The sequence below is a fragment of the Clostridium sp. CM74B_53 genome, assembly GCF_036318045.1.
Taxonomy (GTDB): Bacteria; Bacillota; Clostridia; order Lachnospirales; family Lachnospiraceae; genus Pilosibacter.
Genome location: NZ_JAWQDE010000003.1, coordinates 57,672 through 285,748, shown reverse-complemented (window position 1 = coordinate 285,748; position 228,077 = coordinate 57,672). Strand labels below are relative to the sequence as shown.

General features: G+C 48.2%; 209 protein-coding genes, 2 tRNA genes, 2 pseudogenes and 1 other annotated feature (1 of these 214 only partly in view). Of the genes and pseudogenes, 176 read left to right on the top strand and 37 right to left on the bottom strand.

Translation table 11 applies throughout. From position 1 onward, the window contains the following. From V2546_RS04260 to V2546_RS04245, 4 genes are all read left to right on the top strand, one after another. Nucleotides 1-965, top strand: a 965-nt coding sequence (locus V2546_RS04260; RefSeq protein WP_329751620.1) for an IS30 family transposase, incomplete at its 5' end; no start/stop codon positions are given. 489 nt (nt 966-1,454) lie between these two features. Beyond that, on the top strand, nt 1,455-1,736 hold the full coding sequence (locus V2546_RS04255) for a DUF2325 domain-containing protein (protein ID WP_118298822.1): 282 nt from the start codon (nt 1,455-1,457) through the stop codon (nt 1,734-1,736). Nucleotides 1,737-1,758: 22 nt separating this feature from the next. Beyond that, the gene (locus tag V2546_RS04250) at nt 1,759-2,346 is read left to right on the top strand and encodes a DUF3793 family protein (RefSeq protein WP_182426708.1); all 588 of its coding nucleotides are present in this window, start codon (nt 1,759-1,761) and stop codon (nt 2,344-2,346) included. 80 nt (nt 2,347-2,426) lie between these two features. Beyond that, nucleotides 2,427-2,861: a flavodoxin gene (locus V2546_RS04245; RefSeq protein WP_118298820.1), complete on the top strand. Its 435-nt coding sequence runs from the start codon at nt 2,427-2,429 to the stop codon at nt 2,859-2,861. A gap of 257 nt (nt 2,862-3,118) precedes the next feature. Here the strand turns inward: V2546_RS04245 and V2546_RS04240 are convergent, their stop codons facing one another. Continuing rightward, on the bottom strand, nt 3,119-4,429 hold the full coding sequence (locus tag V2546_RS04240) for a hypothetical protein (RefSeq protein WP_329751619.1): 1,311 nt from the start codon (nt 4,427-4,429) through the stop codon (nt 3,119-3,121). A 426-nt stretch (nt 4,430-4,855) separates the two neighbouring features. On the opposite strand from V2546_RS04240, the gene gdhA reads away from it, so the two are divergent. From gdhA to V2546_RS04220, 4 genes are all read left to right on the top strand, one after another. Then, entirely contained in the window at nt 4,856-6,208 is a 1,353-nt protein-coding gene (gdhA, locus tag V2546_RS04235; protein ID WP_118529346.1) for an NADP-specific glutamate dehydrogenase, read from the top strand. A 443-nt stretch (nt 6,209-6,651) separates the two neighbouring features. Continuing rightward, nucleotides 6,652-7,596 (top strand): D-2-hydroxyacid dehydrogenase, encoded by a 945-nt coding sequence (locus tag V2546_RS04230; RefSeq protein WP_118529347.1) that lies wholly within the window; start codon nt 6,652-6,654, stop codon nt 7,594-7,596. Between the two features lie 82 nt (nt 7,597-7,678). Beyond that, on the top strand, nt 7,679-8,860 hold the full coding sequence (locus V2546_RS04225) for a M20 metallopeptidase family protein (protein ID WP_117512827.1): 1,182 nt from the start codon (nt 7,679-7,681) through the stop codon (nt 8,858-8,860). 145 nt (nt 8,861-9,005) lie between these two features. Beyond that, a complete protein-coding gene (locus V2546_RS04220; protein WP_329751618.1) occupies nt 9,006-9,749 on the top strand; it encodes a zinc ribbon domain-containing protein in 744 nt (247 codons plus the stop codon). A 115-nt stretch (nt 9,750-9,864) separates the two neighbouring features. On the opposite strand, the gene V2546_RS04215 is transcribed toward V2546_RS04220, so the two are convergent. Next, the gene (locus V2546_RS04215; protein WP_142410929.1) at nt 9,865-11,298 is read right to left on the bottom strand and encodes an amino acid permease; all 1,434 of its coding nucleotides are present in this window, start codon (nt 11,296-11,298) and stop codon (nt 9,865-9,867) included. 633 nt (nt 11,299-11,931) lie between these two features. Here V2546_RS04215 and V2546_RS04210 point away from each other — a divergent pair. Further along, entirely contained in the window at nt 11,932-13,239 is a 1,308-nt protein-coding gene (locus tag V2546_RS04210) for a putative ABC transporter permease (protein ID WP_118529350.1), read from the top strand. Between the two features lie 140 nt (nt 13,240-13,379). On the opposite strand, the gene V2546_RS04205 is transcribed toward V2546_RS04210, so the two are convergent. Beyond that, nucleotides 13,380-13,760 (bottom strand): desulfoferrodoxin family protein, encoded by a 381-nt coding sequence (locus tag V2546_RS04205; protein WP_118298811.1) that lies wholly within the window; start codon nt 13,758-13,760, stop codon nt 13,380-13,382. A gap of 415 nt (nt 13,761-14,175) precedes the next feature. Then, entirely contained in the window at nt 14,176-15,780 is a 1,605-nt protein-coding gene (gene pckA, locus V2546_RS04200; RefSeq protein ID WP_118298810.1) for a phosphoenolpyruvate carboxykinase (ATP), read from the bottom strand. Between the two features lie 422 nt (nt 15,781-16,202). Between pckA and V2546_RS04195 the strand changes: the two genes are divergently transcribed. From V2546_RS04195 to V2546_RS04095, 21 genes are all read left to right on the top strand, one after another. Next, nucleotides 16,203-16,751: a MarR family winged helix-turn-helix transcriptional regulator gene (locus V2546_RS04195; protein ID WP_215703119.1), complete on the top strand. Its 549-nt coding sequence runs from the start codon at nt 16,203-16,205 to the stop codon at nt 16,749-16,751. Further along, complete coding sequence (locus V2546_RS04190; protein WP_329751616.1) at nt 16,720-18,651, top strand: ABC transporter ATP-binding protein; 1,932 nt, start codon at nt 16,720-16,722, stop codon at nt 18,649-18,651. The genes V2546_RS04195 and V2546_RS04190 overlap by 32 nt, the downstream gene beginning before the upstream one ends. Continuing rightward, nucleotides 18,648-20,405, top strand: coding sequence for an ABC transporter ATP-binding protein (locus V2546_RS04185; RefSeq protein ID WP_329751615.1), 1,758 nt, complete (start codon nt 18,648-18,650; stop codon nt 20,403-20,405). The genes V2546_RS04190 and V2546_RS04185 overlap by 4 nt, the downstream gene beginning before the upstream one ends. A 177-nt stretch (nt 20,406-20,582) precedes the next feature. Then, a complete protein-coding gene (locus V2546_RS04180; protein ID WP_329751614.1) occupies nt 20,583-20,801 on the top strand; it encodes a hypothetical protein in 219 nt (72 codons plus the stop codon). Between the two features lie 82 nt (nt 20,802-20,883). Further along, nucleotides 20,884-21,162: a binding site (T-box leader), on the top strand. Between the two features lie 230 nt (nt 21,163-21,392). Then, nucleotides 21,393-22,826 (top strand): proline--tRNA ligase, encoded by a 1,434-nt coding sequence (gene proS, locus V2546_RS04175; RefSeq protein WP_118321528.1) that lies wholly within the window; start codon nt 21,393-21,395, stop codon nt 22,824-22,826. Beyond that, nucleotides 22,826-23,392, top strand: coding sequence for a biotin transporter BioY (locus tag V2546_RS04170; RefSeq protein WP_118298805.1), 567 nt, complete (start codon nt 22,826-22,828; stop codon nt 23,390-23,392). Before proS ends, V2546_RS04170 begins: the two co-directional genes overlap by 1 nt. A gap of 116 nt (nt 23,393-23,508) precedes the next feature. Then, nucleotides 23,509-24,771 (top strand): CCA tRNA nucleotidyltransferase, encoded by a 1,263-nt coding sequence (locus tag V2546_RS04165; protein ID WP_329751613.1) that lies wholly within the window; start codon nt 23,509-23,511, stop codon nt 24,769-24,771. Nucleotides 24,772-24,927: 156 nt separating this feature from the next. Then, complete coding sequence (locus V2546_RS04160; protein WP_329751612.1) at nt 24,928-25,914, top strand: spore coat protein CotS; 987 nt, start codon at nt 24,928-24,930, stop codon at nt 25,912-25,914. Between the two features lie 260 nt (nt 25,915-26,174). Further along, a complete protein-coding gene (gene nrdR, locus V2546_RS04155; RefSeq protein ID WP_118298799.1) occupies nt 26,175-26,630 on the top strand; it encodes a transcriptional regulator NrdR in 456 nt (151 codons plus the stop codon). A 58-nt stretch (nt 26,631-26,688) separates the two neighbouring features. Then, entirely contained in the window at nt 26,689-27,222 is a 534-nt protein-coding gene (locus V2546_RS04150) for a YqeG family HAD IIIA-type phosphatase (RefSeq protein WP_329751611.1), read from the top strand. 102 nt (nt 27,223-27,324) lie between these two features. Next, nucleotides 27,325-27,882, top strand: coding sequence for an elongation factor P (gene efp, locus V2546_RS04145; RefSeq protein WP_118298797.1), 558 nt, complete (start codon nt 27,325-27,327; stop codon nt 27,880-27,882). A gap of 397 nt (nt 27,883-28,279) precedes the next feature. Next, a complete protein-coding gene (gene mgtE, locus V2546_RS04140; RefSeq protein WP_405580503.1) occupies nt 28,280-29,617 on the top strand; it encodes a magnesium transporter in 1,338 nt (445 codons plus the stop codon). A gap of 73 nt (nt 29,618-29,690) precedes the next feature. After that, nucleotides 29,691-31,148 carry a glutamate--tRNA ligase gene (gene gltX, locus V2546_RS04135; RefSeq protein WP_118513876.1) on the top strand — a complete coding sequence of 486 codons (1,458 nt, stop codon included), beginning with the start codon at nt 29,691-29,693 and terminating at the stop codon, nt 31,146-31,148. Continuing rightward, nucleotides 31,148-33,103 (top strand): ATP-dependent helicase, encoded by a 1,956-nt coding sequence (locus V2546_RS04130; protein ID WP_329751610.1) that lies wholly within the window; start codon nt 31,148-31,150, stop codon nt 33,101-33,103. The genes gltX and V2546_RS04130 overlap by 1 nt, the downstream gene beginning before the upstream one ends. 110 nt (nt 33,104-33,213) lie before the next feature. Further along, complete coding sequence (locus V2546_RS04125) at nt 33,214-33,744, top strand: cob(I)yrinic acid a,c-diamide adenosyltransferase (RefSeq protein WP_118529362.1); 531 nt, start codon at nt 33,214-33,216, stop codon at nt 33,742-33,744. A gap of 288 nt (nt 33,745-34,032) precedes the next feature. After that, nucleotides 34,033-34,365 carry a DUF1292 domain-containing protein gene (locus V2546_RS04120; protein ID WP_118298792.1) on the top strand — a complete coding sequence of 111 codons (333 nt, stop codon included), beginning with the start codon at nt 34,033-34,035 and terminating at the stop codon, nt 34,363-34,365. 299 nt (nt 34,366-34,664) lie between these two features. Further along, nucleotides 34,665-36,656 (top strand): excinuclease ABC subunit UvrB, encoded by a 1,992-nt coding sequence (gene uvrB / locus V2546_RS04115; RefSeq protein WP_329751608.1) that lies wholly within the window; start codon nt 34,665-34,667, stop codon nt 36,654-36,656. Between the two features lie 272 nt (nt 36,657-36,928). After that, on the top strand, nt 36,929-37,159 hold the full coding sequence (locus V2546_RS04110) for a FeoA family protein (protein ID WP_118298846.1): 231 nt from the start codon (nt 36,929-36,931) through the stop codon (nt 37,157-37,159). After that, a complete protein-coding gene (gene feoB / locus V2546_RS04105; RefSeq protein WP_329751607.1) occupies nt 37,156-39,150 on the top strand; it encodes a ferrous iron transport protein B in 1,995 nt (664 codons plus the stop codon). Before V2546_RS04110 ends, feoB begins: the two co-directional genes overlap by 4 nt. 196 nt (nt 39,151-39,346) lie before the next feature. After that, nucleotides 39,347-40,123 carry a threonine/serine exporter family protein gene (locus V2546_RS04100; protein ID WP_118529365.1) on the top strand — a complete coding sequence of 259 codons (777 nt, stop codon included), beginning with the start codon at nt 39,347-39,349 and terminating at the stop codon, nt 40,121-40,123. Continuing rightward, nucleotides 40,120-40,566, top strand: a complete 447-nt coding sequence (locus V2546_RS04095; RefSeq protein ID WP_118298788.1) for a threonine/serine exporter family protein — start codon at nt 40,120-40,122, stop codon at nt 40,564-40,566. The genes V2546_RS04100 and V2546_RS04095 overlap by 4 nt, the downstream gene beginning before the upstream one ends. Nucleotides 40,567-40,614: 48 nt before the next feature. Here V2546_RS04095 and V2546_RS04090 read toward each other — a convergent pair whose 3' ends face one another. Then, nucleotides 40,615-41,541, bottom strand: coding sequence for a DUF5688 family protein (locus V2546_RS04090; RefSeq protein ID WP_329751606.1), 927 nt, complete (start codon nt 41,539-41,541; stop codon nt 40,615-40,617). Between the two features lie 579 nt (nt 41,542-42,120). Between V2546_RS04090 and V2546_RS04085 the strand changes: the two genes are divergently transcribed. Then, nucleotides 42,121-42,459, top strand: coding sequence for a cupin domain-containing protein (locus tag V2546_RS04085; protein ID WP_118529594.1), 339 nt, complete (start codon nt 42,121-42,123; stop codon nt 42,457-42,459). Nucleotides 42,460-42,620: 161 nt separating this feature from the next. Here V2546_RS04085 and queA read toward each other — a convergent pair whose 3' ends face one another. Further along, nucleotides 42,621-43,646, bottom strand: coding sequence for a tRNA preQ1(34) S-adenosylmethionine ribosyltransferase-isomerase QueA (gene queA, locus V2546_RS04080; RefSeq protein WP_215703126.1), 1,026 nt, complete (start codon nt 43,644-43,646; stop codon nt 42,621-42,623). A gap of 230 nt (nt 43,647-43,876) precedes the next feature. Between queA and V2546_RS04075 the strand changes: the two genes are divergently transcribed. From V2546_RS04075 to metA, 5 genes are all read left to right on the top strand, one after another. Continuing rightward, entirely contained in the window at nt 43,877-44,458 is a 582-nt protein-coding gene (locus V2546_RS04075) for a cysteine peptidase family C39 domain-containing protein (protein WP_117503506.1), read from the top strand. Nucleotides 44,459-44,679: 221 nt separating this feature from the next. Further along, nucleotides 44,680-44,751, top strand: a tRNA-Arg gene (locus V2546_RS04070). A 187-nt stretch (nt 44,752-44,938) separates the two neighbouring features. Next, entirely contained in the window at nt 44,939-45,952 is a 1,014-nt protein-coding gene (locus tag V2546_RS04065) for a pseudouridine synthase (protein WP_486463557.1), read from the top strand. Next, nucleotides 45,928-47,898, top strand: coding sequence for an NAD-dependent DNA ligase LigA (gene ligA / locus V2546_RS04060; RefSeq protein ID WP_215703127.1), 1,971 nt, complete (start codon nt 45,928-45,930; stop codon nt 47,896-47,898). Before V2546_RS04065 ends, ligA begins: the two co-directional genes overlap by 25 nt. Further along, nucleotides 47,888-48,808, top strand: coding sequence for a homoserine O-acetyltransferase MetA (gene metA, locus V2546_RS04055; RefSeq protein WP_329751605.1), 921 nt, complete (start codon nt 47,888-47,890; stop codon nt 48,806-48,808). The genes ligA and metA overlap by 11 nt, the downstream gene beginning before the upstream one ends. A 185-nt stretch (nt 48,809-48,993) precedes the next feature. On the opposite strand, the gene V2546_RS04050 is transcribed toward metA, so the two are convergent. After that, complete coding sequence (locus tag V2546_RS04050) at nt 48,994-50,007, bottom strand: asparaginase (protein WP_118529377.1); 1,014 nt, start codon at nt 50,005-50,007, stop codon at nt 48,994-48,996. A gap of 94 nt (nt 50,008-50,101) precedes the next feature. On the opposite strand from V2546_RS04050, the gene V2546_RS04045 reads away from it, so the two are divergent. The 12 genes from V2546_RS04045 (at nt 50,102) to V2546_RS03990 (ending at nt 64,602) form a co-directional block, all read left to right on the top strand. Next, nucleotides 50,102-50,281 carry a DUF4250 domain-containing protein gene (locus V2546_RS04045; protein ID WP_118604958.1) on the top strand — a complete coding sequence of 60 codons (180 nt, stop codon included), beginning with the start codon at nt 50,102-50,104 and terminating at the stop codon, nt 50,279-50,281. Nucleotides 50,282-50,491: 210 nt separating this feature from the next. After that, on the top strand, nt 50,492-50,923 hold the full coding sequence (locus V2546_RS04040; protein ID WP_329751604.1) for a putative ABC transporter permease: 432 nt from the start codon (nt 50,492-50,494) through the stop codon (nt 50,921-50,923). Nucleotides 50,924-51,266: 343 nt separating this feature from the next. Continuing rightward, nucleotides 51,267-52,007, top strand: a complete 741-nt coding sequence (locus tag V2546_RS04035; protein ID WP_329751603.1) for a lysophospholipid acyltransferase family protein — start codon at nt 51,267-51,269, stop codon at nt 52,005-52,007. A 118-nt stretch (nt 52,008-52,125) separates the two neighbouring features. Then, a complete protein-coding gene (gene pheA, locus V2546_RS04030) occupies nt 52,126-53,262 on the top strand; it encodes a prephenate dehydratase (RefSeq protein WP_118298552.1) in 1,137 nt (378 codons plus the stop codon). 53 nt (nt 53,263-53,315) lie between these two features. Then, entirely contained in the window at nt 53,316-54,881 is a 1,566-nt protein-coding gene (locus tag V2546_RS04025) for a Ppx/GppA phosphatase family protein (protein WP_118529595.1), read from the top strand. 129 nt (nt 54,882-55,010) lie between these two features. Continuing rightward, nucleotides 55,011-57,209, top strand: coding sequence for an RNA degradosome polyphosphate kinase (locus tag V2546_RS04020; protein WP_118321548.1), 2,199 nt, complete (start codon nt 55,011-55,013; stop codon nt 57,207-57,209). Between the two features lie 330 nt (nt 57,210-57,539). Then, the gene (gene htpG / locus V2546_RS04015; RefSeq protein ID WP_118529381.1) at nt 57,540-59,546 is read left to right on the top strand and encodes a molecular chaperone HtpG; all 2,007 of its coding nucleotides are present in this window, start codon (nt 57,540-57,542) and stop codon (nt 59,544-59,546) included. Beyond that, nucleotides 59,536-60,504 carry a CPBP family intramembrane glutamic endopeptidase gene (locus V2546_RS04010; protein WP_118529382.1) on the top strand — a complete coding sequence of 323 codons (969 nt, stop codon included), beginning with the start codon at nt 59,536-59,538 and terminating at the stop codon, nt 60,502-60,504. The genes htpG and V2546_RS04010 overlap by 11 nt, the downstream gene beginning before the upstream one ends. 334 nt (nt 60,505-60,838) lie before the next feature. Then, nucleotides 60,839-61,354: a dCTP deaminase/dUTPase family protein gene (locus V2546_RS04005; RefSeq protein ID WP_118298547.1), complete on the top strand. Its 516-nt coding sequence runs from the start codon at nt 60,839-60,841 to the stop codon at nt 61,352-61,354. Between the two features lie 143 nt (nt 61,355-61,497). Next, the gene (locus V2546_RS04000) at nt 61,498-62,319 is read left to right on the top strand and encodes a tetratricopeptide repeat protein (protein WP_329751601.1); all 822 of its coding nucleotides are present in this window, start codon (nt 61,498-61,500) and stop codon (nt 62,317-62,319) included. A gap of 8 nt (nt 62,320-62,327) precedes the next feature. Beyond that, nucleotides 62,328-63,581: a GTPase HflX gene (gene hflX / locus V2546_RS03995; protein ID WP_329751600.1), complete on the top strand. Its 1,254-nt coding sequence runs from the start codon at nt 62,328-62,330 to the stop codon at nt 63,579-63,581. Between the two features lie 151 nt (nt 63,582-63,732). Beyond that, nucleotides 63,733-64,602 carry a YitT family protein gene (locus V2546_RS03990; protein WP_215703134.1) on the top strand — a complete coding sequence of 290 codons (870 nt, stop codon included), beginning with the start codon at nt 63,733-63,735 and terminating at the stop codon, nt 64,600-64,602. A gap of 167 nt (nt 64,603-64,769) precedes the next feature. On the opposite strand, the gene V2546_RS03985 is transcribed toward V2546_RS03990, so the two are convergent. Together V2546_RS03985 and V2546_RS03980 are read right to left on the bottom strand one after the other, a co-directional pair. Then, a complete protein-coding gene (locus V2546_RS03985) occupies nt 64,770-65,720 on the bottom strand; it encodes a substrate-binding periplasmic protein (RefSeq protein WP_118529386.1) in 951 nt (316 codons plus the stop codon). 137 nt (nt 65,721-65,857) lie between these two features. Then, on the bottom strand, nt 65,858-66,334 hold the full coding sequence (locus V2546_RS03980; RefSeq protein WP_329751599.1) for a hypothetical protein: 477 nt from the start codon (nt 66,332-66,334) through the stop codon (nt 65,858-65,860). 212 nt (nt 66,335-66,546) lie between these two features. Between V2546_RS03980 and addB the strand changes: the two genes are divergently transcribed. Both addB and addA read left to right on the top strand, forming a co-directional pair. Further along, nucleotides 66,547-70,020 (top strand): helicase-exonuclease AddAB subunit AddB, encoded by a 3,474-nt coding sequence (addB, locus tag V2546_RS03975; protein ID WP_329751598.1) that lies wholly within the window; start codon nt 66,547-66,549, stop codon nt 70,018-70,020. Next, nucleotides 70,020-73,766: a helicase-exonuclease AddAB subunit AddA gene (gene addA / locus V2546_RS03970; protein ID WP_329751597.1), complete on the top strand. Its 3,747-nt coding sequence runs from the start codon at nt 70,020-70,022 to the stop codon at nt 73,764-73,766. Before addB ends, addA begins: the two co-directional genes overlap by 1 nt. 260 nt (nt 73,767-74,026) lie before the next feature. Here the strand turns inward: addA and V2546_RS03965 are convergent, their stop codons facing one another. After that, nucleotides 74,027-74,647, bottom strand: a complete 621-nt coding sequence (locus tag V2546_RS03965; RefSeq protein ID WP_118298539.1) for a hypothetical protein — start codon at nt 74,645-74,647, stop codon at nt 74,027-74,029. A gap of 279 nt (nt 74,648-74,926) precedes the next feature. Between V2546_RS03965 and V2546_RS03960 the strand changes: the two genes are divergently transcribed. The 4 genes from V2546_RS03960 (at nt 74,927) to V2546_RS03945 (ending at nt 79,567) form a co-directional block, all read left to right on the top strand. Next, nucleotides 74,927-75,460 (top strand): dihydrofolate reductase, encoded by a 534-nt coding sequence (locus V2546_RS03960; protein ID WP_118529390.1) that lies wholly within the window; start codon nt 74,927-74,929, stop codon nt 75,458-75,460. A gap of 230 nt (nt 75,461-75,690) precedes the next feature. Further along, on the top strand, nt 75,691-76,578 hold the full coding sequence (locus V2546_RS03955; protein ID WP_118529391.1) for a sulfide/dihydroorotate dehydrogenase-like FAD/NAD-binding protein: 888 nt from the start codon (nt 75,691-75,693) through the stop codon (nt 76,576-76,578). A 22-nt stretch (nt 76,579-76,600) separates the two neighbouring features. Continuing rightward, nucleotides 76,601-77,995, top strand: a complete 1,395-nt coding sequence (gltA, locus tag V2546_RS03950; RefSeq protein ID WP_142411048.1) for an NADPH-dependent glutamate synthase — start codon at nt 76,601-76,603, stop codon at nt 77,993-77,995. Nucleotides 77,996-78,184: 189 nt separating this feature from the next. After that, nucleotides 78,185-79,567, top strand: coding sequence for an MATE family efflux transporter (locus V2546_RS03945; protein WP_118529393.1), 1,383 nt, complete (start codon nt 78,185-78,187; stop codon nt 79,565-79,567). A gap of 267 nt (nt 79,568-79,834) precedes the next feature. On the opposite strand, the gene V2546_RS03940 is transcribed toward V2546_RS03945, so the two are convergent. Both V2546_RS03940 and V2546_RS03935 read right to left on the bottom strand, forming a co-directional pair. Beyond that, nucleotides 79,835-80,854: a GGGtGRT protein gene (locus tag V2546_RS03940; protein WP_118298533.1), complete on the bottom strand. Its 1,020-nt coding sequence runs from the start codon at nt 80,852-80,854 to the stop codon at nt 79,835-79,837. Between the two features lie 19 nt (nt 80,855-80,873). Beyond that, on the bottom strand, nt 80,874-81,566 hold the full coding sequence (locus V2546_RS03935; protein WP_118298532.1) for an iron-sulfur cluster assembly scaffold protein: 693 nt from the start codon (nt 81,564-81,566) through the stop codon (nt 80,874-80,876). Between the two features lie 407 nt (nt 81,567-81,973). On the opposite strand from V2546_RS03935, the gene V2546_RS03930 reads away from it, so the two are divergent. Beyond that, entirely contained in the window at nt 81,974-82,216 is a 243-nt protein-coding gene (locus tag V2546_RS03930; RefSeq protein WP_329751596.1) for an acyl carrier protein, read from the top strand. 81 nt (nt 82,217-82,297) lie between these two features. Then, nucleotides 82,298-82,951, top strand: coding sequence for an endonuclease III (locus tag V2546_RS03925; RefSeq protein WP_329751595.1), 654 nt, complete (start codon nt 82,298-82,300; stop codon nt 82,949-82,951). A 157-nt stretch (nt 82,952-83,108) separates the two neighbouring features. Here the strand turns inward: V2546_RS03925 and V2546_RS03920 are convergent, their stop codons facing one another. Then, nucleotides 83,109-83,954, bottom strand: coding sequence for a D-amino acid aminotransferase (locus V2546_RS03920; protein WP_118529482.1), 846 nt, complete (start codon nt 83,952-83,954; stop codon nt 83,109-83,111). Between the two features lie 255 nt (nt 83,955-84,209). Here V2546_RS03920 and V2546_RS03915 point away from each other — a divergent pair, with 255 nt between their 5' ends. After that, entirely contained in the window at nt 84,210-84,941 is a 732-nt protein-coding gene (locus V2546_RS03915; RefSeq protein ID WP_118298527.1) for a GTP pyrophosphokinase, read from the top strand. Between the two features lie 94 nt (nt 84,942-85,035). On the opposite strand, the gene V2546_RS03910 is transcribed toward V2546_RS03915, so the two are convergent. Beyond that, nucleotides 85,036-85,896 carry a GNAT family N-acetyltransferase gene (locus tag V2546_RS03910; RefSeq protein ID WP_215703143.1) on the bottom strand — a complete coding sequence of 287 codons (861 nt, stop codon included), beginning with the start codon at nt 85,894-85,896 and terminating at the stop codon, nt 85,036-85,038. A 362-nt stretch (nt 85,897-86,258) separates the two neighbouring features. Here V2546_RS03910 and V2546_RS03905 point away from each other — a divergent pair, with 362 nt between their 5' ends. The 16 genes from V2546_RS03905 (at nt 86,259) to purD (ending at nt 101,294) form a co-directional block, all read left to right on the top strand. Then, nucleotides 86,259-86,618, top strand: a complete 360-nt coding sequence (locus tag V2546_RS03905) for a CidA/LrgA family protein (protein ID WP_118529483.1) — start codon at nt 86,259-86,261, stop codon at nt 86,616-86,618. A gap of 2 nt (nt 86,619-86,620) precedes the next feature. After that, nucleotides 86,621-87,295 carry an LrgB family protein gene (locus V2546_RS03900; protein WP_118298524.1) on the top strand — a complete coding sequence of 225 codons (675 nt, stop codon included), beginning with the start codon at nt 86,621-86,623 and terminating at the stop codon, nt 87,293-87,295. A gap of 28 nt (nt 87,296-87,323) precedes the next feature. Continuing rightward, complete coding sequence (gene pepF / locus V2546_RS03895) at nt 87,324-89,120, top strand: oligoendopeptidase F (protein ID WP_329751593.1); 1,797 nt, start codon at nt 87,324-87,326, stop codon at nt 89,118-89,120. Nucleotides 89,121-89,295: 175 nt separating this feature from the next. Continuing rightward, complete coding sequence (locus tag V2546_RS03890) at nt 89,296-90,063, top strand: nitroreductase family protein (RefSeq protein ID WP_118321566.1); 768 nt, start codon at nt 89,296-89,298, stop codon at nt 90,061-90,063. A 318-nt stretch (nt 90,064-90,381) separates the two neighbouring features. Continuing rightward, complete coding sequence (gene pyrF / locus V2546_RS03885) at nt 90,382-91,299, top strand: orotidine-5'-phosphate decarboxylase (RefSeq protein ID WP_118298521.1); 918 nt, start codon at nt 90,382-90,384, stop codon at nt 91,297-91,299. 135 nt (nt 91,300-91,434) lie between these two features. Next, a complete protein-coding gene (locus tag V2546_RS03880) occupies nt 91,435-92,268 on the top strand; it encodes a dihydroorotate dehydrogenase electron transfer subunit (protein WP_118529486.1) in 834 nt (277 codons plus the stop codon). Further along, nucleotides 92,265-93,167: a dihydroorotate dehydrogenase gene (locus tag V2546_RS03875; protein WP_118298519.1), complete on the top strand. Its 903-nt coding sequence runs from the start codon at nt 92,265-92,267 to the stop codon at nt 93,165-93,167. Before V2546_RS03880 ends, V2546_RS03875 begins: the two co-directional genes overlap by 4 nt. Nucleotides 93,168-93,279: 112 nt before the next feature. Then, entirely contained in the window at nt 93,280-93,954 is a 675-nt protein-coding gene (pyrE, locus tag V2546_RS03870; RefSeq protein WP_118298518.1) for an orotate phosphoribosyltransferase, read from the top strand. 15 nt (nt 93,955-93,969) lie between these two features. Beyond that, nucleotides 93,970-94,119: a hypothetical protein gene (locus V2546_RS03865; RefSeq protein WP_182426546.1), complete on the top strand. Its 150-nt coding sequence runs from the start codon at nt 93,970-93,972 to the stop codon at nt 94,117-94,119. A 166-nt stretch (nt 94,120-94,285) separates the two neighbouring features. Then, a complete protein-coding gene (locus tag V2546_RS03860; RefSeq protein ID WP_118298517.1) occupies nt 94,286-94,753 on the top strand; it encodes a VanZ family protein in 468 nt (155 codons plus the stop codon). Next, nucleotides 94,734-95,051 (top strand): calcium:proton exchanger, encoded by a 318-nt coding sequence (locus V2546_RS03855; RefSeq protein WP_118529487.1) that lies wholly within the window; start codon nt 94,734-94,736, stop codon nt 95,049-95,051. The genes V2546_RS03860 and V2546_RS03855 overlap by 20 nt, the downstream gene beginning before the upstream one ends. Nucleotides 95,052-95,070: 19 nt before the next feature. Continuing rightward, the gene (locus tag V2546_RS03850) at nt 95,071-97,140 is read left to right on the top strand and encodes an aminopeptidase (protein WP_329751591.1); all 2,070 of its coding nucleotides are present in this window, start codon (nt 95,071-95,073) and stop codon (nt 97,138-97,140) included. A gap of 430 nt (nt 97,141-97,570) precedes the next feature. Beyond that, complete coding sequence (gene purE / locus V2546_RS03845) at nt 97,571-98,089, top strand: 5-(carboxyamino)imidazole ribonucleotide mutase (RefSeq protein WP_329751590.1); 519 nt, start codon at nt 97,571-97,573, stop codon at nt 98,087-98,089. Nucleotides 98,090-98,310: 221 nt separating this feature from the next. Next, nucleotides 98,311-99,342 (top strand): phosphoribosylformylglycinamidine cyclo-ligase, encoded by a 1,032-nt coding sequence (purM, locus tag V2546_RS03840; RefSeq protein WP_329751589.1) that lies wholly within the window; start codon nt 98,311-98,313, stop codon nt 99,340-99,342. Next, nucleotides 99,336-99,929 carry a phosphoribosylglycinamide formyltransferase gene (purN, locus tag V2546_RS03835; RefSeq protein ID WP_329751588.1) on the top strand — a complete coding sequence of 198 codons (594 nt, stop codon included), beginning with the start codon at nt 99,336-99,338 and terminating at the stop codon, nt 99,927-99,929. The genes purM and purN overlap by 7 nt, the downstream gene beginning before the upstream one ends. Before the next feature lie 87 nt (nt 99,930-100,016). Beyond that, nucleotides 100,017-101,294: a phosphoribosylamine--glycine ligase gene (gene purD / locus V2546_RS03830; protein ID WP_118529490.1), complete on the top strand. Its 1,278-nt coding sequence runs from the start codon at nt 100,017-100,019 to the stop codon at nt 101,292-101,294. A gap of 133 nt (nt 101,295-101,427) precedes the next feature. Here purD and V2546_RS03825 read toward each other — a convergent pair whose 3' ends face one another. Then, nucleotides 101,428-102,198 carry a hypothetical protein gene (locus tag V2546_RS03825; protein WP_142411063.1) on the bottom strand — a complete coding sequence of 257 codons (771 nt, stop codon included), beginning with the start codon at nt 102,196-102,198 and terminating at the stop codon, nt 101,428-101,430. 423 nt (nt 102,199-102,621) lie between these two features. Here V2546_RS03825 and V2546_RS03820 point away from each other — a divergent pair, with 423 nt between their 5' ends. From V2546_RS03820 to V2546_RS03800, 5 genes are all read left to right on the top strand, one after another. Continuing rightward, entirely contained in the window at nt 102,622-104,019 is a 1,398-nt protein-coding gene (locus V2546_RS03820) for an ATP-binding protein (RefSeq protein WP_329751587.1), read from the top strand. Between the two features lie 534 nt (nt 104,020-104,553). After that, nucleotides 104,554-105,933 (top strand): Na+/H+ antiporter NhaC family protein, encoded by a 1,380-nt coding sequence (locus tag V2546_RS03815; RefSeq protein WP_329751586.1) that lies wholly within the window; start codon nt 104,554-104,556, stop codon nt 105,931-105,933. Nucleotides 105,934-106,031: 98 nt separating this feature from the next. Further along, a complete protein-coding gene (locus tag V2546_RS03810) occupies nt 106,032-106,391 on the top strand; it encodes a TIGR04076 family protein (RefSeq protein WP_118321574.1) in 360 nt (119 codons plus the stop codon). A gap of 19 nt (nt 106,392-106,410) precedes the next feature. Beyond that, on the top strand, nt 106,411-107,460 hold the full coding sequence (locus tag V2546_RS03805; protein WP_118298506.1) for an aldo/keto reductase: 1,050 nt from the start codon (nt 106,411-106,413) through the stop codon (nt 107,458-107,460). Nucleotides 107,461-107,775: 315 nt separating this feature from the next. Then, nucleotides 107,776-108,561: a tRNA threonylcarbamoyladenosine dehydratase gene (locus V2546_RS03800; RefSeq protein ID WP_118298505.1), complete on the top strand. Its 786-nt coding sequence runs from the start codon at nt 107,776-107,778 to the stop codon at nt 108,559-108,561. Nucleotides 108,562-108,709: 148 nt separating this feature from the next. Here V2546_RS03800 and V2546_RS03795 read toward each other — a convergent pair whose 3' ends face one another. The 3 genes from V2546_RS03795 to V2546_RS03785 are packed head-to-tail and all read right to left on the bottom strand — an operon-like array spanning nt 108,710 to nt 111,933. After that, the gene (locus tag V2546_RS03795; protein WP_118529495.1) at nt 108,710-109,708 is read right to left on the bottom strand and encodes an isocitrate/isopropylmalate dehydrogenase family protein; all 999 of its coding nucleotides are present in this window, start codon (nt 109,706-109,708) and stop codon (nt 108,710-108,712) included. Between the two features lie 36 nt (nt 109,709-109,744). Beyond that, the gene (locus V2546_RS03790; protein WP_118529496.1) at nt 109,745-111,058 is read right to left on the bottom strand and encodes an SLC13 family permease; all 1,314 of its coding nucleotides are present in this window, start codon (nt 111,056-111,058) and stop codon (nt 109,745-109,747) included. Continuing rightward, the gene (locus V2546_RS03785) at nt 111,052-111,933 is read right to left on the bottom strand and encodes a DUF6282 family protein (RefSeq protein WP_118529497.1); all 882 of its coding nucleotides are present in this window, start codon (nt 111,931-111,933) and stop codon (nt 111,052-111,054) included. The genes V2546_RS03790 and V2546_RS03785 overlap by 7 nt, the downstream gene beginning before the upstream one ends. Nucleotides 111,934-112,076: 143 nt before the next feature. Here V2546_RS03785 and V2546_RS03780 point away from each other — a divergent pair, with 143 nt between their 5' ends. Beyond that, nucleotides 112,077-112,997, top strand: coding sequence for a LysR family transcriptional regulator (locus V2546_RS03780; protein ID WP_215703153.1), 921 nt, complete (start codon nt 112,077-112,079; stop codon nt 112,995-112,997). A 175-nt stretch (nt 112,998-113,172) separates the two neighbouring features. Then, a complete protein-coding gene (locus V2546_RS03775; protein WP_215703154.1) occupies nt 113,173-114,564 on the top strand; it encodes an alanine/glycine:cation symporter family protein in 1,392 nt (463 codons plus the stop codon). 147 nt (nt 114,565-114,711) lie between these two features. On the opposite strand, the gene V2546_RS03770 is transcribed toward V2546_RS03775, so the two are convergent. Beyond that, the gene (locus V2546_RS03770) at nt 114,712-114,972 is read right to left on the bottom strand and encodes an ATP-binding protein (protein WP_346011258.1); all 261 of its coding nucleotides are present in this window, start codon (nt 114,970-114,972) and stop codon (nt 114,712-114,714) included. Between V2546_RS03770 and V2546_RS03765 the strand changes: the two genes are divergently transcribed. After that, nucleotides 114,937-115,470 carry a GTP pyrophosphokinase gene (locus V2546_RS03765; RefSeq protein ID WP_215703155.1) on the top strand — a complete coding sequence of 178 codons (534 nt, stop codon included), beginning with the start codon at nt 114,937-114,939 and terminating at the stop codon, nt 115,468-115,470. The two genes, V2546_RS03770 and V2546_RS03765, sit on opposite strands and share 36 nt — an antisense overlap. Nucleotides 115,471-115,477: 7 nt before the next feature. On the opposite strand, the gene V2546_RS03760 is transcribed toward V2546_RS03765, so the two are convergent. Next, nucleotides 115,478-115,906 (bottom strand): hypothetical protein, encoded by a 429-nt coding sequence (locus tag V2546_RS03760; RefSeq protein ID WP_118529502.1) that lies wholly within the window; start codon nt 115,904-115,906, stop codon nt 115,478-115,480. Between the two features lie 190 nt (nt 115,907-116,096). Here V2546_RS03760 and V2546_RS03755 point away from each other — a divergent pair, with 190 nt between their 5' ends. Further along, complete coding sequence (locus V2546_RS03755) at nt 116,097-116,360, top strand: helix-turn-helix domain-containing protein (RefSeq protein ID WP_118529503.1); 264 nt, start codon at nt 116,097-116,099, stop codon at nt 116,358-116,360. Here V2546_RS03755 and V2546_RS03750 read toward each other — a convergent pair. Continuing rightward, entirely contained in the window at nt 116,314-116,724 is a 411-nt protein-coding gene (locus tag V2546_RS03750; protein WP_329751584.1) for a helix-turn-helix transcriptional regulator, read from the bottom strand. The two genes, V2546_RS03755 and V2546_RS03750, sit on opposite strands and share 47 nt — an antisense overlap. 489 nt (nt 116,725-117,213) lie before the next feature. Beyond that, nucleotides 117,214-118,578 carry an MATE family efflux transporter gene (locus V2546_RS03745; protein ID WP_215703156.1) on the bottom strand — a complete coding sequence of 455 codons (1,365 nt, stop codon included), beginning with the start codon at nt 118,576-118,578 and terminating at the stop codon, nt 117,214-117,216. 569 nt (nt 118,579-119,147) lie between these two features. On the opposite strand from V2546_RS03745, the gene nudC reads away from it, so the two are divergent. Next, a complete protein-coding gene (gene nudC, locus V2546_RS03740; protein WP_215703157.1) occupies nt 119,148-120,032 on the top strand; it encodes an NAD(+) diphosphatase in 885 nt (294 codons plus the stop codon). A 166-nt stretch (nt 120,033-120,198) separates the two neighbouring features. Here the strand turns inward: nudC and V2546_RS03735 are convergent, their stop codons facing one another. Both V2546_RS03735 and V2546_RS03730 read right to left on the bottom strand, forming a co-directional pair. Then, nucleotides 120,199-121,095, bottom strand: coding sequence for a LysR family transcriptional regulator (locus V2546_RS03735; protein WP_118298492.1), 897 nt, complete (start codon nt 121,093-121,095; stop codon nt 120,199-120,201). A 460-nt stretch (nt 121,096-121,555) separates the two neighbouring features. After that, entirely contained in the window at nt 121,556-122,446 is an 891-nt protein-coding gene (locus V2546_RS03730) for a DUF4392 domain-containing protein (protein ID WP_329751582.1), read from the bottom strand. Nucleotides 122,447-122,949: 503 nt separating this feature from the next. On the opposite strand from V2546_RS03730, the gene V2546_RS03725 reads away from it, so the two are divergent. Continuing rightward, the gene (locus V2546_RS03725) at nt 122,950-123,291 is read left to right on the top strand and encodes a DUF3870 domain-containing protein (RefSeq protein ID WP_329751581.1); all 342 of its coding nucleotides are present in this window, start codon (nt 122,950-122,952) and stop codon (nt 123,289-123,291) included. 388 nt (nt 123,292-123,679) lie between these two features. Next, nucleotides 123,680-124,579, top strand: coding sequence for a YitT family protein (locus V2546_RS03720; protein WP_405580336.1), 900 nt, complete (start codon nt 123,680-123,682; stop codon nt 124,577-124,579). Nucleotides 124,580-124,982: 403 nt separating this feature from the next. Here V2546_RS03720 and V2546_RS03715 read toward each other — a convergent pair whose 3' ends face one another. Both V2546_RS03715 and V2546_RS03710 read right to left on the bottom strand, forming a co-directional pair. Continuing rightward, on the bottom strand, nt 124,983-125,843 hold the full coding sequence (locus V2546_RS03715) for an ABC transporter permease (RefSeq protein WP_118529509.1): 861 nt from the start codon (nt 125,841-125,843) through the stop codon (nt 124,983-124,985). Then, complete coding sequence (locus tag V2546_RS03710) at nt 125,830-126,711, bottom strand: ABC transporter ATP-binding protein (RefSeq protein ID WP_118299130.1); 882 nt, start codon at nt 126,709-126,711, stop codon at nt 125,830-125,832. The genes V2546_RS03715 and V2546_RS03710 overlap by 14 nt, the downstream gene beginning before the upstream one ends. A 431-nt stretch (nt 126,712-127,142) precedes the next feature. On the opposite strand from V2546_RS03710, the gene V2546_RS03705 reads away from it, so the two are divergent. The 6 genes and pseudogenes from V2546_RS03705 to V2546_RS03680 form a co-directional block, all read left to right on the top strand. Then, nucleotides 127,143-128,465, top strand: a complete 1,323-nt coding sequence (locus tag V2546_RS03705) for an efflux RND transporter periplasmic adaptor subunit (RefSeq protein WP_329751580.1) — start codon at nt 127,143-127,145, stop codon at nt 128,463-128,465. 3 nt (nt 128,466-128,468) lie between these two features. After that, complete coding sequence (locus V2546_RS03700) at nt 128,469-129,293, top strand: ABC transporter ATP-binding protein (RefSeq protein WP_118299128.1); 825 nt, start codon at nt 128,469-128,471, stop codon at nt 129,291-129,293. Then, nucleotides 129,287-130,498 (top strand): ABC transporter permease, encoded by a 1,212-nt coding sequence (locus tag V2546_RS03695; RefSeq protein WP_215703162.1) that lies wholly within the window; start codon nt 129,287-129,289, stop codon nt 130,496-130,498. The genes V2546_RS03700 and V2546_RS03695 overlap by 7 nt, the downstream gene beginning before the upstream one ends. 6 nt (nt 130,499-130,504) lie before the next feature. Next, nucleotides 130,505-130,816 carry a GtrA family protein gene (locus V2546_RS03690; RefSeq protein WP_329751627.1) on the top strand — a complete coding sequence of 104 codons (312 nt, stop codon included), beginning with the start codon at nt 130,505-130,507 and terminating at the stop codon, nt 130,814-130,816. After that, nucleotides 130,800-131,369 carry a phosphatase PAP2 family protein gene (locus V2546_RS03685; protein ID WP_142411083.1) on the top strand — a complete coding sequence of 190 codons (570 nt, stop codon included), beginning with the start codon at nt 130,800-130,802 and terminating at the stop codon, nt 131,367-131,369. The genes V2546_RS03690 and V2546_RS03685 overlap by 17 nt, the downstream gene beginning before the upstream one ends. Nucleotides 131,370-131,408: 39 nt before the next feature. Continuing rightward, nucleotides 131,409-131,621, top strand: a pseudogene (locus V2546_RS03680) (winged helix-turn-helix domain-containing protein); the annotation flags it as partial. A gap of 69 nt (nt 131,622-131,690) precedes the next feature. On the opposite strand, the gene V2546_RS03675 reads toward V2546_RS03680, so the two are convergent. Beyond that, nucleotides 131,691-132,167, bottom strand: coding sequence for a hypothetical protein (locus V2546_RS03675; RefSeq protein WP_118321592.1), 477 nt, complete (start codon nt 132,165-132,167; stop codon nt 131,691-131,693). Between the two features lie 480 nt (nt 132,168-132,647). Between V2546_RS03675 and V2546_RS03670 the strand changes: the two genes are divergently transcribed. The 6 genes from V2546_RS03670 (at nt 132,648) to V2546_RS03645 (ending at nt 138,644) form a co-directional block, all read left to right on the top strand. After that, complete coding sequence (locus V2546_RS03670; RefSeq protein WP_118529514.1) at nt 132,648-133,307, top strand: HAD family hydrolase; 660 nt, start codon at nt 132,648-132,650, stop codon at nt 133,305-133,307. Between the two features lie 19 nt (nt 133,308-133,326). Continuing rightward, on the top strand, nt 133,327-134,439 hold the full coding sequence (locus V2546_RS03665; protein WP_486463556.1) for a metal ABC transporter substrate-binding protein: 1,113 nt from the start codon (nt 133,327-133,329) through the stop codon (nt 134,437-134,439). Next, on the top strand, nt 134,436-135,146 hold the full coding sequence (locus V2546_RS03660) for a metal ABC transporter ATP-binding protein (protein WP_118529515.1): 711 nt from the start codon (nt 134,436-134,438) through the stop codon (nt 135,144-135,146). The genes V2546_RS03665 and V2546_RS03660 overlap by 4 nt, the downstream gene beginning before the upstream one ends. Next, complete coding sequence (locus V2546_RS03655) at nt 135,147-135,968, top strand: metal ABC transporter permease (RefSeq protein ID WP_118529516.1); 822 nt, start codon at nt 135,147-135,149, stop codon at nt 135,966-135,968. Nucleotides 135,969-136,276: 308 nt separating this feature from the next. Further along, nucleotides 136,277-137,524, top strand: coding sequence for a CobW family GTP-binding protein (locus tag V2546_RS03650; RefSeq protein ID WP_329751578.1), 1,248 nt, complete (start codon nt 136,277-136,279; stop codon nt 137,522-137,524). A gap of 172 nt (nt 137,525-137,696) precedes the next feature. Next, nucleotides 137,697-138,644: a TIGR03943 family putative permease subunit gene (locus V2546_RS03645; RefSeq protein WP_346011260.1), complete on the top strand. Its 948-nt coding sequence runs from the start codon at nt 137,697-137,699 to the stop codon at nt 138,642-138,644. 92 nt (nt 138,645-138,736) lie between these two features. Here V2546_RS03645 and V2546_RS03640 read toward each other — a convergent pair whose 3' ends face one another. Further along, nucleotides 138,737-140,242 (bottom strand): polysaccharide deacetylase family protein, encoded by a 1,506-nt coding sequence (locus tag V2546_RS03640; RefSeq protein WP_486463555.1) that lies wholly within the window; start codon nt 140,240-140,242, stop codon nt 138,737-138,739. A gap of 410 nt (nt 140,243-140,652) precedes the next feature. Between V2546_RS03640 and V2546_RS03635 the strand changes: the two genes are divergently transcribed. The 4 genes from V2546_RS03635 (at nt 140,653) to V2546_RS03620 (ending at nt 144,383) form a co-directional block, all read left to right on the top strand. Continuing rightward, the gene (locus V2546_RS03635; RefSeq protein WP_329751577.1) at nt 140,653-141,921 is read left to right on the top strand and encodes a D-alanyl-D-alanine carboxypeptidase family protein; all 1,269 of its coding nucleotides are present in this window, start codon (nt 140,653-140,655) and stop codon (nt 141,919-141,921) included. 228 nt (nt 141,922-142,149) lie between these two features. Further along, the gene (locus V2546_RS03630; protein ID WP_118299119.1) at nt 142,150-142,890 is read left to right on the top strand and encodes an ANTAR domain-containing response regulator; all 741 of its coding nucleotides are present in this window, start codon (nt 142,150-142,152) and stop codon (nt 142,888-142,890) included. Nucleotide 142,891: 1 nt separating this feature from the next. Next, a complete protein-coding gene (locus V2546_RS03625) occupies nt 142,892-144,049 on the top strand; it encodes a sensor histidine kinase (RefSeq protein ID WP_329751576.1) in 1,158 nt (385 codons plus the stop codon). Continuing rightward, a complete protein-coding gene (locus tag V2546_RS03620; protein ID WP_486463554.1) occupies nt 143,934-144,383 on the top strand; it encodes an AAA-type ATPase lid domain-containing protein in 450 nt (149 codons plus the stop codon). Before V2546_RS03625 ends, V2546_RS03620 begins: the two co-directional genes overlap by 116 nt. Before the next feature lie 135 nt (nt 144,384-144,518). Here the strand turns inward: V2546_RS03620 and V2546_RS03615 are convergent, their stop codons facing one another. Next, a complete protein-coding gene (locus V2546_RS03615) occupies nt 144,519-145,517 on the bottom strand; it encodes an ABC transporter substrate-binding protein (protein WP_215703175.1) in 999 nt (332 codons plus the stop codon). Nucleotides 145,518-145,862: 345 nt separating this feature from the next. Between V2546_RS03615 and V2546_RS03610 the strand changes: the two genes are divergently transcribed. Continuing rightward, the gene (locus V2546_RS03610; protein ID WP_118297721.1) at nt 145,863-147,173 is read left to right on the top strand and encodes an O-acetylhomoserine aminocarboxypropyltransferase/cysteine synthase family protein; all 1,311 of its coding nucleotides are present in this window, start codon (nt 145,863-145,865) and stop codon (nt 147,171-147,173) included. A 411-nt stretch (nt 147,174-147,584) separates the two neighbouring features. On the opposite strand, the gene V2546_RS03605 is transcribed toward V2546_RS03610, so the two are convergent. Then, nucleotides 147,585-148,064, bottom strand: a complete 480-nt coding sequence (locus V2546_RS03605) for an RrF2 family transcriptional regulator (protein ID WP_118297722.1) — start codon at nt 148,062-148,064, stop codon at nt 147,585-147,587. Between the two features lie 404 nt (nt 148,065-148,468). On the opposite strand from V2546_RS03605, the gene V2546_RS03600 reads away from it, so the two are divergent. Further along, nucleotides 148,469-148,993, top strand: a complete 525-nt coding sequence (locus V2546_RS03600) for an adenine phosphoribosyltransferase (RefSeq protein ID WP_118297723.1) — start codon at nt 148,469-148,471, stop codon at nt 148,991-148,993. A 261-nt stretch (nt 148,994-149,254) separates the two neighbouring features. Then, on the top strand, nt 149,255-149,485 hold the full coding sequence (locus V2546_RS03595) for a hypothetical protein (protein WP_182426484.1): 231 nt from the start codon (nt 149,255-149,257) through the stop codon (nt 149,483-149,485). An 18-nt stretch (nt 149,486-149,503) separates the two neighbouring features. On the opposite strand, the gene V2546_RS03590 is transcribed toward V2546_RS03595, so the two are convergent. Beyond that, on the bottom strand, nt 149,504-151,087 hold the full coding sequence (locus V2546_RS03590) for an oligosaccharide flippase family protein (RefSeq protein WP_329751574.1): 1,584 nt from the start codon (nt 151,085-151,087) through the stop codon (nt 149,504-149,506). Nucleotides 151,088-151,396: 309 nt separating this feature from the next. Here V2546_RS03590 and nifS point away from each other — a divergent pair, with 309 nt between their 5' ends. The 6 genes from nifS (at nt 151,397) to V2546_RS03560 (ending at nt 156,931) form a co-directional block, all read left to right on the top strand. Then, nucleotides 151,397-152,581 (top strand): cysteine desulfurase NifS, encoded by a 1,185-nt coding sequence (nifS, locus tag V2546_RS03585; protein ID WP_118322114.1) that lies wholly within the window; start codon nt 151,397-151,399, stop codon nt 152,579-152,581. Nucleotides 152,582-152,592: 11 nt separating this feature from the next. Continuing rightward, complete coding sequence (gene nifU / locus V2546_RS03580; protein ID WP_021904779.1) at nt 152,593-153,033, top strand: Fe-S cluster assembly scaffold protein NifU; 441 nt, start codon at nt 152,593-152,595, stop codon at nt 153,031-153,033. After that, nucleotides 153,033-154,109 carry a tRNA 2-thiouridine(34) synthase MnmA gene (mnmA, locus tag V2546_RS03575; RefSeq protein ID WP_118605064.1) on the top strand — a complete coding sequence of 359 codons (1,077 nt, stop codon included), beginning with the start codon at nt 153,033-153,035 and terminating at the stop codon, nt 154,107-154,109. Before nifU ends, mnmA begins: the two co-directional genes overlap by 1 nt. Continuing rightward, entirely contained in the window at nt 154,106-155,143 is a 1,038-nt protein-coding gene (locus V2546_RS03570) for an N-acetylmuramoyl-L-alanine amidase family protein (protein WP_252197460.1), read from the top strand. Before mnmA ends, V2546_RS03570 begins: the two co-directional genes overlap by 4 nt. Nucleotides 155,144-155,226: 83 nt before the next feature. After that, nucleotides 155,227-155,316 (top strand) — tRNA-Ser (locus V2546_RS03565). Between the two features lie 592 nt (nt 155,317-155,908). Then, a complete protein-coding gene (locus tag V2546_RS03560) occupies nt 155,909-156,931 on the top strand; it encodes a GH25 family lysozyme (protein WP_329751573.1) in 1,023 nt (340 codons plus the stop codon). Nucleotides 156,932-157,153: 222 nt separating this feature from the next. Here V2546_RS03560 and V2546_RS03555 read toward each other — a convergent pair whose 3' ends face one another. Beyond that, nucleotides 157,154-157,750, bottom strand: coding sequence for a prolyl-tRNA synthetase associated domain-containing protein (locus V2546_RS03555; RefSeq protein WP_329751572.1), 597 nt, complete (start codon nt 157,748-157,750; stop codon nt 157,154-157,156). 154 nt (nt 157,751-157,904) lie between these two features. On the opposite strand from V2546_RS03555, the gene rlmD reads away from it, so the two are divergent. The 7 genes from rlmD to V2546_RS03520 all read left to right on the top strand — a co-directional run bounded on the left by rlmD (nt 157,905) and on the right by V2546_RS03520 (nt 167,819). Then, nucleotides 157,905-159,203, top strand: coding sequence for a 23S rRNA (uracil(1939)-C(5))-methyltransferase RlmD (rlmD, locus tag V2546_RS03550; protein WP_329751571.1), 1,299 nt, complete (start codon nt 157,905-157,907; stop codon nt 159,201-159,203). A gap of 119 nt (nt 159,204-159,322) precedes the next feature. Next, nucleotides 159,323-159,832 carry a hypothetical protein gene (locus V2546_RS03545; RefSeq protein WP_049889967.1) on the top strand — a complete coding sequence of 170 codons (510 nt, stop codon included), beginning with the start codon at nt 159,323-159,325 and terminating at the stop codon, nt 159,830-159,832. 562 nt (nt 159,833-160,394) lie between these two features. Next, a complete protein-coding gene (locus V2546_RS03540) occupies nt 160,395-162,518 on the top strand; it encodes a penicillin-binding transpeptidase domain-containing protein (RefSeq protein WP_155176876.1) in 2,124 nt (707 codons plus the stop codon). Then, nucleotides 162,466-163,707 carry a DUF6070 family protein gene (locus V2546_RS03535; protein ID WP_009320924.1) on the top strand — a complete coding sequence of 414 codons (1,242 nt, stop codon included), beginning with the start codon at nt 162,466-162,468 and terminating at the stop codon, nt 163,705-163,707. The genes V2546_RS03540 and V2546_RS03535 overlap by 53 nt, the downstream gene beginning before the upstream one ends. Continuing rightward, nucleotides 163,707-164,981 carry a DUF6070 family protein gene (locus tag V2546_RS03530; RefSeq protein WP_117514077.1) on the top strand — a complete coding sequence of 425 codons (1,275 nt, stop codon included), beginning with the start codon at nt 163,707-163,709 and terminating at the stop codon, nt 164,979-164,981. The genes V2546_RS03535 and V2546_RS03530 overlap by 1 nt, the downstream gene beginning before the upstream one ends. A 4-nt stretch (nt 164,982-164,985) precedes the next feature. Next, nucleotides 164,986-166,251, top strand: coding sequence for a DUF6070 family protein (locus V2546_RS03525; protein WP_117762062.1), 1,266 nt, complete (start codon nt 164,986-164,988; stop codon nt 166,249-166,251). A gap of 56 nt (nt 166,252-166,307) precedes the next feature. Next, nucleotides 166,308-167,819 (top strand): WD40/YVTN/BNR-like repeat-containing protein, encoded by a 1,512-nt coding sequence (locus V2546_RS03520; RefSeq protein WP_117514080.1) that lies wholly within the window; start codon nt 166,308-166,310, stop codon nt 167,817-167,819. 43 nt (nt 167,820-167,862) lie between these two features. Here the strand turns inward: V2546_RS03520 and V2546_RS03515 are convergent, their stop codons facing one another. From V2546_RS03515 to V2546_RS03505, 3 genes are all read right to left on the bottom strand, one after another. Then, nucleotides 167,863-169,659 (bottom strand): BlaR1 family beta-lactam sensor/signal transducer, encoded by a 1,797-nt coding sequence (locus tag V2546_RS03515; protein WP_158420907.1) that lies wholly within the window; start codon nt 169,657-169,659, stop codon nt 167,863-167,865. Nucleotide 169,660: 1 nt separating this feature from the next. Continuing rightward, the gene (locus V2546_RS03510; protein WP_155176880.1) at nt 169,661-170,047 is read right to left on the bottom strand and encodes a BlaI/MecI/CopY family transcriptional regulator; all 387 of its coding nucleotides are present in this window, start codon (nt 170,045-170,047) and stop codon (nt 169,661-169,663) included. A gap of 191 nt (nt 170,048-170,238) precedes the next feature. Next, nucleotides 170,239-170,586: a helix-turn-helix transcriptional regulator gene (locus tag V2546_RS03505; RefSeq protein ID WP_004059104.1), complete on the bottom strand. Its 348-nt coding sequence runs from the start codon at nt 170,584-170,586 to the stop codon at nt 170,239-170,241. Nucleotides 170,587-170,847: 261 nt separating this feature from the next. Between V2546_RS03505 and V2546_RS03500 the strand changes: the two genes are divergently transcribed. From V2546_RS03500 to V2546_RS03440, 13 genes are all read left to right on the top strand, one after another. After that, entirely contained in the window at nt 170,848-171,729 is an 882-nt protein-coding gene (locus V2546_RS03500; RefSeq protein WP_244092970.1) for a DUF3825 domain-containing protein, read from the top strand. 212 nt (nt 171,730-171,941) lie between these two features. Beyond that, nucleotides 171,942-172,280, top strand: a complete 339-nt coding sequence (locus tag V2546_RS03495) for an HTH domain-containing protein (RefSeq protein WP_330382883.1) — start codon at nt 171,942-171,944, stop codon at nt 172,278-172,280. 39 nt (nt 172,281-172,319) lie between these two features. After that, the gene (locus V2546_RS03490; protein WP_262582695.1) at nt 172,320-172,649 is read left to right on the top strand and encodes a DUF7768 domain-containing protein; all 330 of its coding nucleotides are present in this window, start codon (nt 172,320-172,322) and stop codon (nt 172,647-172,649) included. Further along, nucleotides 172,646-172,978 (top strand): hypothetical protein, encoded by a 333-nt coding sequence (locus tag V2546_RS03485; protein WP_021869633.1) that lies wholly within the window; start codon nt 172,646-172,648, stop codon nt 172,976-172,978. The genes V2546_RS03490 and V2546_RS03485 overlap by 4 nt, the downstream gene beginning before the upstream one ends. Continuing rightward, entirely contained in the window at nt 172,978-174,108 is a 1,131-nt protein-coding gene (locus tag V2546_RS03480; RefSeq protein ID WP_021869632.1) for a DUF2800 domain-containing protein, read from the top strand. Before V2546_RS03485 ends, V2546_RS03480 begins: the two co-directional genes overlap by 1 nt. Continuing rightward, on the top strand, nt 174,109-174,651 hold the full coding sequence (locus V2546_RS03475; protein WP_021869631.1) for a DUF2815 family protein: 543 nt from the start codon (nt 174,109-174,111) through the stop codon (nt 174,649-174,651). 45 nt (nt 174,652-174,696) lie between these two features. Continuing rightward, nucleotides 174,697-174,960, top strand: coding sequence for an NUMOD4 domain-containing protein (locus V2546_RS03470; protein ID WP_155176882.1), 264 nt, complete (start codon nt 174,697-174,699; stop codon nt 174,958-174,960). Beyond that, the gene (locus tag V2546_RS03465; RefSeq protein ID WP_155176884.1) at nt 174,948-176,900 is read left to right on the top strand and encodes a DNA polymerase; all 1,953 of its coding nucleotides are present in this window, start codon (nt 174,948-174,950) and stop codon (nt 176,898-176,900) included. The genes V2546_RS03470 and V2546_RS03465 overlap by 13 nt, the downstream gene beginning before the upstream one ends. Before the next feature lie 13 nt (nt 176,901-176,913). Beyond that, on the top strand, nt 176,914-179,307 hold the full coding sequence (locus tag V2546_RS03460; protein WP_021869628.1) for a virulence-associated E family protein: 2,394 nt from the start codon (nt 176,914-176,916) through the stop codon (nt 179,305-179,307). A gap of 222 nt (nt 179,308-179,529) precedes the next feature. Next, the gene (locus V2546_RS03455) at nt 179,530-179,811 is read left to right on the top strand and encodes a VRR-NUC domain-containing protein (protein ID WP_486463558.1); all 282 of its coding nucleotides are present in this window, start codon (nt 179,530-179,532) and stop codon (nt 179,809-179,811) included. Continuing rightward, nucleotides 179,792-181,153, top strand: coding sequence for an SNF2-related protein (locus V2546_RS03450; RefSeq protein WP_021869626.1), 1,362 nt, complete (start codon nt 179,792-179,794; stop codon nt 181,151-181,153). Before V2546_RS03455 ends, V2546_RS03450 begins: the two co-directional genes overlap by 20 nt. Nucleotides 181,154-181,184: 31 nt before the next feature. Then, entirely contained in the window at nt 181,185-181,616 is a 432-nt protein-coding gene (locus V2546_RS03445; protein ID WP_329751568.1) for a hypothetical protein, read from the top strand. 4 nt (nt 181,617-181,620) lie between these two features. Next, nucleotides 181,621-181,983: a type II toxin-antitoxin system PemK/MazF family toxin gene (locus tag V2546_RS03440; RefSeq protein ID WP_021869624.1), complete on the top strand. Its 363-nt coding sequence runs from the start codon at nt 181,621-181,623 to the stop codon at nt 181,981-181,983. 52 nt (nt 181,984-182,035) lie between these two features. Here V2546_RS03440 and V2546_RS03435 read toward each other — a convergent pair whose 3' ends face one another. After that, nucleotides 182,036-182,335, bottom strand: a complete 300-nt coding sequence (locus tag V2546_RS03435; protein WP_021869623.1) for a hypothetical protein — start codon at nt 182,333-182,335, stop codon at nt 182,036-182,038. A gap of 308 nt (nt 182,336-182,643) precedes the next feature. Between V2546_RS03435 and V2546_RS03430 the strand changes: the two genes are divergently transcribed. The 41 genes and pseudogenes from V2546_RS03430 (at nt 182,644) to V2546_RS03230 (ending at nt 221,680) form a co-directional block, all read left to right on the top strand. Further along, entirely contained in the window at nt 182,644-182,997 is a 354-nt protein-coding gene (locus tag V2546_RS03430; RefSeq protein WP_329751567.1) for an HNH endonuclease, read from the top strand. A 280-nt stretch (nt 182,998-183,277) separates the two neighbouring features. After that, a complete protein-coding gene (locus V2546_RS03425) occupies nt 183,278-183,739 on the top strand; it encodes a helix-turn-helix domain-containing protein (protein WP_021869621.1) in 462 nt (153 codons plus the stop codon). Further along, the gene (locus V2546_RS03420; RefSeq protein WP_173727931.1) at nt 183,705-184,970 is read left to right on the top strand and encodes a site-specific DNA-methyltransferase; all 1,266 of its coding nucleotides are present in this window, start codon (nt 183,705-183,707) and stop codon (nt 184,968-184,970) included. The genes V2546_RS03425 and V2546_RS03420 overlap by 35 nt, the downstream gene beginning before the upstream one ends. After that, a complete protein-coding gene (locus V2546_RS03415) occupies nt 184,948-186,342 on the top strand; it encodes a DNA cytosine methyltransferase (protein WP_021869619.1) in 1,395 nt (464 codons plus the stop codon). The genes V2546_RS03420 and V2546_RS03415 overlap by 23 nt, the downstream gene beginning before the upstream one ends. A gap of 72 nt (nt 186,343-186,414) precedes the next feature. After that, nucleotides 186,415-187,173: a phage terminase small subunit P27 family gene (locus V2546_RS03410; protein ID WP_155176886.1), complete on the top strand. Its 759-nt coding sequence runs from the start codon at nt 186,415-186,417 to the stop codon at nt 187,171-187,173. Between the two features lie 162 nt (nt 187,174-187,335). Then, nucleotides 187,336-188,277 (top strand): amidoligase family protein, encoded by a 942-nt coding sequence (locus V2546_RS03405; RefSeq protein WP_009320868.1) that lies wholly within the window; start codon nt 187,336-187,338, stop codon nt 188,275-188,277. An 83-nt stretch (nt 188,278-188,360) separates the two neighbouring features. Continuing rightward, on the top strand, nt 188,361-188,864 hold the full coding sequence (locus tag V2546_RS03400; RefSeq protein WP_021869617.1) for a gamma-glutamylcyclotransferase family protein: 504 nt from the start codon (nt 188,361-188,363) through the stop codon (nt 188,862-188,864). Beyond that, on the top strand, nt 188,857-189,084 hold the full coding sequence (locus tag V2546_RS03395) for a DUF4314 domain-containing protein (RefSeq protein WP_009320863.1): 228 nt from the start codon (nt 188,857-188,859) through the stop codon (nt 189,082-189,084). The genes V2546_RS03400 and V2546_RS03395 overlap by 8 nt, the downstream gene beginning before the upstream one ends. A gap of 9 nt (nt 189,085-189,093) precedes the next feature. Further along, complete coding sequence (locus V2546_RS03390; protein ID WP_021869616.1) at nt 189,094-189,273, top strand: hypothetical protein; 180 nt, start codon at nt 189,094-189,096, stop codon at nt 189,271-189,273. After that, entirely contained in the window at nt 189,273-189,449 is a 177-nt protein-coding gene (locus V2546_RS03385; protein WP_329751566.1) for a DUF5049 domain-containing protein, read from the top strand. The genes V2546_RS03390 and V2546_RS03385 overlap by 1 nt, the downstream gene beginning before the upstream one ends. 73 nt (nt 189,450-189,522) lie before the next feature. Next, a complete protein-coding gene (locus V2546_RS03380) occupies nt 189,523-190,002 on the top strand; it encodes a phage terminase small subunit P27 family (RefSeq protein ID WP_021869614.1) in 480 nt (159 codons plus the stop codon). Then, the gene (locus tag V2546_RS03375; RefSeq protein ID WP_329751565.1) at nt 190,002-191,549 is read left to right on the top strand and encodes a terminase TerL endonuclease subunit; all 1,548 of its coding nucleotides are present in this window, start codon (nt 190,002-190,004) and stop codon (nt 191,547-191,549) included. Before V2546_RS03380 ends, V2546_RS03375 begins: the two co-directional genes overlap by 1 nt. Before the next feature lie 81 nt (nt 191,550-191,630). Continuing rightward, nucleotides 191,631-192,941 carry a phage portal protein gene (locus tag V2546_RS03370; protein ID WP_021869612.1) on the top strand — a complete coding sequence of 437 codons (1,311 nt, stop codon included), beginning with the start codon at nt 191,631-191,633 and terminating at the stop codon, nt 192,939-192,941. Next, nucleotides 192,938-193,654 (top strand): head maturation protease, ClpP-related, encoded by a 717-nt coding sequence (locus V2546_RS03365; RefSeq protein WP_155176890.1) that lies wholly within the window; start codon nt 192,938-192,940, stop codon nt 193,652-193,654. The genes V2546_RS03370 and V2546_RS03365 overlap by 4 nt, the downstream gene beginning before the upstream one ends. 14 nt (nt 193,655-193,668) lie before the next feature. Next, complete coding sequence (locus V2546_RS03360; protein WP_021869610.1) at nt 193,669-194,865, top strand: phage major capsid protein; 1,197 nt, start codon at nt 193,669-193,671, stop codon at nt 194,863-194,865. Nucleotides 194,866-194,882: 17 nt separating this feature from the next. Beyond that, a complete protein-coding gene (locus V2546_RS03355) occupies nt 194,883-195,158 on the top strand; it encodes a head-tail connector protein (RefSeq protein WP_021869609.1) in 276 nt (91 codons plus the stop codon). Continuing rightward, nucleotides 195,158-195,484, top strand: a complete 327-nt coding sequence (locus V2546_RS03350) for a phage head closure protein (protein WP_021869608.1) — start codon at nt 195,158-195,160, stop codon at nt 195,482-195,484. The genes V2546_RS03355 and V2546_RS03350 overlap by 1 nt, the downstream gene beginning before the upstream one ends. After that, nucleotides 195,472-195,903, top strand: coding sequence for a hK97 gp10 family phage protein (locus tag V2546_RS03345; RefSeq protein ID WP_021869607.1), 432 nt, complete (start codon nt 195,472-195,474; stop codon nt 195,901-195,903). The genes V2546_RS03350 and V2546_RS03345 overlap by 13 nt, the downstream gene beginning before the upstream one ends. Next, on the top strand, nt 195,900-196,253 hold the full coding sequence (locus V2546_RS03340; protein WP_021869606.1) for a hypothetical protein: 354 nt from the start codon (nt 195,900-195,902) through the stop codon (nt 196,251-196,253). Before V2546_RS03345 ends, V2546_RS03340 begins: the two co-directional genes overlap by 4 nt. Nucleotides 196,254-196,269: 16 nt before the next feature. Next, nucleotides 196,270-196,884 carry a major tail protein gene (locus V2546_RS03335; RefSeq protein WP_021869605.1) on the top strand — a complete coding sequence of 205 codons (615 nt, stop codon included), beginning with the start codon at nt 196,270-196,272 and terminating at the stop codon, nt 196,882-196,884. A 35-nt stretch (nt 196,885-196,919) separates the two neighbouring features. Continuing rightward, entirely contained in the window at nt 196,920-197,333 is a 414-nt protein-coding gene (locus V2546_RS03330; protein WP_021869604.1) for a hypothetical protein, read from the top strand. A 188-nt stretch (nt 197,334-197,521) separates the two neighbouring features. Continuing rightward, nucleotides 197,522-200,149: a phage tail tape measure protein gene (locus V2546_RS03325; RefSeq protein ID WP_329751562.1), complete on the top strand. Its 2,628-nt coding sequence runs from the start codon at nt 197,522-197,524 to the stop codon at nt 200,147-200,149. 14 nt (nt 200,150-200,163) lie between these two features. After that, nucleotides 200,164-200,937 (top strand): distal tail protein Dit, encoded by a 774-nt coding sequence (locus V2546_RS03320; RefSeq protein WP_155176894.1) that lies wholly within the window; start codon nt 200,164-200,166, stop codon nt 200,935-200,937. Beyond that, entirely contained in the window at nt 200,937-203,480 is a 2,544-nt protein-coding gene (locus V2546_RS03315; protein WP_158420909.1) for a phage tail spike protein, read from the top strand. The genes V2546_RS03320 and V2546_RS03315 overlap by 1 nt, the downstream gene beginning before the upstream one ends. Nucleotides 203,481-203,492: 12 nt before the next feature. Then, nucleotides 203,493-203,693, top strand: coding sequence for a hypothetical protein (locus V2546_RS03310; RefSeq protein ID WP_135990351.1), 201 nt, complete (start codon nt 203,493-203,495; stop codon nt 203,691-203,693). A 2-nt stretch (nt 203,694-203,695) separates the two neighbouring features. Then, the gene (locus V2546_RS03305) at nt 203,696-204,277 is read left to right on the top strand and encodes a hypothetical protein (protein ID WP_155176896.1); all 582 of its coding nucleotides are present in this window, start codon (nt 203,696-203,698) and stop codon (nt 204,275-204,277) included. Then, a complete protein-coding gene (locus V2546_RS03300; protein WP_416390010.1) occupies nt 204,250-206,742 on the top strand; it encodes a glycosyl hydrolase family 18 protein in 2,493 nt (830 codons plus the stop codon). The genes V2546_RS03305 and V2546_RS03300 overlap by 28 nt, the downstream gene beginning before the upstream one ends. A 71-nt stretch (nt 206,743-206,813) precedes the next feature. Continuing rightward, nucleotides 206,814-207,233: a phage holin family protein gene (locus V2546_RS03295; RefSeq protein WP_155176898.1), complete on the top strand. Its 420-nt coding sequence runs from the start codon at nt 206,814-206,816 to the stop codon at nt 207,231-207,233. A 1-nt stretch (nt 207,234) separates the two neighbouring features. After that, a complete protein-coding gene (locus V2546_RS03290) occupies nt 207,235-208,722 on the top strand; it encodes an N-acetylmuramoyl-L-alanine amidase (RefSeq protein ID WP_244092971.1) in 1,488 nt (495 codons plus the stop codon). A gap of 167 nt (nt 208,723-208,889) precedes the next feature. Beyond that, a complete protein-coding gene (locus V2546_RS03285) occupies nt 208,890-209,306 on the top strand; it encodes a recombinase family protein (protein ID WP_155176900.1) in 417 nt (138 codons plus the stop codon). Continuing rightward, nucleotides 209,297-210,577 (top strand): recombinase family protein, encoded by a 1,281-nt coding sequence (locus tag V2546_RS03280; protein ID WP_158420910.1) that lies wholly within the window; start codon nt 209,297-209,299, stop codon nt 210,575-210,577. The genes V2546_RS03285 and V2546_RS03280 overlap by 10 nt, the downstream gene beginning before the upstream one ends. Beyond that, nucleotides 210,522-211,856, top strand: coding sequence for a recombinase family protein (locus tag V2546_RS03275; RefSeq protein ID WP_087308392.1), 1,335 nt, complete (start codon nt 210,522-210,524; stop codon nt 211,854-211,856). The genes V2546_RS03280 and V2546_RS03275 overlap by 56 nt, the downstream gene beginning before the upstream one ends. A 201-nt stretch (nt 211,857-212,057) precedes the next feature. Next, complete coding sequence (gene qatA / locus V2546_RS03270; protein ID WP_087308393.1) at nt 212,058-213,935, top strand: Qat anti-phage system ATPase QatA; 1,878 nt, start codon at nt 212,058-212,060, stop codon at nt 213,933-213,935. Between the two features lie 12 nt (nt 213,936-213,947). Further along, nucleotides 213,948-214,766: a Qat anti-phage system associated protein QatB gene (gene qatB / locus V2546_RS03265; RefSeq protein WP_140393162.1), complete on the top strand. Its 819-nt coding sequence runs from the start codon at nt 213,948-213,950 to the stop codon at nt 214,764-214,766. Continuing rightward, entirely contained in the window at nt 214,763-216,124 is a 1,362-nt protein-coding gene (qatC, locus tag V2546_RS03260) for a Qat anti-phage system QueC-like protein QatC (RefSeq protein WP_087308395.1), read from the top strand. The genes qatB and qatC overlap by 4 nt, the downstream gene beginning before the upstream one ends. Then, complete coding sequence (gene qatD / locus V2546_RS03255) at nt 216,114-216,845, top strand: Qat anti-phage system TatD family nuclease QatD (protein ID WP_329751561.1); 732 nt, start codon at nt 216,114-216,116, stop codon at nt 216,843-216,845. Before qatC ends, qatD begins: the two co-directional genes overlap by 11 nt. A 329-nt stretch (nt 216,846-217,174) precedes the next feature. Continuing rightward, on the top strand, nt 217,175-217,909 hold the full coding sequence (locus tag V2546_RS03250; protein WP_329751560.1) for a hypothetical protein: 735 nt from the start codon (nt 217,175-217,177) through the stop codon (nt 217,907-217,909). 99 nt (nt 217,910-218,008) lie between these two features. Further along, nucleotides 218,009-218,323 (top strand): annotated as a pseudogene (locus V2546_RS03245) (23S rRNA (uracil(1939)-C(5))-methyltransferase RlmD); the annotation flags it as partial. Between the two features lie 24 nt (nt 218,324-218,347). Then, nucleotides 218,348-218,596, top strand: coding sequence for a DUF6061 family protein (locus tag V2546_RS03240; protein ID WP_007488104.1), 249 nt, complete (start codon nt 218,348-218,350; stop codon nt 218,594-218,596). A 133-nt stretch (nt 218,597-218,729) separates the two neighbouring features. After that, on the top strand, nt 218,730-219,101 hold the full coding sequence (locus tag V2546_RS03235; RefSeq protein ID WP_007488105.1) for a BlaI/MecI/CopY family transcriptional regulator: 372 nt from the start codon (nt 218,730-218,732) through the stop codon (nt 219,099-219,101). Then, nucleotides 219,098-221,680: a M56 family metallopeptidase gene (locus V2546_RS03230; protein WP_329751559.1), complete on the top strand. Its 2,583-nt coding sequence runs from the start codon at nt 219,098-219,100 to the stop codon at nt 221,678-221,680. Before V2546_RS03235 ends, V2546_RS03230 begins: the two co-directional genes overlap by 4 nt. A 71-nt stretch (nt 221,681-221,751) precedes the next feature. Here V2546_RS03230 and V2546_RS03225 read toward each other — a convergent pair whose 3' ends face one another. Next, nucleotides 221,752-222,801, bottom strand: coding sequence for a sigma-70 family RNA polymerase sigma factor (locus V2546_RS03225; protein WP_486463553.1), 1,050 nt, complete (start codon nt 222,799-222,801; stop codon nt 221,752-221,754). A gap of 72 nt (nt 222,802-222,873) precedes the next feature. On the opposite strand from V2546_RS03225, the gene V2546_RS03220 reads away from it, so the two are divergent. The 5 genes from V2546_RS03220 to V2546_RS03200 all read left to right on the top strand — a co-directional run. After that, nucleotides 222,874-223,383, top strand: a complete 510-nt coding sequence (locus V2546_RS03220) for a hypothetical protein (RefSeq protein WP_486463552.1) — start codon at nt 222,874-222,876, stop codon at nt 223,381-223,383. A 337-nt stretch (nt 223,384-223,720) separates the two neighbouring features. Then, a complete protein-coding gene (locus V2546_RS03215) occupies nt 223,721-224,884 on the top strand; it encodes a LysR family transcriptional regulator substrate-binding protein (RefSeq protein WP_329751557.1) in 1,164 nt (387 codons plus the stop codon). Between the two features lie 319 nt (nt 224,885-225,203). Next, a complete protein-coding gene (locus tag V2546_RS03210; protein ID WP_329751556.1) occupies nt 225,204-226,511 on the top strand; it encodes a citrate:proton symporter in 1,308 nt (435 codons plus the stop codon). 72 nt (nt 226,512-226,583) lie between these two features. Beyond that, on the top strand, nt 226,584-227,492 hold the full coding sequence (locus tag V2546_RS03205; RefSeq protein WP_329751555.1) for a serine hydrolase: 909 nt from the start codon (nt 226,584-226,586) through the stop codon (nt 227,490-227,492). Between the two features lie 46 nt (nt 227,493-227,538). Further along, nucleotides 227,539-228,077 carry the 5' portion of a LysR family transcriptional regulator gene (locus V2546_RS03200; RefSeq protein ID WP_185911849.1) on the top strand. It continues 379 nt past the right edge of the window, so the window shows 539 of its 918 coding nt (coding positions 1-539); the start codon lies at nt 227,539-227,541; the stop codon falls past the right edge of the window.

Below are 228,077 nucleotides of genomic sequence, written 5' to 3'. Positions count from 1 at the left end.
ACGTCTGCAATGGATGCAGTAAAAAGATCAATCATTGTACGATTGCCCACAAATATACCTACAATGCCAGGTTCGCTGATCGGAAATACCGGGAGTGTCTCAAGGATTCCAGGTCCGGAATCGCTATGACCAGACAGGAACTCCACAAAAAGGATAAGATCATCACTCCTCTGATCGATCAGGGCCAGTCTCCTTACCAGATCGTTGCAAACCATCCGGAATTGAATCTTTCCGTCCGCAGCGTTTACAACTACCTTGATATGGGACTTCTGACTGCCAGAAACGTTGATCTGAAACGTAAAGTGAAGTTTAAACCCAGAAAAGTCCATAAATCACAGATATCTGACCGCCGTGTCTTTAATGGCAGAACTTACGCTGATTTTCAACAGTTGCACCTGGAATCTTTTGTAGAGATGGACACCGTCCACTCCGCTGTTGGTTCCTCTAAAACACTGCTTACCTTCTTTTTTACAAGGGAAAAGCTGTTTCTTGCGTTCCTCATGAACCGGAATACGGAAGGATCTGTACGACTCGTTTTGGACCGTTTAGAAAAGCGTTTTGGTACCTTCGATTTCCTGACTCTGTTTGAATATATCCTCACCGACAGAGGCGCTGAATTCGGTGATCCTGATTCTCTCGAAACCGGTGTTACCGGTATCCAGAGAACCAACATTTATTACTGTGATCCCATGAGAAGCGGACAGAAAGGCGGCATTGAACAGGCACACACCATGCTCCGCATGATACTGCCGAAACGAACTACCTTTGAATTCCTGACTCAATGGGATGTGAATCTAATCACCAGCCACATCAACTCAACACCGCGGGAGAGTTTGAATGGGCGTACACCGTATGATGTCGCCCTGGAGGCTTTTGGGGAAGACGTCTTAAAAGCATTTCAGCTTAGGCGTATTGACCCTGACAAAGTCATCTTAACACCTAAGCTGATCCGCTATAACCACTAACCCATGAAGAAATCTGCTGTCAGACTGGAAGTAAACTTTTCACATTTTTCAAATGTGGCTGGTGGAATTTAGTCGTGCACACCGACCTCCAGCAGCTTGTTTGCCATACAGAAAAACAGAAAATTTCGCCATAGATTACTTGTATTATAGCATAGATTCCGCTTTTCTTCTTAAAAATCACTAGATTATAAGCAACTTTTAAAAGAGCGGTGGAATTTACTTTTTCACTGGAATTTACTTTTTCAAGTCAGCTGTTTTTGAAAATCTATAAAGATTTTTGAACCGAAAAGTCCGGATCGGCAGCATGAGTGATCGGGCTGTTCGCTGCCATTTCGCGTGGCGGGATAAATGCGATAGAACCATACGATTAGCTAAAACTAACTAATGAGAAAAACTCTCAATAGCAGATATTGACATTAAAGTTAGTTTATGCTAACCTTATATCATCAGTTAGACGGAACTAACCTTTAGGCAAAGGAGGAATATTACATGAGCGTTGTTATTATCGGCGGACATGACCGCATGGTCAGACAGTATAAAGAAATTTGTGAAAATCATAAATATAAAGCGAAAGTTTTTACCCAGATGAAGACAGGACTCGATAAGCTGATCGGAAGACCGGATCTTCTGATCCTGTTTACAAATACGGTATCCCACAAGATGGTACGCTGCGTACTGGACGAGGTGGATGAGGACCGTACCGATATCGTCCGCTGTCATACGAGCAGCGGAACAGCACTGGCTGAAATCCTCGAAAAGCATAGCGCGTGATGTTCAGAAAGGCGGTATACGCATGAGCGAAGAGATCTTCGGGGCAGTACAGAAGCTCCCGGTGAACGGAACGAAGAAGCAGGTTGTTTTGCAGTGCGCGCCGCTTCTCACAGGGATCAAATTATCAAATCTCCTGAATGTGCGCTCAGATCAGAAAGAGGAAGTGCTCCGGATCTTTGAAGGATCACCGGTCTGCTGCAGAGTGCTCTACGAATTTCAGGGAAGATTATCCATCCTTTTATATCGTCCGGGAATGCTTGCGGCATACCTGGAGCGCGAAGATGTAAAAAAACTGATGACATCTTTCGGGTATGAAAACCCGGATCTGGAAGAAACTTTGAACAGGATCGCGGATGCTTATCAGGATCATATGAACGGAAAGCGCGGATTTCCGCATGAGATCGGACTTGTCCTCGGCTATCCGCCGGTGGATGTGGAAGGATTTATCGAAAAAGAAGGCAGAGATTTTCTGTACTCCGGATACTGGAAAGTATATGGAAATCTGGAAGATACATTAAAAACATTTGAAGCTTACGATCAGGCGAGAGATTATGTGATCGGCATGACCGGAAACGGGAATGAAATCAGGGATATCCTGGCGGCATCTTAAATACCGCCGGTTCCAATTATAAAAGCGGCGGACGGCGAGGTCCGGGTTACCGCAAAACAAATTTCAGGAGGAAATCAAAAATGGATAAGGTTATTGTTGCATACTGGTCCCAGACAGGAAATACAGCTGCTATGGCTGCAGCAGTCGGCGAAGGAATCACAGAGGCAGGAAAAGAGGCTGTTGTCACAGATATCTCTTCCGTTTCCATGGATGACTTAAAGGAAGCTTCCGCTTTCGCACTCGGATGCCCGGCAATGGGAGCTGAGGTTCTTGAGGAAGGCGAGATGGAGCCGTTCGTAACAGAAGTTGAGGCTTTCGCTGCTGGTAAGAAGATCGGTCTGTTTGGTTCCTACGGCTGGGGAGACGGCCAGTGGATGAGAGACTGGGAAGACAGAATGAAAGCTGCAGGCGCAACTGTTGTCGGTGGTGAGGGCGTGATCTGCCAGGAAACACCGGATGACGATGCACTTGCAAACTGCAAGGCACTTGGAAAAGAGCTCGCTGCATTAGCATAAGAGAGCAACTGCAAAGAAGTGTGCCGGGAAATATTTTAATAGGAAGATAAAAAGACACAGCCGGGAGAGGATGCAGTCCCGGCTGTGTCTTTTTTGTTTAACAGGAAATTCCGATGGAACTTCCTGTTAAACAAAAAGGCACTGCGTGCCTAAGATGCGCACTCGCGCGAAGATGATGGTTGTCGCAAGCGACCGCGCTCGGCGCGAGAATGTGTCTCGGCACATTCTTTTTTATTTCCAAGCATTTGGCATGAAGATCAGAAAAACGTCCGTATAAAATTGCCCTTGCAGAACCGGTACTGCCTTGTCGGACGGCCTTTTCCCTCCTGCTTCTGCGACTCGATCTCTTCTATTAAATTGGAGTCGAGAAGCTGCTGAAGGATCCGGTTGCAGCTGCGGCTTGTGATATTGAGCCACTGGGAGAGGGAGGCGGCTGTCATGACCGTGTCTTTATCCATCTGGAAGAGACCGACGATCTTTAAGAGATTACTCTCATTGATCCCATTCTTCTGGGAGTAATCAAGCGCTTTCGTGTTGGAATAACTGTAGTTTAAGGATCTGGTGAGGGAGAGCGGTCCTGTGAGAGCGTTGTCCTCGCCGGAGATGACGAAACCATCGTTCTTTCCGTATTTGACTGCTTCCTGCAGTGCGAGATCTGCCTGGTAATGGCTTTCACCCAATGATTTTCCGAATCCGGCACCGAGACGGAATTCGAGGTCGCCCTTCTGGTCCAGGAAAGCGATGAGATCCTGGATCCTGCTGAAACTGCTCTTATAGAGATCACTGTCGAGAGCAAGCTCGAACCGGTTAGAGATGGCGTGAATGGCGAAATCGTAATTGTATTCCTTTCGGAAATCCAGGAGATATTTGTGCAGTGTGATTTCCAGATATTCCCGGTCCTGGGAAGAAATATTATCCGGATAGACAAGCTTTATGAGGATCACAAGCTTGTTGAGCTGGCTTTTCTGCTTTAAGCGGATGGAGTTTACCGCGTGGCGGATCGAGTCGCGGACCATCTCCTCGGTCGGAAGAAAGTGGATGTACGGGATCTGGAGTTTATTGAGGACCTCCAGCTGATTAGTTGTTCTCGTAAACATCATGTCGATCTTCTTATCTTTCCACAGCTCTACGGCGCGCTCCTTTAATGTCTCATAATTATAGACGGGATTTTCAAAGCAGTAGGGCATGTGCTCCGGATCCAGGTATTTTTTCAGATTCATGAAATCATTGACCGGAGTCAGAAAATCGATATAAAGCCTGTTCAGCGGAACATCCGGGTAATGGATCACGAAATTTAAAAGAATGGACAGGAGCGTCTTCTCTGTATAGGAAATAAAGGTACAGGGGACTTTCAGATCGTCCACATGCATCAGAATATAGGAATATCCGAGCTCACCGGAGAAGAAGAGGACATCCGAGATGTCTTTACACTGGTCATATATGTCCTTAATTTCCTCCAGACTCTCGTAGACATACTTGTGAAATACGCATCCGAAATCGTTGTGTTCGATCGCTTTATCGATGACAGCCATTGATTTTAAAGGACTTATGATGCTGATACTGATCATGGCCGAACCTCCTTTTATATATGAAAAAATGATATAAAGACATGTTATTAACGACAGCTATGTCGATAAATCGGCTTTTGTAAGAATCGTACCACAGATTGTTGACAAAGTCAAAAGGGTATGTTAGAATAAAGACAAATAAAGGACGTAAGCAAAATGAGTCTTAAATAAATCAAGGGATTCGAAAGATCCGTATTGAGGGAAATACAGAAGCTTTCGGATCGCGTGATGCAGCGAGAAATCCTGTATACATAGTGAAAACAACGTATTATATATGGTATTTAAACTGTATATACAAAAGATACAAAAGTTTTCTCGGAAATCCAATTAAGGACTTGGTTGAGACTCACGAGCAAAGGAAAGTCTTTTATTAGTGCAAAATGGCACAGGGGTTTAAGAACCAACATTTAAGGAGGTATTTGCGAGATGAGCAAGTATGTTGAGAGGGTAATTGAGGACGTAAAAACTAAATACGCTAACGAGCCGGAATTCTGCCAGACTGTAGAAGAAGTATTATCTTCCTTAGGTCCGGTTGTAGATGCACATCCGGAGTATGAGAAGGTTGCCCTTCTTGAGAGAATGGTAATCCCGGAGAGAGTTATCGAGTTCCGTGTTCCGTGGGAGGATGACAACGGAAACATTCATGTAAATACAGGTTACCGTGTACAGTTCAACGGAGCAATTGGACCGTACAAGGGAGGTTTAAGATTCGCACCGAGTGTAAACCTTTCCATCATGAAATTCTTAGGTTTCGAGCAGACATTCAAAGACAGCTTAACAACACTTCCGATCGGCGGCGCTAAGGGTGGTTCCGACTTTGATCCGAACGGCAAGAGCGATAGAGAAGTTATGAGATTCTGCCAGGCATTCATGACAGAGTTATATCGTCACATTGGTCCGGATGTCGATGTTCCGGCTGGTGACCTTGGTGTTGGCGGACGTGAGATCGGTTATCTGTTCGGTCAGTACAGAAAACTCAGAGGAGCTTACGAGAACGGCGTATTAACAGGTAAGGCTCGTTCCTTCGGTGGTTCCTTAATTCGTCCGGAAGCTACAGGTTTCGGTGCTGTTTACTACCTTGAGTCTGTTATGAAACATGAGCATGACACATTAGAGGGTAAGACAGTTGCAGTTGCTGGTTTCGGTAACGTAGCTTGGGGCGTTGTACAGAAATTAACTGAGTTAGGTGCTAAGCCTGTTACACTTTCTGGCCCGGATGGATACATCTACGATCCGGACGGAATTACAACAAAAGAGAAATTCGACTTCATGCTTGAGATGAGAGCTTCTGGACGTAACAAAGTTCAGGACTACGCTGATAAGTTCGGCTGCAAGTTCGTAGCTGGAGACAAGCCGTGGGGCGAGAAAGTTGATATCATCATGCCGTGTGCTACACAGAACGATGTAGACCTTACACAGGCTAAGAGAATCGTTGCTAACAACATCAAGTACTACATCGAAGTTGCTAACATGCCGACAACAAACGAAGCTCTTAGATTCTTAATGGATCAGAAGAACATGGTTGTTGCTCCGTCTAAGGCTGTTAACGCTGGTGGTGTTCTTGTATCCGCTCTCGAGATGAGCCAGAACAGCGAGAGAATCTCCTGGACAGCTAAGGAAGTTGATGATAAGCTTCATCAGATCATGACAGAGATCCATGATGGTTCTGCTGAGTGCGCTGAGAAGTACGGCCTTGGTTACAACCTGGTTGCAGGTGCTAACATGGTTGGTTTCCAGAAGGTTGCAGATGCTATGATGGCTCAGGGTATCGCTTGGTAGTTTGAAGCGAACCTCGGATATCGAAGCCCGCGGTTTCTAAAAACTGCATAAGGGCACTAGGTACTGAATATAGGGGATGCTGTCGGGGAGTGTGCCCGACGGCATCCCTTTTCTGATTTATTGGAAAATGGATCAGAATTACTGCTGATGAGAGAATTTACTGTTTGTTTTTGCAGAAAAATGAAATATATGGGAATGTTTGGTGCAGATTCCGGATATTTGTCTGTGAGAGAAAAACAGTAAAGCAGAAGCGGGGAAAAAGAACATTTTATTCACAAAATGCTCAATGGGAATAAAATATTCTTTATTAAGAAAATAAATCAAATTCGCGAAAATACTTTACAAAATAATGTACTTCAAGTAAAATAGATGAGTACGGGGTATGATCCTCCATGTGGTTGATGGAGGAAAGGAACATTGTCCTGAAAGGAGAGTTTTTTATTATGAATTGTCTTATTATCGACAAAGTATGGGGTGGAATCGCTGAGGAACTCAGCAAAGTTATGAATGTTAAGACAGCTGCTAATCTTCCGTGCAGCAAAGAGGAGCTTATTGCAGAGATCGGTGATGTTGATGTCCTGATCATGCGTGTAGACCCGAAGATCGACAAAGAGATCATCGATGCTGCAAAGAACTTAAAGGTTATCGGTGTTTGCTCTGTTGGTTTAAACCACATCGATATGGATTACGCAAAATCCAAAGGAATCCAGGTATTCAACGCACCGGGCTTAAATGCAAACGCAGTTGCTGAGCTGACATTCTCCAAGATGTTAGATATCTCCCGTGGAACATTCGTAGCAAACTACGATGTAAAAGTAAAACACGAGTGGGATAAATATAAATTCGAAGGCCGCGAGCTGAGAGGCAAGACTCTTGGTATCATGGGCTTTGGCCGTATCGGTCAGCGTGTAGGTGAGCTTGGCCGTGCATTCAAGATGAACATCGTTGCTTACGATCCGTTCCTTCCGGACGACGTATTTAAGCAGCAGTGCGCAACAAAGGCTTCTATCGACGAGCTGATCAAGGTTGCTGATTTCATCTCTATCCATGTACCGCTGACACCGGAGACAAAGAATCTCTTCAATAAGAAATCCATCGCTGAGATGAAAGACGGCGCTGTTGTTCTTAACATGAGCCGTGGCGGTATCGTAAACGAGGCTGATATGTATGAAGCTCTGAAAGAGGGCAGAATCGGCGGCTACGCAGCAGACGTTATGGAGAACGAACTTGCAGGCAGCGGCTTAACAGGTAACGATACATTCGCAAGCCCGCTGTTCGAGTGCGATAACTTCATCGTATCCCCGCACATCGGTGCTCAGTCTGTAGATGCTTCTAAGGACATCGGTGTTCATATCGTTGCTAAAGTTAAAGAGGCTCTTGGTTTATAATTCAGAGAACTCAGAAGAACCCGGAGACGGACTGTCGCCGGGTTCTTTTCATTAAGACTTCAAAAATAAGGAGGACATAAAAATGGGCACAATTACGGAGTCAGCAAAGGCTTTCATGCCGAAATTATCTGAAATCAGAAGAGATTTTCACATGCACCCGGAGGTTTCCCAGCATGAGGAAAGAACCGGAAAGAAGGTTGCAGAGTATCTGAAGGAGATGGGATGCGACGAAGTATATGAAAATGTCGGCGGATACGGTGTAGTCGGAGTTATCAAGGGAAAGAAACCGGGTAAAGTCGTTGCTCTCCGTGCGGATATGGACGCATTACAGATCCAGGAGATGAATGAGGTTCCTTATAAGTCCCAGAATGACGGTGTTATGCATGCCTGCGGACATGACAACCACATGACGGGTCTTCTTGGTGCTGCAATGCTTCTCTGTGAGAGAAGAGAAGAGATCGCCGGAACGGTGAAACTGATCTTCCAGCCTGCGGAGGAGATGTCTCCGGTTGGCGGATCCAGAGGAATGCTCCATTCCGGATATATGGATGATGTGGAAGCTGTATTCGGTCTTCATGTATGGCCGGATCTTCCGCACGGCAAGATCGGGGTGAAGGCAGGCCCGTTAATGGCTGCAACAGACCACTTTACGATCAATATCCATGGTAAGACTGCCCATGGCGCAAAACCGAATCAGGGTATTGACGCTGTTGTTCTCGGTTCCCAGTTCGTTATGGCCGCACAGACCATCGTCAGCAGAAAAGTTGATCCGCTTGACAATGCTGTTGTGACATTCGGTATTTTTAACGCAGGAACAAGATACAACATTATCGCAGGTGACTGTACACTGGATGGAACCGTTCGTACATTAAATGAGGACACCCGCGCGATGATCGAGGATTCTATGAGAAAAACTCTCGATGGTCTCTGCTTACAGTCCGGTGCAACTGCTGATATCAACTATGGCCACGGCTATCCGGCACTTGTAAATCATGAGGAGGACGCTGAGCTGATCCGCAATACAGCAATCAAGCTCTTCGGCAAAGATGATGTTGTGGATGTAAAACTCCCGGCTATGCCGGCGGAGGACTTCTCCTTCTATCTGAAAGAGAAGAAAGGCGCGTTTGTATGGCTCGGTACCGCTAAACAGGATCAGGATCCGGTATGGCCGTTACATAACAGCCGTTTTGATGTGGACGAGGATATCCTCTGGAGAGGTTCTTCTCTGTTAGCGCAGACTGCGATTGATTATTTAAATAAATAATAAGTGATTTCAGGGCGGCGGTTGGAGTGAAACTCTGGCAGGCTGCCCTGTTTTGTCTATGTGGTCAGCAGTTGAAAATACATGGTGAAACCACGATAACGAAAGGGGTCTGTTTGGAGGATTCCTTACAGTAGGAGGAAACGATATGACAGCAGGAAACGCGATCCTCATCGTTGCGATCGTGACTGGGCTGGGTCTGATCGGAGCTCTCTTTTTTGTGATGTTTAAGATCCGGCAGATTTCGCGGGAATTTTTCGGAACCTCGAATCTGATCGAAGGGCTGAAACGTCAGGAAGCGCTGGAGGACGATACACCGAAGTCGGTGTCCGGAATGACGAGGGTGGAACTTCCGCGGATTGAGAAGGATTTCCCGGAATTCCACTGGCCGGAGTGGAAACAGAGGTGTGAGAATCAGTTAAAGGGCTTTCTGGAGGCACTGGAACACCGGGATCTCTCTTACCTCGGAAAGGTGTCTGTGTCCTTAAAGGATCAGGTGCGGCTGAAGATCGAGGAGATGGAGGAGAAGGAGATCCGGGAAGAATTTGATGCGATCCATGTCCATCAGACGGAGATCTCCAGATATGACAAAAACCCGGGAAAGTGCAGGATCAGGATCCAGTCCTCTGTGGAGTATCTGCATACATTAAGGACGCCGGATAGAAAGAAAAATGTGGAGCGGGAAAAAGAGCAGCACCGCTTTAATATGGAACTCGTCTATATCCAGGATATCACGAAGATCAGGGACGGAGAGACTGCGATCGGCGTCAGCTGTCCGCATTGCGGGGCTCCGATCGCGGGACTTGGAGACCGTGTCTGCCCGTACTGTGGAGGCGCTGTTGAGCCGGTGAATGTGAGAGTGTGGGAGCTGCACCGGATCGAAGAGGTGTGAAAAAAGAGACAGTCGCCAAGGTATCGCGCAAGCGTGGATTTTGGCTCGTTGTTTGTGTAAATAAAAAACGTGTGAAGAATGATTACTCATTTTCACACGTTTTTTTAGATGAAACTTATTTTGCTTTCGCAGTCTCGCGCTTTTTGATCTCCGGTAAGATCAGACCAAGTGCTGTGAGCACTACCGGTGTGATTACATTTAATGCTGTGGAAGCGATATCGCCTTCAACATACATTCCGAGGAGACAGCAAGCTGCGGTTACGAAGAAGCACCAGCCGCCTGCAACAAGGGCAACTGTCTGGTTCTTTGTAAATTTGTACTCCGGGTTGAACTTGTTGAGGGATTTTCTGAGAGCAATGTATGCTGCGAATACCCACAAGTAACGAAGCGGCATGGTTACAGAGTTCAGTTTGTTTAACTGAGTCAGAACGGATGCAGCACCCGGTACGAAGGACTGGATCAGGATGATGCTGCCGGATAAGCAGATAACCATCTTGATACCGTTGATGTATGCGCCATGCTCATTCTTCTTTAAGAGGCCGGACGGAACGAACTGTCTTGCGTCCTCGTTGTCAAGAAGTATACGAAGCGGAGCGTCGATACTTAATACAAGTGTGGAGAACTGACCGATAGCGTTGCATGCTGCGTAGATAACGAGCAGGAGGTTGCCAACATGGTAGTACTCACCGAGCTTCTGGAAGGACCAGTAAGCGCCGTTGGAAACGTAGGACTTGAAGCTGTCTGTGCTCTCGTTGATGACGGCCGGATCAAACATCATGCCCATCGCGATACTTCCGAGGATCGCGCAGACCATAACCATAACGGCTAACATGATCATACCCTTCGGGAATCCCTTGGACGGATCTTTTACCTTATTTACATAAGGGGAGATCTTCTCGCATCCGCCGACTGCGAATACAAGGATGGAGAGGGATGTGAAGTAGTTCACGTTGAACTGCGGGATCAGACCTTTTACTGTGTAATCAGCAGATACGAAACCGCCGTTCGGGTTGATGACCGGTGCTGCGAACATCATTAAGATGAACAAGATGGACATTACGAACATACTGGAACCAGCGATCGTCGCTAATTTCTTTAACGGGTTTAAGCCGCGGCTTGCAACCCAGCAGAAGAACAGGAAGACAGCGAGTGTTGCCATCTGTACAGCGATCGTCGGGAATGTGTCGTAAGTGGAGCCGTTCTGGAATACCATCCAGCTTAATGCCTTTAATCCGCCGCTTCCTTTACTTGCGATGTAAGTTACATGGCAAGCCCAGTAAGTCCAGCCAGCGTAATAAGCGCATTTCGGGCCGATCGTTTCGTGGATCCAGGAGCTCACGCCGCCGCCGGACTGTTTGAACGCGGAGCCGAGCTCACCTACCATCAGGGCATAAGGCACGAAATAGAGAGCGAACATCAGAATCCAGCTGAAGATTACCTGTACTCCGTTGAAGTAAACGAAGCCATTCAGCACGTTTCCGAATCCCCAAACCGTGGAGAATGCCATGAAGGCCAGGGTGTACCAGTCGATTTTCTTGGTGTTTTCCATAAGAGACCTTCCTTTGATATAAAATTGTATTTGTCCGTTTGACACGAACTTGTTTAGTATAACATAAATTTTTGAAAAGATGAACCATTTATTATAAGGAAATAAATGAGATTCGGTTAATAAAATTCTGCGAAAACTGGATACAACGTGAAAAAATGCAGAGTTCAGATGAGATTATAAAGGAAAAAACAGGATTCCGGAAAAATAAAAGGGAGATTACAAAAGGGGAGCGAAAAAGTAAGAGAGAACAAGATCTGAATGTCTTTACTATACGGACAAATGTGAAATACTGGCGGAAAAATCGGAAATGGATGCGGAATACCATCAGAAATTTCCCGACGGATCCATCCCGGAGGAGAAAATATTACAAAAATATCCTTTATTTTGGTAGGTAAATAGGAAAGAAACAGAATAAAAGAAAACTGTAACTGCGGATGCAGGGATTATTTTGTGGAAATTGGATTTCCGGTTTTCTGATTATGTGGTAAAATAGTAAATATCTATTCAGACGAAGCCGGAGAGGCGGATTGGATGGGAGAAAGAAGAGGAAGGCTATGAGGGAATGAAAAAGTCTGCGGGATATTATTGATGCGGTGGGAGCCGTGAAATTACAGAGAGGACAGGTGATGAAGGATGGGATATTCCGGATATGAATGGCTGTGGCTGTTTTTTGCCTACAGCTTTTCCGGCTGGGTTCTTGAGACCGTGACAGCGGCGGTGAGGCAGAAACGCTTTGTAAACAGAGGCCTTGTAAACGGACCGCTCTGTGTGATCTATGGAATTACCGGATCTGCACTGATGCTGGTATGCAGAGACCTCAGGGGGATCTGGCTGTTTCTTGGAAGTATGATCTTTTCCACGCTGGCGGAATGGATCGCCGGTCATGTGATCGAAAAAATGTACCATGAGCGCTGGTGGGACTATTCTCATGTGAAATGGAATCTAGATGGCTATATCTGCTTTCCGGTCTCCGTGATCTGGGGCGTTCTGGGATTTGTCACCATGCGATGGGGAGCGCCGCTTCTGATTGACGTATTCCGGATGATCCCGATGACTCCGGCCCATCTTGTGATCTGGATCCTCAGCGGGATCCTGATCCTGGATGTCGCGGCAACTCTGTGCATCCTGTCCGGAAGAAGCCGGAGGATCCGCCAGTGGCAGGGCGTTGACTCCTGGCTGACCGGTGTGAGTTCCAGACTTGAGCGCAGGATCTACGGCTGGGTGGACCGAAGGATCCAGAATGCGTACCCGGAAGCGGCTTACCGCAGGGAGCTTCAGGCCGAGGCCGAGCAGAGAAAGACCGTCTTTGCCTACGGACTCTGTTTCTATAAGATCGCACTTTTGCTTGTTGTCGGCGCATTTTTGGGAGATATCGTGGAGACGATCTTCTGCCGGCTGACGGCAGGAATCTGGATGAGCCGGAGCAGTTTTGTCTGGGGCCCGTTCAGTATCGTCTGGGGAGTGGCTCTCGCGGCGGCGACGATGCTTTTGTACCGCTACCGGAAATATTCGGACCGCTTTCTGTTCTTTATGGGCACATTTTTAGGAGGCGCGTATGAATATACCTGCAGCGTCATGACGGAGATCATGTTCGGAAAAGTATTCTGGGACTACAGTAAGATCCCGTTTAACCTTGGCGGGCGCATCAACCTTCTGTACTGTTTTTTCTGGGGGATCGCGGCGGTTGTCTGGATCAAAGGTGTTTACCCGGTGATGTCCGCCTGGATCGAGAAGATCCCGATCCGCTTTGGAAAGATCGCGACATGGCTGCTCCTTGTCTTTTTCTGTGTGGATATGGCGGTTTCCGGACTGGCGTTGATCCGGAGCAGTGAACGGGAAAAGGGAATCCCGGCGACATCGTCCTGGCAGCAGGAGATGGATGAGCATTATGGGGATGACGTGTTGAAAAAGATCTATCCGAATGCGCTGAAGGTGGATTAAGGGAGAAAAAGTTAAGATGGATAAAGAAAAGCAGCAGCAGATCAAATATCAGCTGCTGCTTTTTAAAACGCGCATTTTTGAGGACTGCCGGGGCAGCTTCCGTTGTTTTTATGAGAGAGTAGCTTCGGGCAGTGCGGGAGTTATGCTTCCGCTTTCCAGAGTCCATGAAGATTGCAGTACTCATAAACTGCGATCAGCTTTTCACCGTCAGCGAGGAAGAACTCTGCTTCTGGTTTATCTTCCGGAGTAAGAGAACGGCAGTGGGTTCCGAAATTTGTCTCGATCAGGATCCACTGGATATAGTGTTTTTCCATCATCGGATGTTCCACAGAGCCGACTTTTACGGAAACTTTATTTCCGTTTACTTCGAAGGCCGGGACATGTTTTTCGTGTGCACCGTCCGAAGTGCCGGGGATCAGTTCCGTCATTTTCTCTCCGCAACAGACAACCGGGACGCCGGAATCGTTCATTTTTGTGATGATATTCTTGCAGTGATTGCAGATATAGAATTTTACGCTCATAGAGGACCTCCTTGTGAATAATCTAAAATAATAATAGTAACTGTTATTGATATAATACCATAAGAAATACCATATTGCAAGGATTATTAAAAAAATAGAATAAGATTTTTAGCTTTCAGTCTGTATTTGTTGGGAGTCAGAAGAATAAATTTACAGGCTTATGATTTATGGAAAGCCACAGCAGCAAAACACAGGAAAATCTGGCTACAGGATCACACCGTGGATTTTCCGGGCTATGTGAGAGTACAGAGTGGAAAACTGGAGAAAGGATCAATAAAAAGAAGTGCTGGGAACGGGAAAAAGAGCTTGGGACAGGAGAGAGAGTTTTGTCCGGCTGAGATTAAAAAAAGGACGCTGCAGATTTTGCAGCGTCCTTTGAAATTGCGAAATGGAAGCAGTTCCAATAAATTTAAGATCAGATCTGCGGGCCAGCGGCAACAAGTGCTTTGCCGGCTTCGTTGCTCTCGTATTTTGCGAAGTTCTTGATGAATCTTCCGGAGAGGTCTTTTGCTTTCTCTTCCCAGTCAGCAACGTTTGCGTATGTATCGCGTGGGTCGAGGATCTTGGAGTCAACGCCCGGAAGCTCGGTCGGAACTTCGAAGTTGAAGTACGGGATCTTTTTTGTCGGAGCGTTTAAAATATCGCCGTTTAAGATCGCATCGATGATTCCACGGGTATCTTTGATGGAGATACGTTTTCCGGTTCCGTTCCAGCCTGTATTTACGAGGTATGCCTTAGCGCCGCTCTTTTCCATCTTCTTAACGAGCTCTTCCGCATATTTTGTCGGATGGAGTTCGAGGAATGCCTGACCAAAGCAAGCGGAGAAGGTCGGTGTCGGCTCTGTAATTCCGCGCTCGGTTCCGGCAAGTTTTGCTGTGAAACCGGACAGGAAGTAGTATTTTGTCTGCTCCGGAGTCAGGATGGATACCGGCGGAAGTACTCCGAATGCATCTGCGGAGAGGAAGATCACGTTCTTTGCTGCCGGACCTGCGGAGATCGGGCGGACGATATTTTTAATATGGTCGATCGGATAGGAGACACGGGTGTTCTCAGTTACGCTCTTGTCAGTGAAATCGATCACGCCGTCCTTGTCGAGAGTTACGTTCTCGAGAAGGGCGTTGCGCTTGATCGCATTGTAGATATCCGGCTCGGAATCTTTATCGAGGTTGATAACCTTCGCGTAGCAGCCGCCCTCGAAGTTGAATACTCCGTTGTCGTCCCAGCCGTGCTCGTCATCACCGATCAGGAGACGTTTCGGATCTGTGGAAAGAGTTGTCTTACCGGTTCCGGAGAGACCGAAGAAGATCGCGGTGTTCTTGCCTTCCATATCGGTGTTTGCAGAGCAGTGCATGGAAGCGATGCCCTTTAACGGAAGGTAGTAGTTCATCATGGAGAACATACCTTTCTTCATTTCTCCGCCGTACCAGGTATTGATGATAACCTGCTCGCGGCTTGTGATATTGAAGACAACGGCTGTCTCGGAGTTTAAGCCGAGTTCCTTGTAGTTCTCAACTTTTGCCTTGGATGCGTTGTAAACAACGAAATCCGGCTCGAAGTTCTCGAGTTCTTCAGCAGTCGGTTTGATGAACATGTTCTTTACGAAGTGTGCCTGCCATGCGACCTCAACGATGAAACGGATCGCCATGCGGGTATCTTTGTTTGCGCCGCAGAATGCGTCGACAACGAAGAGTCTCTTATTGGAAAGTTCTTTTAATGCGATATCTTTTACTGCCTTCCAGGTTTCCTGAGAAGCCGGATGGTTGTCGTTCTTGTATTCGTCAGATGTCCACCATACAGTATCTTTGGAATTTTCATCCACAACGATAAATTTATCTTTCGGTGAACGGCCGGTGTAGATACCGGTCATAACATTAACTGCTCCGAGTTCGCTGACCTGTCCTTTTTCATAGCCTTCGAGTTCCGGTTTCATTTCCTCCTCGAATAACATTTCATAAGACGGGTTGTAGACGATCTCTGTGGTTCCGGTGATGCCATACTTGCTTAAATCAATCTTTGCCATCGCTTATCTAACCTCTTTTCATAAATTTGATGAAAATTTTGTACATGTTCAGATTTGAACAGGTACCATTACCTGGAATTTTTACAGGCAATAATGATATCTTTCAATTCCATTATACATGAAAATTGGACAAAATCAACAACAAAATAGCAAACTTTGTTAAAATAATATCATTCTTTTGCTGCGATACGTTTCTTGCACTGAAATTCTAAGAAAATAAAGGAAAGACGTTATTTTCGAAGGAAAAGAAACAAATTGCAGTTGACAAAATTAGATAGTTGTACTATCATCCAAATTGGTTGATGGTACAACTAAAAAGTACATATCTGCGGGTGGGACCGGAGACGGCTGCAACAGCAGGAGAAGCTCATAGAGCGCGTTTTGAACAGGCGGAAAGAATTCTGCCAGAAAGGAGATCATATATGGATCAGACGGAGAGAAAGATGACGAAGATCGCCCGTGAGGTCGGAAAATTTACGGTGCAGACGATGAAAGAAGAGGGGATCGGAACGGCGGAATTTGATTTTATCCATCTTGTCCGCCACAATCCGGGGATCACCCAGACGGAGGTCCGGGAAAAGTTAAAGATCGATAAAGGAGCCGCGGCAAGACGGGCAGCGAGTCTCGAGGCGAAAGGATATCTGGAACGGAAGCCGAATCCGGCGGACGGCCGGAGTCAGCTGCTTTTTGCGACGAAGAAGGCGGAGGAGCTAAAAAATTCAAAGGCGGAGATCGAGACGATCTTTTATGAATGGCTTTTATCCGAACTTCCGGAGGACGAGAGGAACAGATTCTGCGAGACACTGGATAAGCTTTACTGGCGTTCGAAAAATGAGAGGCGTGCGGGGTTTGAAACGGTCTCTAAGCTCGTCGCAGAGCGGCAGAAAGAGGAATCCTGCGGCCGGTATACAGACCATCAGAAGGAACAAGCAGTGAAGCATGACAAAAGAGGAAACGATCATCATAAATAAAAAGAAACTTCATCCGGACCGGATCCTGGATTATTTCCGGGAGGAATGGAAGGTCCTGGCGCTGATCACGGTGTCTGGACTGATCTACAATCTGGGTCTCATGGCGGGACCATGGTTTGAAGGAAAAATGGCGGGCTGCCTGATGAGGATCCTGAGCGGGGCGGAGCGGCTCCCGGCAATGCTCCGGCTGGCGTCTGCTTACGTGATTGTGATCGGGCTGGTGCAGCTGGCCAGATACATCAAGCGGTTTTATGTGCGCCGGTTTGCCAACAATGTGAACAGGAGAATGAAGAGGATCCTCTACCGGACGCTGGTACATAAATCGCGTGTGGAGCTGGAGAAAGAGGGCGCGGGAAATGTCATCACGAAGGCGATCTCCGATGTGGACGACTGCGTGGAAGGCATGAGAAAGTTCACGACGGAGATCTTTGACACGGGCGTGGCGCTTCTCGGCTATATGGGAATGCTGTTTTACTACGACTGGAGACTTGCACTCTGTTCACTGATCTTTCCGCCGTTTTCCTATATTATCGCGGAGAAGATGAAACGGATCGTCCAGAGAACGGGGGCTGCTTACAAGGAACAGATCGGAAAACTCAATGCAGCGACACTGGACCGGATCACAAACGCGATCACATACCGGGTGTTCGGATGTGAGAAGGAGCGGGGAGAAGATTATGAGGTCCATCTGAAAGAGTATGAGCGTGCGGCAGTCAGGGCCAATATCTGGAACGCGGCCCTGCCGCCGGTCTACAAGGTGATCGCGATGGCGGGAACCGTGATGATCCTGTATTTTGGCTCTAAGAACATCCTTGGAAGCGGCTGGACGAGCTGGGATGTCGCAGCATTTACGACCTTCCTCGCGTGCTATACGAAGCTTTCCGACAAGTCCTCGAAGGCGGCGAAACTCTTCAACGCGGTCCACAAGGCACAGGTGTCCTGGAAGCGGATCCATCCGTATATGGAGCGGGCTGCTCAGGCTGAGGAGGAGGATGAGATCGCAGAGCAGACTGAAAAATTCAGTGCAAAAACAGGCGAAAGTCATACGGAACACGGCGTCATTTCCGCAGATCATCTGACATTCAGCTATCCGGGCAGTGCGCCGATCTTTGAGGATCTTTCCTTCACCGCGAAACCTGGACAGATCATCGGAATCACGGGTCCGGTGGCGTGCGGAAAATCGACGCTCGGAAAGACATTTCTCTGCGAATATCCGTATGAAGGCCATCTGACATATGGCGGCAGAGAACTCTCCTCCTGTACGGAACAGGAGCGGAGCAGACTCATCGGATATCTCGGACATGATCCGGAACTTTTGGGCGACAGCATCAGAAATAATGTTCTTTTGGGAGATGACAGTGATGTCTGGACATGGCTGCGTGCTGTATGCTTTGATGAGGAGGTCCGGGAGATGGAGGACCGGGAAGATGCGGTTGTCGGAAACAGCGGCGTCCGTCTCTCCGGCGGTCAGGCGGCGCGCCTTGCCCTGGCGAGAATGCTTTGCCATGGAAAGCCGGTGATGATCCTGGATGATCCGTTCTCGGCTCTGGACAGGAGCACGGAGAAACAGGTGTTTGAACATCTGAAGGAGCTCTCGAAGGAACGGATCGTATTCCTGATCTCCCACAGACTGTATCTGTTCCCGGAGTTCGACCAGGTGATCTGGATGGAACACGGGACGGGAACATGCAGCACGCATGAGAAGCTGATGGCAGAAAATAAACAGTATGCCGAGTTGTATCACGCGCAGGCTGCGGAGAAAGAGTCTGCGAATGATGCAGAAGAGATGCAGAAAAAGGAATGTGGAGCTGAAAACAAGGCGTCAGGAGAAATTCGGAAAAACAGGAGATCATCGTCTGATGGGAATGAAAACGGTGGGGAAAGGAGGAAAAAGCAATGAGTGGAAAGAAGAATATCAGTGCGGCATCGATCATCGGAAAAACGGTCACGCGGGAAAAATGGCTTTCCATCGGGATCGTTCTGACGGTGACGGGAGCGGTTGCCATTTCTCTGCTTCCGCCTCTTGTTCTCGGAAAAATCATTGACCGGATCGCCGGCGGAAATTTTTCGGGATTTTCCATGGCGGCGGAGTATTTTCTGCTGATCTTCCTGACCGGGGCGCTGGAGTCCCTGAGAGAGAGTTTCCTCACTGTCTTTGGTCAGAAGATGACGCATGCGTTCAGGAGCGAGCTCTCCGATAAGCTTGTCCGACTGAGTGCAGACACATTAAATAAGGAAGAACCGGGAGCTGTGGTTTCCAGATTTGTCGGCGATGTTGACACCGTGGAAGCGCTGTTTACCTCCGGGATCATCAGCATGTTCGCGGATGCATGCAGAGTCGTCAGCATTTTTGCGGTGATCTGGTTCCAGAACCGCGGACTCGCACTGCTCTTGATCATTCTGATCCCGGTGATCTTTGTGTTCACGAGGATCGTACAGAAGCGGATGCTCACGGCGCAGCTTGCAAACCGTGTGGCGGTGAGCCGTGTCACAAACCATGTTCCGGAGACGATCCGCTGTATCCGGACGATCCACACGCTGGGAAAAGAGACGTACATGGAGAAACGGTATGATGACTATATCGGGGAGAGTTATTCTGCAATCGAGAAGACAAACTTCTATGATGCAGTCTACTCACCGGTGATCCTGTTTCTCAACGCGGTCGCCGTTGCGGCCGTGATGCTGCTCGCCGCGTCCGGAAATGCGAAGGTCCTGGCTTTGTTCGGCATGTCCGTGGGAACGTCGGTTGCAGTCATCAATTATATTTCCCAGGTGTTCTCCCCGATCGAGAATCTCGGAATGGAGATCCAGACGATCCAGTCGGCGGTTGCCGGTGTATACAGGATCAATGAGTTCCTGGCGAAAACGGAGAGGGAGAACATGAAGGAGACCATGCCGGACCATGCCGGAAAATCGGAGCCGGGAAAGGAAAAGGACGGAGAGACTGATACCGGAGATAAGCGGAAGGAAAAGAAGAACACAGAGGGAGAAACGTGCATGGATCACGGGGGATCGAAAGAAGAACCCTGTGTAGAATTTAAGAATATTACTTTCGGCTACGATGACCATGTTGTTTTGAAAAATTTAAGTTTCGCAATTTACCCAGGCGAGCAGGTGACGCTGACGGGGCGCACCGGCGCCGGAAAGAGTACGATCTTTAAGCTGCTTTTGGGACTTTACCGGCCGAATTCCGGTGAGGCGCTGATCGAGGGCGAGGAGGCATACCGGATCCCGGACAGGGAGAAGCGGACGAAGTTTGGTTATGTGGAGCAGTCGTTCCACATGGTCCCGGGGACGGTGCGCGACCAGATTGCGCTGTTTGATGCGGCGATCGGGGATGCGGAGGTTCAGGCAGCTGCAGAGCTTGTGGGGCTTCACGAGACGATCATGGGGCTGGATCAGGGATATGACACGTTATGTAAACCGGAAATCTTCTCTCAGGGACAGTGGCAGCTTTTGTCTATCGCAAGAGCAGTTGCCGGAGAACCGAGGATCCTGCTTCTCGATGAGATCACGGCGAATCTGGATGCAGATACGGAGGAGATGGTGCTCCGGGCGCTGAAGAGTGCGTCTGAGGGGCGGACGGTGATCTCAATCTCGCATCGGGTTTATCAGAGAGATGCGGGGGAGAGGATCAGGTATTTGGAGATTTAACAAGAATCAGCAAGAATTCTCCCACATCTAGGGAGTATGTCACTTTTCATTTACAAATTAAGGAAACGGGAATATAATAAGCCGAAGAAAAATACCGCTTTTTGTCAGGTTTGCATTCGGGAATCGTTGGTTCCGGAGGGTACTTTCCTGGCAGGGCGGTCTGGCGGGAGGTAAAAAATGTCAATTTTATTTGCAATTGTATTCCTTGTGTTGATCTTTAAATGTGTCGGTCTTGTCCTCGGAGTCTGCGGAAAGCTTCTTGGTGCGGTCCTCAGTCTGTTTGGATTTATCGTATCAGTCGCGATTGGAGCTGTTGTGTTCGGACTTTCTACGGCGTTTGCGCTGGTGCTGTTATGCATCGCGGCAGTATGGCTTTTGATCAAGCTGATCTTTTAGAGTTTTGCTGAATCGGTAAAATCCGCGGCGGAGTCTTGACAAACGGGAGAAAATCCATTAAAATCCATCATATATGCATATCAGACAGGCATTGAAGAGGGAAAGTAGATGAAGGGCGGCATTCCAGAGAGAAAGCGGATGGTGAGAGCTTTTATGTGCGCGTTGTTGAACCGGCCTCGGAGCTTTGTGCGAGAGATGGAAAATGTCGTAATGGACAGCTAAGATCACGGAGATCGGGATTGCTGCGGAACGACTGCATCGTTAAGTACAGCGTAGATCCGGCGTTAACGGATATCAGAGGAGAGTTTCCGCGACAGGCGGAAGCTAATTTGGGTGGTAACGCCGGCTGTCGGTCCCTTGCGTGGGGAGCGGCAGCCTTTTTTGTTTCACAGGAAATTCCGATGGAACTTCCTGTGAAACAAAAAGGCACTGCGTGCCTAAGATGCGCACTCGCGCGAAGATGAAGGCTGTCGCAAGCGACCGCGCGAGACGCCTGAATGTGCCAGGACACATTCCTTTTTAACAGGAAATTCTCCGCATCTGAAACAGAGAGACATGCAGACAATGAATTTTTATATAAAGGAGAAAACAATGGCAAGAGACAAGAAACTTGTGGAATCCATCACTTCCATGGAAGACGATTTCGCGCAGTGGTACACAGACGTTGTAAAAAAGGCAGAATTATGTGATTATGCGAGCGTAAAGGGCTGCATGGTCATCAAACCGGACGGATATGCGATCTGGGAGAATATCCAGCATGAGCTTGATAAGCGCTTTAAAAAAGCAGGCGTAAAGAATGTTTACATGCCGTTATTCATTCCGGAGAGCTTACTTGATAAAGAGAAAGACCATGTCGAAGGTTTCGCACCGGAGGTAGCATGGGTGACTCAGGGAGGTCTTGAGCCGCTTCAGGAGCGTCTCTGTGTCCGCCCGACATCCGAGACTCTGTTCTGTGATTTCTACCAGAAAGACATCCACTCCTACCGTGATCTTCCGAAGGTTTACAACCAGTGGTGTTCCGTTGTGAGATGGGAGAAGACGACAAGACCGTTCCTCCGTTCCAGAGAGTTCTTATGGCAGGAGGGCCACACAGCTCATGCGACTGCTGAGGAAGCTCAGGAGAGAACGATCCAGATGTTAAATCTCTATGCTGACTTTTGTGAGGATTTCCTTGCGATCCCGGTTGTCCGCGGACAGAAGACAGACAAGGAGAAGTTCGCAGGTGCAGAGGCAACCTACACGATCGAGTCCTTAATGCATGACGGTAAGGCACTTCAGTCCGGAACCAGCCACAACTTCGGGGATGGTTTTGCGAAGGCATTCGGAATCCAGTATTCTGATAAAGATAACCAGTTAAAATATGTTCACCAGACATCCTGGGGTATGACAACCCGTATGATCGGTGCGATTATCATGGTACATGGTGACAACGAAGGTCTTGTACTCCCGCCGAACGTAGCTCCGACACAGGTTGTGATCGTTCCGATCCGCCAGCAGCAGGAGGGCGTTCTCGAGAAGGCAAGAGAAGTGGAAGAGGTTCTCTCCAACTTCCGCGTAAAAGTTGATGATTCCGACAAGAGCCCGGGCTGGAAGTTCTCTGAGTCCGAGATGAGAGGAATCCCGGTTCGTGTAGAACTCGGACCGAAGGATATCGAGGCAGGACAGGCAGTTCTTGTCCGCCGTGATACTCACGAGAAGATCACAGTTGCATTAAGCGAGATCGCAGAGAAGGTTGACGAGCTCTTAAAGACGATCCAGCACGATATGTACGAGCGTGCGAAAGCACATCGTGACGCGCATACTTACGATGCCCACAACATGGAAGAGATGAAGGACATCGCAGACAACAAGCCGGGCTTCATCCGTGCAATGTGGTGCGGCTGCCAGGAGTGTGAGGACAAGTTAAAAGAGCAGGTAGGCGTTACATCCAGATGTATGCCGTTCAAGCAGGAAAAGCTTGCTGATACCTGCGTATGCTGCGGCAAACCGGCAACCAAGATGGTTTACTGGGGCAAAGCATATTAATGAAACGATGGGATATCAAAGACCTGACGCTCGGGGGGCTGTTTACAGCCCTCATCGCCGTCGGGGCTTTTCTTAAGATCACGATCCCTGTCCAGCCGGTGCCGATGCATTTTACGCTGCAGTTTTTCTTTGTCCTGCTGGCGGCTCTGCTCCTGGGATCAAAGCGGGCGTTTGCGAGTGTGATTACATATCTTGTGATCGGACTCTGCGGACTTCCGATCTTTGCGACGGGCGGCGGACCGGCGTATCTGTTAAAACCGACGTTCGGATTCCTGATCGGCTTTGCGGCGGCTGCTTTTGTGACCGGACGTGTATATGAGATCAGAAAGAGCACATCATTCTTCTGGCTGTTGTTTTCCGCGTTCTGGGGACTTCTCGCGGATTATGCCTGCGGAATGATCTATTTTTATGTGTGCAGCAATTTTGTCCTCGGCGTGAGTGTCGGCTGGAAGCTTGTGTTTATCAACTGTTTCCTCCTGACGGTCGGTGAGGATTTTATTTTATGTATTCTGGCGGCTGTGCTTGCAAAACGGCTGATCCCGATCCTAGGGAAGCTTGCAAAGTAAGAAGAAAATCCGGGTCGGTCTTTTGAGCAACGGTTCGGCAGGGCAGGCAGTGCAGACAGAACCTTGTGGAGTTTCGAAATGAAATTTCCGATAAAGAAAAAGGAGGTACCGGACCAGTGAGAATTGAGATGCCTTATGAGGCGGAATGGATCATTGACAATATACGAAGCCACGGATATGAGGCGTTTATCGTCGGCGGCTGTGTCCGGGACGCCGTTCTCGGAAGGATCCCGGGGGACTGGGATATCACAACCTCTGCAAAGCCGGAGCAGGTGAAGGAGATCTTCGGAAAGACGGTCGATACGGGATTGAAGCACGGCACGGTGACGATCATCAAGCATGGAAAAGGCTATGAGGTGACGACATACCGGATCGATGGGGAATATCTGGATGGGAGACATCCGGAGACCGTGGAATTTACGCCGGATCTGAGGGAAGATCTGAAACGCCGGGATTTTACGATCAACGCCATGGCATACAGCCATGAGACGGGGATCGTGGATGAATTTGAGGGCATGGAAGATCTGAAACGCCGGGTGATCCGGTGCGTCGGCTGTGCGAGGGACCGCTTTACGGAGGACGCGCTGAGGATCCTAAGGGCTGTCCGGTTTGCCGCCCAGCTTGATTTTGTGATCGAGGATGAGACATACCGGGCGATCGCCGAGATCGCGCCGAACCTGGTCCATGTCAGCAAGGAGAGGATCCAGGTGGAGCTCACGAAACTCCTGCTCTCGGATCATCCTGAGAAGATCTGGATGGTGGAGGAGACCGGGATCGCATCGTATGTGGCCCCGGGATTTCCGGAGGTCTTTGAGCGGGAACTCCGGGAGAATGAGCCAGAAAGCGGAAGCATGATGCAGGAAAAACGGAATGACCGGGAGATCCTTAAAACATGCTGGAAGGGCGTTTCCTCCCTCACGGCGGATAAGTCCCACCGGTGGGCCGGATTTCTGCGCCATATGAAGCCGGAAGAAGCGGTGAAGATCTTACGAGGCCTGAAACTTGATAATGATACGATCGGGAACGTGAAAAACATGCTGAATGTTTTTCAGACACCTCCTGGTGCGGATAAGATCGAGATTAGAAGAGCCCTGAGTAAGGTTACGGAGTACCAGTTCCTCGGTGCCATGCAGTTAAAGAAAATGGACGGAGACCGGAGCGTCCCGGAGATCCTGCATCTTTTTGAGGAGATCAGGGAAGCGGGGGACTGCGTAAGTCTGAAACAGCTTGCGGTCAATGGCGGTGATCTTCTTGCGATGGGACTGAAACATGGAAAAGAGATCGGAGACGGACTCCTGTATCTTTTGAACATTGTGATCGAACATCCAGAACTGAATAAAAAAGATATATTATTAGAAAAAATTAGCCAATTCAAATAATACCAGAAGAACATTGTATGAAGGACATCTGCCGGGAATCCGACAGGTGTCTTTTGCTGTTGCGGATGTATGCTTGTGGGAATAATCACCATGGTTTTCTCATATCTTGTGCAGAAAGCTGGAAAAGGTCAGAACGGGATATGGGGGGATCAAATCGTGATCGACTGGAAAGAAGAGGCAGAGAAAACGTATGGATTTCAGGTGAATACACTGCGGCGAGGACGCGGGTCCTGGATCCTGGAGACGGATCAGGGGCTGCGGCTTTTAAAGGAATATCGGGGAAGCGTGAACCGTCTGGAGTTCGAGGAGGCGGTTTTGCAGTCTCTGGACGGGATGGAGACGGTAAAGGCAGATCAGTATGTGAGAAACTCCGAGGGAGAACTTTTATCTTCGGCGGAGGATGGAAGCCGGTATATTGTGAAACAATGGTATGCGGACCGGGAATGTGATCTGAAAGATGAGAAGGAGCTCCTCTCGGCGGCCCGGGCGCTGGCGCTCCTGCACCGGCAGTTTCGCGAAGTAAAGAGGCAGGCTGAATGGAATATGAGATCCATGGTCTCGCCGCCGCTTTTTGAAGCGATGCGACGCCATAACCGGGAGCTCAGGAGGGCGAGAACGTTTATCCGGGGAAAGCGGAAGAAAAATGAGTTTGAGCTCTGCGTGATCAGGAATTTTGAGTGTTTCGCGGTGCAGGCAGAGGAAGCGGAGCAGGGAATGGAACGGCTGTATGAAAAACATGGTGAGGAGATCATGAACGGATATGCGGTCTGCCACGGGGAGCCGGACTACCACCATATTCTGATCGGAAACGGATATACGGCAGTGACGGAATTCAACCAGATGCACCTGGGTATGCAGATGGAGGACCTGTACTATTTTCTCAGAAAGATCATGGAAAAACATGACTGGAATGAGCGCCTGGGGAGACAGATCATGGAGACGTATGAGCGCGTGCTGCCGATCACGGAGCTGGAACGGCAGGTGCTTTACTATCTGTTCCGGTATCCGGAGAAATACTGGAAGCAGATCAATTTTTATTACAATGCCAACAAGGCCTGGGTGCCTGCGAAGAGCACGGAGAAGATCAAAAAACTGGAGGCACAGCAGAAGATGCGCGAGAAGTTTATCCGCTTTTTTTCCTAGTTGGGAATTTTCGGAACCGAAAATTCCGTATGATACCGTTGGAGTCGCGGATTTTGCCGATTCGGAATGCGGAGCATCGGCAAAATCCTGTTACAGTGTGCGGGCATGGAGTGTCCGTGTACTGTAACATGTTTATCCGGGTGCCTGAAAAATAATGAGTGTACAGGCTTGCAGAACAGGATTGTTATATGATAAGATATGATATAAAAATGCGGCTGTGACCGGAATATAACAGACAGCCGCACAAAGGAGGAAATCCCATGAAATGTCCATTTTGTGGTGCACAGGATACAAAAGTCATCGATTCGCGCCCGGCGGATGACAACAGTTCGATCAGACGCCGCCGTCAGTGCGAAGAGTGCGGGAAACGTTTTACGACGTATGAAAAATTAGAGACAATGCCGCTTATGATCATCAAGAAAGACGACTCCAGAGAACCGTACAACCGGGAGAAGATCGAGAATGGAATCCTTCTTTCCTGTCATAAGCGCCCGGTCTCTTCGGAACAGATCACGAAGATGATCGATGAGATCGAAAAACAGATCTTCAGTATGGAGGAGCGGGAGATCCCGTCCGTGACGATCGGTGAGCTTGTCATGAAAAAGTTAAAGATGGTGGACGAGGTTGCCTATGTCCGTTTCGCGTCCGTCTACCGGGAGTTTAAGGATGTGAACGCATTTATGGAGGAGCTCGCGAAGTTCCTGAACAATAAATAAGAGATGGGGAGAAAACTGCAAAGGGCTGAAAAATTCAAGCCGAACGCAGGGCAGCAGTATGTTTGAGACATTTTATCCGGGAAACTATGTGGACAGTGCATATGAGATCCCATACGAAAAACTTTATGAGAGAGGATATCGCGGGATCATCTTTGATGTGGACAACACGCTGGTTCCCCACGGTGCACCGGCAGATGCGCGGGCGATCGAATTGTTTGAGCGGCTCCGCGCGATCGGGTTTTCGACCTGCATCCTTTCCAACAATAAAGAGCCGCGGGTATCTCCGTTCGCTGACAAGGTGGGGAGTCCCTATATTTTTAAGGGCGGAAAACCGTCGAGAAAAGGATATGAGCGGGCCATGGAACGGATGAAAACAGACCGCGACACGACATTGTTCGTCGGGGATCAGCTTTTTACGGATGTCTGGGGCGCAAACCGGACAGGCCTCTACTCGATCCTCGTAAAGCCGATCAATCCCAAAGAGGAGATCCAGATCGTCCTGAAACGCTATCTCGAGGTGATAGTTCTCGCGTTTTACAGGAAACGATTGAAAAAAATGGGGCAGACAGCCGGGGATTTTTGCAAAAAATAGTTGAAAACCGCAGTAGAATAGTATAGAATAGGATAGAATCAGCTATTAGCGTGAAATGTGAAATAAAATAATTGGAAACAGTTTTAAGGAGGATTATCATTTATGGTATCAGCAGGTGATTTCAGAAATGGCGTTACACTCGAAATTGATGGACAGGTCGTACAGATCTTAGAGTTCCAGCATGTAAAACCGGGTAAAGGCGCTGCTTTCGTTAGAACAAAATTAAAAAACGTGATCAACGGCGGTGTTGTTGAGAGAACTTTCCGTCCGACCGAGAAATTCCCGGCAGCAAGAATCGACCGTGTGGACATGCAGTATCTGTATGCAGACGGCGACCTTTATAACTTCATGGATGTTAACACATACGAGCAGATCGCATTATCCACAGATGTTGTTGGCGATGCATTAAAGTTCGTAAAAGAGAACGAGACTGTTAAAGTCTGCTCCTACAACGGCAAGGTATTCTCTGTTGAGGCTCCGTTATTCGTAGAGCTTGAAGTAACAGATACAGAGCCGGGCTTCAAGGGCGATACAGCTACAGGCGCAACAAAGCCGGCTACTCTTGAGACAGGCGCTCAGATCAACGTTCCGTTATTCGTAAACCAGGGTGATCGCGTTAAGATCGATACACGTACTGGTGAGTACCTTTCCAGAGCTTAATCTGCAAAAACAAGTTTCAGAATCCCAGGGAACCAGGTGTTTCCTGGGACTTTTTTTACCCTTTTTTGTGCGAAAAATTGCGTAACAGGTTGCCAATTGGGTAAAATTTTCTTATAATGGAAAGGACAGAGAAAGGAAGTGAACACATAATGGAAGGTCGAAGTCATACGATGGAGGCAGACGCACACCCTGAACCGGTGGCAATACGCATGACCGGGGGCTGCTGTTATGTGTGTTGCCGAAATCAATCTGTTCAGTTGTAACCGGTGTCTTTGGATTTACCGGATGCAATGGCTTTGTCTCCATGATCGCATGAATCTTTGCCGGAAATTCCGGGCAGAAATAACAGATTGTGGGGGAAAAGAAAATGCCGAATGATGGAAATGAAACATTTGACATGGAGCATCTTCTGGAGCTGGCAGAGGAAAAAAAATACCGCCTGCTGAAGGAAGAGCTTGTGGAACTGAACGAGGTGGATATCGCATCGTTCATCGAAGAACTGGACTCTGAGCGCACCGTAATCGTGTTCCGGATGCTGCCGAAGGCGCTGGCGACCGAGGTATTTGCCGAGCTTCCGGTGGACAAGCAGAGCCACATCATCAACAGCATCACAGATAAGGAGCTTTCCGAGATCGTGGATGAGCTCTATGTGGATGATGCCGTTGACCTGGTGGAAGAACTCCCGGCGACGGTGGTCCGCCGTGTTTTACAGAACACGAAGCCGGAGACGAGAAAGCTCATCAACCAGTTCTTAAACTATCCGGAGAACAGTGCCGGAAGTATCATGACAGCCGAGTATATCGGACTGAAAAAGAACATGACGGTGGAGCAGTGTTTCGCCTACATCCGCCATCACGCAGTAGATTCCGAGACAATCTACACCTGCTATGTGATGGACGAAAAAAGGATGTTGGACGGTGTGATCACGGTAAAGGACCTTCTCCTTCAGCCGTATGAGCGCCAGGTCGGCGATATCATGGACACGCACGTCATCAAAGCGAAGACGACCGATGACCAGGAGCTTGTGGCCGATACGATGAACAAGTACGGACTTCTCTCCATGCCGGTCGTGGACAGTGAGGACCGTCTGGTCGGGATCATCACGGTCGACGATGTCATGGAAGTCATGGAGGAAGAGGCGACCGAGGACTTCGAGAAGATGGCGGCGATGCTGCCGAGTGAAAAGCCGTATTTAAAGACGGGCGTATTCACGCTGGCGAAGAACAGGATCCCGTGGCTTCTGATCTTAATGCTTTCCAGTACGATCACAGGTGGGATCCTTGTAAAATACGAGAATGCCTTTGCGGCGATCCCGCTTCTCGTGAGCTTTATCCCGATGTTAATGGATACCGGCGGAAACTCCGGAAGCCAGAGCAGCACGATGATCATCCGTGGTATGGCTGTCGGTGATATCGAGCCGAAGGATATCCTGAAAGTCGTGTGGAAGGAAGTACGGGTCGGTCTGATCGTCGGATTTGTGCTGGCGGTGGTCAATTTTATCCGCCTGATGATCCAGTACCCGGGAAATACGATGATCTGTCTGACGGTTGTGATGAGTCTTTTCTGTACCGTTATCGTCGCGAAGACGATCGGATGCACGCTGCCGATCGGGGCGAAAGTATTAAAACTTGACCCGGCGATCATGGCGTCGCCGATGATCACGACGATCGTGGATGCGGTGAGTCTGATGGTGTACTTTAATCTGGCGTGCCATCTGCTGGATATGACGGTGTAGAGGATGGAAATGATAAGAATGTCTGTCTGCGGACTTATCCGCGGATAAATATATATTAACAGGAGTATGGATTATGGAAAAAGTAAGAACAAGATTTGCGCCGAGCCCGACCGGCCGGATGCATGTAGGTAATTTAAGAACAGCTCTTTACACATACCTGATCGCGAAGCACGAGGGCGGAGATTTCATTCTCCGTATCGAGGATACAGACCAGGAGCGCCACGTTGAGGGCGCCGAGGACATTATCTACCGCACACTGGCAGAGACAGGCCTGGTCCATGACGAAGGTCCGGATAAGGACGGCGGCTACGGTCCGTACGTTCAGAGTGAACGTCAGAAAGCCGGGATCTACATGGAATATGCGAAAAAACTTGTGGAAAAAGGTGAGGCTTACTACTGCTTCTGTACCCAGGAGCGCTTAAATACATTAAAGAAGACCGTAAACGGTGAGGAGATCATGGTTTACGATAAGCATTGCCTGCATCTCTCCAAAGAAGAGGTAGAGGCAAACTTAAAGGCGGGAATGCCGTTCGTTATCCGCCAGAACAACCCGAAAGAGGGAACCACCACATTCCATGACGAGATCTACGGAGATATCACAGTAGACAACGCAGAACTCGACGACATGGTCCTCATCAAATCCGATGGATATCCGACCTACAACTTCGCAAACGTTGTGGACGACCATCTGATGAAGATCACACACGTTGTCCGCGGAAATGAGTACCTTTCCTCCTCTCCGAAATACAACCGTCTCTACGAGGCATTTGGCTGGCAGGTTCCGATCTATGTACACTGCCCGACCATCACAAACGAGGAGCACAAGAAATTAAGTAAGAGAAGCGGACATTCCTCCTTTGAGGATCTTCTTGAGCAGGGATTCTTAACAGAGGCGATCGTAAACTTCGTTGCCCTTTTAGGATGGTCTCCGGCAAACAACCAGGAGTTCTTTACACTTGAGGAGCTTGTAAAAGAGTTCGATTACCACAATATGAGCAAGTCTCCGGCTGTCTTTGATATGACAAAGCTCCGCTGGATGAACGGTGAGTACATCAAGAAGATGGATGATGACAAGTTCTTCGAGATCGCAAAACCGTACCTTGAGGCTGTGATCAAGAAACCGCTGAATTTAAAGAAGATCGCCGGAATGGTAAAGACAAGAATTGAGACTCTGCTCGATATCGCGGATCAGATCGATTTCTTCGAGGAAATGCCGGAATACAGCGCAGATATGTATGTTCATAAGAAGATGAAGACAACAAAAGAGAACTCCTTAGAGACATTGAAGGAAGTTCTTCCGATCCTTGAGGCGCAGGATGACTTCAGCAATGACGCTCTCTTTGAGGCTCTTTCCAAATACGTTGCCGATAAGGGCGTAAAGACAGGCTTCGTAATGTGGCCGATCCGTACCGCAGTGTCCGGAAAGCAGATGACTCCGGCAGGCGCTACTGAGATCATGGAGATCATCGGAAAAGAGGAGTCTCTGGCTCGTATTAAGAAGGGAATCGAACTTCTGGAAGCAGCAGAATAATGGATTTTAATCAGGCACAGATGACGGCCCTGGAACACCGGGATGGACCGATGATGGTCCTCGCGGGTCCGGGGTCCGGAAAAACGACAGTAATTACACACAGAATCAAGAGACTGCTGGAGGCGGGCGTTGACCCCTCCGGCATTCTTGTCATTACGTTCACAAAAGCGGCGGCCACGGAGATGAAGGAACGGTTTCTGAGACTGGCGAGGGAAGAAGACGAAAAGCGGAAACAGGCGGAGCAGAGAGCAGGCGGGAGCCGGACGGGGGCGGAAAAGCCCTTTTTTGGAACTGATGATCCTGGTCCCCGGAGGCGCGAAGCCTGCGGGACGTCTCTGGAGGCGGCAGGTTCCCGTGTGAGCTTTGGAACCTTTCACTCGGTCTTTTACCATATTTTAAAGTGGGCGTACCGTTTCCCTGCCGGAAATGTGATCAGCGGGGAGGAAAAACGCCAGTATTTTAAGAAGTTTCTCGATGAATCAGAGATGGAGGTCGAGGACGAGGCGGAATTTATCTCCTCCATCATCAATGAGATCAGCTACGTAAAAGGCGAGCGCCTGGATCTGAAGTACTACTATTCCCAGAACTGCCCGGAAGAGTGGTTTAAAAAGCTTTATGACGGGTATGATGAGATGCTGAAAACGACGGGAAAGATCGACTTCGACGATATGCTCGTCATGTGCCATGAGCTGTTTACGGAGCGGAAGGACATCCTGGCAGCATGGCAGAAGAAGTTTAAGTATATTCTCGTGGATGAGTTCCAGGATATTAACCTTCTTCAGTATCAGGTTGTCCGGATGCTGGCACTGCCGGAGAACAATCTCTTTATCGTCGGAGATGATGACCAGTCGATCTACCGGTTCCGCGGGGCGAAGCCGGAGATCATGCTCGGCTTTGAAAAGGATTTTCCGGGGACAAAACGGGTGCTTCTGGGAACGAATTACAGGTCTACAAAGGAAATCGTGGAGACCTCTCTTCGCCTTATTGAGCACAATAAGGTCCGGTTTGAGAAGAAGCTGGAGCCGTTCCGGGGATCCGGACGTCCGGTGGATTTCCGGGTTTTCGATAATCCCGGACATGAGATGGACACGGTGGCGCAGAGTATCCGCGCGTACCATGATGCCGGGTATCAGTGGAGCGAGATCGCGGTACTGTTCCGAACAGGGGCAAATTCCGGCCTGATGGCGGAGCGGCTGATGGGCTATAATATTCCGTTTAAGCTGCGGGATGTGATCCCGAATCTTTACAGCCACTGGATCGCGAAGGATCTCTTCGCCTACATGGAGATCGCGGCGGGCAGCAGGAAAAGATCCGATTTTTACAGGATCATGAACCGGCCAAACCGGTATTTCAGCAGGGATGCCTTTGATACGCCGATCGTATCCTTTGACCGCCTGAAATCCTTTTACCAGGATAGGGACTGGATGGAGGAGCGGATCTGTGACCTGGAGGCGGATCTTCGCGCAATGGCGCCGTTAAAGCCTGTGGCGGCAGTCAACTATATCCGGAAGGCGATCGGATACGATGACTATCTGCGGTCCTATGCAGAATTCAGGCGAATGAAGCCGGAGGAACTTTTCGAGACGGCAGATAAGCTCGCGGAGAGCGCGGCGGAATTTGCAACCTTTGTGGAGTGGAAGGAACATGCGGCCCGGTATGAGGAAGAATTAAAGAAGCAGAATCAGGAAGAGCGCGAGGAGACGAAAGACCGCGTGACTCTGTCAACGATGCACAGTGCAAAGGGACTGGAATATCCGGTCGTCTTTGTGGTTGATGCGAATGAGGGGATCGTTCCACACCATAAAGCGGGTCTGCCGGCGGATATCGAGGAGGAGAGACGGCTGTTCTATGTCGCCCTGACACGTGCGAAGGACCGGCTTCATGTAGCGGCGGTGAAGGAGCGGTATCACAGGAAGACGGATGTTTCCCGGTTTGTGGAGGAAGCAGGACTGTGATCAAGTCGAATGTACGTGGGACCTGGTGAGCAATTCTGGTCAGCGCAAGTTGACAAATTCCTCACGGAATTACTGCACTTTGCACTCTGTTTTAAAAAGCGAGGAGAAACATGGGACTTGTTCATATTTACTGCGGAGATGGAAAAGGAAAAACGAGCGCGGCGGTCGGACTGGCCGTCCGGGCGGCAGGATGCGGAAAACGCGTGGTGATCGCGAGATTTTTAAAGACGGACAATTCCGGGGAAGTGGAAATTTTAAAGAAAATCCCGGAGGTTACGCTGATCCCGTGCCGGAAAACATTTGGCTTTGTCCGGTCGATGGATGAAGAGACGAAAAGGGAATGTGCGGCATACCACAGAGAGCTGTTTGGCGAAGCGGTGAAACTCGCGGAACATGCGGATCTGGTGGTGTTTGATGAGATCATGGCGGCTGTAAATTACGGGATGGTTCCGGAACGCGATGTCCTGGAATTTCTTGAAAACCGCCCCGGAAGAGATCAGACGGACGGGCTGGAGATCGTTCTCACTGGGAGAGATCCGTCGGAGAAGCTGATCGCGGCAGCGGATTATGTCTCGGAGATCTGTAAGAGAAAGCATCCGTTTGACCGCGGGATCATGGCGAGACGGGGAGTTGAGTACTGACGTTACAGTACACGGGCACTCCATGCCCGCGCACTGTAACAGGATTTTGCCGATGCTTCGCATTCCGAATCGGCAAAATCTGCTGTCACAACTGTATTGTACGGAATTTTCAGTTCAGAAAATTCCTACCGTGTGCAGTAACGTACTGATCGCTTCTTTTTAAAAGTAGCAATTCTTTCTATTGATTTTATGGCAGTTTACTGGTATCCTATAAAAAATGGCAGCCGTGACAGAAAAGAACCGCTGCAAGAAACGGCAGGATGCCGGAAATGAGAGGAATTTGAGCTTATGGCAAAGGACAAAAATATGAATCAGGATGCTGCAAACGATGAGGAGATGACCGTGACTCTGACACTGGATGACGGAACCGAGTTAGAGTGCGTGGTCCTTACGATCTTTGAGGCGGCTGATAAGGAATATATCGCGCTTCTTCCGTTAGACGGAAATGAGGCTGAGGATGGCGAGGTATACTTATACCGCTACACAGAGATCAATGGAACTCCGGATATCCAGAACATCGAGAGCGACGAGGAGTACGAGATCGTTGCTGATGCGTTCGATGAACTTCTCGACACTGAAGAGTACGACGAGATTGTAGGCGAGGACGAGCTGGACGACTGATTTAAAAAATGAGAAACAGCAGTTTCCCATAATATGAACCGCTAAGGCGGCGTTTCCGACTTCCGATAGAGGGAGAATGGGGACACCGCCTTTTTACGTGCAATATACGTGCGGGGCGTAGGATAGCGGGAGCAAATGGAAAATAGAACATAAGTTCGAAAATAACTGTACATTTCTATATAGACATGGTATACTTAAAAGCAGTTAAATATATTTTTAATTCCAGGATGCGAGACCGGAATAATATGAAAGAAGCATGAAACTAAAAAAGATGAAATAGACCGAATCAGGAGGAAACCATGGATCATTTTGAACTTGTATCAGAATATCAGCCGACCGGTGACCAGCCGCAGGCAATCGAACAGCTGGTAAAAGGCTTCAGGGAAGGCAATCAGTTTGAGACACTGCTCGGTGTGACTGGATCCGGTAAAACATTTACGATGGCGAACGTGATCCAGCAGTTGAATAAACCAACACTTGTGATCGCGCACAATAAGACGCTGGCAGCACAGCTTTATTCGGAGATGAAGGAGTTTTTCCCAAATAATGCGGTGGAATACTTTGTATCCTATTACGACTACTATCAGCCGGAGGCCTATGTGCCGTCGACGGATACTTATATTGAAAAGGACTCCGCGATCAACGATGAGATCGATAAGCTGCGCCATTCTGCGACAGCGGCCCTTTCTGAGCGGAATGATGTGATCATTGTAGCTTCGGTATCGTGTATCTATGGTCTGGGAAGCCCGATCGATTATAAGAACATGGTGATCTCGCTGCGCCCTGGAATGGAAAAAGACAGAGATGAAGTGATCCACAAACTGATCGATATCCAGTATACAAGAAATGAGATGGATTTTAAACGAGGAAGTTTCCGTGTGCGAGGAGATGTGCTGGAAGTATTTCCGGCATACTCCGGAAGTGAGGCGTACAGGATCGAGTTCTTCGGGGACGAGGTGGACCGGATCATAGAGATCGAGGCGCTGACCGGAGAGGTGAAGGCACAGTTGGAACATGTGGCGATCTTCCCGGCATCCCACTATGTCGTTCCGAAGGAAAAGATGATGCGTGCGACTGAGAATATTCTTGCAGAGATGAAGGAGCAGGTAACCTTCTTTAAAAGTGAGGATAAGCTTCTGGAGGCACAGAGGATCGCTGAGCGGACAAACTTTGACGTGGAGATGATGAGGGAGACTGGATTCTGCTCCGGGATCGAGAACTATTCCCGCCATCTCGTGGGTTCCGCACCGGGGCAGCCACCGTGTACGCTGCTCGACTATTTTCCGGATGATTTTCTGATCATTGTGGACGAGTCCCATATTACGCTTCCGCAGGTCCGCGGCATGTATTTTGGTGACCGATCGCGAAAAAAGACACTGGTGGATTATGGCTTCCGTCTGCCGTCCGCACTTGATAACCGTCCGCTGAATTTTGAGGAGTTTGAGACACATATCAACCAGATGATGTTCGTGTCGGCGACGCCGTCCACTTATGAGGCGGAACATGAACTCCTGCGTGCGGAGCAGATCATCCGCCCGACAGGGCTTCTGGACCCGGAAATCTCTGTCCGTCCGGTGGAAGGACAGATCGATGATCTGGTGGGCGAGATCAATAAAGAAGTGGAAAAGCACAATAAAGTTCTCATCACGACGCTCACAAAGCGTATGGCGGAGGACCTGACGGATTATATCAGGGAAGCCGGAATTCGTGTAAAATATCTGCACTCGGATATTGATACGCTGGAGCGTGCGGAGATCATCCGGGATATGCGTCTGGACGTCTTTGATGTCCTTGTTGGAATTAACCTTCTCAGAGAGGGACTCGATATCCCGGAGATCACGCTTGTTGCGATCCTGGATGCGGATAAAGAAGGATTTCTTCGTTCAGAGACATCCCTGATCCAGACGATCGGGCGTGCGGCCAGAAACGCGGAAGGTCATGTCATCATGTATGCAGATACGATCACAGATTCCATGCGGGCCGCCATCGACGAGACAAATCGCCGCCGGGAGATCCAGCAGAAGTACAATGAGGAACATGGAATTACCCCGCAGACGATCAAAAAAGCAGTCCGTGATCTGATCGCGATCTCAAAGGCAGTCAGCGCGAATGAGGAAGAATTTAAGAAAGATCCGGAGTCTATGGATGCAAGGGAACTGGAGAAACTTGTAAAGGAACTTACAAAGAAGATGCGCCAGGCGGCAGCGGAACTGAACTTTGAGGAAGCAGCTAAGCTGCGTGACCGGATGAAGGAAGTGAAACAGATGCTGCTGGAACTGGAGGATCATTAGAACGCACAGCAGGAAGAAGAAATATTTTGTATTCCGGGGAAATGCCGTGGAAGGATTTTACAGACGAAGGTATGTGACTGCTATAAAAAAGGAAAAAGGACTGGGAGACAGAAGCTCTCAGTCTTTTTGATATGTGCACACATGCCTTTGCCCGCACCGTGCGGACGAATGTACCGGAATACGATTATTGACAATTATTCTCAATAAGAATACAATATTTCCAGATGACAGGAAGACTGCTATCGACTATGATAATGAAGGATGGACACAGGATGAAACTTTATGAAGGAAAGATTGGCACAACGTACCTGGTCGAATCGGTTCATGTGGAAGATGCGATCAACCGGCGTCTGGAGGCGCTGGGTGTAAATGAGAATACTCCTCTTCTTGTGATGAACAAGAAAAACAGCGGAACGATGATCATCAAAGTCCGCGGAACCCGTCTGGCGCTTGGAAGGCGGATCACAGGCGGGATCGAAGTTAAAGAGGAGGCGGCATCATGAGTGGAACAGAAAGAACGATCAATGTCTGTTTTGTGGGAAACCCGAACTGCGGAAAGACAACCTTGTTCAATGCATTTACCGGTGCAAAATTAAAAGTGGCAAACTGGCCCGGCGTTACGGTAGAGCGGGTGGAAGGAGAGACGAGCTATAAGGGCAGAAAGATCCATGTGATCGATACGCCGGGTATCTACAGCCTGACTTCCTATACAATGGAAGAACTCGTCACAAGGCGCTGTATCGAGGAGGACGATGTGGATGTGATCATCAACGTCGTTGACGCGTCCTCACTGGAACGAAATCTGTATCTGACGCTGCAGCTTCTGGAATTAAAGAAACCAGTAATTCTGGCACTCAACATGATGGATATCATCGAAGAGCGCGGAATGGAGATCGATCTTCACCGTCTCCCGGAGATGCTGGGCTCGATCCCGGTCGTTCCGGTATCAGCGAGAAAGAGGACAGGACTCGATGTTCTGATGCATGCAGTGGTACATCATTATGAGGAAGGACCGCAGGGGGTGATCGTTCACTATGACAGGACGATCGAAGACCGGATCCAGAGAGTAGAGGATCTTCTCCGTGAAAAATATCCGGACCTGACGAACCTTCGCTGGCATGCGATCAAGATGCTCGAGTACGATAAGGAGGTCATGAAGGACCATCCGATCGAATTTGAGAGTATCGTTCCGGAAACTCTGGAAAAAGAGATCATCAATGAAAAGTATGACTATGTGGAATCGGTTGTCAACGAATGTCTCTTTAACAAAGAAGAAAAATCACAGATGACGGATCGGGTGGATCGTCTTTTGACGCATCCGGTTCTTGGAATTCCGGTATTTTTCGGGATCATGGCACTTGTATTTTTCCTGACGTTTACCGTCGGAGATTTCCTGAAAGGTTACTTTGAACAGGGACTGGAACTTTTATCGTCGAGTGTACTTTCAGGGCTGCAGGCTGCGGGTGCCTCCGACTGGGTGATCTCCCTTGTTGTTGATGGTGCACTTGCTGGAGTCGGAGGAATCCTGACATTTCTGCCGAATATTTTTATTCTTTTTCTCGCACTTGCATTCCTTGAGGACAGCGGATATATGGCGAGAGTGGCATATGTCATGAATGAGACGATGGGAATGGTCGGACTTTCCGGTCGTGCGTTCCTTCCGATGCTGTTAGGATTTGGCTGTACGGTTCCGGCAGTCATGGCGACAAGAGCGTTGGAAAACCAGAGAGACCGTTTAAAGACGATCCTCATCACGCCATTTATGTCATGTTCAGCAAGGCTGACGATCTATGTACTCCTTGCTGATATGTTTTTTCCGAAGTCGGCGATGTTAGTGGCATATTCCCTGTACCTTGTCGGAGTTGCGATGGCGATCATCATTGCGCTGATCGTACATAAAACGACAGACAGCAAGACAGAAAATGCCCTTTTGATCGAGCTTCCGGAATACAAGATCCCGAACTTGAGAACTGTAGCGATCTACGTCTGGGAGAAAGTAAAGGATTATCTGACAAAGGCAGGAACAACGATCTTTCTCGCATCGATCATTTTATGGTTTGTCATGAATGTGGGACCGACCGGATTCATCACAAACGTTGCGGACAGCTTTGCTGCAAAATTCGGTCAGATCCTGGTGCCGGTATTAAAACCGGTCGGACTCGGAAGCTGGCAGATCGCGGTAGCGCTGATCTCAGGAATTTCCGCTAAGGAGGTTGTTGTTTCAAGTATGTCCGTACTCTACGGGATCACAAACATCAACTCGGCAGCAGGAATGGCAGAACTTTTCGGAATCCTTGGGGGAACGGGATTCACGGCTGTCAACGCGTATGCACTGATGGTATTCTGCCTTCTCTATACACCGTGTATCGCCACGATCGCCACGATCAAACGTGAGACACAGTCCTGGAAATGGACCCTGGGGATGGTCGTATTCCAGCTGGTACTCGCCTGGATGGCGGCATTTGTCGTATTCCAGATCGGAAGCCGTCTGTGATCTTTGACAGAGCAAAAATATTGAGAAGCTCCCATCTTCTGACGAGCACTCAAAGGAAGCAGTCATTAGAAGAATAAGTGGGTGAAAAGAGAACAGTGCAACAAATCACGGTCAGGTTTGCGCTGATATGTCAGACTCTGTGAAATTACTGACCGTGGATCGGAACAAGAATCTGAAGGGGTAAAAGGGGTAACAGATGAACGAAAAAACTTTGCTTGAGGCCGTGGTGCTGGCAGGTGAGCTCATGCTTGTCAGCGGCGCGGAGATCTACAGAGTGGAAGATACTATGAACCATATGTTGAAACGCTCCGAGTATGAGCAGACGGAGACGATCGTATATGGAACAGGAATCTTTGTCACGTTAAGCGATCCGAATAAGGAACCGCTGACCCGGGTCAAACGTGTCGCGGACCGGTGTACAAGTATCAACCGGATCTGTCTGGTGAATGATGTGTCGCGCCATTTCTGTGAGGGAAAGATCACCGTGGAGGAGGCGCTGAGACAGCTGCGTGAGATCCAGTCACCGAAGACGATCCAGTATGACTGGCTGACACAGGGACTGGGGTACGTTGGGGTTTCGGCGTTTTTTGCCCCCATGTTCGGCGGATCCTTTGGAGACTTTCTGGCATCGATCGTAGTCGGTGTCTGCCTTGCGGTCGCGGCCTGGATCGGAAAGGCGCTGAAATTCAACGATTTCTGTTTTAATGCCTTTGGCGCCTTTGTGCTGGCATTTTCAGCCATGACGGTCTGTCATTCCTATCCGGGGCTGAATTCTGATACGATCATTGTCAGCGCTGTTATGCCTCTTGTCCCCGGGGTGACGTTTACGACGGCGATTCGTGATACATTGAACGGCGATTATGCTGCCGGTTCTGCGCGGATCCTCGAGGCGATCGTTGTGGGACTTGCGGTAGCATTTGGAGTCGGAGCAGGACTTGTCGCTGCACGCAGTCTGGAAGGAGGACTTTTATGATCATACAGGTATTCAGTGCGTTCTGGGCGATCGCGATGTTCTCGATCCTGACGGAAACTCCAAAGCGATTTTTACCATATGCCGCATTTTCCGGCGGTTTCGCCTGGTGGGCGTATTTGGTGATCAATAACCTGACACATTCCACTCTTCAGGCAACGTTTTTTTCAATCCTTGCAATGGCATTTTTAAGTCATATCCTGGCAAGGATCAAGAAAGCTCCGGTGACGGTTTTCCTGATCGCGGGAATCCTTCCGACAGTTCCGGGAGCAGGGATTTACCGGACTGTATATTATCTGATCCAGGGAGATCAGGCGCTTTCCACGCATTACCTGATCTCAACACTTCATACCGCAGGAGCGATCGCCCTGGCGATCTTTATTACAGATTCTGTCGTAAATCTCGTACATCTCTATCATGAAGGAAGTCATGCGAGAAGAAATTAGGCGGTGGGCTCGTTGGAAGCTTTGTGGGAGGTGTGCGGCAGGCGGGATCTACAAAAGAGCTTCGGAGTTGTCAGCGTAGATCTCCATCCGGTCGGTTTCTCTGCGGTAGCGGTACAGATGGTCAGAGAGAAAGTCTTCCGGCAGGATCGACTCGCGGTTGACATTCCGGATCGTATTGCAGAAGACATGGTAATCACGTTCCGTAAAAGCTTCAGAATCAGCAATGATCAGGACCTCGTGGATGCTGGAGGGAAGGATGAGAAGATCTTTCCCAAACGCATCCGCGAGGTCTTTTAATTTGTCCGGATAGAGTACGCAGGCGGCTCCGTGGTGAGCGGAACAGTTGGTAAGGACATAGAGCGTCGGAACCGGGCAGTCTTCCGGAACAAAATCGATGGAACCGGGGAAGTATTCCTCGATCACTGTCTCAAGGCGCCGGAAATTTGCCGGATAGATTCGGGGAGTATTTTCCGCTGCAAGCGAAAAAAGATCTTCCGGCGTCAAGTTCCAGGACGCGGACACCACGTTTGTGATGACGGAGCTGATCTGAGTTTCCCCTTCAGATTCTATGACCAGGGAGAAGATGACCGCGAGATCAAGGCAGGGGATCCAGGGAATCGTCTTTAAAAGTTCCTCGTTTTTATCCTGGGCGACGAGACGACAGGTGATCCGGTCCCGGAAATCTTCAAAATGGTTCAGGGAAGTTAGACCCGCCACGGAGAGCGGAAGTTCCGTATCAGTGATCGATACCATGTAATCGCAGAGCTCGGACATAGAATGTCCTTTTTCAAACTGTTCGTACAGCATCTCAAGGGAGATCACGGGAGAGCAGTGTTTTCCTGCTTTTAAGAGAGCCAGGGAGTCGAGGACGACCCCGTTGTTTTTCAGAACGTGTTCCCGGTGAATGGAATAGCCGGTGTCAAGCATGTTAAAAAGCTCTTCCTGCAGTGCAGCACAGAATTCTTCGTAGTTCATTGTAATACCTCCTGATGTGTTTTCAGATTCATAGATTTGATATTTGTGACGTGTAAGAATAGAATGTGTGTAACGATCCAGCCGGACGGATCCAGGGGATGAAGCTGGTCCCGGAGTTTACAGGTTGGTGGCCAGACATCGGGAAGAAGCTGCCGATGGAAATTTTTGTAAGGAAAGGATTGGACCGTTACGGATGTAAAACAAGTGAAAACACGCTTCGCGAGTTTTCACTTGTTATCGCGACAGTCGCCAAGGTCTCGCGTAAGCGCGGACTTTGGCTCGTTGTTCGCGTAAATAAAAGGATAGGTGTATTCTATCGAAATCCAGTTCGAAAATCAATCGTGATGATTCACAAGAATTGCCCCCTGAAATTGACACTCGGACGAAAAAATGTTGTATTTACAACATACAAAAGGAAGATATCGTGGTAGAATAGCAATAATATAATCCCAGGGGGCAAAAGTCAGAACTCTGATGCAAGTCTGCCCACAGAAAGATCTTTGCCCCTGGAATCCGGCAAGACTGATCCAGTTTAAGAGACGGATCATGGTAAGATCCGGACGGAAAGGAAAAAGAAAAATGGCTTTTATCAAAAATATCGACCATGAAAAAGTTTTAAACCTTGCTTCTCAGATCACAGCAGCACCGGGACAGATCGTCAGCAAGACACTTGCCCAGAATAAGGCAGTTAGTCTGACATTGTTTGCGTTCTCCAAAGGTGAGGAGATCAGCACGCACGATTCTACCGGCGATGCGATGGTTCATGTGATCGAAGGCGTCGGTCAGTTCACCGTAGACGGTGTGGAACATATCTGCAAAGCCGGAGATGTTCTCGTTATGCCGGCGAAGAAACCGCATGCAGTGTTTGCAAAAGAAGATTTCAAGATGCTGCTTACTGTGGTATTTCCGTTGGATTGATCGTTATTCTGGATTCTCTGGAAAAAGGATGTGCTCTGACAGAGCCGGGTGCCCTGCAGCAGGAGAGCAGGAAAATTTTCCGGAGAACAAAAAAGGTTGCTGTAACCCCAAAAGATCCCTGTGTGATCGGAAAGTCACACAGGGATCTTTGACATCATTGGTCAATGAATAAACATCGCATCTCCAAAACTGAAGAACCGATATTTTTCACGGATTGCTTCCTGATATGCGTTCAGAATGTGTTCCCGTCCGGCAAGTGCGGATACGAGCATTACGAGAGTGGATTCCGGGAGATGGAAGTTTGTGATCAGGCAGTCCAGAATCTTAAATTTGTATCCCGGATAGATAAAGATCTCAGTCCAGCCGCTTCCGGCTTTCAGGATCCCGTCATCGCCGGTTGCAGATTCCAGGGTACGGCAGCTCGTAGTTCCGACACAGATCACGCGTCCGCCGTCTGCCTTGGTATCGTTGATCTTCTTTGCCTCGGACTCCTCTACGATATAGAATTCAGAGTGCATGTGATGATCTTCGATGGTATCGACCTTTACCGGGCGGAAGGTTCCGAGACCTACGTGAAGTGTTACATGAGCGATCTTAACTCCCATGTCCTCGATCTCCTGCAAAAGCTCCTTTGTGAAATGCAGACCGGCTGTCGGGGCAGCTGCAGAGCCCTCATGTTTCGCGTATACAGTCTGATAGCGGTTCTTATCTTTTAACTGGTGCGTGATGTACGGGGGCAGCGGCATCTGGCCAAGCTTGTCAAGAATCTCCTCGAAGATCCCGTCATATTCAAACTGGATCAGGCGGTTTCCTTCATCGACGACATCGATGACTTTTCCTTTTAAAAGTCCGTCACCGAAGGATACTTCTGCGCCGACCTTCATCTTTTTACCCGGCTTTACAAGAGTTTCCCAGACATTGTCGGATTTTCTCTTTAAAAGAAGAACTTCGATTCCGGCATCTGTTCCGACCTTATGTCCCATGAGACGCGCCGGGATAACTTTTGTATCGTTGATAACAAGGCAGTCGCCCTTTTTCAGGTAATGCAGAATATCGCGGAAATGACGGTGTTCCATTTCTCCGGTCTTTTTATCTAATACAAGCAGCCGGGAAGCAGAACGGTCCTCAAGCGGATCCTGCGCGATCAGTTCCGGCGGCAGTTCAAAGTTAAAATCTGTTACATTCATTTCTCTATCTCCTGTCTGGCATCTTTATCAAAAAGTTCCATGCCATTGTAGCAGAATCGGGAAGAAAAATCAATGAGGCGCGAAGGAATATGGGGAAAATCGGTGATCATCTGCAAAAGGCTCGGACATCAGCCGGGAAATAAAAATATATCTTGTTGTTTTAAGATTCCGGTGGTACGATAGGAAAATCAAAAGCATGGTACATGCGGCAATCGGAAGGAGCAGTTGTAATGAAATATATCAATCAGTTAGAACACAGAGATATCCCCTATGAACATAATTTGGACCACGGCGGAGTGCCGGAGGAGAAGCGGAATGTGGCTGCAGCAGGCTGCGGACCGAGCTGTCTGTGCATGATGGTGGATGCGCTGACTCTGTCAACCTATGAACTCACAGACTGCCTGAAATTATCCAATGAGGTTGGCGCGAACCGTGAGATCGGAACGAGCCTGAAGATCCTGGGCCCCGTCGTTGCGGAAAGGTTTAACCTGAATTATGGGGAAACGAGTGATCTGAATGAACTGAAGGCGCACCTGGCAAAAGGCGGACTCGCCATCGCAAATTCCGGCGGAGACCGGGAAGGGTATACCGGGGTGTTCACTCATGGAGGACATTACATCCTCGTTGTATCGGCCGATGACAATGAGGCGTGCATTCTGGATCCGTCCTATAAAGAAGGAAAATATGAGGAGCCGGGCAGGGATGGAAAAGCGAGAGCCGTAGATGGCTTTGTTTACTGCAGCCTGAAAGTTCTTGCAGAGGACTGCGCAAACCGTACTCCGTCCTACTATCTGTTTTCAAGAAAGCATTAAAAATATGAAAAGCGCGGCAGCCGGGAAATGGAAAAGCAGTGCACCTGGAACTGCCGCGCATTCATGCGAAGATGCAGATCATCGTAAGCGACCGCGCGGGACTCCGGAAGGTGCCAGGACGCATGCATCCTTAGTTTAGAAAAATTGAGTGAAAAAATATACAAAAAAATAATTCTCATCCCCTTGCATGAATCAAAAAATTATTGTATACTATTAGAGATGCATCTGTAGCTCAGTGGATAGAGCAGTGGCCTCCGGAGCCGCGTGCGTAGGTTCGATTCCTATCAGATGCATTTTTTTATGCGTCCGTCAGATCGGGAAAATGTCCTGACCCTGATGGGCGTTTTTTCTTGCATTCATACTCCGGAAACGATATAATGGGTCCAAAAAGGAAAATAAGCGTTACAGTGCGTGCTCATGGAGCGCCCGTGTACTGTAACAAATAAGCTGCAGTTGAGAATATAAAAAGGGAGAAAGAGATTGGAAGGAACGATTCGTTTAAATAAATATCTGAGTGATGCAGGCGTCTGCTCGAGAAGAGAGGCAGACCGGCTTGTGGAGAATGGAAAAGTCATGGTGGATGGTGAAGTTGCTGTGATGGGAATGCAGATCCGCCCGGGACAGAAGGTGGTCTGTGACGGAAAGCCGGTGGGAGAGAAGGAAAAACCGGTATTCCTGATCGTAAATAAGCCCCGTGGGATCGTCTGCACGACTTCGGATAAGGATCATGCAGAAAATATCGTCGAGTTTTTAAACTATCCCCAGAGGATCTATCCGGTCGGACGTCTTGATAAGGATTCCGAGGGACTTCTCCTGATGACAAATCAGGGAGATATCGTCAACAAGATCCTGCGCGGCGGAAATGCGCATGAAAAAGAGTACGCGGTGGCTGTCGATCATCTGGTGACGGAAGAATTTTTAAAGCAGATGTGCGAAGGCGTCCGCATTGAGGATCTCGACGTGACGACAAAGCCATGCCGCGCGTGGAAGACCGGAAGCCACACGTTCCATATCGTCCTGACGCAGGGATTAAACCGACAGATCCGCCGGATGTGCCGTGCGCTCGATTATCATGTGATGAATCTGAAACGCGTGCGTATCATGAACATCCAGCTGGGTACATTAAAGCGCGGGGAGTACCGGGAGCTGACGGAAAAAGAGCTGAGCGATCTGATGAAACTGGTGGAAGGTTCGACGAATCTTCCGGCGAGAGAAGCTGCGAAGATCGGAAAACTGGTGGATCCGGCAAAAGCGGCCGGAAAAACAGCCCGCTCCGGATATCAGGGAAAGAAGAACGACAGGAAACCGTTTGTAAAAAATGGTGAGAGAAAGCCGTTCGAGAAGAAGAGCGGAACCGGAAAGGTCTGGAGAAATGTCCGCGAGGACAGCGAAAAGAAGCCGGAAAAGAAAGTCCCCGCATCCCCGGAAAGCTGGAAACCGGGTGCGCCGGAGCGCAAGGAGCATAAAATATGGACGACAAGATCAAGAGGATGAAGGAGCTGATCCCGCTTCTCTCTGAGGCATCGAAAGCCTATTATCAGGAGAGCCGCGAGATCATGAGCAACTTCGAATATGACAGGCTTTACGACGAACTCCTGAAACTGGAACAGGAGACAGGGACGGTGTTTGCCGGAAGTCCGACCCAGAAAGTCGGATATGAAGTCTTAAGTGAACTTCCGAAAGAGCGCCATGAGCGGCCGATGCTTTCTCTGAATAAGACGAAAAGCGTTGACGAGCTTCGGGAATGGCTCGGCGGACAGAAAGGACTTTTGTCCTGGAAGATGGACGGGCTGACTGTGGTCCTGACATATGAGGACGGGGTCCTTGCGAAGGCGGTCACACGCGGAAACGGCGAGATCGGCGAGGTGATCACGCCGAATGCCCGGACGTTTATCAATATTCCGACCTCGATCCCGTATAAGGGTCAGCTGATCCTGCGCGGGGAAGCGGTCATCAGCTATTCAGATTTTGAAAAGTTAAACGATTCCATCGCAGATGTGGATGCGAAGTACAAGAATCCGCGAAATCTCTGCAGCGGTTCCGTGCGCCAGCTGAACAGTGAGATCACGGCATCCAGAAACGTCCGTTTTATGGCGTTTGCACTGGTGCGGGCGGAGGGCGTTGACTTTAAAAATTCGAGAAAAGAGCAGTTTTTGTGGCTCTCCGGCCTGGGATTTGAGACGGTCGAGTTCGTGGAGGTGACGGCAGAGACACTCTCCGATGCAGTCCGCGGATTTGCGGAGAAGATCGAACATTACGATATCCCGTCGGATGGTCTTGTACTGCTTTATGATGATATCGCCTATGGACAGTCGCTTGGGCGGACGGCGAAATTCCCGAGGGATTCCATCGCTTTCAAATGGGCGGACGAGATCCAGGAGACAACGCTTTCCTACATCGAGTGGAGTGCGTCGAGAACAGGACTCATCAATCCGGTCGCCGTGTTCGAACCGGTGGAGCTTGAGGGAACGACGGTGAGCCGCGCCAGTGTCCATAACATCAGTATCATGGAAGGACTGGAGCTGGGGGCCGGGGACAGGATTACGGTCTACAAGGCGAACATGATCATCCCACAGATCTCGGACAACCTGACAAGAAGCGGCGTCCGTGATATCCCGAAGATCTGTCCGGTCTGCGGCGGGGCGACGGAGATCCGCAGTGTGAATGATGTGAAGTCCCTCTACTGCACAAATCCGGAGTGTCAGGCGAAAAAGATCAAGAGCTTTGACCTGTTTGTGAGCAGGGATGCGCTGAATATCGACGGACTTTCCGAGATGACGCTGGAGAAGTTTATCGCAGCGGGATTCATCCATGAATTCGATGATATCTTCCATCTGGACCGTCACCGCGATGCCATCGTGACGATGGAGGGATTCGGGGAGAAATCCTATGAGAATCTTATTCAGGCGGCGAAGACTGCGTCCCATACGACGCTGCCGCGGCTGATCTTTGGACTCGGGATCGCGGGGATCGGTCTTGCGAATGCGAAAGTGATCTGCCGCCATTTCGATTTTGACCTGAACGCCATGCGCGGGGCCGACGCGGAGGAGCTTTGCTCCATCGACGGGATCGGCGGTGTGCTCGCGGATGCGTGGGTGAAGTACTTTAAGAATGATAAGAACAATGAGATACTGGATCATCTGCTGGCGGATCTGACTTTTGAAAATGAAGTGAGAAATGAGGAACAGACGCTGGCCGGAAAGACTTTCGTGATCACAGGCTCCGTTGAACATTTTGCGAACCGCAAGGAACTGCAGGAGAAGATCGAGTCTCTCGGCGGAAAAGCCGCAGGCTCCGTGTCTGCGAAGACCAGTTATCTGATCAATAATGATGTGACATCCAATTCGTCAAAGAATAAGAAGGCAAGAGAACTTGGCATTCCGATCCTTTCCGAAGAGGATTTCCTGAAGATGATAGGAGAGGAAAAAAATGCCGATTAAAATACAGAATGGATTGCCGGCAAGAGCGATCCTTGAGAGTGAGAACGTATTTATCATGGATGAGGATCGTGCCCAGAGCCAGGATATCCGTCCGCTGGAGATCCTGATCTTAAACCTCATGCCGTTAAAGGAGGACACTGAGACACAGCTTCTCAGAGCGCTGTCCAACACCCCGCTGCAGGTGGAATGTACGTACATGACGATGTCGACCCATGAGTCGACGCATACCTCCGCGAGCCACTTAAATAAATTCTATGTGACTTTCCCGGAGATCCGCAAGAAACATTTCGATGGAATGATCATCACCGGAGCACCGGTGGAACTGATGGAGTATGAGGAGGTCAACTACTGGCCGGAGCTGACGCAGATCATGGAGTGGAGCAAGACGCATATGACCTCCACGATGCATCTCTGCTGGGGCGCGCAGGCGGGCTTATATTATCATTACGGAATCCCGAAGCACCTGATGAAAAAGAAGCTTTCCGGTATCTTTACCCAGAAGGCGCTGGACAAGCGGGTTCCGCTCCTGAGAAGTTTTGATGATTACTTCAAGTGCCCGCATTCCCGTTACACGGAAGTCCGCGAGGAGGATATCTTAAAGCATCCGGAACTCCGGATCCTCGCGAAATCCGACGAGGCAGGCGTATTCCTCGTGATGAACCAGGACGGCAGCCAGATCTTCGTCCAGGGCCATCCGGAGTACGACCGCATGACCTTAAACAATGAGTATCACCGTGACCTCAACAAAGGTCTGAATCCGGCACTTCCGCTCCACTACTACGAGCACGACGATCCGTTCTCGGTTCCGCCGCTCCTGTGGAGAAATATGGCGAACACGCTGTATACGAACTGGCTGAATTATTATGTTTACCAGGTTACTCCGTATACGTTGGCGGAGGATGCGGAATAAAACACAGAAGCACCTTAATTTTATGAGGATGATAGGATGTTTTGCCCCAGATTGGGGTATAAGAGGCTGTAAGAAATTCAAAGATATTGAACGGGAAGAGAAAGTGATAAGTGAAGGGCATATCGGATGGGAGAAAATCCTGTCCGATATGCCCTTTTAAAATACATTTTTAAAGTCACGGTAATCTACCGTCTCCCTGTATTCCACAAAATATCATGGTTGATCGTCTCGTAGAACATTTCGCGGACTTTGTCGTGGTCTTTTGTCTGGCCGAGGATCCACATGAGTTTGGTGACGGTGGCTTCCAGGGTCATATCGTAGGATTCGATGAGACCGAAGGCGTTTTTGATCTTCTGGCCGACTTCGTAGACAGACATGTTGCTGCCTTCCTGGGTGACCTGGGTGGTCATGACAATGACTTTTCCCATGGAGATCCATTTTTCGATGGAGCTGTAGAAATCGCCGGATTCATAGGACGGAAGACCGCCGACGCCGAAGGATTCGATGACGACTGCGTCGTAATGCTCTGCCATATAGTCGAGCAGGCTGGAGTCCATGGACGGGATCAGCTTTAAGAGGCTGACCTGGCTGTCCATCTCGTGGTAGAAGCGGACGCTCTCGCGGTCCTGCCATTTATCGTCGATATAGTATAAAATGTGCTCGTCCTGGATCACGGCGAGATACGGGAAATTGATGCTGGAGAACGCGTTGTAGCTCTTGCTGCGCTCTTTCTTTCCGCGGGTTCCGGCGATCACTTTTCCGTCAAATACGATCGTAACGCCGTGAGCACGGTCGGAAGCGGCAAATCGCAGGCTGTCTAAAAGGTTGGTCCTCGCATCCGTCACATCAAGGTCGATCGGCTTCTGGGCGCCTGTGATGACGATCGGCTTGCTGGAGTGCTGGACGAGGTAGGACATGGCGGCGGCCGTATACGCCATCGTATCCGTTCCGTGGCAGATCACGAAGCCGTCGTAATTGTCGTAATTCTCTTCCAGAACCTGAGCAAGCTTCAGCCAGTGCTTCGGGTGCATATTTGTGCTGTCAATGTTTAAGACCTGGATGGTCTCCACCTCACAGAATTTTTTTGCATCCGGTACATAAGACAACAGTTCATCACCGGTAAGAAGCGGTGTCAGACCGTTTTCTCCTCTCTTGCAGGCGATGGTTCCTCCTGTTCCGAGCAGCAGAAGATGTTTCATATTTTAAAAATCCCCTTTCGTTTGCAATCATCTCACATATGGGTTATAGTATAACACAGGAGGAATCAGAAAGTAAAGGAAGGAGAAGAGTCAGATGGCAAATATTCCAAAAGATCCCGTGATGCTCTTGAGTTACCTGAACACCCAGCTGCGGGACTTTTATCCGGACATGGATGAGCTCTGCCGGGCTCTCGATCTGGACCGGAAGACGGTGGACGAGGCGATGGCGTCGATCGATTACGCATATGACAGCGCGAAAAACCAGTATGTGTGAGAAACCAGCAGGAAGATGAACCGCAGGCGGGAAAAGCGTCAGCATCGGCAAACTTTCACTCCGGAAAATTCTGCCTGTGAAAAGCAACAGACAATCTGCATAGTCCATATTTAAATCACCAATACTGATTCCATGAATAAATGGAATCAGAAATGCCGGAGAAAACCGAAAAAAATAGGGAGATCCCGGACAGGGATCCGGAGAAAATATGTGGAGAATTTTATCATCTGCGGGCTGACCGGATGGGGACTCGAGATCCTGCTCACATCCGCGGAGAGTCTTGCGGCCGGGGACTGGAAAATGATGGGAAGAACATCCCTCTACATGTTTCCGATCTATGGGCTGGGAGTGCTGCTTGGACCGATCGGAAGAGGAGTGGACGCGTGGATCGGGGACTTCGGGGAAATCTCTGTGCGGGACTGGATCATTCGCCATGGGATCCTTGATATGGTGCTGATCTTTCTGACGGAGTATCTCACCGGATCACTTTTAAGAAGATTCGGGATCTGCCCATGGGACTATACCGGAAGAATGCTTCAGATCAACGGGGTGATCCGCCTGGACTTCGCTCCGTTCTGGTTCGGGACCGGTCTCCTGTTTGAGTATCTGACAGGCCGGAAGACAAAAAGCCCGTTGCCGTAGGGGCTGTGTGCCAGTGGCACACGTTCAGCACCGGCCGAAGTGTACGGAACAGTTACAATTTGAGATGGATTTGAGATGGATTTCACCTGTATTTGAGTTGCAAATGAAGGTCATATTCGGTATAATAAATCCATATGAACCTCAACACAGTAACTCTTTAAAGTGTACGAAAAAAAGGGAGTCCCGGATAAAAGAATGTGCCCGGGAATGTGACCCGGAACACACGCCGTTCTGTGTGAACGTCCGCGGAATTTCCGGGGCGCGCAAAAGACAGAAAAGAGTAAGAAACAAGAGACAGCCGCGGAAAATGACGGCTGTGATCAGACAAGGGAGGTTTGTACTTATGATTCGATTGATTATGGTCCTGGTCGTTCTGGTCGGATTTCTGATCGTCAGTTATCCGTTCCTGGTGGCCCAGGTTTCACTTGGAAAAAAAGATCCGCATGCGAGAGATCTGGAGTCGATCCGGGTTGTCCGGGCAGTGTTCCGGTGTCTGTTAAAGCTTGCGGGTGTGACGATCACCGTAAAGGGTGAGGAGAATATTCCAAAGGACACAGCAGTCCTCTATGTGGGAAACCACAGAAGCTATTTTGACATTCTGACCGGTTATACGACGGTTCCGACGCTGCTCGGATTTGTGGCGAAAAAGGAGATGGAGAAGATCCCGATCCTCAGAACCTGGATGGTCAACGTGAACTGTCTCTTCCTGGACAGAAAAAATATCAAGGAAGGTTTAAAGACGATCCTTCAGGGGATCGTGAAGGTGAAAAATGGTATCTCCATCTGGATCTTCCCGGAAGGAACGAGAAATACGAACGAAGATATCACGGAGCTTCTTCCGTTTAAAGAGGGAAGCCTGAAGATCGCGGAAAAATCCGGCTGTCCGGTGATCCCGGTGGCGATGACAGGTACTGCGGAAGTTCTGGAAAAGCATTTTCCGTTCATCACTCCGTCCCATATCACCGTTTATTACGGAAAACCGATCAATATTAAAGAGCTGGATCCGGAAGACAGGAAACATCCGGGTGCATATACGAGAAATGTGCTGATCGGGATGCTGAAGGAGATGCAGGAAGAAAAGTGATAAAAGACCATACCGGTCGATCACTTCACAAATTCCGGAAGAAAAAGAGCGGATCACGTTTAAGGAAAAAAGGGTCCGCGTGCTGTAAAATGACAGAAAGCAGAGGCAATAGAAATACATGAAGAATCTTGACTTAAAAGAATGCAGGGACAAGCTGGATGTGATCGATAAAGAGATCGTCCGCCTGTTTGAAGAGCGCATGTCCGTCTGCGGAGATGTTGCAGAATATAAGATCGGAACGGGAAAAGCCGTTTATGATGCGACGAGAGAGGCGCAGAAGATCGCGGCAGTCCAGGATCTGGCGCACAGCGATTTTAACAGAGAGGCAGTGAAGGAGATCTTCTCCCAGCTGATGTCGATCAGCCGCCGGTATCAGTATGGTCTGTTATCCGCCCATGGAATGGGAATGGATACCGGTTTTTCCGAGGTAGAAGAGATCGCCAAAAAAGGAAAAAGGATCGTATTCCAGGGCGTTGAGGGCGCATACAGCCATGCAGCGGCCAAAGCATACTTTGGTGAGGATGCGGATCTCTACCATGTTCCGGAGTTTGAAGATACCATGAAGGAGGTCGAGGAAGGACGCGCCGATTACGCGGTACTCCCGATCGAAAATTCCACGGCCGGTTTCGTGATCAACAATTATGACCTGCTCCTAAAATATAAGAATTACATAGTAGGCGAGATCTATGTTCCGGTTGCCCACATGCTTCTCGGCGTTCCGGGTGCAAAGCTCTCCGATATCAAGACAGTCTATTCCCACGCCCAGGCGCTGGCCCAGAGCTCTGATTTCCTCTCCGCCCATAAGGAATGGAAACAGATCGCAGTCTTAAACACAGCCGTTGCCGCGAAGAAGGTCATGGAGGAGCAGGATCCGTCCCAGGCAGCTGTTGCGAGCCGCACTGCGGGGGAACTCTACGGAATGGAGGTCCTCGCGGAGGAGGTCAATAACGTAAAGGGAAATACGACACGCTTCCTGATCCTCGGGAAAGAGCCGGTCTACGCAAAGAAAGCCGGAAAGATCAGTGTGGCGTTTGAGATCCCGCACAAGAGCGGATCTCTTTACAACATTCTCGGAAACTTCATCTTCAACAATGTCAATATGATGATGATCGAGTCCAGACCGATCCCGGAGAAGAGCTTTGAATATCGTTTCTTCGTGGATTTTGAAGGAAATTTAAGCGACGCGGGAGTCCGCAACGCCCTGACGGGGATCGCGGCGGAAGCTTCCGTCATGAGAATTTTAGGAAATTATTGATGAAAGACGGTCCGGTATTTTCCGGACCGATTCTTATAAGAGGAGGAAAAGCTATGGCAGCCCTTACATTTGCAGCCATCGATGTGGGATCGTTTGAGGTTGAGATGGGGATCTATGAGATCTCAAACAGGAACAGGATCCGGAAACTGGACCATATCCGCCATGTCACGGCGCTTGGGAGCGATACTTACAACAACGGAAAGATCAGCTATGAGATGGTGGAAGAGCTCTGCGATGTACTTGCGGGGTTTGCCGGGATCATGAAATCCTACAAGGTCACGGAATACCGTGCCTATGCGACGAGTGCGATGCGTGAGGCGAGAAACAACCGGATCGTTCTCGATCAGATCCGCGTCCGCACCGGCATCCAGGTCCGTATCATCAGCAACTCGGAGCAGCGATTCCTGGGATACAAGGCGATCGCCGTCTCGGATGATGAGTTTGATGAGAATATCCAGCAGGGGACCGCGATCGTGGATGTGGGATTTGGAAGCATGCAGATCTCGCTTTTCGACAGGAACCTTCTTGTGACCACGGAAAATCTGCCGCTCGGTGTTTTGAGGATCCGCGGCACTCTTCAGGACGTCAATACGACGGTGGAGCAGTACCGGGATCTCATCGGAGAGATGGTGGACAATGAGCTGGAAAACTATAAAAAGATGTACCTGAAGGATAAGAAGATCAAACATCTGATCGGGATCGGAGAAAATATCCTCTATCTGTTCCGGTATGAGGATCACGGAAAACCGCTCCGCAGAGTCACGAGAGAGCGCTTTGACGAGTTCTATGCGCGCCTTGTCACGATGAATGAGACACAGATCGAGGAGGCATTCGGTGTGAGCCGGGAGTATGCATCTCTGCTTCTTCCGTGCGTGGTGATCTATAAAAAGTTCCTTGAGATGACAGGAGCGGAGATGATCTGGATCCCGGGGATCCGCCTCTGCGACGGGATCGCGGCCGAGTACGCGGCGGACAAGAAACTCTTGAAATTCCGGCACAATTTTGACAATGACATCATCAGTACCTCGCGCACGATGGCGAAGCGCTACCAGTGCATGAGCCGTCATACGGAGACAGTGGAAAAATATGTGCTCCAGATCTTTGACACGATGCGGAGATACCATGGAATGGGGCAGAGAGAGCGGCTTCTGTTACAGATTGCCGTGCTGATCCACGCCTGCGGAAAATTTATCAGCGTCCGCAACTCCAACGAGTGCGCCTACAATATCATCATGTCGACGGAGATCATCGGGATCTCGCACCTGGAACGTGAGATCATCGCAAATGTGGTCCGCTACAACATCCGGGATTTCGATTACAACATGGTCCGGATGGAGACCGAGCTGGACGCTGTGACAGACAGCTTCGGCGGGCAGAATGAGGTCATGCTCCTGATCGCGAAGCTGACGGCGATCCTGCGTCTGGCAAATTCCATGGACCGCGGCCACGGGGACAAACTTGCGGACTGCAAGATGGCAGTAAAAGATGGAAAGCTCATGATCACGACGGATTATCCGGGCGATATCACGCTGGAGGCGGTATCCTTTGAACAGAAGGCGGCATTCTTCGAGGAGATCTTCGGGATCCGGCCGGTCCTGCGGCATAAAAAATACAGCTAGATGCCGGAGTGCAGACAGGGATATTGCTGCGAAACACGATGAATTCAGGATGTGAAAGGGTGTCCGGAGCCGGTTTTCGTCTGCGCACAGCGTGAACCGTGGACCGGCCGGATACAGGAAGGCAGAGAAATGAAAAAAGAGTTAAAAAAGGGGAATGCTCAGAAAGAACGGAAGGAGCAGGATCCGGCACGCTTCAATGATCCGAAAAATTATGTAAACCGAGAACTCAGCTGGCTGGAATTTGACTGCCGTGTTCTCGAAGAGGCAAGAGATAAGACGACACCGCTCTTTGACCGGCTGAAATTCTTAAGCATCACGGCATCGAACCTGGATGAGTTTTTCATGGTCCGGGTCGCATCCTTAAAGGATATGGTCCATGCGGGATATAAAAAGCCGGATATCGCGGGGATGACCGCGTCGGAGCAGCTGGAAAAGATCAGTGTGCGGACCCATGAGCTTGTCACTCAGCAGTACAACACATATAACCGGTCGCTGCTCCCGGCTCTTCGGAGCATCGGACTGAACCTCATCGAGAATCACGAGGACCTGACCCCGGAGCAGGGCGAATTTGTGGACCGCTATTTCCGTGAGGAGGTCTATCCGGTCCTGACGCCGATGGCGGTGGATTCCTCAAGACCGTTTCCGCTTGTCAGAAACAAGTCCCTGAATATTGCGGCGCTCTTAAAGAAAAAAGAGGGCGGCAAGGAGCTGGAGTTCGCGATGGTGCAGGTCCCGGCTGTCCTTCCGAGGATTATCAGCCTCCCGGTGACGACCGATGAGAACAATCGTGAGATGCGGAATGTGATCTTCCTGGAGGAGATCATCGAGCGGAACATGCAGCAGCTGTTCTTAAACTATGATATCGTGACGTCCCATCCGTTCCGTATTATGAGAAACGCCGATTTCTCCCTGGACGAGGAGGAAGCTGTGGATCTTCTCGAGGAGATCGAAAAGCAGTTAAAGCGCAGACAGTGGGGCGAAGTCATCCGTCTGGAGATCGAGGACAAGGCGGACCAGAGACTTTTAAAGATCTTAAAGAGAGAGCTGGAGGTCAACGAGGAAGACATCTTTGAGATCCCGGGTGCGCTCGACCTGACGGTCCTGATGAAAATGTACGGGCTTGACGGGTACGACCACTTAAAGACCCCGAAATATACGCCGCAGCCGGTTCCGGCTCTGATGAATGACGATGATATCTTTACGAACATCCGGAAGGGCGATATCCTTCTGATGCATCCGTATGAGACTTTTGATCCTGTCGTGGACTTCGTGCGGAGCGCGGCAAAGGATCCGGAAGTTCTGGCGATCAAGCAGACGTTATACCGTGTCAGCGGCAACTCCCCGATCATCGCGGCTCTGGCGGCGGCAGCCGAGAACGGAAAGCAGGTATCGGTTCTCGTCGAGCTGAAGGCGAGATTTGACGAGGAGAACAACATCATCTGGGCGAAAAAGCTGGAAAAAGCCGGATGTCATGTTATTTACGGACTCGTCGGCTTAAAGACGCACTCAAAGATCACACTCGTGGTCCGCAGGGAGGAAGACGGGATCCGGAGATATGTCCATCTTGGAACCGGAAACTACAACGATTCCACTGCAAAACTTTACACAGACTGCGGAATCATGACCTGCAATCCGATGATCGGAGAGGATGCGACTGCGGTCTTCAACATGCTCTCCGGATATTCCGAGCCGTTAAACTGGAACATGCTTTCGGTTGCCCCGCTGTGGCTCAGAACGAAATTCCTGCATCTGATCAACCGGGAGACGAAGCATGCAAAAGACGGAAAGCCGGCATCGATCATCGCAAAGATGAATTCCCTCTGTGACAAGGAGATCATCGCCGCGCTGTATGAGGCGTCCTGCGCAGGGGTGAAGATCCGCCTGGTTGTCCGCGGCATCTGCTGTCTGAAGGCGGGGATCCCGGGACTTTCCGAGAACATTGAGGTCCGCTCGATCGTCGGAGAATTCCTCGAACATGCGAGGATCTTTATCTTTGAGAACGACGGAAGTGAAGAGATCTACATGGGAAGTGCCGACTGGATGCCGAGAAACCTGGACCGCCGTGTCGAGATTATGTTCCCGGTATTGAGAGAGGAACTCAAAGACAGGATTCGCAGATATATGGAGCTGGAGCTGGAGGACAACTTAAAGGCCCATGTGCTTCAGCCGGACGGGACATATGAAAAGCCGGATCGCCGAGGAAAACTTCCGGTCGGCTCCCAGATGGCACTCTGCGAGATGGCAGTCAATGCTGCGAAAGAGGAGCGGAAGAAAAAACAGCAGGACGAACAGGCCCGCGTGTTTATTCCGATCGAGAGTGAAAACTGATCCGCGAGCGGCTGTAAAGCCGGCAGCAGAAGTGCAGCTCCGTGACTGACAGAGAAAAATCAAAAAGTTTATAAAATTTTTATTAGCACTCATCAAAAATGAGTGCTAATTTTATTGACATTTTGATTTTCTGGTATTAAAATATGTCATGTTGAATCGAACAGCTGTTAAAAATCCCGGAGATCCGGGGCGATACCGGCTGTCCTGAAAGAAGAAAAAAGTAGCTGTTTAAGAATGGAACGGTTACAGAGAAAATAAAAAACAGCGGTCCGGCGGGCGGCAATACAGATCGTCCCCCGACGCGCGAATGGAAATAAGGAGTGGTTTAACATGGCAAAAAGCGGAAGTCTTTCAATCAACAGTGAGAATATATTCCCGATCATCAAAAAATGGCTGTATTCCGATCATGATATCTTTTATCGTGAGTTAGTCAGCAATGGCTGCGATGCCATCACAAAATTAAAGAAACTGGCTCTGATGGGCGAGTATGAGACCCCGGACGATGAAACGTATAAAGTCCAGGTTACTGTAAATCCGAAGGAAAAGACGATCAAGATCGAAGATAACGGTCTCGGTATGACAGAGGATGAGGTTGACGAGTATATCAACCAGATCGCTTTCTCCGGCGCCCAGGATTTCCTGAACAAGTACAAGGATAAAGCGAATGAAGACCAGATCATCGGTCATTTCGGACTCGGTTTCTATTCCTCATTTATGGTAGCGGACAAAGTAACGATCGATACCTTATCCTACAAGAAGGACGCAAAACCGGTCCACTGGGAGTCTGAGGGCGGTACCGAGTTTGATATGAAGGAAGGCACTAAGGAAGGCCACGGAACCCTGATCACCCTGTACTTAAATGAGGACAGCGCTGAGTTTGCGAATGAGTACCGCGCAAGAGAGATCCTCGACAAGTACTGTGCATTTATGCCGGTCGAGATCTACTTAAACGATGAGACTGCTGAGCCGCAGTACGATACGATCGAGAAAGAGGAACTGACCGACAAGGATACGATCATCGAGACGATCGTTGAGCCGGCAAAGACCGAGGAGAAGGAAAAAGAGGACGGATCGAAGGAGACTGTTGAGGTGAGCCCTGCGAAAGAGAAATATAAGATCGCAAGACGCCCGGTTCCGGTCAATGATACGAACCCGCTCTGGAACAAGCATCCGAACGAGTGCACCGATGAGGAGTACAAGGAGTTCTACCGCAAGGTATTCCAGGACTTCAAGGAGCCGTTATTCTGGATCCATCTGAATATGGACTATCCGTTCAACTTAAAAGGAATCCTCTACTTCCCGAAGATCAACATGGAGTACGAGAGCATCGAAGGAAAGATCAAACTCTACAACAACCAGGTATTCATCGCGGATAACATCAAAGAAGTTATTCCGGAATTCCTGATGCTGTTAAAAGGCGTGATCGACTGCCCGGATCTTCCGCTCAACGTATCCAGAAGTGCTCTTCAGAACGATGGATTTGTAAAGAAGATCTCCGATTACATTACAAAGAAAGTTGCTGATAAGCTCTCCGGCATGTGCAAGACAGATCGCGAGAACTACGAGAAATACTGGGATGATATCAATCCGTTCATCAAATTCGGCTGCTTAAAGGACGAGAAGTTCGATGAGAAGATGAAAGATTACATCCTCTATAAGAACCTGGACGGCAAATATCTGACACTCGCTGACTGCCTTGAGGAGAACAAGGAGAAACACGAGAACAAGATCTTCTATGTAACGGACGAGAAAGAGCAGAGCCAGTACATCAACATGTTCAAGGAAGCCGGGATCGACGCTGTGATCCTTCCGAACCCGATCGATTCCCCGTTCATGCAGCATGTGGAGCAGAAGAATGAGGGCTTAAAGTTCCTGCGTATCGATGCGGATGTCAACGAGACATTCAAAGAGACGGAGGAGACCGATGAGGCCGCGAAGGAGCAGGAGAAGAAGGACGCCGAGACTCTCGCTGAGGTATTTAAGAAGGCGATCGGAAACGACAAGCTGAACGTGAAAGTCGAGAAGCTGAAAAATGAAGGTCTCGCTTCCATGATCACAGTCTCCGAGGAGAGCCGAAGAATGCAGGATATGATGAAGATGTACAGCATGTACGGCGGCGGTTCCGATATGTTCCCGGCTGAGGAGACATTAGTCATCAACGCAAACAACGGTCTTGTAAAATACGTTCTTGCCAACAAGGACGGAGAGAAGACACCGATGCTCTGCGAACAGCTCTATGACCTTGCGAAACTTGCTCACGGAAGTCTTTCTCCGGAGCGTATGACAAAGTTCATTGCGAGAAGCAGTGAGATCATGAAGGAAGAATATGGTGCATAAGAGAAGAGATTTTCTGATCACATTTACAGTTTTATGTCTGGCCATGTGTGCCTGCTCAGGTCTTCAGTACCTGGGCAGTGCGTTCTATCTCATGGTGCGGCACTGGGTGTTCAGCCTGGAGAGCGGCGGGGGTCGTCTGCTCTCCGGGCTCTTTTCGTCCCCGTGGACCGGAGTCCTCGTGCAGTATGTCTTCAGCATTGGACTTCCGTTCCTTGCGGTGATCCCGATGACCTGGTTTCTGCGGTCAGACCGGAGACCGGCCCAGAAACTTTCGGCGGAAGTATGGGTTTCTGCGCTGTTCATGGCGCTGGGACTCGGCTATATCTTTAACTTCCTGGGAGTCTTTCTTGACTCGTTTATTTCCATATTTACCGGTGTTCCGGCTGGAGATATGAACCCGGTGATGGACGCACTGGATGCACTGACGCCGGGAATGGTGATCTATACCTGCCTGGTGGCTCCGTTTATGGAGGAACTGCTCTTCAGGGGAGTGCTGTTAAGAAAAGCGAGACGATTTGGAGACCGGACGGCGGTCGTATTCACGGCGGTCATGTTCGGGCTGATGCATGGGAATCTGAACCAGTTCCTGTATGCGGTGGTGATCGGACTGGTACTCGGTTATCTCGCGGTGCGGACGAACCGGATCCTTTACAATGTCCTGCTCCATATGGCAGTGAATTCGTTTTCGATGCTGCTCGTGATGGTGGAGGACGGGCTCTATGCGCTGGGGCTTTCCTGGGCGGCAGCGGCGTTTTCGTTTGCCAGTTTTCTTATGGTCCTGCTCCTCATTGCGGCAGGGATCTATTTCTTCTTCCGGGACGGACGCCGTTACTGGTGGCAGATGGGGCAGCAGAACGGAGTGCCGACATCGTATAAAAAATATGTGTATCTGAATCCCGGATTTCTTTTCTATGTGATCATTTTCGGGATGGAGATGCTGTCGTATATGATGAAATGAGCGCAAGAGAGCCAGAAAACTGCTTGCAGATTTATGGCGAACGGCGAATGCCGATCACGATAGCTGCAATAGCAGCGGAGAATCTGAGTTTAAGATGGTTTTGTACGTCACAGACGGATTGATCCGGCAGAATATACTGCGGGCAGTGGACACACTGCCGCGATAACGTGGTATGTTCTGCCGGATTTTTCGTTTGAAATGCTTGAAATGGGACCGGGCTCTTGGTATAGTAGTGGGAGACATCCGGACGGTCCGACAGGAGAAATGATCCGGGAGCGCACGCCGATCCGGAAAGGAAGAGCGGGGCGTCAGAATGAGAGTAAGAGGAGACAACATGCAGAGAATCGCGAAATTTGAAAAAGTAAGCTTTGAGCAGTTTAAAAAAGACTGGCAGGGGGAACACCCGCAGGATACAGACGATATGATAAAGGAGATCTATGACGGGATCCGTCTCCCGAAACGGGCGACCGCAGGTTCCGCCGGATATGATTTCTTCGCACCGGCCGCATTCACACTGAAACCTGGTCAGATGACAAAGATCCTTACCGGGATCCGCGCACGGATCGACGATGGCTGGGTGTTAAAGCTCTATCCGAGAAGCGGACTTGGATTTAAGTTCCGCCTGCAGTTAAACAATACCGTCGGGATCATCGACAGCGATTACTACGGATCCGACAACGAGGGCCACATCCAGGTGAAGCTCACCAACGACAGCCGTGAAGGAAAGACTGTGGAAGTGGAAGCCGGAACCGGTTTTTCCCAGGGAATTTTTGTGGAGTACGGCATCACGGTGGATGACGAGGCCGATGAAGTGAGAAACGGTGGATTCGGAAGTACGACACGCGCGTAGGAGACAGAGCATATTTCCGAAGGCGCGGAGGATGAAGAATCAGAAGTATCACAGAAAGAACAAAATTAAACATATAATTGAAAATGTATAAATATTATCGAAAATCAGAAAAAAGAGAAAAATCAAAAAAAGATGTACTGAATTTGAACTACGCACCGGCTGCGGTCGTCTGTGAAGACCGGCAGTTCCATGCGAAAGTTCGAAAGCATATCGCATCAGCTCTTCTCATTGCTGGCATGCTTTTTCTCCTTACCGGCTGCGGTCATGTGACAGAGGAGATGAAGGTGGGGAAGGAAAACGGGATCGCTCTCATGGAGAACGGCGATTATGAGGGCGCTGTCGCGGAGTTTGACAGCCTGATCGATCAGACAAAGCATGTCTCATCCTTTGAGATCGATGTATTAAAATACCGCGGTGAGGCAGAATTTATGCTGGGAGATTACGGTGCCGCGGCGTACACATATGATACGCTGGTGAAGGTGGATAAACCGAGAGCGGAATACTATTATCTGGGCGCGGTGAGTCTCGCAAATTCCGGCGATGCGGAAGGCGCTGAAAACCGTCTGGAGTCCGGAACAAAGGCGGACGAAAAACATGCAGCTGCCGGCTATGCTGAAGCGATGGAAGCTCTTGGGGCGGCTTATATGACGGCCGGAGATGAGACGAAGGCAGATGAGATCTACCAGACGCTGGTGGAAGAAGGATTTTCCAGCACGGAAGTCTATAACCGCTGGATGATGGCGGCGATGAAAAAAGGCGATTACGAGGAAGCACTGCAGCACGGGGAAGCGGGACTTGCACTCTCCGATGACAGGGCGAAGAAGGAGATCGCCTTCAACCAGGCGGTGTGTTACGAGTACCTGGGGCAGTATGAGAAAGCGCTGGAGCTGTTCCGGAGCTATGAGGAACAGTACGGACAGGATGAGAAAGCGGGTCATGAGATCGCGTTTCTTGTGACGAGATAGGAGAAAGAATGGCAGAATTGATAGAGATCGGTGAGCAGCAGGAGCGGGTGATCCTGTTTGCCGCCAGCACGAACGACTCCGATGACACGGAAGAATCCGTGGAGGAGCTGAAAGAGCTTGTAAAGACCGCGGGAGCGGAGACCGTCGGGACCGTGATCCAGAACCGGGAAAATATCCATCCGGGAACCTACCTTGGAAAGGGAAAGATCCAGGAACTGAAGGAGATGGTCTGGGAGAGCGGAGCGACCGGAGTTGTCTGTGACGATGAGCTCTCCCCGGCACAGCTCAAAAACCTGGAGGATGCCCTGGACACAAAGGTCATGGACCGGACGATGATCATTCTTGATATCTTTGCGGCCCGCGCGAAGACCAGGGAAGGAAAGATCCAGGTCGAGCTGGCGCAGCTCAGATACCGTGCCGTCCGTCTTGTCGGACTCAGAAATTCTCTGTCGAGACTCGGCGGCGGAATCGGCACGAGGGGGCCTGGTGAGACGAAACTCGAGGTGGACCGCAGACGGATCCATGAGCGGATCAGCCAGTTAAAATCGGAGCTTCAGGATGTGGAGCGCCACAGGGATGTGGTTCGGAAACAGAGAGAGCAGAGCGGAACTCTGACGGCGGCCATTGTCGGCTATACGAATGCAGGAAAGTCCACACTCTTAAATAGGCTCACCGGCGCCGGGATCCTAGCGGAGGATAAGCTCTTTGCAACTCTGGATCCGACGACGAGAGCACTTGTGCTTCCGGGTGGGGAGAAGGTCCTTCTGACGGATACGGTCGGATTTATCCGGAAGCTTCCGCATCACCTTGTCGAGGCATTCAAGAGTACGCTTGAAGAAGCGAGGTACTGTGATGTGATCCTCCATGTGGTGGACTGCTCGAATCCGCAGATGGACATGCAGATGCATGTAGTCTACGAGACGCTGCGCCGACTGGACATCAAGGACAAAGAGATCATCACCGTGTTCAACAAGGTGGACCGTCCGGATGCGGACACTGCCTGCCGGGACATGTCTGCGGACTATAAGGTACGGTTATCGGCAAAGACAGGAGAGGGCATCGGGGAACTGCTCGATCTTTTTGCCGTGATCTTAAGAAACCGCAGGATCTATTTTGAGAAGGTCTTTGCATACAAAAATGCCGGGCGGATCCAGACGATCCGGAAGAGCGGACAGCTTCTCTCGGAGGAATACCAGGACGACGGGATCCATGTGAAGGCATATGTTCCTGTGGAACTGTTTGAAGAGCTGTATAAGGACTAGCGGACCGGCCGGTCAGCATCGGGAACTTTCTGTCCGGACGGGCAGAAAGCCGGAAGACAGAGAACGCTGACAGGGCGGACAGACACGCTCCGGCATGTGGGGAATGCCGGAAAATCGGACTTTGCAGCATTTGATATGAGGGGGTAATCTCATGGGGAAGACACGGGGAAAAGAATTTGCCCTGGATTTTCTGGCAGATGTGGCGGGCGGTTTTATCCAGGCTGTTGCGCTGCACTGCTTTATCGACAACATTGATATCGCGCCGGGAGGCGCCAGCGGTATGGCGATCCTGCTCAACCGTCTGACGAGCCTGCCGATCGGTACACTGACATTTTTGATCAACATCCCGCTTCTGATCGCGTCCTGGATCTATCTGGGGAAGGAAAAGACGATCAAGACATTGAAAACCGTGGCGATCATGACGGTGATCCTTGATGGACTGGTGACGCCGTATTTCCCGGTGTATTCGGGGGACAAGATGGTGTCCTGCCTTTTCGGGGGAGTGCTCATGGGGATCAGCCTGGCGGTCGTATTTATGCGCGGTTCCACAACGGGTGGCGGCGATATCGCCGCGAAGCTTTTACAGAAGTTCCGCCCGCACATGCAGACCGGAAAGGCTGTCATGGCTACGGATCTCGTGATCATTCTCCTGTCCATGGCGGTGTTCCGGAATATTGAATCGGGTCTTTACGGACTGATCAATATGGTAGTCGGAACGTATGTGATCGATGTGATCCTCTATGGTATGAATAAGAGCACGATGATCACGGTGATCAGCCCGAGATCCGGGGAGATCGCAAAGGAGCTGATGAGGAATCTGGAGCGCGGCTGCACACTGCTAAAGAGCCGCGGTGCCTACCGGGAAGAGGAAGGCGAGACGGTGATCTGCGTGCTTGATAAAAAACAGTTCTACCGTGCGAAGAAGATCGTCTACGGGATCGATCCGACCGCATTCATGATCGTATCCGAGGCTCAGGAAGTCTACGGGGAAGGATTCCTTGATTCTGACTGGGAAGTGTAAAAAATAAAGAAACGAAAAAGACGATCCGCCAGGTAATTTGCGGATCGCCTTTTTTCGTCACGGGAGTTCTGGGGGAACTCTCATGAGATGACTTCCGGCATCTGGGGAAGACGCCGGTGAAGGGGTGCGGCCTGACCGCGGCCGCGGGGTTATATCAAAGGATCGAATTATTCGATAATGCCAAGGCTCTTAGCGTACTCCGTATACTCGTCGTACCATTCATTGTAGAGATTCTGATCAACAACTTCATCGATGATCTCGTTGATCCTGTCTGTCAGGGCATCTTCCCCTTTCGGGATACCGATTCTTGTTCCCTGTGTCTCCGGATCAACTTTAAAGTAGAGGTTCGGAACGATCACGAGGTTGCTGTCCGGGTTGGATTCCAGATATAATCTTGCCATTCTGAGAGCAGCGACCATGACATCGGCTTTGCCGGTCTGGACCATCAGGAAACCATCGTTTGTGGAAGAAACACGGTTGTATTTTTTATAGCTCGGGATCTGTTCCTGTACGAACTGTTCCTGAAGGGAACCGTTCTGTGCAACGACAACCTTGTCCGAGAGATCATTGAAGGATTTGATGCTGTCGACATCTTCCTTGCGGACCAGGATACCGTAAGCAGTCTGCGGATCTTCGTCTCCGAAGTAATAACCTTTGGAGAGGTTCATGGTCTCAGCTCTTGCCGGTGTGTAAGCCAGAGCGGAGATCGCGAGATCATATTTGCCGGTCGTGATGCTTCCGAGAACGCTTGTGAAGTCCATCGGTTTGATGCGGACCTCAACGCCGAGGGATTCGCCGATATAGTTCGCAAGCTCGATATCGGAGCCGACATAGGCGTCATCTCCGCTCTTTGTCGGATCGATGAACTCGTTCGGAGCGAAGTACGGCTCGGTCGCGATCTCGATGTATCCGCGCTCCAGAATGTCGTTTAAACGATTGCCGGAACCGGTCGTCTCTGCTGCTACCAGACCTGCGTCTGTCTGCGGAGTTGTTGTCTCAGATGCCGTTGTCTGCGGGATCGTAGCGCCCATCGCGGAGGAACCGGAACATCCGGTGAGTGCCGCAGCGGATAATAAAAGTGACGTACCTAAGATGAAAAGCTGATTGAATTTCTTCATGGATGGTTCCTCCTTGTATACTCTTGATTCAGTATGCTAATGAACTTTTGATTTAGCGTGGTAAATTGTTATCACGGTGAAGAGTATACAGGAGGAAAAGAGATTTGTCAAGTGGGTTATTAAAAAAAATTTGAGATCTACTTCGCGGATGCCTTGGAGAGCGCCGTTTTCACCGCCGATACGAGCGCCATGGAGGTGTACTGGGAACCGGCGGGGTATTCCAGACCTTCTAGACTCTGGTTTTCGAGGATCTGTTCTGAGATGAGATCCATGGCAGGAGCCATTAGAGGATACATAGTCTCAACGGAGTCGCTTAAAGGGACAAGGGACACGGAGCGGATCCCCGTGTGATCCACAGCGACCTCCACATTGACGTTCTCGCTGCCTAAAACGATGGGAGATGAATAAAGTCCCGGAACATATGTAACAGAGGCGGGAGCGGCCTGTGAGGAGCTCTCCAATGCCTGATCAGGAGCATCATGGGAGATGTTGTCCTTTTTAGGGCGGAACATAAAGAGAAACAGCATGATGAGGACGATGGCGAAGCCGATAAAAAGAGCCGTGTAGATGATCTCCTTCATCTTGAGGACGATGATCTTTGTTTTTGAACTCATAGAATAATAGATCCTTTTGGGGATGGTTTGTATTAATCATATGAGAGCGGATGAGAAAAAATACATGGCATTCCTTTTGCATGGCCCGGAGCATGGGCCGGAAGCCGGACAAAAAACTTGACATTTTTGTCCGGAACATATACGGTTTACATATCTGAAATTGAATAATGCCTGACCGGCGGAAATGCGGTCAGGGAGCAGGAGGACATAGAATGGGATTGTGCATGGTGATGGGCGGTTCCGGAGCCGGGAAAACAGAATATATCTATAGGAAGATCATCGAGCTGTCCATGAAGGAGCCGGATGGCCGTTTTTTTGTGGTGACGCCTGAACAGGCGACGATGCAGGCCCAGAAGGAGATCGTGAGACTGCATCCGAATCATGGAACGATGAACATTGATGTTGTGAGCTTTGAACGTCTGGCTTACCGGATTTTTTCAGAACTGTCGATTCCGCAGCCGGAGGTCCTGGACGATACGGGAAAAAATATGATCCTGCGGAAACTTGCGGGGGAGAAGAAGGACGAACTTACCATGTTTTCGTCTCATCTGAACCGCCCGGGGTTTATCGGGGAGATCAAGTCCATGCTCTCGGAACTCTACCAGTACGGGGCAACTCCGGAAGACCTTAAGATCCAGTCGGCAGGAGACGGTGTCGGTCAGATCCTTTCGGCAAAGCTCTCCGACATGGAGGTGATCTTTGAGGCATTCCGGGAGTTCACAAAGGAAAAGTACATTACTCTGGAGGAACTTTTGGATGTGCTCTGTCAGGTGGCGGAGCGGTCGGAGCTTTTAAAGGACAGTGTTATGGTTCTCGACGGGTATACAGGTTTTACCCCGATCCAGTACCGGCTGATCGGAATCCTGTTAAAAATCTGCCGGGATCTCTTTGTGACGGTTTCTGCGACAATGGAGCCGGGACTGGATCTTTCTGCGGAGTCCGATGAGACCGATCTCTTTGATATGAGCAGGAAGATGACCGGAAAACTGAAAAAACTGGCGGAAGAAAACGGCATAAAAATCTACCGCGATCTGATCTTTTACAAACGTCCGCTGGTGCGCTTCCGGAACAGTCCTGCGCTCGACCATCTGGAACGGACGTTTTTCCGTTATCCGTATCCCAGATACCGCGGCGGCACGGAAGAAATCCTTCTCGTGCAGGCGAAAAATCCTGAGGACGAGGCAGACTTTATAACAAACAGGATCGAGACTCTTGTAAAAAAGAACGGATACCGGTATCGCGATATTGCTCTGGTATGCGGGGATCTTCCGGGATACAGCCGTGAGATCACCAAGAGCTTTGAGGAAAACGGGATCCCGCTTTTCCTCGATGAGAACCGGGATGTCTCCGGAAATCCACTGATCCGCCTGATCCAGAGTGCTCTCGATATCCTGCAGAAAGGATTTGATTACGAGAGCATGTTCCGATATCTCCGAACGGGACTTGTAACAGATCAGACTGAGAAAGTGGACCGGATGGAAATCTATGTGCGTGCGATGGGAATCCGCGGCTTTGCCAAATGGGATGCAGTCTGGGACCGGACGTTTGATGGCGGAGAAAATCTGAATCTTCTTGAAATGAATGCTTTTAAAGAGGAGATCATGGCGCCGCTGCGGCTGCTCCGGGAACAGTGTGGCGGCCGGGGAGTTCCGGTAAAGACAGTCACGGATGCACTGGCGGAGCTTCTGGAGATGCTCGGCGCGGAGGAAAAGCTGGAAAAACTGTCGGAGCAGTTTAAAACTTGCGGTATGGACCGCGAGGCGAGAGAGTATGAGAAAATTTTCGGTCTTGTCACGGAACTCTTTGAGAAATTTAAAAGTCTCCTGGGGGACGAATATGTGGCCAGAAGAGAGTACGCGGAGATCCTCTCCGCCGGTTTTTCAGAACTTTCTGTCGGGATGATCCCTGCAGGCGCGGACCGTGTGGTCTGCGGAGACTTAAAGAGAACACGTCTCGACAAGATCAAAGTCCTCTTTTTCCTCGGAGTCAGCCAGGGAATTGTTCCGGCGGACCATTCAAAGGGCGGACTATTTACCGACAATGAGAGGGAGATCTTAAAAAAGAATTCCATGGAGCTTGCACCGACCGCCAGGGAAGAGGGCTTTATGGAGCGGTTTTATCTGTATCTCATGATGACAAAGCCGTCCGACCAGCTGATCCTCTCCTGGCCGGCGGTGACGGCGGAAGGAAAAGAGATCCGTCCATCCGGCATGATCGGGGAGATGAAAAAGAGATTCCCGGATCTTGTGATCCATGAGAGCGGGGAGGAGAAATGTCCGGATGTATCCGTGACGGCAGCAAAAAAATCCGTGCTTTCCTGGCTGCAGGAGCCGGAGAAAATGATGGATCCGGCGCAGGAAGAGCCGAGAGTGCTTTACCGCTTTCTCTCCTCGGAGAAAGAGACGGAGGCCGAGATGGAAAATCTTGCAAAAGCTGTCGCCTATTCTTATAAAAAAGGAGAGATCGGCAGAACGGCTGCGCGGGAACTCTATGGGACGCTGCTTCGGGGAAGTGTCACGAGAATGGAGGGATATGCGGCATGTGCCTATTCCCACTTCCTGAATCACGGACTTGGACTGCGTGCAGGAAAAGAGTATGAGCTCGATCTTTCCGATATGGGAAATCTGTTTCACCAGTCGCTCGATACGTTTTTCAGAAATATCCGGGATCACGGGAAGGATTTCAGAACGATCACGGATGCGGAGCGGCGGACTCTGGTAAGAAAAGCGGTGGAGGAGGTTTCTGCAAAGTACCGAAATACGATCATGAAAAGCTCTGCGAGAAATGCATATCTCGAAAAGAAAGTGGAGAGGATCACGGACCGGACCGTGCGGGCACTGATCTACCAGATCCGGAAGGGCGATTTTGAGCCGGAAGAGTTCGAGGTAGATGTCAGCACGAGGATCCCGCTGAAAGATGGGGAGGCGCTGAATCTCCGGGGAAGGATCGACCGGATGGATGTGTTTGAGGATGAGGATAAGGTCTATGTGAAGATCATGGATTACAAATCGGGAAGCACATCCTTTGATCTGGCGCTTTTATATCACGGACTGCAGCTTCAGCTCGTGGTCTATATGGATGCGGCGCTGAAAATGCAGGAAAACCGGCATCCGGGGAAGCAGGCGGTCCCGGCCGGGATCTTTTATTATCATATCGATGACCCTGTGATCGACCGCGAGGACGGGATGACGGACGAGGAGATCGAAGCCGGGATCCTGCGCAGGCTCAGAATGAACGGACTCGTGAACAGCAGTCTGGATGTGATCCGCCATATGGACCGGGACATCGAAAAGGAATCCGATGTGATCCCGGTTGCGTTAAAGGACGGATATGTCCAGGAGGTAAAGTCCTCTGTTGCCGGGGGAAAGCGGTTTGCCAGACTTGCAGATTTTGTGAACGGACAGCTGAAGACTATGGGAGGTGAGATCCTGGACGGAAATGTGGCGGTCAATCCGTATAAACAGGGAAACAGGACAGCATGTGACTATTGTCCATACCACAGTGTCTGCGGATTTGATCTGAAGACAGACGGATATGGATTCCGCCGTTTCCGCCCGATGAAGGCGGAGGAGATCTGGAAGGAGATTGATCCGGAGGAATCAGATGAAAATGAGACAGAGGAACAGGAAAGCGGAAACAGAAAACCGGAACCGGGGAGACGCAAGGACGGAGAGGAGAAGATGTGATGGCGACAACATGGACGGATGAACAGTTACAGGTCATTGAGACGAGGCATAAGAATCTTCTTGTCTCTGCGGCCGCAGGAAGCGGAAAGACTGCGGTCCTCGTTGAGAGAATCATCCGCATGATCACAGATCCGGATCAGCCGGTGGACATTGACAGACTGCTCGTCATGACGTTCACCAACGCGGCAGCCGCGGAGATGCGGGAGCGTGTGGAGACGGCTCTCGGATCACTTCTCGACGAAGACCCGGGAAATAAAAATCTGGAACGGCAGAGCACGCTGATCCACCATGCGAAGATCACCACGATCGACAGCTTCTGCCTGAATCTACTGAGAGAACACTTCCACGAGCTGGATCTGGATCCGGGATTCCGGGTGGCGGACGAAGGCGAACTTCTGCTCTTAAAAGCCGATGTGATGAAAGAGCTCCTGGAGGAATATTACGGGAGAGAAGATGAGCGGTTCCTGCAGTTTGTGGACACTTATGCGTCAGGGCGGACGGACGGAGGTCTCGAGGACTATATTTTAAAAGTATGGGAGTTTTCACAGAGTAATCCGTGGCCGGGAGAGTGGATCGCCGCCTGCCGGGACGAGCTTTCGGAGAGCAGTGAGGAAAGTTCCGGGGAAAAAGGCGGAAAGGAACCGGCCTGGATGAAATTCCTGATCCGGGATGTGGGACGCCAGGCGGAGGAATTTCTGGATGGTCTTTATGAGGCAGCAGAACTTGCCGCTGAGGAGGACGGACCGCAGGCGTATGCCCCGATGCTGGCGGAAGATATCCGGGCAATGGAAATACTGAAAGAAGCGGAGACTTACCGGGAGATCGCAGATGGGATTGCCGGACTGAAATTCGGACGTCTGGCGGCTGTCAGGGGAAAACAGGTGGATCCGGAGAAGAAAGAGCGGGCGGCAGCGCTCAGAAATGCCGCAAAGGACGGCATCAAAAAGATGAAAGCCCTTTATCTTCCGGGTGATGTGGATTCTGTGTTTTCCGACATGGATGCCTGCCGGGGACCGATCCGGATGCTTCTGGAACTTGCGGAAGAGTTTTCCGCCAGGTTCCAGGAGGCAAAAGAAGAAAAGAATCTGGTGGATTTCAATGACCTGGAACATTTTGCACTCGAAATCCTTACAGGCGGCAGTCCGGATCACAGACCGGGAGCAGTGGCGGATGAACTTTCGGGAATCTATGAAGAAATTCTCGTAGATGAGTATCAGGACAGCAATGAGGTCCAGGAGACACTGATCCGCTGTGTATCCAGAGAACGGTTCGGGACACCGAATGTTTTTATGGTCGGCGATGTGAAGCAGAGCATCTATAAGTTCCGACTGGCGAAGCCGGAGCTTTTTCTGGAAAAATATGAATCTTACGGGGATGAGGATGATCTGTACCAGAAGATCGAGCTCCATAAAAATTTCCGGAGCCGACGGGAGGTCCTTGAAAGCATCAATGATGTGTTTTATCAGATCATGACAAAGCAGTTGGGAAATATCTGCTACACGGACGATGCGGCCCTGTATGCGGGAGCAATATTTCCGGAAACGCCCAAAGAAGGCCAGGCAAAGACGGAGGTCCTGCTCTTAAATACGGGAGATCCTCTTTTTGACGGCATGGATGAGGAAAAAGCGGATTACACAGCACGGGAAGCGGAGGCGAGACTGATCGCTGCAAAGATCCGCGAGCTGACTGATCCGGAATCCGGAATGCAGATCTATAACGGAAAGACCGGGCAGTATGAACGATTAAAGAAAAAGGATATCGTGATCCTTCTGCGGAGTCTTTCCGGATGGTCGGAGGAATTTTTAAGTGTTCTCGGTGCAGCAGGAATCCCGGCGTATGCGGAGTCCAGGACTGGGTATTTTACAGCGGTGGAAGTTGAGACGATGTTAAATATGCTGGCGCTCATCGACAATCCGATGCAGGACATCCCGTTAGCCGGAGTGCTGAAATCTCCGATCGGCGGAATGAAGGACCGGGAGCTTGCCATTGTGATGGCGGACTTTAAGCGGGATGCGGATCGCGGGGAAGATATCGGATTCTATGGGGCAGTGAAGCACTATCTGGAAAAACATGGGAAACATGATGAAACGATGGCATCGGTCCGGACCGGGGAAGAGAGCGAAGAAGAGACAATCTTCCGGAAGCTGCAGACCTTTATGGATCTGCTTGCGGAGCTTCGGAGAGAATCCCTGTATCTTCCGGTCTCCAGACTGATCGGCCGTATCTTTGATCGGACAGGATACGACAAATATGCGGCTGCCATGCCGGCCGGGAAGACTCGGCAGGCAAACCTTGCCATGCTGGTACAGAAGGCGGAAGATTATGAGAAAACAAGCTATCAGGGGCTGTTTGACTTTATCCGCTATATCGAAAAACTGAAGAAATACAACACGGATTTCGGAGAGGCATCCCGGTCCGGGGAACATGATGATGCGGTGCGGATCATGAGCATCCACAAAAGTAAAGGACTGGAGTTCCCGGTCGTATTCCTCGCCGGATGCGGAAAAAAATTTAACCGCCAGGATGCAAGAGGGCGGATCCTGATCGACGAAGAGCTCGGGATCGCGGCAGATTTTCTGGATCCGGTGAAGAAAGTCAAAGCGCCTACTTTAAAGAAAAATGTGCTCGCAAGGCGCTCCAACCTCGAAAACATGGGGGAGGAGCTGAGAATCCTCTATGTCGCGATGACGCGTGCAAAAGAAAAGCTCATCATCACGGCGGGGGACAAGTACCTGGAGAACAAGATCGAAAAATGGGGAATGACCGGATCAGTGGGAGCACTGCCGTTTACCGTGCTGAGCGCGGCGTCCTCCTATCTGGACTGGATCTTGATGGCAGCCGGGGGCGCAAAAAGAACGATCGATGTGAAAAATGTCCCGATGAAGGATCTCCTTGTGGAGGAAGAAAAAAATCAGGAAGAGAAGGCAAAACTTTACCTGGAACTGGAACAACTCCGCGGGGAAAAGCCGGAAAAAATTCCGGAACTGATTCGGAAACCGTATCCGTTTGAGACAGATCTTTCCCTGCATGCGAAGATGTCCGTCTCGGAACTGAAGATGCAGGGACAGTTCACGGATGATGCGGAAAGCGCGTTCCTGGTCCGTTCGGAGCGGGAAGATCCGGCGGAAGAAACGGAACGGGGGCCAGAGGGAGAGCCGGAGAAATCTCCGGAAGCGGAAGAACGTCTGTCTGCCGCTGAGAAGAGGGCACGTCAGAAACAGGCAACAGACCGAGGTACCGCCTGCCACCGGATGCTGGAACTGATCCATTTTTCGGATATTTCCGGGTATGAGGATGTGAAAAAAGAATTTGACCGGGTTCTCTCTGAAAAGAGAATGCAGCCGGATGCGGTCCGCCTGGTGTCACCCGGCATGATCGCGAAGTTTTTCCGGTCCGGGATCGCCGGCCGGATGAAGATGGCAGACAGGCAGGGAAAACTGAGAAAAGAGAGCCAGTTTATCCTTGGAATTCCGGCCCGGGAGATGAAAGCGGCGGATTCGAATGAACTCGTTCTGATTCAGGGAATCATCGATGCATGGTTTGAGGAGAAGGACGGACTTGTGATCGTAGACTATAAAACCGACAGAGTGAAGGAAGGGGAAGAACAGACTCTTCTGGACCATTATCAGGTCCAGCTTCAGTATTATGCCCGGGCGCTCTCCCAGATCACAGGAAAAAGAGTGAAGGAAGCGGTCATCTATTCCCTGACGATCCAGAAGGAGATAAACGTACCGATCGGGCAGTAGAGAAGGCAGCTGCGAAAGGCTGCCGGAGCTGACTGAAAAGGAAGGCTGCATAAAAAAGACTGCCCGATGTTGTGAAAAAAGGTTACTTTTCACGGGTAGGAATTTTCTGAACTGAAAATTCCGTATGATACCGTTGTGGTCGCGGATTTTGCCGATGCTTCGCATTCCAAATCGGCAAAATCCTGTTACAGTACGCGGGCATGGAGTGACCGTGTACTGTAACGAAAAAAGCGCCGGGCAGTCTTTTTATGCAAACTTATTTATTCCGCGATGATCAGCTCTTTCGCATACGGGAGAGATGCGATCCAGTCGCAGAAGGTGTGCCACTCGGTGAGCTTATGATTCTTTCTCGCGTGATAGATGTTCACGAGAGTCTCATAGTTCATCGTGCAGGTGCGCATCTGGTTGTAGCTGGACGGGAGGAGCTGGATCATATCGTACCAGTCCTCTTTGTTCTTGCCCTCGTTCATGTATTTCAGGCGGATCTGCTCAAGGCGGTCCACAACGGTCTGCATGTAGGCGAGAGTGTCCGGAGTCATATGGTCGTGGCTGAAATCGTCGATGTCGAACGGTTTGGAATGGATCTTGTGCATGGTACTCGTGGAGTTTGCGACGGTCGCCACTTTGTAGGTATCATATTCCTTCCACCAGTAGAGCGGAGCTGTAATGTCCACGGAGACGAAGATCTGGCGGATGAATTTGCGGTGGTCGCTTCCGGCCATGCGGAGACGTTTCGCAAGATCGATGTCATTCGGGCCGAAGACGAAATTTCCATCCTCATCGTAGCTGCTGTCCATGCGTGCCCAGCTGTTCATCGGGTTTCTTGCGCCGCGCATGGCGTTCTCGAAATTCATGACGCTTGTGCGTTCAAATTTTATCATAATGGGTGTTCTCCTTCATAAAAAAGTCTGGCGGAAGAGAAAGCAGCGGAAGGATTTTCCAACCGCCTGTCCTGCGCCGGATGCTTTCCCTATTATAACGGGTTTTGTGGGAGGATACAAGATGAAAATTAGGAGGATCACATGCTTTTTGGGCTGTTCTTCTGGGCAGATCGGGAATGCGGATATGACAGCTTGCGATTCAGGCGTCTTTTCGCTATAATAGGGAAAAAAGAAAGAAGAGTGGCTTTGCCATCAATCAATATAAAGGAGGAAACAGCCATGAATATCATTGCGGCGGTGGATAAACACTGGGCGATCGGAAACAGGGGGAAACTTCTGGTGACGATCCCGGATGACCAGAAGCTTTTCCGTGAGGAGACAAAAGGAAAAGTGATCGTCATGGGAAGAAAGACGCTGGAAAGTCTTCCGGGCGGGCAGCCGTTAGCGGGGAGAGTCAATGTCGTTCTCACGAGAGACGAGTCTTACAGGGCAAAGGGGTGTGAGATCTTTCATGATCTCTCTTCAGCCATGGAATATTTAAAACAGTTTGCGTCGGAGAATATCTACATTATCGGCGGCGCGGAGATCTACAGGGCGTTCCTGCCGTACTGCGACACGGCCCACATCACATGGATCGACTACGAGTACATGGCGGATACATGGTTCCCGGATCTCGACAAAGATCCGGACTGGGAAGTGACGGCGGACAGCGATGAGCAGACGTATTTCGACCTTTGCTATGAATTCCGGCGGTATGAGCGCACGGGAAAGAAGGCTCTGGCACTGGGAGAAAAAACAGATTCTTTGCTGTGACGCGTAAAAGTGATACAGAAATGCAGAAAAAACGCAAAACCGGAAGAATCGATGTTGCGTATCTGACTAAAAAATGTTACACTGAACTCAGTGTGTGTCAGTGACTTTGCAGACCCAGCTCCGATGGAGGGCGGGAGAATGATCTGAAAAGTTCTGTGTTGCAATCTGATTTCAGCTGCCGGAAAAGTCTTTTCGGCGGAACATGTTTGAGAAAACAGGAGGTATGGGATATGTATCCTATTTTAGAGGCAAAAAAGCTTGCGGATAAGATCTATCTGATGGTCGTAAAAGCTCCGAGAATTTCCGCAAACTGCAAACCTGGTGAGTTTGTGATCGTAAAGATCGATGAGAAAGGCGAGCGTATTCCGCTTACGATCTGCGATTATGACCGCGAGAAGGAGACGATCACGATCGTATTCCAGACAGTCGGTGCGTCCACAGAGCGTATGTCCACATTACAGGTCGGAGATTCCTTCCGTGATGTTGTCGGACCGCTCGGAAACCCGTCTGATTTCGTAAAAGAAGACATCGAAGAATTAAAGAAGAAAAAATATCTGTTCGTTGCGGGCGGTGTCGGAACAGCTCCGGTATATCCGCAGGTAAAATGGTTAAAAGAACATGGGATCGACGCTGACGTCATCATGGGATCCAAGACAAAAGATCTCCTGATCCTCGAGGACGAGATGAAGGCGGTTGCCGGAAACCTCTATGTGACGACCGATGACGGTTCCTACGGACATAAAGGAATGGTTACCGAGGTCATCAAAGAACTCGTAAATGAGCAGGGAAAGAAATATGACGTCTGTGTTGCGATCGGACCGATGATCATGATGAAATTCGTATGTCTCCTGACAAAGGAGCTTGAGATCCCGACAGTCGTAAGCTTAAACCCGATCATGGTAGACGGAACCGGAATGTGCGGTGCATGCCGTGTGACGGTTGACGGAAAGGTAAAATTTGCCTGTGTTGACGGACCGGAATTTGACGGACATGCCGTAAACTTTGATGAGGCAATGAAACGCCAGCAGATGTACAAGACAGAAGAAGGCCGTGCCCTTTTAAAACTCCGTGAGGGCGAAACCCACCACGGCGGATGCGGAAACTGCGGCAACGATTGATCGGTGATATGGAGGAAATGACATGGATGGAATGAAGAAAGTCCCGGTAAGAGAACAGGAGCCGAAGGTTCGCGCAACGAACTTTGAGGAGGTCTGTTACGGATATAATGAGGAAGAGGCTGTCGCTGAGGCGTCCAGATGCTTAAACTGCAAAAACGCGAGATGCGTTCAGGGATGCCCGGTCAAGATCGATATTCCGGCATTTGTAAAAGAAGTAAAAGAAGGAAACTATGCTGAGGCTGCAAAGGTGATCGGAAAATCTTCCGCACTCCCGGCTGTCTGCGGCCGTGTGTGCCCGCAGGAGAGCCAGTGTGAAGGCCAGTGCGTCCGCGGCATCAAGGGCGAGGCTGTTTCCATCGGTAAACTTGAGCGTTTTGTTGCCGACTGGTCCAGAGAGAACGGGATCGTTCCGGAAAAGCCGGAGAAGACAAACGGCATCAAGGTCGCTGTCATCGGTTCCGGCCCGTCCGGACTTACCTGTGCAGGCGATCTCGCGAAACTTGGCTATGAAGTAACGATCTTCGAGGCACTTCACGAGCCGGGCGGAGTTTTAACATACGGAATTCCGGAGTTCCGTCTTCCGAAACAGGGCGTTGTACAGCCGGAGATCGAGAACGTGAAGAAACTCGGCGTTGACATCGAGACAAACGTAATTATCGGCAAGTCTGTAACCGTTGACGAGTTGATGGACGAAGAGGGCTACAAGGCAGTCTTCATCGGTTCCGGTGCCGGTCTTCCGAGATTTATGGGAATCCCGGGCGAGAACGCAAACGGCGTATTCTCCGCAAACGAGTACCTGACAAGAAGCAACCTTATGAAGGCGTTCCGCGACGATTATGACACACCGATCGCTGCTGGTAAGAAAGTTGCTGTTGTCGGCGGTGGAAACGTAGCGATGGACGCAGCGAGAACGGCTCTCCGTCTCGGTGCAGAGGTTCATATCGTATACAGAAGAAGTGAGGCAGAGCTTCCGGCAAGAGCAGAGGAAGTTCACCATGCAAAAGAAGAGGGGATCATCTTCAATCTCTTAACGAACCCGACTGAGATCCTGACCGATGAAAAGGGCTGGGTAAAAGGCATGGTCGTAAGAAAGATGGAACTTGGCGAGCCGGATGCATCCGGAAGACGCCGTCCGGTCGAGATCGAAGGTTCCGATTATACGATCGATGTTGATACGGTCATCATGGCGCTCGGTACTTCCCCGAACCCGCTGATCTCCTCCACAACAGGCGGACTTGAGATCAACAAACATAAATGCATCGTTGCGGATGAGTCGAACGGAAAGACTTCCCGTGAGGGCGTATTTGCAGGTGGAGATGCTGTGACAGGTGCTGCTACCGTTATTCTTGCCATGGAGGCAGGAAAAGCAGGAGCGCGCGGAATCCACGAGTATCTGAGCGGTAAGAAAGCTGAATAAAAAGAGTTGTGCCTGACGGAGTGCAGATGCGTTCCGAAAGGCACCTGCTTGAGTCATCATGACAGAAAGAGCTGCCGTTGGAAGGGGATTCTTCCGCAGGCGGCTCTTTATACTATCTGGCCCGGGGGCGGCAGGATGGGACAGCCGCACCTTTTGCAGAGTTAATATACGAAATGGAGGAAAAAGAACATGAAGAGCCCCATGACCCAGGAACAACGCTACATAAAAATGACGGAAACCCCGATCTCCCGGCTGATCCCGAGCCTGGCGATCCCGACGATCATCAGTATGCTGGTGACTTCCATCTACAACATGGCGGATACATTTTTCGTGAGCCGGATCGGCACGAGTGCATCGGCGGCCGTCGGCGTGAGTTATTCGTTGATGTCCATGATCCAGGCACTTGGATTTACGCTCGGAATGGGAAGCGGAAACTATCTATCGCGGGTCCTCGGAAGCAGGGATGAGGAGAAAGCAGAGCGGATCGCTTCCACCGGCTTTTATTCCGCGATCCTGATCGGGCTCCTGTTCGCGGTCGTGTGTCTGCCGAATCTTGATGTGCTCGTGAGACTTTTAGGAGCTACGGACACGATCGCTCCTTACGCAAAGGATTATGCAAAGTATATCCTGATCGCGGCCCCGGTCATGACAGGGTCGCTGGCAATGAATAACCTGCTCCGTTTCCAGGGACTGGCTGTCTACGCGATGATCGGGATCACGACCGGAGGCATCTTAAATATGATCCTGGACCCGATCTTTATCTTTGGACTGGATCTCGGGATCTCCGGCGCCGCACTTGCGACTGCACTCAGCCAGTGCATCAGTTTCGGGATCCTGTTTTTCCAGAGTCTTTTGAGAAAGGACTGTGTGCACCTGAAACCGGGAAAAATCACGCTTTCTTTAGCCCTCTACGGTGAGATCCTTCACGGCGGGATCCCGTCCCTCTGCCGTCAGGGGATCGCGAGCATTGCGACTGCTGCGCTGAACCTTGCGGCAAACCCATTTGGGGATGCGGCGATCGCGGCTCTCTCCATCGTGAGCAGGTATATGATGTTCATCGGCTCCGCCATGATCGGATTCGGACAGGGATTCCAGCCGGTCTGCGGCTTCAATTTCGGTGCGAAGCGGTATGACAGAGTCCTGGAGTCCTTCTGGTTCTGTGTGAAGGTCTCGGTTGTCTTTCTGGCAGTTCTTGCAGTCGGAAGTTTTGTCGGTGCGCCGCAGATCATGCGTGCATTCCGGAAAGAGGACCTCGATGTGATCGAGATCGGGACCTGGGCGATGCGGTTCCAGTGCGTCACCCTGCCGCTGTCCGCCTGGATCGTCATGTCCAACATGATGACCCAGACGATCGGATACGGGTTCCGCGCATCACTTGTCGCGTCCGGCCGCCAGGGACTTTTCCTGATCCCGGCGCTCTTCATCCTTCCGTCCGCATTCGGGATCCGCGGACTGCAGTTATGCCAGCCGGTCGCAGATGCGCTGACATTTGTCCTGGGCGTGGTGATCGTTCTTGGAATTTTGAGGGAACTGAAGGAAAAGCAGAGAGAAGAAGTGCAGATGCAGCAGTAAAGGAATCCTGGACGAGGCGCAATTGCTGTTTCAAAAAGACGGAAATTTCTGAACCGGAGATTCTGCAAGATACGGTTGAGCGTGAAGTTTTTGATGATGTCAACAAGTGAAAACACGATTCGCGGTTTTTCCCTTGTTATCGCGACAGTCGCCAAGGTCTCGTGCAAGCGCGGACTTTGGTTCGTTGTTCGCATAAATAGAAAAGCCCGGGGAATTATGATCCCCGGGTTTTTCGTATGATGCTTCGCAAGGAAGCGCCTGATTTTTTTAGAATTTACCTTCATCAGCAGCCTGCTGTACAGAAACAGCAACAGCAACGGTAGCGCCGACCATCGGGTTGTTGCCCATACCGATCAGACCCATCATCTCAACGTGAGCCGGAACGGAGGAGGAACCTGCGAACTGTGCGTCGGAGTGCATACGTCCCATGGTATCTGTCATACCGTAGGAAGCCGGACCTGCTGCCATGTTATCCGGGTGAAGAGTACGGCCTGTGCCGCCGCCGGATGCTACGGAGAAGTACTTCTTGCCTTTCTCTACGCATTCCTTCTTGTATGTACCTGCAACCGGATGCTGGAAACGGGTCGGGTTGGTGGAGTTACCGGTGATGGAAACGTCTACGCCCTCTTTCCACATGATCGCAACGCCCTCTGTTACGTCGTTAGCGCCGTAGCAGTTTACTTTTGCACGCGGGCTCTCCGGATCTGTGGAGTAGCATTTGCGGAAAACTTCCTCAACTTCGCCTGTGTAGTAGTTCATCTTTGTCTCAACATAAGTAAAGCCGTTGATACGGGAGATGATCTGTGCAGCGTCTTTTCCGAGACCGTTTAAGATAACACGGAGCGGTTTTTTACGAACTTTGTTTGCTTTCTCAGCGATACCGATCGCGCCCTCAGCGGCTGCGAAGGACTCGTGACCTGCGAGGAAGCAGAAGCAGTCTGTGTCCTCTTCCAGGAGCATTTTTCCGAGGTTGCCGTGTCCGAGACCAACTTTTCTCTGGTCAGCAACGGAACCCGGGATACAGAAAGCCTGAAGACCTTCACCGATCGCAGCAGCAGCGTCTGCGGCACGGCGGCAGTTCTTCTTGATCGCGATCGCAGCGCCTACTGTGTAAGCCCAGCATGCGTTCTCGAAACAGATCGGCTGGATCTTCTTTACCTGGTCATATACGTTAAGGCCTGCATCCTTTGTGATCTTCTCAGCTTCTTCAATGGATGCGATGCCATAGCTGTTTAAAACGGAATTGATCTTGTCAATTCTTCTCTCATAGGATTCAAATAATGCCATTGTTTTCTTCTCCTTCCAATCATTCCTGACGCGGGTCAATGATCTTCACTGCATCTGCTACGCGGCCGTACTGACCTTTTGCTTTTTCGTAAGCAGTTGTCGGATCGTCGCCTTTTTTGATGAAGTCGGTCATCTTGCCGAGGTTTACAAACTGGTAGCCGATGATCTGGTCATCAGCGTCAAGAGCGATACCGGTAACATAACCTTCTGCCATCTCGAGGTAACGCGGACCTTTCTTTAAAGTACCGTACATCGTACCAACCTGGGAACGAAGACCTTTACCGAGATCCTCAAGACCAGCGCCGATCGGAAGACCTTCCTCGGAGAATGCACTCTGGGTTCTTCCGTAAACGATCTGGAGGAAGAGCTCTCTCATTGCTGTATTGATCGCATCACAGACAAGGTCTGTGTTTAATGCTTCAAGAATTGTTCTGCCCGGAAGGATCTCTGCTGCCATAGCTGCGGAGTGAGTCATACCGGAACATCCGATGGTTTCCACAAGAGCCTCCTGAATGATACCTTCCTTTACATTCAGGGTCAGCTTACAGGCACCCTGCTGCGGAGCGCACCAGCCAATACCGTGTGTCAGACCGGAAATATCTTTGATTTCCTTGGACTGTACCCATTTCGCTTCCTCCGGGATCGGAGCTGCGCCATGGTTTACGCCCTGCGCAACCGTGCACATCTGTTCTACTTCATGTGAATAAATCATGTTGAGACTCCTTTCAATATATGGTTTTTAATGCTCGTTAAAAAAATCACATCATACCCGTTCCATTTTCTCACAAAAATGAAGTTTCGTCCATACCTTTTTCCAAAATATTCAGGTTTTGGGAAGGAATTTCAACAGAAAAAAGAACCTCCCCGGGTAGGAATAAGAATGGGATTTCTTATTGCGAAACACATTCTATATAGCGGAAAAACGATGGATCAAACCAATGAAATCCTGTTCATACAGGAGAAGAGAAAAGAGATTGTAAACCCGGGATTTCAGCGTTATACTAAAAGGAACGAAATGTGATCGGGGCGGCGGTCAGATCCTGCCTGGTGCGGGAAACGATCGGCGGCTCATGTAAAAAATAACGAGGTGGATCAATGAACCTTCATGAGGATGCAAAGATGAAAATCGAACGGAAGGAAGAGCAGAAACTGGAAATTCTCGGAGAGATCCTGGAAGCGTATGTCGATACGCCGATCAAAAAGGATGCGTTTCTGATCGGAGATCTTGGTCTCGATTCCTTTCTGATTGTATATTTTATATCGGAAGTAGACGACCGTTTCGGCGCTGCGATCGAGATGCCGGAACATGTGGAGTATATGACGGTCCAGGATGTGCTGGATCAGTTAAACGGGAGAAAGTGACCGGCCAAAAAGGCGTGAAGCCGCAGCCGAATACCGGAAAGCGGCTCGTACAGCAGAACCGGAGGACAGGAGAAAATACATATGGAAAAAACACTGGAAGAGAAAAAAGAACTTGCTGCGAAGGTGATCGCGGCATTAAAAAAAGAGTATCCGGATGCGGACTGTACGCTGGATTACAACGAAGCTTGGAAACTTTTGGTCAGCGTGCGCCTGGCGGCCCAGTGCACGGATGCGAGAGTCAATGTGGTCGTTCAGGATCTCTATAAAAAATTCCCGGATGTGAAATCGCTGGCGGAAGCGGATGTGAACGAGATCGAGGAGATCGTCCGTCCCTGCGGACTCGGGAAGAGCAAGGCGCGCGATATCAGCGCCTGCATGAAGATCCTCTGGGAACAGTATCGTGGAAATGTGCCGGATGACTTTGACGCACTCTTAAAACTCCCGGGCGTCGGAAGAAAGAGCGCGAACCTCATCATGGGTGATGTCTTCGGAAAACCGGCGATCGTCACCGATACCCACTGCATCCGCCTGACAAACAGGATTGGTCTCGTGGACGGGATCAAGGACCCGAAAAAAGTTGAGATGGCGCTCTGGAAGATCATTCCGCCGGAGGAAGGAAATGATTTCTGCCACCGCCTCGTGGAACATGGACGGGCTGTCTGCACTGCGCGAACAAAGCCGTACTGTGACAGGTGCTGCCTGGCGGAGTTCTGCGAGAAGAACGGGGTCGAGTAAAGAAGGTCTGAACTGCCATGAATCCGAACGGAACTATCGGTGGCAGATCGTGTAAATGAATATAAAGAAAGGTCAGAATGGAAAGGCGTCCATTCTGACCTTTTTGGTATCAGGATTCGTTTTTGCGATCGTGCAGTGGGAAATCAGGAACTCTGACCTAGTTTGCCGTCTCGTTCTCAAATTTCTCCATGTATTTTTCCTGAATCAGCTTTACGAGTTCCGGAGCTTTTCCGCCGATCGGAGTTCCGTTCATCTCGCAAGCCGGAGAACAGAATTTTGTGGAGCTGGAGACGATGATCTCATCGGCATCCATGAGTTCCGCCATTGTGAACGGTGTCTCATCGACCGGGATCCCGTTGTCTTTGCAGATCTGGATGATATGCATTCTTGTGATGCCCGGGAGGATGTAGTGGTCGGTCGGGTGAGTCTTGAAGATCCCGTCTTTGATGATGGAGACATTGCTGTGGGCGCACTCGGTGACAACATCGCCGCGGTGGAAGACGCATTCCCCGCATCCCATGGACTCGGCTTTCTCAGCAGCCATAACGTTCACAAGGAGGTTTAAGGTCTTGATGTTGCAGTGAAGGAACCGGGTATCCTCAACATCGGTGAGCTTCAGGCGTTTGCTGGAATCTGCCGGTTTTCCCGGTTTCATAAAGATCCAGAGATTCGGCTTTGTGCCTTTTTCCGGGAACTGGTGCTGGCGGATGCCGGTTCCGCGGGTCATCTGCCAGTAGATGAAGATATCGCTGTCGTCCATCTTCGCGAGCATGTCATAGAGGATCGCGGTCAGTTCTTCCCGTGTATAAGGAATCTCGATCCTGAGAAGGCCCGCACTGTTGAAAAAGCGGTCGAGATGTTCTTTTAAGGCGAAGATCTTTCCGTTTCTTGCAAGTGTTGCTTCATATACACCGTCCCCGAAGTAGCAGGCACGGTCATTCATCGGCACGGTCATCTCCTCGAGAGGACCGAATTTCCCATTGTAATATCCAAGTGTTTTCATAATGATTTCCTCCTGAATTCAAGTGGTTGCGGCACAAGGGCAGGGCTTGTTCCCTTTGTGGTATCATAGCATGAAACGCGGGCGTTGTAAAGAATATGGGGTGAACAGGGTTGTGGAAACTTCATAAAAAGTTCGGAAATCTTTCGTTGTAATATGGCATATTTTCCGGTATAATAGGAATGATCATGAAAAGAAACCACCTGTGCAGAAATGGGTGGTGAGCATAATAATGAAGGAAAGTGCAGGAAATTACCAATGAACATCAGTATGAACCCAAATGGTGAACTGTACCAGTCGGCTGTCAACGCGCCGGGAGCGATCGATATCCCGGAGAGCTTTTTAAATGAGGCACGTCAGTTCCGGGAGTTAAATATGCGCTACGCATGCGCGATCCGGGAAGTGAAGACGAAATTGGAAGTATTGAACGACGATCTCGCAGTTCGGAATCAGAGAAACCCGATCCAGATGATCAAATCCCGAGTGAAAAAGCCGGAGAGCATCATCGAAAAACTCCACAGAAGAGGATTCCCGATCTCCGTAGAGTCGGTGCGGGAAAATCTCTACGATGTGGCGGGGATCCGCGTGATCTGTTCGTTTGTGGATGATATCTATACCGTCGCCGAGATGCTGGCGCGACAGGATGATATCAACGTTCTCATGGTAAAAGACTATATCCGCTGCCCGAAGGTCAACGGATACCGCAGCTACCATATGATCATCGAAGTTCCGGTATTCTTCTCCGACCGGAGGGAAAACATGCGCGTGGAGGTCCAGATCCGGACGATCGCGATGGACTTCTGGGCGAGTCTGGATCATCAGATGAAGTATAAGAAGGATGTGGAAGATGCGAGTGAGATCAGCGATGAACTGAAAGAGTGTGCAGAGGTGATCGCACAGACAGACCTTAAAATGCTGGCGCTCCGCCGGAAGATCGAAGATCGTGAGAGCAGGGAAAATCCCCTCAAGTTTGATAAAGATCTGCCGTAGGCCGAAAAGAACAGCCGGCAGCAGATGCAAAAAAGAGAAGAGCGGGCAGACGACAAAAGAAAGCTGAGGAAAAAGCTGTTTGTCGAATGCGTCCTTAATAGAGATAGCAGCACAGGGTTTCGGTGATCCGGAACCCTGTTTTTTTGTACAGGGCAAGAGCCGGAGTGTTATTTCCGGCAACCTGAAGGAGGACCGGACGTTTATGATCACCAGAAGCACCGGTGCGGGATGAAACCGCGACCGGGGTGTCGGAAACAGTCCGACCGGTGTAAAGATCCGTCAGGAGATTTTCGGTGTCTGAAAACAGTCCTACAAGGACAGTCTGTAAAAATGAGGTTCCGTATCCTTTTCCACGCTGCGATCTTTCCACTTCAAAACCGTAGAGATAGTAGTGGGACGGGAAGACAGAAAAATTTACGATGGCATGTCCGGATCGAAAACAGAGTGTCAGGGTCCCGTCGATATCCAGAGTTTCGAGCTGAACATCGGTGAGAAAGCCGGATGGTGCAGCCGCAGATTCCGCATGGTCAGTTCGCCGGACAGCAGTAGAAAAATCCTCCGGCAGCAGCTCCATCATATGTTCCTCAGAGTCCTGTTCCGCTCCGATCGCCTCAAGGACAGCGGCAGTGTTCCGGTCTTTCTGATCCACATAGAAGAGCAGTTCGGAATCCTCTGGAAGTTCCTGGATCCCCTGATCCAGAAGCGCAGAGAAGAGTCCCTGACCGCGGAATTCCGGATCTGTAAAGGCGGAGCACTCAAACAGAAGGTCGTCCACCGGAACAAAAGCGATGGCGGAGACGATGCGCCCGTCGTATTCAGAAAAAAGAAACAGGGATGCATCCTCAAAAGGGAAAGAGAGCGAGGTGTGATCGTGAGCTGTGCATGTATTTACCATGGTTTGGATCTGGTCTTTCCGGAAAGAATCTAAAGAAGAGACGCAGTATGATTTCATCATAAACCTCCTGTAACTAAGTGGAAAAATCGGTGAAAAACATTCCCTTTCAGGAACAAAGTATGTGGATCCGGCGGGAGTTTTATCTGCCGGGGATAAAAATGCAGAAGTGAAATGCGGAAGAGAGACAAATTCCGCACCATAGAATCACTGCCGCCATCGTGTTCAGATGAAGATAAGTATATACAGAAAAATACTTCAATTCAAGGAATTTTCCGTGTTTTTTTCTATTGCCGCCATGCAAACGGGGTGATAAAATGGTTCCTAGTCTCAAAAATGGTTGGACCATTTTATACTGTCTCTCCGCAAGCCTGCGAAGATCGCAGAAAACAGAGACAGAATCTGACAACAGGAGGAAAACAAAAATGAAGTACGTGAAAGAAATTGTGATCATTTTCGGGATCACGATGGTGGGGGAACTCTTGAATATGTTCATTCCGCTGCCGGTTCCCGCCGGAGTGTATGGACTGTTCATTCTTCTCGGCGGTTTATGCACGAAAGTGATCTCCCTTTCCGATGTGGAAGTGACGGGAAACCTGCTTCTGGATCTGATGCCGGTCATGTTTATTCCGGCCGCTGTCGGGATCATCGATAAGATCGAAGAGTTAAAAGCCATTATGATCCCGATGCTCATCATCACCTTTGTGACCACTTTCATCGTCATGACCATCACCGGCAAGACGGCAGAGTGGATCATCAAGAGACAGAAAAAGAGGGAGAAATAGAAATGTCATTGTACTTTGGAGTATTTATCAGTCTGTTCGCATACCTGATCGGTATGAAGTTAAAGAAAAAATTCGGATGGCCAGTGTTAAACCCGCTGCTCGTCGCGATCATCCTTGTGATCGCATTCTTAAAAGCGACCGGGATCAGCTATACCGATTACAACACAGGTGCATCCTATATCAGTTATTTTTTGACACCGTCAACGGTTTGTCTTGCAATTCCACTGTATAAGCAGTTAGAATTATTAAAGAAGAACCTGACAGCAGTCGCAGCAGCGATCACAGCCGGAGTCATCGGAAGTGTCGTCAGCGTCTATGTGATGTCCATGATCTTCCGTCTGGAACATGTCCACTATGTTTCCCTGCTTCCGAAGTCCATCACGACAGCGATCGGAATGGGAGTATCGGAGGAAGCCGGCGGGATCGTGACGATGACGATCGTCAGCATCATCCTGACGGGAATCCTCGGTAATATCGTTGCAGATGGCTGGTTTAAGCTTGTCGGCATCAAGGAACCGATCGCGAAAGGACTGGCACTCGGAACTTCCGCGCATGCGATCGGAACCGCAAAGGCGCTGGAGCTCGGTGAGGTAGAAGGTGCGATGAGCAGCCTGTCGATCGCAGTAGCAGGTCTTATGACGGTCGTTGCAGTGCCGATCATGTCAGGATTGCTCTAAAATAAAAAGTGCAAAAGGAGAGAAAACCATGGCTGAGAGAGTAAAGAAACGTTCAGAGATCAGAGAACAGGATACCTGGAAACTGGAGGACATGATCGCATCGCCGGAGAAGTTTGAAGGACTTGCGGACGGAGTGGAAGAGCGGATCCCGGGGTATGAGACATACCGGGGAAAACTCGGAAGTTCGGCAGATCTGCTTAAAAGTTACCTGGAATTTGATGAATCGATGGATGAGACGATCTCTCTCCTCTATGCGTATGCGATGCAGAAACGCGATCAGGATACCTCTGTCAGCGAGAATCAGGCACTGGTGTCCAGAGTCCAGTCTCTTGCGGTAAAAGCAATGGCTGCTTCGTCCTTCGCCCAGCCGGAGATCCTGGAGATCCCGGATGAGACGATGAACGGATTCCTGGAAACGGATGAGTTAAAGGCGTATAAACTCCAGATCGAACGTCTGCTCGCGAAAAAACCGCATATGCTTTCAGAGAAGGAGGAAGCAATCTTAGCGTCTGCTTCCGAGATCGCGCACACTCCGTCATCGGTATTCTCCTTATTTAATAATGCAGATTTGAAATTTGACCCGGTTGAGGACGAGAACGGGGAACTCGTTGAGGTGACCCACGCGAGATACGGGAAACTTATCGAGAGCAAAAAGCGGAGTGTCAGAGAGGCGGCTTTCCATTCCCTCTACAAAGGATACCGCCAGTTTGCGAACACGATCGCGGCAACCTACGAGGGAAATGTCAAGCAGGGAAATTTCTATGCGAGAATGCGTCAGTATCCGTCGGCAAGAGCCATGTACCTTGCGGAAAACGAGATCCCGGAGCGTGTTTACGATAACCTCCTGGAATCAGTCCATGATGCGCTCCCGCTGCTGCACCGGTATATGGGATTCCGGAAAAAATGCCTGGACCTTCCGGAGCTGCACATGTATGATCTCTACGTGCCGCTCACGGATGAGTATGAGAAAACGTACTCCTACAAAGAGGCACAGGAACTGATCCTGAAGGCATTAAAACCTCTCGGAGAGGAATATTTAAACCTTTTAAAGAATGGTTTCGGGAACCGCTGGATCGATGTCTATGAAAATGAGGGAAAGCGGAGCGGAGCCTACTCGAACTGCGTTTACGGCGTGCATCCGTACGTGCTGATGAGCTTTGACGGAACGCTGGATTCCGTCCTCACCCTGGCACATGAGATGGGACATTCGATCCACTCCTGGTACTCCAATGCCAACCAGACCTACACGTATGCCGGATATAAGATCTTTGTGGCGGAGGTTGCATCGACCTGCAATGAGATCCTGATCTTAAACTATATGATCAATGAGACGAAGGACAGGAAGGAGAAGTTTTACCTCATCAACCAGCTCGCTGAGCGTTTCCGCACAACGCTGTTCCGCCAGGCGATGTTCGCGGAATTTGAGGCAGAGACTTACCGGCTTTCCTGGAGCGGGACTCCTCTCACAAAAGATTTGCTCTGCAGTCTTTACCATGAGCTGAATTCGGAGTATTATGGAGAAGAGACTGTGATCGATGAGGACATTGATCATGAGTGGGAGCGGATCCCACACTTCTACATGCAGTTTTATGTCTACCAGTACGCGACAGGATTTTCCGCGGCGATGGCGATCGCAAGGCGGATCCTTTCTGGGGACGAAAAGACAAAAGAAGGTTATTTCCGGTTCTTAAAGGGCGGATGCTCAAAGACGCCGGTGGAGCTTTTAAAGTTAGTCGGGCTTGACATGGAAAAGCCGGATGTCGTCAATGAGGCGATGAAGGTGTTTGAAGGACTCATCAAAGAGTTGGAAGGTTCCTTTTCATGAACGGAAATTTTCTGAACTGAAAATTCCGTGTGATCAGCTGCGGGGCGGATCTTGTCAGACCGTCTTCCGGACTGAATTGGTGAGGAGCGGACCGGAGTGGATGGAAAAAAGGAATTGACAGTTTTGCCGGATCTGGCGATCGATCATCCGGCATGAGGGGAAGAGGCGAGCGGTTATGAGTATTTATGAGGCGATTTTTAACAGATGTTCGGTCCGCGAGTATGAGATGGAGAAACTTGCACCGGGACGGCTGGAGGCGCTGGAGCGGTATCTGAAAAATATCGCGCTCCTCGATGAGGAGAAAACGGTAAAATTTGAGATCATAGACAATTCAGACGGAAAGCAGAAGATCCATGGTCTCTGGAAGGTCGAGGCGCCGTACTATCTTGCCGTCTATTGCGGGAATGACCAGCTGTCCGTGCGGAATGCCGGATATGCGGCTGAGCAGGCAGTCCTTTACCTCACATCAAAGGAACTCGGAACCTGTTATCTCGGGGCGACGAAGGCCGGAGAGGAGAAAAAAGACGGTCTGAAACGTTTCCTCGTGATCGCGTTCGGACGGGCTGCGGGACGCCCGTCCCGCGATTCTTCCCTGGCTCACCGCGCTTCCCTTGCGGCGCTCTGCGCGTTCAAGGACGAACCGGGGGAGCAGGTGAAGGCGATCCTGCGTGCCGCGAGACTCGCTCCGTCCTCATTCAATTCCCAGCCATGGCGCTTTGTCGTCTATTCGGACCGGATCTATATCTTTGCGAAAAAAACACTCCCGTTTTCCGGAAAAGAAAAGCGCGCCTTTAAGGAATTCAACATCGGCATCATGCTCTCCCACATCATGCTGGCCGCCGAGGAGCTCTGGATGAACATGGAGACCCAGGTGGAAGACCAGTTCGCGAAGAAAGATTACAAGAACGGGGAATACGTCTGTACGATCATGTTCCACAGTTGATAAAAGTATAAAAACAGAGAACGGCAGCTGGCGTGGGTACCAGGTGCCTAAGATGCGCACTCGCGCGAAGATGAAGGTTGTCGCAGGCGACCGCGCTCGGCGCGAGAATGTGCCGAGGCACATTCCATTTTGTTTAGCAGATGAATTGAACATCATAACGATGCAGAAAAAGACTTCTGTCACAATATTTGAAAAATCTTTGCAAAATGCGGAAATTTTTTCAGAACCTATATTTTTACTTGAAACAGAAAAACTCTTATGCTAAAATTGGTAAGAATAAGGTGTTTTAGAAACGTAACTACATCGGAGGAGGAAACTATGATCAGTCAGCTCATACAGAAGATTCAGAAGACAAAGGCACCGATCTGTGTCGGTCTTGACCCTATGTTAGGTTATATCCCGAACCATATTGTACAGAGAGCATTCAAGGATTTCGGCGAGACCATGGAAGGCGCTGCCGAGGCTGTATGGCAGTTTAATAAAGAAATTATCGATAACACTTATGATTTGATTCCCTCAGTGAAACCGCAGATTGCAATGTATGAGCAGTTTGGCATTGAGGGTCTTAAAATATATGCCCGCACGATCGAGTATTGCCAGAACAAGGGACTCCTTGTGATCGGCGATGTCAAGAGAGGCGATATCGGATCCACTTCCTCCGCGTATGCAGTTGGACATATCGGAAGCGTAAAAGTCGGAAGCAACGTATGCCGTGGCTTCAATACAGACTTCATTACCGTAAATCCGTACCTCGGAACAGACGGCATCAAACCGTTCGTCAATGTCTGCAACGATGAAGACAGAGGACTTTTTGTTCTCGTTAAAACCTCCAACCCGTCCAGCGGTGAGTTCCAGGACCGTCTTGTAGACGGAAGACCTCTCTATGAGTTAGTCGCTGAGAAGGTCGTTGAGTGGGGCGAAGCGAGCATGGACGGCGATTACAGCAACGTCGGTGCGGTTGTCGGCGCTACTTATCCGGAGATGAGCAAGATCTTAAGAAAGCTCATGCCGAAGACTTATTTCCTGGTACCGGGTTATGGTGCACAGGGCGGTACTGCGAAAGACTTAATGCACTGCTTTAACGAAGATGGACTCGGAGCTGTCGTAAACTCCTCCCGTGGTATCATCGCAGCTTATAAGCAGGAGAAATATGCGAAATTCGGTCCGGAGCACTTTGCAGAGGCATCCAGACAGGCCGTTATCGACATGATCGCAGATATCAATTCTGTATTATAAATGAAAAAACGCAATTGTTCAGAAAAGTATTGTAACCAGAAAAGCTGTACAACTGCGGAATGATCCACATTGAAAAAATAATCATCAGCCATGGTCATTCGTCCGTGGCTGATGTGTTGTAATAAGGAGGGAACCATGGCACAGAAAAAAGTAAACGCTGTGATCCACAGCCAGGAGAAGCTGGCGGAGGGGATCTACAGCATGTGGCTTGACGCACCGGAGATGGCAGAAGTGGCTGTTCCGGGACAGTTTATCGCTGTTTACACAAATGACCCGTCAAAACTTCTTCCGCGTCCGATCAGTATCTGTGAGGCGGACAAGGAGAATGGAAGACTTCGGATCGTTTACCGCATCGCGGGAGCCGGCACAAAGGAGTTTTCCGAATGCAAGGCAGGCGATACCCTGGATATTATGGGGCCGTTGGGAAATGGATTCCCTTTAAAGAAGAAAAAGGCATTCCTGATCGGCGGAGGGATCGGAATCCCGCCGATGCTGGAACTCGCGAAGAACCTGGACTGCGAAAAGACAGCAGTCATCGGTTACAGAGATCAGGAGACCTTCCTTGCGGACGAGCTTCGCAAATATGCTGATGTTGTGATCGCAACGGAGGACGGAAGCGTCGGAACAAAAGGAAATGTCATCGATGCGATCCGCGCGGAGAAGCTCACCGCGGATATCATCTACGCATGCGGACCGACTCCGATGTTAAAGGCACTGAAAGCCTATGCGATGGAGAACGGGATCGAGTGTTACATTTCCCTGGAAGAGAAGATGGCGTGCGGGATCGGTGCCTGTCTTGGCTGCGTATGCCACAGCAAAGACATCGATGAGCACAGCAACGTGAGAAACAAGAGGATCTGCAAGGACGGTCCGGTCTTCCGCGCCGAAGAGGTAGAGCTCCTGACTCCGGACGAGCAGCGCGAGCGCATCGCCTCCGGCATCATGATCAAAAAGGAGGAACAGGCATGAATACAAAAGTAACACTGGCCGGTGTGGAGTTAAAGAACCCGGTGATGACCTGTTCCGGTACCTTTGGTTCCGGTATGGAATACGGCGAGATGATCGACCTTGACCGTCTCGGAGCTGTTGTGACAAAGGGAATCGCAAATGTTCCGTGGCCGGGAAATCCGACTCCGCGTGTGACGGAAGTTTACGGCGGAATGTTAAATGCGATCGGTCTTCAGGGACCGGGCGTTGATGTTTTCATGAAGCGCGACGTTCCGTTCTTAAGACAGCATGATACAAAGATCATCGTCAATGTCTGCGGAAAGTCCGAGAGCGACTATGTGGACGTTGTGGAGCGCCTTGCGGACGCCGACGTGGACATGCTCGAGATCAACATCTCCTGCCCGAATGTAAAGGAAGGCGGGATCGCGTTCGGTCAGGATCCGAAATGCGCGGAGCAGATCACAAAGGCAGTCAAAAAGGTTGCAAAGCAGCCGGTGATCATGAAACTTTCCCCGAACGTGACCGACATCGCGGAGATGGCGAGAGCCGTTGAGGCAGGCGGAGCGGACGTGGTATCCCTGATCAATACGATCACGGGTATGAAGATCGACATCAATAAGCGGACCTTCGCGCTGGCAAACAAGACCGGCGGTATGTCCGGTCCGGCGATCAAACCGGTCGCTGTCCGCATGGTATATCAGGTTGCGAACGCAGTAAAGATCCCGGTAATCGGAATGGGCGGCATCATGACAGCTGAGGACGCGCTGGAGTTCATCCTCGCGGGCGCGACAGCCGTGTCCGTCGGAACCGCGAACTTCATCAACCCGGATACAACGATCCAGGTGATCGAGGGAATTGAGGCATATATGAAGAAGTACGGCGTGGAGGACATCCACGAGCTGATCGGCGCCGTACACTGAACATAAGGATCGCATTCCTGCACGGCAGGGACGCCATCTGACAAAAAGCCGGCAGATAACGATATCGGAAATCTGCGAAACAGTATATTATCTTGAAAGGAATGGATGAAAAATGGAAAAGTACAAGCAGGAATTTATCGAATTCATGGTTGATTGCGGCGTATTAAAATTTGGAGACTTCGTGACAAAGAGCGGAAGAAAGACCCCGTTCTTCGTAAACACAGGATTCTATCGCACAGGCGCTCAGCTTCGCAAGCTCGGCGAGTACTATGCGAAAGCGATCAATGACACATTCGGAACAGACTTCGATGTTCTCTTCGGACCGGCTTACAAGGGAATCCCGCTGACTGTTGCGACCAGCATGGCGATCAACGAGCACTTCGGCGCAGACATCAAATACTGCTCCAACAGAAAAGAAGTAAAAGATCACGGCGACAAGGGAATCCTTCTCGGCAGCCCGATCGCTGACGGTGACAAGGTTGTGATCATCGAGGATGTAACAACAGCAGGTACTTCCATCGAGGAGACTCTTCCGATCATCAAGGCACAGGGCGATGTCGATGTTCTCGGTCTTGTTGTCTCTGTTGACCGCTGCGAGAGAGGGAAAGGCGAGAAATCCGCACTCACAGAGATCCAGGAGAAATACGGTTTCCGCACAACAGCGATCGTAACCATGAAGGAAGTCGTTGAGCACCTTTACAATAAGGAGTACAAGGGAAAAGTGATCATCGACGATACATTAAAAGCAGCGATCGACGCATACTATGAGCAGTATGGTGTAAAATAATAAAGGAGCGGTTCTATGGAAAAGATTTATAAGACCATGAGAAACACAGGCGCAGCGAGCATCGCGGTCGGAATCATCGTTGCATCTGTCGGACTTGCTGCCGGGATCATCGCGATCGTGAACGGCGCACTGCTTCTTAAGAGAAAATCAGATATTACTTTCTAAAAAATTGATTTCAGGGAAAGATGATGCAGCGGGAGATGCGGCTGAAATGGCGGCATCTCCTTTCCTGCTTTTCTCCCGTAAGGTCCGGTTCTGCAAGAAATGCGAAAAGAATGCGGGAAAGCACCCGCCCGGGAACGGGAGACAATAAAAATGGAGAAGTTTGAAGATGAAAAAACACAGACATCGGATTCTTGGGGCGGTCTTTTTCGTCCTGTATCTGGTTCTGCTGACATATTTCCTGTTTTTCGCCGAAGAGATGGGGCGCAGCCCCGATGCGAGGGCCGAATATTCCTACAACCTGACCCTTTTTAAAGAGATTCGGCGTTTTATTTTATACAGGGACATTCTTGGCTGGCGCGCGGTATTTTTAAATATTTTCGGCAACGTGCTGGCGTTTATGCCGTTTGGCTTTTTTTTGCCGGTCATCTGGGAGCGGACGAGACACTGGTATATCACCGTGATCTTAAGCTTTGCCATGAGTCTCACCGTGGAAACGATGCAGCTCGTCGGCAAGGTTGGAAGTTTCGATGTGGATGATCTGCTCTTAAATACCATCGGCGGTTTTGTCGGGTATATTATTTTTGCCCTTGCGAAAGGCGTGTGGGAGAGATACAGTGGAACGAATCGGAAATAAAGTATCGTATATAAAAAAGCCGCTGGCAAAAAACAGTTTTGTGGCGGCGGGACTTGTGGCGGCGGCGCTTCTTTTTTACGCCGCGGCCATCGGTTTTTCCTATCACACCCAGGGGAATGCGCCGCTTGCGGCAGCAGCTCTGGGTTTTTGCAGTATTATCACTGCGGTATCATCGGTGGTCTACGGGATCTTCGCGATGATGGAGAAGGAGAAAAATTACATTCTGGCGAAGATCTGTCTCGCGGCGGCGGGGATCCTGCTGCTCGTGTGGGCACTGATGATCGTATTTGCTCTGTAATGAAATGGAGGCATGAGACATGGAACAAGATCTGATCAGAGAGCGCTATGACCTTTCCATGGCGCGGATCCGGGATTTTCTGACGGAAGAGACAGTACCGGAAGTTTACCGGGATTATTTTAAAAAGGTGACGGAGCTCATCATTCAGTGCGGCGAAGTCCTGAAGGCAAAGAAAGACGGAAGTCTTGACAAGATGACTCTGGAAGAGGGGAGAGCCTTAAATCAGAAGCTCTATGCGGACGTTCTCCCGGGAGCTTATGAGACAAGTTATGCGAATCCGGCTTATGCTGTGCAGACGCTCGGAGAGGAGTATGGAAAGCTTCTTTCTTATCTCTATGCGGAGATCCGTGCGGACATCGTCTATGCATTTGAGGGGCGTGTTCTCGATCTCGTGATCGGAAACGAGGCGCTGATCGAGATCTACAACCTGTTTGAGGGCGAGGCGCTTCCGGCGGCGAAGGAGATCAAGGACGTCCTCTACTGGAGTGCGAGCGATTACTGTGATGTGACATTGACTTACCGTGTGCGGGAAAGTGTCGATCCGACGCTTGATTTTGCGAAGAAGATCATCATGGAGAGTGATCTCTCGGATCTTTCTTACCTGTACCGCTTCGGCGAGTATATCTCCCCGGAGGAGGAAAAGATAGCGGCGTTCTTAAACAGCCTGCCGGAGGAAGAAATCAGGAAGATGGCGGATACCTATACGGACGGATATATCCGCGGGTTTGAGGTCATGGGACGTGATCTCGCAAAGAAGAAAACGGCGGCAATCCGGTATCCGGTCGGAATGGAGCGTATGGTTCGCCAGGCGGTGAAGAATTTCGAGGCAGCAGGTCTTTCCGTGATCTTCCCGCGAGGTGCGGTCGACAGCATCAACCGGAATCCGGCGGGGCGCGGCGGCTATACATCGTCTTCCCCGAACAGACAGTATGACTATGATCACCGGTATGACAGCGCGGTCTACATGGACAAGGCGTTCCGTGACCGGAAAATCGGTGTTTTAAAGACTGCCTATGAGCAGTATAAGGAGGAAGCGGCAGCCTACGCGGGACCGGCGGTCATCGAAACCTTCGGTGAGCCGGGCTTTGAGCCGGTGAACAAATCGGAGGCATGGGCGTTTACGGAGAAACAGCAGAACCTTTATCTGGAATACCGGAATCTATCCATGCCGGTGGTGAACGAATATATTCCGGGAGATGAGACGAGCTTCACGATCATTGCGTTCCCGGTTCCGGCGATTGGGGAACACTTCCCGGAAATATTTAAAGAGACGATCCGGATCAACACTCTGGACTACGAGCTTTACCGCGATATGCAGCAGAAGATCATCGATGTGCTCGATACGGCAGAGTATGTGGAAGTGATCGGAAAAGGTGAGAACCGGACGAACATGCAGGTACGTCTGGCGGCCCTTTCTGATCCGGAAAAGCAGACGAAGTTTGAGAACTGTGTGGCCGATGTGAATATTCCTCTCGGTGAGGTGTTCACTTCCCCGAAGCTTGCGGGGACAAATGGAATCTTAAATGTGGGAACGGTTTATATCGGAGATATCCAGTACCGGAATCTGCTGATGGAGTTCAAAGATGGACGTGTGGTTTCTGCAGTCTGCGACAACTTTGCGGAAAATGGAGAGATCGATAAAGAGGCGGGACACCGCCTGATCGTGCAGGGGATCATGAATGGACATGAGATCCTGCCGCTCGGCGAGTTTGCGATCGGAACGAACACGACGGCGTATGCGATGGCGGAGAAGTTCGGGATCCTGGACCGGCTGCCGATCCTGATCGTGGAGAAGATGGGACCGCATTTTGCGGTCGGTGATACTTGTTACAGCTGGTCGGAGGACAGTCCGATGTATAATCCGGATGGGAAAGAGATGATCGCGCGGGACAATGAGGTTTCGATCTTGCGGAAGGAAGATGTCTCGAAGGCGTATTTCGGAGTGCATACGGATATTACGATCCCATATAAGGAGCTGGAGAGGATTTCGGCTGTGCGTGAGGATGGGACGAAGGTGGATCTGATCCTTGATGGGAGATTTGTGCTGGCGGGTCTGGATGAGTTGAACAGGCCGCTGGGGGAGGAGTAAGATCGCTTTTTAAGTTGAAATGGGTGCCTTTGGAGGTGCAGGTGGGCTGCATGTTCGGGGGCACCTTTTTTGTGTATTGGCGAGGGTACGCGGTGAGCTTCCGGGCTGGAGTGCACAGGGATGCGGGGATGGTTCCTCTAAGCCTGCAGGTGACTGCTAAGGGCGAAAACAAGACGACACAACTCGCTGCGCTCAGACAAGTGTCGTCTTGTTTTCAACGCAGTCACCCGCAGGCTTAGAGGAAGCCAGATCCCCGGATCAAGGCACTCCAGCCCGGAAGCTCACCGCTGGGATGTGGCAAAATCTACGATTCCCACTTGACGTGCATGGAAAAACCTTGTATTATGATTGATAAGGAATTATTGTTATTCAAATACTATATATTAGTGAAACTTATCAATATTTGTTACACTCATAAGGAGAAAAGACAATGGCAAAAGTTGGAATTGTAATGGGCAGTGACTCTGATATGCCGATCATGGCGCAGGCTGCCGAGGTACTGGAACAGTTTGGGATTGATTTTGAGATGACGATCATTTCCGCACACAGGGAGCCTGATACTTTCTTTGAGTATGCGAAGAGTGCTGAGAGCAGGGGCATGAAGGTGATCATTGCCGGTGCAGGTAAGGCGGCTCATCTTCCGGGAATGTGTGCAGCGATCTTCCCGCTTCCGGTTATCGGAATCCCGATGAAGACTTCTGACCTTGGCGGGGTGGATTCCCTCTATTCGATCGTGCAGATGCCGTCCGGGATCCCGGTTGCAACGGTAGCGATCAACGGCGGAAAGAATGCTGGTATTCTTGCTGCAAAGATCCTTGCGGCTTCGGATGCGGATCTCCTTGAAAAGTTAAAGGCTTATTCTGAGAAGATGAAGACGGAAGTGGAGAGCAAGGCGGAGAAGCTCGACAATATCGGATATAAGGAGTATCTTGCTTCCATGAAGAAGTGATCGGATGATACCACCATCCCAAACCATGAATAAGCAGCCGTTTTGCGCAGGAAAATGAGCAGAGTATGGCTGTTTTAGGAAATTGCAGGAGCACGAAGTGTGGAACAATACGGTATCAGGGGGCAAAAAATTTTGCACACGATATCATCTGATATAGAAAAATTAAGGAAAGGAAAAGCTATCATACATCTTTTGGATGTCTGCGATAGCCGGGAATACATATGGATTACAAGAAAGCCGGAGTTGATATTGAGGCTGGTTACAAGTCTGTGGAGCTGATGAAAGAGCATGTGAAGAAGACGATGCGTGAGGAAGTTTTAGGTGGTCTTGGAGGATTTTCCGGTGCTTTTTCTCTTGCAAAGATCAAGGATATGGAGGAGCCGGTTCTTCTTTCCGGTACGGACGGATGCGGAACGAAGGTAAAGCTTGCGATGATCATGGACAAGCACGACACGATCGGTATCGATGCAGTTGCGATGTGTGTGAATGATATCGCATGTGCGGGCGGCGAGCCGTTATTCTTCCTGGACTATATTGCATGCGGCAAGAACTATCCGGAGAAGATCGCGGATATCGTCAAGGGTGTTGCAGACGGCTGTCTCCAGTCCGAAGCTGCTCTGATCGGCGGTGAGACTGCGGAGCATCCGGGTCTGATGGCTGAGGATGAGTATGATCTTGCCGGTTTTGCGGTTGGCGTCTGCGATAAGAAGGAGATGATCACAGGTGAGAATCTCCAGCCGGGTGATGTCCTGATCGGAATGGCTTCCACGGGTGTTCATTCCAACGGTTTTTCTCTTGTACGCAAGGTTTTTGAGAAAAAGATGACAAAAGAGGGCTTAAATACCTATTATGATGAGCTTGGAAAGACTCTCGGCGAGACGCTTCTTGCTCCGACAAGGATCTATGTAAAGGCTTTAAAGAACGTAAAGAATGCAGGTGTTACGATCAAGGCGTGCAGCCATATCACAGGCGGCGGTTTCTATGAGAATGTTCCGCGTATGTTAAAGGATGGCGTCCGTGCGGTGATCCACAAGGACAGCTATCTGATCCCGCCGATCTTCCCGATGATGCAGCAGAAGGGTGAGATCGATGAGAAGATCATGTACAACACGTTCAACATGGGAATCGGTATGGTCGTTGCAGTCGCTGAGGAGGATGTCCGTGCGGCGATGGCAGCCATGAAGGCAGCGGGAGATACCCCGTACATCATCGGTTCCATCGAGGCAGGAGAAAAGGGAGTGACCTTATGTTAAGAGTCGGCGTTCTCGTTTCCGGAGGAGGAACAAATCTTCAGGCGATCCTCGATGCGATCGATGAGGGTACGATCCGCAATGCGAAGGTGGAGGTCGTGATCAGCAACAATGCGGGTGCATTTGCCTTAGAACGCGCGAAAAAGCACGGGATCCCGGCAGAATGCCTGTCCCCGAAGGAGTTTGCGTCCAGAGAGGAATTTAATGAGGCGCTTGTCGCGAAGATCGATTCCTACCATCTGGATCTGATCGTGCTGGCCGGATACCTGGTAAAGATCCCGGCGGCCATGATCGAAAAATACAGAAATAAGATCATCAATATCCATCCGTCCCTGATCCCGTCCTTCTGCGGTGTCGGCTTTTACGGACTGAAGGTCCACGAGGCTGCGCTTGCGAGAGGCGTAAAGATCACCGGTGCGACGGTGCATTTTGTGGATGAGGGAATGGATTCCGGTCCGATCATCCTGCAGAAAGCGGTTGAAGTGGAAAAAGGCGATACGCCGGAGGTTCTTCAGCGCCGTGTCATGGAGCAGGCGGAGTGGAAGATCCTTCCGAAGGCGATCGACATGATCGCGAACCACGAGATCTGATCGTATCTGTCCTGGCTGATATGTATTTTTACATGTTGCCAGGACAGTCGGCTTATGTCATAGGGAAGTTTACAGGAGGAAGAATAGATGAAGGTTTTAATCGTTGGAAGCGGCGGAAGAGAGCATGCGATCGCATGGAAGGTCGCCCAGAGCAAAAAAGTCGACAAGATCTACTGTGCGCCGGGCAATGCCGGAATCTCCGAGGTGGCGGAGTGCGTGCCGATCGGAGCCATGGAATTTGATAAATTAGTTGCATTTGCAAAAGAGAAAGAGATCGACCTGACCGTGATCGGAATGGATGATCCGCTCGTCGGTGGGATTGTGGATGTCTTCGAGAAAGAGGGACTCCGCGTATTCGGACCGAGAAAGAATGCGGCGATCCTTGAGGGCTCAAAGGCATTCTCCAAGGACCTCATGAAGAAATATCATATCCCGACAGCCGCTTATGAGACATTCACAGACCCGGAGAAGGCGCTGGAGTATCTTGAGACGGCGAAGATGCCGATCGTCTTAAAAGCGGACGGTCTTGCGCTCGGAAAGGGCGTTCTGATCTGCCAGACATTGGAAGAGGCAAAAGAGGGCGTGAAGACGCTCATGATGGATAAGAAATTCGGCTCCGCAGGGGATGAGATCGTCATCGAGGAGTTTATGACCGGCCGTGAGGTTTCCGTTCTGTCCTTTGTGGATGGAAATATCGTGAAGATCATGAGTTCCGCCCAGGACCACAAGCGTGCAAAGGACGGCGACCAGGGCTTAAATACAGGCGGTATGGGAAACTTCTCCCCGAGCCCGTTCTACACGGAGGAAGTCGATGAATTCTGCAAGAAGTACATCTACCAGCCGACCGTTGATGCGATGAAGGCAGAGGGAAGACCGTTCAAGGGCGTGATCTTCTTCGGACTGATGCTGACACCGGAGGGACCGAAGGTCTTGGAGTATAACGCGAGATTCGGCGATCCGGAGGCGCAGGTTGTTCTTCCGAGACTGGAGAACGATATCGTGGACGTCTTTGAGGCGTGCATCGACGGAACGCTCGACAAGGTAGACTTAAAGTTCGACAATGATCGTGCGACGGTCTGCGTTATCCTTGCATCCGACGGCTACCCGGTCGAGTACAAAAAGGGATTCCCGATCGAAGGACTTGAGAAGTTCAAGGGAAAAGACGACTATTATGTCTTCCACTCCGGAACAAAATTCAACGACAAAGGCCAGATCGTCACAAACGGCGGCCGTGTCCTCGGTGTGACCGCAACCGGAAAAGACCTGAAGGAAGCCAGAAAGAAAGCCTATGAGGCGACGGAGTGGGTTTCCTTTGAGAATAAGTATATGAGACATGATATTGGACGGGCGATCGACGAGGCGTAAGTGATCCGGAAAATTTTCTGGATCTGCAGGAGCAGAAGAAAAATGACAGATTGATATTGAGAAAACCGGCGATGAATAAATCTTCGCCGGTTTTTCTGCTCTCATGTATCTGAAATGCTCTCATAGCTCATCATCACAAGCTGGAAGATGATCCTGAATCCTCAATAACAACTTTAACAGATGGGATATTGCATTCTGCTGTTATTTGGGCTCCGCTTATTCTGCGGAAAACATCTTCAGTACAGAAGGCTGCTTCATTAACTAAATCAGAGATATCGTTTAATGCACCCCGATTATACCGAAATTGAAAGGTTTCTGAAATATAATTATCGTTTTCAAACGCCATTTCCTTTTCTGGTGCACTTCCTTCTTCATTCAAAACAATATCTCCTATTTTTAAGGTTGCCATTACTGGAACGATATCCTTAAATGACTCGATCGAAATTGTTATATCAAAAACTCCGGTATATAATTTATCTACAGTGACTGAAGTGATAGAGAACCAAGGTTCATCAGCATAGTAAGCCACACTTCCAACGCTGCATGGTGTCATGGATGAGTTTGATCTGCCTTGTTCAAATACATAAATATCTGGTGCCTTTATATAAATTTTATCAGGCAGTGTGTCATATTGATAATTATAAATATGTTCATTTGTATTTCCATCGGAACTTTCTGAAATTTGTTGAAGTTCATGTAAGAACTTGTTATCTATGGCACATTCCATCGTAGAAACCGGTGTTATAACGGCAGTTTCATATTCTGGATACTTTATTGTAACGCTTAAGGTTCCGTCCTCATCAGCGGGTTTGCTATAATAACTCCATATCAGAACTGCAGACAAAAAAACGCACACAAAACAAATAACAGGAACAATTATTTGGGATTTTTCCGCTTTATTCATATGGCCTCCTGAAAATTCTGCTTATCTTGGTTTTGTGCGATAATGTACTGACAAAAATAAGATTTTATTTAAATTATACTTATATAATAACGGTTTGCTGATCCAGTGTCAACATTCAAGCCAAATAGAGATCATTCTAATGATGACTTATTGTTACTTTTCACGGGTAGGAATTTTTAGAACTGAAAATTCCGTATGATACCGTTATGGTCTCGGATTTTGCCGATTCGGAATGCGAAGCATCGGCAAAATCCCATTACAGTGCACGGTCACTGCCATATCAATAAAACAATTGACAGGATGAAATTTTTGTTTCATGATGTTAGAATATTGATGTGATGACCGATGTGCTCACATTGGCGCATTGTAACTGTTCAGTAGGTCTGCGCACTTACGACGCATTTTATATTCAGGAGTGTATCCATGAAATCAATATCCATCTACGCACTGACTAGAAAACAGAATATCGCCTGTCTTTCCAGGCTGGAGCATCAGCTGTCGGGCAGGGAAAAACCTTTAAAGATCCGGACATGGGAACTGAACAGTATGCGGGCATTTGTGGATCACCTGGAAGAACATATGCCGGAGGTGTACCGGCTCCGCTTCTTTTATTCTTTCCAGATCCCGCGTCTCGGAAAAGAGTTTGACCTGCTCCAGGTGAAGGAAAAACAGATCGTGAACATCGAGCTGAAGAGCGGCGCTGTCTCCGGGGACGCGATCCGCAGGCAGCTGATCCAGAACCGTTATTACTTATCGGTGCTGGGGAGACCGATCCGGTCCTATACCTATATCAGCAGTGAGGACCGTCTGGTCCGTCTGACGAATCATGATAACCTTGTGGATGCGGACTGGGACCGGCTATGTGAGGAGCTGAAGGAGCCGGGTAAGGATGAGCCGGGAGATCTCGAAGACTGCTTCCGGGCAGAATGGTATCTGATCTCCCCGCTGACACAGCCGGAGCGGTTTTTGCAGAAGGAATATTTCCTGACGGCCCAACAGAAGGATATTGAGCGGCAGATCTTAAAGAAAGTCCGCGCGGAGCGAAGCGGATATTACTCATTTTCCGGACTTCCTGGGACGGGAAAGACGCTGCTTCTTTACGATATCGCGATGAAACTTTCCGGGCGTCAGAAGGTCTGCATGATCCACTGCGGGACATCGGGAGAGGAGTGGAAGAAGCTTCATGAGAGACTCAGGCGAATTCTCTGGATGTCGGACCGGGAGATCACGGAGGAGACCGGTTTTGAGGATTATGGTGCTGTTTTTGTTGATGAGGCGCATCTGCTGAGTGAGGAGCCCCTGAAGCGGATCATACGGGCAGCAGGAACACGTCCGGTTATCTTTTCCAGTGACTGCGAGGACCAGCTCTCCCCGGAAGAGGCGGACCGGAGTGCGAAGAATGAGCTGGAAAAACTTCCGGGGATCCAGCTTTTCCGACTGACAAACAGGATCCGGACAAATGTGGAGCTTTCCTCGTTTATCCAGAATCTGATGCACCTTCCGGACCGGAAGACCACCCGGCATTTCCCGAATGTCACAGTGCTGTATGCAAATGATGAGCGGGAAGCGGAAAATCTGATGTTGGATGCAGGGGAACACGGGTTTCAGATCCTTTCGCGACAGGAAGACAACGGGAAGACGATGGACCGGCTGGCGGTGCTATTGGATGAGAAGTATTATTACGATGAAAACAGGTATCTGCGATCGCAGGCTCATACGGTGCGCACACTGTTTTACAGGCTAAACGGTGCGAAGGAGAAGCTGATGATCGTAGTGAAAGAAAATGCTCCGGTTTATGAGAGAGTATTGGAGTTGTTGTGAAGAGCATGGGGGAAGATAGTTGGGATATCAGCAGCCAGTTTCCGATAAAAAATTCTTGACAAATCCGTATGACATTGCTATTATTGCTTTAAACCGTTGAAGAGGAAGTTGTACCAGAAAGAACAGTCTCCCAGAGAGTCCGGGGCGGTGGGATCCGGACAGAGTGTTGTGGTAAGTGGGCCTCAGAGGGCAAGGTGAAAAAGAGGAACGGATCAAGAGGAATCTTTAGTAGCTGAGACGCAGGGTCAGCGTTACGAGACCAGGAATGTAACTGCATTCTGTAAAGAGTGGGTGCTTGGCACCAAACAAGGTGGTACCGCAGGTATATGACAGCCTGTCCTTGAACGAAGTTCAGGGATGGGCTTTTTTGATAAAAAGATTTCCCGATCTTCTGAACTTGAAATGTCAGTCCTTTATGAAAGCCGGAAACCGGAGCGGTGAGAAAATGCATCGTGGCATGCAGAAACGCATAGTCTCCCGGGAGACTTTCGTATATGACAAGAGTTATGTTACAGAAGAAAGGAAGGCAATCGTATGAGCGAAGAGAGAAAACTTCAGTTTCGCGGCGGGATCGGAATGTCCCTGATCCCGGTAGCAATTTATGTATTCTTCTGCATGGTGCTGTTCATCGGCTTTAAAGCATTCAACATGGAAGCACTTGCAGTCGGAGGATTTTTAGCCCTTTTGATCGGCGGCGTGTTCTGCACGAGCTACAGTGAGTTCTGGGAGAGTGCGATCCGGGGAATTTCCTCGATCACGTCGGTATCGGTCGTTGTGATCCTGCTGCTCGTCGGCATGTTCAGCGCCCTGATCAAGCTGTGCGGTCTTTCCGGCGGATTCGTATGGATCGCCAACGCGGTCGGCATGAAAGGCGGGATCTTCGTTGCATTTACATTTCTTGCCACATGCATCGTATCGACAGCGACCGGTTCCTCGATTGGAACCATGTTTATCGCGTTCCCGATCTTTTACCCGGCGGGGATCATGCTGGGTGCCAACGAGATGATGATGGCCGGCTGCATCGTATCCGGCGCGATCTTTGGAGATAACCTGGCGCCGATCTCCGACACGACGATCGCTTCGGCTTCCACGCAGCAGTTTAAGAACGGAAAACCGGCCGATATCGGTGGTGTCGTGTCAAGCCGTATCAAGTATTCGCTGGTGGCAGGACTGATCACGATCGTGATCTTCGCGATTTTCGGCGGTGTTGGCGGTACTTATGAGGGAGGTTCCATCGATGCGGCGTCCAACCCGGTTTCGTTAGTCATGCTGATCCCGGTTGTCCTGATGCTGACGGTTTCGACAAAAACAAGAAATATCTATGAAGGCATCCTCGTTGGTCTTGCGACAGGAACGCTTGTCGGCCTTGCAGCGGGATTATTTACTCCGGCGCAGGTATTTTCCAACGACGCGGCAAACAACGCCGCAGTCGGCTTCCTGGTTGACGGGATCAACAATATTTTACCAACCTGTGCGCTTGTCATCTCCGTATTCGGCATCATGGGAGTTTTAAGCGACGCAGGCATGCTGAACCTGATCGCCGAGAAGATCCTCGACAGTAAGATGGCAGGGACGGCAAGAGGTGCGGAGCTCGTCTGCATGATGGGGATCGCATTTACAACGATCTTACTTGGCGGTGTGACGAGTGCCTCCATCCTGACATTCGGACCGATCTTAAATAAGATCGGAGCGGCGAGAAACATTCACCCGTACCGCAGAGCGAACCTTTTAGACGGAACGGCAAACAGTCTTCCGGCGATCATCCCGTTCATGAGCGTGTTCGTATTCATCGGATCCGCATTGACAGGTCTTTCCCCGGTCATCGTTGCGGGCGGAACGATCTACGGATTTGTCCTGTTCTTTGTATTCCTTGGAGCTGTCCTTACGGGATGGGGATGCCAGAAAGAAGAATAGGGGAGTGGTTTCCCGGATCTGGATCATGAAAGCTCATGAAGTGTCAGGATGGCACAGACATTGGAACGAGTACACGAGAGAAAAGAGGTTATGGAAAAATGGATGATACCTTTACATTATACGATCTCAAGGTGGAAGTAGTCGCCGGTGACCGCCCGATGGTGTGCAGCCACAAGGTGGGGGACTATTTCCTGGTACAGGGAGAAAACCTGGTGTTTCCGAAGGAAACATCGTTTTCCATGTATTCCCTGAGCGCCATCCTGCCGCTTCTTCCGGCAAAAGAACGGCCATTGGACCCGAACGACTGGATGCTCTCCGACGCGGAGATCGCCTGCCCGGATCCGAACTGCGGGGCGAGATTTAAGATCACAAGAGTCGGAAAGCGGATCCAGAGTCATGGGCAGTGCACGGTCGTGCCGCTCATGAGACCGGATGCGGGAAAATATCATGAGAATTAGATAATAAGGAGAATCGATCATGCAGAAAAAAGCTCAGTTTAAAAATGGATATACCTTCAACCGCGTCATCAATGGCTGCTGGCAGCTCTCCGCGGAGCATTGTCTTCAGGGACACCTGGACTATGACGATGCGATCCGCGCGTTCCACGAGCTGGTGGAGCAGGGATTTACGACGTTTGACTGTGCCGACATCTACACGGGCGCTGAGGAGGTCCTCGGCCGCTTTGTGACAGAGTTAAAGGCGAGCGGACATTATCAGGAGGAAGACATCCAGATCCACACGAAATTTGTGCCGGACAAGGACGTTCTTCCGGTGATCAACATGGAGTACACGGAAGGAATCGTGGACCGCTCCTTAAAGAGAATGCACCGCGAAGCTCTGGATCTGGTACAGTTCCACTGGTGGGATTTCAATGTGCCGGGCATGATGGAGACGGCCTTTGACCTTGTAAAGCTTCAGGAAAAAGGAAAGATCCGCAACATCGGTATGTGCAACATGGATACAAACGCCTTAAAGCAGATGGTTGACGCCGGTATCCCGGTCGTATCCAACCAGGCGCAGTATTCCGTCTTTGACCGCCGTCCGGAGAGAACACTTTTGGATTACAGCGCAGAGCACGGCATCTACACATTCGCTTACGGCACACTGGCCGGTGGATTTCTCGCGGAGCGCTACATGGGAAAGACATATGAGGCGCCGGAGACCCGTTCCCAGGTGAAATACATGCAGATCATCGAGGATTCCCTCGGCTGGGACGGAATGCAGAAGCTCCTTCCGGTCCTGAAAGCGATCGCAGACAACCACGGCGTCAGCATCGCCAACGTGGCAACCCAGTACATCTTAAACCAGAAGAGCGTCGGAGCCGTCATGGTCGGAACCAGAAACTCCAAACATGTAAGATCCAACATCCAGACACTGGAATTTGATCTGACCGCGGAGGAGATGAAGACGATCCGCGACTTTATCGATCAGTACCCGACTCCGGAGGGAGAATGCTATGAGCTTGAGCGCACCTCTCCGAGATATAAGGGGATCATTCTGACGGACAGAAACCATGTGGATAAGTAAAATGACATGCAGGGATCATGGCAGGAGATTTCCAGAAAAGCAGGATCAGCGATGACAGAGAATCAGACTGCAAGAATGGTTCGGACAGTTTTGTGAGAATATCAGAAAGTACGGAAGGGACACCAGAGATGGTGTCCTGTTTCGTTACAGGACGCAGAAAAACTGCTACTTTTCATGGGAAGGAATCTTTCTCTTTACACATACCGAATTAGTAGGTATAATGGTAAAGGTTTCAGGGGCAAAATCCCGTCGAATGGTTGTTTTAACAGGGAGATTGCCGGTAACATTTCAGGAAAGACAGGATTGGAGATAGAGATGTTAAATCAGTTCTCAAGAACACAGCTCCTTTTAGGAGCAGAAAATATGGACCGCCTTGCGAAGGCGAAGGTTGCGATCTTCGGAATCGGCGGAGTCGGCGGATATGTGGCGGAGGCACTGGCGAGAAGCGGAGTCGGTTCCTTTGTGCTGGTGGACGATGATAAGGTCTGCCTGACAAATATCAACCGCCAGATCATCGCGACGAGAAAGACAGTTGGACAGTATAAGGCGGAAGTCATGCGCGACCGGATCCTGGATATCAATCCGGATGCCCAGGTCGAGGTCAGAAAGTGCTTTTATCTCCCGGAAAATGCGGATGAGTTCGACTTTACGGAATATTCCTATGTGGTCGATGCGGTGGACACGGTGACGGCAAAGATCGAGATCATCATGCGGGCGATCGACTGTAAAGTTCCGGTCATCAGCAGCATGGGCGCCGGAAACAAGCTGGATCCGACGCAGTTCCATGTGGCGGATATCTATAAGACGAGCATGTGCCCGCTCGCGAAGGTCATGCGCCGCGAATTAAAGAAGCGCGGAGTGAAGAAGTTAAAAGTCGTTTACTCCACGGAGCAGCCGGTTGAGCAGCAGGAAGACATGAGCATCAGCTGCAGAAAGAACTGTATCTGTCCGCCGGGCGCGAAACATAAATGCACCGAGCGCCGTGCGATTCCGGGCAGCATCGCGTTCGTCCCGTCGGTTGCCGGACTGATCCTTGCAGGGGAGATCGTGAAAGACCTGACAGTGATGCCGCCGAAGAAGGTGGAAGAGCAGGGGCAGTGATCAATGCCAGGAGCGAATAAAAGATCATAAAAAGACATCACAAAACCGGAAATTGGAGTGGATTCCATTCGAACAAGGTTTTGTGATGTCTTTTTACTTTCAGGGATACAGAAAGAGCTGCCAATGGCAGCCCCCTCTGATTTCAGTTTTATAATCTTTCCAGGATCGCATCCACATACTCTTCGGTACTTGCTGTTCCGTGCAGGTCTTTTGTGAGGTGTTTTCCTTCTGCGAGAACTTCATCGACGGCTTTGCGGATCCGCGCTGCAGTCTCATTTTCCCCGAGGTACTCTAACATCATGCAGGCGGACCAGAGGAATGCAGTCGGGTTTGCAAGGTGCTTTCCGGCGATATCCGGCGCGCTGCCGTGTACAGCTTCAAACATGGCGTAATCGGCACCGATATTGCTGGATGGAACGAGTCCGAGACCGCCGATCAGACCGCTGCAGAGGTCTGAGAGGATGTCTCCGTACAGGTTCTGCATGACCATCACGTCAAACTGGTTCGGGTTCATCACGAGCTGCATGCAGGTGTTGTCGATGATCTTGTCATCGCTCTCGATCTCCGGATATTCTTTCGCGATCTCCTTGAAAATGGATAAGAACATGCCGTCGGACATCTTTAAGATGTTTGCCTTGTGGACGCAGGTCACTTTTCTGCGGCCGTTTTTCTTTGCATACTCGAATGCGTCACGGATGATGCGCTCACTCGCTTTTCGTGTAACGATCTTGATCGCATGGACGGTGTCCGGATCGATCTGCTCTTCGACGCCGACGTAGAGGCCTTCCGTATTTTCACGGAAAATGACGATATCCACATTTTTGAACGGTGTTTTTACGGCATCGTTGGATCTTACCGGGCGGATGTTTGCGTAAAGATCATATTTTCCGCGGAGTGTCACGTTCAGGGAGCGGAATCCCTTTCCGACCGGGGTCGTGATCGGGGATTTTAACAGCACTTTTGTCCGCTCAAAAGATGCGTAGGCTTCCTCCGGGATCAGTGCGCCGTTGCGTTTCCATTCGTCCTCTCCGACGTTGTAGATTTCATATTCGAGAGGTGCGTTCGCTGCCTTTAAGATCTTTAACACATTGTCAACAAGTTCCGGACCGATTCCGTCACCGCGGAATACTGTAATTTTGTGATTCATATGATGATTCTCCTTTTTGAATGATTCGATTTGATCCTACAGTACAAATGTCACGATCAGGTTATAGACTGCACAGCAGATCACACTGATCGGAACGGCAACAAAGAGAAGCCGGTTAAACAGATGGTTGCGGTCTTCCTCGTTTCCACAGGAACCGAGGATCAGACTTCCGCCGGATGAGAACGGGCTGATCGCGCTGCTCTGTGCGCCAAGGATCGTGCAGGCAAAGAGAGCGGCTGGGTTCAGTCCGGTTGCAGCGGCGAGTCCCGGGATCAGCGGGAATAATGCCGGTGCAACAACGCCGGTCGTGGAACTGAAGAAGCTCATAAACGCACCGACGAAGCTGAATGCCAGCGGGATCAGGGCAGCCGGTACATTGGATCCGATCCATGCGGACAGGGCATCGATCGTGCCTGCTTTTACAGCGACCGCGATCAGCATGCCGGCTCCGGCGATCATGAGGATCGTATTCCACGGAACACGGGCGATGACCTCTTTCTGAGGTGCCAGATCAAATAACAGGGCAATGATGGTAAAGCAGAAAGCAACGAGACCGACATCAACTTTTCCTGCAATCGTTCCGATCAGGGCATTGTCCGGAAGCGCGAGCTTTAAGAGTGGGAAGATCAGGACGATCACCATCATCAGCAGCATCAAGTATAAAGTCAGCTTCTGCTTCCTGTCAAACGGTTCCGGCCTGGAGAAAGTAACTCCTTTGCCGATGCCGCGGTTGCTCTTAAAACCGAAGCGGAAGATCGCGATCAGGATCAGGGAGAAGATGATGGCGAATCCAAAAATCTTCATTTCGTCCACAAACGAATTTGGTGTTCCAAAAGCCGGTTCTGACTCGTAAGCGGTATCGATCAGACCGCGGAATACGACACCGAGAGAGGCTGTCGGAAAGTTTCCGCCTGCAAGCGCACCGCAGTTGATCGCGACAGCGCCGGTCAGCTTGTCCATTTTTGCTTCCTCGCAGATCAGGATCGTGATCGGAGCCAGAAATGCGAGAACAGTAAAGTAGGCAGCTCCCATTACCGAGAGAACAACTGCTACAAAGAAGAGGGCAAACGGCAGCATGCCCGGGAAACGGCGGCACATGTAGAGAAGACTTGCAGACATCTTCTCAAGCGTTCCGTTGACAGCCGCAAAGTTGTAAAAAAGGGAGACGGACAGGATCACAAACATCGTGCTGACCGGCCAGAAACTAATCAGCTCTTTTGGCTTGATCCCCATACCGAAACATCCGATCAGGTAAGCGAACGCGATACAGAAGAATCCGGTATTGATCTTTGTCTTGTAGCCAAGAACGACGGCAACTGCGATGGATGCGACCAGAATGATACTTAACATGCGGATTCCTCCTGTTCGTTGATGCCGAGCAGGGATGCCGGGATCGTGTGAGTCATATGGTAAACATGTTCTTCCGGAATTCCGTGATCGACCAGATACTGCATGTATTCCGCAAGTGCGAGTTCCCAGTGCGGATTTTCCGTCTGTCCGCCGTCGGTGTCGACCATGACATTTCGGTAGCCGACTTCTTTGATGATCTCCAGATTGTCTGCGAGATTGCTCTTATATTTTCCGCCGCCCATGTTCTGTGCGTAACAGCGCTCCAGGATGACGTTGTAATCCTTCACGAGGCGGAGCTGGTCTTCATGGCTCATTCCCACGATCCACCACTCCGGATGGGTGATCACGATATTTTTGACTCCGAGGTCGCGGGCTGCCTCGACGACGGTAAAGATCTCATCAGGTGCGATATGGGCAGTTCCAAGGACTGCATTGTGATCGCGGACAAGTTCCAGTACAGAGCGCAGTTCCGGAACGATCTTTCCGTCTTTTACGACTTCCACGCACTGGCTCAGATCCTGGCCCATTTTCTGCATGTGATTTTTTGCGGACTGTGTCGGGAGCCAGACAACTTTTGCTCCAAGACGAAGTGCGGTATCGACGGCTTTCGGATTGATCCCGCCTACAACGCGGTTTAATGTGATGCTTCCGTACATGGTGAAGTTGTTCGTGTTTCCATGTACGATCTCGTTGTGACGGTTGCAGAGATATGCGCGGTCCATGGTTGTCCCCTGATGTGTCTTGATGACGATGGCACGCGCGCCGACGCGGATCGCTGCTTCCATGAGTTCGAAGTCATCGTATGCGCGAAGGCGCAGATCCGGATTCGTATGGACATGCATGTCGATCACGCCTTGCATGAGATCCTGTTTCATTCAAATTCCCTCCTGTGTGTTTTTGCTGTCTTCAGAGACATTGATTTTGCTATGGTTATATTTTATACTAGTCTTGATATAGGGGAAAGTCACAATTTACGATACCAGGTATCGGTAATTCCGATATCTGACGGAGGTGTTTTATGGACTTAAAAGAGCTGGATTACATTGTAACCGTTGCCGATGAGGGGAGCATTTCCCGGGCGGCGGAAAAATTGTTTATGGCGCAGTCAAGTCTCAGTCAGGCTGTCCGTCTGATCGAACAGGATCTCGGTACATCTGTTTTTGTCCGCACTGCCAGAGGAGTCCGCCTGACGGCTGCCGGGGAGGCGTTTATTTCTCATGCCAGACAGATCCTGCAGCAGTACCGGGAAGCGCGCAGTGAGGCTTCTGATATCGAAAACTTAAAAGGCGGGACGATCATCTTTGGGATCAGCACCTACCGGGGAACGTATCTGCTGCCGCCGGTCCTGAAAAAATTTCACGAGCGTTATCCAAAGGTGCATGTGGAGATCAGCGAGATGGACAGTATTGATCTGGAAAACCAGATCCTGGAGGGAATCCTGGATCTCGCACTGATCGCAGCACCTCCGGTCCGGATCAAGCATGGATTCGAGGAACTGATGAGGGATGAGATCATGCTCGTCACTACGAAAGAGCATCCTGTCATGAAATATGCACACGAATGCGAGAATGATCCGGAAGAACTGTGGATCGATCTGAAGGATACCGCCCCGTATGAATATATTTTAGGTCCGCCGAACACGGTACTCGGCCGGACGGCACGCCATTCTCTGCGGGAAGCAGGTGTGGAACCTCTCGGACTCGATACATACCTTTCCGCGGCGTTTGCGGCAGCTGTTGCGCGGGAAGGTGTTGCGCTGGCCTTTACCTACCGGTCCTGCCGGATCATGCGGGATGGATTCCGGTATCTGCGGATCGGAAAAGAGGGGATTTTCCTGGACCTTGCACTGGTCTGGCCGGCAGGAAAATACCGGTCCAGGGCGGCGAAAGCGCTCGCGGATCTGCTCCATGAGATGGCACCGGAACTGCTTCACCGATAGGATTTGACAGAGACACACTTGTATGTGTATAATAGAAATCAATGCATGACAATTTAACAGACTGGCGCGTCGTGGTGGTGAAGCTTTTTGTCGGTGCCGGTCTGGAACGACGGCTGTAAGAGGGAAAATGACAGAACAGCCGGAAAGATCGATCTGAAAAGGAGAAAAGAAAATTATGGTGTTAGCAGTCATCGAAGCGGTGTACCGCTTCCTGTGGGGAGATCTGTTCACGATCCCGATCGGCAACGGAAATGGGATCGGAATCCCTCTTCTCGTGTTGCTTTTGATCCCAACGGGGATCTATTTTACGATCCGGACGAAATTCCTTCCGGTCCGGCTGTTTCCGGATATGATCCGGGCGCTGGGCGGAAAAAAGAAGGAAGAAGGCGGTCTGTCACCGGTGCAGACCTTGTTTGTGTCGACAGCGACCCGTGTGGGAATGGGGAATCTCGTCGGAGTTGTCGCTGCGATCTCTGCGGGCGGTGCGGGAGCCGTGTTCTGGATGTGGATCTCGGCGATCTTTGGTTCCTCCACGGCATTTGTGGAGGCAACCCTGGCGCATCTATACAAAGAAAAAGATCCGCTCTACGGCGGATATCACGGCGGTCCGGCTTATTATATCCACAGCTATGCGGAGCGCGTGAGAAAAAAGAAATTGAAACACTCCGTCGTTGCCGTTTTGTTTGCGCTGTCCGGTCTGATCTGCTGGGGTGGGATCAGTCAGGTCATCAGCAATTCGGTGGCATCGGCATTTAAAAATGCATTTGGAATCTCACCAATGATCACGACGGTCATTCTTGTTGTGCTCTCGGCGGTGATCGTCTTAAGAAAAAATGCAACGGTCCGCGCGCTGGATGTGATCGTTCCGATCATGGCGGGATGTTATTTTGTGATCACCCTGTTCATCATCGCGACGCATCTCGGAAGCGTTCCGGGCGTTTTCAAGAGGATTTTTGAGGAGGCATTCGGACTCCGCCAGATCGCAGCGGGCGGTTTTGGCGCGGTTCTCATGAACGGAGTCAAGCGCGGTCTGTTCTCCAACGAGGCCGGTTCCGGTTCCGCACCGTGTGCAGCGGCAGCGGCGGAGGAGAGTGACCCGGTAAAGGTCGGACTTGTCCAGGCACTAGGCGTATTTATCGATACGATCGTGATCTGCAGCTGCACGGCGATGATCATGCTGCTTGTCCCGGAGGAACTGACGATGGGACTCGCAGGAATGGACCTTCTCCAGAAAGTCATGAGCTACTATATGGGCGAGTTCGGAGTGGTCTTTATCGCCATCACGCTGGCATTGTTCAGTTTCTCGACATTCCTCGGAATCCTGTTCTATGCGCGTTCCAACGTGGCATACCTCTTCGGAAACCGCTGGTGCTATCAGACTCTTTATAAGATCTTCGCCCTGATCATGCTGTTTGTCGGCGGTCTTCAGGCCTACACAGTCGTCTGGGACCTCGGCGATGTCGGCGTCGGACTGATGACCGTGTTCAACCTCATGGTACTGTTCCCGCTGTCCGGGGAGGCGCTGCGGGCGTTGAGGGAGTATGAAGAGAAGAAAAAGATGAAGTGAAATGCTGGAAAAGAATAGAAAAGCGGCAGAAATCTGAAAAACTGTGAGCGGAGGAACGGGACAGTTCCATGATCGCATAAAAAGATCCGTCAGGATACCGGGGGGAAGAAATTTTCGGTATTTTGGCGGATCTTTTTTGTTTGATCATCATCCCGGAAACACCGCCTCGATCGTCAGCGACTTCCCATCCTTCGTGGACGCCTGGATCTTTCCGCGGTGCGTGTTCACGATGGCTTTTGCGATCGCGAGACCGATCCCGTAGCCGCCGGTCGCGAAATTCCTCGATCGGTCGGAGCGGTAGAAACGGTCAAAAAGGTGCGGGAGCTCAGTAGGATCGACCTCAGATGCCGTGTTGAAACTGTGAGAACCGACATGCTGGAGCTGCTGAAGAAATTTCCGGATGATCAAAGATCCGGATTCCACGCGGTCCAGTATATCTGTTCCAGGATCAAATTGCCGGAGAGCATGATGGAGAAGTTAAAGAGGAAAGCGCTGCCGGAGACACTGGAGTCGGCACTCTGTGAAGTCCATGATGCGGTGGGAGTCCGGGTCATCTGTTCCTTTGCGGATGATGTGTTCCGGGTGGAAAAATGGCTGAAAAGTCAGGAAAACTATGAACTGGTCAAAGAAAAGGACTACATTTCATATCCGAAGCCAAACGGGTATCGCGGGATCCATCTGATCCTTCGAGGAATGACCGGAAAAACGGCGGGAACTTATGTGGAGATCCAGCTCCGGACGATCGCCATGGATTTCTGGGCGAGCCTGGAACACCAGCTGAAATATAAAAAGGAGATCGGACATGCGGCGATGATGAGCGGGGAATTAAAGCAGTGCGCGGATGATATCGCGTCCGTAGATCTTTCGATGCAGACGATCCGCGATATCATCGAGACGGAAGAGTGAAAAGCTCTCAGCCGCGGATCCGCGCATGGATCCCGGAAGTGAGATTCGGGTGTTTCAGACCGCAGATCCGCTGTTTCGGGCTGCCGCCGATGAAGACGCGTTTCCAGACATCCTGGTCCAGTTCATCGTCATGGACATACACTTCGATATCGGTCATCGGCGGGAGCGGAGTTCCGCCAAGAGTGAAGCTGCCGGATGGATCCTGGATCAGGATCCCCTCTTTCACGACGTCTTTCTGCATATAAGAAGCGGCAAACTGAGCGGAGGAGAGATGTGTGATGAGTTCCAGCATCAGGTCGATCTTCAGGCTTTCCTCGGCGGACATTTCCAGTTTATTCAGAGCGCTTGTGAGTACGGATTCATATTTTTCGAGAAAATTTCCGCATGCGGATTCCAGCGTGGAGAGATCCTGCTTCAGTTCGTTTGTGATTTCCATAAAGACATCCTCCTTTAAATATATTTGGGAATTGAGAAACCTGCTCCGGAAACGGCAGCAGGATTATTTTTCATGATGATAATCCAATAATTTCCACCGATGACATTCACTGAATGTCATCGGTGTTTCAATAATAACATATATTGTTTGGAGTGACAATCAGTGAATGCCAAACAAGGAGTGTTATTATATGTATAAAAATAAAACAATATCCGGCAGGAACAATATCTGCGGGATCAAAATTCATGAGCTTCGCTGTGCGATGACGGATGTATCGCAGAAGCATCTGGCGGACATGCTCCAGCTCAAGGGACTGGATCTCGATAAGAATGCGATCCAGAGGATCGAGAGCGGGAAGCGGTTTGTGACCGATATTGAGCTGCGTTATTTCGCAAAGGTCTTAAACGTCAGTTATGAGGCACTTCTGGATCCGGATGTTCCTGAGAATGAGTAAAAGCTTTTGTGTAGTAATTTCCCGCAAACAGATCTGAACGTGCTTTCGATCGTCTTTTTGAGGAAAAATCGTCTTTTTCCTGGAAGAGAAGACCGATATGGTACGGAAAACCGCCGTCAAAGATGCGGTGGTAGGCGGGACTTCCGTCCTCACGGATCAGGAGTGTTTCCAGCGGAACCTGAAATAATTCACCGAGTACCAGCATATTCGGGAGGGAAGGAAAGGATTCCCCCCGGAGCCATTTATAGATCGACTGGGGACTGTCCAGTTCCAGCGCGTCCTGGAGATCCCGCACGGTCATTTTTCTTTTTCGCATTTCATCCCGGATCTTTTTTCCGGTCAGTTTTTTCGACAGATTTTTCATACTTTCAATCTTATCCTCCATATTTCCAATCAGAACAGATCAATATCAACTGTCGGACATAAAAAACGCTGCCGGCAGCCGGATGGGAAAGTATTCAATATATTTTCAAGGGAAACGGACGGCGGATCCTTGCCGGCCGGTGTGAAGATCTGAAGCCTTTGTTCTGCAGGCAGGTCTATCATACTATAAAATTTCTGGTTTGTCTTGAACTAAAAGGTTAAAATGAGAAATTTTATGAAAAAATATCAGGGCAGTGGATCCGGGGAGAGGTACAGCTTACAGCGGGAAAGACAGAAAATGCACATTTTTCAGATGCAGTGGGAAATAAAGACAAAAAAGATGGAAAACAGGAATCCGGCAGGACTGTCTTATCCCCGGACAGGAACCGGGAAAATGGTCTGCAGGGAATCTGTTTTCCACCTCTGAAAAATATAAATGATGTTATTTTAAAATGTTTTACACATTGGAGCCTGAGCTGCTCCGCTCCGGTTACTTTTCCTGACGTGCCTTTAACGGAAGGATTTCTTTCCGATACACATAGCCGAGGCAGACTGCACTGAAAATGATCGCGAAAACTTCGGCGATCGGGAATGCGAACCATACGACGTGAAGTCCTCCGAGTTTCGCAAAAACAAATGCGACCGGGAGAAGAACGACCAGCTGACGGAACACGGAGATCCATAAGCTCAGCATGCCGTGACCAAGCGCCTGAAACATGGAAGAGCAGACGATGGAGAATCCGGCGAACAGGAAGCTCAGGGAGATGGTCCGGAGTGCCGGGATGCCGATGGAGAGCATGGTGTCGGAGGCGCTGAAGATCATTAGGAGCTTATCCGGTATGAGCTGAACGACCGCTAAACCGATCAGCATGATCGTTACGGCATACATGGCAGCGAGCTTCAGGGTTCCCATGATGCGGTCCGGCTTTCCGGCGCCGTAGTTGTAGGCGATGATCGGGACCGTTCCGTTGTTCAGACCGAAGACCGGCATGAACACGAAGCTCTGGAGCTTAAAGTAGATGCCGAACACCGCAGTCGCCGTGGAGGAGAATGCGATGAGGATCTTGTTCATTCCGAAGGTCATGACACTTCCGATGGATGCCATGATGATGGACGGAATACCGACTGCATAAATATGGCTGATGATCTCGCTGTTTGGTTTAAAGTCACGGAGAGAGATCGTAATCTCATGGTTTCTCGTCTTGTTAAAGAAGAAACCGAGACAAAAGGCGATGATCTGCCCGATCACGGTAGCGCCGGCCGCACCCGCGATGCCGAGAGCAGGCGCTCCGAAATAACCGAAGATCAGGATCGGATCCAGAACGATGTTGATGATCGCGCCGAGACCCTGGGTGTACATGGAGTAGATCGTTTTTCCGGTGGACTGTAAGAGACGCTCACAGGCGATCTCCATGAAAAGTCCGAAGGAAGCGATCGTGCAGACTCTTAAATAAGTAGTTCCGAGATCCACGATCTCCTCGATATCGGTCTGGAGACAGAAGAACTGTCTTGCAAAGCAGAGGCCGAAGAGTGCAAATACGACATAGCTCAATGCAGCAAGGAACAGAGCGTGATCCGCAATCTTGTTGGCGCGTTCAAAGTTCTTTTCCCCAAGGTTTCTCGAGAGGGCGGCGTTGACACCGACGCCGGTTCCGGTCGCAACGGCGATCATCAGGTTCTGGGCCGGGAACGCCAGGGATACGGCGGTCAGGGCATTTTCACTGAGCTGTGCGACGAACATACTGTCGACAATGTTATAAAGTGCCTGGACGAGCATCGAGATCATCATCGGCACGGACATGGAGATCAGAAGCCGGTTTAGCGGCATGACTCCCATCTTGTTTTCTGTTGCCATAGAACATGACTCCTTTCATACATACATCCCTGCCTGTTTTCAGAAAAGAAAAAATGTAGGTAACGATTCAGCAGGTCTGCGCAGTTGCTGCGCTGACCGTAAGAAAGCCTTGACTTGAGGGAAAAATTCCATCGGCGCAGCGATCTGGAATGGATTTTTGCTCATAGCTTGCCATGCATCCGAAGGGAAGCTCCGGGGGAGATTCCAGTAGGTGTGAAGGTACTGAACAGTTACAAATGTGGAAAGACTGCCGAAAGTTTGTACTTTGGCAGTCAGGATTCCTGAAAAAGGCATACTGTCTGGCATTATACGACAAATAAAAATGTTCGTCAACATAGATCTCATAGGTTGCCGTGCCGGGGGAAGAGTTTTGCTGATCTTAGCGGATTTTGCCGGATTGACAAAAGGGCGGGGGCGGCGTATCATAAAAACGATGCGGTAATTTTTGCGGACAGAGTGTGTCCGTGTACTGCAGCATGAAAATTTCATGGTTTCCGTCTGAGAAAAACGAGGAAAGCTGTGTACAGAGCAGAGAGCGGAAACTTATATTAATGAATAGGAGAGAAAGAATGATCCAGGAAATCGCCCCACATAAATTTGATCTGACTTACGGACAGCCGAAGGCGCAGGATGAGGACTTTGTCCTCTTTATCAAGAAGAGCAAGACACTTTTGAGAAAAACAGCTGAGGAGAATCATGAGATTCCGAAGTTTTCTGATTTCCAGGAAGACAAAGAAGCGCTGAAAGAGAACGCGTACTATCTGTTCGCGATCGATGGAAATCATTATTATTATGTGACAGAGATGCCGGAACATGTCTCCGACGCATATGAGCTCTGCCCGACAGCGGCATATCGGAAGATGCATCCGATGTACCAGGCGTTCGCAGGGATCACTGCTACCCAGCTTCACCGCTTTAAGGAGAGCAGAAAGTACTGCGGATGCTGCGGTCACCTGATGGAAAACAGCAAGACCGAGCGCGCGCTGGTATGCCCGGAGTGCGGACAGACTGAGTATCCGAAGATCTCCCCGGCTGTGATCGTTGCGATTTCCGATGGGGACCGTCTCCTGATGTCCAGATACCGTGTGAACAACAATCCGTACCGCGGATATGCGCTGATCGCCGGTTTTGTAGAGATCGGAGAGAGTTTTGAGGAGACGATCCACCGCGAGGTCATGGAGGAAGTTGGCCTGAAGGTCAAAAATATCCGCTATTATAAGAGCCAGCCGTGGGCATTCTCCGACACGGAGATGATCGGATTCTTCGCGGAGCTCGATGGACCGGACAAGATCAAGCTTCAGGAGGACGAGCTCTCCGAGGCTGGCTGGTACCACCGCGATGAGATCCCGGATGAGACGATGATGAACAGCATTGGAAGTGAGCTTAAGATGGTGTTCAAGTACGGAAGTCTCGAGAAGTTCTATGAGGCGACCGGGTATCACGACGAAAATTAGGGATATGGGAATATCGGATCAAGTGTGATCCTGATGGGGATCCTGCAGAAAGAATCGATGGCAGGTTGTAAATTGAAAAAAAGCCGGAGACTGAATTTCAGACTGTACGAGAAATTCAGTTTCCGGCTTTTTGCAACAGAAATTTTCTGCTAAAAAGACAGATGGATCAGGCTTTGCGGAATGTCCGGCAGAATTCCAGAAATTCTCGCAGGGTATCAGGAACATCCTGTGGATGATAACAGAATCCGATCACGCGTTTCGGAATCGGGATATCAAGCGGGATCTCGATAAGCGTACCGTTTTTCAGATCATCTTCGATGAAGTCTTTGATGACGCAGCCGATCCCGAGTCCGATCCGGGAGAACTCGATGAGGAGTTCCATGTCAGTCGTCTCGAGGATCTGGTTGATCTCGATCTGATTGTCGGACAGGTAGGCATCGACGTGTTTCCGGCTCATGTTGGAGCGGTTTAAGAGCATGATATTTCCGGTCTTAAAGATATCCGGGTCGTTTCCTTCTCTTAAATGAAGATTCTCCAGGTAGGCAGGCGTACAGACGAAGATGTCGCTGATCTCCATCAGGGGCTGGAAGTGGAGTCCTTTTCTGTTTTTTGGCTCAGCGACAAGGCCGATATCGATCTTTCTGGCATCGAGCATGTCGAGTGTCTGGTAGGTGGACTGGCTCTCGATGGCGATGTTTACATGTGGATATTTTCCGATAAATCCTTTTAAGTAGGGGAGGAGGACGTATTTACACAGGGTGTTGCTGACGCCGATCTTTAAGTTTCCGATATGGAAGTCATGGATCCGTTTGAGTTCGCGTTCGCCGTGACCGATGGAGTCGAAGGCTGTGTTCACATGCTGGAAGAGGATGGTTCCTTCTCTTGTGAGCTGGACTCCGCGGGAGTTTCGGTTGAAGAGTCTGGTTCCGAGGCTTTCTTCAAGTTTGCTGATGGCTTTGCTGATGGCGGGCTGGCTGATGTAGAGTTCTTTGGCAGCCCGGGAGATGTTGCCGCAGCGGGCTACCTCGTAGAAGATTTTGTATTGTGACAGATGTTGTTCCATGAAAATACCGCCGTCCTGTCAGGGACCGCAGGAACATAACCCCCTTTCATATGTGGTATTCGTATTATTTATAGCTATTATAATGAATGGGGGTGGGGATGTCAATATGAAATTGATGGCGAAAGGTACGCGCCGGTCGGCCTCCGGCTCCGGGCACTCGGGATTTTAGGGGCGGTTCCTCTAGACTTGCGGAAGAATGCTAAGGGCGGAGAAGATGGGACACAACTCGCTGCGCTCAAACAAGTGTCCCATCTCCTCCAACGCATTCTCCCGCGAGCCAAGAGGAAGCCAAGCCCCTGAAATCAGGCACCCGGATCCGGAGGCCGGCCGGCGCTGAAATTGGCTGTGCTGGGTGGGGATCGCAGGCGCTGCGCTGTGCGATCCTGGATAGTGGTGATGTCAGATGCGGTATGTTTTGAAGATTTCTGATATCTGGTACTGGACTGTGTGCAATCCTGGCTTAGGCGATCGCACAGAGGCCCAGTTCTTTTTTGAGGATTTCATCGACGGAGTCGAGGATTCCGAGGTGTGTCTCGAGATCGAGGTGGTCTACGGTCATTTCATTTTTTCGGGTGCAGCCGTCGACGCTGCCTGCGGCTACGGCGAGACGGAGAGATTCGGTCTCTTCGGCGCGGGTCGGGAGCAGGCTCTTCTCGGCGAGGAGGGAGCAGAGGGCGGCGATGCCGATGCCCCACCAGTTGGAGACGCCGCTTGCGAGTGTGAGATCGGCGGCTTCGGCGGTGCAGATCTTATCTCCGAACGGGACAAATGTCTCGATCACATTCCGGTATGTTCCCATTCCCATTTCGTTTCCGCCGTCACCGATGGAGATCGTGACTGCTTCGGCTTTTTTTGCCTCGGAGAGGAAGAGGGCGGAGTCGGTGATCATGTCGTCGAGGACTTCACCGCGCATGCTGTGATAGTGGCCATTGGCGGCTTTTCCTGGGCGTTCTAAGGAGATGAAGTGGGTCGGGGAGAAGTTTTTGATGCAGCTTCGGATGAAGTCTTCGGTGTCTGTTTTTGGCAGCATCATGAGTTTTGCTTTAGGTGCGCGGTAGCAGACGACGTCGCTCACGATGGAGAAGGCGGGTTCGTCGGTGATCACGAGGACGGAGACGCCGAGTGCTGTCAGGGCGGCGGCGATATCGGCGATGCCGAGAGGTCCGTCTGTCTCGCCTACATAGGTTCCGTCTTCAAGGCGGACCGGGAAACCGGTGAGAAGGATCACGCGGCGGGCAGTGGAGAGTGTTTCAAGTGTTTCGCGGATCGGGTTGTCCGGCAGTGCTTTTAAGAGTCCGCGGTTTCCGAAGTCCTGTTTCATAATGGTATCCAGATCTTTAAAGAATGTCATGTTCATATCCTCCAATTGATGATCGGGCTGCAGGGAAGCGGAGATGGGATCGCCTGGGACGGTCCGGGGCTTTTGCGGCAGCGCGAATGTGATGAGAAGGAGAATGCTTTTTTCGTATCAGGGCAACAAAAAAAGCCACTGATCCCCTTGTTGGAAGATTCATGGCTCTTATTTACGGTGGGAGCATCCGGGCAGGAGTCCCGATAAATAAAAGAATCTGTTTTTGTATCTTTAGTTTAGTGGAAATGGGTGGAAATGTCAATGGAAAAAGGGAAATTCCGGTGGTATAATAAGCAGTAAAGTTACTTTTTATGGGTAGGAATTTTCTGAACTGAAAATTCCGTATGATACTGTTATGGCCGCAGATTTTGCCGATTTGGAATGCGAAGCATCGGCAAAATCCTGTTACAGTGCGCGGGCATGGAGTGCCCGTGTACTGTAACGCAGTAAGGTTATAAGTTGATCAATGGAAGTACAGAGTTTTGGGAAAAGGGGAATACATTATGGAGAACAGGAACACGATCCTCGTGGTCGGCCAGGCGAAGCCGAGCAAAGAGGATGCGATCTACAATCTGCACGGGGAATTTTATATCAGTCTGATCGTGGAGCGGGAGACTGGAAAAATTTTGGAGCTGGACTGCAATACGATCCTGGATGTGACAAAGCGGTTTGTGGCATCGATGTTTGTCGGAAAAAGTTTAAAGACGGATATTCCGTCGATCGAGAAGGAGATCCGGGAGCGGTATTTTGCGCTGACGCAAAAGCCTCTGATCGCGTGTATGAAGGACGCGTGCAACCGGTATCTCACGGCAATCGGGGAGAATTGTCCGCAGAAGAAGAGCTGAGGAGACTGAAAAGATGCAGGAATGTCTGATCAGACTGAGCTGAACGACCGGTTAAAGGAACTTTTAACAGAGCAGAGATGAGAACTATAACATAATTGTATAGATCTGGAAACAAAAGAGTATAAATTTTAACATTCTTAAGCCGGAGCTTGTCTCCGGCTGTTTTTTTCTTGTTTTTTCCGGGATGGATTGACAAGGGGAAAAAACATGATAAAGTTATGAATGCTGTTTTTCAAAACCCCATGAAAAAGCGGCAGATAGACAGAGGTCTGGCATGAAAAAATGATTCCACAGAAATATCCGGGAGACAGGTTTTCTGCGATATGTTGAGAAACATGTGACCCTGTTATCATGAAAATCTAAAGTATGAAAAAGGAGTACCCCACTTATGAGTTCGTGGAATGATGTAACGAAAAAGGTGCGCGGGATGCGGAAAAATTTCGCATTCCGCTGTGCGATTTCTTTTGTGGCAGTTCTGGCATCTGCCCTTTTGCAGTCCTATGTGATCCTGGCGTTTATCCGTCCGGCGGGACTTTTGTCCAGCGGATTTACAGGACTTGCGATCCTGATCGACCGAATTACCGAGCTGTACGGATTTTCCGTATCGACTTCCCTGGCGTTAGTTGTCCTGAATCTCCCGGTCGCACTCATGTGCTGCCGCAGCATTAACGTGAAATTTACCGTATTTTCACTTTTACAGGTATTTTTCGCCAGCTTTTTCTTAAAAGTCTGCCATTATACCCCGTTGTTTGATGACCTGACCCTGAATGTGATCTTCGGAGGTGTTCTTTATGGACTCTCTGTTGTTCTCGCACTGAAAGGAAATGCATCGACCGGCGGTACCGACTTTATCGCACTTTATGTCTCAAATAAGACAGGAAAGTCGATCTGGAATTACGTGTTCATGGGAAATGTCTGCATCCTTGTGATCTTTGGACACATGTTCGGATGGAAATATGCAGGTTATTCGATCCTGTTCCAGTTCATTTCCACAAAGATGATCTCCACCTTCCATCACCGCTACGACCGCGTGACCTTACAGATCACGACCGAGAAGGCGGAGGAGATCATGAAAAAGTACGTCAGCCAGTACCACCACGGAATTTCCTGTGTGGAAGCGATCGGCGGTTACAGCCACAAAAAGATGTATCTGCTCCACACCGTGATCTCTTCCTATGAGATCAACGATATCGTCCAGCTGATCCAGGATGTGGATGAGCATGTGATCATCAACGTATTTAAGACGGAGAACTTCTACGGAGGATTCTACCGGGAGTCCCTGGATTAAGAAAATCAAAAAGTAATAAAGTAACTATTCAGTAGGTCTGCGCACTTGCTGCGCTGACCGTAATAAAACATGGGACGGAAGGCAAAAATCCCATCGGCGAAGCCGATCTGGAATGGATTTTTGCTCGTAACTTGCCATGCATCCGAAGGGAAGCTCCGGGGGAGGTTCCTGTAGGTGTGAGGGTACTGAACAGTTACGTAATAAATTACAGACAGCACACAGAACTCTGATTGTCGACATGGAAGGAGTACGTGTGCTGTCTTTTTATTTACGCGGACAACGAGCCAAAGTCCGCGCTTGCGCGAGACCTTGGCGACTGTCGCGATAACAAGGGGAAACTCGCGAATCGTGTTTTTGCTTGTTTGACAGGAAATTCCTGCGTTAAATGTTGCGTACATTCGACTTAATGATGCCGCACACACCTTTTCTCCAGCATTGTCACCGCCTGATACAGCACCGCCGACAGCACACACAGGATCACGATAGACATGATCACGAGGTCCAGTTTGAAGACCTGGCTGCCGTAGATGATGAGAAAGCCGAGGCCTGCCTGCGCGGAGAGAAATTCCCCGATGATGACGCCGACGAGACAGAGACCGATGTTGACCTTCATGTTGCTGATGATGAGAGGGACAGAACCTGGCAGCAGGACCTTTGTGAGGACATCTTTCTGCTTCCCTCCGAGCGTATAGATCAGCCGGATCTGATCCGGGTCCATGGAGAGAAAGCCGTTGTAGAGCGTTAAGATCGAGCCGAAGACCGCCACGGAGACGGCCGCCGTGATGATCGTTTTCATGTTGTTGCCGAGCCAGACGATGAGGACCGGGGCGAGGGCGGACTTCGGCAGGCTGTTCAGCATGACAAGATACGGCTCCAGGATCTTTGCCAGCCGCCTGCTGGACCAGAGCGCCACCGCACCGAAGATCCCGATGCATGTCACGAGAAAAAAGCTGAGCATCGTCTCAAGAATCGTGATCCCCGTGTGATAAAAGATCGTCCGGTCCGCCGCCATGGAAAGAAAACAGGAGAGCACGCGGGACGGAGAACTGAAAATAAAATCATTCAGGATCCCGATGCGGGCACTGACTTCCCAGGAAACAAGGAACAGGATCAGAAACAAGACCCGGCAGGCAAAAATCTGTCTGCGGATCCGCCGTTCCTGTTCCAGATAGCGATGCTGGGCGGGAGAGACGGAGAGTGCTTCTGTGGGGATCGCACCCCGCCGCCGGAAAAAAAGAAAAGAAGCGATATCATGAAATTTCATCCGCTCCACCTCCGATCCCACATTTCGGTCCGTCATTTTCATCCTTTAGAGGAACACCCCCATACTTCCGATCATTTCCGTCCAAAGCCATTTCATCACCTTCCCCTGAATTTCCAAGAATCCTCCACAATTCATTAAAATAAGAAGAAAACTCCGGATAATTCCGCCGCTTCAAAGGACTCGTCTCATGATCCGGAAAACGGATCAGAAGCTCCCCCTTGATCCGCCCGGGCCGGCTCGTCAGGACCAGGATCCGGTCTGCCGCGCTGACGGCCTCGGAGAGATCGTGCGTGATCAGGATCGCCGTCTTTTTCCGGCTGCGGATGATCGAGCTGATATCATCACAGACGGAGAGTCTTGTCTGATAATCAAGAGCAGAAAACGGCTCATCGAGAAGCAGAAGATCCGGCTCCAGCGCCAGTGTCCGGATCAACGCCGCCCGCTGCCGCATGCCGCCGGAAAGCTCGGACGGCCTTGCGTCATAAAAATACTGAAGCCCATACGCATCAAGAAGCTCTCTCAGCCGCCCGATATGCCCGGGATCACACTTCCCCTGAACCTCAAGCCCGAGAGAAGCATTTGAAAAAATCGTGCGCCACTCAAACAGATGATCACGCTGCAGCATATACCCGATCCCGGACGATCCCTTCGCGACCGGGATCCCATCCAGAAGGATCTCCCCCCGCTCCGGCGCCAGAAGCCCGGAAAGCAGCGAAAGCAGCGTAGACTTCCCACACCCCGACGGCCCGACAATACAAAGAAACTCCCCACTGTTCACATGAAACGATATATCAGAAAGGGCCTTCGTCTCTCCCTCCAACGTATGATAGGAGAAATCCACCCCATTCACTTCCAACTTCGGAGTCATGGACACCTCACAAACAGTATTTATTATAAAATATGAATCCATATCTGCACACGTGAACCGTTATCCATCAATCTTTCCTTTTGTCCACCGCCAGCGCAGACCACCCACCAGGCACGGGTGCATATTTGCGGGGCCTGGCTTCCTCTTGGCTTGCAAAAGAATGCGTTGGAGGTGCGGGGACACTTGTCTGAGCGAAGCGAGTTGTGTCCCCGCACCTCCGCCCTTAGCATTCTTTCGCAAGCCTAGAGGAACCGCTCCGAAAATCCCGGCACCCGCGCCTGGTGGGTGGCCTGCGCGTCCCCCTCGCCAATCCCCCAAAACCGTAAAAATTCCGCAAGAAAACCGAAAGACAGAAGTCCAAAAAACGCAAGCTTTCCCTGCTATACTACTCCTTAGTATAAAAAACAACACAAACACCAAGGGAGTAAACCATGAGCAGTGAAGAAAAAATCTCACCTGATGAGTTCGATCAGGAACTGGAAGCTCTGATGAGCGGAAAAAAAGAACCAAAAAAGAAAAAAGGTGGAAAGAAAAAGAAGATCGCCGTTTCGGCAGCCGTCATCCTGGTCCTTGGGATCGCAGCCGGAAAGATCCTCGGCGGCGGAAAAGACATGGTCCCGGTGGTGGACACCGTAAACCCTGTGAGAAAAACGATCCAGAACCGCCTCTCCGTCACCGGCCCGGTATCCGGGACCGACAGCGTGGACGTCGTTTCCAACCTCCATGCGGAGATCCTGGAGATCCCGGTAAAAGAAGGGGACAAAGTCACAAAAGGACAGACACTGGCAGTCCTCGATGACTCCGATGTAAGAAAAACGGCAGATATCGCAAAAAACGATTACGATCTCGCAGTGAGCACCTGCGCGGAGAAAGACAAAGAAGCACGAAACGGCTACGCGAAAGCCATACAGGACCTAAATACCGCACAGGCGAACTACGACCGGACAAAAGCACTCTATGATGGCGGCAGCGTGCCGAAAGTAGACCTTGAGACCGCGGAAAACGGACTCAATGACGCGAAACGCGAGCGGGACTCCTATACCGTGAAGAATGGGACAGCCGTCGCGGACGATTCCTACCGCCTCCAGATCGAAAAGGCAAAATATGACTACGAGAAAGCGACGGAATCCCTGGAGGACACCGTGCTGAAAGCGCCGATCGACGGCACCGTGGTCCGCGTAAATACGAAAGTCGGACGCTTTGCCGACAAGATGGAGAACGACGCCCCGCTGTTCGTGATCGAAAACCTCGACCAGCTGGAACTTGAGATCAAAGTCAGCGAATATTCGATCGGAAAAGTCGCACTCGGACAGGAGGCGGAGATATCAGCGGACATTTTAAATGGCGCAACGGTCCACGGGGTTGTCGACTCGATCTCCCCGACCGGAGAGGAAAAAGGCGGCGGTTCTACCGAACGCGTCATCCCGACAACGATTCGGATCACGGACAGCGATACGAAGCTGATCGCCGGGATCACCGCCCGCGCTTCGATCGTGCTGGAGGAATCGGAAAACGCCCTGACAGTCCCTGTGTCGGCAGTCATGGAGAAAGACGGGGCAGCTTATGTCCAGAAGCTCACGGACGGGGTCGTCTCCTGGGTTCCGGTCACCATCGGCGTGGAAGGAGATGTGGAGGCGGAGATCATCCCGCAGGAGGGCCATGCGCTGGACGAAAATTCGCTTCTGATCGCGGAGCCGGGAGAGCAGTATCCGGAAGGAATGGCTGTCAATTCAGCGGCAAAACAGGGGGAATAAGAGATGTTTGAAAAATGGAGAGGAGCTGCCTGGCTTACGGAAAATGTGACGGACGAGCTGATCCGCCTGGAAAATCTCGTGAAGATCTATGACACGGGCGCGATCCGGGTCCTGGGATTAAAAAAGATCAACCTGACGATCCGCCGCGGGGAATTTGTGGCGATCATGGGCCATTCCGGATCGGGAAAATCCACCCTGATGAACATTCTGGGCTGTCTCGACCGCCCGACACTCGGTCATTACTATCTGGATGGGATTGACACGGCGGCGCTGTCGCCGGATGAACTCTCGGCGGTGAGAAACAAAAAGATCGGTTTCGTATTCCAGTCTTTCAATCTGATCTCACGCACATCGGCATTAAAAAATGTGGAGCTGCCGATGACTTATGCGAGGATCCCGAAGAAAAAACGGACGGAGCGTGCCATGGAACTTTTAGATTGTGTGGGACTTGGCGCACGTGCCGGTCACATGCCGAACGAGATGTCCGGCGGACAGAGACAGCGCGTGGCGATCGCCAGAGCTCTCGCAAACGAACCGCCGCTGATCCTCGCGGATGAGCCGACGGGAAACCTCGACACGGCGGCATCGATCGAGATCATGGAGATCTTTGCGGAGCTCCACAAGGCTGGAGCCACGGTGATCGTGGTCACCCACGAGGAAAACATTGCCGCCTTCACGGATAGGATCATCCACTTTTCCGACGGACAGATCATCAAAGATGAGATCAATGAGAATCCGACAAAGGGGAGCGGGGAACTCCACATGAAGGGCCTCTACCGACATTTCCGGGAGGCAGCCGGAACAGAGAGCGGGGTGAGTTCATGTTAGGGGAAAATATGGTCATGGCGTTCCATGCCATCATGGCGAACAAGATGCGTTCCTTTCTGACGATGCTCGGCATCATCATCGGGATCGGCTCCGTCATCTCGATCGTCTCCATCGGAGACACCATGCGGGGACTGTTTGCGGATCTCTACAAGGATGCGGGAACGACGCAGGCAGTCGTGTCGATCGGATACTGGGTCGAGGACGTGCGGGACAGCGATTATTTCACATTGGATGACCTGGAGAAGATCCGGGAAGTGTTTGCAGACGAGATCGCATATATCGACAGTTATGCGAGTGTGAGTCCGGATGTCCGCGTGGGTCGGACTTCCATGAAATTTGATCTTCAGGGAGTCGACCGGGATTATCAGGAAGTACAGCCGGTGACGATGGTTGCCGGACGGTATTTAAACGAGAGTGATATCCTTGGAAGAAAGAAAAACGTGGTGATGGAGGCGGAGAGCGCCGGAAAACTTTTTGGAACGGAGGATGCGGTCGGGAAGACATTCCGGACGACGATCTACGGGGACACGGACCTCTATACCGTAGTCGGCGTCTATAAAAAGGAGATGAGCGCGTTTCAGAAACTGCTGATGGGCGGTTCCAGCGATACAGGGTCCGCATACATTCCGTACACGTTGCTCACCTGGCCGAATGATACGTTTTATTACTGCCGCTTATATGCAAAAGAAGGAACCGATATGGTGGATCTCATGTCCCGCCTGACCGCCTATCTCGGAAAATTAAAAGGGCGGAACGCAGGAGATTTCTATACGAACACGGTGGCGGATGAGATGGGAAGCATTGACAGCATGATGGGAGGACTTTCCATGGCGGTCGGCGGGATCGCGGCGATCTCCCTGATCGTCGGCGGGATCGGGATCATGAACATCATGCTGGTGTCCGTCACGGAGAGGACCCGGGAGATCGGGATCCGGAAAGCGCTGGGCGCGAGGACCAGGGATGTCCTGATCCAGTTCCTCACGGAGTCGGCGATCCTGTCCGCCCTGGGCGGGATCATCGGCGTCGTACTTGCCGTGACCGTTGTGACGGCGGGAGGTGCCGCGTTTGGACTCCCGGTCGTGATCCGGCCGGGGATCATCATTCTTGCAGTGTCATTTTCGGCGGTTGTCGGAATTTTCTTTGGAATCTATCCGGCATCGAAGGCCGCAAAGGCGGATCCGATCGACGCGCTGCGGTACGAGTAAAAAAGTCTGCGATCCCCTTTAAGAATTTACGCGGCTAATCTGTTTGCAAGAATGTTCAGCGCCGTGTATAATTATGAAATGAACTGCCGCCTGGTGTTCCGGACCGGAGAGAGTCGGGAGTCATTTCTTGAATATGCAGCGCTGGCAGCCGGAAATCTGATCCTGGACAGCATGATCCTCGGGATCCTTGTGAGGGGAGGAATTCCTCTCTACGTGGCAAAGGTCATGACGGAATGTACCATGTTCCTGTTCAGCTGGATCATGCAGCATCAGATCATATTCAGAAAGAGAGGAAAGCAGTATGGGATGGGAGTTTGATATCTTAAACGGGATCCAGTCGGTATTTCAGTCGGATCTTATGGATCAGATTATGCCTGCAGTCACCGCTCTCGGGAACGGCGGCATCTTCTGGATCGCGGCAGGACTTGTTTTTACTTTATATAAAAAGACGAGAACATTTGGAATCTGCATTCTGACAGCACTGGTCTTTGAGGTACTGAGCTGCAATGTGATTCTGAAACCTCTGGTCGCAAGACCGCGTCCGTTTACTTCAGATCCGGCGAGAATCCTTTTGATCCCGAGACCGGAAGATTATTCGTTTCCGTCTGGACATACGGCGGTATCCTTTGCTGCAGCGTCAGCCGCCTGGTTTATGAAGAAGAGAAAAACAGGTGTGGCTTTTGGGGCCGTCGCATGCCTGATCGCATTTTCGAGACTGTATCTGTATGTCCATTATCCGACGGATGTATTGGCCGGGGCTGTCATTGGAATCCTCTGCGGGGCAGCCGCTTCAAAACTGACAGAGATGGCAGCGGCGGCCCGAGAGGCACGAAGAGATTCCGGCCCGGAAATTCCGGTCGGGAAGTTATGAAAGAGGGAGAACCATGGAGAAAAAGCCGGGAATGTCGCTGAGTTTGAGCTTCTGAGGTTCATGGCGCAGAATCCGAATGCCGTATTTTCAAAGAATCGTCTCTTTGAGGCAGTCTGGGGATACGATTACGTCTCGGACGCGGCGACTGTGTCAGTCCATGTGAACAGGATCCGGGAGAAGATCGAGGACGATGCGAGAAATCCGAAGATCCTCGAGACGGTCTGGGGAGCGGGATACCGGTTGAATTCATAATTATAACATGAAAAAACCGCTTAAGGATTTCCGGATCCATAAGCGGTTTTGATCAATTTTTTCCTTTTTTTATTCTACAAGAGCTCCATTTACATCAACCGTGTGTCCATCCGGAGTTACACAGTCAACCATGAGAGTTCCCTTGAATCCGTCGCCTTCCTCATGGAAGTAGTACCATTTGCCGCCGATCTCATGCCATCCGGTAAAGAGGGCGCCGGTCTCAAGGTCCATGTAGTACCAGTTGCCGTCATCTTTTACCCAGCCGGTCTGCATGATGTTGTCATGACCGAAATAGTACCAGGTTCCGTCGATCTCCAGCCAGTAGTCAGTTGCTTCGAGACCTTCTGCGAAATGATATTTCCAGGTGCCGTCAGCGAGTTCTTCCCACGCACCGCCAGCCGGGGATTTTAAGCCGCGGAGACGACCGCCGTTTACACTGCGGTACTGTTTAGGATAAGTCGGCTCTGTTGTGTCAGCAGCCTGTGCTGTGATCATTGTTCCGAGTGCCAGAGTTGCAGCGAGAGCTGCGATACAGATCTTTTTCATGAAAAATACCTCCTGGGATTTCCTTTTCCGGTATCAGACTGCATATAAAAAATATGAAATCTGCCGTTTTTTCTACGAACTTATCTATATCCTAATATGGAAACAGAAAAGAGTCAATAAAAAGTGGCAAAATAGCGACAAATAGAGAGTGAAAAGGCGGCAAAAATGCGGCGGGAGCTCTCACAGGCAGGAAATTTTGGGGTTGCTTTGTCATAGTGAGAAATTTCGTGAACTGAAAATTTCGTACAATCCTGTAACGTTTTCTGAACATGGAATTCCACGTGATATTGGAGTGAAAATATGAGAAAAAAGGGAAATAGAAAAGTGTTGTCAAGTTTTCGGGTTTGTGATAAAATGAGTGGCACAGTTTTGTGGATGACACAATTTCGATGAAACCGGCGGTTTTATGGAATTTTCTGCCCGGAATAAGGGCGGACGGACCGCCTTTTTGGATTCACTTTTGCGTTGATGGAGGCAGATATGAAATATAAGTGTCTGATCTTTGATCTCGATGGAACACTGGTAAATTCGATCCATGCGCTGACCTACTGCACGAACCTCGCTCTTGAGAAGTTCGGGCTCGGTCCTCTGACGGAGACTCAGATGAAGACGATCGTCGGGGATGGATATAAGATGCAGATGAAGCGTTCTCTGGCCGCCTGCGGAGATACGGACGAAGCGCATTACGAGGCAATCTTACCTGTATATATGGAGATTTTCGGAAAATACTGTAACTATGAGATGCATCCTTACGATGGGATCATGGAGCTCACGGCGAGAGCGAAGGAACTCGGTCTTAAGATCGCGGTCGTGTCCAATAAGCCGGACGCTCAGGCGAAAAAGACGGTGGAATACGTGTTCGGAACAAACTATTTCGACACGGTGATCGGGGAGCAGGAAGGTGTCCCGAAGAAGCCGGATCCGTCAGGGGCGCTGAAGGCGGCGAAACTCTGCGGTGCAGATCCGTCGGAGTGCCTGTATTTTGGTGACACGAACACGGATATGAAAACTGGAAAGAATGCGAAGATGACGACCGTTGGAGTTCTCTGGGGATTCCGGGGGCGTGAGGAACTTGCCGCATTTCATCCGGAATTTCTGCTTGAAAAGCCGCAGGATATCTTAAAAGAGATAGTCGGGTGATGATACCGGAGGAGACAGATTGAAATATTTTAAGAAAACAAGACGAAAACGGGTGGAAGCATGGCTCATTGCAGCGATGTTTCTTTTTGGTTCCCTGACCGGGTGCGCTTCTGTCAGGGACACACACGGGAATGTGGGAACTCCAGAAGACGGGAAGCTGAAGGTTGTGACGACCTTGTTTCCGTATTATGATTTCGCAAGACAGATCGCCGGTGACGTCGTGGATCTTTCCATGGTGATCCCTGCCGGTCAGGACAGCCATTCGTTTGAACCAACGCCTGCAGATATCCGACTGATCCAGAATGCGGATCTTCTGATCTGCAACGGCGGAACGATGGAACAGTGGGTGACACAGGTGCTCGGATCCCTGGATGCCCCGGACCTGAAGGTCATCACGATGATGGACTATGTCGATGTCGTTCAGGAGGAAATCGTGGAAGGAATGGAAGATTCCGGCGACGATCATGGACATGATCATGCGCATCATGACGAGGAAGACGGTGACCATGCAGATCATGACCACGATACGGAGGACCATGCAGATCATGACCACGATACGGAGGACCATGACCATGCGGACGACGACCATGCCTACGAGATCGAGTATGACGAGCATATCTGGACGTCTCCGGTGAATGCCATGAAGATCACGCAGGTGATCGCGGATACGCTGGAGGAGATGGATCCGGCGGATGCGGCGGTTTTCCGGGCGAATGAGGCGGATTACCTCGGGAAGCTGAAGAATCTCGACCAGGAATTCCGGGATGTCGTGGACGGTGCGGATCTTGACCTGATCGTCATGGCGGATAAGTTCCCACTCCGCTATTTTGCGGACACCTACGGACTCCGCTACCGGGCAGCGTTTTCCGGCTGTTCGTCCGACACGGAGCCGAGCGCGAAGACGATCGCTTATCTGATCGACAAAGTGCGGGAGGAACAGATCCCGGCGGTCTACTATCTGGAGCTTTCCAGCCACCGGGTGGCGGAGATCATCAGTGAGGAGACCGGAGCGAAGCCGTTATTATTCCACTCCTGCCACAACGTGACGAGGAGAGAATTTGAGAGCGGCGTTACCTATCTGCAGCTGATGGAACAGAATGTTGTGAATTTACGGGAAGGACTTTATCGATGAACCAGCCTTTATTAAAATGTGAACATGTGGACTTTGGATATGAAAATTACGATGTGGTGAAGGACGTGTCCATGGAGATCGTTCCCGGGGATTATCTCTGCATCGTCGGTGAGAACGGATCCGGAAAGAGTACGCTGATGAAGGGCCTTTTAGGGCTCTTAAAGCCGACCGGGGGAGTCCTCACGATCGCGGACGAGTTAAAACGGTCCGGCATCGGATATCTCCCGCAGCAGACGCCGGCGCAGAAGGATTTCCCGGCAACGGTCCAGGAGGTCGTACTTTCCGGCTGTCTCGGAAAGCGCGGAAACCGCCCGTTCTATTCTGCGGCGGAGCGGAAGATCGCACAGATCAACATGGAAAAGCTCGGGATCACGGATCTGAAAAAAAGCTGCTACCGGGATCTCTCCGGCGGCCAGAAGCAGAGAACACTGATCGCGAGAGCGCTCTGCGCGACCGACAAGCTCCTGATCTTAGACGAGCCGATCACCGGTCTCGATCCGGCATCGACCCAGGATTTCTATGCGGTGATCCGCCATCTGAACAGAGATGAAAAGGTCGCAGTCCTGATGGTCTCCCATGATATCGGGAACATCGTGACTCAGGCGAACAAGATCTTACAGTTGAAACAGACAGTCCAGTTCTACGGGACTGTGGAAGAGTATAAAAAATCGGAATTTGGAAGAGAATTCCTCGGAGGTGAGAGCTAAATGGGACTTTTACAGGAAATGTTTTCCTATCCGTTTCTGGTGCGCGCGATGATCGGCGGGATCTGTATCTCTCTGTGCGCGTCGCTTTTAGGCGTCAGCCTTGTATTAAAACGGTATTCGATGATCGGTGACGGACTGTCCCATGTATCGTTCGGTGCCTTATCGATCGCAGTGGCGTTTAACTGGGCGCCTCTCGCGGTGTCGATCCCGGTCGTCGCAGCCGCAGCGGTCCTGCTCCTTCGGATCACGGGAAACGGAAAGATCAAGAGTGACGCGGCGATCGCGATGATCTCTGCAGGATCCCTGGCGATCGGTATTATCGTGACCTCCCTGACAACGGGAATGACGACCGATGTGAGCAGCTACATGTTCGGAAGTATCCTCGCCATGAGCCGTGAGGACATGTATCTGAGCGTGGTGCTCTCCGTGATCGTCCTCGGAATGTTTGTGATCTGTTATAATAAGGTCTTTGCAGTGACGTTCGACGAGAGCTTCGCAAAGGCGACCGGCGTGCGCGTGTCGGCCTATAACCTTCTGATCGCGGTCCTTACTGCGATCACGATCGTCCTCGGAATGCGGATGATGGGCGCCATGCTGATCTCGAGTCTTGTGATCTTCCCGGCGCTGACCTCCATGCGGATCTTTAAGAGCTTTTTCGGTGTGGTCGTTTCCTCCGGCGTCGTGTCGGTGGTGTGTTTCTTCATCGGACTCGTTCTTTCCTATGTATATTCGATCCCGGCAGGAGCGAGTGTGGTGGTCGTCAATCTCGTGATGTTCGGGGTGTTCTGCATCGTTCAGATCCTGAAGCAGAAGGTGCGGTAAGAAAGATATGCTTTCTTCCGGTCAGCGCAGACAGATGCGCAGATCTGCGGAAAACTTCATAATGAGAAAAAATCTCAGATACTGCCGCTTTCCGAAAAACAAAGGAAAGCGGCAGTACTTGACTTTGCGGGAAAATGTGTTAAAGTTAGTAAATGGTAACGAAAAATGAAAGTGCTATGAGAAGACGGATTCGCAGTGATCTGAAAACTGCGGCATGTGTTCCGGTCTGCGGATGAGAAGAAACACCGGAAAACAGACCTGTCAGAACTACAGAAACATGGCACAGGTGACAAGAAAGAGGTGTCATTATGACAAAGATCGATATTATCTCCGGTTTCCTCGGAGCCGGAAAAACAACATTTATAAAGAAGCTTCTGAAAGAAGCGATCGCGGGTGAGAAAGTAGTCCTGATCGAGAATGAATTTGGTGAGATCGGAATCGACGGCGGATTTTTAAAGGATTCCGGAATTGAGATCCGTGAGATGAACTCCGGATGCATCTGCTGTTCCTTAGTTGGTGATTTCGGACGTTCCTTAAATGAAGTCCTCACAAAATATACACCGGACCGTGTCATTATCGAGCCGTCCGGCGTCGGCAAACTTTCTGATGTCATGAAGGCAGTATGCGACGTTGCAGGCGAGATCGACGTTGTATTAAACGGTTCTGTTACGGTTGTTGACGCACAGAAGTGCAAGATGTACATGAAGAACTTCGGTGAGTTCTTCAACAACCAGATCGAGAGCGCCGGAACGATCGTTTTAAGCCGCACCGATGTCGCTGACGCTGACAAGGTTGCACAGTGCGTTGAGATGATCCGTGAGAAGAACCCGAAGGCAGCGATCGTGACAACTCCGATCGACAAGCTGACTGGTGAGCAGCTTCTTGCGATCATCGAGAAACCGACCGATGATATGGCTGAGAAGCTTCTTGAGGAAGTAAAAGAAGGTCATCACCACCATCATGACGATGACGAGGAGTGCTGCTGTGGCCACCACCATCATCACCATGACGACGATGACGACGAGGACGAGCATGAGCACCACCATCACCATGACGATGACGAGGAGTGCGGCTGCGGTCATCACCATCATCACGACGATGATGACGATGAGGACGAGCATGAGCACCACCATCACCATGACGATGACGAGGAGTGCGGCTGCGGTCATCACCATCATCACCATGACGATGATGACGACGAGGATGAGCACGAGCATCATCATCATGACGGCGAGTGCGGCTGCGGTCATCATCACCATCACCACCATGACCATGATGCCGATGAGGTATTCACAAGCTGGGGTCTTGAGACAAACCGCACGATCACAAAGGAGAAACTTGAGTCCCTGTTACAGGAGCTTGCTCATTCCGAGAAATACGGTCAGGTTCTCCGTGCAAAGGGAATGCTCCCGGATGCAGACGGAACCTGGTACTACTTTGATCTCGTTCCGGAGGAGACGGAAGTCCGCACAGGCGCTCCGATCTACACAGGTAAAGTGTGCGTGATCGGTTCCAACTTAAAGGAAGACGAGTTAAAGAAAGCATTCGAGGCTTAAGAGACGAATGCGCAGTGTCGGGCATGTGCCGGACACGGATATGAAAGAATGCCCGTAGCTGTGAGAGCACTGAACAGTTACGATTACAGGAAATAAAAACGACAGGAGCTTTTTGCGTCATCAGGATCTCGCGAAAAGCTTCTGTCATACAATCAGATAGGAGAATAAAGCATTGAAACAGCAGGAAAAAATGCCGGTATTTGTCATCAATGGCTTTCTGGAAGCAGGAAAGACCCAGTTTATCACAAATACCTTACAGCAGGACTATTTCCAGGCCGACGGAACAACAGTCCTGATCCTCTGCGAAGAGGGAGATACGGAGTATGATAAGGAGATCTTAAAGAAGACAAGAACGAAGATCGTGACGGTTGAAGATGTCTCCGAGATGGATGAAGACTTCTACGGCCGGATCGAAGCGCTCTATGACCCGGACCGTGTCCTCATCGAGTGGAACGGAATGTGGCCGCAGGATCAGCTGCAGCTGCCGGATACCTGGGAGCTCTTCCAGCAGATCACGATCATTGACGGTTCTACCTTTGATCTTTATCTGAACAACATGAAGCCGCTCCTTGCGCTTCTTGTCAAACACTCCGAGCTTGTGATCATGAACCGCTGCGATGAAGTCAGCGACGAGAACATCACCCGCTACCGCCGCGGATTAAAGGCGTTAAACCCGCAGGCAGAGCTGATCTTCGAGGACGCGGAAGGCGAGATCGAGCAGGAAGTCCTGGAAGAGGATCTTCCGTACGATATGAAGGCGGACGTGATCAAGATCGATCCGAAGGATTTCGGTATCTGGTATATCGATGCGCTGGATAAGAAAGACCGCTACGAGGGAAAGGTCGTGGAGTTTACCGGAATGGTATTAAAATCCCCGGAATTCCCGAAGAACTACTTTGTTCCGGGCCGTATGGCGATGACATGCTGCGAGGCGGATATGACATTCCTGGGCTTCATCTGCAAGGCGCGTGAGGCGAGAAACCTTGAGACAAAGCAGTGGGTCAAAGTCCGCGCGAAGATCGCTTACGAGTTCTGGCAGGACTACGACGGCGTCGGACCGGTCCTCTACGCGGAGAGCGTTGAGCCGGCGGAGGAGATCAAGGAGATCGTGCAGTTCTAAGGAAATTTGACAGGCAGAAAATTGGATTCCAATGGAAATAAAAAACAGACTCTTACTCTCGATTTTCAGGAGGAAAGAGTCTGTTTTTTATGTTAGTTCATCGGTGCCACCGGAATCGGCCGCTCGCGGTCGAACACTTCCGACACATCGAAGAGATCGCTCAGATGATCTTTCGTCGGATTCGTCTCCGGGAGGTCATAGTACATCCGGTAGCCATCGATATTCCGGCGTCCCTGACGCAGATAATCCGGTCCGAACTGTACCCAGTACCGGCTGGAGTCCACGTTGCAGAAGTAGCGGAAACCGAGCTGGTGGAGATACTCGTATTTCTGATTTTCAGATGTGTACGGGTGCCAGTCGCCGACATCGGAGCCGAACGGATAGAGCAGGATATCGGTCTTTCCGATCAGGGATTCCACGCGGGACGCCCATTTATCGGAATCGGTCTTCACATCTTCAAAGGAGCGCTTTCCGAAGTTGATATGTCCCCAGCTGTGGGAGGCGAGCTCCCAGCCGTTGTCGCGGAGACACTGCGCCACCTGGCGGACCGTCTCCTTATCGGCCTCATAGTTGGGGTTCATAGTCTCATAGGACGGGTCTGTCCGGTATCCGAGGACACCCTGATATCCTGTGAAAGCGAGGACGGCTCTTGCACCTCGGTAGGAGAAGTCCGGGTGCTCCGTGATAAAGTCTTCCAGAAGCGGGACGAGATCGTAGGAGCCGACGGACACGGAACCGTCATCCATCACCATCTCACAAGTCGGTTTCCCGTCTTCCCCGACGATCATCCGGCTCGCGAAACCGTCGCCGGTCATGTACTCATAGTAGCAGAGATCATCCTGCGACATGACGAATGGGATCTTTCCGGGCGGCAGCAGGATCGTTCCCGGCACCATTTTTGCATTGCCGTTTTCATCGGTCTCCTCATGCGCAATGTCGTGAAGTTTCACGAGAACATAGCCTTTTGCGTACATGGAGTCCAGGATCTTTAAGAACTCACTTTTTGTCGTCATCACCTGATCGTAGCCTTTTTCATCGGCATCCCCGTCAAACGCTTTGGAGTTGTCCATGATGAGGGAATGGAAAAAGATGTGGGTGATCTTATTCACATCAGCAGGAACCAGGGTGGCTTTTGTCTCTTCGCAGGACGCGATCAATGCCTTTACATCCTCGTTTTCGGCATAATCTGTCGCCGAGTTCAGGATCTCAAGGGCGGCATCGTAATCGTAGGTAACAAATTTTGCATGGGCGCTGTTTAAGATCTCGTCCAGCGCAGCATCGCCGGTATTGTAGGCGACTGTCAGAGCTGTGGAGGAAGGCGTTTCGGAAGATGCATCTCCATCGGATCCGCTCTCCGCCAGTGAAACGTTTGTGTCTCCGTTTCTGGAGGAAGGATCGGAGGAAGTTTCTGTCTCCTTTTTCGCAAGTCCGGGAAGCCCGCCATGTTTTTTTATAAGGATCCCGCCGCCGACCAGAAGGAACAGAGCAGCGAGGACCATAAAAAGGATCGTAAGATAAACGGTCCGGCGTCGTTTCCGCATCTTTTCGCGGCTTGAAATATATGCGCGGCGTCTCTCAAAATCGTTGTTGTATTCCAAAGTATCACCTCTTGCAATCAATAAGGATTTTATGTAACTGTTCAGTACTTTTTACGGGTAGGAATTTTCTGAACTGAAAATTCCGTATGATACCGTTATGGCCGCGGATTTTGCCGATTTGGAATGCGAAGCATCGGCAAAATCCTGTTACAGTGCGCGGGCATGGAGTGCCCGTGTACTGTAACAACTGTTCAGTACCTTCACACCTACAGGAACCTCCCCCGGAGCTTCCTTTCGGATGCATGGCAAGTTACGATTTTATTACTTCTATCATAACACAACCGCATGTTCGCCGCTATGGAAAATACAAAAATTAAGCATTTTGTAAGCAGTGGCATAATAAGGAATGTCCGCTCCATATTTTATATGGAGAAATCCTGCGCGAGAGCAGGCTGGGCGGGAGAAAAAGCATGAGAGCTGGAAAAAGGATCTTTTGCGGGATCATGGCCGGGATCCTGGTGATGATGGGACCGGTAAACGGATATGCGGGGACAGGAAACAGCAAAATAGCGGAGAGTGGACGGATTATAGCGAAAACTGCGGCGGGAGCCGATCCCGGCCCGGAGATCACAGCCCCGTCCGCAATCCTCATGGAGGCGTCCACAGGGACCGTGATCTGTGAGAAGAACGCGGATGAGCCGAGAAACCCGGCAAGTGTCACGAAGATCATGACGCTGATCCTGATCTTCGATGCCCTGCAATCCGGGAAGATCCACCTGACAGATGAGGTGGTGACGAGTGCCCACGCGAAATCCATGGGCGGATCGCAGGTGTTTCTGGAGGAAGGAGAGATCCAGACGGTGGAGACACTGATCAAGTGCATCGTCATCGCATCGGGGAACGACGCGTCGGTGGCGATGGCGGAGTTTGTCGGCGGAGATGAGGGGACATTTGTGAAGATGATGAATGAGCGGGCGAAAGGACTGGGGATGGAGCACACAAAATTCATCGACTGCTGCGGACTCACAAATTCCCCGGAACATGTGACGACCGCGCGGGACATTGCGCTGATGTCACGGGAACTCATCACAAAATATCCGCAGATCACGAACTACACGACGATCTGGATGGAGAACATCACCCATGTGACCAAACAGGGATCAAAGGAGTTCGGCCTCTCCAACACGAATAAGCTTTTAAAGATGTCGACGAACTTTGAGGTGACAGGATTAAAGACGGGGTCCACGAGCATCGCGAAATACTGTCTCTCTGCCACGGCGAAGAAGGACGGTGTGGAGCTCATCGCCGCGATCATGGCAGCGCCGGATTACAAGGCACGATTTAAAGATGCGGTGACGCTCTTAAATTATGGATATGGGAACTGCAGGCTCTATAAGGACGAGACGCCACCGGAGCTTCCGAAGCTCCCGGTCAACGGCGGAAAAGAACCGGAAGTGGAACTTTCCTACGGGGAACCTTTTACATATCTCGGGCTCCACGGCGAGGATTTTTCCGGCATGGAGCGGGAACTGATGCTGGAGGAAGACGTAAACGCCCCGGTAAAGGCAGGGGACCGGCTTGGAACCTTAAGTTACCGCCTGAACGGGGAAGAAGTCGGAAATGTCCCTGTCATAGCGGCACAGAATGTGGACACTGCCGGATTTGCTGATTATATGAAGTGGATGACAGGGTGGTGGAGAATGAAAGGTGAAGAAGCTGGTGGTACTTTTCACAGGTAGAAATTTTCGGGATTGAAAATTCAATCTGGCGGTTCCATTTTCCGGAAAAATATTGTATGATGGTAACTATTCAGCAGATCGGTGCATTTACTGCACGGACTGTAAAAAACGATAAAGACACTGCGTGCCTGAAACGCGTACTCGCCCGAAGTTGAAGATTGGCGCAGGCAGCCGCGCCCGGAGCGAGAATGTGTCAAGGCACATTTTTTTTATAACTGAGGAAGAAAAATGGCGGACAGACAGGAGAATAAAAAGACTGTGGTCGTGGTGGATGACGAACCGATCATCCGGATGGACCTCGGTCAGATGCTGGAAGAGTTAAATTATGAGGTAGTAGCGGAGGGCGCGGACGGATTTGACGCGGTGGAACTCTGCAGAAAGAAGAACCCGGATGTGGTCCTCCTGGACCTTGAGATGCCGGTATTTGACGGAATGACAGCGGCGGAGACGATCATCAATGAGAACCTCGCAGGCTGCGTTGTGATCTGCACCGCTTTTGCAGATGAAGACTTTCTGGAACAGGCCGGCCGGATCGGAGTGTCCGGTTATATCGTGAAGCCGGTCGAAGCGAGAAATCTGCGGCCGACGATCGAGATGGCGTATGCGCAGGGAAGACGGCTTGCGAAACAGAAGCTGGCGATCGGTGAGGCGAACAGAAGACTGGAGGAGAACCGTGTGATCGAACGGGCAAAAGGTCTTCTGGCGAGATCAAAACATATCTCTGAAATGGATGCGTACCGGAAAATGCAGAAGACAGCCATGGAAAAGCGTGCACCGTTAGTTTCCGTGGCCCGTGCGATCATCCGCGTGGAATCCCAGAGGGACGAGGCAAATCAGGCGAAGAAGTGGCTGATGAGGGAGCGCCGGATGACGGAGCAGGAGGCGTACCGTTACCTCGTAAAGGGAGCGGAAAAGGCCGGGCTTACGGTTTCCGCCTTTGCAAAGCAGCTCCTGGAAGAGGAGGCGTAGCATGACAAAAGAAGAACTCATGAAACGCACCGGTCTCTCGGAGGAGAATGCAGAGATTTTAAAACGGACGGAACAGATGCTGCCGATGATGGCGGAGCTTGCGGGGGCCGATCTGTTTATCGACTGTATGGACAAAACGGATGGGATCATGTTTGTCGCAGCCCAGGCAGGACCGAAATATATGCCGTCAGCCTATCAGAAAAGTGTTGTCGGATGTGCAGCTGAGCAAAAGGACGAACCGGCGGTTTACCGGGCGCTCGAGACGAGAACTCCTGTACGGGATATCAAAGCAGTGACTCAGGAGGAAAATATGGTGCGCCAGGATGCAGTCCCGATCCAGGGCGAGGATGGAAGCGTCATCGGGATCCTGATCGGCGAGCGGGACATCAGCAAAGAGATCCGGAGAGAACAGAAATACGAGGCGATGGCGAGACAGCCGGTGGCGTTTGGTTCGGTCGCGTCGAGGACTGAGAGTACCGCAGTGCGGAATGCGAGACGGGAAGTCCATCACCGGGTAAAAAATCATCTTCAGCTCATCGCCAGCATCATGAACATCCAGGCGAGAAAGTCGGAGAGTGAGGAAGTGAAGCAGGCGTTCCGGGAAAACATCGCAAGAGTCCAGAGCATCGCCTCCATCAACGAGATCCTCACGGCAAATGATGAGGGACCGGCGCCTCTGATGCCGTTTCTCGAGAAGTTAAAGAACCAGTTCCTGCTCCTATATGGGGCAGAATATCCCATTGATCTGAAACTTTCCGGCGATGATCTGACGGTTTCCCAGGATCAGGCGACGGACGTTGCGCTTGTGGTGAATGAGCTTGTTTCAAATGCGTACAAACACGCATTTAAGGGAAGAGAAAACGGGGAAATCCGCGTGATCTTAAAGAACGGAGAACGGTACGCATCCGTGACGGTCCAGGACAACGGGACCGGAACGGAAGAGATCCGGAATGAGGGAAATTTCGGTATGATGCTGGTACAGATGACCGTGAAGGACAAATTAAAAGGAAAACAGAGCGGATCTGTATTATCGTTTAAATGTTGTGCCGATCCATATTCCTCCGCTCCGGGAAAGAAAAGAAGATATTTTTGTTTTGTGCAAATATTTTATCGAAAAGTACAACAAGATCCTGAACAAGAAAGTGCGGCGGATTTCTGATGAAGCTTTGGCAGTTATGAGAGCATATAACTGGCCAGGAAATGTGCGTGAGCTGGAAAATTGCATCGAATATATGATGACGTTTGAAAAGGGTTCCATTCTTTCGGATGATAATATGCCTTCTAAAATGAAAATTCCGGAGGAACGTCATATATTTGCTCCGGGAATCAACATTTATCGTCCACTTCGTGAAAATGTTGAGTTATTGGAATCGGAGATCATTACCAGATTAGGTGCAGAATATAAGAATCTGCCGCTCCGTGACCAGGTACGTGAGATCTGTAAGATTCTGGATATCAGTCAGGCTTCATATTATCGGAAAAAGGGAGAATGATATTCATGAAATAAAAGCAGAATGTTCATACACTCAAAAGTGTGTCAGACATTCTGCTTTTTTCATTGCCATAATTCTGTAAAGAGCTGTCGGCGGTAAGACATTTATTCTTGGAAAAATTTAGAATATGAGATCTTATTTCCCCGCCGCCATCTTCGCAAATTCCGTATTCACAAGATCTTCATACGGAACGCGGGTATCGAGTTCCCCGGCTTCCTCCAGGATATTTTCAAGGAGCTCAAAGCTTTCTTTCTCGAAAATCGTGTTCTCTTTCCAAGTATCCTGTTCTTTGTAACGGTCGACGATGATCGCGATCTTTTCAGGATCAGTCTCCTTAAACTGCGGTCGGATCGTCTCCGCGATCTCCTCAGCGGAGTGGGTGTTCACATAATCGAGACCGCGCTGGATCGCGTTTGTGAATTTCTGGATGAGCTCCGGATGTTTTTCGAGATAGCTCTTTTTTGCGCTGTAGGCGGTGTAGGGAACGTAGCCGGAGTCTTTTCCGAGGGAGGCGACGACATAGCCGTTTCCCTCCTGCTCCAGAGCGGTCGCGAATGGCTCAAACTCGACCGTGTAGTCGGCGCTGTTGTTTGTGAAGGCCGCTGCCGTGAGACCGAAACTGATGCTCTGGTCGATGGAAAGATCGGTTTTCGGGTCGATCCCGTTTTTCTTCAGGATATATTCAAACACCATCTCCGGCATGCCGCCGGCCCGACCGCCGAGGACTTTCTTTCCGACGAGATCTTCCCATTTGAAATCAGCTTCCGGTGTGCGTCCGACCAGGAAGTTTCCGGCGCGCTGGGTGAGCTGGGCGAAGTTTACGGCGTAATCCTCATCGCCCTGGATATAAGTATAGATGCTGGCTTCCGAACCCATGAATCCGATGTCGGCATCGCCGGATACCAGAGCCGTCATGACTTTGTCCGCCCCGGCACCGTTCACCAGAGTGAGATCGATGCCTTCGTCCTCAAAATAGCCGAGCTCGATGGCGGCATACTGGGGCGCATAGAAGATGGAGTGGGCGACTTCGTTTAAGGTGACGGGTGTGAGGGAAGAATCCGCAGCATGACCGCAGCCGGAGAGAAGCGCAGCGGCGGTAACTGCGAGAATTGTCGGGATCATGATCTTTTTCATAACAGGAGATGACCTCTCTTTTTAATTCACATATATAGGTAGAGTATGCAGAGAGGGGAACATACGTGAAGAAAGTACGGGAAAATAAAGATTGTTGCAGGCGGCTGCGCATGCTTGGGGAGTGCGTCAAGCACTGGTGGGGTGACGTGGAGCGGTTCTGCAGCGAATCAATATAAGTAAAACCTATAGCAAACATTGAGTACTTCCAATTAGACAGGATTTCCAATTTATGGTAGGATTACCTTGCAACCAGATAGGAAATGTTGGTTGATAAAAACGAAAACTTTTACGGGAATGCATCATAAAAACAGACATCCCGGTCCGAGATAAGAGGAGGAAAATACTATGGCAAAGAAGACAAGAGCAGAGAGACATTTCAAATTTGAGACATTACAGCTTCATGTAGGACAGGAGCAGCCGGATCCGGTGACAGACGCGAGAGCGGTTCCGATCTACCAGACTTCTTCCTATGTATTTAAAAACTGCGAACATGCAGCAGCACGTTTCGGACTTACCGATGCCGGAAACATCTATGGAAGACTGACAAACCCGACCGAGGATGTATTTGAAAAGAGAATCGCAGCACTTGAGGGCGGCGTTGCAGCACTTGCAGTTGCATCCGGTGCAGCGGCAGCAACCTATGTATTTGAAAACCTTGCACATGCAGGCGACCACATCGTTGCAGCAAAGAACATCTACGGAGGAACCTACAACCTCCTCGCACATACACTTCCGGAGTACGGTGTGACAGCAACCTTCGTTGATCCGTTCAACTACGAGGAAGTTGAGAATGCGATCCAGGAGAACACAAAAGCGATCCATGTTGAGACACTCGGAAACCCGAACTCCGATGTTGTCGATATCGAGAAGCTCGCATCCATCGCTCATGCACACAAGATCCCACTCGTAGTGGATAACACATTTGCGACTCCGTACCTTGTAAGACCGATCGAGTACGGCGCAGACATCGTATTCCATTCCGCAACAAAATTCATCGGCGGCCACGGAACCACGATCGGCGGCGTGATCATCGACAGCGGAAACTTTGACTGGGAAGCAAGCGGAAAGTTCCCGTCCTTAGTTGAGCCGAACCCGAGCTACCATGGCGTAAGCTTCGTAAAGGCAGCAGGAAGAGCAGCATTCGTCACAAAGATCCGTGCGATCTTACTTCGTGATACAGGCGCAACGATCTCCCCGTTCCACGCATTCATCTTCTTACAGGGACTTGAGACACTGTCCCTCCGTGTAGAGCGCCATGTACAGAACGCATTAAAAGTCGTTGAGTACTTAAACAACCATCCGCTCGTAGAAAAAGTAAACCATCCGTCCGTATCCGATGATCCGGAGCAGCAGAGACTTTACAAGAAATATTTCCCGAACGGCGGCGGCTCCATCTTTACCTTCGAGATCAAAGGCGGTGCAGAGGCTGCGAAGAAGTTCATTGATAACCTGGAACTCTTCTCCTTACTCGCAAACGTTGCCGATGTAAAATCCCTTGTCATCCATCCGGCATCCACAACCCACTCCCAGTTAAACGATGAGGAGCTTGCAGATCAGGGCATCAAGCAGAACACGATCCGTCTCTCCATCGGTACTGAGAACATCGACGATATCATCGAGGATCTCGACGAGGCATTTAAGACATTACAGGAATAATCCACTGCTTTTACAGAATGGTACGGGACGATGAATGCCTGGCAGGAATCGTCCCGGAGATCATAAGATCCTTGCAAAATACTCCCAATATGATATTCCCCCTCAATAAGTGAACGAAAAACAGCAGCCAGTGCGCAAAAAAAGTGCATGTGGCTGCTGTTTTGCTGTGGCTGTATAACTGCAGGAAAACGCTGGTGGCAGGTTTATGCAAAACATAAGGGGGAACGCAGGAGATATAAGATGAAAAGATGATCTGTGAGTGTATTTCTGATGGGTGAGAGTAGCTGTCTACTGTAACTGATCGAAGAAAAAATAGCTTCGCAGCAGTTATTTCGGAAGGAACTAGCTACGAAGCTTATATCATTTGGTATTATGAGGTGGAAGACCTGACCGATACCGCCGCTGCCAATCTTATGATTTGCATGGCCCCTTCACACTGTTTAAGATCTCCTCCGCTGCCAGTCTGTGTTTCTCCTCCAGCTCATGTTTCTGGTCCAGGATCGTCTGGATCGTGATGCCGTCCAGGTAGTCCATGATGACGCGGTTTAAACCTTCCCAGACCGGGAGCGTGTCGCAGGCGGAGCAGCGTTCGCAGGGATTCGGAGTGTGCTCGAGGCAGGAGACCGGGGCGAGACTGCCCTCTGTGGTTTCTAAGATCTCACCGACCGTACATTCCGACGGAGCTTTCGCGAGACGATATCCGCCCTGGTATCCGCGGGTAGTGGAGAGCATTCCGGTCTTATTTAAGAGCGGGACGATCTGCTCCAGATATTTTTTTGAGAGCCCCTGGCGGGCGGCGATATCCTTTAAGGAAATAAACCCATCCTCGGTGTGTTCCGCCAGGTCGATGACCATGCGGAGCGCATAACGGCCTTTTGTAGATATTTTCATAATTGCTTCACCAATTTAAACAACAGCCTGGCATGGGAAAAGACAGCCGGGCGTTGAACTTTCTGTAATATTTTATCTCAGTCAGATCAGACTTCCACCTCGTTTAGGTGACAAACAACGCAAATCGGAACTGTTTCCGATTATACTACAAAAAAGATGGGCGTTCAACTAAGGTTTTGGCTTTTTCTCGTGGTTGCCAGAAAAATACACATGTGATAAAATAAAAAAGAGTTTCCGGCAGAGAACGGAAACCGCCAATAGAGGTCCTTTGGAAAAAGGACCAGATTGCTGCGAAAACAGAATATCAGCGGTGGCCCTGAAAATGAAAAGCTAACAAGTTGGTTGAGATGAAATCAGGATCGCTGCAGAAATAGTGAGTCAGAAAGAAAGGAACCAGAAAAGTTATGAAAAAGCTGGAAGATTATGTTGTAAGCATTCCGGATTTCCCGGAGCCGGGAATTATTTTCCGCGATATCACCTCGATCTTACAGGATCCGGATGGATTTAAGCTGGCGATCGATTCTCTCCTTGCGATGGTGAAGGACGTGGATTTCGATGTGGTTGTCGGCGCGGAGTCCAGAGGATTTATTTTTGGAACACCGGTCGCGTATGAGATGGGAAAATCCTTTGTCCCGGCGAGAAAACCGGGTAAGCTTCCGAGAGAGACGGTTTCTATGGAGTATGCCTTAGAGTACGGCACCGGAACGATCGAGCTTCATAAAGATTCCATCAAACCGGGTCAGAAGGTCGTGATCATCGATGATCTGATCGCAACCGGCGGAACTGTGGAGGCGATCGCAAAGCTCGTGGAAGAACTCGGCGGCGAGGTCGTTAAGATCTGTTTTGTGATGGAGCTTGCGGGATTAAAAGGAAGAGAGAAACTTCAGAAATATGATGTGGATTCCGCGATCATTTACGAGGGTAAGTAATAAGAAAACCAGGTCTATGCAAATGATGGTCGCTGGATGATACACACCTTCGCAGAACGGTTATTTCAACTGCAGAATGGATTTTCGTTGGGATAAATTTACGGTTACTCAGCATCTTAAAGAGATGGGAGTCATGTCTGACTAAGAAAAAAGATTATATGCCGCCAGAGAACGCGACAAAAGCGGGCTGGCGGCATCTGTTTTTCTGTCAGAAGAGCGTATCGGAAGAACTGTTGTATTTATCAGGAAAAGAGGATAAAAATGAGAGAGATCGTATTTAAAATGGAGCGCCCGGGTCTCGTTGAGGTCGGGCAGGAAGTGGATGTCAGCGAGTCGGTCACACCGGTCAATGTCAATTACATGATCGAGCCGGCGGTGGCCATGTCGGGGCTGTTCCGTTTTACGGAGCGTCTGAAGAGCAAAAAGGGCATTGTGAAGGACATCATCCAGAATGACCGCGGATACTATGTGACAGTGGAGTTCGACGAGTAGCGGAATGGTTTGTTTGACTTATGCAGCGGAGCGCTGCGGTTTCCTGTGGAAAAACAGCAAAAGCAGGAAGTAGGCGGCTGACAGGATGAGGATCCGGACGGCGGTGCGGAAAAATTCCGGAAAACCGGACGGGATCGGGAAGTCTTCCGGGAACAGGCGGAAGATCCAGAGCGCGCAGAGCAGGCAGAATACCGGTTTTCCGATCAGGGTCCATGCGTTCCATTCAAACGCAGTGATCCTTCGGAGTGCCAGGATATGGAGCAGAGCGAGGAGAACCTCGCTTGCTAACATCCCCCAGAGACAGGAACGGATCCCGAACACCGGGATCCCGAACCACACGAAAGCGATGCGGACGAGGAGAGAGACCAGGTGATGGAAAAATGTGAGCTTCGTCCTTCCAAGGCCATTTAAAATGCTGCCGGACGAGGTGGCAAGATAGAGAAACGGGCAGAGCCAGGCGAGGATCTGAATGAAAGATCCGGCGTCCTGGCTTTTAAATATCTGCAGCCCCAGAGTTTCGCCGAAGACCGTGAATACCCCGATGCAGAAGATCCCGAGGTAGAGGCTGTAGCGGAAGGACATGGAGATCCCGTCCGCGATGCCGGAGGTGTTTCCGGCAGACTGGTGTCTGGCGGTCGACGGCAGCAGGACCACAGCCAGAGAGTTTACGAGAGCGGAGGGAAAGAGGACAAACGGCATTGCCATGCCGGTGAGAGTCCCATATGTACCGACAGCCTGGGACCTTGTGAGGCCGTAGACAGTGAGCCGCTCCGGGATCATGATCGTCTCGGCACTCTGTAAGAGGTTCAGGATCAGCCGGTTGGCCATGAGCGGGACGGCGAGAGCGAGGAGAGCACTCATGGGAGACAGGAAATCCAGGAGTCCCGGAATATCTGCGGTACTTTGAAATTTATGAGGTTTGTGCGCGGCATGATCGGAGAAATTTGCTGAATTATTTTTATTTCCATGAAATTCATGAAAAAGAAGAAAAAATATCAGGACAAACAAAGCAGATCCGGCCTCTCCGGCCACCAGGCCGAATACCGCGAGCGACACCGTGATCGGAATCTTCTTCTCGATCCAGATGGATGCCAGGAGAAAGACCGTAAAGATCCGGATCATCTGTTCAAAGAGCTGGGCGGCTGCAGGGACAGACACCTTTTCCTTTCCGTAGTAGTAGCCGCAGATACAGGCATGGACGGAAGTGCAGGGGATTGCAAAGGCCATGACGGAGAGCAGCGGGGCGCACCGCGGTTCCATGAGGACAGATCCCGCGAGAAATCCGGAAAAATGTCGGATCATAAGGGCCGCGGAGAGTGACATGGAAAAGGAAAGGAGAAATCCGGAAACAAGCGTCCGCTTCGCATGTTCCGGCTCCGCTGCGATGAAACGGGAGATCGCAGTCTGGATCGAGCCGGCGCACAAGGAGAAAAAGATCCCGTAGACCGGAAAGATCATCTGATAGATTCCGAGACCTTCGGCGCCGATCGTGCGGGAGAGAAAGATCCGGTAGAAAAAGCCGAGGACGCGGGAGAGGAGACCGGCGGCTGTGAGAAGAATTGTTCCGGTGATGAGTGGATGGGGCTTATGGGAAGAAGGCATGGCAGCTCCGAAATGGCAGAAGGATTCGGTTATATATATGTGGGAGCAGGGGAATGATATGAATCCGGTTTATCGCAGACGGATGACTGATATGAAGACTGAAATCATCACAAATTTTTTAATACTTAGTGATTCACTGTGTATTTCTGAAAAAACATGAGAATACCGGTTGAAATTCCTGAGGGGTTTCGTATATAATGTAAAATATCTGTGGCCTGTCCGCGCTTTTTGCGGCGCTGACTCGCGGGTCATGGCATAAACTAATAGTGTTATCAGGCTTTGAACCTCTTAAAACAGAAAGGCGGAACAATGAAGAAAGTAATTTATCTCGACAACGCGGCTACGACAAAGGTACGTCCGGAAGTCGTGGAAGCCATGCTGCCGTTTTATACAGAATATTACGGAAACCCTTCTGCGGTATATGAGTTTTCCACACCGTGTAAGGAAGCGCTCGCAAAGGCAAGAGAGACGGTCGCAAATTCTCTCGGCGCAAAGGACAATGAGATCTACTTTACAAACGGCGGTTCCGAGTCCGACAACTGGGCTTTGATCGCAACTGCGGAGGCATATGCATCCAAGGGAAAACACATCATCACAACAAAGATCGAACACCACGCGATCCTTCACACCTGTGAATATCTTGAAAAGCGCGGCTACGAGATCACATACCTCCCGGTGGATGAGTACGGCACCGTCTCTATCGACGAGTTAAAGAAGGCGATCCGCCCGGATACGATCCTGATCTCTGTAATGTTCGCAAACAACGAGATCGGAACGATCCAGCCGATTAAAGAGATCGGTGAGATCGCCCATGAAAACGGAATTATCTTCCACACCGACGCAGTTCAGGCATACTGCCATGAACCGATCAATGTGGATGAGTACCATATCGACATGTTAAGCGCCAGCGGACACAAGTTCCACGGCCCGAAGGGAGTCGGCTTCCTCTATATCAGAAAAGGCTTAAAACTCCGCTCCTTCATCCACGGCGGCGCCCAGGAGAGAAAACGCCGTGCCGGAACTGAGAATGTGCCGGGAATCGTGGGTCTCGGAAAAGCAGTCGAGATCGCGATGGCAGAGCTTGAGAATAATAAGAAGAAAGAGACAGAACTCCGTGATTACCTGATCGGACGTGTCATGGACGAGATACCGTACACACGCTTAAACGGTCACCGCACAAACCGTCTCTCCAACAATGCGAACTTTGCGTTCCAGTTTATCGAAGGTGAGTCCTTACTCATCATGCTCGATATGGACGGGATCTGCGGTTCCAGCGGATCTGCATGTACATCCGGTTCCCTGGATCCGTCCCATGTGCTGTTAGCCATCGGACTTCCGCACGAGATCGCGCACGGATCCTTACGCCTTACCTTAAGCGAGGAGACAACGAAGGAAGAGATCGACCATACTGTAGACTGCCTTAAGAAGATCGTGGAGAAGCTTCGCGCAATGTCCCCACTCTATGAGGATTTCATTAAGAAGAACAGAAAGTAAGAGGAAAAATAATGTATTCAGAGAAAGTAATGGACCATTTCCAGCACCCGAGAAACATGGGAGAAATTGAGGACGCCAGCGGCGTAGGTACTGTCGGAAACGCAAAATGCGGCGATATCATGAGAATCTATCTTGATATCGATGATGAGACACATATCATCCGTGACTGCAAGTTTAAAACCTTCGGCTGCGGCGCTGCCGTTGCCACAAGCAGCATGGCGACAGAGATGGTAATGGGAAAGACGATCGAGGAAGCGATGGAAGTAACCAATAAGGCAGTTATGGAAGCTCTTGACGGACTTCCGCCGGTAAAGGTTCACTGCTCCCTGCTTGCAGAGGAAGCGATCCATGCAGCACTCTGGGATTATGCAGAAAAGCACCATATCGAGATCAAAGGCTTACAGAAGCCGGTGTCCGATATCAGTGAGCATGAAGAGGACGAGGAATATTAATGAAGAAAAAAGTCGTGGTAGGAATGTCCGGGGGCGTGGATTCATCGGTTGCTGCCTGCCTTTTAAAGGAACAGGGATACGACGTGATCGGTGTCACCATGCAGATCTGGCAGGAGGAGGATTCCTGTACGGTTGAGGAAAACGGCGGATGCTGTGGGCTCAGTGCGGTGGAGGATGCAAGACGCGTCGCATGGACACTCGGAATTCCCTACTATGTTATGAACTTCCGGAAAGAATTCCAGAAGAATGTGATCGATTATTTTGTCGCGGAATATCTGCATGGACGGACACCGAATCCGTGTATTGCCTGCAACCGCTATGTAAAATGGGAGGCACTTTTGGAGCGCAGTCTGGAGATCGGTGCCGATTATATCGCGACGGGACATTATGCGAGGATCAGTCAGCTTCCGAACGGACGCTATACGATCCGCAATTCCGTTACGGCGGCGAAAGACCAGACCTATGCGCTCTACAACCTGACCCAGTTCCAGCTTTCCAAGACGTTGATGCCTATCGGTGATTACACGAAGGACGAGGTGCGAAAGATCGCCGAGGACCGTGGACTTGCCGTAGCAAAGAAGAAGGACAGTATGGAGATCTGCTTCGTTCCGGATAATGATTATGCCGGATTTATCGAGCGGGAAGCCGAAAGTGTTCCGGGAAGCGGAAACTTTGTGGATAAAAATGGTGTGATCCTTGGAAAACATAAGGGGATCACTCATTACACGGTCGGTCAGAGAAAGGGCTTAAACCTCGCGATGGGCCATCCGGTGTTTGTCACAGGAATTCGCCCGGAGACGAACGAGGTTGTGATCGGCGAAGGAAATGATGTATTTTCCGACCATCTGGTCTGCAAGGATGTGAACTGGATGGCGATCGACGGACTTCACGGCGGGGAACGGGAAGTTCTCGCGAAGATCCGCTACAGCCACAAGGGATCTCCGTGTATCATCAGGGAACTCCCGGACGGAACCGTGGAATGCCGGTTTAAAGAGCCGCAGCGTGCGATCACGCCGGGACAGGCAGTTGTATTTTATGAAAATGAATGTGTAGTCGGAGGGGGAACGATCCTATGAGCAGGATGAAAAAGGGGAACGGACTCCTCCGATTCCTTATTTCTGCGGTCTTTTTTGCACTGGTGCTTTCCGGCTGCAATGGGACGAGAAAATATGAGGCGGTGGATCTGAGTAGCGAGACTGCGGCAGCGGAGTCAGAAAGCGGATCCGGCGAGGAACAGGGAACGGAAAATTCCGATGAAGCTGATCTTCAGGCACTGGGCAATCCTGCCGGGGAGATGATGAGCGCAGATCAGGCGGCCGAAAGCTCGCAGGATGCGGAATCGGTCTCCGAATCAGAGGAGATGGCTTCGGAAATGTCGGAGGAGGAGAGTGTCGCGGCAGCGAGAGAGTCAGCGGCGGAGGCTTATACAGCCGCGGCGAACGATGACGCGGAGACTGCTCCGGAAGTTCCGTTTAACGGACATACCGTCGCGATCGATGCGGGACACCAGGCGAAAGCCAATACTTCCAAGGAGCCGATTGGCCCGTCCTCTTCGACGATGAAGGCGAAGATGCCGGAAGGCTCGGTTGGAACGGCGAGCGGCGTCCCTGAATATGAGGTCACTCTTGCGGTCGCAAAAAAGCTTGAGACAGAGCTCACAAACCGCGGATACCATGTCGTCATGATCCGGACGAGCAACGATGTGAACATGAGCAGCGCGGAGCGGTCCGTCGCAGCAAATCAGAGCGGCGCGGATATCCTGATCCGGCTTCACGCGGATTCCATGGACAACTCTGGTGTCTATGGGGCATTAGCAACCTGTATGACAGCCCAGAACCCTTACAACGCGTCTCTTCATGACAAGAGCTACAATCTTTCCAAAAAGATCGTGGATACCGTCTGCGGGACGACAGGAACGAAGAATCGAGGCGTCCAGGAGACGGACAGCTCCTCCGATATCAACTGGTGCGAGATCCCGGTCTGTGTGCTCGAGATGGGATTCTTAAGCAATCCTGACGAGGACACATGGCTTCAGGACGATGGCTACCGGGGAAAGATCGCGAGCGGCATCGCGGGAGCGGTGGATGCTTATTTTGCGGAGGGGAATTAAAATAAATTTTTTAAATCCTCTATACAAATCGAAAAAAATATGTATAATAATATTAGTCTGCTTTTTCAAAAAGCAGACAATCCGGAGACGTAGCGAAGCGGCCGTAACGCGGCGCACTCGAAATGCGTTTATCGGTTCATCCCGGTACGAGGGTTCGAATCCCTCCGTCTCCGCTCGAAACCCTTGATTTTTCAGGGGTTTTTCTTATTTACGCGAATAACGGGTCAAAGTCCGCACTTGCGCGAGACCTTGGCGACTGTCGCGATAATAAGGGGAAACTCGCGAAGCGTGTTTTCATTTGTTTAACAGGGAATTTTCTGTTAAGCAAAAGGGCACGATGTGCCAATGAGATGCACTTGTGGAAGAAGAAAATTGGCGTAGGCGATCGCGCTCGGCGTAAGGAAAAGGCCGTCCGGTGAGGACAGCTTTTTATGTATGAAATCGACCGTTTGTCGACCAGATAGGAAAATGTTATGCTTTTCCTGGCAGAACATCTGCCAATGTGTCCGCATCTATGGTTTGGACGGAATTTTGCCACAAAGTCTTAGATGTGTGACAACGAAAACGTAAGAAGTTCTTAATAAAAAAAGAGGGAAATTGTAGTATACTTGGTACGTCTTAAAGAAAAGGGATGTTTATGCCGAAGCTTTGGAGAGACATTGGATGGAGAATGCAGTTTACGATCGATATTCAGATGATAGAAGCCTCAAGGTTATGACTTTTGGCAGGAAAAAAGACGTATGAAAAGAGAAAGGCGGTTTTAGAATGTTTCAGAAAAAATTTCGATATATGACAGCGCTTTTCGCAGCGCTTATGATCACACAGGGCAGTTTTACAGCTTTTGCGGATGAGACTCCGGTTGGACCGGGATACGAGGACCAGAATAAGGCCTCCACGGATACCACGACAAGTGATCCGGCAAGTGCATGGAAAAAGGTCAACGGTGTTTACGTAGACGCGAACGGAAAAAATATGGACGGGGCGCTTCTTCGCGGCATCAGCGTTTCCAAATGGCAGGGCGATATCGACTGGGCGAAGGTTGCAGCGGATGATGTCTCCTTTGCGTATGTTCGTATGGGATCCTTTGGATATGAAGGACAGTATACCATGGACGAATATTATGAGAAAAATATGAAAGGGGCTTCCGCAAACGGAGTTCAGGCGGCCCCGTATGTGTTCCTCCAGACCCGGACCGTCGATGAGGCAAAAGCGGCAGCAAAATATACTCTGGAAAAGATGTCCGGATATACGGTAAAATATCCGGTTGCCGTGGATGTGGAATCAAAATATATTCTGGACTATTTATCAGTGCAGGATCTGACAAATGTGGTAAATGCGTTCTGTGACACGATCGCTGCGGCCGGATATACCCCGATCGTTTACAGCGATTACAGTAAGTTTACGAACGAGATGGATACAAACCAGATCAAATACGATCTCTGGCTTGCGAGATATGGTGCGGACGGACATTATCAGGGACGTACGATCTGGCAGTGCACAGATAAGGGACGTGTAAACGGGATCAACGGAAATGTCTGCCTGGAATTCACATATAAAGACTATGCTCCGAAGGCTGCACAGGGAACCGCGATCGACAGCGGTGAATGGAAGCAGGAAGGCGGAAAATGGTATTTCTACCGCGATGGCGGACGAATGAGCGGCTGGGTAAATCCGGATGGCTACTGGTACTATCTTGATCCGGCAGAGTTAGGTGCGATGGTGACAGGAACGACGAAGAACATTGACGGTGTGGATTATACCTTCAATGCGAGCGGTGTGATGCAGTAAGGGAAAAAAGGTCCTTTCTGACCTGCAGCTTCCGTTTTTGGCGGACAGGCAGTTAGGACAAAGATTCTGCCGGGCAAGAGAAATCTCCCATACATGGGAAAGTACCGCGAGTCCGGCGGAAAGTCTGAGAATAGCGTTCAGCAAAAGGATATAGGATAAAGAATAAAGGAAAAAGAAGAGCAGGAACAAGACTTTTTGAGGAGCCATGTTCCTGTTCTTCTTTTACTCTTCCCAAGGAAGATCCACGATCGTCGGTTCATGGTGAACGGCCGGGAGAAATTTTTCGAGAATATCGGATGTTTTGATCTTCAGGCTGCTGGTGTTGATGCACGGATGGCAGCCGAAATATTCGTCCTTTAAGACATCGGAGTCGATCAGAAGTTTTACATGACCTTCCGGATCGTTCATAAGCCCCATCACACTGACAGAACCGGGAGTCAGCTTTAAATATTCTTTCATGTGATCATCATCCGCGAAGGAGAGTCGGGCGGAGCCGATCTGCTTTGAGAGGACTTTTGTCTTGAATTTTTTGTGGCCCGGCATCAGAAGAAGATAAAATTTTGTCTTCTGCGCATTGCAGAGAAAGAGATTCTTGCAGATGTGGATCCCGAGGATCTCGTCAACACCGTTGCAGGCATCGATCGTGAATGCGGCTTCGTGGTCGACGCGGGTGTAGGGGATATTCAAGGAGTCGAGAAGATCGTAAGTGCGGATCTCTGTCTCAAGACGTCCGGAACAATCTTTCGGACGGCCTGTCTCGGCGACAGGGGATGGAGTGGAAGCTGGCTGAGCAGTGTCGTGATTGCATGTGTTTTCCATGAGTGTATGTCCTTTCTGTCTAAACTTATGTAAAATCATGTAGAATAATTCGGGGAAAAAAGATATACTTTATGTGATATTATAATCAGATGGATTGGGAGAATCAAGGGGAAGCCGGATAAAAGATAGAAAAAGAGAATGGAGAAAACAAAAGATGGAAAATAGAGAAAACCGGGATAAGAAGATGAAGAAAATGAGTGAAAAGAAAGAGTGGACAAACGGGAACGGAAGAACAAACCGGAAATCCGGAGAAATGCTGAATACCCGGGCACGGGGAGACCAGAATAGCGGGAAATCGGGGAAAAAGAACTCTCTCTGTCCGCATTTTAAATCCTGCGGCGGGTGTCAGTATCTGGACATGCCGTATGAGAAGCAGCTAGAGCACAAAAAGAAAGAGGTTGCAGACCTTCTCCGCCCGTTCTGCAAGGTCGAGACGATCATCGGCATGGACGATCCGTTCCATTACAGAAATAAGGTTCATGCGGTGATGGCGAGAGATCGGAAAGGCAGGATCATTTCCGGAGTCTACAAAGAGGGAACCCACACGGTTCTGCCGGTAGAAACATGCCTGATCGAGAATAAAAAGGCGGATGAGATCATCGGAACGATCCGGGAACTGCTTCCGTCGTTCAAGATGAAGGTATTTGATGAGGACACCGGATATGGCTTCCTCCGCCATGTTCTGGTGCGAATAGCCCATGCGACAGGAGAGATCATGGTGGTCCTGATCACGGCATCGCCGGTGTTCCCTTCGAAGAATAACTTTGTGAAAGCGCTGAGAAAAGTCCATCCGGAGATCACGACCGTAGTCCAGAATGTAAACGACCGGAACACCAGCATGGTGCTCGGAGAGAAAGAGCACGTCCTCCACGGACCGGGATTTATCGTGGATGTTCTCTGCGGGAAAAAATTCCGGATCTCCTCAAAATCCTTCTATCAGATCAATCCGGTCCAGACGGAGAAACTCTATAACCTGGCGATCGAGGCAGCAGGCCTTACCGGAAAAGAGATGGTCGTTGACGCTTACTGTGGGATCGGAACGATCGGGATCGTTGCGGCATCAGCGGCAAAAGAAGTGATCGGCGTTGAGTTAAATAAGGACGCTGTCCGGGATGCAGTCACAAACGCGAAGGTAAACGGTGAGAAAAATATCCGTTTTTACAACAACGATGCCGGAAAATTCATGGTCCAGATGGCCTCCCAGAATGCCCACGCCGACGTTGTCTTCATGGATCCGCCAAGAAGCGGAAGCACCGAAGAATTCATGGACGCCGTCGCGATCTTAAACCCGGACCGCATCGTGTATGTTTCTTGCAATCCGGAGACGCTGGCGAGAGACTTAGTGTATTTTAAGAAGAAAGGATATCGGGCGGAGAAGGCTTGGGCGGTGGATCAGTTCCCGATGACCGGGCATGTGGAAACAGTCTGCCTTTTGTCAAGAAAAGCCCAATAAATCAAAGGATTTCGCCATTTTGGGAATAAAATAGATGTGTGTTTCTGTTTCCGCAGAGTGATGATATATCAGGAGGTTTACCCCAGGGGATAGGCTTTGGAGAACGGGAAATATACATTTTGGCGAAAGAATACTTTTTCGCAAAAGCGGTTTTGTTAAAGGAGCGTATGATGAAGGAAATTGAACAGTTCGCAACCCAATTTCGAAGAGCGATTGACTTGGCTTTGGAAGCAGGGGAGTTTGATAACGACAGCATATATCGCAGATTTCCACGTGCTTGCTGCGGAGATACGAGTGATTTGTTAGCTCAGTATTTATTGGATAAAGGTATCAAAACAGATTATGTCTGTGGAACATATTGGGGTAAACCGGATGGAAACGGACAATCTCATGCATGGCTGATGGTAGACAAATATATTATTATAGATATCACAGGTGACCAATTTAGTGGCAAGTCTACTTTTCTTAATTATGACAAATCAGTTTATGTAGGTGAGGGAGATGATTTCCATAGGCTCTTTGAGGTTGAAGATAGAGATGTTCATGAGCATCGTGGGTTGAGTGCTTTGGGTGGTTTTTGTGGACCGAGGCTGTGGGATTTATATAGAAAAATTCTAAAATACATTTAGTCAACCACTTTTTATGGGGATAAAACCATTACCCCACTTTGAAAACCTATTGCATACTTTCGCTATGCAGCATAAAATAAATGTTCAGGGGATTATTGAAACCGTATGTCTGCTTTCAAAGAAACCTTGATTTTCTGCGGTTTGTGGGATATTAAGGAACGAAAATGGATATGTGTTTTGTAGCCTTATGAATGAACCATTTGAATATCGCAGCAGTGGGGTGTTTTGAAACTCTGCTGAATAATAGGCTTTTGCTAAAAGGTATCACTTTTGTGAAAATGTATGATACTTCCTGGCAGAAGCCTTTTTATATAAAGATAACTTGACTTCTAAATCTTACTGATGTAATATTTACACAAGTGCAGTAGGATTGCGGACGAAATTTTTTTGTTGCGAAATCTTACGCATGTAATAAAAGGAAGGAGGAATGCATAGTACGATATACCCAGCAAAGAGAAATTTTTTTACTTCAAAATCTTACGAGTGTAATATTTTGAAGATATAGCGTACATTGAAAATAGAATATGACCATATCAGCAAAGCAAAATGAATGGAGGTCAATATGAAGAAAGGAAAAAGCAGAAACAAGCGAAAGAAAACAAGAAGCAGGCTCCTATGGATTGCGATTGCTGTTATAGGAATAGCTGCGGTAATTTCTGCAGTATGTGTGGCAGGAATGTTGGCAACAAAGGAAAATGCCTGGAAGACACCGGAAGAACTTCTGGTGGAGTACATGGATCATATTCCAAAACAGGAGTATGAAGAAATGTATGCAATGCTACATATTGAGGCATCGGGAAATGTCAGTCAGGAGGATTTTGTAACTCGAAATTCAGCTATTTATGAAGGTATAGAAGTCCAGAATATAGCTGTCCAGATTATTGCATATGACGAGGAGCAAATGACGGTAACCTACCAGACTTCTTTCGATACAGTTGCAGGAACTATCAGCTTTGAGAATAAAGCACTTTTCCTAAAGGACGAAGAAGGATATCAGTTAGTTTGGGATGATTCCCTGATTTTTCCGAATCTGGCATCTACAGATAAAGTAAGAGTTTCCACTACACAGGCAGAACGAGGAGAAATTCTGGATAGGAACGGACGTGTCCTTGCAGGAAAAGGTACAGCATCTTCGGTTGGAATCGTTCCGGGCAAGTTGGAAAACAGAGAGGAAGCAATCGCACAGATTGCAGAACTAGTGGAAATCACACCGGAAGCGATAGAAAAGAAACTGTCTGCAAAGTGGGTAAAGGATGATTCTTTTGTTCCCATTAAAACAATTCCAAGAGTGGAAGAAATTGAGTTAATGTCTATCAGTCCAGATGAAGAAGTCCTAAAGGAGAAAGAAAGGCATGAAAAGTTGCTGGAGATTCCCGGAGTGATGATATCTGATGTTGAAGTGCGTGAATACCCATTAGGAGAAGCAGCGGCACATTTGGTCGGATATGTTCAAAGTGTTACTGCGGAAGATTTAGAGGAGCATGCAGGAGAAGGCTATACAGCCAATAGTGTAATCGGCAGAAGCGGAATGGAGAGCTTGTTCGAGAGTGAACTGAAAGGCCAGAACGGTTGCAGGATTTACATTGAAAACTCGGAAGGCAAAGAGAAGGAGGAACTTGCTTGTATCCTGGTACAGCATGGGCAGGACATCCAGCTTACGATAGATACTGATTTACAGGTTTCCTTGCATGAGCAGTTTAAGGAAGATAAAAGCTGCTCGGTAGCCATGAATCCTTATATCGGAGAAGTATTGGCTTTGGTCAGCACACCGGCCTATGACAATAACGATTTTATTATGGGATTGTCGAGTGAGCAGTGGACTGTACTTAACGAGGATGAGAATAAGCCAATGTATAATCGCTTCCGGCAAGTGTGGTGTCCGGGGTCTACATTCAAGCCAATTACCGCAGCGGTCGGCTTGGAATCAGGAGCAATCGATCCAATGGAAGATTACGGCAACGTAGGCTTAAGTTGGCAAAAGGATGCATCGTGGGGTTCCTATCATGTAACAACACTCCATGCATATGAACCAGTCATTTTAGAGAATGCCCTAATATATTCCGACAATATTTATTTCGCAAAGGCAGCATTAAAGATTGGCTCAGAAGAGATGGAGAGTTCTTTGACTGGACTTGGTTTTAATGAGGAACTGCCATTTGAGATTAAGATGGCAGAGTCGCAGTATTCTAATTCAGAGGGAATTGAAACAGAAATACAGTTAGCAGACAGCGGTTACGGTCAAGGGCAGGTTTTGGTGAATCCATTACATATGGCATGTATCTATTCTGCTTTCTGTAACGAGGGAAATGTTATAAAGCCGTATTTAGTATATCAGAAAGACGCAGTAGCTGAGTATTGGATTCCGGGAGCCTTTTCTAATGAGACAGCAAGCCGTGTATTGGAAGGAACAAAAAAGGTTGTGAATGATTCTAATGGAACTGGATATGCAGCCCATCGGGATGACATTCTTTTAGCAGGAAAAACAGGTACGGCAGAAATCAAGGCATCGAAGGATGATACTTCGGGTACGGAATTAGGATGGTTTGCAATTTTTACAGCAGAAGATACGGTAGAACGTCCTATATTGATTATTAGCATGGTAGAAGATGTGAAAGGAAGAGGAGGAAGCGGATATGTTGTTAAGAAAGACAACCTGGTTCTGGAAGAGTGGTTTGGCAGCAATTAGCTTTGTATTAATACTTAGTATTTCGGGGTGCAGTGATGCACCCCCGGAAGAAAATACAGTTTCGGAAACGGTAATAGATGTTCAGGCTATTCAGGAAGAATCAGAGGAGGATGCAGATGAAATTATAAGCGTCTGCATTGATCTTTATGAGAAAGCAGAAGAAGAAAATAAATTAGCGGATTTGGAAACAATCCGTAGTATTGTAAATCGTCTTGGAGAAAATGGTTATTCGGCAGTTGACAGCAGAAATCAAATTAACATGACGGAACCAGAGAAGGTAGTGGAATTCTGCGAAAAGGTGGATGCACAGGAGGAAGCAGAAATAACGATTCTTGAAATCAGTTATTTGGGCGGATTTGTAAAATACGATTTGCACACAAAAGGCGGAAATGTGGATGTGGTCAGAAGCTATTACAAGTATGAAAATGGAAATATGAAAAGAGAGGTTATAGGAAACTATCAAGCGGAGTATTGGAATTATACAGAAGAAGGTTACCTGATGTTTTCCGGTGTTTGGTTTTCAGAAGAATTATATGTTCTTACATTGAGTGGAGCAGAGGAACATACCGCATTACGGGTACAGCCATTGGATGAAACATATAGGGAGTTGAGTCGGAAATATCTCAACCCAATCAGCTTTGAACGGAATAATATGTTCATTGTGGATTGGAGTGAGGAGGATTTCGGGGATTTGAATTTCTATGATATGTATGACATTCTTTATCCAAAAGTGAATGGTCAATATGCTCCCTATGTTGCTGATGACAACTTATCAGTCAGTGCAGTTTATCAGATTCCAAAAGAAGAATTTGAAAGTGTTATTATGAAATATTTCAACATTGATAGTGAAACGCTACAATCAAAAACCATCTATGATTCGGAGAATTTGACTTATGAATATAAGCCGAGAGGCTTTGAAGAAGTAGAGTACCCCGAATATCCATATTCAGAGGTAGTAGGTTTTACAGAAAACAATGATGGGACAATTACACTTACAGCCAATGTAGTATTCCCTTATGCGGGTGATTCCAAGGTATATGCTCACGAGGTTGTGGTTCGCCCTTTAGAGAATGGACGGGTACAATATGTATCTAATCGAATTATACCATCCGAAGACAACTACAGAGAAACTTGGCATACGCCACGGTTGACGTTAGAAGAATGGGAAGAATTGTACGGAGGAGAATAATGGAGGATGTGAAATGGCTGCTTAGAAAATGTGGACTTCTAATTTTACTGCTGTTGATTTTCGTGATAGTTGGGGTAATCTGTTGGGGGAAAATGCATGAAGAAGAACAAAAGGTGGCAGAAGAAGTATGGGAGCCACCTGTAGAAATCGAAAATAGCGAAGCAGAAACAGAAGAAGCCGAGAATGCGGAAACTTCCACAGAGTCAGCATATTGGTTTATTCCGCAAGCCAGTGATTGTCTTATCTCAGATGAGGAAAAGGAACAATTGCAGAGTATGGTTTTGTCAGCGGCAGATTCGGTAGCAGAAATCTATAAGGATATTGTAATTGCAGATGCACCAAGTTATTCTTCCGGCATTAGCGAATTTACCAACGAGCAGAGGAAAACTGTGGTGGAGCAATTGGGCAGAAGCGGTCTGGTAAGTGTTGAAGAAGATACTGCCATGCAAAACCATGAAGCAGTCGAAACATTTTATGCAGATTACTTGGATGGACGGGACTCAATGGTTACGGTATTCGAAGTACATAGAGATGGACTGATTGGAGCAGTTACTTTTATTTACCGGAAAGGTGAGTTGCAGACTTATTATATAGGTGTTCGTTGGAAGGAAGGTGGAGTGCCTGAAATACAGGGAACTTCGGTAAGTAATGTGGCTGAAATCAAACTTACGGAAAAAGGGTATTTTATCTACGCATATGAATATGTGATTGCACATGCAAGTTTGAGACAGTATTGGAGAATAGAACCGCTTCCGGAAGACTGCCAGGAACTGACGGAGAAATACATATCAGGACTAAGTTATGTGAATTACAATGTGCTTGTCACAAACTGGAACAGTAGCAATGTAAAGGATATTTTGATGCCTTGCATGTATGAAGATATTTACCGAATTTCCACGGGTGAAAATCTGAAAACTGAGGATTGGAAGATTCCGGCAGAGGAATATGAAAGGATAATGACCACCTATTTTCCAGTATCGATAGAACAGTTAAGAGAGTATTGTGGGTATGATGAAGGGAGTAACAGCTATGAATATGAGATGATTTATGCCAGCCCATACCCACCTTTTGGAGAAGTAGTTGACTATACAAAAAATGCGGATGGAACGATTACACTTATCGTGGATGGAGTATGGCCGGATTATAATTCTGATCTCGCTTTTCGGAATACGGTTGTGGTCCAGCCATTTGAAGACGGAACTTTCAGGTATCTTTCCAATTCTATAGAACAAATTGAATTGGAACTGCCGCCAATAGCAAGAACGAAAGGATGATTTTATGGTATTAAGGAAAAAGAGCATTCTACTGATCATGGTATTTCTGATTGGGGGTTTCGTGTGTGCCTGTGGAAAAGAAGATAGTGTTGCGGGAGAATCTCTTGTGGAAGATACGGAAGAAGTATCTTCCACGGAGGAAACAAAAAATACTGAGGAAGAGGCTGCAGTACAATGGGAAAAGGGCTACGATCTTCCGGTAGATGAACAGGAAAGGGAAGAAGCTGAGACTGACTGTAAAAAGCTGATGGAACTTTATCTTGACATTTATGAAACAGCAGATAAAGGGATAGCATCTAATGTTGTTTTGGATGATCAAACGGTTCTTGAAATTCAGAAGAAGGTAAAGGACGCAGGATATCCAATTGCTACGATGGTAACGTATTCTAACATGGAGAATTATGAAAGTGTTGACAGTTTTCTGAAAGAATGTATGGAAGGGAAAAGAGGCTCTGTGGTGATTTATGAAATCCACAATGATGGTGGACTGGGCAGAATGAAATTCATTTTTGATGGAACGGATATGTATGTTGTGAGTACAAGAGGAATCTGGAATGCTGACAACAAGCCGGGAATTTCGTACATTTCTTATACGAGACTCAAAGAATGGAAATACACGGAAAAAGGATGGTTCTGCTATGAGCTGTGTGTGCCAGAGCCGCCAGAGGTTAGTGAAATTATGGATGGAAGCTGCCTGATCAGAATAAAACCTATGACAGAGGAACAGTGTGAAATGTCTGAACGTTGTGTTCGGGGGCTTGGATATCAGGGACAGAACCTTTTGTGTTCCAACTGGAATGTAGAAAATATGAGTGAGTTGGATTATAACGGAATGTTTGAATATCTGTATGGAATGAAATATGGAGAAAAGTTCAATTCTGAAGATTATCCAAATGGCATTCCTAAAGAAGAGTTCGAAAGTCTGATTATGGAGTATCTTCCCATAACAGCGGAGCAGATACGAGAGTACGCAGTATTTGATGAGGAAAACCAGACCTATCTTTGGGCGAGACTTGGGTGCTTCAATTATGCGCCTACCTTCTTTGGAACTTCTCTGCCGGAGGTTGTCGACATCAAAGAAAATCAAGATGGAACAGTCACATTAACAGTTGAGGCGGTCTGTGACATGGTCATTTGCGATGATGCAGTCATAACCCATGAACTTACGGTAAGGTTTGCAGAGGATGGCAGTTTTCAGTATTTGGGGAATGAAATCCTAAATGACGGAATTATGCATATACCAGATTACCAATACCGTATTAAAGAATGATTTGATAATACTGGTGTTTTATGGTATTTTTACAGATATGAAGAAAGGAGACTTACATGAAATATATTTATAAAATCACGGGAAAAGTAAGTTTAATACTATATATATTTATGTTGTATCAATTCTGGCATCTATGTCAATATGGTGGCTTGAGAAGGCATATACCGATGTTGGCGTTAGGTATAATAGGATTGGTTGGCACAGTGGTTCTCTGGCTGATTTCGAAAAGGCATAATCAAGAAGTTAATTCAGGAGATAATGGAAATAAGAAACTTTTCTATACGGAAATGATACTCCTTATAGCAGCAACTTTATTCTTTGGTGGACGTATCGTTTATTCTGCAGTTCCGTATCACGGGGCACTGTCTTGGAAACTTGATGAGTGGATGCGTAAAAAAGAAGTAGAACTGGAGCATAATAATCTTTTTGAGGATGGTGTAGAAGGGATTCTGATGGATTTGGATGAAGCATTGCAACTGCCGGAAGAACTCTATATTGCAAATAAATATCAGGTGTCATTTGATGAAAACGGAACGATTCAAAGGATTTATGCATTCATATATGGAAAAAATGAGGCTGGAGAGAAAAAAACGTATCTTATTGATTATGACGCAGACAGCAGTAATGATATGACTGTTTGGATAGATGGTAATGTGAATGGAGAATATAGTGACGATATGCGTTTGTCTCCAATGATTGAAATTTTGAACAATTCAGACTGGACGAGTCAGGTAGAGGCGTGGGCTGAAACATTTGAAGAGCAGCAGATTTATGAAATACTCTATATGGGGCGAAGATCTTTTAGTTCAGAGGAAGGCTTACAATATATTTCGGGAGATGCAGATGGTGATGGAACTGAAACAGGAACCGGCAATTTTACTCAGCTTAGAAGCGGTGGAGAAATCGTTGGGTTTGAGGTATCTTTGCATATTCCTGATTTAAATAGTGTCACACCTGTTCGATATATTATGGAGCCTGAGTACGTCAGTCAACAAGAATTGAAGCAGGAGAATACGATGCAGCAGGTGGAGGATGCTAAAGATACAGAAAGTTGGACTGTGGATCAAAGTGATGGAACTATGTATTTCTTTTTAGATGAAAATAATGGATGGCGTTTGGTGATAACGGATGCAGCTGCCGGAAGCAGATTTTATGTAATGGAAAAGACAATGGATGGTGGTTCTACTTGGGAATGCATAAATGATGATCCGTTCAGTGGACAATTGGGAGTTGCAGAAGGTTTAATATTTTATGATGAGAACTTTGGGGTTGCAGGAATTACAGGCGCATCCCAGTCCTATTCCCGCTTATATGTCACTCGCGATGGCGGAAGGACCTTTGAAGAAATGAAACTTCCAATGGATCTTGTTTCAGAATTACCACAAATCGCTATCGATTGCGGATTTACGGTGGAGGATTTTGATTACCTGAATATGCCTGAAAAAGAGGACGACACATTGACGATAACGGTTACCACAGATGCAGCGGAGAAAGATGGGATTGTATTTCAGTCAACTGATTATGGAGCGACATGGGAATACAAAGGGCTTGTTCAGATAGCGAATTAAGAAAAATCGGGTAAAAGTCAGAGATTGACCTTTACCCGATTCTTTATTTCCAGATATTCATGTCAGACAAGATAGACATGGTTATTTCAGTTGCGTTGCCTCCGGTAGCATCGCTGTCTGCACCAATGTTGGTAGCAAAAAAGTATGTATTATCTGCAGTTTCGATATAACCGATAAACCATCCGTTCACATCCTGGCCATCCACACGTCCGGTTCCGGTCTTTCCGTAGAATGTTCCGGCATCGGAAGAAGAAAGGCAGATGGAATCTTTTACTGCATTGATGTTTTCAGGAGCAAATCCAAAGTTGTTATTCTGCAGCTGGGTTAAAAGTTCGACTTGCTCTATTGGAGAAATTTTCAAGGAAGACTCCATCCAATAGGTGGAGAAATCACCACTTATATTTTCGTTTCCATATCCAATTTCCTGAATATAGTTGGAAATGTTAGCGGCTCCAAGCTGTTCGTCCACAGATTCAAAATACCAATTCACAGAGGAATTCATTGCTGACTGTAAGGTCTGGTCTGCATTCCATGCTTCAAATGGATAGGTTTCTCCATTCCATGCAATGAACGAATTTTCCGGTGTAATGATATCTTCTTCCAATCCGAACAGGGCATCGTATATCTTGTAGGTGGAGTTTGGTGCAACTCGCAGGGTGGCATGCTCCTTGTCGTGTATGCTCCATGCATCATTTTCCAAATCGTATAAAACAAAGCTGCCTTCGTATTCTCCGAAGTATGTGGAGAGGTCTACATAGGAAACATTCTCAGAAGAGGAATCCCATTGGTAGTGGCTTCCGTCTGCTGCGTATGTAGAAATAAAAGGTGCGAATCCAAGGAGAAGAACAGCAGTCAACATGAATGCAGTCATACCTTTTATTCTTTTCATAAATGTCGGCTTCTCATAAGAGGCAATGTTGATAATTCTTCGTTTCATCTGCTCCATGTTTCCACCAAGGCCGGCGGCAAACGGAAAAGGAGTAAGTGAAACCTTCTCTGCAAAGTTAATCAGTGTATTACCATAATCTTCGTAAGCATCCTCTTCAAGCATTTTCAAAACGGAAGTGTCACAGGCAACCTCTCTGTCATTACGCATTTCTTTCAGTGCATACCAGACAAGAGGATTGAACCAATATATTACCCCGGCAAGATTCATCAGATAACTGGCAACAGCATCTTTGTGCTTATAGTGCTGCAGTTCGTGCAACAGCATATACCGCATATCGGATTCGTTGTAATCAGAGATCAGATGAATCGGCAGATAAATACATGGTTTCAAAAGTCCCACAATAATCGGGGATTTCAAAAATGCAGTACTGTAAACAGGGATATTTCTGTGAATTCCCATTTCCTCCAAACATCGATGATATAGTCTGCGTACCTCCGGGTTCTGAAGGGGAAGTGCAGATTTCTCCAAATTGCGTAGGCGGAGTGAGGATTTGATTACTAATATAATCATTGCAAAAATGCCTACAGTCCATATCCCTAATAATATGTATCCAGCAATGGATGGTGTCTCGCTATTTACAGAAAGTGCGAAATCATTCATCCAGTCTGTATTTCCGGTCGGATGAATTCCCACAGCTTCCCCCATAGCGGTTGCGGTACCAGAAGCAGGAGAGCTTCTTAAGCTACCAAGCCACGAGAAGATTTGTGGAAATCCGATGAGACGGAACGGTATAAAGGGAACTGCCAGCAACCCAAGAAGCAGGAACCACAGATTATACTGCATCCGGCTGGACAGGTTGTTTTTGAATATCCGCTTGGCTATCAAAAGAATTCCGATGATACCGCTGATAAATACATTGCATATTAAAAAGCGTATCATAAAATTAGCCACGTTAATTTCCTCCTTTTTTTGACCTCTTGGAAAGAAGGGAACGGAGGGTGTCTATTTCTGTTTCAGACAGTCTGTCATTTTCTATATAGGCAGACAGCATGGCAGTGATATCCCCGTCATAGTATCGTTCCAGAAAAGAGTTGCTTTCCTGGCCGATGTATTCGCTTTCTTTCACGACTGGGGTATAAACAAACACTCGGCTCTGTTTTTCATAAGTTAGAACGCCTTTTGTTACGAGACGTTTGATTAAAGTCTGTATCGTCTTAGGACTCCAGCTTGTGGTCTGTAATAATTTATCTGTTATTTCATTGGTACTGATCGGCGCATGTTTCCATACGATTTTCATAACTTCAAATTCAGCTTCAGAAATCTGTGGTAAATCGTTCATTTTAAATCCCTCCTTAAATCTTACGGCTGTAATAAATATATTATAGACGTTATTTATGTGGTTGTCAATTTCAGAAAAAACATATTGACTTGAAATCTTACTTGTGTAATAATTGAAATATTACAAGAGTAAGATTTGGAGATGGCAACAAAAAGAAAAGAACCAGAATCACAACGGATTAGCTGGTTCCTTTACTCGTTTGAATTACCTCTTTTATGTATGAGTGCTAAGAGGTATTCAATTGCTGGAAGAATCTCGGCTGCCTCTTGCTCATCACATTCCTGTAGCATCAATAACAGTTTTTGTTTTTTCAACCCATCCGTAGCAGTGTCAGGGTGGAAAATCCGGTCTGCAGGAATGTGTAAATAAGCGATGATCTGGCACAATACTTCGAACTTGGGATTCCCACGGTCGTTTTCAATATTCAGTATTGTACGTTCATCACAACCTATTTGTTCAGCTAATGCTGCTTGAGATAGATGGGCTTCTTCTCTGGCAGCCCGAACTACCTTCGCAAGATTTTTTACATAGTCATGCATTACAATTCACCTCAGTGCTAGTTTACACTACAGGGTAAATATTATGAATTACAATAGAGTACAGGTATAAGATGAAACGAACTACACCATAAAAGGAGAAATCACATGGAAGAAAGGAAACAGCACAGAATACGATGTTTGTTGAAGTTACTGAAATTTGCTCATGGATAAAAACGCATTGATAGGTGTATCGCAATTCACGGAACGATAGAATTGCGATACACCTATTTTATATTTCAAGAGAAAACAAGAAGGAGGCTCATGATGAAAGAGATGGAAGCAAAGACAGAAAACAGATATGAGTACAGAAAACCACAGGAAAAGAGGAAACAGATGATAGCACCGGATTTATTTGAATTTGCATATGTACCGGATTGGTACGGACATTTAGCGGAACTGGAGAGATTGGCATTGCCGGAATCATGGAAGTTCCGAAAGCCGAGCCGGGAAACAAAGAATGCAGACACCCCCATTTTAGAACGTTACATACATACAATTTTTCGCAAGCAGGTTATTGACTTTAATTCAGAAAGTGATCCAAGAAAGGCAGACAGTATTTTTCATTTGGAAAACGAATGCGTCTGCTTCCATACTGGATTATACACACCTCAGTACAAGGGGATTTATGGTTATTTTGAAAGAAACAATTTTTCGGATTCTTTAAGAGATTGGTATTTTAGAGGTTTTTGTGATGAATTGTCTCCAAAGTTAAGATACATCGAGCCATTACCACAAAAGCCCGTCTATCATATGGCGCAGAGTGGCATTAACTTTAATCCAGAGTGGCCTATAAGAGTAAACGTAAATCACATATTGGGAGATGAAGAGAACCTGGAGCGTATTCCGGCTAAAATTCGGAAGGTGAAGAATTTGCCGCTATTGTTTGAAACAGCAGTAGAACTTGGAAGAAGGAAGTCGGTAATTGAACCGGGGCTTGTGGTCCCACAGGGATATCAGGGGAGAGTGCAGTATCTTCTTCCGGTTTATCTGACGAATATGCAGAAACCTGACCTTGCCATGACACTGACGGTTATGGATGGGTACTATTTGGGTAATACCTGTCTGACGTTGGAGATGGCATATTTGAATGCGAGAGTAGTTGCAAGGCCAATGGCTCCGTGGCTTACGGAACTCGTAAAATAGGAAAACAGTACATAGAAACATGGATTGAATGGAACACCCGACAAGATGCAATAGCTGAATTGCGCCTTGTCGGGTGTTTTTCGCTTAAAGGATGATGGACAGGCTTCCTCTCTGCTACTGAAAAAATCTCAAAAAGTTTTTTAAATAGGAAATGAACCTTCCTATTTAACTCTTATGATGATGCCACAAAGCAGAGGAAAGGAGGTGGGCAAGTGTTGAAAGCGAATGAACGTAGGCAGAAGATATTGGAAATTCTGTGTGTGCGCCGTCAGGAAACGATGGAAAATCTGGCACAGGAATTCAATGTTACAACTCGTACAATTCGGAATGATATTGAAGAATTGACACTTGCTCACCCGATTGAAACCGTGCGTGGCAGATATGGTGGAGGCGTCAGGGTTGCTGATGGCTATTATCTTGGACGTAAGTATTTAAAACCAGATCAGCAGGAACTGTTGAAGCGGCTTTCAGAAAATTTAACAGGCGAAGACCTCGCTACGATGAACAGCATCCTTTCCGAATTTGCTTTGACAAAAAGGGCAGAGAAATAAGTCCTGTCTGAAAGATGGAGGTGAAAAGATTTGGAAAGGGTGTTTATCTGCAGTCCGTTCCGGGGAGCGGAAGAGAAGAATGTGGAGCTTGCCAGAAAATATGCCAGATTTGCTTATGAAAAAGGCTGTCTTCCGGTAGTGCCTCATCTGTATTTTCCACAGTTCCTAAAGGAAAGTGATGTTCAGGAACGGATGGCAGGGATTCAGTTTGGACTTTCATTGTTGAAAGAGTGCCGGGAAGTATGGGTATTTGGAGAAATAATGAGTGAAGGCATGTGTATGGAGATTGCGGAAGCTGACCATGCAGGAATTCCCATCCGGTATTTCACAAAGCAAAACGGAGAATTTGTGGAAAGGAGCAGTTTATGAGCGAGGAATTGTTGAAAATTGCAGATGGTCTTTTGGCGGTTTCGGAAGGAGTCCGTGCCCTCGCAGGAAAGGCACATTCATGTAATTGTAGTAAAAATCAGGAAGAAGAACGAGGGCAGAAGGATGAAGAAAGCGGAAATGAGAAGAGTCAGGAGAAACAAGAGAATGCCGTTACCATTGAACAGGTCCGTGCGGTCATGGCATCCAAATCGCAGGATGGAAAAACGCAGCAGGTCAAAGCGCTGATTCAAAAGTATGGGGCAGATAAGCTATCCGGGGTACAGCCGGAGAAATATGCAGATTTGCTTCGTGATGCAAAGGCTCTTTAATGGGACAGCATGCGATATTATCCGCATCTGCCTCCAAACGATGGATGAACTGTACCCCATCTGCATTGTTGGAGAAGCAGTTTGCGGACGAGGAAAGTATCTACGCAGCGGAGGGAACTGCTGCCCATGCTCTTGCAGAGCATAAGCTGAAACGGTTTCTTAAGAAGCGTTCCAAACGTCCGGTATCTGATTATGACTGTGATGAGATGGAAGAATGCACAGATGATTATGTGTCCTTTGCAATGGAGCAGATTGAAAAGGCGAAACAGTCATGCAGTGATCCGGTAGTGATGATTGAGCAGAGACTGGACTTTTCCAGATGGGTGCCGGAAGGATTCGGTACCGGAGATTTGGTCATCGTAGCGGATGATACTTTATACATTGTGGATTTGAAGTACGGAAAAGGCATTGCTGTATCTGCAGAATGGAATCCACAGATGCTTTTATATTCTTTGGGAGCATTGGAACTGTTCGGTTCCCTTTATGACATTGAAAAGGTCAATATGACCATCCACCAGCCGAGACTGGAAAATGTCAGCACCTTTGAAATTACGGTTCATGACCTCATGGAATGGGCAGAGCAGGAGTTGATGCCGAAGGCAGAGATGGCAGCCAAAGGCGAAGGAGAGTTTGCAGTTGGAGATTGGTGTCGTTTCTGTAAAGCGAAAAATACCTGCCGTGCCAGAGCAGAAGAATATTTGAGATTGGCACAAATGGAGTTTAAGCCACCGGAACTTTTGTCAGAGGAAGAAATCGCAGAGGTTTTGAAGGTGGCGGATGAACTTGCCAAGTGGTCTGCAGATGTTTATGCCTATGCACAGGATGAAGCGATTACACACGGAAGGGTATGGAACGGATTCAAACTGGTAGAAGGCAGAAGTAACCGTAAATATGTCAACGAAGAGGAAGTGGCGGATGCTGCAAAAGCAGCCGGATATGAGGACATTTACAAGAAGTCTCTGATTGGTATCACGGAAATGGAGAAGCTGATGGGCAAAAAAGATTTTCAGAAGATACTGGGTAGTCTGGTGTATAAGCCGCAGGGCAAAATCACCTTGGTGCCGGAATCCGATAAGAGACCACCAATTCAAACAGAAACCGCTGAGGCGGATTTTAAGGAGGATGAATAAATGAGCAAGAATGAAACACCGACCAAAGTAATCGTACCGTGCAGATTTTCTTATCTGCATTGTTGGGAGCCGGAAGCAATCAATGGCGGCGAGCCGAAGTACAGCGTGTCTGCCATTATCCCGAAGTCAGATAAGGAAACCATTAAGAAGATTCAGGCAGCGGTGGAAGCTGCAAAGCAGGAATCTTTGTCAAAGTGGGGTGGCAAGATTCCACCGAATCTGAAGCTTCCTTTGCGTGATGGTGACATTGACCGACCGGAGGATGAGGCATATAAAGGCTGTTATTTCTTTAATGCCAACAGCAGACAGGCACCACAGGTGGTTGATAAGCAGGTACAGCCAATCCTGGATCAGACAGAAGTGTATTCCGGCTGTTACGGAAGAATCAGTGTAAACTTCTATGGCTACAACAGCAATGGCAACCGTGGTGTGGCAGCAGGACTTGGTAACATCCAGAAGTTGAAAGACGGAGAGGCACTCAGCAGCCGTACCAATGCAGAGGATGATTTTGAAGCAGTAGAGGATGAAGATTTCCTCGGCTAATGATAAGGGCGGTGTATGCCGCCCGTACATAGAGGAGTTGTTTTGATGAAAGAGACATGGACAGATATTCCCGGGCTGGAAGGGAAATACAAGATCAGTAATATGGGGAGATACAAAAGGCTGTCCCGGTATATTCAGGGGAGAAGACTGCCGGAAGAGATTCTTCCTTTGAACCAGAGTCAGGTAAGGGAAGTTAAGGAAAGGCTTGGAAGAAAGGAACATGTGTATGATATTGCTGACAGCATGGGGATTTCCAGAAAGACCGTCAGCAAGATTAAATCGGGAAGGAGTTACGCATGGGCGAAGTAGGATATAAAACACTGGCAATTGACATAGAGACCTTTTCCGATGTGGACTTAATCAAATGCGGGGTATATGCCTATGCAGACAGTCCTGCATTTGAAATCCTGCTGTTTGCATACAGCTTTGATGATGAAGAAACAAAGATTATTGATTTGGCACAGGGCGAACAGCTGACGGAAGAAATAAAAAATGCCCTGTCTGATGTGGGAATTATTAAGACAGCGTTCAATGCTAATTTTGAGCGTACCTGTCTTTCAAAATATATGGGAGTCCGTTTATCTCCCGAATCGTGGGTTTGTACTGCAGTACAGTCGGCTATGCTTGCCCTTCCGCTTTCTTTGGAGGGTGTTGGGGCGGTTCTGGGGCTTTCTGAGCAAAAGCTGAAGGAAGGTAAGGACTTAATCCGCTATTTTTGTGTGCCTTGCAAACCGACCAAAACAAATGGTGGCAGGAGCAGGAACCTTCCATGCCATGCACCGGAAAAATGGGAACAGTTCAAGACGTACTGCATCCGTGACGTGGATGTGGAAAAAGGTATCCGGCAGAAACTGCATAAGTTTCCGATACCGGAATCTGAGATGGCATTTTACCGTTTGGATCAGGAAATTAATGACAGGGGAGTTTTAGTTGACAGGGAATTGGTAGAACAGTCGATTACCTGTGACCTGTTACATAAAGACATTGTGACGAACCGTGCCTATGAGGTAACGGGACTTGAAAATCCAAATTCTGTATCGCAGTTGAAAGGATGGCTTTCAGAACGTGGAGTGGAAATCGACAGCCTATCCAAAGGAGCAGTTGCGGAGTTGATTGAGGATGCGGATGGGGAAGTGCTGGAGGCTTTAAAACTCCGGCTTCTCATGGCGAAAACATCAGTAAAGAAGTATGAAGCGATTGAACGGTCAGTGTGTTCGGACGGAAGGGTACATGGACTGCTGCAGTTTTATGGGGCAAATCGTACCGGCCGGTGGGCAGGAAGACTGGTGCAGGTACAGAATCTTCCTCAGAATCATATCAGTGACTTGGAACTAGCACGTAGTCTTGTCAGAAGAGGGCAGTTCGAGGAATTGGAATTATTCTACGAATCCACACCAAATGTACTGTCTGAATTAATCCGTACTGCATTTATTCCAAAAGAGGGATGCAGGTTTATTGTTGCGGACTTTTCAGCTATTGAAGCGAGGGTGCTGGCATGGTTATCCGGGGAACAGTGGAGACTGGATGTATTTGCTACACACGGAAAAATATATGAGGCTTCGGCATCGGCCATGTTTGGTGTTCCGATAGAGGAAATTACAAAAGGATCTCCACTGCGACAAAAGGGAAAGATTGCGGAACTGGCTCTCGGATACGGAGGAGCAGTAGGGGCATTGACTTCAATGGGAGCCTTGGCAATGGGACTTAGTGAAGAGGAACTGCCGGGACTGGTATCTACATGGAGAAATGCAAATCCGCATATTACACAGTTTTGGTGGGATGTAGATGAAGCAGCCGTGAGGGCAGTCCGTGAAAGGAAAGAAACACAGGTCGGACTGATTCGTTTTCAGTATGCTTCCGGTATTTTGTTTGCCATGCTCCCGTCCGGAAGGAAACTTGCCTATGTGAAACCGAGAATGGGTGTCAACAAATATGGCAGGGATGGATTGACTTATGAAGGTGTGGGAGAAAACAAGAAATGGGAAAGGATGGATACTTACGGGCCAAAGCTGGTGGAGAATATCGTACAGGGTACTAGCCGGGATATTCTGGCAGAAGCCATGATGAGATTGAAGAAAGCGGGATTCTCCATTGTATTTCATGTACATGATGAAGCGGTGCTGGAAGTGCCGGAAGGAGAATCATCCGTGGAAGAGGTATGCAGGATTATGGCAGAGCAGCCTTCCTGGGTACACGGGCTTCCGCTTCGTGCTGATGGCTACGAGTGCCAATTTTATAAAAAGGATTAGGAGGGATTGCAGGATGAAACTGTATATTTCAACAGGAAATTCCCGAATGGAAAAGAAGTGGAATGGACAGGAGATGGAGTTTAGTGTGTTTTTGGAGCGTCTCTCTCATACTGTCCGTACCAGTGAAACGATGGAACAGTATCGGAAACTGAGCAAGGCAAAGCAGGATTCCATCAAGGATGTGGGTGGTTTTGTGCTTGGAAAGCTGAAGGGCGGTAGAAGAAAGAAAGCAAATGTATTATTCCGTTCTGGTCTGACATTGGATATGGACTATGCCACAGAGGATATTGCAGAGCAGATAGAGCTGTTTTTTGATTTTAGATGCCTAATCTACTCTACCCATAAACACACACCGGAGAAACCAAGGCTTCGCTTAATCATCCCATTGTCAAGAACGGTATCGCCGGATGAATATGCAGCAGTGGCAAGAAAAGTGGCAGAGGATATTGGTATGGAGTTGTTTGATGATACAACCTACGAACCAAGCCGCCTCATGTATTGGCCTTCCACCTCTGCAGATGGAGAATTCTTTTTCCGTGATATTCCGGGAACATTTTTGAATCCGGATTCTGTATTGGAAAGATATGCAGATTGGAGGGATTCTTCTTCATGGCCTGTCAGCAGCAGACAAAAAGCAGTTGTCAGCAGGGAGATGAAGAAACAGGCTGATCCGTTGTCGAAGGAAGGAATCGTAGGTGCATTCTGCCGGACTTATTCGATAGAAGAGGCAATCCGTATATTTCTGCCGGATGTATATCAGGAAAGCATGATGCCGGAGCGATTTGATTATATTCCGGCAGATTCACAGGCAGGTGTGGTGATTTATGAAGGGAAGTTTGCGTATTCCCACCATGCCACTGATCCGGCTTGTGGGAAGCTGCTGAATGCGTTTGACATTGTCCGCATCCATAAGTTTGGGGAGCAGGATGATAAGGCTGAAGAAGGAACGGATGCAGGAAAGCTGCCATCCTTTAAGGCTATGAGTGACTTTGCGGTGTCGGATGAACAGGTAAAGAGGACACTGGCAAAGGAAAGGGAGAAGGCAGCAAGTGAGGAATTCGATACTGATACCGGGGAATGGCAGACCATGCTGGACTTGGATCGTCAGGGAAAAGTAAAAGACACACTTTCCAATATTGCAACGATTATTCGATTCGATGAGAATCTACAACCTATCGTATTTAATCAGCTGAAGAATGCACTGGATGTCATCGGGGAATTGCCGTGGGTACAGGTCAAAAAAGGATGGGGTGATGCAGATATTGCCTGTGCGAAGCTGTACTTTGAAAGGGTGTATGGGATTTGGTCACCTACCAAATTCAAAGATGCTCTGCTTGCAGTAGTGTCTTCCGAAAGACTTTATCATCCGGTCAAGGAGTATTTTTCCACGTTATCCTGGGATGGATGTAGCAGGATTGACAGTCTGCTGATTGACTATATGGGAGCAGAAAACACACCGTATGTCCGTGCAGTTACAAGAAAAACTCTGGTAGCGGCGGTAGCCCGTATTTATGAGCCGGGTATAAAGTTTGATTCCGTGTTGGTTTTAAACGGTCCGCAGGGGTGTGGTAAGTCTACGTTCTTTGCAAAACTGGGAAAAGAGTGGTATTCGGATTCCCTTACGATTTCTGATATGAAGGATGGAAAAACTGCTGCGGAGAAGCTTCAGGGGTATTGGCTTTTGGAATTGGGAGAGCTTGCGGGTATCAAAAAGGTAGATGTGGAAACCGTAAAATCTTTTGTTACCCGGACGGATGATAAATACAGGCAGTCATATGGAACAACGGTAGAGAGTCATCCGAGGGAATGTGTGATTGTGGGAAGTACAAACTCAGAAGGCGGCTTTCTGCGTGATGTTACCGGAAACAGACGCTTTTGGCCTGTGCATGTAACCGGAAAAGGGAAGCATCGTGGATGGGATTTAACTCCTGAGACGGTAGACCAGATTTGGGCAGAAGCGATTTCCATTTATAAAGATGGAGAAGAGTTGTATCTGAAAGGAAAGGAAGCTGCAGAGGCTTATGTGGCACAGCAGGAAGCAATGGAGTCTGATGAAAGAGAAGGCATTGTGGAGGATTACCTGGAGCGATTACTTCCGGCAGACTGGGACACAATGGATTTGTATCAGAGACGTTCTTATCTTGGTGGTGGAGAGTTTGAAGCAGAAGGAAGAACCGGAACGGTAGTCAGAGAGAGATTCTGTTTAATGGAAGTCTGGTGTGAATGCTTTGGGAAGGAGCGTCAGAATTTCCGAAAGACAGATTCTTATGAGTTAGAATCCATTATTCAAAAAATTGGTGGCTGGAAGAAGTATGAAGGGAATTCCTCCGGCAAAATGCGTATCCCCGGTTATGGTGTACAGAGGGTGTTTGTCAGAGTGAAAAAGGAAACCGCAGGAAACAAATGATGGGTTTCCGTGGGGGATTGGTAAGACGGTAGGCAACAGATGTTGGAAACAGCCATGAAGTCAGCAGGCAAAAGGGCTGTGTCGGTGCTGTTTCCAATGTTTCCACTTATATTTAATAAATGAAAATAAGTATAAGAGGACACGGATACACCCGTATATACGCATATGGGAGAATAGATGTTTTTGAAAGTGGAAACAGCAGAGGGAAACGGAGATGAGGTTTTGCGAGAATGTGTAATTGAAAAGGCTCTGGTAAAAGAGGCAAAGAGCAGGGGCGGCATGGCGGTAAAGTTCGTGTCTCCCGGTTTCGATGGGGTGCCTGACCGTCTCGTTCTGCTTCCTGGTGGGAAGTGTGCATTTGTGGAATTAAAGGCACCGGGAAAAAAGCTGCGACCGTTACAGGCAAAACGAAAACATCAGCTGGAAGCCTTGGGGTTTTCCGTATATGTGATAGATGGATTGGAACAGATCGGAGGTGTGCTGCATGGAATTCAGACCACATAAATATCAGGAATATGCCAGGGAGTTTATTATCGGGCATCCGGTATGTGCTTTGATTTTGGATATGGGACTTGGAAAGACAGTTATTACCCTTACTGCTTTGTGGGAACTGGCACTTGATTACTTTGAGGTAGGAAAGGTTCTGGTCATTGCACCATTCCGTGTGGCACGGGATACTTGGAAGGAAGAACTGGAAAAATGGGATCACTTGAAAGGACTGTCGGTGTCAGTGGTAGTCGGTTCTGAAAAAGAACGATTGGATGCTTTGGAAAAAAAGGCAAGCGTGTATGTAATCAACCGTGAAAATGTGGTGTGGCTTTGTGAGAAGCATCACTGGGATTTTGACATGATTGTGATTGATGAATTATCTTCTTTCAAATCTTATCAGGCGAAAAGGTTCAAAGCACTAAGACGATACCGGCCGAAGGCAATTCGTGTGGTTGGTCTGACCGGAACACCGGGAAATCTTATGGATTTATGGGCTGAGATTGGAATTCTTGATATGGGGCAGAGGCTTGGAAGATATATTGGAGCTTATCGTGACAGGTTCTTTCTGCCGGATAAGCGAAACAGGAATATCATTTATTCCTATAAACCGAGGGATGGTGCGGAAGAAGCAATCTACAATTTGATTTCTGATATCTGCATTTCCATGAAGGCCGAGGATTACCTTTCTATGCCGGAGTGCCTTTATCATCGGGTGGAGGTTCGGATGGATGAAAAAGAAGAGAAGCTGTACCGTCAGATGGAAAAGGATATGCTTCTGCCATTTGAAGATGGGGACGTGGATGCGGTCAATGCAGCTGCTCTTTCCGGGAAATTACTGCAGATGGCAAATGGAGCAGTCTATGATGAGAACCACAAAGTCCGCCATATCCACGATAAGAAACTGGATGCTTTGGAGGATTTAATCGAGGCAGCGAATGGAAAGCCTGTGTTAGTGGCTTACTGGTATCAGCATGATTTGGATAGAATTGTTGAACGGTTTAAAGCTGTTCCATTAAAAGCAGCAGGTGACATCCGCAAATGGAAAGAAGGAAAAATCCCGGTGGCAGCAATCCATCCGGCATCGGCAGGACATGGTCTGAACATACAGGACGGAGGCCACATTCTGATTTGGTTCGGACTTACCTGGTCTTTGGAACTGTATATGCAGTGCAATGCCAGACTGTGGAGACAGGGACAGAGGGAAACAGTAATGATTTACCATATCATCAACAAAGGAACATTGGACGAAGATGCCATGCGGTCATTGGAACAGAAGGACTGTGGGCAGTCGGCTATCATAGATGCAGTAAAGGCAAGGATTGGAGGTGTGAACGGTGCGAGCAGAAAGGATGATTAAGGAATATCCGAATTTGAAAAGGGAACTATCGGTGTTGGAATTTCAGTTAAGCCGATGTGAGGGAATTGATTATGACACCGTCATATCTTCCCTTACTTTCTCTAAGCCGGAAGGGGAAAGAGTACAGACAAGCGGTGTTTCGGATGTGACTGCAAGAGCAGCACTTGCATACCGTAAGGTGGCAGACAGGATGAGTGATGAATGGTTATCTTATCTTGCCGGACAGTACGGACAGATAAAAGAGGAACTGGATTTTTTTGAACATGCTGTACGTGGACTTTCCGGGAAATTACCGGAAATTGTATGGGATATGGCTGTGGAGCGTTTCACTTGGGAAGAACTGATGATGAAATATCATATCAGCCATACAATGGTGGCGAAATACCGGAAGAAAGCTATAAAGGAATTGGATGCGCTGTATGAGGAGAGGGACAGGCAGACGGAAAGTTTTATTTTGAGGTGAGGCAGTGAGACGAGGCGAGGTTTATTTTGTGGATTTTGGAAAAGACAAAACGACACATAAACAGTGTGGCATTCGGCCGGCAGTGATTGTGAGTAATAACCGGGGAAATGGTCATGGACCAACAGTAACGGTTGTTCCGCTTACAGGCAACATACATAAGAGACCTGAAATGCCAACCCATGTGCAGATACCGCTTTCAAGCTGTATTGGACTGAAAAGACCGAGCATGGCATTGGCTGAACAGGTCGATACTGTAGATAAGATAAAAGTAAAAGATAAAATCGGGGAAATACATGATAATCTTCTGATGGAGCAGATCACGGTTGCCCTTCAGATACAGATAGGGGTTTTTGAAGAATATAACTGATACCGGGTGGGATTGTGTGTCCCACCCTTAAATTATGCAACAGTTCGTTTCGTTAATCTTCATCTTTCATTTCTGGAATATGGCAGGAGCCAAGAAGCAGTTCTTTGCAGTCTGAAAAGCCGAGCATATAGGCAAGTTCTCCATAGCGTACCCAATTGGCACTGCGTTCATTGACATACTGGTCGATTAAACGCATCGTTTCTTCCGGCAGATTAAGAGATGCCAGTTTGGCAGCATATTCATCTGCTTTTTCTTTTGTCTGCATAAACGAAGTATCCTCTTTTGTAATCTTGTGCAATGCTTCTCCCATTCGGGTATCCATCAGTTGATAAAGTACGGATTTGTTATCCATGTAATCGCTCCTTTCACCATGAGGTCATATTAACTCTGAATTGGTAAGTTATCAACCATAAAGATAGCATTACCGAATATTTAAAAGTTACCCCCTTTTGCTGCTTTGGTGGTGTACTAAAGGTGTACTAAGTGTGTACCGTCCGGTGTACTGACATGGAGTATTTTTCGTGGTATATTGTAGGCGTGAAAGATTAGAGGTGGACTGAATCCTGTGTGGTTTGGTCTTTTTTTCTGTCTTTTACATTGGTATGGGTACGGGCTTTATCCTTTCACCGTACCCGGTACATAAGAAAGGAGCGTGGTGCTATGCCGAGGAAACCAAAGAAACCATGTAAGCATCCCGGCTGTCCGAAGCTGGTGGAGGGAATGTACTGTGAAGAACACGCTTTGCTGCATGGGCAGGAGCAAGGGGATTCAGCAGTGCGAGGGTATGACAGCAAGTGGAGAAAGGCAAGAGAAAGGTTTCTTAAATGCCATCCTCTTTGTGTTCAGTGTCAGAGGGAAGGAAGGCTTGTAAAAGCGACTGTGGTTGACCACATCAAACCGCATCGGGGTAATCCGATTTTGTTTTGGGATGAAAGGAACTGGCAGCCGCTTTGCAAGCACCACCATGATGTGAAGACAATGACCGAGGACAGGTATCAGGAATATAAATATTGATTGTGTATCATACACAAGGGTGGGGGTATCAAATCTCCACAATCCTGTGCAGGATTGACCGCCGCCCCCTCAAACGTGAATTTTCGCAGAATTAAGCAGGGGGGATAGTCTGGTGGTGTGATATTTTTCGCAGAATGTGTTTAAATGCAAGGGGAATCCGTCAGAGAGTTTCGATAAAAAGTATAGAAAAACCGTGTTTTTAATGGGTAAAAAGGCGCAAAAAGAGGTGCTTTTTTACCCATTTTTTTATGCCCGTTTGAATGGAAGGATGTGAAAGGATATGACGGAGCAGCAGGCAAAGCAGATAAGGGAAATGAGGGAGCAGGGGATTGGTTACCGTTCCATTGCTCTTACAGTAGGGCTGTCCCGTGATATTGTGAGGAACTTCTGTAAAAGCAGAGGGCTTTCCGGTTATGGTTCGGCACTGACAAAAAACATACAGGAACAGGTCATGCTTGGGAAAGCGTGTCTGTACTGCGGTAAGGAAATGAAACAGCTGGATACCGGAAGACCAAAGAAGTTCTGCTCAGATAAATGCAGACGGGAATGGTGGAAAGGACACCCGGAACGAATCAACAGAAAAGAAAGTGCCATGTACCCTGCGGTGTGTGTGCGTTGCGGTAAAGAGTTCTTAAGCTACGGTAACAGGAAAAGGAAGTATTGCAGTCATGACTGCTACATTAAAGCAAGATTTTGGGAGGTAGAAGATGAAGACAGCGAAGCTATCAGTTCTGCCGATTAAGGACTTAAATCCGGCAGAGTACAATCCCCGTAAAAGATTAAAGCCGGGGGACAAGGAGTATGAAAAGATTAAGCATTCTATTGAAGAATTTGGATTTGCTGACCCTGTAGTGGTTAATTCCGATATGACAATTATCGGAGGTCACCAGAGGGTAACAGTAGCAGCTGCACTTGGTTATACGGAAGTACCGTGTGCGATTGTGGAAGTCAGCAAAACTCAGGAAAAGGCACTCAACATTGCGTTGAATAAGATTTCAGGCGAATGGAATCAGGAACTGTTGGCAGATTTGATTCAGGACTTGCAGGACTCGGATTTTGATGTCGGGTTTACAGGATTTGAACCGCCGGAGATTGAACAGCTTTTTTCAAAGGTACATGACAAAAAGGTAAAAGAAGATGATTTCAATGTAGAAGCAGAATTGAAAAAACCAACAGTGGCACAGACAGGTGATGTGTGGCTCCTGGGCAAACACCGTGTTATCTGTGGCGATTCTATTTTGCCGGAAACATACAACATCCTTATGGATGGAAGGAAAGCAAATCTGATTCTGACAGATCCACCGTACAATGTAGATGTGGAGGAGACTGCCGGAAAGATTAAGAATGACAATATGGCGGATGAAGATTTTTACAAATTCCTCTTTGCTGCCTTTGTGAATATGGAACAGAACATGGAGGACGATGCTTCTATCTATGTATTCCATGCGGATACCGAGGGATTGAATTTCAGAAAGGCGTTTGCGGATGCCGGGTTCAAATTATCGGGATGCTGTATTTGGAAAAAGAATGCACTGGTGCTTGGACGCAGTCCTTATCAGTGGCAGCATGAACCGTGTCTGTTCGGATGGAAGAAAGGCGGTAAGCATCAGTGGTATTCCGACAGGAAGCAGACCACCATTTGGGAATATGACCGTCCGAAGGCATCCAAAGACCATCCGACCATGAAGCCGATTGCTCTGATGGCATACCCGGTACAGAATTCTTCCATGATGGGATGTGTGGTTCTGGACCCGTTTCTTGGTTCCGGTTCGACACTTATGGCTTGTGAACAGACAGGGCGTATTTGCTATGGTGTGGAACTGGAAGAGAAATTTGTGGATGTCATCGTCAACCGCTATATGGAGATGAAAGGCTCTGCGGATGAAGTTTTTGTTATCAGAAATAATGTGAAAATTCCATATTGGGATTTAGGGAAGGAAGGTGAAGCCAATGCAACAGCTGACCTTCCTTGATTTATGTTCAGGCATAGGAGGTTTCAGACTTGGTCTGGAATCTGCCGGCCATAAGTGTATCGGTTATTGTGAATATGACAGATTTGCGAGGGCTTCCTATGAAGCAATGTACGACACGGAAGGAGAGTGGAAAGCAGATGATGTCACAAAACTTAAATCAGAAGATGTCCCCTATGCAGACATCTGGTGTTTCGGATTCCCATGCCAGGATATCTCCGTTGCAGGAAAACAGCGGGGACTTGTCGGAGAGCGAAGTGGGATATATTACAACATTATTGACCTCATCAAAGGCAAAGAAGAAAGTGATAAGCCCACATACCTTCTTGTTGAGAACGTTAAGAACCTGTTATCAATTAATTCAGGCTTCGACTTTGCCAGCGTTCTGTCTGAAATGGACGAAGCGGGGTATGACTGTCGGTGGCAGGTGCTTAATTCAAAAGACTTCGGAGTCCCCCAAAACAGGGAGCGTGTGTTCATTATCGCAAATCTTAGAAGCCGAGGTGGACGAGAAATATTACCTCTCTGCGGAGAAAACGCAGCAACTCTTAACCAACTTGTAGGTGGGATGCAGGGATACCGTGTATATGGCACGGATGGCATATCAGCTACCCTCGTTGGAAATGCTGGAGGTGTGGGCGCCAAGACAGGCTTGTATCTTATGGGTAATCTGAATCCGAGTGGTCACGGTCAGGGTGGAAATGTCTATCATGAAGACGGAATTGCACCAACGGTTACTGTAAACAAAGGCTGTGGCACGAGAATATTTATTGATCAGAGCAATCATGCTCCAAAGCTGACGGAAAATGCCAGATGCATAACTGCAAGGTATACTTCCGGGATGGTAAATCATACTGCAATGAATTCTGCAGTTATGGAAGTGCATCCGGTTCTGACACCAGAACGTATGGAGAAAAGGCAGAATGGCAGACGGATGAAAGAAGATGGAGAGCCGATGTTTACGCTTACCTCACAGGACAGACATGGTGTGTTTGTGTGTGAGAAAGTGCAGCAGAATGAGGAAACCATGCTTCGTGTCAGAAATGGTACAAAACAGGGGTATGACGAAGCACACGTTGGTGATGGTATCAGCCTTGCATATCCTGAGAGTGATACCAGAAGGGGAAGGGTTGGAAAAGGCTGTTCCCAGACATTAGATTGCTCCGGGCAAATGGGGACTCTTATGAAGTGCGGAAGAATCCGCAGGCTCACTCCGAGAGAGTGTTTCCGTCTGCAAGGTTTCCCGGATGTTTTATTTGATAAAGCAGCATCTGTTAATTCGGATGCACAGCTTTACAAACAGGCAGGGAATGCGGTGACCGCTACTGTGGCATTTGCGGTGGCAATGTCACTGCCGGAATCACGGGAAAATTAGTGAATAAATAACTTGCTATTTCCTCCATTCAGAGTGATATATGTAGTACCAAATTGAATGGAGGAAAAGCAAATGAAGGTAAAAACAACAGCAGAAAACAGAAAAGACGTTGTGAAAGCGATGGAGGAAATCCTTAATGTAAAAGCAAAATATCAGGGACCACCATCTTTTGGATACAAGGTCGGGGAGTATACAGTGGATCGTGATGGCAACGTGGAACACGAATCCGAGGAGGCAGCACTTACCATGCAGAATGAATTAGTAGCGAGAGGTTTTGCTGAAGGCGAAACAGACAGACTTAACATTGGGATTCCGATAGAGGGATTCACAGCAGAGGGTATTAAAAACCTCATTTACATGATTCACAGCAAACAGTACCTTTTGGAAAAAGCAGTTGGAAAAGAGGTATTCAGAATTTCCGATAAGCTGGTAGAGAGACTGGATGCGGAAGAAAACATACCGCTTGAGCAAGTGATACAGATTGCGGAAGAAGAAAGTATAGAGGGGCTTGCCTTTGGGGAGGACAGAATATTTTTCTGCGGATTTCCGCTGAACGAGGATGAAGCGAGAGCCTATGCTGAATTGGCAGCTTGTATGGCAAAGACGGCAAAGGAAGCAAAGCGAGTAAGTCCAAAGGCTACCATCGAAGAAAATGAAAAATATTACATGAGAGTCTGGCTTGTCAGAATTGGTCTTGGAGGTAAGGACGGAAAGGACACGAGGAAGGTATTTCTTTCCAGACTGAAAGGGCATACCGCATTCCGAACCGAGGAAGATAAGGAAAAATGGAAAGAACGAAACAGTAAGAAATCCACCGAACCTGCTGAATAGCAGAGGGGTGGATTTTGCCATAAAATACACAATTTCATATGGATATGAGCAGTAAATATTTGTGTACATTATGCCTCCGAATTAACTGGATAATATGTGCTTTTAGAGCGAATATGTACCTACCGAAAGGGAAAACAAACAGCCGAAAGGAAGGTACATAGAATGAACGAAAAAACAAGAATCCAAATTGAGGAAATGAAAAAACAGACCATTGGGGTTGAGGTGGAGATGTACAACATCACAAGGGAAAAGGCAGCGAGAACGATTGCAGAGTATTTTCATACCGAAGGAACGGTAAAGTACATTGGAGGAAGCTACAGCGCATGGGCATGCAAGGACAATAAGGGAAGAGAATGGAAAATCACAAGAGATTCAAGCATTCAGGCAGCTTCCGATGACGAGAAGGCAGAACTTGGAACACCGATTCTTACCTACGAGGACATTCCAGATTTGCAGGAGATTTTAAGACAGCTGAGACATAAGGGAGCAAAAAGCGACCCTGCCCATATGTGCGGAGTACACATTCACATCGGACTGAATGGCCACACTCCAAAGAGCCTCAGAAACCTTGCGAACATCATGGCAAGCCACGAAAGCCTTTTGATTTCCGCAATGAGACTTGACCGAAACCGAATCAACAGATACTGTAGAACGGTTGACCCTTCCTTCCTTGAAAGGCTGAACAGAAGAAAGCCAAAGACAATGGAACAGCTTGCAGACATTTGGTACGAAGGAGTATGGGGCAGCAGAAATCAGCATTACAACGATTCAAGATACAGAATGCTGAATTACCACGCTTGCTTCACACATAAAACCATCGAGTTCAGATGCTTCCAATTTGCCAACGCTGGCAACGGAAGAAAGGGCGGTTTACACGCAGGAGAACTTAAGAGTTACATACAGCTTTGCCTCGCACTCAGCCAGATGGCGAAAACGGTAGCGAGTGCCAGCCCGAAACAGCCACAGGTTGAAAATCCAAAATACGCAATGAGAACATGGCTTTTGAGACTCGGCTTCATCGGAGATGAATTTGCAACAGCAAGAGACATCCTTACCAAAAACCTTGAAGGGGATACAGCCTTCAGACACGGCAGAGCAGCTTGAAGGATTCAGCTTTGAGGCCACCGACCGCTTCGGCGGTCTTAAGGTGGTAGAAGGGAAGAACCCTTCAGAAAGGATGGACGAATATGAATAAATATTATTTAGCCTATGGCAGCAACCTGTCAATGGCACAAATGGCACAGAGATGTCCCGATGCAGTATATGTGGGGACAGCAGAACTTAAGGATTATCAGCTTCTTTTCAAAGGAAGCCAGTCAGGAAGTTATCTGACGGTTGAGCCAAAGAAGGGAAGTACGGTTCCGGTTTTGGTTTGGCGGATTAGTGAAAGGGATGAACATTACCTCGACCGCTACGAAGGTTGCCCATCATTTTATTACAAGAAAATGATAAGGGTGGAAATACAACCCTTTATTGGCGAGAAGGTAAACGGTGGAACGGAAGCAATTATTTATATCATGCATGAGGACAGACCGCTCGGATGCCCGACAAAGCATTATTATGATGTTTGCCTTGAGGGGTACTGCCGATTTGGATTTAAACAGACGGTTCTTGAACAGGCTCTTTACGACAGCGTTGGAAAAAGAGTCGGACAGCATTTACTGAAGGAGGTCGGATATTATTATGAGTAGCATGAGATTTCCAAGCAGAGAAGAAGTGGAGAAGGTGCGGAATGAGTATCCTAAAGGATGCCGTGTGGTTCTTGAGCGGATGGATGATATGCAAGCACCGCCAATTGGAACGGAAGGAACAGTAAGGGGTGTGGATGACACAGGTTCCATAATGGTTAAATGGGATAACGGCAGCAGTCTTCATGTAGTTTATGGGGAAGACCGATGCAGAAAAATTTAGGAGGCAGATATGGAGCAGATAACAACCATTTGCTACGGGAAAAAGGATACATGGCAGTCAAGGGAGGAGGCACAAGCCTTCTTCCTGAAAGCGATGGCAGGTTCGGAAGGAAGCGAGCAGGAGAGATGTGCCACCATATATACACAGCTTTGTCTGGGAATGACTGAGTGCAGGGATGAGGTGGACTGATGACAGAAAAAATAAAAGAGCAGATACTTGCTGTCAGGGCTACGGGGCGGACCAATATGTTTGACACCAATATGGTTCAGGTAATTGCAAACGAGATGAAGTTTTATGAACTTGTGATTTTCGTTGAGGAACACAAGGGAGATTATGCAAAATTCATACTAACAGGCGAGTGTTAATATAACCAATTTATACAGCAAAGGATTCCTACGGGAGTCCTTTTTTTGATGCCATGAAACGGAGGTGAGGACAGTGGCACAGAGAGGACGTAAGCCAAAGCCTACGGCAGTAAAGGTGTTGGAGGGCAATCCGGGCAAGAGAAGCCTTAATACGGCCGAACCGAAGCCTGAAAAGAAAGCACCACGCTGTCCGTCATGGCTTGAGGATGAAGCGAAAAAAGAATGGAAGAGGATGAGCAAGCAGCTGGAGCAGTTGGGGATTCTCACGGAGATTGATATGGCTGCCTTTGCCGGATACTGTCAGGCATATGCGAGGTGGAAAGAAGCAGAGGAATTTATCACGCAGCATGGAACGATTGTGAAGACTCCGAGTGGCTATTGGCAGCAGGTGCCACAGGTATCCATTGCACAGACCTATCTTAAGATTATGAATAAATTTTGTGAACAGTTCGGACTTACTCCTTCTGCGAGAAGCAGAATTGTTGCAGATACAGCTGAGGACAAAGAAAGTGATGAGATGGAACTTCTCTTGATTAAGGGAGGTGGCAGATAATGTATGATGTGACAAAAGCGGATCATGCGGTCAACTTTATCAATTGTCTGAAGTACACCAAAGGGAAATGGAGGGGAGTTCCGTTTGAACTTCTCTCCTGGCAGGATGAGATTATCCGCACATTATTTGGTACGGTTAAGGAAAATGGCTACAGGCAGTACAATACCTGCTACTGTGAGATTCCGAAGAAAAATGGAAAGTCGGAACTGGCGGCTGCCATTGCATTATATATGACCTGCGGTGACGGGGAATGGGGAGCAGAAGTGTATGGCTGTGCTTCCGACCGCCAACAGGCATCTATTGTATTTGATGTGGCTGTGGATATGGTGGATCAGTGTCCTGCTTTGAAAAAGAGAATTAAACCAGTGATGTCGGTTAAGAGGCTTGTGTATAAACCGACCAACAGCTTCTATCAGGTGTTATCAGCTGAAGCATATACCAAGCATGGTCTGAACGTACACGCTGTTATTTTTGATGAACTTCATGCACAGCCGAACAGAGAACTTTTTGACGTTATGACAAAAGGCTCCGGTGATGCCAGAACACAGCCTTTATATTTTCTGATTACTACAGCCGGAACAGACAGAAATTCGATTTGCTTTGAACAGCACCAAAAAGCTGTTGACATTATAGAGGGCAGAAAAATTGACCCGACATTCTATCCCGTGATTTATGGTGCATCCGATGAGGATGACTGGACGAGCGAAGCCACATGGTATAAAGCCAATCCTTCCCTTGGAGAAACCATCGATATTGAAAAGGTTCGAAATGCTTACATCAGTGCAAGGGAAAATGCTGCAGAAGAGAATATCTTCCGGCAGCTTCGATTAAACCAATGGGTAAAACAGTCTACCCGTTGGATGCAGATGGATAAATGGGATTCGTGTGCATTCCCCGTAAATGAGGAGGAACTTATCGGAAGAACCTGCTATGGCGGTTTAGACCTTTCGAGTACATCGGATATCACGGCATTTGTACTTGTGTTTCCACCAAGAAATGATGAAGAAAAATACATCATTTTACCATACTGCTGGATACCGGAAGATAACATGAGACTCCGTGTCAGAAGGGACCATGTTCCTTATGATGTGTGGGCAGCAGAAGGGAGTCTGGAAACCACGGAAGGAAATGTCATTCATTATGGTTTTATAGAGAAATTTATAGAGGAACTTGGTACGAAGTACCACATAAAAGAAATTGCATTTGACCGTTGGGGTGCAACGCAGATGGTGCAGGATTTGGAAGGTATGGGATTTACTGTTGTTCCTTTCGGGCAGGGGTATAAGGATATGAGTCCGCCAACGAAGGAACTTATGAAGCTGACACTTGAGGAGCGAATTGCCCACGGTGGGCATAAGGTTCTCCGTTGGATGATGGATAACGTGTATGTCAGACAAGACCCTGCCGGAAATATCAAAATGGATAAAGAAAAATCTACAGAGAAAATTGATGCTGCAGTCGCAACCGTCATGGCACTTGACCGTGCAATCCGTAATCAGGGAAGTGATGGCAGTGTGTACGATGCCAGAGGAATTCTGGTGTTTTAGGAGGATGACATGATTTTGGTCAGCATATTAGGCTTCTTTCTCATAAGGGAAGCAATCAATCAGGCATTGGAGGGATAGCAGATGGGAATAAAAAGTTTGTTTGGTTTCGGTCAGGCGAGGGATAAGCCTGTACGGAATTACAGCAATGGTGAGTATACATTCAATTTCGGACGAAGCACCAGCGGAAAGAGCGTCAATGAAATGACAGCCATGCAGACTACTGCAGTTTATGCATGTGTGAGGATTTTGTCAGAAGCAATCGCATCGCTTCCAATTCATGTATATCGATACAAAGACGGTGGGAAGGAAATGGTTTGTGACCACCCGCTTTATACGCTGCTCCATGATGAGCCAAACCCGGAGATGATTTCATTTGTGTTCAGAGAAACGCTGATGAGTCATCTTTTAATTTGGGGAAATGCATATGCACAGATCATACGAAATGGGAAAGGCGAGGTGCTTTCTCTGTATCCGCTACTTCCAAACAAGATGAGTGTGGAGAGGGACAGTAATGGAGTGCTGTATTATGTGTATTCCCGTTATACAGATGAGAATCCCAACATGAAAAAGATGGGAGATATCATCTTAAGGCAGGAGGATGTGCTTCATATTCCCGGACTTGGATTTGATGGTCTTATCGGTTACTCACCTATTGCAATGGCAAGGAATGCTGTCGGTATGACGATGGCATGTGAGGAATATGGTGCCAGTTTTTTTGCTAATGGTGCAAATCCCGGTGGTGTGTTGGAGCATCCGGGTGTGTTGAAAGACCCGGCAAAGGTAAGGGATTCTTGGAATGCAGTGTATCGTGGAACGACCAATGCCCACAAGATTGCCGTACTTGAGGAAGGGATGAAATACCAGCAGATAGGTATCCCACCGGAGGAGGCGCAGTTCCTGGAAACAAGAAAGTTTCAGATTAACGAAATTGCAAGGCTGTTTCGGATACCGCCACATATGGTCGGTGATTTGGAAAAGAGCAGTTTTTCTAATATTGAGCAGCAGTCCTTGGAATTTGTGAAATACACACTTGACCCGTGGGTAATCCGATGGGAACAGGCACTTAAAAAATCCCTTTTTCTGCCGGAAGAGAAAAAAGAGTTTTTTATAAAGTTGAATGTGGACGGTCTGCTCCGTGGAGATTATCAGAGCCGAATGAATGGTTACGCCATCGGCAGACAGAATGGTTGGCTGTCGACCAACGATATCCGTGAAATGGAAGATATGAATCCATTACCGGAAGAGGAAGGTGGCAATCTGTATCTTGTGAACGGTGCGATGACGAAGCTGAAGGATGCAGGAGCATTTGCCAAAGAGGGAACGAAAAGCACGTCAGAGGAAACCGAACCGCAGCAACCACCAGACAATAGAAACAGAGGAGGTCTACGATGAAACGAAAGTTTTGGAACTGGGTCAGAAACGAGGGGGAAAGAACCCTCTTTTTAAATGGAGAAATCTCAGATGAAACATGGTACGGGGATGAGGTTACCCCTAAGTTATTTAAAGACGAACTGTTATCCGGCGAAGGGGATATTACCGTATGGATAAACAGTCCGGGCGGTGATGTGTTTGCAGCTGCCCAAATCTACAACATGCTGATGGACTATAAAGGTCATGTGACTGTGAAGATTGACGGTCTTGCTGCTTCGGCAGCCTCCGTGATTGCAATGGCAGGAACAAAGGTGCTGATGAGTCCGGTGGCAATGATGATGATCCACAACCCGGCTACGATAGCCATTGGAGATACAGCAGAGATGAAAAAGGCAATTGAGATGCTTGATGAAGTCAAGGAATCCATTATGAATGCCTATGAAATCAAAACCGGATTGAACCGCACGAAAATCTCACATCTGATGGATGCAGAGTCCTGGTTCAATGCAAAGAAAGCTGTGGAACTTGGGTTTGCGGATGAAGTTCTCTTTGATAAGGGAAAAGAGGAAAATTCGGAAGAAAAGGAAGAAGAAAAGGAAGAGGAATTGGAAGCCATCCTGTTTTCAAGGTCGGCTGTTACCAATTCCTTTTTTAATAAGCTGATTCCCGGAAAGCCGGAGAAAAAGGTAAACATTAGCGAGCTTGAAAAGCGGCTCAGTCTGTTAAAGCCATAAGGAGGGCAATGAATATGAGTACAGTATTGGAATTAATGGAAAAGAGAAAGAAAGCATGGGAAACTGCCAAGGCATTTTTGGATTCCAGAAGGGGCAGTGATGGTCTGATTTCTGCAGAGGACAATGCGACTTACGAAAGAATGGAAGCGGATGTGGTGGCACTCGGTAAAGAAATCGAGAGATTGCAGAGACAGGCTGCCATTGATGCGGAACTGGCAAAGGCTACTTCCGAACCAATCAAGGATAAGCCGGGCATGAAGCCGGGGGATAAGGGGAGCGGACGTGCATCTGCTGAATACCAGACTGCATTCTGGAATGCGATGCGTAAGAAGAACTATTACGATGTCAATAATGCACTTTCCATCGGGGAAGATGCCGAGGGCGGTTATCTGGTGCCGGATGAGTTTGAAAGAAAATTGGTGGAAGGACTGGAAGAGGAGAGTTTCTTCCGTTCCCTTGCAACCGTAATCAGAACTTCCAGCGGTGACCGCAAGATTCCGATTGTTACGGGTAAGGGCGAAGCAGCATGGATTGACGAGAACGGACAGTTCCCTGAATCTGATGACAGCTTTGGTCAGACATCTATCGGAGCATATAAACTTGCTACCATGATTAAAGTATCGGATGAACTTTTAAATGATAGTATATTTGACGTTCAGGCATATATCGTGAAAGAGTTTGCAAGACGTATCTCCACAAAGGAAGAGGAAGCATTCTTTGTTGGTGACGGTGCCGGAAAACCTGTCGGTATTTTCAATGCCACCGGAGGTGGAGAAGTTGGTGTAACAACTACGACTGCCAACATCACATTTGATGATGTCATGGATCTGTTCTATTCATTAAAGGCTCCTTACCGTAAGAAGGCTAAATGGATTTTGAATGATTCCACAGTTAAGGCACTACGTAAGTTAAAGGATTCCAACGGTAATTATATCTGGCAGCCTTCTGTGTCTGTAGGTGTACCGGATATGATTTTGAACCGTCCTTATTACACTTCCACATTTGCACCGGAAGTGGCAGCAGGAGCCACACCTCTTGCATTCGGTGATTTTTCTTATTACTGGATTGCAGACCGTGAGGGCAGAAGCTTCAAACGTCTGAATGAACTTTATGCAACCACAGGACAGGTCGGTTTCCTTGCAAGCCAGAGAGTGGATGGAAAGCTGATTCTTCCTGAAGCTGTGAAACTGCTTAGTATGAAGTCTGCGTAAGATAGGGGGATGAGGGTATGCTTGTGACCGTGGATGAAGCGAAATTATATCTGCGTTTGGATGGCACGGAAGAGGATGCCCTCATTCAGACGCTTTTGGAGACAGCAGAAAGTCTGTGCCAGGATATTGTAAGAACAGATTTTGATGAAATGGAAGAAGTGCCGGAGATTGTGAAAGTTGGAATTCGTTATGCTGTGACCTATTTATATGAAAACAGGGAAAAGGCAGACTTTGATGAGTTGACTAGGATGCTTAAATTTCTGCTGTACAGTGTGCGGAAGGAGGAATTCTGATGCAGGTCGGAAGGATGAGATACCGCATAGAAATACAGGATTATAAAAGTACACAGGATGCAGACGGGTTTGAAACAAGGGAGTGGATGACAGTCCATACGGTATGGGCAGACATCGCTCCCGTTTCCGGTAAAGAGTATATGGCTTCCAACAGAGAGACTGCAGAAATCACAAATAAAATATACATCCGATTTCGTTCAGGAATTAAATCTACCATGAGAATAAAACACGGGGACAGAATTTTTGAAATTGAGTCCGTGCTTGGAGATAAGCGGAGCGGAATGCTTACCATTATGGCGAGGGAGGTGGCGCGATGGCAAAGATGACATTCAAACTGCCGGAAGAAACCATACGAAAGATGGAAGCACTGGGCAGCTATTATGATGCAGTCACAAGTGCGGTATTGGAAGAAGGGGTAAAGCCATTGTACGATGCTGCGAAACAGAGTCTTTCTTCCGTTATTGGTCAGGCGACAAAAGAACCATCGGAATCAACAGGTGATTTGCTTGAGTCTCTGTCTGTTACGAAACCTTACCAGTCTGCAGATGGGAATTGGAACATAAAGGTGGGCTGTATCGGTTATGACAGAAAAGGAGTACCCAACCCACTGAAAGCTGCTGTTTTGGAACATGGTCGTTCTAATCAGCCAGCCAAGCCGTGGGCGAAGCCGGCCGGCAGAAAGGCGAAGAAGGAATGCATCAAAAAGATGCAGGAAGCATTGGATTCGGAGGTGGAGAAATTATGAGTCTGAACAGCCGAATCATAAAGGCATTAGAACCTATGAAACTGAAAGTGACAGTTTCGGAGTATCCGGTTAATGATGAGGAAGGAAAACCTCAACAACCGGATACTTTTTTGGTAATCATACCCGGAACGGATGATTTCCCTGTATGTGCAGATGACCGACCAATCGTGGAGACAGAGGAAGTTGAACTGGCACTTTACTGTAAAGGAAATTATCTGAAGATGAGGGATGAGATTACTACAAGGCTCCTGGATGCAGACATTACGATTACATCCAGAAAATATATGGAGTTTGAAAAAGAAACAAAATACCACCATTACATTTTTGAAGTAATGGGAATAAGCGAATAGGAAGGAGGATTTGCCAATGGCAACCATCGGTCTTGATAAATTATTTTATGCGCCTATTACAGAGGATGAAAACGAGGAGGAAACCTATGGTACTCCGGTGCAGCTTGCAAAAGCGATTTCTGTGGAGTTGTCTGTAGAACTTGCAGAAGCAGTGCTGTATGCGGATGATGGAATTGCACAGATCATCAAGGAATTCAATTCTGGCACACTGACACTTGGTGTGGATGACATCGGACTTTCCGCAGCATCAGAACTGACAGGTGCAGAGATTGACAGCAATGGTGTACTGGTTTCCACATCGGAAGACGACGGTAAGCCTGTAGCAGTCGGCTTCAGAGCAAAGAAGGCAAACGGAAAATACCGTTATTTCTGGTTATACCGTGTGAAGTTTGCGGTTCCGGCTACCAATTTGGAAACAAAGGGAGAATCCATAAACTTCCAGACACCAAGCATTGAAGGAACGGTAATGCGCAGAAATAAGGTGGACGGAAAGGGCAGACATCCGTGGAAAGCGGAGGTCAGTGAGGATGATTCCGGTGTAAATACAACAACTATCGGAAGCTGGTATAAAGAGGTTTACGAGCCTGCTTATACAACTGAAGCGTCAAATGTATCGGAAGAGGATGCATAGAAACCGGGTAACCGGGATTTGAAAGGAGAAGCAGTATGTACAGTATAGAAGATAGAAGTCAGGTTATTACAATCGGTGGTGTGGAACACAAGCTGATTCTTACCACCAAAGCAACAAAGGATATTACCAAGCGGTATGGCGGTTTGGAGAAACTCGGTGACAAGCTGTTAAAGAATGCAACGATGGAGGAATCGTTGGGAGAGGTTATTTGGCTGATTGCATTGTTGGCAAATCAGGAAATCCTCATCCATAATTTACAGCACAGGGATGAACCGAAACCGCTTCTTACAGAAGATGAAATAGAACTTCTTACCAATCCGTATGAACTGGCAGAATATAAGGATGCAATCATGGCAGCAATGTTAAAAGGCACGAAGCGTCATGTGGAATCCATGCCGGAGAAAAATGAAAAGGGAAACGCACAGACCGGGCAGAGCCACCAGAAGTGAGCTTTGCCCGGTTCGTGTATATCGGAGTAACACAGTTACGGAAACCGGAAGAGGAAGTGCTTTTGACACCGCTTGGCGAACTTATGGATCAATGGGAACTTCACAAACAGTTTCTTGGAATTGCAAAGCCTAAGAGGGAGGTTTTCATTGAGGATATCATACCGGAAGGCATCTAAGGAGGTGTTTGGATGGCTGAGAGTTTCGGTGTCAAGATGGGAGTTGAGGGCGAGAAGGAGTTTAAAAATGCCCTAAAGGAAATCAACTCCGCTTTTAAGGTGCTTGGTTCAGAAATGAACCTTGTCACATCGCAATTTGATAAAAACGATAAATCCATCCAGTCCTTAAGTGCAAGAAACGGTGTGCTGACGAAGGAGATAGAAGCACAGAAAAATAAGGTGCAGACTTTACAGGCGGCACTTGAAAATGCTTCCTCTTCTTTTGGGGAAGCGGATAGCCGAACCAGAAGCTGGCAGATACAGCTGAACAATGCACAGGCTGATTTGAATAAAATGGAGTCTGAATTGAAAGCTAATGAGGATGCCATTGACAGACTGGGACAGGAGATGGAGGAAGCAGAAGAACAGACGGATGATTTTGCAGAATCACTCTCAGACAGCGGAGATGTGGCAGAGGATTCATCCGGTAAGTTCGAAAAGGTCGGTTCTGTTGTCGCAGGAGTCGGTACGGCTATCGCAGCAGCGGCAGCTGCCATTGGTGCTGCCGTTGTGGCAGCAGGCGTGGAACTGGTAAAACTGGGTGATGAATATAATAAGGCTGTCAATCAGATATCCGCATCCACAGGAGCAACAGGCACGGAATTAGAGGAACTTGGTGCAATCGCACAGAAGGTCTATACCAATAATTTCGGTGACAGCCTTGAGGATGTAGCAGAGGGATTATCCATTGTACAGAAAACAACCGGACTTGTGGGGGATGAGTTACAGAAAGCCACAGAGTCCGGTTTTGCTTTGCGTGATACCTTCGGATATGATCTGCAGGAATCGGCTCGTGCTGCCAATGCACTGATGAAGAACTTTGGTGTGACAGCAGAGGAAGCATATAACATCGTTGCAGTCGGCGCACAGAATGGTGCAGACCAAAACGGGGATTTACTCGATACCTTAAATGAATATTCCGCACAGTATTCCGCATTGGGATTGTCAGCGGATCAGTTTGTTACCGGACTTATCAATGGTGCAGAAGCAGGTGTTTTCTCCATTGATAAAGTCGGTGATGCCGTTAAGGAATTTAACTTAAGGGCAAAGGACGGAAGCAATACAACTATAGAAGCATTTCAGGCACTTGGGATGAATGCAGATGAAATGACGAAACGGTTTGCTGCCGGAGGAGAGAGTGCCGAGGAGGCCTTCTTCGAAGTTGTGAATACCTTAAATAATATGGATGACCCGATAGCAAAGAACACGGCTGCGGTTAAACTGTTCGGTACACAGTTTGAAGATTTACAGGCAAATGTACTTCCCGTGCTTGCCGGGATGAAAGATGGGGCGGCTGCAAGCTATGATGCCCTGTCACAAATTAATGAAATAAAATATGCGGATTTGGATTCTGCATTGGAGGGAACGAAACGCTCCATTGAGGGTGTGTTCCTACCAACGGTAAGCCAGATGTCCGCAGGAATAACAGATGTATTTTCCACACTGGGAAATGCAATCAATGAAGCAAACGGAGATTTCAGTCAGATAAGTGTGGCAATTGGAACAGCCATAGGAGATGTGGCAGCCATTATCACAGAGCAGATGCCGATGTTCCTTGAGTTGGGACTTAATATCGTGACCTCTATCGGAGGTGCGATTCTGGAAAATCTGCCGATTTTGATTGAATCTGCGACAAATATTGTGCTGACTATTCTGAATTCACTGATAGCCGCCCTTCCTCAGATAACCGAGGGCGCTTTGCAGTTGGTGCTTACACTGGTCAACGGAATTTTAGCGAATTTGCCACAGTTGGTCGATGCTGCGATTCAGATGATTGTCACACTGGCAACCGGAATAGGAGAGGCACTGCCACAGTTGATTCCGACCATAGTCGATGCGGTGATTTTAATATGCACTACTTTGCTGAACAACATGGATAAAATTCTGGATGCCGCTTTTTCCATCATTACCGGATTAGCCCAGGGACTTCTGAATGCACTGCCGAAATTGGTGGCTGCTTTGCCTCAGATTATTTCGTCCATCATCAATTTCATAACCACAAATCTGCCTAAGATTATTGAGATGGGTGTTAAATTGGTGGTTCAGCTGGCGGTTGGATTGGTTAAGGCGATACCACAGCTGGTGGCAAGTTTACCTCAAATCGTGACAGCCATTATTTCCGGTATTGGAAAAGCTGCGACCTCTATTGTGAGTGTCGGAAAGAATATCGTGACCGGACTTTGGAGTGGTGTTTCTTCCATGATTTCGTGGGTAAAGAACAAGATTTCCAGTTTTGTTGGGGATATCGTTGGCGGTATCAAGAGCCTGCTCGGTATCCATTCACCATCCCGTGTGTTTGCTGGAATTGGTGACAACATGGCCAAAGGTCTTGGCGAGGGCTTCACAGATGAAATGGATAAGGTGTCAAAGGATATTAACAATGCCATTCCTACAGACTTTGATGTAGATGCAAGGGTGGGAGCGAATACACAGACTTCCGGTTCGGGAAGTGGCGGAACGGTGATTACTTATACCGGCCCGCTTGTGAGTGTAGCACAGATGGTAGTACGAAGTGAGGATGATATTCGAAAGGTATCACAGGGACTGTATAACCTGATGCAGTCGGGAACGAGGGCACAGGGAATTATACCAATCACCTAAGAAGGAGGAGAAGCATGGGATTTTCATTTCAGGGAATTCATTCGAAGGAAAAAAAGCTGAAAGCAAGAATTACGGGATATCCCATGCTTCCGGCTTTTAGAAATAATACGGAAAGCATACCGGGAAGGTCAGGGATACTGGATTTTGGAATGGAGTATTCTGAGCGTATCATTCCGGTGGAATGTTCCGTGTTCCCGGAGCAGGATTTTTCTGCTCTGGTACATAGAATAGATGAAATTAATGGGTGGCTGAATCCGTATAGAGGGGTTCAGCCATTGATTTTTGATGAATATCCGGACAGATATTTTATGGCGAGACTGAATACGGAAATCAGCATGGAAAGAGTATCACGGACAGCAGGTACGTTTTCTTTGGAGTTTATCTGTCCTGATCCATTCGGTTATGCCGTAGAGGATGAGGTGTTTTCTATCGCAGCAGAGGGCAAGACCACTGTAAACAGACAAAAGGGAAATCTTATATCTGAACCGATTTTTGAATTAAAAGCGATTATGGACAGCACCTCTTCTTATGTGGATATCGAAGTAAATGGGGAGTTGGTTCGTGTAAAAGGAAAACTTGCGGAAGGAGAAACCTTTGTACTTGATACGGCAAAGCTGACGGCTAAAGTTGTGGATTCCAATACCGGGGTAACATTGCGGAACGCTCTTTCACAGCTTGATGAGTTGGTGTTCCCGGAACTGAATCCGGGCGGTAATGAGGTTCTGGTTTCTGTAAGTGGTGCAACCTTTACGGAACTTACGATACAGGGAAGGAGCAGGTGGGTGTAATGGGATTAAAACTGCTTGTAAATGCAACCGAAGATTTCACAGGCGAATTTCGGAAAACAGCCAATACACAGGCACAGTGGAAAATGAATGATTCACCGAGTGGTGATGATACAACGCTACACGATTCGTCCGGTCATGCGAGAAATTTTACCATCAATGGATGGTCGGGAACAACAGCATCTACCCGTGCCGGAAAACTTGGGAAATTTTTTCGGTTCAATACCGTAAATCCAGCAACGGAAAAAACACATCTAAGGGCAACGAATACAGGGGATTTCTTCACAGAATTGGGAAAGAGAATCGTGGCAGGAGGGTGGATATACCCAACTACTTATTCGGTAGGGACAACATTTGTACCTATTTTCAGTACCAGAAGCGGTCCGGGAAATCCTCTGTTTTATCTTTCCCTTCGTTCAGGAAGATTGCGAAATATGCTTTATGATGCTTCTGGTACGCTGATTTATGACGTTATCGAGCCAGACCCGATGGGGGTGGTGCTGCAAAACAATGGTGCGTATTTTATTGGAACGGTCATTGATTTGGAGGCAAAGACTGTACAAAGCCTTGTTTGTGACAGAAGCACAGGGGATGTGTTTAAGACAGCAATTCGTTCTTTTACCGGGGAACTGAATCCTTCCTGTACTGCAGATATCGTCATGGGAATGTATGCAGACAGTTACTACTTTGCCGGAGGATTTGATGATTGGTTTTATGAAACGGATTCTAATCTGACAATTGATGATTTGGAAGCACACTTTCTTTCCGGTCTGTTAGCAAATGGTGCAGATGTGGACTCGTCTGTGGATGCCATATCAAATCCGGGCAGTGTGACCTTAAAGCAGACGGACGGTGTATATGCAGAAAGCGGTGTCCTTTATACAAGGATTTTAGACCTTGGGGAAGGTGGTCTTGCCGGAGAGGGAAAGATACAGCTTGTCGGTACGGTGGATGCAGGGATTACATCCATTTCGGAAGTCAAAACAAGAACATCTGACTCTTTGGAAGATGTATCTTTTTCAGATTGGGAAGCGGTTGGAACGGATGGAGTGATACAATCTCCAAATTTAAGATACATTCAGATACAGATGACGCTTTCTACAACAGATACGTCTATGACACCGGAACTGAGTGCAATTCAGATATACGAGACACCAAAGGCCCCCTATTCTAAATTGGGATATGCAAGGCCGGTGGTGTTAAGTGATGGTGGAATCAGGGAAGCAGTATTAGAAAATGCCTATGACATTATTGTTACGAGTGAATTGAACGGTTCTGACTATTTGGAATTTTCTATTCCATTCAAAGATGGGAAGCGATCATATCTCGATAATGAAAAGAAACTGCAGATTACTAAGGATATTTACCGTATCCGAACAGTCACGGATGATAAGGGTGAGGACGGAAAGACGGTAACGAGCATTTATGCGGAAGCTGCGTTTTATGACCTTGCATATTCTGAAAAGAAAAGTGAACAGACATATGAAGCGGAAACCGCAGAAAAGCCGATGGCTTATGCACTGCAGGGAACCGGATGGAGTGTTGGAAAAATAACGGTATCAACGAAACGTTCCTGGCAGTCCACGGATAAAAATGCCCTTTCCATGCTTCGTACCATTCAGTCCATTTATGGTGGTGATTTGGAGTTTGACAATGTAAATAAACAGGTCAGCCTTCTGACACAATCTGGAAGTAACAGTGGTGCTGTGTTTGCCTATCGTAAAAATATGAAATCCATACAGCGGGTGGTGGATACCAGAAGTCTTGTGACAAGACTCTATGCTTATGGTGCAGATGGTATGACCTTTGCAAGTATCAATAATGGAAAGGAATATGTGGAGAATACGGAGTATTCTTCAGAAATCAGGGTATCAACGCTTGATTGTTCCTCTTTTACCAATCCATATCAGATGCTTGAATATACCGAAATGCGACTGGCAGATTATTCTAAGCCGAGTATTTCTTATGTCATACAGGTAATGGATCTGTCTGTACTGACTGGGTGGGAGCATGAGAGTTTCGGTATCGGAGATGTGGTAACCGTGGATGATAAGGATTTGGGAATCCGAATCAGCACGAGAATTATTCGTATGGATTATAACGTGCAAGAGCCGTGGAAGACAGTCATTGAGCTTTCCACCAAGTTAAAAGAACTGGGTGATTCATCTGCTTCGTGGGAGAAGGCAGCAGATACTCTTTCCTCATCGGATTTGCTGGACAGACAGGAGATGAAGGATTTGGTGGTAAACAACCATCTGCTGAATTCCAGAGCAGATGATGGATTCAGCTATTGGCAGAATTCAGGTTTTGAGGTGGATGGAGAAAACGGTGCTTCCGGCAATGCAAGTTTTAAGTGTGTGGGAGCGTTGAATACCACAAAAACACTGTCACAGGAAGTATATCCGGCTACCAGAAGCAGCTACACAGTATCGGCAAGCATAGTAACTGAAAATCTGAAAAAGGGAGCGAATGGAAGGGTTGGCATTGAACTTATCATTGAATATGAGGATGGTTCGGAAGAAACAAGATTTGTAGAGTTGTATTAGGAGGAATGCACCATGTATTTTACGAGGTCGGCAGGAGCGGTCAGTGTTACCGGAATAGAAAAAGTGAAAAAACTGACGGTAAGGGTAGTGGTGCAGGACTGTACAGGAACCGTGCGTTTTACGGATGTTATGCTGCAGGGCGGTTCGGTAGCAACCGCATGGGTTTCCCATGTGTCAGAACAGAGGTACACCTTTGATGCACAGGAGGTGTGAGGATGGAGTTTATTCGATTTGCCGGAACAATCAATACACATGAAGAAAAGAAGGTGGCAAAGGCTACCGTAAATGTAATTTTAGAGAATTGTACCGGAACCTTTTATATAACAGATATCATGTTTCAGGAAGGTAAATGGCTGACCGGGTATGTGGTAAATAATCTGGAACTTTTGCAGAAAAAACGTGTGGATGGGGAGATAACACCTGTCCGCTTTTTTAATGGGATTGTCCGTTCCGGTGTTACAGCAGTGATTACCAATGACGGAGAAGTATCAGCCGGGCTGAATTATCACATCATTCCAAAAGATACGATGGCAGCAGGAGACATGAGTGTGGCTCATAATTACGGAAGTCACAAGCTGACTCTGCAGAGTGGTTTTTTGGAAGATGATGTTGTTGAAATTAATGCTGATGCAAGGGTGGCAACAAGGAATGGAAGCAGGATTAGGGCTGATGGATTTTATTCTTATTCGGCAGCAGGGGATAGTAAACATCAGATTAAAGTAAAGGACAGGAAGTCAGCACTTGTACGCATGTCTTTTCAGGAGATGGCATACGGGATTGGAGGAAAACGGATGTGAGAAGGGCAAGTAACCGAAATGTCATGGCATGGACATTCATGGGAAATACGAGAATGCATCAGGTGTTAAGAGAAAAAGGAAATAAGCTGTCTCATGTTGGTGTTTTTACCTTTGAGGTTTCAGCAGATGGAACAATCAGCGAGACGGGAACTGCGGTCAGTACCATCCTTCCTTATGTAAAGAAGTGGCCACATATTAAATGGCTTCTGACCATTATGAATCATGGTACTGCATCTATTTTTACAGCACTCAGAGAGAATACGAATGGCGCACAGGATACGTTCCTTTCAGAAATCGTGAGAATTATTGACAAATATCCGTGGTGTTCCGGGATAGATATTGATTTGGAACGTGGAGGGGAGTTGGCGAACCGAACAAAGGCAAATGCGCTGTTCTCACGGATTTACTCTACTGTAAAAGCAAAGGGAGCAAACCTTCATGTAAATATCTGCCTTCCGGGTATGACCAGTGTTGGCGGTTCGGTTGGCGGCGAGAATTGGTGCGTGTATGCCGATTTGGATGCATACTGCGACACAGCAGCAATCATGAGTTATGGTATGAGTTGGGCGGGTTCAGCACCGGGACCGGTATCTCCGAGAAGCTGGCTTGAAGGCATCTACAGTTATGCTGCCAATGCAATGAACCCGGACAAAATCATGATGGGACTTCCTGGATATGGATGGAGATGGCAGATATACGATACTACGGAGAATCTTGGCACGACTTATAGGGGAACAAGCCTTACCTATTATGCTGCGAAATATTGGATGGAGGGCTTATATAATCATACAGGGGATGCCCCACCGCAACCATTTATACCGTTCTTTTCTTATTGGGATTGGACGGATATGGTCCCTTGGGGACTGCTTCAGGTGTATGACTTCATGGAAGGATGGGATACGAGCAGGGAAATAGCAGAGCCGACAAAGCAAGAAACCTATAGTGGCAGAAAATATCTTACAACCTATCTGAAACAGCAGGAGGTATCCTTTGGAACAATCAGCGTTGACAGAGATGGTGTGCCGGATTCTTATTCTGGCAATGCAGTCATTGGGGAAGGATATGCGTCTGTTTTGGATGAAGAAGCGGTGCTGAAATACACATTTGAAGTACCAACAGCCGGAACATATGATGTGGCAGTTGAGATAGTCTATCCAAGATGGGATAAGAATAGCATCGGAATCAGTCTTGATGGGGACAGTCAGATGCTGTCGGAATCAAGGATGTATTTCTTATATTGGAGAAAAAAATTCTGGAGGATATTAAAAAGTGGAGTCAGCTTGTCAGCAGGAAAGCACACCATTACTGTGTCCGGTGGAGTGCCTGGGGTGGTTTTTTATGGCTTTCGGGTATGTTCGGATTTTTCACAGAAAGCGACTGCCGGGGAAGTGTACTATGGATTGAAGCCAAGAAAATTCATGGATGTGAACGGAGAAATGGTACAACCCGATAGGGCATTTAAGGTTACTGCAGAGGTACTTCGCAGAAAGCCGGAAAGTGCGCTTGTATGGTATGAAGATTTCTGTGATTATTCAGAAATCCCTACCAACTATTTTACAGTGCTTGACGGTTCGTGGAAGATTTGGAAGGATGAAAGTTCTGACCGTGTCCGTAAGTATTCGCAGCTGGAAGGCAGTGGAAAACTAGCACTGGATTACACCGGATTTTCTGAAATCCATGTGAGGGCGAGATTTGCCTTTAAATCATCGGGAGGTGGTAAGGCAGGAGTGTTTCTTGGAAGCATTTTCTGCTGTATAAATTACGATACCCAGTGTGTGGAATTGTATCAGGGAAGTAAGAAACTTGGCAGCTATGCATCTTCTTTCAGTAAGACCTCAAATGCAGATTTACGGAGTAATCCAAGCCTATATACCGTGGAAATGAGAATCCGTGGAAATAAGGTAAGAGTATATTCCGGTGCTGCCTACACACTAAGGTTTACAGCAACCATTACTGCAGAAACTGGATATGTGGGATTCATGGCGGAGAAGGGAGTGGTGTGTGACCTCTTGCGACTGGGTGATGCATGGTATTATGAACCTTATGAGTGTTTTGATATTACCTTCCCGGATGGAAAGCAGACTACTTTTGGAAGATGTACTCGTACCGGAATTTCATGGGATAATGAATTTGAATTGTTCCGTGTCAATTCTGATGTGGAGGAAATCAGCACAAGAAGCCAGGATATTTCTATGGATTACGACTTTTTCCATTCCCATGAAATGTCACTGGAATGTGGCAACGATTATGAAATGAAGGTAGTACCACATGATTTGAATGTCTGGCTTTCGAGGATGTATCTTGGAGATGCGGATGGTTTTTCTATTATGTATTACTCCGATGTGGACAGTATTGTCTATTGGGCAAATGAAGCAGCATACACCTATGGCGTGTCAGGGATTGCAATATGGAGTCTTGGTCAGGAAGATATGAGGTTATGGGACAGTATGCCAGATCAGATATAGTTTTGGAATCAAACAGCCTTTTGCGGGCTGTTTTTTTCATACCAAAAAACAAAGAAAGGCAGGTAACAGTTATGAGACAGGCAGTAACAACAGTGCAGTATGTATTTGCAGGAATAGGAGGCTTTATGGGTTGGTTTCTTGGAGGATTGGATGGTTTTCTGTATGCACTCCTTATGTTTGTGGTCATCGATTATGTCACCGGGCTTATGGCAGCATTCGTACAGAAAAAGGTATCCAGCGAGGTTGGTTTTAAAGGCATCTGCAAAAAGGTGGCAATCTTCTGTCTGGTAGGTATCGGCCATGTGCTTGATACGCAGGTCATCCAGAACGGAAGTGTACTCCGCACCGCAGTCATTTTCTTTTACTTATCCAATGAGGGAATTTCCATTATTGAGAATGTTGCCCTTATCGGACTTCCGGTTCCAAAGAAGCTGAAAGAGGTATTGGAGCAGCTGCACGAAGAAGCTGATGAGAAAAAGGAGGATGAGTAATATGGCAATAAAGGTATGTCTGGACGCAGGGCATTACGGTAAATACAACCGCAGCCCTGCGGTTTCGTCTTATTATGAGTCGGACATGACTTGGAAACTTCATAATTATCTTAAGAAGGAGTTGGAGGCATTTGGTATCGGTGTGGTAACCACAAGGACAAATCAGAATACGGACAGAGCATTGTATGAAAGAGGTGCGGCTTCCAAGGGCTGCAACCTCTTTATTTCTGTCCATTCCAATGCTGTAGGCAATGGTGTAAACGAAAATGTGGATTATCCGGTGGCATATGTCCTTTTAAATGGAAGCAGCACGGATATTGGTCTAAAGCTGGCAAAGGTTGTGGAGGCAGTGATGGGAACTGCACAGAGTGGAAGAACCGCAACACGTCAGGGTACAAACGGAGAATACTATGGAGTGCTTCGTGGAGCAAATGCGGTAGGAACACCGGGTATTATTCTGGAGCATTCATTCCATACCAATACAAGAGCAACAAAATGGCTTTCCAGTGACAGTAATCTGCAGAAGCTCGCCAAAGCGGAAGCAGAATGTATTGCTTCCTATTATGGAGTAACGAAAAAGGAAGAAACTGCTCTTACAAAGATTATGGGTAACGCAGTGGCAACGGTGGAGCAGATGACAGCTTATATTAAAGAAAAGAATCCAGATGTTGCACAGTCGGTTGTTGATATGATTCCGCTTTATCTTTTGGAAGGAAAGGCAGAGGGTGTCCGTGGTGATATTGCCTTTGCACAGTCCTGTCTGGAAACAGGTAATTTTGGATTCTCCGGTTCTGCAGTTACACTCGACCAGAATAATTTCTGCGGCATGGGAGTGACTTCAAATGGAATGAAAGGAAATCCCTTTGATACACCACAGCTTGGTATCAGGGCGCAGGTTCAGCATTTGAAAGCCTATGCTTCCACAGTGGATTTAAAGAGTGAATGTGTTGATCCACGCTTTAAGTATGTCACAAGAGGCTGTGCGGAATATGTGGAGTGGCTTGGACAGAAAGAAAATCCAGACGGAAAGGGGTGGGCAGCAGGAGCCGGATATGGTGCAAAGATTATTACAATCTTAAATACAATGATTGGAATTAAGAGCGAGACAACAGAACCGGAGGAAGTCTGGTATCGTGTGCGTAAGACATGGACAGATGCCGCCACACAGAAGGGTGCATTTCACAGTTTGGAAAATGCCAAGAGGTGTGCGGATGAAAATGAGGGATATTCCGTATTTGATGAATCAGGTAAAGTGATTTATTCCAATGATACATTTACACCGTATCTTGTGAGAGTATCCATCGAAGATTTGAACATCCGCAAGGGTCCGGGAACAGACTACGATAAAACAGGTAAGTACACCGGAAAAGGTGCTTTCACTATTGTGGAAGAAGCAGAAGGCAAGGGTGCGAGCCTTTGGGGGCTTCTGAAATCTTATCAGAAAAATCGTGACGGATGGATTTCACTGGATTATACCGAGAGGGTTTAGAAGCAAGCCGGACAGAGACAACAGGTTTCTGTCCGGCTGCTTTTTTCGGCTCCTGACAAGTTTGGACAGAGTGAAAAAAGAGTGGGTGGAAACCGTAGAATTGCTTGACTTTACAGGGATTTAGAGTGATTTATATACTACCAAAAACGAAAGGAGTACTTATTTATATGGTGATTGCAGGAACGATAAATAGAGTAGCTTTTTACTGCAGAGTCAACCATCGTGACAGAGACTATGAAAAATATCTGGACGATGTAATGAGACGGTTGGAAGAAGAATATGGAAAACAGAAATGGGATTTGCAGATATTCTTTGAGGAAGCTTCAGGAGCCGACCCGAACAGAAAAGAATTTAATCGTCTGAAAGCGGAAATCGCAGCAAAGAAGATAGATGTGGTGGTTACCATGAGGGCTGCCACGATTGCCCGTAACTGGGGACAGTTTATGGAGTTCATGCTGATTTGCAGTAAGAAAAATGTGGAAGTGGTGTGTATTGACAAGGTAGAGGATGCGCAGGCCATTTTCCGAAGAATTCAAGAGTTTAAGAAAAGGTTTTTTGAAGGAAGTGATGTAACGTGCGAGTAAAAGTGATTAACAAACGACCAGCTTCGGTCTTACAAAAGAAAAGGGTTTGTGCTTATGCCAGAGTTTCCACAGACAGCAGAAGACAGGAAGACTCTCTTGAAAACCAGATGGAAACTTATGAGAGAATGATTACCGGAAATCCGGAATATGAATTTATCGGAGTATTTGCTGATCAGGGCATATCCGGTTATTGTGAGAACCGCCCACAGTTCCAGAGAATGATGGAAAAGGCAAGGGCAGGAGAGATTGACTTAATTATTACAAAATCCATATCGAGGTTTGCTAGAAATACCGTCACCGTTCTAAAGTTCGCAAGGGAACTGAAGGAACTGGGTGTCGGTATTTTTTTTGAAGAACAGAACATTAACACTCTATCAGGGGACGGTGAGATGATGCTTGCCGTCCTCGCTTCTTTTGCACAGGAAGAAAGCAGAAGCATGAGTGAAAACAATAAATGGTCCATTCGGAAGAAGTTTGAGAGAGGAGAAGTGATGATTACCACATCCCGCTTCCTCGGTTATGACAAAAACGAATATGGAGATTTGATTGTGAACAGAAAGGAAGCGGAAATTGTCAGTCTGACTTTTGACCTTTATCTGCTGAATGTCGGCTCGTCAAGGATTGGGGAGCTGCTTGATTACCTGGGCGTGAAAACAGTGACGGGAACAACATGGGAGAGCGGGACCATCAATGGGATGCTTTGCAATGAAAAGTACAAAGGGGATTTTCATCTGCAGAAGTATTACACCCCTGAAAACAAAAGAAACCATACAAGGAAAAACAACGGAGAAGTGCAGAGTTATTACATTTCGGAAAATCACGAACCAATTGTATCGCCGGAGGTATGGGAAAAGGTGCAGGAAGTCAGGGAACAGAGAAAGCGTGACAGGAATATCGGGCAGGACAGCACAATGAAGTTCCAAAACCGCTATCCCTTAAGCGGAATGCTGATTTGCCCTTACTGCGGAAAAACACTCCGGCGCAGACAGGTTTACAAGAAGAAAATCCAATGGCTTTGCAGTACCTACATTGAAAAAGGAGTCAAGGCATGTAAAGGGATAAGGATTGATGATGCCGAATTGCAAGGTTTGAACATTACGGAACAGACAGTGATTGAGGAGGTGGTTAAAAATGGCAAGAAACATTACTGTTATACCAGCAAAGCAGATTTTGACTGCGGAATCAGGAACAGCACAGTCAGTGCAGAAATTGAAGATGGCAGCGTACTGCCGAGTGTCAACCGACCAAGAAGAACAGTTATTAAGCTATGAGAATCAGGTCAATTATTACACAAATTATATTAGCGAAAATCCTCTTTATGAATATGCAGGGACTTATGCGGATGAAGGAATTTCGGGAACCAATACCAAAAAGAGGGATGAATTCAACCGCATGATTGCTGATTGCAGGGCGGGGAAAATAGACATGATTATTACCAAGTCCATTTCCCGATTCGCAAGAAATACGCTGGACTGCTTGAACTATGTGCGAGAATTGAAAGATTTAGGGATAGGGATTATTTTTGAAAAGGAAAATATCAATACCCTCGATGCAAAGGGCGAAGTGCTGCTGACCATTCTTTCCTCACTGGCACAGGATGAGAGCCGGTCCATTTCAGAGAACTGCACATGGGGAATCCGTAGAAGGTTTGAAACAGGAAAACACAAAATGAGTACAAAGCGTTTTCTTGGCTACGATACGGATGAAACGGGGAAGCTGGTAATCAACAGGACACAGGAGCCGATTGTAATTCGGTTGTATCAGGAATTCCTGGACGGAAAAACAACCGATTACATCAAGAGGATTTTTGAACGAGAAGGCGTGAAAAATTGGGATGGCGGTACGAAGTGGCAGTCCACAACCTTAATGAGTATGTTGGAAAATGAAAAATACAAGGGTGATGCCTTGCTGCAGAAAAGTTATACGGTGGATTTCCTCACCAAGAAACGGACGCAGAACAAAGGGGAAATTCAGATGTTTTATGTGGAGGATGACCATGATGCCATCATTTCAAAGCGGATATGGGAATGTGTACAGCTTGAAATAAAACGCAGGAAAAAGTATCTGGAGGAGCATGGGACAAACTCCTATTCCCACCGGCCGGAAAGCAATCCATTTGCATCCAAGATAATTTGCGGAGACTGCAATAAGGTTTTTGCACGGAAAGGCTGGCGGAGCAGCACGGGTGTTGACCGTAAGGTATGGCAATGCAGTGAACGGTACAAGGTCAAAGGAGTCATGGGATGTGTCAATCGCCATGTGGAGGAAGAAACGCTGATAAAGGCTTATCTGATGGCTTGGAACGCATTGGTGGAGAACCGAGAGGATTTCATGGAGCAGTGGACAGAACAGCTGCAGAGCGAGAACCTATTGGAAGGTTATCGGGCAGAGAAGTTCATAGAATACACCGATGGAGCAGAACCTCTGACAGAGATGGATACGGACTTCATGCTGAAAACACTGGACCACATCAAGGTTTTTGAGGATGGAACATTGTTGGTGGTGTTCCTGGACGGAACGGAGATTGAATGTAAAAATGAAGAAGAGTAAGAAAAGATGCCGATTGGGAGTTGCGATTCCTGATCGGCTTTTTTTCTTGTTCTTTTGAAGATGGTAAAATAAATGGGAATATGGTAAAATAATGTAGAAATTAAGGTGTTGAGTATTTTTAATATATATAATTATACAAACCGTTACTTGCTACAGTTATTAGTGAGGATATGAATTGAAATTAATGAAGGGGTTGAAGATATGATTTTATCTGATAATGAAACCAAAGTTGATTTACTTAATAATGAAGCAATAGCAAAGACAATAGTTTCTCTTATTAAGGATAGTAAAGAACAACCGATTTCTATCGGTATTCATGGGGACTGGGGTGCTGGTAAATCCAGCATTCTTGAAATGGTAGAAAATGAAGTGAAACTGGCTTCTTCAGTGTCAGGAAAGAAGTATTCTTGTATCCGATTTAACGGTTGGAAACACCAGGGATTTGAAGACTCAAAAGTAGCTTTGATGAGTTCTATTATTTCAGAGCTTGAGAAGAAAGAGAAACTTGGCGTTAAGTCTGGGGAAATATTAAAAAAACTGTGGAAAAATATAAATTGGATGACTGTTGCTAAGACTGCGGGTAAAACCGCTTTAGGAATTGCGACAGGTACAGCACCGCTTACGTTATTATCTTCAACAATGGATATTTTAAAATCAACCGTAACTACAGAAGAGGGAATTGCTGGAGCAATTGAATCTATTGGAGGTTATTTAAGTGACGCAAAAATCACAGAGGACATATCAAGTAATAAAGAATTTTCAGAGTTTCAGGAAAATTTTGCCGAACTGCTAGAAGATGCAGCTATTGAGAAACTTATTGTTTTAATTGATGATCTTGACAGATGTTTACCTGATGTGGCGATTAATACGTTAGAGGCTGTAAGACTGTTTATGTTTACGGAAAAAACAGCATTTGTAATTGCAGCAGACGAGGGAATGATTCGCTATGCGGTTAAAAAACATTTTCCCGATGCAACAGATGAAAATAAGTTTAATGCAGGTGAGGCCTTTGCAAATAAGTATTTGGAAAAGTTGATTCAAGTTCCGTTTAGAATTCCAGCATTAGGTGAGGTAGAAGCGTGTATATACATAATGCTTCTTATGGTGGGTTCTGTTTTGCCAGATGAAAATGAAAACTATAAAAAGCTGAGAGAAGAGGGATTATCTAGAATCAGAAAGCCTTGGAATGTAGAAAGTCTTACGGTTGATGACGTGAAAGAAATTCTTGGAAATGATTATGAAAAGTCATCGAAGGAAGTATTAATTGCCACTCAAATATGCCATTTATTAGCACAAAATACAGATGGAAATCCTAGAAAGATAAAAAGGTTTGTAAATATGCTCTTGTTACGTTATGAGATTGCTAAGAATCGTGGCTTTGGAGACGAACTGGAACTTGCGATTTTGGCAAAGATGATGTTGGCAGAATACTATGAACCAGATTTTTATAAGGCATTACCTAATCATTTGGATTCTGAAGGGAAATGGGATGAAGTTCCTGAAATACTAGCTGATATAAAAACTATGGTCGAAGATAAGAAAACAGTAGAAGCAAAAGAGCGATGGTATGATTTAAACAAGATTTGGAAGTGGATTACTACAGAACCAGAAATTACAGATAAGGACTTAAGACCGTATTATTATGCATGTAAAGAAAAAATGGATTATTTTTCAGGTAAAACTTCTAAAAATGATCTATCAGAAATAGTTGAGCTACTTTTTAGAGATGAAATGATTATTGTAGGTCGTGTTGAAGATTTGAAAAATTTGACAAATCAAGAATCAGATCAAGTGTTCGGAATTGTTGCTCAAAAAATTATGGAAAAAGGGCAATTTGATATGAAACCAAAAGGGATTGATGGTTTGATTGTATTGGTACAGAATAAGCCGGAACTCCGTAAAAGTTTAGTTGATTTTATAGATGCTATTCCTGTAGATAAGGCTGGAGTGTGGATTATACATGGCTGGGATAAAGCAATTCCAAAAGATTGTGATGAAAGAAAAGGAGTAAATCAATATTTTGATAAATTGAAAAGCAGTGGGACGGCAATTGTTAAAGCAGCTTTAAAGAAGATGTGAGGTAATTAATAAATGGGAACATCAACACATAATGGAGGACAAAAAGGTGGAACACCTTTGGTACCGTCATGGTTAGAGCAACCAGATGTAAATCCACAAAATGAAAATGGACTTGGTCCCGATGGTAGTCAAATTCCACCAGTGGGTGATGTGGATCGCTTTAGAACACCACGAGGAGAGTTCACGAGGTATATAAATTCAGGAGGACGGGATAGCAGTTTAGGCCGTAAAAGTGTCTCTAATTACATAAGAAATTCTTTGGGTGGTAGTTCAAATGCGACACAGAGAATGGGAGCTGCTAGAAGCAGTTCTGCAAGATTATTAAATGTTGCAGGTGTATTTGCTTCAGGTGGTGCAAGGGCTGTTGAACAGTATCTTTCTATAGAGAATCTCTCACATAAGACAGCTAGTGACGCATTTATAGCTATTACAGACTTTATCTGTCCAGATGGGGGACCACAAGATGAAGGCATTGCGAGGTCGGCTTATATTTCCGCAATCGAAGAATCACCAGAAATAGCTACAATTAAATTTGAGGATTTGACTTCAGAGCAGATTATGGTGATTGTGGAACGCACCATGGCAAATGCGATATTTAATAGAATCACGAATGATATTGGTAACAAGATTATATTGTTGCCGCAAGAACGAGCTATATCAGACAGATTAATTGTTCAAATGAAGGATTTTGTTAAGGGTTCTGTATCGGATGCTGTTATCAATTTAGATATCAAGGCTGGAAATATTCGACAAGGTGATTCTTTAAGAATAGTGGACCGGGTGTATAAGGCAGCGTTTGAAATTATGGTAAGTGCAGGTGAAAATGAATGAGTCGATATAAATTAAGAGCAAATTATGATATTGAAAATATAGATTCGCAGAAAATGGATGGCACAGTTATTGTTGATGTCCCTATGCTTTCTAATGGCGAACTAAACTATGGATTAAGCCACATTAAGAAAAAATTATATGAAGAAAATGTGTATCCCTCTGAAATTGGATTTGATATCATGTCGCTTGCAACAATGGTTTATATGGCTGATACGCGAATTGAGAGAGTGGTGCATGGACAGGACTCTTGGACGAGAGAAATTGAACTAGAAATACCGGTATCAAATGTAGAGATATGGGACTCACAGATTCGTACGGTTGAACGTATGTTAAAATTTCTTACAGGAGATTTATGGAAAATTACGTTGTCGAGTAGAGCATGGCAGTTTAATAATTTGGAGGAAGTAAGAGAAAAATCAAATAAATATGATGAAGTATCATTATTCTCTGGTGGAATGGATAGTCTTATAAGTACCATTAATTTGATGGAGAATAAGAAAAATACCTTGTTAATAAGTCATGCTGGAGAAGGACTTACTAAAAATGCTCAAAAAAATATTGTGAATAAATTTGACTTGTTATATCCAGATGTTTTACATACATGGTTAGATTTGTGGATGGTGTTTCCACGTGATTATATTCCGGCAGGTGGTAATGATAACAATACAAGGAGTAGATCATTCCTATTTATCGGTTATGCCCTTTTTGCAATGACTGGCATGGATAATATCAATGAACTGTTAGTTCCGGAAAATGGTCTGATTGCTTTGAATGTACCATTGGATGAAACAAGAGTAGGTTCATTTAGTACAAGAACAACGCATCCATTTTATCTTTCTTTGTGGAATGAATTATTAGTGGGATTAGGGTTAAATCTATCAGTAAAAAATCCTTATTGGAATAAAACAAAGGGAGAAATGGCAGGGGAATGTAAAAACAAGGATGTTCTTTATGAGACGATGAAATTATCATTCTCATGTTCTTCACCAGGAAAAGCAAGATGGAAACAACTCAGTCAACAACATTGTGGTTATTGTGTTCCTTGTTTAATTAGAAGAGCTGCAATGCATAAAGCGTTTGGGGATGATGGAACAGTGTATACCGAAACGTCTATTTATGAAATGCAGAATAAAAATGCAGAAGGAATGGGAATTCAATTGCGCTCTTTCCAGTATGCAATAGATAAAATAAAACAGGATAGAAATCGTGCTTTATTTTATATACATAAGCCAGGTCCATTACCGCAGGATGATGAGTATTTGAGAGAATTAGCTGATACATATATACGAGGATTATTAGAAGTAGATGCTTTTATACAGGATAATTTAGCACAAGAGGATGAGAATAATGATTTATGATGCACATTGTCATTTAGATTTAATGGATAATATGCTAGAGTTTATAAATGAAATACAGAATTCTGATATGAATTTATTTGCGGTTGGAACTACACCGAAGGCATATAGTAGAGAAATACAATTTTGCAAGAATGCTAGAAATATTCATGTTGGTTTAGGGATGCATCCGCAATTAGTATCTAGTGGCTATGATGATATGCAGTTATTTAAATCTCTCATTGAAAAAAGCCATTATATTGGTGAGGTGGGATTGGATTTTAGTAAAGGATATATTCAGACCAAAGAATTACAAATAAATATTTTTAGTGAGATTGTTAAGTTATGTGAACAATACAGTGAAAAAGTGATTTCTATTCATTTACTTAAATCGACAAGTACGGTAATTGAAATTTTAAGAACATACAAAAGACAAAAGAGTAATAAATATATATTTCATTGGTTTACAGGTTCTATGCCACAATTAGAAAAAGCGATTGAATTGGGATGCTACTTTTCAATAAATCCGGGAATGTTGAAAACAAAATCGGGAATGGAAGTGATAAAAGCTATACCAATTGATCATGTGTTGTTAGAGACGGATGCACCATTTGCACTCAAAGTTCAACACATAGATGAAATAGAAAAGGAACTCAAAAGAACCATGTCGAGGATATCGGATGTAATTGGATTCGACATATCTGATATAATTAATAAGAATTCAAAAGAAGTGTTTTGCTACTGAATATTTAATGAAGAAACATTGATAAAGGCTAACTGATGACGTGCTACTAAGAAAGGATACTAATAGGAGTCACAATTTCTGGTTGGCTTTTACTTAATCTTCTATGATAGTGAAAGATGTTGGATATGGTATGATAAATGTGCGAGTATGCTTAGAGGTGATTTAAATGTATAACTTAACAAAATGTGCATTGTGTGGAAATGAAGCAGAATTGGAATTGAGCCATACAGTGCCAAAGATGGCTGTAAGGACATTAAAGAAAACAGCAATAGAATATTCGGAGTACAGAGAACCCTAACAAAACCATACAGGATAGCGAGAAGTTGTACATGTTGTGTGGAGATTGCGAGGATTTATTTAGTGAAAAAGAAACTTGGTTTGCTAACAAAATATTTCATCCTTATTTAAAAAAGGAGAAAACTATTTTTGACTACGATGAGAATTTGGCTTACTTTATAACTTCTGTTAATTGGAGAAGTCTTTATTTGGATATTTTAGATTTTGTTGAGAATTCAGTGGTTGGTATAGATGCGTTGGAATGTTTGATTGAATCTGAAAAAATAATGAATGAATTCCTGCGAGGAAAACGTAATGATTTAGGGAAAATAGAAAATCACATTTTCTTTTTTGATGACATAAAAGAATTATCTGTTGGTGCGAGCAATTTTGCAGATTTGAAACCGCATGCGACTTTTCATAGAGGGATAGGTAGTTACACTTTTTGTTACGAAGATGAAAAGACCTATGGTACTTTAACAAATATGATGGGAGTAATACTTGTTACTCTTTATCATAAAGGGCAAAGAGAAGTATGGAATAATACAGAGATTTTGAATGGCGTGGGGCGTATTGAAGCGAAAGATCAGCAGATACAGAGTGTTTTTGGAAATGAGTTAATACATATCATGGAAACAGCAAAGAAAGCATCTGAAGCTATGAGTGTAGCACAACAAAAGAAAGCAGAGGATAGAATAAAGGCTGCTGGAGAAGATGTAAAAAATTATTCAGTTTTTCAAGACTGGATGAATGATATGGATTTAAAGAACAGAATCACAGATAAGTGATACAGAAGTGGGGGTAAAGGCTATCCCCATAAGAGGGGTATAAACCTTTTCGCAAAAGATGACGATTTCGCTATTTAGTATAAGAAGTAACTTTCACCGCATTGTGAGACGGTTGTCTTGCTTTCCAAGGGTGAGGTCGACTCGAAAAAGATTCGGGTTGAGTTCTCTTTGGAAGATATGGATATGTCCGAATTTCAGGATGGGGCAACCTACACCCAGATCAAAGACTATGTGCTGGAGCATAGCGGGTTAAAGGTATCCAACCTTTATATCTCACAGATTAAGAGGAAATGTGGGATTGAAGTTGGCAAGAATTACAATTTGCCGAAGTCCGAGGATTCCAGACAGCCCATGTGTCCGCCGGAAAAAGAGAAAGCAATCCGAGAAGCATTCAAATATTTTGGGATGATCTAACATCCCGCAAAATGGAGGTTTCTTATGGATAGATTGATTTCTTGTGAGTTTAACATGGATACCGCTTGTGTGGAACTGAAATTTTTAGATGGCAGCATGATTGCCATTGATACCATCGCCGTGGAGAATGAGGTTGCCGATAATATGTATCAGCGGTCAGAACTGGACTATCTGATCTACAATGATCCGATTGGATATGCTGATTTGATACTGAACGGTAATCCCGAAACCTATTTGAAAACTGTAACTGAATACAAACCGCTTGATAGCTAACCAACACTTTGCCCGTGGGAGAAATTCTGCGGGCAATTTTTTTGTATCTTTTCTGTGAACTCTATTGATTTTGGCTGTCTAATGTGGTAGACTATGTGTGAAGTCTAATGGTGTAGACAAGGAGGGCGTGAATATGGATTTTCCGAAGATTCACGAAAGTGAATATCGTTTTTGTTTGATTATGTGGGAGCATGAGCCGGTTACTGCTGTCGAGCTTGTAAAGCTGTGCCAGGATCAACTCGGATGGAAAAGGACTACGACTTATACCGTTATCAAGCGTCTTGGAGAGCGTGGTGTGCTGAAGAACGACAATGGCACTGTTACTTCTCTCGTTTCCAAAGATGAAGCCCAGGCGTGTGAGATCGATGAACTGGTTGAGAAAAAATTCGAGGGTTCTCTGCCTGCCTTTATCGCTGCTTTTACAAAGCATCAGGCTATGTCCGAAGATGAGCTTGATGAGGTACAGCGCATGATCGACCGCATCAGGAAAGGAGGTTCACAATGAACGAACTCTTTTTGAAAATTATCAACATGAGTATATCTGCAAGCTGGCTTATCCTGGCTGTGCTGATACTCAGGCTTGTTTTGAAGAAAGCTCCCAAGTGGGTCAATGTTCTGCTTTGGGGTATCGTGGCTGTCAGATTGATTTGCCCGCTCTCTTTTGAGAGCGCATTAAGCCTTATCCCAAGTTCAGAAACAATTCCGTTGGATATTGAAATGGCGGCCAAACCCACAATAGACAGCGGTGTTCCGGCGATCAATAGTGTGGTCAATCCTGTTCTATCCTCATTTGCCCCACCACAGCATGTATTGACGAGTGCAAACCCGCTTCAGATTTGGATTCCGATTTTGAATATTATCTGGTTGATTGGTGTCGGCGCCCTTCTCTTGTATACCGCAGTTAGTTATTGGCGCCTATGTCGTAAAGTGGATACCGCTGTTCGCTACAAGGGCAACATTTTCCAGAGTGAGAATGTAAGTTCTCCGTTTGTCCTGGGCATTATCAAACCGAGAATCTATCTCCCGTTCAACATGAATGGTCAGGATCTGGAGCACGTTGTTGCCCACGAACAGGCGCACATTCGCCGCAAAGACCATTGGTGGAAGCCTCTTGGTTTTCTCCTGCTGACGATTCATTGGTTCAATCCTTTGATGTGGTTGGCTTATGTACTTCTTTGCCGTGACATTGAGTTTGCCTGTGATGAAAAGGTCATCAAGGAACTTGGCAACGAACAGAGAGCCGACTATACACAGGCTCTTGTGGTCTGCAGCGTCAACCGTCGCATGATTGCGGCCTGCCCACTTGCCTTTGGTGAAGTTGGTGTTAAAGATCGTGTGAAGTCTGTGATGAATTATAAGAAACCTGCGTTCTGGATTATTATTCTGGCAGTCATTGCCTGTGTGATCGTTGCGTTCTGCTTTTTGACCAACCCGATGGGATTCCAATTCGATGAAGCAACACACACCATCGTTTCTGCAAATCATTTTGATATGCGAAATGCGGATGACGCGGTGGCTATTGAAATGAATCCCGCACAGATTAGTGAGTTGAGTTCTCGGCTGGCCGGGGTCAAGAACACGAAGAAGAGCGATGAATATGGTGGATTCACACCGGGATATCAAATCAGCGCACTCCTGGAGGATGGCACATATATCCGGATAAACGGTTATTCTCTCTCCGACAATGATATGGTAGATATCGAGTGGAACGGAGAACGGTATGTTGTATCCGACGGAGAGTTCCAAGATTATTTGAGTAGAATCTGTGTGGGAGGAGATGTCGCAGCTGCTGAACCTGTACCGTCTGTTACAAAATGGTTTGACTATCTTGAAACACCAGATGAGATGCAGCGAGGTGGTCGCCATGAGATTAATCTTCCAGAGTTCCCGGATGTGACTTTCCGTTGGACTTATGGAGAAATGATGGCTGTTACGGGTAACGAAATCACTTCGTTGTATACCGGGATGCCCATCTGGAACGCCTATTTCTGCGACCTCACCGGCGACGGCTTGCCTGAGTTGTGTTCTACAATCAGTTGGGGATCTGGCATGATTGATAACCGTGTCACCATCTATGACTATGCAAACGGAGCAAGCTATGAACTGTCTGATCGAGGATATTTCGATTTTACCCTCAGATTTAATGAAGCTGACGGATACCTCTATGTAGATAAAAAGAAATATAATACTGATGAACTGGTAGAAACTGGTCGATTGGTTTTCAAGAATAATTGTATTCAGATTGAAGGTTTTTCCAACGAAGCGCATCAGGTTTTCCAAGCTGAAATTCTGGAAGATCATAATGGTTATTATCTTGTGAAGCCTGTTGAAGGTAGCTGGGAACTGAATAGTGCAGACCGAATTGAAGTACCTATCAGAAATGCTCATCCATCACCAGAACCTGAAATCGGAGATGTGATTGAAATTGAATACTCCGGTGAAATCCTTGAAACTTATCCTGCACGAATTGCGGATGTTTATGGAATCAAGGTTATAAAGCAAACCGAAACATGGGACTTAATCCCTATGGTTATGGTGAACGGGACACTGTATCTTGATACTGGCCATGAAAGCAAAATAGAAGCAAGATGTGGTGTTATGGATGGAGAAATCACATCCCAGGTTGATGGAAATAAACAGCCCAGCGTTGACAATCAATCCAATTTTGGTACAGGATATGGTTATCAATACGGGGCAACTGAGGGAACCATTGAACTCTTTATGAATGGCAAGTGGTGGATCTTCGCTACCGAAGAAGCACGCCAGGCAATTCTGTTTCCATCTACAGAGAATGAACCTTCAAAGTTTTATCTGACCATTGGTTCTGAAGGTGTTAAGAGCATCAAGCTTTCAATGCCAAATTCCAGTGGCGGCTTTGAAAATGCAGATGGTTCTCTGCTCAAGAAAGGCGAACGCATCTGGCTCGAAAACCTCGATGGCTACACTGATCTGCGAGGATTAACAATAACTGCCCTGGGTGAAAACGGAGAAATCATCTGGACAGCATCAATTCCAGATGAAGAAGAAAACAAAGGATTTACCCATCTGGTAAATGATGATTGGGAAATCACAAATATCGAATAATTAGTTCCCAGCAAATAAACTGCTGCAATTCTCATTCCAAAGTGGGATGGATGTTGTAGCGGTTTTTCTTTTTATGGTTCAAATGCCACCATTGTTTCCTTTGGTAGTTTCTCATTTTCACAGTTCAGAAGATAGGCTACGGCCTTGTTCGCAAAGCGGTTGGTTTTTATCGTATCCCAATCGGCAAGATGGATGATCTCTGCTGTGCTGCTTTCAAAATCAAATGAAATCTTACCCCATTCGCCGTCGCAGTCTGCCTGGTATTCGTAGATTGCGGCGGCGATTTTCTTTTTTCGTCTGGTTTTGGACACCTGTTTCAACCGGACAGCATGGAGCGCACCTTCGGCAACCAACAGTTCCGTTAGCTTGTCCACTGCTCTGCGGTAGGCTCTCTCTGCACCGCTGGCTGTGCTGCCCTCAAACATAACCGCCAGTTCTTCAAAAGTGGGGTGGTCTTTCCATGAGCTGACACGCCCACAGGTCATGCAGATCGCAAGACGCTTTTCAAGCAAGGTCTGTTCCCGGTAATTCAGTTTCTCAAATGCCTGCTGCACCTTTTCTGCTTGTATGCCGTTCCAGAGGATATCGGTATAGTTCCAGCTATCGTCAAGGGCTACATCCTCGCCTGTTTCCTCGCCGTTCTCGTCTGTCACATAGAATGGCTGCTGATTGCGGATACCTCGCACAACTTTCAGATAGTCTTCGGCAAGAGCAAGATCACAGTTGTATTTCTTGGAAAACTCGTTGACCGCATCCTTGGTATTGTGGTACAGCCAAGCCATTGACCGCACCATTTTGTAATTAGTCAGAGAGGATACCGACCATTTTTCTTCGCCTATGCGAAAACGGAGCATAGCATCCCGGATGAACGGATAGATGTATGTAGCATACTCTGCGCCCTTGGTAAGGTCATAGTCCATCAGTTTTTGGAGCATTTGTTCCCGGCAGGAGAGCTTTATATCTATAAATCGGTCTGTGTCGTACAAATCGCCGCCATCCACACCGAGAAAGTCTTTGATGCGCTTGTTAAGCTGCGGCTCGTAGTGGTGTAGGAAGAATGAGAAATGTATCAAATTCTTTTCCTGCAAGGCAGACAGGATATATTCGTTCAGACTGTCCACTGCTGGCGGCTCCGGTTCCAGTTGGAAGATGCGCTCTGCCACATAGGGAATGATACTATCACTGTGAGGATTATGAAATATCAGAAAAGTGCAGATAATCTTCAAACGAAGCGGAAGGCACTTTTGGAGAAATACTTAGAAGGAATTGTTTCACAGGATATATACGAAGAAACAGATGTTGGATATGAGAGAAAGTTATCCGACATAAGAGCGAATATAGAAATGCTGGAACAACAAATGGAAGATGAGGTATCTCTGAAACGACGAGTGGAGGATTTTAAGAAAGCATTATCACAAAATAAAGTGCTTCAAGAGTTTGACAGAGGTATTTTTGAAAGTATTATTGAAAAAGTCATAGTCGGTGGCTATGATGAAGATGGAAACAAAGATCCCTATAAAATTACTTTTATATATAAAACAGGATTTAGAAACGAGGTTGGAAACGCAAAACAGCGTTTTGACAAGACAAAGAGCGTAGGGGATAAGGCAAAAGAATTGTGTTCCCATATCGCAGACGAGGTAAAAGATGTGTGTTCCTATGTTAGTGACAACACATTGCGAGACGGTAGCTCTTTTAACTAAAAAAGTGACTTAGGAAAGAAAAAGAGAGACTTCCAGGTTGAGATGGAAGTTCCTATTAGTCCTGATATGCATAAGGAGTATCAGGAACAGAAACCAACTTATGAGAATATCAAAAAGTATGTCTTGGAGAAGCATGGGGTGAAGGTGCATACTGCTTATATAGCAGAAATAAAACGGGATTGTGAATTGGATATGCGTCCTAATTATAATGTTTCAAAGAAAGAGGCTCCTGAGATAAAATAATGTACTCCAGAGAAAAGGGAATATATCATGGAGGCACTGAGGTATTATAAGCTGGTAGTGTAGTTTACAGGGTAGAGAAGAAGTAGTAGAGAAAGTGCATACTGACGCAACAGAAGAATTGGACGTAGCGGTCGAGAAAGATTTACCGCAGAAAAAAGCGGACAACATACCTGAGTGGCCGGATGGAATTCTTGATTATTTGGATGAGACGGAAAGAAATAAAGTATTAGAATATGCATGTAATCTGCAGATAAGTCAAAGTACACGATTGCATAAAATGTTGGTCCAATACAAGAAGAATATTGCAGATTATAAGTCAAAGCTGAAAGAAGCACAGAGTAGACCATACTATAATCCAAGACATAACAAACCAGAAAACGAGCCTGAATTGACTAAGCAAGAGGCACAGGCATTCGTAAAGTATAATGATGATATCAAAAATCATAGATGGGCTTCAAAACCGCAAACTACCCAAAATAAATCGGTGGCCGATATAATACCAAATTTGGTAGCAGTATTTATAATGATTTTGAATTATAAAAGTGTTACAAAATATCGGCATACCCGCTACAGCTCCCTATTTCGTGTGACCTATGCCGACGAGATGTATCTGGCGGCAGCAGATGCTATACTGGCTGTCAACGACCAGCTGGAAAAGCAGCTGCGGGAAATCAAAGCCGACCACTCGGGTCGGCTGCGGTTGGGCATCAGTGTGCAGCGATCCATGCAGATTCTGCCCAAGGTCATTCCTGTTTTTCGGCAGAAGTATCCCAAGGTCACTCTGGATTTGACGGAACGGGGTTCTGCCAGCCTGGAGGAGCTGTTGCAAAAGGGGACCATTGACCTGGTCTTCGTCGCCATGGAATCCACCGGCACCAATCTGGTCTATGAGCAGCTTATCGAGCAGGAAACCATTAGCATTCTGGATGCCAGAGACACTGGGATCGTGGCCCGCATCGAGTCCGGCCCCCCATCACCTTGGCGGATGTGGAGAGAGACTTTTGTGCCGATGCGGGAAGGGCATTCCATCCGGGTAGTGCAGGACAAGCTCTTCTGTCGCTCTGGCTTTCATCCCAAGATACTGCTGGAGACAAACACTTTGGAGGTGGGCAAGCGGGTGGCGGTTGCCTCCGGTGCCTGTATGCTGATGTCCAATATCTATATAGATGAGTTTATCCGCAGAAAACGAGGGGAGTTTTACCCTTTGAAAGATTACGAAAACTACCGCCATTTCTACGCCTGCCACAGTAAGGAGTAATTTATGCCCAAGTACCTCCGGGACTTTATTCAGATTACAACCCGTGTTCTCTTCGGGAAAAGTATGTAGTATTGGTAAAAATACCGCCGCAGGCTGCCTGATACAGACGGCATACGGCGGTATTCCCGTTCATCCCGGCATCGCCATGGACATCTTGGGAAAACTGCACAAAAGCGTTTTTTGTATAACATTTGATTATACAAACCGGATTTTTTGGGTATTGGATAATTTTTCCTGCACCCGGTATAATGAAAGCATCTAGATAACCGCGGTAATTGATGAACGAAACAAATCACAAAAAGAGAAAGGAAAGAAAGATATGTCATACTTAGGTCTTGCAGGCTTCGCTCTGATGATTCTGATCGTAGCCCTGCTGCTCTGGGGAAAGAGTACACCTGCGGTGGTTTTCATTCTCCTTCCCATCATCGTTGGCTTTGCTGTCGGCTTTACCGCTGAGGAGATGAGCGGATATATTGCCTCCGGCGTGTCCGGTGTGGCGACCACGGCAATCCTGTTTATCTTCGCGGTTCTGTTCTTCGGTGTTATGAACGATGCCGGTGTTTTCGATGTGATCGTGGGCAAGGTTCTGAAACTGGTGGGCAATAACATTACACTGCTGATGTTTGCCACGGTGCTGATTGCCTTCATTGGCCATCTGGATGGCTCCGGTGCAACCACCCTGTTGATCTGCATCCCTCCTCTGCTTCCTATTTATAAGAAAATGAATGTGCGGCCCATCAACCTGCTGTGCATCACAACCCTGACCATGGGCGTTATGAATATCGTGCCCTGGGGTGGCCCCTGCGGACGCACCGCCGCCGCGCTGGAAGTCGGCACCTCTGAGATCTGGAGGTATTGCATCCCCGCACAGGTTGTCGGAATTGTTCTGATCCTTGGCCTGTGTGTCCTGCTCTCCCGGAATGAAAAAAAGCGTGGAGCGGGCTACAACCCTGCCGCCGAGGCGGAGACCGTCAGCGTGGAAACTGTCGCCGAAGTGAATGAACTGCACCGTCCCAATCTGTTCTGGTTCAACATTGCCCTGATCGTGGCGGTTGTGCTGATGCTGACCATGACCAAGGTGGCAACACACATCACCTTTATGATTGCTCTGGCCATCGGCCTGACGGTCAACTATCCCTCCCAGAAGATGCAGATGGAGCGTGTCAAGGCCCACGCCACCGATGCTCTGACCATGGCCTTCACGGCACTGGCTTCCGGTGTTCTTATCGGCATCATGGGCAAGAGCCCCATGCTGGACGCCATGACTCAGATGGTTCTGTCCGCCATGCCCGAGAGCATGGCTCCCCACCTGCACGTGCTGTTTGCCGCTGTCAACAGCCCGCTGAGTATGTTCATCCACGGTGATGCCCTGACTTATGGCATTCTGCCCATTGTCAACCAGATTGTGTCTGCCTACGGAATCCCTGCCGCTGCTGTGGGCGCAGCCTTCTTGATTACTTTTGGCCCTGCCATTTACATCATGCCCATGACTGCTGCTACTTACATGGGCCTTGGCCTGACCAATGTGGAACTGAAGGATCATATCGCCTTCTCCTACAAGTGGGCATTCGTTCTGGCAAGTGCCATGCTGGCCTTCGTTCTCGTCACCGGCATCATTCCCGTATAATCCGCAACAACCGTTACGGCTGCCTCAGGGGATTCCAGGGGCAGCTATCTTAACAAACAAAGGAGTGTTACTATGCGTCAACTTGATCTTTCTGCCTTTGAGGCAGCTGTTACCTCTGAGAATCTGGCTGTGCGGGGAATGCGTGTATTTCAGGCTGGACAGCTGATCGCGTACTACCAGCCGGAGCCCGAGCAGCGTCAGAACCAGTATTCCGGCACCAAGAGCTTCACCTCTACCGCCTGCGCCTTCGCTGCCCAGGAAGGGTTGTTCTCCATGGATGATTATGTTCTGGATCACTTTGCGGAGGACGCACCGGAAAATCCCAGTGAGAATCTGAAAAAAATGAAGCTCCGCCATCTGATTACCATGTCCATGGGCTTTGAAAGCCCCATGCTGATGGGAGCCATGCGTCCCAAGATGGTGGAGAAGGACTGGGTAAAATTTGTGCTGAAGGCTCCGGTGGTTCATGAGCCGGGCAGCGTTTTCCAATATAACAACGCAGGTCCCTATCTTCTGGGCATTCTGGTGCAGAGAAAAACCGGGATGTCGCTGGTGGACTATCTGATGCCCCGGCTGTTTGAGCCCCTGGGAATTTCCCGTCCGGAATGCGAGAAGGACCCCTTGGGCAACACCTTTGGCGCCGGCGGCTTGCAGCTGAATGTCAGCGAGTTTGCCAAGCTGGGGCTGCTGTACCTGCAGAAGGGTCAGTGGAACGGAAAACAGCTGATTCCTTCCCAGTGGGTGGAAGAAGCAACCCGCAGCCATATTGTCTCTGATGAAGGCGATGACGAAATTGGCACCGACTATGGTTTCCTGTTCTGGATGATGCCTGACGGAATGTTCCGCGCGGACGGAAAGTATGGTCAGTACTGTGTGGTCGTCCCCAGGAAGAATGCGGTCATTGCCATCAATTCCATGCAAATCGAAAACGAGAAAAAAGTTCTCCGGGCGGCTGTCAGAACGGTGCTTCCTCTGCTATAATATAGCCAACAACGGGATTTCCCGACAACAGGAAAGGAAGCGCGCCATGGATCGCAGAGAAATCGAGTATGTTATTGTGATTGCCCAGGAGAAAACACTATCAAAAGCAGCGGATCGCCTGTTCGTTTCCCAACCGGCTCTCAGCAGATTCCTGCTGAAGCTAGAGGATGAGCTGGGGCTTCCTCTGTTTGAAAGAAGAAAACGGCAGCTGATCCCAACATACGCAGGGGAACTTTATCTGGCAACAGCGCGCAGTATCCTGCAACTCCAGCAGAAACTGGAAAAGGAACTGGATGCGTTGAAGGAGGTCGATCACGGAAAACTGTCCGTGGGAATTACCCCTGGACGCGGTCATACCATTCTGCCCATGATCTTACCGGATTTCCGAAAGCAGTTTCCGGATTATGAGCTTCGGATTTTTGAGGAAGATGTGGACACACTGGAGCGTATGCTCAGTGACGGGACCATTGAAATTGCTTTTTTCACCATGTCTGAAAAAAGCAGGTTCACGCAAAAACGGTTTTGCTGTGAGTTGATCTCTCAGGAGGAAATTGTACTGTGTGCCCCGAAAAACGGCCACTATGA

Excerpts from the sequence above, each read along its gene's own strand:
- V2546_RS04255 (WP_118298822.1), top strand. The coding sequence starts at position 1,455 with ATGAGCGTTGTTATTATCGGCGGACATGACCGCATGGTCAGACAGTAT.
- V2546_RS04250 (WP_182426708.1), top strand. The coding sequence starts at position 1,759 with ATGAGCGAAGAGATCTTCGGGGCAGTACAGAAGCTCCCGGTGAACGGA.
- V2546_RS04245 (WP_118298820.1), top strand. The coding sequence starts at position 2,427 with ATGGATAAGGTTATTGTTGCATACTGGTCCCAGACAGGAAATACAGCT.
- V2546_RS04240 (WP_329751619.1), bottom strand. The coding sequence starts at position 4,429 with ATGATCAGTATCAGCATCATAAGTCCTTTAAAATCAATGGCTGTCATC.
- gdhA (WP_118529346.1), top strand. The coding sequence starts at position 4,856 with ATGAGCAAGTATGTTGAGAGGGTAATTGAGGACGTAAAAACTAAATAC.
- V2546_RS04230 (WP_118529347.1), top strand. The coding sequence starts at position 6,652 with ATGAATTGTCTTATTATCGACAAAGTATGGGGTGGAATCGCTGAGGAA.
- V2546_RS04225 (WP_117512827.1), top strand. The coding sequence starts at position 7,679 with ATGGGCACAATTACGGAGTCAGCAAAGGCTTTCATGCCGAAATTATCT.
- V2546_RS04220 (WP_329751618.1), top strand. The coding sequence starts at position 9,006 with ATGACAGCAGGAAACGCGATCCTCATCGTTGCGATCGTGACTGGGCTG.
- V2546_RS04215 (WP_142410929.1), bottom strand. The coding sequence starts at position 11,298 with ATGGAAAACACCAAGAAAATCGACTGGTACACCCTGGCCTTCATGGCA.
- V2546_RS04210 (WP_118529350.1), top strand. The coding sequence starts at position 11,932 with ATGGGATATTCCGGATATGAATGGCTGTGGCTGTTTTTTGCCTACAGC.
- V2546_RS04205 (WP_118298811.1), bottom strand. The coding sequence starts at position 13,760 with ATGAGCGTAAAATTCTATATCTGCAATCACTGCAAGAATATCATCACA.
- pckA (WP_118298810.1), bottom strand. The coding sequence starts at position 15,780 with ATGGCAAAGATTGATTTAAGCAAGTATGGCATCACCGGAACCACAGAG.
- V2546_RS04195 (WP_215703119.1), top strand. The coding sequence starts at position 16,203 with ATGGATCAGACGGAGAGAAAGATGACGAAGATCGCCCGTGAGGTCGGA.
- V2546_RS04190 (WP_329751616.1), top strand. The coding sequence starts at position 16,720 with ATGACAAAAGAGGAAACGATCATCATAAATAAAAAGAAACTTCATCCG.
- V2546_RS04185 (WP_329751615.1), top strand. The coding sequence starts at position 18,648 with ATGAGTGGAAAGAAGAATATCAGTGCGGCATCGATCATCGGAAAAACG.
- V2546_RS04180 (WP_329751614.1), top strand. The coding sequence starts at position 20,583 with ATGTCAATTTTATTTGCAATTGTATTCCTTGTGTTGATCTTTAAATGT.
- proS (WP_118321528.1), top strand. The coding sequence starts at position 21,393 with ATGGCAAGAGACAAGAAACTTGTGGAATCCATCACTTCCATGGAAGAC.
- V2546_RS04170 (WP_118298805.1), top strand. The coding sequence starts at position 22,826 with ATGAAACGATGGGATATCAAAGACCTGACGCTCGGGGGGCTGTTTACA.
- nrdR (WP_118298799.1), top strand. The coding sequence starts at position 26,175 with ATGAAATGTCCATTTTGTGGTGCACAGGATACAAAAGTCATCGATTCG.
- V2546_RS04150 (WP_329751611.1), top strand. The coding sequence starts at position 26,689 with ATGTTTGAGACATTTTATCCGGGAAACTATGTGGACAGTGCATATGAG.
- efp (WP_118298797.1), top strand. The coding sequence starts at position 27,325 with ATGGTATCAGCAGGTGATTTCAGAAATGGCGTTACACTCGAAATTGAT.
- mgtE (WP_405580503.1), top strand. The coding sequence starts at position 28,280 with ATGGAGCATCTTCTGGAGCTGGCAGAGGAAAAAAAATACCGCCTGCTG.
- gltX (WP_118513876.1), top strand. The coding sequence starts at position 29,691 with ATGGAAAAAGTAAGAACAAGATTTGCGCCGAGCCCGACCGGCCGGATG.
- V2546_RS04130 (WP_329751610.1), top strand. The coding sequence starts at position 31,148 with ATGGATTTTAATCAGGCACAGATGACGGCCCTGGAACACCGGGATGGA.
- V2546_RS04125 (WP_118529362.1), top strand. The coding sequence starts at position 33,214 with ATGGGACTTGTTCATATTTACTGCGGAGATGGAAAAGGAAAAACGAGC.
- V2546_RS04120 (WP_118298792.1), top strand. The coding sequence starts at position 34,033 with ATGGCAAAGGACAAAAATATGAATCAGGATGCTGCAAACGATGAGGAG.
- uvrB (WP_329751608.1), top strand. The coding sequence starts at position 34,665 with ATGGATCATTTTGAACTTGTATCAGAATATCAGCCGACCGGTGACCAG.
- V2546_RS04110 (WP_118298846.1), top strand. The coding sequence starts at position 36,929 with ATGAAACTTTATGAAGGAAAGATTGGCACAACGTACCTGGTCGAATCG.
- feoB (WP_329751607.1), top strand. The coding sequence starts at position 37,156 with ATGAGTGGAACAGAAAGAACGATCAATGTCTGTTTTGTGGGAAACCCG.
- V2546_RS04100 (WP_118529365.1), top strand. The coding sequence starts at position 39,347 with ATGAACGAAAAAACTTTGCTTGAGGCCGTGGTGCTGGCAGGTGAGCTC.
- V2546_RS04095 (WP_118298788.1), top strand. The coding sequence starts at position 40,120 with ATGATCATACAGGTATTCAGTGCGTTCTGGGCGATCGCGATGTTCTCG.
- V2546_RS04090 (WP_329751606.1), bottom strand. The coding sequence starts at position 41,541 with ATGAACTACGAAGAATTCTGTGCTGCACTGCAGGAAGAGCTTTTTAAC.
- V2546_RS04085 (WP_118529594.1), top strand. The coding sequence starts at position 42,121 with ATGGCTTTTATCAAAAATATCGACCATGAAAAAGTTTTAAACCTTGCT.
- queA (WP_215703126.1), bottom strand. The coding sequence starts at position 43,646 with ATGAATGTAACAGATTTTAACTTTGAACTGCCGCCGGAACTGATCGCG.
- V2546_RS04075 (WP_117503506.1), top strand. The coding sequence starts at position 43,877 with ATGAAATATATCAATCAGTTAGAACACAGAGATATCCCCTATGAACAT.
- ligA (WP_215703127.1), top strand. The coding sequence starts at position 45,928 with ATGGACGACAAGATCAAGAGGATGAAGGAGCTGATCCCGCTTCTCTCT.
- metA (WP_329751605.1), top strand. The coding sequence starts at position 47,888 with ATGCCGATTAAAATACAGAATGGATTGCCGGCAAGAGCGATCCTTGAG.
- V2546_RS04050 (WP_118529377.1), bottom strand. The coding sequence starts at position 50,007 with ATGAAACATCTTCTGCTGCTCGGAACAGGAGGAACCATCGCCTGCAAG.
- V2546_RS04045 (WP_118604958.1), top strand. The coding sequence starts at position 50,102 with ATGGCAAATATTCCAAAAGATCCCGTGATGCTCTTGAGTTACCTGAAC.
- V2546_RS04035 (WP_329751603.1), top strand. The coding sequence starts at position 51,267 with ATGATTCGATTGATTATGGTCCTGGTCGTTCTGGTCGGATTTCTGATC.
- pheA (WP_118298552.1), top strand. The coding sequence starts at position 52,126 with ATGAAGAATCTTGACTTAAAAGAATGCAGGGACAAGCTGGATGTGATC.
- V2546_RS04025 (WP_118529595.1), top strand. The coding sequence starts at position 53,316 with ATGGCAGCCCTTACATTTGCAGCCATCGATGTGGGATCGTTTGAGGTT.
- V2546_RS04020 (WP_118321548.1), top strand. The coding sequence starts at position 55,011 with ATGAAAAAAGAGTTAAAAAAGGGGAATGCTCAGAAAGAACGGAAGGAG.
- htpG (WP_118529381.1), top strand. The coding sequence starts at position 57,540 with ATGGCAAAAAGCGGAAGTCTTTCAATCAACAGTGAGAATATATTCCCG.
- V2546_RS04010 (WP_118529382.1), top strand. The coding sequence starts at position 59,536 with ATGGTGCATAAGAGAAGAGATTTTCTGATCACATTTACAGTTTTATGT.
- V2546_RS04005 (WP_118298547.1), top strand. The coding sequence starts at position 60,839 with ATGCAGAGAATCGCGAAATTTGAAAAAGTAAGCTTTGAGCAGTTTAAA.
- hflX (WP_329751600.1), top strand. The coding sequence starts at position 62,328 with ATGGCAGAATTGATAGAGATCGGTGAGCAGCAGGAGCGGGTGATCCTG.
- V2546_RS03990 (WP_215703134.1), top strand. The coding sequence starts at position 63,733 with ATGGGGAAGACACGGGGAAAAGAATTTGCCCTGGATTTTCTGGCAGAT.
- V2546_RS03985 (WP_118529386.1), bottom strand. The coding sequence starts at position 65,720 with ATGAAGAAATTCAATCAGCTTTTCATCTTAGGTACGTCACTTTTATTA.
- V2546_RS03980 (WP_329751599.1), bottom strand. The coding sequence starts at position 66,334 with ATGAGTTCAAAAACAAAGATCATCGTCCTCAAGATGAAGGAGATCATC.
- addB (WP_329751598.1), top strand. The coding sequence starts at position 66,547 with ATGGGATTGTGCATGGTGATGGGCGGTTCCGGAGCCGGGAAAACAGAA.
- addA (WP_329751597.1), top strand. The coding sequence starts at position 70,020 with ATGGCGACAACATGGACGGATGAACAGTTACAGGTCATTGAGACGAGG.
- V2546_RS03965 (WP_118298539.1), bottom strand. The coding sequence starts at position 74,647 with ATGATAAAATTTGAACGCACAAGCGTCATGAATTTCGAGAACGCCATG.
- V2546_RS03960 (WP_118529390.1), top strand. The coding sequence starts at position 74,927 with ATGAATATCATTGCGGCGGTGGATAAACACTGGGCGATCGGAAACAGG.
- V2546_RS03955 (WP_118529391.1), top strand. The coding sequence starts at position 75,691 with ATGTATCCTATTTTAGAGGCAAAAAAGCTTGCGGATAAGATCTATCTG.
- gltA (WP_142411048.1), top strand. The coding sequence starts at position 76,601 with ATGGATGGAATGAAGAAAGTCCCGGTAAGAGAACAGGAGCCGAAGGTT.
- V2546_RS03945 (WP_118529393.1), top strand. The coding sequence starts at position 78,185 with ATGAAGAGCCCCATGACCCAGGAACAACGCTACATAAAAATGACGGAA.
- V2546_RS03940 (WP_118298533.1), bottom strand. The coding sequence starts at position 80,854 with ATGGCATTATTTGAATCCTATGAGAGAAGAATTGACAAGATCAATTCC.
- V2546_RS03935 (WP_118298532.1), bottom strand. The coding sequence starts at position 81,566 with ATGATTTATTCACATGAAGTAGAACAGATGTGCACGGTTGCGCAGGGC.
- V2546_RS03930 (WP_329751596.1), top strand. The coding sequence starts at position 81,974 with ATGAAAATCGAACGGAAGGAAGAGCAGAAACTGGAAATTCTCGGAGAG.
- V2546_RS03925 (WP_329751595.1), top strand. The coding sequence starts at position 82,298 with ATGGAAAAAACACTGGAAGAGAAAAAAGAACTTGCTGCGAAGGTGATC.
- V2546_RS03920 (WP_118529482.1), bottom strand. The coding sequence starts at position 83,954 with ATGAAAACACTTGGATATTACAATGGGAAATTCGGTCCTCTCGAGGAG.
- V2546_RS03915 (WP_118298527.1), top strand. The coding sequence starts at position 84,210 with ATGAACATCAGTATGAACCCAAATGGTGAACTGTACCAGTCGGCTGTC.
- V2546_RS03910 (WP_215703143.1), bottom strand. The coding sequence starts at position 85,896 with ATGATGAAATCATACTGCGTCTCTTCTTTAGATTCTTTCCGGAAAGAC.
- V2546_RS03905 (WP_118529483.1), top strand. The coding sequence starts at position 86,259 with ATGAAGTACGTGAAAGAAATTGTGATCATTTTCGGGATCACGATGGTG.
- V2546_RS03900 (WP_118298524.1), top strand. The coding sequence starts at position 86,621 with ATGTCATTGTACTTTGGAGTATTTATCAGTCTGTTCGCATACCTGATC.
- pepF (WP_329751593.1), top strand. The coding sequence starts at position 87,324 with ATGGCTGAGAGAGTAAAGAAACGTTCAGAGATCAGAGAACAGGATACC.
- V2546_RS03890 (WP_118321566.1), top strand. The coding sequence starts at position 89,296 with ATGAGTATTTATGAGGCGATTTTTAACAGATGTTCGGTCCGCGAGTAT.
- pyrF (WP_118298521.1), top strand. The coding sequence starts at position 90,382 with ATGATCAGTCAGCTCATACAGAAGATTCAGAAGACAAAGGCACCGATC.
- V2546_RS03880 (WP_118529486.1), top strand. The coding sequence starts at position 91,435 with ATGGCACAGAAAAAAGTAAACGCTGTGATCCACAGCCAGGAGAAGCTG.
- V2546_RS03875 (WP_118298519.1), top strand. The coding sequence starts at position 92,265 with ATGAATACAAAAGTAACACTGGCCGGTGTGGAGTTAAAGAACCCGGTG.
- pyrE (WP_118298518.1), top strand. The coding sequence starts at position 93,280 with ATGGAAAAGTACAAGCAGGAATTTATCGAATTCATGGTTGATTGCGGC.
- V2546_RS03865 (WP_182426546.1), top strand. The coding sequence starts at position 93,970 with ATGGAAAAGATTTATAAGACCATGAGAAACACAGGCGCAGCGAGCATC.
- V2546_RS03860 (WP_118298517.1), top strand. The coding sequence starts at position 94,286 with ATGAAAAAACACAGACATCGGATTCTTGGGGCGGTCTTTTTCGTCCTG.
- V2546_RS03850 (WP_329751591.1), top strand. The coding sequence starts at position 95,071 with ATGGAACAAGATCTGATCAGAGAGCGCTATGACCTTTCCATGGCGCGG.
- purE (WP_329751590.1), top strand. The coding sequence starts at position 97,571 with ATGGCAAAAGTTGGAATTGTAATGGGCAGTGACTCTGATATGCCGATC.
- purM (WP_329751589.1), top strand. The coding sequence starts at position 98,311 with ATGGATTACAAGAAAGCCGGAGTTGATATTGAGGCTGGTTACAAGTCT.
- purN (WP_329751588.1), top strand. The coding sequence starts at position 99,336 with ATGTTAAGAGTCGGCGTTCTCGTTTCCGGAGGAGGAACAAATCTTCAG.
- purD (WP_118529490.1), top strand. The coding sequence starts at position 100,017 with ATGAAGGTTTTAATCGTTGGAAGCGGCGGAAGAGAGCATGCGATCGCA.
- V2546_RS03825 (WP_142411063.1), bottom strand. The coding sequence starts at position 102,198 with ATGAATAAAGCGGAAAAATCCCAAATAATTGTTCCTGTTATTTGTTTT.
- V2546_RS03820 (WP_329751587.1), top strand. The coding sequence starts at position 102,622 with ATGAAATCAATATCCATCTACGCACTGACTAGAAAACAGAATATCGCC.
- V2546_RS03815 (WP_329751586.1), top strand. The coding sequence starts at position 104,554 with ATGAGCGAAGAGAGAAAACTTCAGTTTCGCGGCGGGATCGGAATGTCC.
- V2546_RS03810 (WP_118321574.1), top strand. The coding sequence starts at position 106,032 with ATGGATGATACCTTTACATTATACGATCTCAAGGTGGAAGTAGTCGCC.
- V2546_RS03805 (WP_118298506.1), top strand. The coding sequence starts at position 106,411 with ATGCAGAAAAAAGCTCAGTTTAAAAATGGATATACCTTCAACCGCGTC.
- V2546_RS03800 (WP_118298505.1), top strand. The coding sequence starts at position 107,776 with ATGTTAAATCAGTTCTCAAGAACACAGCTCCTTTTAGGAGCAGAAAAT.
- V2546_RS03795 (WP_118529495.1), bottom strand. The coding sequence starts at position 109,708 with ATGAATCACAAAATTACAGTATTCCGCGGTGACGGAATCGGTCCGGAA.
- V2546_RS03790 (WP_118529496.1), bottom strand. The coding sequence starts at position 111,058 with ATGTTAAGTATCATTCTGGTCGCATCCATCGCAGTTGCCGTCGTTCTT.
- V2546_RS03785 (WP_118529497.1), bottom strand. The coding sequence starts at position 111,933 with ATGAAACAGGATCTCATGCAAGGCGTGATCGACATGCATGTCCATACG.
- V2546_RS03780 (WP_215703153.1), top strand. The coding sequence starts at position 112,077 with ATGGACTTAAAAGAGCTGGATTACATTGTAACCGTTGCCGATGAGGGG.
- V2546_RS03775 (WP_215703154.1), top strand. The coding sequence starts at position 113,173 with ATGGTGTTAGCAGTCATCGAAGCGGTGTACCGCTTCCTGTGGGGAGAT.
- V2546_RS03765 (WP_215703155.1), top strand. The coding sequence starts at position 114,937 with ATGCTGGAGCTGCTGAAGAAATTTCCGGATGATCAAAGATCCGGATTC.
- V2546_RS03760 (WP_118529502.1), bottom strand. The coding sequence starts at position 115,906 with ATGGAAATCACAAACGAACTGAAGCAGGATCTCTCCACGCTGGAATCC.
- V2546_RS03755 (WP_118529503.1), top strand. The coding sequence starts at position 116,097 with ATGTATAAAAATAAAACAATATCCGGCAGGAACAATATCTGCGGGATC.
- V2546_RS03750 (WP_329751584.1), bottom strand. The coding sequence starts at position 116,724 with ATGAAAAATCTGTCGAAAAAACTGACCGGAAAAAAGATCCGGGATGAA.
- V2546_RS03745 (WP_215703156.1), bottom strand. The coding sequence starts at position 118,578 with ATGGCAACAGAAAACAAGATGGGAGTCATGCCGCTAAACCGGCTTCTG.
- nudC (WP_215703157.1), top strand. The coding sequence starts at position 119,148 with ATGATCCAGGAAATCGCCCCACATAAATTTGATCTGACTTACGGACAG.
- V2546_RS03735 (WP_118298492.1), bottom strand. The coding sequence starts at position 121,095 with ATGGAACAACATCTGTCACAATACAAAATCTTCTACGAGGTAGCCCGC.
- V2546_RS03730 (WP_329751582.1), bottom strand. The coding sequence starts at position 122,446 with ATGACATTCTTTAAAGATCTGGATACCATTATGAAACAGGACTTCGGA.
- V2546_RS03725 (WP_329751581.1), top strand. The coding sequence starts at position 122,950 with ATGGAGAACAGGAACACGATCCTCGTGGTCGGCCAGGCGAAGCCGAGC.
- V2546_RS03720 (WP_405580336.1), top strand. The coding sequence starts at position 123,680 with ATGAGTTCGTGGAATGATGTAACGAAAAAGGTGCGCGGGATGCGGAAA.
- V2546_RS03715 (WP_118529509.1), bottom strand. The coding sequence starts at position 125,843 with ATGAAATTTCATGATATCGCTTCTTTTCTTTTTTTCCGGCGGCGGGGT.
- V2546_RS03710 (WP_118299130.1), bottom strand. The coding sequence starts at position 126,711 with ATGACTCCGAAGTTGGAAGTGAATGGGGTGGATTTCTCCTATCATACG.
- V2546_RS03705 (WP_329751580.1), top strand. The coding sequence starts at position 127,143 with ATGAGCAGTGAAGAAAAAATCTCACCTGATGAGTTCGATCAGGAACTG.
- V2546_RS03700 (WP_118299128.1), top strand. The coding sequence starts at position 128,469 with ATGTTTGAAAAATGGAGAGGAGCTGCCTGGCTTACGGAAAATGTGACG.
- V2546_RS03695 (WP_215703162.1), top strand. The coding sequence starts at position 129,287 with ATGTTAGGGGAAAATATGGTCATGGCGTTCCATGCCATCATGGCGAAC.
- V2546_RS03685 (WP_142411083.1), top strand. The coding sequence starts at position 130,800 with ATGGGATGGGAGTTTGATATCTTAAACGGGATCCAGTCGGTATTTCAG.
- V2546_RS03675 (WP_118321592.1), bottom strand. The coding sequence starts at position 132,167 with ATGAAAAAGATCTGTATCGCAGCTCTCGCTGCAACTCTGGCACTCGGA.
- V2546_RS03670 (WP_118529514.1), top strand. The coding sequence starts at position 132,648 with ATGAAATATAAGTGTCTGATCTTTGATCTCGATGGAACACTGGTAAAT.
- V2546_RS03660 (WP_118529515.1), top strand. The coding sequence starts at position 134,436 with ATGAACCAGCCTTTATTAAAATGTGAACATGTGGACTTTGGATATGAA.
- V2546_RS03655 (WP_118529516.1), top strand. The coding sequence starts at position 135,147 with ATGGGACTTTTACAGGAAATGTTTTCCTATCCGTTTCTGGTGCGCGCG.
- V2546_RS03650 (WP_329751578.1), top strand. The coding sequence starts at position 136,277 with ATGACAAAGATCGATATTATCTCCGGTTTCCTCGGAGCCGGAAAAACA.
- V2546_RS03635 (WP_329751577.1), top strand. The coding sequence starts at position 140,653 with ATGAGAGCTGGAAAAAGGATCTTTTGCGGGATCATGGCCGGGATCCTG.
- V2546_RS03630 (WP_118299119.1), top strand. The coding sequence starts at position 142,150 with ATGGCGGACAGACAGGAGAATAAAAAGACTGTGGTCGTGGTGGATGAC.
- V2546_RS03625 (WP_329751576.1), top strand. The coding sequence starts at position 142,892 with ATGACAAAAGAAGAACTCATGAAACGCACCGGTCTCTCGGAGGAGAAT.
- V2546_RS03615 (WP_215703175.1), bottom strand. The coding sequence starts at position 145,517 with ATGAAAAAGATCATGATCCCGACAATTCTCGCAGTTACCGCCGCTGCG.
- V2546_RS03610 (WP_118297721.1), top strand. The coding sequence starts at position 145,863 with ATGGCAAAGAAGACAAGAGCAGAGAGACATTTCAAATTTGAGACATTA.
- V2546_RS03605 (WP_118297722.1), bottom strand. The coding sequence starts at position 148,064 with ATGAAAATATCTACAAAAGGCCGTTATGCGCTCCGCATGGTCATCGAC.
- V2546_RS03600 (WP_118297723.1), top strand. The coding sequence starts at position 148,469 with ATGAAAAAGCTGGAAGATTATGTTGTAAGCATTCCGGATTTCCCGGAG.
- V2546_RS03595 (WP_182426484.1), top strand. The coding sequence starts at position 149,255 with ATGAGAGAGATCGTATTTAAAATGGAGCGCCCGGGTCTCGTTGAGGTC.
- V2546_RS03590 (WP_329751574.1), bottom strand. The coding sequence starts at position 151,087 with ATGCCTTCTTCCCATAAGCCCCATCCACTCATCACCGGAACAATTCTT.
- nifS (WP_118322114.1), top strand. The coding sequence starts at position 151,397 with ATGAAGAAAGTAATTTATCTCGACAACGCGGCTACGACAAAGGTACGT.
- nifU (WP_021904779.1), top strand. The coding sequence starts at position 152,593 with ATGTATTCAGAGAAAGTAATGGACCATTTCCAGCACCCGAGAAACATG.
- mnmA (WP_118605064.1), top strand. The coding sequence starts at position 153,033 with ATGAAGAAAAAAGTCGTGGTAGGAATGTCCGGGGGCGTGGATTCATCG.
- V2546_RS03570 (WP_252197460.1), top strand. The coding sequence starts at position 154,106 with ATGAGCAGGATGAAAAAGGGGAACGGACTCCTCCGATTCCTTATTTCT.
- V2546_RS03560 (WP_329751573.1), top strand. The coding sequence starts at position 155,909 with ATGTTTCAGAAAAAATTTCGATATATGACAGCGCTTTTCGCAGCGCTT.
- V2546_RS03555 (WP_329751572.1), bottom strand. The coding sequence starts at position 157,750 with ATGGAAAACACATGCAATCACGACACTGCTCAGCCAGCTTCCACTCCA.
- rlmD (WP_329751571.1), top strand. The coding sequence starts at position 157,905 with ATGGAAAATAGAGAAAACCGGGATAAGAAGATGAAGAAAATGAGTGAA.
- V2546_RS03540 (WP_155176876.1), top strand. The coding sequence starts at position 160,395 with ATGAAGAAAGGAAAAAGCAGAAACAAGCGAAAGAAAACAAGAAGCAGG.
- V2546_RS03535 (WP_009320924.1), top strand. The coding sequence starts at position 162,466 with ATGTTGTTAAGAAAGACAACCTGGTTCTGGAAGAGTGGTTTGGCAGCA.
- V2546_RS03530 (WP_117514077.1), top strand. The coding sequence starts at position 163,707 with ATGGAGGATGTGAAATGGCTGCTTAGAAAATGTGGACTTCTAATTTTA.
- V2546_RS03525 (WP_117762062.1), top strand. The coding sequence starts at position 164,986 with ATGGTATTAAGGAAAAAGAGCATTCTACTGATCATGGTATTTCTGATT.
- V2546_RS03520 (WP_117514080.1), top strand. The coding sequence starts at position 166,308 with ATGAAATATATTTATAAAATCACGGGAAAAGTAAGTTTAATACTATAT.
- V2546_RS03510 (WP_155176880.1), bottom strand. The coding sequence starts at position 170,047 with ATGAACGATTTACCACAGATTTCTGAAGCTGAATTTGAAGTTATGAAA.
- V2546_RS03505 (WP_004059104.1), bottom strand. The coding sequence starts at position 170,586 with ATGCATGACTATGTAAAAAATCTTGCGAAGGTAGTTCGGGCTGCCAGA.
- V2546_RS03500 (WP_244092970.1), top strand. The coding sequence starts at position 170,848 with ATGATGAAAGAGATGGAAGCAAAGACAGAAAACAGATATGAGTACAGA.
- V2546_RS03485 (WP_021869633.1), top strand. The coding sequence starts at position 172,646 with ATGAGCGAGGAATTGTTGAAAATTGCAGATGGTCTTTTGGCGGTTTCG.
- V2546_RS03480 (WP_021869632.1), top strand. The coding sequence starts at position 172,978 with ATGGGACAGCATGCGATATTATCCGCATCTGCCTCCAAACGATGGATG.
- V2546_RS03475 (WP_021869631.1), top strand. The coding sequence starts at position 174,109 with ATGAGCAAGAATGAAACACCGACCAAAGTAATCGTACCGTGCAGATTT.
- V2546_RS03470 (WP_155176882.1), top strand. The coding sequence starts at position 174,697 with ATGAAAGAGACATGGACAGATATTCCCGGGCTGGAAGGGAAATACAAG.
- V2546_RS03465 (WP_155176884.1), top strand. The coding sequence starts at position 174,948 with ATGGGCGAAGTAGGATATAAAACACTGGCAATTGACATAGAGACCTTT.
- V2546_RS03460 (WP_021869628.1), top strand. The coding sequence starts at position 176,914 with ATGAAACTGTATATTTCAACAGGAAATTCCCGAATGGAAAAGAAGTGG.
- V2546_RS03450 (WP_021869626.1), top strand. The coding sequence starts at position 179,792 with ATGGAATTCAGACCACATAAATATCAGGAATATGCCAGGGAGTTTATT.
- V2546_RS03435 (WP_021869623.1), bottom strand. The coding sequence starts at position 182,335 with ATGGATAACAAATCCGTACTTTATCAACTGATGGATACCCGAATGGGA.
- V2546_RS03430 (WP_329751567.1), top strand. The coding sequence starts at position 182,644 with ATGCCGAGGAAACCAAAGAAACCATGTAAGCATCCCGGCTGTCCGAAG.
- V2546_RS03425 (WP_021869621.1), top strand. The coding sequence starts at position 183,278 with ATGACGGAGCAGCAGGCAAAGCAGATAAGGGAAATGAGGGAGCAGGGG.
- V2546_RS03420 (WP_173727931.1), top strand. The coding sequence starts at position 183,705 with ATGAAGACAGCGAAGCTATCAGTTCTGCCGATTAAGGACTTAAATCCG.
- V2546_RS03415 (WP_021869619.1), top strand. The coding sequence starts at position 184,948 with ATGCAACAGCTGACCTTCCTTGATTTATGTTCAGGCATAGGAGGTTTC.
- V2546_RS03410 (WP_155176886.1), top strand. The coding sequence starts at position 186,415 with ATGAAGGTAAAAACAACAGCAGAAAACAGAAAAGACGTTGTGAAAGCG.
- V2546_RS03405 (WP_009320868.1), top strand. The coding sequence starts at position 187,336 with ATGAACGAAAAAACAAGAATCCAAATTGAGGAAATGAAAAAACAGACC.
- V2546_RS03400 (WP_021869617.1), top strand. The coding sequence starts at position 188,361 with ATGAATAAATATTATTTAGCCTATGGCAGCAACCTGTCAATGGCACAA.
- V2546_RS03395 (WP_009320863.1), top strand. The coding sequence starts at position 188,857 with ATGAGTAGCATGAGATTTCCAAGCAGAGAAGAAGTGGAGAAGGTGCGG.
- V2546_RS03390 (WP_021869616.1), top strand. The coding sequence starts at position 189,094 with ATGGAGCAGATAACAACCATTTGCTACGGGAAAAAGGATACATGGCAG.
- V2546_RS03385 (WP_329751566.1), top strand. The coding sequence starts at position 189,273 with ATGACAGAAAAAATAAAAGAGCAGATACTTGCTGTCAGGGCTACGGGG.
- V2546_RS03375 (WP_329751565.1), top strand. The coding sequence starts at position 190,002 with ATGTATGATGTGACAAAAGCGGATCATGCGGTCAACTTTATCAATTGT.
- V2546_RS03370 (WP_021869612.1), top strand. The coding sequence starts at position 191,631 with ATGGGAATAAAAAGTTTGTTTGGTTTCGGTCAGGCGAGGGATAAGCCT.
- V2546_RS03365 (WP_155176890.1), top strand. The coding sequence starts at position 192,938 with ATGAAACGAAAGTTTTGGAACTGGGTCAGAAACGAGGGGGAAAGAACC.
- V2546_RS03360 (WP_021869610.1), top strand. The coding sequence starts at position 193,669 with ATGAGTACAGTATTGGAATTAATGGAAAAGAGAAAGAAAGCATGGGAA.
- V2546_RS03355 (WP_021869609.1), top strand. The coding sequence starts at position 194,883 with ATGCTTGTGACCGTGGATGAAGCGAAATTATATCTGCGTTTGGATGGC.
- V2546_RS03350 (WP_021869608.1), top strand. The coding sequence starts at position 195,158 with ATGCAGGTCGGAAGGATGAGATACCGCATAGAAATACAGGATTATAAA.
- V2546_RS03345 (WP_021869607.1), top strand. The coding sequence starts at position 195,472 with ATGGCAAAGATGACATTCAAACTGCCGGAAGAAACCATACGAAAGATG.
- V2546_RS03340 (WP_021869606.1), top strand. The coding sequence starts at position 195,900 with ATGAGTCTGAACAGCCGAATCATAAAGGCATTAGAACCTATGAAACTG.
- V2546_RS03335 (WP_021869605.1), top strand. The coding sequence starts at position 196,270 with ATGGCAACCATCGGTCTTGATAAATTATTTTATGCGCCTATTACAGAG.
- V2546_RS03330 (WP_021869604.1), top strand. The coding sequence starts at position 196,920 with ATGTACAGTATAGAAGATAGAAGTCAGGTTATTACAATCGGTGGTGTG.
- V2546_RS03325 (WP_329751562.1), top strand. The coding sequence starts at position 197,522 with ATGGCTGAGAGTTTCGGTGTCAAGATGGGAGTTGAGGGCGAGAAGGAG.
- V2546_RS03320 (WP_155176894.1), top strand. The coding sequence starts at position 200,164 with ATGGGATTTTCATTTCAGGGAATTCATTCGAAGGAAAAAAAGCTGAAA.
- V2546_RS03315 (WP_158420909.1), top strand. The coding sequence starts at position 200,937 with ATGGGATTAAAACTGCTTGTAAATGCAACCGAAGATTTCACAGGCGAA.
- V2546_RS03310 (WP_135990351.1), top strand. The coding sequence starts at position 203,493 with ATGTATTTTACGAGGTCGGCAGGAGCGGTCAGTGTTACCGGAATAGAA.
- V2546_RS03305 (WP_155176896.1), top strand. The coding sequence starts at position 203,696 with ATGGAGTTTATTCGATTTGCCGGAACAATCAATACACATGAAGAAAAG.
- V2546_RS03295 (WP_155176898.1), top strand. The coding sequence starts at position 206,814 with ATGAGACAGGCAGTAACAACAGTGCAGTATGTATTTGCAGGAATAGGA.
- V2546_RS03290 (WP_244092971.1), top strand. The coding sequence starts at position 207,235 with ATGGCAATAAAGGTATGTCTGGACGCAGGGCATTACGGTAAATACAAC.
- V2546_RS03285 (WP_155176900.1), top strand. The coding sequence starts at position 208,890 with ATGGTGATTGCAGGAACGATAAATAGAGTAGCTTTTTACTGCAGAGTC.
- V2546_RS03275 (WP_087308392.1), top strand. The coding sequence starts at position 210,522 with ATGGCAGCGTACTGCCGAGTGTCAACCGACCAAGAAGAACAGTTATTA.
- qatA (WP_087308393.1), top strand. The coding sequence starts at position 212,058 with ATGATTTTATCTGATAATGAAACCAAAGTTGATTTACTTAATAATGAA.
- qatB (WP_140393162.1), top strand. The coding sequence starts at position 213,948 with ATGGGAACATCAACACATAATGGAGGACAAAAAGGTGGAACACCTTTG.
- qatC (WP_087308395.1), top strand. The coding sequence starts at position 214,763 with ATGAGTCGATATAAATTAAGAGCAAATTATGATATTGAAAATATAGAT.
- qatD (WP_329751561.1), top strand. The coding sequence starts at position 216,114 with ATGATTTATGATGCACATTGTCATTTAGATTTAATGGATAATATGCTA.
- V2546_RS03250 (WP_329751560.1), top strand. The coding sequence starts at position 217,175 with ATGTTGTGTGGAGATTGCGAGGATTTATTTAGTGAAAAAGAAACTTGG.
- V2546_RS03240 (WP_007488104.1), top strand. The coding sequence starts at position 218,348 with ATGGATAGATTGATTTCTTGTGAGTTTAACATGGATACCGCTTGTGTG.
- V2546_RS03235 (WP_007488105.1), top strand. The coding sequence starts at position 218,730 with ATGGATTTTCCGAAGATTCACGAAAGTGAATATCGTTTTTGTTTGATT.
- V2546_RS03230 (WP_329751559.1), top strand. The coding sequence starts at position 219,098 with ATGAACGAACTCTTTTTGAAAATTATCAACATGAGTATATCTGCAAGC.
- V2546_RS03220 (WP_486463552.1), top strand. The coding sequence starts at position 222,874 with ATGAAATATCAGAAAAGTGCAGATAATCTTCAAACGAAGCGGAAGGCA.
- V2546_RS03210 (WP_329751556.1), top strand. The coding sequence starts at position 225,204 with ATGTCATACTTAGGTCTTGCAGGCTTCGCTCTGATGATTCTGATCGTA.
- V2546_RS03205 (WP_329751555.1), top strand. The coding sequence starts at position 226,584 with ATGCGTCAACTTGATCTTTCTGCCTTTGAGGCAGCTGTTACCTCTGAG.